Origin of the sequence: Nocardiopsis sp. N85, from assembly GCF_028882275.1 — a bacterium.
Classification (GTDB): domain Bacteria; phylum Actinomycetota; class Actinomycetes; order Streptosporangiales; family Streptosporangiaceae; genus Nocardiopsis; species Nocardiopsis lambiniae.
In genome coordinates, this window is sequence record NZ_JARBUT010000006.1 from 1 (window position 1) to 230,686 (window position 230,686).

Genomic DNA, 230,686 nt, shown 5'->3' on the forward strand with positions numbered 1-230,686 from the left:
CTCACCCTGGAGTGGAGCTCCGGCCGTGTGGAAGGCAACGTGTGTCGGATCAAGGCGCTCAAGAGGGCCGGGTACGGCCGTGCCGGGTTCGAGCTGCTGCGCCGCCGCATCCTCGATGCGCCGTGACAGAGCGTGACGGCTTCACAGAAATTGGATCAGAGCCGTATCTACTGTCCGCTGTCATTCCTCCTTCTCTACGGGGTTTGTAGGCTCTCCCGGACATCACGGCTCCTCACAGGAAGCGGTTCATGATCCCCCAGCCGCGCAACACCGCAGGCACCAGGTCCATCCCGGACGTCATCCGCGACCCCCGGCAGTGGTGGTGGGGCGTCCAAGGCGGAAACCCGAAAGTCGCTGAACAGGACATGCACGACCTCCGCCAGGGGCGTCCCCTGCAAGCGGTCGCCCACCTGCGCCGGGGTCGCTTCATCCGGCAAGGGCTCCTGATCATGCACTTCGCCGCCGCCGAACGGCTCACATGGCGCAAATGGCGCCCGTTCCTCACCTACGCCCCGCCCATCCCAGTGCCGCCCCCGATCGAAGCGGTCACCGTCCGAGAACCGTCCTCCTTCCAGGAACACCAACTCGGGGACGTACGCATCATCAACTTCCGGTCGGGGTCGCAGGAGTGGGAGATGGCCGTGGTCACCATCGACGCCCCCGTGGTCACCACGGCTCTGAGGGAAGCCGCATCCTGGTCCGCCCCTCCCGCCCCAGGAGACCTTTGATCCGATGGCCGGCGACCTCCGCCCACGGGGAAACCCCAGGCCGGGCGGGGTGGACCCGCCGCGCGGCCCGGGGCCCGGGGTGTCCAGGTGCTCCTGGTGTGCTCCCCCGTCCCGCTACCCGGCCGACACCGGGGTACCGCGCAGCAGCGCGGCGGTCGCCTCGGCCGCGGCCTTGGCGACGTCGGGGTAGACCGACTGATACGTGTCCTGGGTGAAGTGCGTGGTCGCGTGGCCCAGCTCGGAGGACACCACCCTCACGTCCGTTCCCGCCGCCAGGGCGAGCGATGCGGCACCGTGGCGGAGTCCGTGCAAGGTGATGGGCGGGAGCCCGGCGGCCTTGGCGATGCGGCAGAACCAGTCACTGACCTGCCCCGGATGCCAGTCCGACCCGTCCTGGCGGGTGAACACCAGCCCCGTACCGGTCCAAGCGGATCCTGCTGCGAGGCGGTGTTCGTTCTGGAACCTCTTCCATGCCCGCAGGATCTTGACGGTGTCGGCGTCCAGGGTGATCGTGCGCTGGCCCGCCGCGCTCTTGGGGGTCGAGGTGATCGTCTCCCAGGCCAGTTGCACAACTTGGACGCGGATGTCGATCTGCCCGTCCAGCAGCCGGGTGTTCGCCCACGGCAACCCCACCGCCTCACCCCGGCGCAGCCCCTTGACCGCGATGAGGTGGAACATCGGGAACAACCACGTGTACCTCCTCGCATGGGCCAGGAAGGTACGGGTCTGCTCCGGAGTCCAGACCATCACCTCCCCCGGCACGGTCCCATCCTTCTCCCACCGGCGCACCCGGTCGGCCGTCCACACCAGGGGCCGTTTGCGGGGGCAGGAGGGCAGGCGCACGTGCGAGGCGATGTTCACCGTGACGGGCAGGTCCGGGGAGCGGACCGCGTCCGACAAAGCGCTGCGCAGCGTGGCCCGGATCCGATGCTTGGTCGACAGCGAGATCACCCGCCGCCCCCGCACCGACCTCCGCACCTGCGGGTCCTCGGATTCACGGCACTCCAGGATGTGCACGTTCGCCTCCTCCACCTTGGCGAACATCGCCTCCACTTGACGGGCCTGCAACCGATCCACACGGACCTTCCCCAGATGCGGGACCAGGTACTTGCGGATGTGCCCGTCGTAGGAGGCCCGGGTTCCTTCCGCGAGGTCGGGCTTGCCGTCCAACCATTCGCGCAGCCACTCCCCCACCAGCGGCGGCTCACGACGGGCATCCACACCAGCGCCGATGCGTTTACGGACCTCCTCCACCTCCGGCAGAGGCCGGCGGCCCTTAAGCGCGGCCTGAATCAGGTCCGCGACCTGGACTTCAAGCTCCGGCTCCCCTTCGGCCAGGGCCAGCAGCACCTTCACATGGTCGAGCTGGCGCCGGGCCTCCTCCTGCGAGGCCAGACCGCCCCTGCGCGCCTGACGACGCTTCCCCTCACCGGTGCGCGGCAGTTCGAGCTGGAACCACCAGTTCCCGTGCCGGGGATTCCACGCCCCGTCCTCACGCCGCAACCTCGGGCACCTCACCCCCAACGCCCGGCCACTGTTCTCCTCCCGACACCCACACCGCTTGAACACCGACCCCTCAAACGCGCCCATACAGTCGCTCACCCCTTTTCCGTGGTGTTCGTACGCGCACCGCACCCGCACCCGCACCCGCACCCGCCGATGGTGGTGACGGAGGTGGTGGGAGTCTCCAGGCCGAGCAACCACCCCGCCTGAACCGGGCCCAGAACCACCGGCAACGAGGCGACCTCGACCAGCATCACCGGAGCATCCCGCTTCACCACACCCACCTCCACACCACCTCTGAAATGCGCGAACACGGCACGTGGCCCCGCTTCGGGCGGGGCACCACGCATCCACGCTCGACCTCGCCGAGGTGGTCAAGCGGATTCGACGGATTGCCCGTCCGATGGGAGAAGAACCTCGCCCCAGTACCCGTTAGATGAGGATTCGCCCCATTGCCACCACACACCCCTCCGGCACGGGAACCAGGGCTGGCCGGAGCGGGGCCACCAAACCGCCCGACCGCCCCGAGCGGCGCGCCCTGGGGGGACGGGGGCCGGACACGGCCGGTGAGGCCGACGTCGGGGCGCTGGTGGCCCCACACGCCCCAAACCAGGACCCCGGGCACGACGGCATCGGTGACCCCGTACAGGGCCGCGGACTTCCTCGCCCCCCGGGGCCGTCCGCTGGCCCAGGTTGTGGGGCCAGATGGAGCTGATCGGGTCTCGTCACCGGCGGGCGTCTTCCCATGTCGTCGTCTCGCCCTGATGAACCCCGACGAAGACGCCCCCGCAGCCGATGCGACACCCGCCCAGCGATCTGCTCAGGCCCAGGGGTGTTGCAAAGTCGGTGATCGATGGGATCGTGCCTGGTTACAGGAGGGCGTCAGGATGAGCCAAGCCCCTTGAACGCGACAACGGAGCCCTGGCAGAAGGTCAGGAACTCTCACACCCCTGGCCTCACAAGGACTCCGTTGCGCTCCCAGTCTGCCACGCCCTCTCCTGCCCTGTGCGCACCCACGAACGAGGAGGCCGACCCCCGCCACCGGCAGGGACGGCGCCACCAGCTGGGCTGCATCGTCCTGATCGCCCTGTGCGCGATGCCGGCCGGGGCCCGTTCCCTGACCGCGATCGGTCAGTGGGCGGCCAACGCACCCCAGCACACCCTGACGCGGCTGGGAGCCCGCATCGCCTGCCCCGCACTGGGCATCCGTCGACCTCCCAGCAGCGCCACCATCCGACGCGTCCTGACCGGCCTGGATCCCGGAGCCCTGACACTGCAACGTCAGCAGAACCTGGACCAGCGCCGGGAGGAAACGAGCCTGGACGTCATCCTGGATGAGTCGGTGCTGCTGCGCGTGGTCGGAGGTGCCGCCGTCATGCGGCGCCAGCTCGCCCGCATGGTGGAGATGGTCGAAGGCGCCAAGGCGACCATCAGGATCCTTCCTCTGGCTCAAGGAGTGCATGCCGGCTCCAGCGAGAGCTTCGTCATCTTGGACCTCCCGGGTGAGGCGTTGAAGCCCATCCCCTACATCGAGACGGTGGCCGGGGACCTGTACCTGGAGAAGCCGGACGACATCGCCACGTGTGAAACCGCCTGGACCTATCTGGAGGGCTTGGCCCTGGACGCCGAGGACTCGGCGGCGAAGATCAGGGAGATCATGAAGGTCTACGAGAAGGACGCGGAGGGCGGAGCATGACCAACACCGATGAGCAGTGGCGCAAGTCCAGCTACTCGAAGAACCAGGGCCAATGCGTCGAGGTCGCCGAGCTCGGAAGATGCCACGCCGTCCGAGACTCCCAGCACCCCGAACTCGGGCACCTGGACTTCTCCTCCGGGGAGTGGTTCGGCCTGCTCACTCCGATCAAGCAGCACCCTTCAGCCTTGAATCAGTGACCCGCCGAGCGCAGCACCCGCACCACCTGGTCCAGGTGCTCCCGGGGAAAGAACAGGTGCGTGCTGCCGACGGCACGCGCTCCCTCTCCCACCAGGTCCGGAAGAACGGGCCGCACCCACATCCACGATCCGGGTAACCCCCACTGGGACATGGCCAACCGCAGCTCCCCGTCCCGGACCAGCACCCTCATCAGAGTGTCGGTGGCGTCGGCGTCGATCTCCACCCACACCCGGCCGGTGAAGAACGCGACCCACCCCGGGTCCCCGGCCGGAAGTCCGGGGGCGTGCAGCGCCAACAGGTCCCCGTAGTCCTGGCAGCACGAGCGAGTCCCGATGCCGCGCTCCCACAGCAACCCGACCAGCGGCACGAGGTCGTCGTCAACGGGAACCGTGGAGCCGCGGGGTGTGCGCAGCGGTGTGCACGGGTGCAGCGGTGCGGGGACGGGGGACATCGCCGGTCCTCCTCTCCTCGTTCTCCTGGTGCAGGACGGCGATCGCCCAGGTGCGCACCGCGTCGATGTGCTCGCGTTGGAGGCCCTGGTAGGGGTCGGGCTGGATGAGCAGGGTCGGGGCTCCGGAGTCCGCGCGGTCCTTGGCCCAGGTGTGGTCGAGCGGGGTGAAGTCGTCGTCGATCCATGCCAGCGGCCGCCGTTCGGCCCAGGTCGCGACGGTGTCGCGTTTCCACAGGTAGCCGTGGGGGTGGCGGGTGCGGGGGTGGTCGGGGTCGAAGTCGATGTGGTCCATGGGGGCCAGGCCCAGGCGGGGGCCGATGGCGTTGTGGGCGTCGGCCTGCCAGCTGGTGGCCCACACGGGGTGGGCCAGGCCCGTGGAGCGCAGCGCGGTGATCCAGGTGCCGTGTTCGGGGCGCAGCCACAGCGGGATGCCCGGTTCGCCGCGGTAGGTGACCCGGTGGGGTCGGTGCCGTGGGGGCAGGGAGCCGCTGGGGCCGGGGAAGGGGTTGAGGACGCCGTCCACGTCCAGGAGCAGGTACGGGGGGTGCCGCATGGTCGGTGTTCCTCTTCTCGGGTTCAGACGTGCAGGAGTTCGGCGGCTTCCCGGGTGTGGGCTCGCACGGCCCGCTCATAGGCGGGGTCGGTGGTGGGGTCGGCGATCCACTGGGCTGCCTGGGCCAGGTACCACTCCACGATCCACACCCGGTGCCAGCCCAACGCCCACTCCTGGGCACACAGCCCGCCCCGGTCCGCCAGGGTCTGGGTGGGGCCGCCTTCTTCCACGTAGCGTTCCAGGAAGGCGCGGGCCCGGTCCGGGTCGGCGGGAGTGGTGGTGCCCTGCCAGGAGACCAGGTCCAGCAGGCCGGGGCCGCAGAAGGCGCGGGCCAAGTCGTAGGTGAACACCCGCCCGTCGGCCCGGACCAGGAGGCTGGTGGGGTGGAACTCGCTGTGCACCCACCCGAAAGGCCGCGCCATGGCGCCCTCGGCCCGCGCCGGGGCGGCCTTGTCGATCGCCTCCAGCATTTCGGCGATATCGGCGGCTCCGGGCCAGCGTCCGTGTTCGCGCAGCACGTCCAGGGTGCGCAGAGCGCGGGCGGGCAGAGACGCCAACCAGGCGGTGTCGCCGGGCGGCAGCAGGTCGGGGACGGCCACCGAGTGCAGGTGCACCGCCATGGCGGCCCCGTCGGCGTCGGTGGGCTCGCGGGCCGGCTCGCCCAGGTCCTCGATGAGCATGCCCAGGGTGGTGGTTCCCAGGACCGAGGCCAACACGCGGGGGACGCTCATCCCGGCCTGGCGGGCGGCGGTGAGCGCCTCGTCCTCATGGGTGAACGGCTCCCGCGCTGTTTTGAACACGGCGGTGTTCCCGTCGGGGAAGGTGAGTCGTTCGACGTGGGACAGCGCCCAGCTGTGCAGCACCTCGATCCCGGCCGGGGCACCACCCTGGCCGGTGGTGGCCTCGGTGCGCAGGCGGGCGATCTCGTCAGGGTTCATGCTGATGCTCCAGATGTTCGGGGAGAGGCCGGGACCCGCTCCGGCGCGAGTCCCGGCCCGATCATGCACCGGTCAGGCCGCGTCGCCGAAGGAGCGCACCGCCCTGATCCACTCGTCGCGGAACCCGGCCAGGTCGTCGCGGAAGCGGTCCATGGGGGTGCCGTAGGGGGCGACGACGCCGCCCTTCTGGGAGGGGGTGGACTGGCAGCCGTGCACCAGACGCCCGCCCAGAGCGGTGTGGGCCTTGATCGATTCGATGCGGCGGTTCTCGTTGAACAGGCCGCCGTGGAAGACCTCGTCCAGGGCCTGCACGGTGGCCTCGTCCAGGTCGTAGACCACGCGGGCGGTGTCGCCGAAGAACCAGGCCGGACCGACGATGGTGATGTTGCCGTCCTCATCGACCTTGTTCAGGGCGGTGAGGGTGGAGACCTCCGCCAGGATGCGCAGGTGCTCGACGGTGATGCCGGGCACGTCCAGGGTGGGCAGGTGCTCCTCCCGGAACAGGTAGGAGTACACCTGCCAGGCGACGGCGAGCACCTCGGCGGGGTCGTGGGTGGTGCGGGCGTGGGAGTCGATGAACTCCAGGGCCTGCTGCTCCAGGGCGGTGCCGGTGCTCTCCTGGACCGGCAGCATGTGGGCGGTGACCATCTCCCAGTCGATGATCCGCCAGCCGGTGGAGTTCAGGCGGAAGAAGTAGTCCTCGGGGGTGATGTGCAGGGCGGTGCCGTCCACGGTGATGCCGGGGAGGCGGTTCCATCCCGGGGCGAAGCGGTGGTCGGGCAGCTCCAGGGTGAACGGAGCGAGCGTGACAGGCAAGGTCCCCTCCTACGGTGAGACGGGTCTGCGGTCAGCCGAGATCAGCGCGACGGCAGATCCCGGGCTGCTCCTCACATTCCTGGAAGGACGGGATTTCGACATCCCCGGGACAGGTATCCCCATCATGGGTATGGTCTTGAGCGCCCGTTCAGTGTTCGCAGGTACGGCAGGAACCCCCATGACCGCGTACCGGCCGCCGACCGCCTTACCGGCCTCGTTTCTTGATCGCCGTGACGTTGTGGCGGCGCTCTCCCGACACGACTTCGGCGTGGTCTTTCGTATCGCCCATGCCGAGGTCCCTCTCAGTTACGCCCAGATCGCGCAGGCCTGCGATATCAAACCCGAGCGGGTCGGACTACTCGCCCGGGGGCAGGGCAGAATCACCACGTTCGAGAAGATCGTCTCCCTCGCGGACGCTCTGCGCATTCCCGGTCATATGGTCGGTCTGGCACCACGCCCTTGGGAGCGTGGTGGGGAAGGCGACAACGTGCGCAGAAGAGAATTCCTAGCGGCTTCGGCAGGAACCGGATTGGCCGTGGCGCTCACCTCCGCCGTATCGGTAAAGGCGAGGGGACGGCTCGGAGCCGATGACGTCGAACGTCTGCGTGATCGGACTGCTCGATTGCGCCGCTTGGACGACATCCTCGGCGGCGGGGACACCCGCCGGGTCTACCTCGGGGAATACCAGTCGACCAAGCGGTTGATGCGGGAGTGCAACTACAGCGAGGAGACCGGCCGTTCTCTCCTTTCGGTCCTGGCCGAGCAGGCCCAGCAGGCGGGGTGGGCGGCCTTCGATGCCGGACATCACGATGATGCACGAGGCCTGTACGAGGAGAGCCACCGCGCCGCAGCCGAAGCCGGAGACACGGCTCTGGCCGGCAACGCCTTGGCCTACCTCGCCTACCAGGACCGCGAGCCCCACGTGGCCGCGCACATCGCCTCTCAGGCCTGCGACACGGTGGACGAGCACGCGCCCGCAACAGTCCGTGCTCTGCTGCACGAGCGCCACGCCTGGGCTCGGGCGGTCGCGGGCGATGTCGCCGCCACCGAACGCGCTTTGGAGGCGGCGCGGGATGCCCTTGCTGCGGCTGATGGGGAAGAACAGCCCGGTTGGTCGTCGTGGGTGGACCACACCGAGCTGGGGATCATGACCGGCCGGTGCTGGACGGAACTCGGCCGCCCTCTGCGGGCGGTTCCGGTTCTGGAGGAGGCGCTCGCGGGTTTCGACGATGCGCACGCCAGGGACAAGGCGCTGTACTCGTCGTGGCTGGCGGCCTCCTACCTGTCCGCAGGCGAAGTGGAACAGGCCGCCGCGGTCGCCTCTCAGGTGTTGGAGCTGTCGATGGGGGTTGCGTCGGTGCGCCCGCGCCAGAGACTGGAACCGGTTCTCCGGCGCCTGCGGGCGCACCACGATCTCCCCGAGGTCACCGCGGTCTTGGAGTTGGCCCAGAGCGGTCAGGGACCCTCCGGTGCGGTGGTGTCGCTGATCCAGGCCAGGTAGCCCGCCGAGCCTTGGACGATCTCGGTCGCTGCGATCTCGGGGTTCTTCCAAGGGTGGTGTTCGAGCAGATGGGATTCGACCTCGGGGTAGCGGTCGGCCCGGATCTTGAGCAGCAGCTGCCACTCCTCCCCCGTGCCGAACTCGCCCAGGTGCCAGAACACCGAGGTCACCGGCCCGATGATCTGCGCACCGGCGGTGAGCCTGGCCTCCACAACGGACTTCGCCAGCTCCACCGCCTGCTCCCGCGTCTCGGTAGCGGTGGAGACCTGAAGGTACTGAGCCATGAGAGAGGGCCTTCCCTGAATCTCTTCATCGTGAGGGGCGAACCACAGCCTTGCAGCCCTCGGGCCACTTCAGGCAGGGAGAAGCCACCAGCAGGCGCCTTCTCGGCCAAGAACAAGCTGCACCACGGATCTGCCCTCTGCGGGCTTGAACGAACCAGGCAGCCACGGTCGGTGGGGGCCGCGAACCACACGGAGTACAGGGTTCACAGCAAGGTCCGAGCGTAAAACCGGGCCACCGAACCGATCCGGGGTTCAGGCGACTTGAGCAAAGAGACGCCTCGATGGGCGTCGCGAGTGCCGGGAGGCGATCCCGGCACGCAAGGCTGTATGCGGACCGCGGCTATCACCGCGGCCGCCACCATCATCCTCTACAAACGGCTACTCACTTTGTGTTGCTACCTCTCAATCATTCCTCTTCCTCAGGGGGAATCGGGGCATCGAACACATCGACGGCGAATTCCGAGGTCAGCGTGCCCTCGGGGTCGTCGCTGCTCCCGTGAGCGAACGTGTGGATACGCACGTACTTACCCTGCCGAGATGCCTGGTCTGCGATGGCGAACGCCGCGCGAGCAGGATGCCCATTGGTGGGTTCGCGCGAGGTCCAAGCCCTGATGGTCCGCATGTCCTCCGGCAGTGGCCAACTGCGTGGCTCAGCGCTGGCCGGAACGAACGCCTCTTCCGAACGCATCTCGAAGCTCCAGCCGATGTCTCCGTCACTGCGGACCTCGTTCGAGACGCGGATCCCGAATCCCATCATGTAAGCCGCATCGAGGAACTCGACCAGTTCCTCGGGATTGTCGCTGAAGTAGAGCTGACGGACGACACTGATGGGCCCCATGTCGGTGTAGCCATGGGGGTCAGGCTTGCCAATGTCGTGGAGAAAACGACGGACGGCAGTCTGCACCGGCGCGGGAAGCCGTTCCAGCACGCCATTCACATCATCTTCTCGCCCTTCGAAGAGGCGGAGATTGAGGGCATCCACCAGTTCCTCAGTGAGCAGAGTCTGGTCGGCGGACAAGGTGGTGACGGCGCGGAGACTGTGATCGCCGTCGACGGTGAGCGCGAAGATACGTGCCTTGGTCGGGGTGTGGTGGGCAATGAATCGTTCGATGTACACGAATGTCCTCTGTGTAGGCCGCACAGGCGCACACAAGCACGCCCATGGAGGGAGGAAAAGACTAAAGAGGCGTGTCGACCGAGGTACGTGCCCGCCGCGTTGCCGTTGGCCCGTGTCAGTCCGGGTACAGCCCGGACCGCTTGGAGCAGAACCCCAGCATTGCACACCCATCCGCGTTCTGAAAGCCTACGGCTGTTGAGACCGACGGCGGGCCGATCGAACTTCCCGAGACCGACCCGTACAACGATGAAGTGGACCAGGAAAACCGGGAGGCCTACGCCCAGAAGATCCGCGAGCGGTTCGTCGCCCTGGTTCGTGTCGAAGCCGAAAACAACCAGGACCGGCTTCTGTGACGCGGGAGTAGCGTTCTCGCGAGGACCTCGTGAGGTGCCATCGGACGCCGCCAACTGGGCATGCGTGCTCCGTTCGTGCTCCGCGGTTTTGGACCGGAGCGACACCGGGCGGCACAACATGGCACCGGGCGGCACGGCGGATCGGATGGGGTGACACGAAACGGCACGTAGCGACACGTGACGGTACGCGACCAGGGCACTTCTCATCCGATGGCCGCAGGTTCGAATCCTGCCGGGTGCGCCACAAAACCCCAGGTCACAGGGGTTTCACGAGGACCTCGCAAGAGGTCCTCGCCGCGTTCCGGGCCCTGAAGTGCTCCATGTGTGCTCCCCAGTACAAGCCCCCGTACACCCGGCGCTCCACCTCCGGAGCACTTTGCCCTCCCGTGACCCTGCGGGTGCGTACCCGGGACGCCCCGCGTCCGCCCACCAGCGCCCCACAGCCGCCCCGACCCCCGCGGGGGTCGGGGCGCGCCCTGCCGCCAAACAGGCCACATACGGCCGATTCAGCCGAAACCTGTACCCCACAGTAGCTCCCGAGCCACAATCGGCCACATGACCAAGGCAAGGTGGAGCTGGACAGCTGCGGTCCCATCGTGATTCTGGCCTCGCTGGGCGCAGGGCTGTGGTTCGGAGGAGGTTCCACGACATACCAATCCAGTGGAAGCTTGTTTCACCGCAGCGTTGTGGTCAGGCTCGCCCAACCTCAGCGTGTGCGGGAGTCAATCAGCCCGAAGCTAGGAAACCTACTGGAGCAAATGTGGAGCCAGGCGAGCGACATCCCGTAGTGCGAAGGCTGGTCCGCGCACGTGCCCTTCAGCCCAGATATCACCGAAGGCACACTCCAGGCCGTCAAGACCGAAGTGAAAGTTCCCGGCTTCACCAGCCCTGCCGAAGCGCGGAGGCTGGGTTGCGGTGCGCTGCCACATGAAATCGGCCAGCAAGCAGACGAGCGGAACATTAGAGCCACACGGTGGACCTTCACTTGCGACCCTGGATGCTTCCCATCTTCGCATCGTCCTGAGTCGTGCACCCTACCCCTCGAGGGCTTTCTCTAGTATCACAAAATTAGGCAATTAACAATACACTGACCAGCAGTGGCCAGCCACAGACTCGCAGACATTCTCAATGGATCGACATGCGCTACCCTAAAAGAGTGTCTATGGGCGAATCCATCCCCGATTTCATTCAACACTGGGGCCCGAGCGTCCTTCTAGTGATTTCTTTAACCCTTCTGCTTTCAGCAACCCGGAGAAAACCACGCTATTCGGAGCCAATAGAAACTCGCACAAACCAAGCAGCACCAAGAAGAGCGACCTCAAAAGAAGGCGCTCTAGAGGACATCAGAAGGACTAGCCCCTACAATCTAACCGACCACGGAGGCCCAAACATACGACTCGGCGACGTTTCGAGATTCACGCCATCAGACTACAGGGCATCAGTAGCCGCAATATCGGAAAGATTCAAAGAGGGTCGCGTTATTTCGATTGATCTTTCTGGACTTGAAGAAAGCGAGGCCGTCAGACTTATTGACTTCTGTAGCGGAATGCTTTCCTTCTCCTCCGGCTGGTTTTTTCGAATGACCAAGAATGTAATCATTCTAGTCCCACGTAGTTAGACGATCACAAGAAGGGTTTCAAGTTGACGGATAGCGCAGATGATCAGACCACCTCAGAGTCGCCAAAATCAGCGAACGAAGTCCAGACATCTGGAGAGAACGAAAAACTTCTCCTCCTGAATCACGAAGTACGCGAAGCAGAATTTGCTCTAAATTTCGCACAGAGAAGGAGGAAGTGGTCCAACCTATCTCTGTTCTTCGGCCCTCTTCTGGGGCTTGCCTTGTATATCATGCTCTGGGTCCCCTGGATAAGCAGCGAGATAAAGGGGGTGATCATGCTCCCAGCTGCACCGACGGCCATCGCTTTCTGCGTCTACTCCTACCGCCTGAAACGAGACCCCGGAGGACCTCTCAACTACCAAGGAGAAAAAGATCACGGCGGCAAGGATGAAACCGACAGGGATGAACCCCGAAGCCGAAGCTCGCGCCGACTAAGCGAAGGGGAAATCGAGCTAGTCATCTCACAGATCAAGGATGCGCGAAAACTACTGCTCGCCAATGCAGGCGTTTCCATTTCCGTCAGAAGGATCACCTACAAGGAAGATGCCTACTCAGAAATTGATCAGTTCCGCACCGAAAGTAGAAAATTTAGGAATGTCCACAACCTCTTGCAGGGGATCGTTATCATCGGCTCCCTTGGTGCAACTGGCATGGCGGGGCTCGTTGTTCAGATCCCCGAAATTCGCTGGGCGATACTCTTCGTTACATTTTTGGTGGGCGTTGCGAGCGGCTTCATGGGTTACTTCAAATACAAAGAGAGGAGTTTTTATCTTCAGCAGACTGCCGATGCAGTCGAAAGCGAATGGGAGGCCGTTGAAATTGGCGTAGGCAGGTACAAGCACATCAAAGAGGAAGAGGATCAGCTTGCCGAGTTCGTAGCCGAGGTACATCGCCTGAAGTCCGAGCAGAAAAAGAGGCAGCAGAACTTGGAGCAACCCCCCGAGACCCGCTCCGGGAACGACTAATTTCGAAGTGAAAAATAGAAACCCGAAAAACCATAAGTCTCACCCCCTCTTTCCTGGGAATAACTACTCGAAAGATTCAGGGAAGAAATGGCGAGTCTCTCACAAAAGAGGCCATCGCCGCCACTAAAGAAAATAATCCCAACTCCCAGGGGACCTTTGATTCGATGGCCGGCCACCTCCGCCCACGGCGAAGCCCCAGGCCAGGCGGGATGAACCCGCCACGCAGCCCGGGGCCCGGGGCGCTGAATCGCTCCTGGTGTGCTCCCCCGTCCCGCTACCCGACCGACACCGGCTCCCCGCGCAACAGCGCAGCGGTCGCCTCGGCCGCCGCCTTGGCCACGTCGGGGTACACCGACTGGTAGGTGTCCTGGGTGAAGTGCGTGGTCGCGTGGCCCAGCTCGACGGAGACCACCTTCACATCCGTGCCCGCGGCCAGGGCGAGCGAGGCCGCCCCGTGGCGGAGCCCGTGCAAGGTGATGGGCGGGAGCCCGGCGGCTTTGGCGATGCGGCAGAACCAGTCACTGACCTGACCTGGATGCCAGCCCGAACCGTCTTGGCGGGTGAACACCAACCCGGTCTGGTTCCAGTGCTTCCCGGTCTGGAGGCGTTGTTCGTTCTGGAACCTCTTCCACCCGCGCAGGATCTTGATGGTGTCGGCGTCCAGGGTGATGGTGCGCTGTCCTGCGGCGCTCTTGGGGGTGGAGGTGATGGTCTCCCAGGCGAGCTGGACGACCTGGACGCGGATGTCGATCTGGCCGTCCACCAGCCGGGTGTTCGCCCACGGCAACCCCACCGCCTCACCCCGGCGCAGCCCCTTGACGGCGATGAGGTGGAACATGGGGAACAGCCACGTGTACCGCCTCGCGTGCTGGAGGAAGGTCCGGGTCTGCTCGGGGGTCCAGACCATCACCTCGCCGGGTACGGTCCCGCCCTTCTCCCACTGGCGCACCCGGTCCGCGGTCCACACCAGGGGGCGTTTCCTCGGGCAGGACGGAAGCCGTACGTGCGAGGCGATGTTCACCGACACCGGTAGGTCCGGGGAGCGGACCGCGTCCGACAACGCACTGCGCAGCGTGGCCCGGATCCGATGCTTGGTCGACAGCGAGATCACCCGCCGCCCCCGCACCGACCTCCGCACCTGCGGGTCCTCGGATTCACGGCACTCCAGGATGTGCACGTTCGCCTCCTCCACCTTGGCGAACATCGCCTCCACTTGACGGGCCTGCAACCGATCCACACGGACCTTCCCCAGATGCGGGACCAGGTACTTGCGGATGTGCCCGTCGTAGGAGGCACGGGTTCCTTCCGCGAGGTCGGGCTTGCCGTCCAACCATTCGCGCAGCCACTCCCCCGCCAGCGGAGGCTCACGACGGGCATCCACACCAGCGCCGATGCGTTTGCGGACCTCCTCCACCTCCGGCAGAGGCCGGCGACCCTTAAGCGCGGCCTGAATCAGGTCCGCGACATGGATTTCAAGGTCCGGCTCGCCCTCGGCCAGGGCCAACAGCGCTTTCACGTGGTCGAGCTGGCGCCGGGCCTCCTCCTGAGTACCCAGGCCACCCCTTCGGGCTTGGCGACGCTTGCCCTCACCGGTTCGGGGCAGTTCGAGCTGGAACCACCAGTTCCCGTGCCTGGGGTTCCACGCCCCGTCCTCCCGCCGCAATCGCGGGCACTTCACCCCCAACGCCCGGCCGCTGTTCTCCTCCCGACACCCGCACCGCTTGAACACCGACCCCTCGTACGCGGTCATCGATGCCCTCACCTTTCTTCCGTGGCATTCACGCGCGCACCGCACCCGCACCCGTCAGTGGTGGCGGCCGAGGTCGCCGGAAGGTTCAGGCCGAGATAGGCCAGCACCCCGGCAGTGGGGATCACCCAACTGCGCCCCACCCTCTGCACAGGGACCGGGAAGGCCTCCTCGCGGAGGAGCCGGTAGACGGTGGTGCGCCCCAGCCCGAGCAACCGCCCCGCCTGAACCGGACTCAGGGCCACCGGCAGCGAGGTGATCTCGGCCAGCCTCACCGGAGCATCCCGATTCACCGCACCCACCTCCTCCCCACCTCTGAACTGCACGAACACGCCGCGCGACCCCGCGTCGTGCGGGGCACTGTGCATCCACGCTCGACCTCGCCGAGCAATGCAAGCGGATTGGCCAGAACACCCACCGGACCCGCGCTCCACCCGGCGGGCACACTCGAAAACGGGCACCATGTCCGATTCCGCGGAGGCGGCCCACAGTGGCCGCGTCCGCCCCCGAACCCGCAGCACCGCCCCCACCCGGCCTGTCGCCGGTTTCCGGGCCGTGTGGGGGCGCTGAACGCCGCACAACCGCCCCGCGCCGCCCGCGAACGCCGACGGCCGCGCACTCCCAGCAGAGGGCGCGGGCCACGGGCGCACCCGGAGAAGTCGTACCGGGAACCCCTGGGTGTGGGTTCTGCTTCTCTTTTTCTCTTCATGTCCTATGAGGAAGGTGCTCCGGCCCCTCGATGCGACACCGAACGAGGAGCAGTCCAGCGACACGCTCCCGTCCGCCAGGAGCAGCGCCCCGGCGCGCGGACCAGGTGGAGGCCCGCGCACCGTCTCGGCGTATGCATCAGCCTCCTCGTTCTGGTACGTCGACCACCGCCCCGAACCGGTCGCTTTGAAGCAGGAGTGTTCTTCCAAGAGACCGAGGACAGGGACGCAGAGCGATGAAGGCAACAGGAGCGAGAGGCGACCCGCACGGCGGAGCGCGGTCGAGGGCACAGACCGATCCGCCGTCCTGTCGGGGGGTGCCCGCCGCCCTACGTGAAGTCGACCACCCACTGGGTAGGAGTCTGGACCCGCGAGACACACTCAAATACGCTGTGAGCTGCAAGAATGCGCGATATCCGGGCGGTTGTGCCCCTGGGGGCACCGGCGTGGCCACACGCGCAGGCAAGGGCGTAGTCACAGGCGTAGTCACACGCACGGCCACCGGCGTAGTCACAGGAACCCCCTTCAAGCGGGAATGTCACCACGCCCGAGAACCCGACGCACCCCTCTTGTCGCTCGGTCCGACCAGACCGGCGGTCTCCCTACGCTCGGGATCTTCCGCCCCCGGACCGCGTCAGCGAGGAGTCCTCGCACAGCCCGCCCCGATCCGCCAGGAGCAGTACCCCGGCGCGCGGACCAGGTGACGGCCAGCGCACCGCCTCGTGTGTGCATCAACCACCTCGACCTGGCACGCCACCACCCCGGAACGGTCGTTTTCCAGCGTTTTCGAGAATGTGTTTTCGAGAGACCAAGTCCAGGGAATGCAGAGCGCTGGAGAAAACAGCACAAGGGGAGGCGACCCGCATGGAAGTGCGCCGCCGAGGGGCGCGGTCCGAGATCCGCCGCCCTCGGGGCCGCCCCGCCCTACGTGAAGAGGAACTGCCCACTTGGGTATGTGTCTGGATTGCGAAAGGCCCACCCGGAGCGGCTTCGACCTGCACTGATAACGCGCACAGGGTGGGCCGTTCTAATAGGCCCACCCATCGACCCGGTCACAGGCCCCCCGAAGGGCCCAGTCACAGGCCCACCCCGCAAAAGCCACAAAACCGACACCCCGAGAAGCCCAACCACCGCCCCGACTTCCCGGAAAGCAACCAGGAATGCTTTCCTCGCAGCCATTGATCGACGAATACGGGAGGGCACTCGAGGGAGCAAAGAAAAGCACTGAGGAGCGTCCCCTCCCACAGGAGAAGACGCCCACAGTTCGTTCACGGCGTTCTCATCCCCGCAGCGCCAGGTAGGCGCGGATGCGGTCGGCCAGCTCCGCGAACTCCTCCTCGTCGGGGACCGGGGGCGTGGCCGGGTAGTCCTTCGGCTCGGCCGGGCGGGGGCGCGGAACGGAGCCGAGGTTGAGGTAGGGGCGCACCAGAGCACCCGCGACCAGGTCGGGGTCGACGTCCACCCGGTCCTCAGCCTCGAACGGGGCGGAGCGGTCACGGTAGGCCTGCTCCCAACGGGCCGAGGCGGCGGACACTCCGCTCTCCCAAACGTGCTGTTCGGGGAAACCGAGGTGGTCGGCGAGCAGGTCGCCCTTCCTGGAGGCGGTGACGGACGGGGGTGCTGCGGGCAGTGCGCGCGGGACCCGGCGGGGCAACCGGGGCGGGCGGGGGTCGAAGAGTGCGGCCAGGGCGGTGGCCAGCAGCGCGGCGGTCAGCGCCCACACACGCCCGGCCATGCTGTCGCAGGGCCGCCTGTGGCGACCGGTAGTAGGGTGTTCCACGGTCTCCTCCTGGTCGGTTCAGGTGGTGATCGCGCCCCGGCCCGGTGTTCGCGCACCGGTCGGGGCACCTGTGTTTTTCAGTTGCAGAGGTGGCCTCTCGTGCGGGTGTCATTGACCCCGCAGTGCTGCGCTTCCCGCACCTTCGAGCACCTCACGAAGGCGTCGCCCCTGTTCTTGGAGGCCTTGGTTCTTCTCAGGAAGCCTGGGTCCACCGGTTGTCGGTGAGGTCGTAGGCGAGGAAGAACCACACCTGCCGCAGGTCCGCGATGCCGTTGTCACCCCAGCCGGTGGCCAGGGCGTCGAGCATGGCCAGCCCACGACCGTGCTCGGCCTCGGGGGCCAGCCTTTGCGGGTCGGGAACCAGGTGGTGGGTCTCCCCCGCCGGGGTGGTCCGGCCCGAGGCGTCGCCCTGGTCGGCGCAGGTCAGGTGGAGCCCGTTGCCTCGGCGTCGGCAGGTGAGGGCGTAGCGGCCGTGGGGGTGCCCGGAGCGGGAATGGGTCAGGGCGTTGTTGACCAGCTCCGAGCCGAGCAGGGTGAACAGGTACCGGTAGTCGGCGTCGCGGTGGGCCGCGCAGGTGTTGAGGAATGCGCGTACCAGCGGCAGGAGTTCGAGGCTGGACCCGAACTCGTAGCGGCGGGTGGTGTAGGCGCCCCGGTCGGGGGCGTGGTGGAAGTAGTGCCGGGCCCGGGCGGGGACCACGTCCCACAGCGGCAGGGTGGCCTGCGGCAGCGGCGGGAGTTCAGTGGTGCCCGGGTCATGGGGGCCTACGGCGCTCATGGGAACCATGGCGCGATTCCTTTCTCAGAGAAGAACGTTCAGGTCGGCCCATCGGGGCCGGCCAACGCAAGCGGTGGGCAACCCGGCATCCGCTCCCCCAACAGTGGGAGCGACCCGGCGGGCTGAGTCACCGCACCACCAGCATGCACGACTCGATTACGTTCAGCAATGTTTTCTGAGAGAAAAATTTACGCACAGGAACTATGGCATTCTGGGGCCAAGCCAGCTGCGGCCCGACCAGAGAGGGCCGTCTCCGCGATCATGACCACCAGGAGCTTTCGTGCCCGACGAACCGTCCCTGCGCCAGCGCTGGTTGGGAACCCACCTGGAAGCCCTGCGCCGCGAAGCGGGCTTCTCTCTCCAGGAGGCCTCGCGCGCGGCCCAGCGGTCGACGGCTTCTCTCAGCCGCATCGAGAACGGTGTCGTCGCTCTCCCCGCGCGCGACGTGCGTCCCCTGCTCGACGCCTACGGGGTGGAGGACCGTGACGCCCGGGAGACCCTGATCGCCGTCGCGGGCGAAGTGGAGGCCGAGCGCAGGGGCTGGTGGGTCGAGCACAGCGACACCCTGTCCCCCTCCTACCTCGACCTGCTCCGTCTGGAGGCGACGGCGTCGGAGGTGCGCACCTACGAGACCAGCGTGATCCCGGGCCTGCTTCAGCACGAGGACTACGCCAGGCGGGCCGTGGCCCTCACCAGCAGCACGGCGCTGAGCGAGGACGCCTTGGAGCGGTTCATCGCCGTGCGCAGGCAGAGGCAGCGGATCCTCCACCGGGCCGAGGAACCGACCGCCCTGCACGCGGTCATCCACGAAGCCGCGCTCCACCAGACCCTGGACGCCCCCGAGGCGCTGGCGCAGCAGCTGGAGCTGCTGCGGGAGTTGATGTCCCACCCTCTGATCACCGTGCAGGTCCTGCCCCTGTCCGCTCCCCACCCGGCCTTGGCCGGCGCGTTCACCCTGGTGGAGACGCACCGTCTGACCTGGGTACACGTGGAGTTGCAGACCAGTGACGTCTACTTGGAGGCTCCGCAGAGCGTCGTCCCCTACATGGCCTGCTTCAAGGTGCTCTCCGAGCGGGCGCTTTCGCCCACCGAGTCCGTCAAGGCGATCAACGCGAGGCTCGACGCCCTGACACCCTGACGTCCACCGGCTCTACCGCAGAATGATGATCATGAACAGCACACTCCGTTCTTCCTGGTACAAGAGCAGCTACAGCACGGCGCAGTCGAACTGCGTCGAGGTGGCCGAGAGCGTGGCGGGGAACGCTGTACGGGACTCCCAGCACCCCGAACTCGGACATCTGGACTTCCCCGCCGAGGAGTGGTTCGGGCTGCTCGCCCCGCTCAAGCAGCGAGTGAACCGGTAGCCCCTACCGCGTTCAGACGAGGAGCAGGCAGCGGTCCCAGGCCAGGGCCGATGCTCTGCCCGCCAGCGCCATGGTGGTCCCCTCTTTTCCTTCCAGCAGCCCCGATTCCCGGTGCGGGAACGGGGCCGCGGCGTGTTCGCGTACGGCCGGTAGATGCCGTTCCAACCGTTGCTCCGGTCGAACTGCGGGCTGGTCTTCGGACATGCGGCGAAGGACTTGGAGCAGTCCGGCGGGGCCGTGGCACAGGCCGCCGTCGGTGAAGTGGTTCACGAGGCGGGGATCGGACAGGCAGGTGTCCATGGCCTGTTCGGCGTGGAGGCGGCGAGGGGTGTCCCCGAGGGCCAGGGCGGCGAGCTGCCGGGCTCGGGCGATGCCCGGGGTGCCGTAGCACCAAGAGGGCGGGCCTGGCCTGGTGAGCGGCGCGGGGTGGCCGGTGGAGACCCATCCAGGCCACCAGGTGCGCTCTCCGTCGTGGTGCTCGTGCTCGTCCAGCGCGGCGCACAGCCGCTCCAGCGCTTCGGTGTGTCCGTCGACGGTGCGTCCGTCTCGGTGGGTGAGGGCGAGGAAGCCCAGTACTCCGCTGATGCCGTGGGCCAGGCCCAGGTTGGCGTGCCCCTCGGGAAAGTCCGGGTCCGGGTGTGCCTGGGGTCCGTGGTGGACCCACCATCCGGGTCGTTCGTGGTGCTCGTGGCGAATCGGGCGGGTGAGCCGCACCAGGTAGCGCAGAAGGTCATCAAGAAGGTCGCCGTCAGGGTCGATGCTGCGGAGGGCGACGCCGATGCCGGTGAGTCCGGTGATGAGGTCGTACTCGGCGAAGGAGGTGAGACGTCCGTCCTCGATGCGCCGGGTCGCGGCCGCCAGGCGGTGGCGGGTGAGGGCGATCAGGTGCTCGCGGACGGTGGTGCGGGCGCTGCGGTAACCCTCGGGAGGGGTCAGGGAAAGAAGGAAGGCGACCGCGGGCAGCCCGTGGAACAGGGTGTTGCGGCTGGCTGGGTCGATGGGGCCGTCGGCCAGCGCCGTGCGTAGGAGGGTGTGCACGGTTTCGGGTGGGGAGCCGGTGGCCAGGTACAGCAGGGCCGTTCCCAGCGTTCCGCCGTTCAGGGACAGCGGCGACGTGTCCGTGGCGGTGAGGATGCTGTCAGGTGCGGTCATCGTCGGGGTGCTCCAGGTGACGGCGGGCCAGGCCGAGGGATCGGGTGAGGGCGAGCAGGTCGTGTTCGTCATCGCGGTCGGGGCCGTGGGCACGGTTGTGGTGCATGTGCCACAGGGACGACACGACCCGCAGCGGGTGATCCAACCGCTTTCGGTAGGCGGCCAGGACGTGGTCGCGTTCACCCCAAGTGGCAGTGACCGGGGCGGGAAGGCCTTCGGGGTGGGTGAGCAGGTGTCGGGCGATGGCCAGGGTCGCGCGGTCCACGGGGTTTCGGGGGCGGGGCAGGGCAGCGACGGTCCATTTGGTGTCGGCGCCCATGGCGTCGGCGATGCGCAGCAGGGACAGGGCCGCCAAGGCTCGACCCTGGGAAGGGTCGCCGTACGTGGTGTGGTGTTGCGCGATGGCTGCGCGACTGTCGTGGACGAAGGCGTTCTCGGCGACCTTCATAACGGGGCCGTGACCGTAGCGGTCGTATTCGGGGCGGTAGGTGTGCAGGGCCAGGTCGTGGAGCAGTCCGGCACCGACCAGGTCGTGGCCCCAGGAGGTAACGGCCTGGTGGAGGGCGGTGTGGCCGGTGGAGTGCAGGCGGAGTCGTAGGTGCGGGCCGTGGTGGTCGCGGTAGCGCACGAACCAGAAGCGGAGTTCGTCCCCGGTGCGGTGTTCCAGAGCGGGGAGTTCGGCCAGGATCTGGGGGAACAGGGACGGGTCGGCGTACAGGTGCGCGGAGACCCATGCGTTTCCGGTGGCCTCGCGTTCTACTGCGGTGCGGACGGTAACGGTGGCCGGGAGTCGTGTGGGTGGTGTGGTGGTGCCGATGGGGAGGACGAGTTCGTGTGCGTGCCCGTCACACCAGGCGAAGTCTTCGGGGGACGGTGTCTCGGTGAGGATCACGTGGCCGTGTCGGTAGAGGTGAGTGTCCACGAGGGAGCGGTGGGCGGCGTCTTCCAGGTCCAGGGGCAGGTGGCGTTCGCCTTCGACCAGTGCCGCGTAACGGGGTAGCGGCAGGTGGGTACGAGTGCGGGCGGTCGACCAGGTGGCGGGGGTCAGGCGCCAGCGGGCCGGCGCCAGGACGGTGCGGCCGGCGCGGAGCCGGGGAAGGAACGGCAGCCGACGCAGCGGTTCGGGCCAAGGATCGCAGGTCAAATAGAGCGCAGTGCGGGCGCGCGGTAGTTCGGTGACGAACCGGGCCAACGGGTGGGTGTAACCCAGGACGTTCAACGCGGTGGGGTGGAACGGCTCCAGCACCCGCCCGGTGGGGGCGTGGACCAGCCGCAGGTGATCCGGATCGATGCGAACGGCGAGATCCTCGGGGTGGAGGACCTCGGTGTCGAGGTCGGTGGGCGGGTGGACGTCGATGGGCAGCACCGTAGGGGCGAGAACAGGTGTCCTGCACAGGTGGGCGGCGGTGTCGGCCATGGGCGGGGCGAGTACCTGGACCGGGAGAGCGGCCTGGGTGAGGGTCGGCAGGCCGGAAGCGGCAACAGTGGTGTCCATGCCGTCGAGGTGGGCGAAGCGTCCGGTGAGAGTGCCCGCCCCTTTGGAGATACCGGTGACCCACAGCCGGTAGCGGCCTTGGTCCACGTCGGCCGGTGAGGCGGCGGCCAGGTGAGCACGGATCTCGGCGTGGGCGGGGACGGCTTTCGGTGTGCGCGCCATCAGGTGTGCCCAGGTCGGGTCGTCCAGGTCCAGTTCAGTTTGACCGTGGAGTGCGGCGGTGGCCGCGGCTTCCACAAAGGCCGCGTCGAGTTTCCCGGACGCCGGAGGTGGTGCGGGAAGGCGCGTGTGCCGGTAGGAGGAGGGGTAGCCCAGGCCCGCCGGGCCGGTCAGGGTGAGCAGGTCGACCCGGGCGTTCTGGCCGTAGGTCTCCAGACAGCGCCGGTGGTAGTCGGCCCAGGCGGGCGGGCCTTCGGGATGTGGAGACAGTCGGGCGGCAACGGCGGTGGCGCGGGCCGCTTCCTGTGCCACGTTCCGGTGAACGGTGACGGTGGCGCGGATACGGACATCGACCGTCTCCGCGTCCGAGCCACCGTGGGACAAGGCGCTCTGAGGTGAAGGCGGTGCTGCCGCCGAGTCGAGGAGCAGGCGCTGGTCGAGGAGGTGCTCCACCAGAGCGGTCGTCTTCTCCTCGGGAGCATCGGGGAAGGCTGTGGCGAGTGTCTTGTGCAGGTGTGCGAGCGGGACCGGCGTGTGCGCTGTTTTCGCCAGCAGGGAGACGGCCGAGGTCAGCCGCAGTGAGACGGCAGCGGCCTGGTCAGGGGCGTTCGGGTGGGGGCGATGGTCCAGGCACAGGCGTTCCCCATGGACGCGGACTGTCTGCGCCAGCACCACGGATCGCTCCACTTCTCCACTGGCTTGCGAGAACTGGCCCCGTGCCTTCCCTGTCCCGAGCCGGGGTACCTCCTGGTGAGGTCCATGCCAGGTCACGGAGGTCTCAGCTCCCAAGGTGAGAGGGGCGACTCCGGCGAACAGCCCGAACGGTGTCGCCCGGCAGTGGGCACGCAGCAGGTACCGCACCACCGTGAAGGCGGTGCGCCGTACCCGCGCCTCCTCTAGCTGATCGGGGGCGGCCATGCGCTGCACGGCTGCGTCCAGGGAGGGACTGGCGATGCGCAGCGCCCTCATCAGTTCGCGGTCGTCGCCGAGGCCGGTGATCCAAGCGCGCAGCTCGGCCGGTGACCCGGTGGCAGGGTCGGGGTAGGCAGGAAGACGGGTCCGCAGTCGAGTCGCTGCACGTAGGGAGGGGGTGATCGTGGCGAGAGGGGCGTACATGGTGCTCCGTTCCACGTCATCGGGGGCGAACGAGGGGCGCGCCCCACCCCGTTGAGGTGAAAGGGCGCGCCCCGGTGCGAAAGTGGATCAGCCGTTGTCGGTGCAACTGGGCGCGCAGGCGGACTGGCAGGTCTGGCCGCAGCCGTCGTTGGTCATCGACCACAGGGACTGGTCCACGACCGGGACCTCCACCCGCAGGTCCAGGTCGAACGGGTCGGTCGTCGTGGTGCGCAGGGCGCGGTCGCGTCCGAGGGGCACCAGTCCGGTGTCGGTGCGGTCGGCGAGGAGGGTGCTCATGGAAGGGCTCTACCTTTCTTTGTGGGTTTGGTCTGGCCATTCGTAGGGTCGGCGGTCCCAGTTCAGGACCGTGTGGGTGTGACGTTTGGTCACGACCCGCCCTGGGGGCAGGTCGGCGGCGGGAGTGGAGGCGGGAAACAGCTCGATGTGCGGGCCGGGGCCGCCCCGGTGGTCGCCGTCCCAGCGGCTGATCAGGTCGGTCAGTTGCTGGGCGACCCGGGTGGCGTGGGGGCCTTGGCCGACGGCGCCGAACTCCCACTTCTCCTGGCCGGGGATCCGACGCAGGATGCGGTAAGCGAAGCTCGCCCCGTCGGTGTCGACCAAAGCCGGGGTGCCGGTCAGGACGATGGGGCGGATCAACCCGGCCTGGATCGCCCCGCGCTGGGCGGTCAGCAGCGCCCAACCATCGGCCACCGAGGCTAGGAACAGGTCCAGGCCGTCGGTGGCCTCCTCGGCTCCGACCGTCACCCCGGACCAGGACTCGGCGGGATCGGTGGTGAGGGCGGTGCGCAGTGCGTCGATGTCGGGCCGCGGCCCATCCTCCAGGCGCAGGCCCACCTGGGCGCCGTCGGGTTCGTGGAGCAGGGGCATGGGTTCCCAGTGCTCGCCCGCGCCCTGCATGCGAACGAACCCGCACGGGTCCACGGCCACGGCTCGCCAGTGGCCGTAGGCGGCGGTGCGTTCCAGGGTGAGGCAGCGGGTGAGTCCGCGTACTCGCATCGGGACGACCAGGCGCCCGTCGGGGGCGAGCTGGGCGTCCCAGGCTGGGGACAGGTCCCAGGCCCCGACGGTGACGATGATGCGGTCGAACGGGGCACGGACCGCGAAGCCGTGTTCTCCGTCTGCGACCGCCAGGTGCACGCTTTCGACAGCAGCGTCGGCCAGGCACCGTTCGGCGCGGGCGATGACGTCCGGGTCGATGTCGATGGAGGTGACCTGACCGGTGGGACCGACGAGTTCGCGGATCAGGGCGGCGTTGTAGCCGCCGGAGCCGATCTCCAGGACGCGCTGGCCCGGGTGCAGGTCGGCCCGGTGCAGCATGGTCGCGATGATCGAGGGTGCCGAGACCGAGCTGAGGGCCAGCCCGTTCTCCTCCTTGGTGACCACCGCCTGCTCGTGGTCGTAGGCCTCGGCTGAGGGAAGCCCCGGCAGGAACGTGTGCCGGGGCACGGTCCGCAGGGCCTGCTCCACGGCCCAGGACAGGGATCGCTGCCCGAGCCGGGTGTGGTCGGCGACGATGGCGTCGACCATCGCCTCGCGCGCCCGGATCGTATCGGTCGTGGAGGTGGCGGACACAGGGGTCTCCCAACGATCGGCGGATGCCGACGACCGACCACAAGGGCCGTGCCGTTCGGCGGGACAGGGACGGTTGCAGTGTCCCGCGCCGGAGGGTGACGACCTATGCGCACGCGCATATTCTCCATGTTCGATTTATGCGCGGTGTTCGATTCAGGGGGTCTCGCTTGGGGCGACGACCTGACCAACGCAGTTGGGGTGCGGACCGCCGATCGGGCTGAACCTGGTGGTGGAGGTGCTCATCTGTCGGGGGTGAGATAGACGGTGGTCTTGTTCTCCAACGCGATCAGAGCTTGATGGGTGCGGGCCCAGACGTCTTCGCGAAGGCACTGTGACGCCTGCTCGGGGGTGAACCATCCGATGTCGCCGACCTCGGGATCCACCGGGTGCAGGTTCGCTGCGCGCTCGGGGGTCAGTGTTCCACCGTCGAAGACGAACATGAGCAGGTCATCCCAGGGGTCGCGGGGCGGGGCCCACTCCACGCACAGCAGATCCCCCAGGACGAGGTCCAGGCCGAGTTCCTCGCGCACTTCGCGCAGGGCGGCCTCGTGCGGGGATTCGTTGGCCTCGGCCATGCCACCGGGAAGGTCCCAGAAGGGTTTGTAGGTGGGATCGACCAGTAGCAGGCGGCCCTGTTCGTCGTGCAGGACGACTTTGGCGGCGACGCGCTTGCGGGCCTGGAACCGGTTGCCCTCGGCAAGCGTGCGGCGCCAGGCCGCTGGGTCGCGAACGTAGAGGGGTTCTTCTTCTCTACCGTCGTCGGCCATCGTGTACCCCTTCGCCTGTTCACCCGCTCCGGTTCAAGGTCGGTGCCGGCGACCCGTATGGAGCTTTCCCCGTCTGGGACAGCACGGTAGCGACCGCAGGAACGTTGCGATAAGAGGCCAACGCCGCACGCACCTCCTGGAAGCGGGCGCTGGCCACGGCCGACCCCACCTCAGCGATCGCGGTCCCCGCTTCCGCGACGAGGCCGGCCGCCTCATCCACTTTGTGCTGGCCGATCAAAGCTCGGGCCAGGGTCAGGGAGGCGAGCACGCGGGCCCGAACCCGTTCGGGGGAACGCAGGTTCAAAGCGTGATGGGCGTGTTCGACGGCGGCGGTGTGGTCGTCCAGGTCGCACATGCTCCGGGCCGTTTCACTGGCCAACGATGCCAGGTCGAAGGGGCTGGTCCATTCCGAAGCGGGTGGGGAGATCGGTACGGACAGCAGGTGCTCTCCTTGACGGAGAAAGGTTCGGGCGGTGGTCGCGTCTCCGCGGGCGGCGTGGGCACGGGTGAGCATGGCCAATGCCCTGCCGCGTAGCGCGGTGTCCTCGGTGCCATCGAGTTGTCGCCAGGCTTGTTCGGCGGCGAGCAGCGCGTTCTCAGTGTCATCGCGATGCAGTGCCAGGTGGGCGCGACTGGCCCAGATCTGTGCGGTGAGGGAACCCGCTTCTCCGGCTCGGGCCAGGTTCAACGCCCGTTGGAAGTGGTTGGCGGCGACGTCATCGCGGCCTGCGTCGTGGGCCATCCACCCGGCCATCTCCGTCAGCCCCGCCGCAGCGACGAAGGTGGTGGGGGTACCGCTTTCCGAGACCAAGGCAGGACCGACCCGGGAGGAGAGATAGCGCATGACCAGCGCGTAGAGGTGGCCGCCGCCCGCGCGCCGGTCCGCCAGCCGGAAAGCGGTGACGGCTTCGGCGGTGGTTCCCTCCACAACGTTCCGCCACAGAGAACCGAGAGCAGCGGAACCGTCAACACCAGCCCCTGCACCGATGTCCGTCTCCAGCGTTGGCGACTCGGTAGAGCTGATGGCTCGGGGCTGAGGAAGGTGAGGTCCTTCCGTTTTCAACGGTGCCCCGAGTCCTCGAAGGGCCTCGATGGCTTTGCGTCGGTCGGTCAGCCCGTGGCCCGCTTCAGCTCGGGCGATCGTGCTCTGGGCCACCCCGCACATCCGGGCCAGCGCTTCCTGTGATAGGTCCTCAACGTGGTGTCGCAGGAAGCGGATCACACTCCGAGCATCACGGTCTCGAACAGCGGCAACGACCTCAGGGTCACGCCACATCAAGGACGGGATACAGGTGCAGCCTCCTTGTCCTTCGCCGCGTGGACGACCGCAGTTACCGCACACAGGGGGCTCCTTTGGAAGGAGAAGCGCAGGGATGACCACAGTAACCAAACTCCAGCGAACTCTCCGGAGCTGAGCACTCCGGTTCCTGCAACTGGGACAGATCGCCGCCCAGGACTCCGGATGCGAGCGCACCGTGGCGCTCATGTGCGCCAACGCGGCATGGGCCTACGCCGTTCTCGATGACGAGAAGCGTTCCCTGGACTCCCTCGCTCGGGCCCACGACGCCTTCGCCCGCGCCGATTCGGACACCACACCGTGGGTGCGGTTCTTCCACGAAGCCGACCTGGACGCCATGTCCGGGGTCGTCAACGCCGCACTCCCCACACCCTCGCCTCGTGCGTACACGGCCACGACCGAGCACCTGTACCGGGCCGTGGAGGCCCGCAGCCCGGAAATGGGGCGCAGCCAGGCCTTCGAGCTGACCACCCTGGCCACCGCGCACCTGCGCAACGGCGACCCCGACCAAGGAGTCCGCATCGGCCACCAGGCCGTCGACCTCGCCCGCCGCGTCCGCTCCGTGCGCGTCATCGACCGCCTCGCCCCGCTCCAGCAAGCAGCCCTGGCCTACCGGACCCGAGGAGAAACCGCCGATCTGGCCGCCGACATTGCTACCCTTCGCACATCATGAGCACCACTCCCGCCCCCTCCACCGGCCCCCGCTTCGCCCTCACCCGCGACCGCGTCCACGAGGTCCTCGCAGCGTTGTGCGAGGAGGCCGGGATCGGCTCCCGTGCGGCCGATGACGCCGAGCTGATCAAGTTCACCAACAACGCCGTCTACCGCCTCCCGGGGGCGGGGTTGGTGGTGCGCATCGCCGGATCGGCGACCGTCGCCGAGCGAGTCCCCGTGGTCATCGAGGCGGCCCGGTGGCTCGCCCGGCACGACGCCCCGGCGGTGCGGTTGGTCGAGGAGATTCCCCAACCGGTCCGGGCCGCCGGTGCCACGGCGACCTTCTGGCACCTGGTGCCCTCCACCGGGCCTGAGCCGACCGGCGGCGACCTCGGGCACATCCTCCAGCACATCCACACCCTGCCCGCCCCGGGGTTCGCGCTGCCGTCGTGGGAGCCGTTCGTCCGCATCCGCAGCCGCATCGCCGATGCCGAAGGGCTGGCCGAAGCCGACCGGGTCTTCCTCACCGAGCGCACCGACCACCTCGAACTCCAAGTCCAGGACCTGGAGTTCGAGCTCCCGGCCGGGGTGCTGCACGGCGATCCGTTCATGGGCAACCTCATCCCCGGCCCCCAAGGGCCGGTGATCTGCGACTTCGACAGCCTCAGCCACGGTCCCCGCGAATGGGACCTGACCCCCGCTGCGGTCGGTAAGGTCCGCATGGACTACCCCGTGGACCACCACACCCCACTCGCGGCCGAGTACGGCTTCGACGTCCTCACCTGGCCCGGGTTCCCCGTCCTGCGCCGACTCCGCGAACTCAGACTCGTCACCAGCGTCCTCCCGGTCCTCAACACCAGCCCCGGCCTACGCACCCAGTGGCAACACCGCATGAACACCCTCCGACACGGGGACGCCACCACCCGCTGGTCCACCTACCGATAGGCAGCGCCGGATGCGTCGGGTGACAGGAGGCGATCCCGGCGCACCACAGCCTCGACCAGACTCGGCAAGAACGCTGTCCAAGGCGTCATCACCAGCGTTGGTCCGAACGACAACAGAATGGTCTGGTAGAGCCCAAACCACGCTTCAAGGACCGAGATAGACGACGTGCTGCCTTCGTTCGGCAAGGTCCCAGAGTCAAAGGCACAGGTCCAGAGGAACCACAGCCCCGAGGACCGTCGTTCACTGAGATGGGCCACTCTGAGCCCCCATTCCTCCGCTTGCACTGCGTGGGACAGCAGGTCAACAGCTATCCAACCTCGGAGACGGGGGTTCCAGCAGAGCACGGCATCCAGGAACCTAAGCATGCCCATATTTTAGGCTTCGCAAGTCGAGAACCCATGGCTACACTGTCATGAAAACATGAGGCAAGAAACCACCCAAACCAATACACCCCAGAAAGCGACATACGGACAAAAAGGCACACAAAAGACATCAAGGCTGAAAGCAGAAAACTCGAGCAGCTCAAGAGAAAATCAGAGAGAACAGACAACCCAATCCAACACAAAGATCTCCACCAAAAAGAAACAAAGAAAAAATGACTTGGCATTTTCTCAAAAATAACAACGACCACTCACTGGCCACAGAAAAACTCGCCGGCCTGTTACAGAACCTCAGAAACCTAATCGGGGAATCGAACGGAGATCCAGCGATTTCCTCTAACAGATATCTGATGTGGACAGAAGAAGCCGAACTGAGACTGAGGGAAATTTACCAAGATAGGGAAGCTTCACAAAAAATTCACTCTGAGAGATACTGGCAAATCCGAGCCATCTCCGCCTCCACACACCGACCACACTCGCTCATCCGCCTAGAGATCGAAGATAAAATTGATCTCATTTCTGCATTGATCGATCAAATGGAACATTATAGGAATATTCTCACCGCCAAAGAAAATGAAAGTCTTATCCTATTGGACACCAACGTCCTAGTACACGGAAAGCCATTCGAGATGGTGGACTGGCAAAAACTAGCAGGATCCAAATATGCATGTCTCGTATTTCCCTTGGCGGTTATAGACGAGCTAGATAAATTAAAGGACACCAAACAACACAAGGCACGAGTCCCTCTAGCATCTTTGGATCGCCTAATTTCTCACACAAATCCCTTTCAAAGAGCGAGAGCAAGAGATGGCGTACACATTCAAATCACAGATGAACCCCTTGGGCACACCCGCCTCTCCCGAGTAGACGACGAAATAATCCGTCAGGCGTCTTACTTCCAATCCGTTTCCGGAAAAAATTTAAAAGTAATCACGCGAGACAGGGGGATGAAATTTCGAGCCGAATTCTCAGGAATCTCTGCAGAAATACTCCCCAAAGAGCTAGAACGATCCAAAACCCAAGAAGGGGAAAACGATGGAAAACAGTAGAAGCCTCTCCACGAGTGTCCCCCAAGACGAAAGTGAGCGAATAGAACTGCTCATCGATCGACCCGACGGCTGGGAGTACCTCCTATTCGGGTACTACCTTAAAAAATTCATGCAAGAGGTCGAACCCAAGTGGAGGGACTACCACTTGGGCTACAGTATGTCCGTAGGACCCCAAGTTGATGACTTTTCTTTAGGAAACGAGCTAACCGATAAGATATCCAAAGTTATAAAGATTTCCGGGAACCTGGAGAAAATTATATCGAGGCGTGCCCAAGAAATTTCTTTCGGTCGCCCTGGCGAACCTGGAGACCCCGAATCCATCAAGCACATGGGCGAGCGCTTAATGACCACATATGAGCAGCTAATAGACTGGGGCAACGAGATACGATCTCTTCGGGTTTCAGAAGATTCAGAAAATCTTCTGGAAATAGCTGCACTGTTCGTTGAACAGCCAATCAAAGAAGTTAGAAACTTCACGGAAAATTATATTAATAATATAGAAGACGCAATGGAAAGAATCGCCAACGGAAGCACTGAGCCCATATCACTTGACATGAAGCTTACCTTTGAACTCCCGGAGGATCTCCAGCGCAACTTTGACGACGAACTAGAAAGATTGACACGTGGTCAATAACAGATTCTCTCGTCACCTGATTTGATTTGTCCTGGGAACGCCTGCTTCTCCGCCCGCACGCACCTGCATCCAGGAGTCCACCGTGACGATCGCCCAACGCGTCCTCGATTTCCTGGGCAAGAGCGGACGGGGATGGGATGACGACGAACTCGCCCGCCAGCTCGACGTGTCTCCCCGCCAAAGCATCAACCAGGCATGCCGCAAACTAGCGGACGAGGGGCGTCTGCACCGCTATAAGGGCCCTAAAGGCAAGATCGTCAATGCCATCGGCGGGACACAGCCCACCGATTCCTCCATGCCACCCGGCGCTTCAATCGAACAACAGCACGCTGAACGCATCATCCTGGACGCGGCCAGCGCGCTGCTCGGAACCCGGCTGGACCCTCGCAGGATCCTCACGCCCACCGGGGTTCGGGTGGAAGTCGATGGAGCCGACCAGAACCTCACAGTGCTCGTGGAGGCGTGGGCGCACCAGGGGCCCGTCAAGGCCGCACAGCGCCACAAGGTCCTGTCCGACGCGCTGAAGCTCGTGTGGATCTCCTCCACGCTCTACCCCAGGCCGCGCATGGTGCTCTGTCTGTCCGACCGGGAGGCGGCACGGCCTTTTCTCGGCGAACGCTCATGGGCTGCAACCGCCCTGCGGGACCTGGGAGTCGAGGTCCTTGTCATCGATCTACCCGACCACATTAGTGCTCGCCTGCGCCAAGCCCAGCACCGCCAGCGCCGGTAGAAGCTTCGTCCTTGCGGCAGGCCTGGGCCGGTTCTCCTATTGGCCCTTACCCGAACGCTCATGCGGGGGCGAGAGGCGACCAGCAGCCTGTTCAGCGGCAACACCAGACCGGCCCCTGGCCGGTATGGAATGGTCAGGAGGTCTCAAGGTCGCTGGTGGTACGCACCCCGGGCCTGCGCAGAGCGGCCAGGGACACATACCGCTGGCCCATCGTCCACGCCCACGGGCGCCCCGAGGCGGCCACCGTGTCATTGACCACCGGCGACTCCAACACCACAGTCTCAGGGGCCTCCGGCCCCGAGAGCAGGAACACCATGTACTCCTGCCCCTCCTCACGGACCCCAGCCTCCAAGGAGGCACGGATCAGGCCTCCGATACGGGCGTCCCTGCCGCCGTTGCCCTCTCGTCGCAGCACTTCCTCATACGTGAAGGGCACGTGGTCCTCGCAGGTGAGGATGCGGGCCAGGTGCGGTTGGATGGCCTGCTGAGCGTAGAAGCCCATGTGGGTCAGCCCTTCCCGGAAGGCCCGGCCAGGCTGGCAGATGTAGGCCGAGGACGCCAGGTACTCCGGGTAGGCCTGGCTGGCGGCCACGACCACCACCTCGGCAGAAGTCACCAGGCCGTCGTTGTCGAACAGCGCCTGCAACTCCCGCAGCAGGAACCGGTCGCGCTCGGAGGGTGCGAGGAAGGCGTCGTCCACCACGGCTGTGATGGCGTCGTACAGGGCTGCGAAGTTGAACCACACCACACGCCTGTCAACCACAACGTCGAGCGCAGCGGGCCTTACGGCGTCGGGTGTGAGCACGAACAGATACCGGCCCGGCCCTTCTTTCAGGTCCTCCAGGTGGCAACGGAGCTGTTTCGCGCGGACCGTGCCGCGGACGGTCTTGACCTCGAACAGGTAGGTGAAGTCCGCAGAGGTCCGCGCGTCGGGAACCGATCCCTTACCAGCCTTGGGCTGGTTGGTGAAGGTGACGGTCTCCAGCGTGGCCTCGCCCGAGGCCTTGGCCAGGATCTCCTCGACCAGGGATAGGCCGATCCGTTCGAAGACCGCGAGCATCGACGAGGTGACCCGGTTCTCGCCCTGGCGGTAGGTGGAGAACAGCGGTGTGGACGACACGGGAACAACCTCCAACGCACATGGATCGACCTACCTGCCCGACCAGAAGACCAAGGTCGCTTCTGATATTCAAGGACCTCGCGAGGTGCCATCGGACGCCGCCCACCGCCCGTTCGTGCTCCGTTGGTGCTCCGCAGTTCCGTACTGGCACGACATCGGGCGGCATCTCTTGACACGAAACGACAGCGGTGATCGGATGGATAGGGACGAAACGGCACTCCGTGGCACGTAGAGGCACGAAGACACCGGACTTCTAATCCGATGGCCGCAGGTTCGAATCCTGCCGGGTGCGCCACAAAATCCCAGTTCAAAGGGGTTACACGAGGACCTCGCCGCGTTCCGGGCCCTCAAGTGCTCCATACGTGCTCCCCAGTACAAGCCCCAGTACAAGGCGGCACCCACCTCCGGAGCACTTTGCCACCCCATGACCCAGCAGGGCCGCGCCCGGGGACGGTCCCGTGTCCGCCCCACAGCCGCCCCGACGCCACCGTGTGGGCCCGGCTGGACCCAGGCACGCCCTGTCGCCCCACAGGACCGGTTGTGGCCGTTTCAGTCGAAACCCCTTACCCCACAGCGGTTCCCACGCCACAATCGGGTGACACAACCAACCAACCCAAACAGAGCCCACCCGAACGCTCCCCCTCCCTCCGGGTAGAAGGCCAACACCGTGGACCCCCTCCACCCCACCGACCCCTCACACATCGGCAGATACCCGCTGACCGGACGCCTGGGCACCGGAGGCATGGGCCAGGTCTACCTCGCCCGCACCCCATCCCGCCGCCAGATCGTCATCAAGGTCATCCGCCCCGAGTTCGCCTCCGAAGCAGGCTTCCGAGCCCGCTTCGCCCGCGAAGCCGACAGCGCCCGCAAAGTCGGCGGCTTCCACACCGCTCAGGTCATCGACGCTGACCCCGATGCCGACGCTCCGTGGATCGCCACCGCGCACATCCCCGGCCCCACCCTCACCCAGACCGTCCGCGAAAACGGGCCCATCACCCCACCAGCCCTGTACATCCTGACCACCGGGCTCGCCGAAGGCCTTGACGCCATCCACGAGACCGGACTGGTGCACCGCGACCTCAAACCCGACAACATCATCCTCGCCAACGACGGCCCCCGCATCATCGACTTCGGCATCGCCCGCCCCCTGGACGCCGACAGCATGACCACCCACGGCGCCGTCTTCGGCACCCTGCCCTACATGTCACCCGAACAGACCGACGGCTCCCACGTCGGCCCCGCCTCGGACATCTTCTCCCTCGGCACAGTCCTCGCCTACTCGGCCACCGGCACCAACCCCTTCCAGGGGTCCACGATGGCCGAAACCCTGCGCAAGATCATCAGCCCCGCACCCGACCCCGGACACATCGACGCCATCACGCGGGAACTGATCACCGACTGCTGGAACCACGGCCCCGACCAACGCCCCACCCCAGCACAGATCCTGACCCGCTTCCAATCACTCGACCTCGACGACTCATGGCCCCCGCCCAGAACAGACGCCACCGTCGCCTACACCCCCCCGGTCAGCGATCCATCACCCCCACAAGCCGGTGACCCCAAACCCACGCCATCGGTCCAGGACATCTCCGTCACTGAACAGGAACCCTCGCTTCCCCCGAACGAACCACCGCCTCCAAACCCCGAACCCGAGGTCGGCAGACCCACACAACCCAAAACCGGGAAACCGTCCTCTGCCCCAGAACCGGCACCCGCCCAACACCCTGTTCCCATGACACGGGTAGACCCCGCCCCTCAGCGGGATGAAGGAAACAGGACCCGAAGGAATGCCCTTCTGGCTACGGGAGCCGTGATCGTATCCATCGCCGCCATCGGCGGCCTTCTCTCACGGAACACCGCTTTCAGCGACGGGTCCTCCTCCAATGCGGATGCCTCGTCCAGCGATAGCAGCTCACCTAGCGATGAGACCTCCGCCAGCGAAGAGCCCGGTCAGGCGATCACCATTCTGGACGGCCACTCCAGCGACGTGAACTCGGTAGCCTTCTCCCCCGACGGCACCACACTCGCCACCGGAAGTTCGGACGACACCGTACTGCTGTGGGACATCGCTACCGGCACAGAAATCATCAGTCTGGATGATCACAGCGATCAGGTGTCCTCGGTGGCCTTCTCCCCCGACGGCACCACACTCGCCACCGGCAGCTGGGACGACACCGTGAGACTGTGGGACATCGAGTCCGGCGAGCACGTCACCACCCTGGAGCACACCCATTCCGTGCGCTCGGTGGCCTTCTCCCCCGACGGCACCACACTCGCCACCGGCGGCATGGATGACATTGTGAGGTTGTGGGATATCGAGACCGGCGAGGAAACCGCAGTATTGGAAGGCCACGAGTTCTTCCTCAACTCGGTGGCCTTCTCCCCCGACGGCACCACACTCGCCTCCGGCAGCGATGATGACACCGCTCGGTTGTGGGATGTCGACACCGGCGAGGAGATCGCCACCCTGCGGGGCCATGACCACAACGTGACCTCGGTGGCCTTCTCCCCCGACGGCACCACACTCGCCACCGGTGGTGATGACTGGACCGTGCGGTTGTGGAATGCCGATACCGGTGAGCACTTCACCACCCTGGACTGCAGCCTCTACGTCTACTCGGTGGCCTTCTCCCCCGACGGCACCACACTCGCCACCGGCAACTGCGCCTTCCCTTTGCCTGTGCTGCTGTGGGATATCGCCGCGGAAGAAGCGATCTCTGGCCTCGACCACAACGAAACCGTGAACTCAGTGGCCTTCTCCCCCGATGGCACCACACTCGCCGTCGGCAGCTCGGACAACACCGTACTGCTGTGGGACATCAACTGAGCGAAGAGCGCCCTTCCACTTACAGACAGGTCACGGCGCGAGCCACTCCGGACGCCCCTCCCACATCTCGGGACGCGCTGTCATAATCGCCCGGTCCGGTAAGTGTCAAATCAAATGAAACGGTGAGCCGGTCATGGGTTCTGTAGCGCGGCCTCCCTGCGTCTGGAGGGATCGTTGATCCAGACCGTCTCGGGCAGCCGAGGTGGTTCCGGTCGGCGAGAGAACCTCTCTGGATGGGCCGTGTAGGCCTCGGCCAGGGTCCGTGCCCGCTGGTCACGGACCTGCCCGGCGGTACCGAAGTGCACCGATGCAGGGGTGTGGTATCCGATCCCCGAATGCCTGTGCTCGTGGTTGTAGTAGGCCATGAAAGCCTCCAGCCACTGGCGAGCGTGCGCCGGCGACTCGAACTCCTGCGGGTAGTCCGGCGCGTACTTGACCGTTTTGAACTGCGCTTCGGAGTAAGGGTTGTCATTGGAGTTCTTCGGGCGTGAGTGCGACCGCTCGATCCCCAGGTCCGGCAACAGCTGCGACACCTCCTTGGAGGTCATCGCCGCGCCCCGGTCGGCGTGCACCACCCCGGGCGGGACCCCGTTGGCGGCGGCCAGGCCGCTGATCAGCTCCGCGGCACGGATCCCGGACTCGGACCGCTCCACCGTGAACGCGGCCACCTAGCGAGAAGATGTCGATGACCACGTAGGCGTGGAAGTACTCGCCCCGGCCCGGGCCCTTCAACCGGGTGATATCCCAGGTGAACACCTGACCCGGTGCGTCAGGGCTCGTTCAAGTTCCCGAGAGGTCGGGTTCGTGACCGATCCCGAAGAACGGGAGTGCGTGTTCGGGTAGGTCCCGGATCGCGCGGGTGGTCTTGGCGATGTTGACCGCCCCCGCCACCTTCAGCACCCCGATGGCCAGGTTGCGCAACGCGGCCATCGCCCGGGGAGCACCACCGGTGTGAACGGTGGAGGCGTCCTCGCCGAACGTCACGTCCCGGATGTGGTGGTTGGAGTTCTCGATCGCCCCATGGCCGCGGACCAGCGCCGCGAGCTGGGCGGGGGTGGCCTGGTGGGCGTCCAGGCCGGTGACGGCGAAGACCGTCCGGCGGGTCTGCTTCTGACCGGCCTGTTGCCGACGGCGGTGGATCCTCAACGCGAGTCCGGCGTGGGGGAAGCAGATGCCTCCGAGGCTGTCGGCGATGCCCATGACCTTGATCGACCGGGACTCGCGGCGCCCGTGGCCCTTCTCCGAGCGGGTGTGGGCGGGGGGCACCGCGTCCCAGGGCAGGGCCGAGATCTGGGCGTGCGGGGTGGGCTGGTTGGTCTTGACCACCGCCACGTAGTGGGCCTTCTTGTCCTCCACGAGCCGCTTGAGGTGGTCCTGGACGGTGTGCGGGGCATCGCAGGTGATCACGTGCCCGGCCAGGTCCAGGCCCTGGAGCAGGGGGAGGAAGTGGGTCTCGTTCGTTTTGGCGCCGACCTCGCTCTGGGCCAGGGTGGCGGGGAGGTGGTGGGTCAGGGCCGAGAGCAGGTGACGGTGCGGCTGGTCGGTTCGAGCCGATCCTTTGAGGGCTTTGCCGTCCACGGCGATCGCCTGGTGTGCGGGCCGTGTGTCCTTGTCGCCGTTGGGGGTGTTCTCGGTGGTGGTGCGGTGGCGGTCGGCGAGGTGGGCGCACACGGTGGTGTCCAGGGCGTGTGGGTCGATGTGGCACAGGACGCGGTCGATGGTGCAGGCCGCCGGGGAGCGCCTTCGACGCAGTGGGTGGGGGCGCACGCCGATCGCTTCCAAGAGCGCGTCCGGGGCGCGTTGTCCCCATTCGGTGATCTCCTCGATGGTTCTGGCTCCGGAGACCACGGCGCAGGCGCAGATGGTCAGCAGGCAGGCCAGGGGGTACCAGCGGCCCCGGCGTGAGCGGGGGTCGGGGACCCTGGCCAGGTAGGCGCGCAGGTCCGCAGTGTCGCGGGGGTCAAGGGGTGCGAGTTTGGCGAGCACCGCCGGGACCGTGGATGATGAGAGGGCGGGCACGAGAGACCTTCGGGATCATTTGGCTTCGACACCACAATGATCACGGGTCCCCGTGCCTGTTTGCGTGTACGGCCGTGATCTACCCGAACCGCACGATCTGCACCAAGCCGGAACTTGCACGAGCCCTGGGGCGGTGGCGAGTGACAGGAGGCGATCCCACGCGCCCAGGACATGTCGCCCTCGGCATCCTTGAACACCCCCACCCAAAAGAGCCGGAAGCAGCATTTCCCAGGATGATGCTCGAAAGTGACCGGCTATCACCGAAGGATGACGCTTACACCCCGCCCCTCGAATATCTCCAGGAACAGGTCGAACAGAGAAACATCGCCCCGAGCAGTGGGCACACACTCCACCAACCGTGCTCTGGACTCGGCCGAGAAATCCCAATGCAGGGAAAACGGAGTGGTGGCGCCCCAACCTCCTCTCAGGCAGTCCTCCAAAGCGTCAAGGTTCCAGCCGAAGTACCCACCCGGCCCGTTGATGGCCTCACCGATCGCACAGTAAAAACTATCCCTGTCCACGATGCGTCGACCGTCCACGGTGAACACCTGGCCTGCAGAACTGGCCGGCTTCCCCCGGCGTCGGTACTGCGAGGACTGAAGCGCCACTGACAGCCACGCCCGTTTGTCCTCACAGGCGAGTTCGCACCACATGCCGGTACGGCTCAGGTGTCCCTTACGAACCAGGTCCCACACCAGGTCCGCCCCGGGCAGGGCCGCCTCGCACCACAGGGTCATGGTGAGGTCGACGAGACCGGCTCCACAGATGGAGGGCTTGACATCGATGACGGTGACCTCGTTGACGAAGTAAGACCCCATGGTGGCACCGTCGGCGTCGAGAAGGTCCAACCAGGCGTTCCCGGCCACGGCGCGACGGCTACCGATGTGGTCCACGCTTTTCTGCAGGCCACCTTTCGGGAGACACTTCGCAAGACGCACTCGACGTGTTCCGTCTCCCTCCGGCAGCGGTGTGAACAACCCTTCTGCCTCGTGAGCAAAGCCCCAGAAGTCGGCGCTGTCCTCGTCCGAGGTCAGCGCATACTTCTGCCTCTCGCTGCTCCGTACCAATACTCGCCTCGTGTTCCCCATGAGGGTGCTGATCCTAACTACGGCCGCACACCGTGACCCAGCCCAGGACCGATGAGAACCTCGCGAGGCGCCATCGGACGCCGCCAGGGGCCGGTGTGTGCTCCGTTTGTGCTCCGCAGTTTTGGACCGGGACGCCAGCGGGGGACATGACATGGCACGGAACGTCATCCGGATTCGGATGGTGCGGGACACAACGGCACGTAGCAACACGTGACGTTACGTGACCATGGAACACGACTGGGGCGGGGCTTCCGGACCAGGCTCCCACGAGGTCCCGGTCGCCCGTCCGATCGCATCTCCTCACGGTCAGGCCTCGACCTCGGAACGGTCCCCGCCCCAGAGGGTGTGGAACGTCCCCTCCCCGTCGGTGCGGCGGTAGGTGTGCGCGCCGAAGTAGTCCCGCTGCCCCTGGATGAGCGCGGCGGGCAGCCGGTCGGTGCGCAGCCCGTCGTAGTACGCCAGCGCCGCGGCGAACCCCGGAGTCGGCACGCCCTGTGTCGTGGCGGCGGCCAGCACCGCCCGCCAGTCGTCCTGGGCCGCGCCGATCTCGTCCGCGAAGTCCCGGTCCGACAACAGGGAGACCAGGCCGGGGTCGGCCTCGTAGGCGGCGGTGATCCGATCCAGGAAGGCGGCCCGGATGATGCAGCCGCCGCGCCAGATACGGGCCACCGCGCCCGCGTCGACACCCCAGTCGTACTCCGCGCTCGCGGCGGCGATCTGGTGGAAGCCCTGTGTGTACGACACGATCTTGGAGGCGTACAGGGCCTGTTCCACCCTGTCCGCGAAGGCGGCGGCCTCCGTCTCCGGCAACGTCCGGGGCGTCGGCCCCGGCAGGCCCCGGGCCGCGGAGCGCAGGTCGGCGTGCCCCGACAACGACCGGGCGAACACGGCCTCGGCGATGCCCGACACGGGGACGCCCAGGTCGAGGGCGATCTGCACCGTCCAGCGGCCGGTGCCCTTCTGCTCGGCCCGGTCCAGCACCACGTCCACGAACGGCTTCCCCGTCGCGGCGTCCACGTGGGACAGCACCTCGGCGGTGATCTCGATGAGGTAGGAGTCCAGGCGCCCGGTGTTCCAGCGCCGGAACACGTCGGCGATCTGAGCCGGGGTGTACCCGGCGACGTCGCGCAGCAGCTGGTAGGCCTCGCCGATGAGCTGCATGTCGGCGTACTCGATGCCGTTGTGCACCATCTTCACGAAGTGGCCGGCGCCGTCGGGGCCGACGTGGGTGACGCAGGGGGCGCCGTCGTCGGCCTTCGCGGAGATCCGTTCCAGCATCGGGCCCAGCGACTCGTACGATTCCGCCGATCCGCCGGGCATGATGCTCGGCCCGTGCAGCGCGCCCTCCTCGCCGCCCGAGACTCCCGTGCCGACGAAGTGGACACCCCGCTCGCGCAGTTCGCGTTCGCGGCGCCGGGTGTCGGCGAAGTGCGCGTTGCCACCGTCGACGATCATGTCGCCGGGCTCCAGCAGCGGGGCGAACTCGGCGATGACCGCGTCGGTGGGCTCCCCCGCCTTGACCATGACGACGAGGCGCCGCGGCCGTTCCAGGGCCGCCACGAACTCCTCGGCCGTCTCCGCCGCGACGAAGTCCCCTTCGCCGCCGAACTCCTCGACCAGGGCGCGGGTGCGCGCCACCGTCCGGTTGTGCACGGCCACCGTGTAGCCGTTGCGCGCGAAGTTGCGTGCGAGGTTGCGTCCCATGACCGCGAGGCCGGTGACACCGATCTGAGCCGTAGTGCCCATGGTCGTCCGCTCCTGGACCGAGAATCCGAACACCTTCGACGGATCGCCGCCCGGCGGGCCGTGGCGCGATCCGTCCGTACCCCTGGGACCCTACAAGCGCCGAACGCCGTGCGGCGGTGTCCACGCGCCGGGGCACCGATGCGGAAGGTCACCCCCGGCACCCGGAATCGCTCCGGACCCCGTGCCGTTGGCATCCGCCGTTCCCGGCGCACCGCCGGGGCGCGAGCGTACCCGCGGGAAAGGGTGCGCGGGGCGGGCCCTGTGGAGATCGGCGCCCGGATCGCGCAGGATGGGGGCCTGTGCGGGCGGACCGCCGCCCGCCACCGCACGCACGACGCCGAAGGGTTCCTCTCTCGACCGCGACACCACGGGCCGCACCTCCCCCGCGCATCGGCCCGGGGTCGGCCGCCGTCCGCCTCCGACGACCCGCCACCGCACACCTTCGAACGGAGTACCGACGATGACCCACTTCCTGCCGTCCACCGAGCCGGTCGCGACCGCCGCGCGCGGTCTCGCCCTGGCCCACCCCGGCCTCATCGAGGTCCACCGCGACCCGCTCTTCCTGCGCACGCGCTCCAGCGCGCCCGGCCGCACCGTCGCCCTGGTCTCGGGCGGCGGCTCCGGACACGAACCGCTGCACACCGGCCTGCTCGGACCCGGCGGCCTGGACGCCGTCTGCCCCGGCGAGGTCTTCGCCTCCCCGCACAACCGGCAGATCCACGCGGCCTGCACGGCCGTCGCCAAGGACGACGGCGTGCTGCTCATCGTCAAGAACTACACCGGCGACGTCATCAACTTCGGGATCGCCGCCGAACGCCTGCGCCACGACGGAGTCCCCGTCGCCACCGTCCTGGTCGACGACGACCTGGCCACCGACGGTGGGGACACCGCCACCGGCCGACGCGGGACCGCCGCGACCGTCGTCCTGGAGAAGCTGCTCGGCGCCCGCGCCGACCAGGGCGCCGGGCTCGGCGAACTCGCGGAGCTGGGCGGGAGGATCGTGGCGCGGTCGCGCAGCCTGGCGGTCGCCGCCCGGGCGCAGACCTCCCCGGCGACCGGGGAACCGGCCTTCGCCCTGGACCCGGGAACCCTGGAGTACGGGGTCGGGATCCACGGCGAGCGCGGCACCGGCACCATCGGGCGCCTGCCCGTCGACGAGCTGGTGGAGCGGATGACCGACGACCTGCTCGCGGCGCTGCCCGCCGGGCGTGAACGGGTGTTGGCCGTCGTCAACGGCCTGGGCGCCACCACCGGCCTGGAGCTGCACGCCATCGGCTCGCTGCTGTACGACGCGCTGACGGCGCGCGGCGCCGACCCGTTGGCGATCGTTCCCGGCACCTTCACCGCGGCGCTGGACATGGCCGGGTTCTCCCTCACCCTCACCCGGATGGAACCGGAGTGGGTCGGGTTGTGGACGGCGCCCGCCGACACCCCCCTCGTGCTCCCCTCCCGCACCCTGGCGGCGGACGGCGCGGATGCGGCCGTCGTGCGAACGACGGCGGAACCGGAGCAGGACGGCCCCGCCGCACCGTCCGGCGGGGCCGTCCTGGACCGCTTCTCGGAGGCCGTCTCGGGGTTCCGCGACGACCTCACCGCGCTCGACCAGCTCGTCGGCGACGGCGACTTCGGGGACAACCTCCTCGGCGGCGTGCGCAGGGCCGTGTCTCGGAACGGGGCCCGGGTCGGCGGCATGGAGGCGCTGGCCCGGGCGTTCCTCGACGACGTGGGCGGCACCAGCGGCCCGCTCTTCGGGCTCCTCTTCCAGCGGCTCTCGACGGTGTCCTGGCCGGACGACGGTGCGCCCGACGCGGGGTCGGCCGCCGAGGCGGCCGCGGCCGGGCTGGCCGCCGTCCAGCGGGTGGGCGGCGCCGAGGTCGGCGACAGCACCCTGGTGGACGCGCTCGCGCCCGCCGCCGACGCCCTCGGCGCCGCCGCCCGGGACGGGGCGGACGCCCCCTTCACCGCCGCCGCCGAGGCGGCGGCGCGGGGCGCCGCGGGTACGGCGGACCTCGCCCCCAGGCGCGGGCGCGCCAGCTACGTGGGGGAGCGCGCCATGGGGGTCCCCGACCCCGGCGCTCTGGGGGTGGCCCTGCTGTTCACCGCGCTGGCGGACGTCTACGAGCCGGAGGCGGCCACCGGTCTGCCCGACCTGAGGCGGATCGCGGCCCGCTGAGCGGATCCGGCGCACGCGCCGGGTGGCGCGTGCCCGGTCTCCCCAGCCCGCCGAGCGCCGGGCCTGGTCCGGCGGGTGCGCGGGAAGTGCCTGCCGGCCGGGCGCGTCGCGGCGACACGGCCGCTCGCGTTCCGGCCGGCGGACCGGATCCAACGTCCGGCGCACCGGCGCGGACGCCGGTCTCGCCCGGGATCTCGCCGGTGGCGGACACCGTGACCGTGCGGGTGGCGGCGGGCCGCACCCGTCGGGGTGGACGTGCGACCGCCCACGGCCGTTCCCCGGCAGGGTGTCGTGAGGGGTGCGGGCCTTCGGGTGATCGACGGAGCGGGCGGGGCCGTTCCCCGGGTGATCAGTCGGCGTGCAGGACGACGGCCAGTCCCTGCCCGACGCCGATGCACAGGGCCGCCAGGCCCCAGCCGCCGCCGCGACGGCGCAGTTCGTGGGCGAGCGAGCCCAGGACCCGGGCACCGGAGGCCCCCAGGGGGTGACCGATGGCGATGGCCCCGCCGTGGGGGTTGACGATGGCGGGGTCCAGGTCCTTCCAGGATCGGACGCAGGCCAGGGCCTGGGCGGCGAAGGCCTCGTTGAGCTCCACGACGGACAGGTCGTCCCAGCCGATGCCCGCCCGGTCCAGGGCGATCTCGGCGGCGCGGACCGGGCCGATGCCGAACACGTCGGGGTCGACCCCGGCCGCACCACGGCCGGCGATGCGGGCCAGCGGCCGCACGCCCAGGGCGTCGGCGCCGGAGGCGTCGCCGATGAGCAGGGCGGCGGCGCCGTCGTTGAGGGGCGAGGCGTTGCCCGCGGTGACGGTGCCGTCCTCGCGGAAGGCGGGCTTGAGCGCGGCGAGTTTCTCGGCGGAGGTCGCGCGGATGCACTCGTCGCGGTCCAGCACGGCGCCGGGCACCTGGACGATCTCGTCGTCGAACACGCCCTTCTCCCAGGCCAGGGCGGCCTTGGTGTGGCTGGCCAGGGCGAAGGCGTCCTGGTCGGCGCGGTCGATGCCGTGCCGTTCGGCCAGCCCCTCGGTGGACTCGCCCAGGGACACGGTCCACCGTTCGGGCATGCGCGGGTTGACCATGCGCCAGCCCAGGGTGGTGGAGTGCAGGGCGGCGTCGCCGACGGGGAAGCCCTTGGCGGGTTTGGGCAGCACCCAGGGGGCGCGGCTCATCGACTCCACTCCCCCGGCGACGGCCAGTCGGGCGTCGCCGGTCTGGACGGCGCGGGCGGCCTGGATCGCGGCCTCCATCCCCGATCCGCACAGGCGGTTGACGGTGACGCCGGGGACGGAGGTGGGCAGGCCGGCCAGCAGTGCGGCCATGCGGGCGACGTTGCGGTTCTCCTCGCCGGCGCCGTTGGCGTTGCCGAGGACGACCTCGTCGACGGCCTCCCCGGCCAGAGCGGGGGCGCGTTCGAGGAGGGCGCCGACGACGTGGGCGGCGAGGTCGTCGGGGCGCACCCCGGACAGGGCGCCGCCGTAGCGGCCGAAGGGGGTGCGCACCGCGTCGAGGATGTGGACGTCGGTCATCGTGTCTCCTGGTCCTGGGGTGGGGGCGCCGCCGCCGGGCGACGCCCTGCGGTGCGGTCCGGGGGCCGCGCCGCGGGCATACGTCGAGGACGCCGGGGGGTCAGGCCGCGCCGGTCAGGGAGCGCAGGACCGCCAGCTCGGTGTCGGTGGGCACGGGGGTGACCGCCGGGTCGGCCGCGACCTTCAGCTCCCAGCCGGTGGCGGCGCGGACCTGCTCGACGGTCACTCCGGGGTGCACCCCGGTGAGGACGAGTTCGCGGCTGTCGGGGTCGGGTTCCAGGACGCCCAGGTCGGTGATCACCCGGGTGGGGCCCTTCCCGCGCAGGCCCAGGCGTTCGCGGTCGCCGGGGCCGGAGCCGTGACCGACGGAGGTGACGAAGTCGACCCGGTCGACGAACGCCCGTGTGCTCTGGCGGACGATCACGACGACCTCGACGCAGGAGGCGGCGATCTCGGGGGCGCCGCCCGCCCCGGGCAGGCGCACCTTGGGGTCGGCGTAGTCGCCGATGACGGTGGTGTTGATGTTGGCGTACCGGTCGATCTGGGCGGCGCCCAGGAAACCGACGTCGATGCGCCCGGCCTGGAGCCAGAGGTTGAACACCTCGGGCACCGAGACCACGGCGTCGGCGCTCTCGGCCAGCACCCCGTCGCCGATGGACAGCGGCAGGTGGGCGGGGACCGTGCCCAGGGTTCCGGACTCGTAGATCATCCACAGGTCGGGGGCGTGGGTGCGGCGGGCCAGGTTGGCGGCGGTGCTGGGCAGGCCGATACCGACGAAACAGGACATGCCGTCGCCGAGGGCGCGGGCCGCGGCCACGGTCATGATCTCGTCGGAGGTCCAGGTCGCGGCGGTCACAGGGTCTCCCCGGAGGTGGCGGTGGCGGCGGAGGTCAGGTCCGCCAGCCAGCGGGTGAAGGCGTCACGGTCGCGGCCGATGGCGTCCCAGGCCTTGTAGGCGTCGTTGTCGCGCTCGTAGTAGCCGTGCGCGTAGGAGGGGGCGGCGCCGCCGGGGACGACGCTGACGCGGTCGACGACCCGGCTCGGGAGGACGACCTGCCCGGGGACGGGTTCGAGGGTGTCGACGATCTCCTCGACGGTGACCAGGACCCGGTCGGCGGCCAGGGCGGCCTCCTTCTGGATGCCGATGATCCCCCACAACTGGACGTTGCCGGCGCGGTCGGCGCGCTGGGCGTGGATGATCGTCACGTCGGGGTTGAGGGCGGGGACGGCGGCCACCTCCTGCCCGGTGAAGGGGCAGGTGACGGTCTTGATGTGGGGGTTGTGCGTCACCAGGTCGGTGCCGCTGTAGCCGCGCAGGATCGCGAAGGGCAGACCGGAGGCTCCCGCGAGGTAGCGGTTGGCCATCCCGGCGTGGCTGTGCTCCTCGATCTCCAGGGGGGCGGGCCAGCCGGCGGAGACGGCGTCGCGGAACCGGTGGAGGGAGCCGACCCCGGGGTTGCCGCCCCAGGAGAAGACGAGTTTGCGGGCGCAGCCGGCGCCGATCATCCGGTCGTAGACGATGTCGGGGGTCATCCGGACCAGGGTGAGGTCGCGCAGCCCCCGGCGGATGATCTCGTGTCCTGCCTCGACCGGGATGAGGTGGGTGAACCCCTCCAAGGCGACCGTGTCGCCGTCGTGGACGAGTTCGGCGATCGCCTCGTCCAGTGGCGCGATCATGAAGGACCTTTCGTTCGTATAGCGAACGATTGTTCTCAAAGCGAACAATCAGGAAGACCGTAACCGTGCGAGCGGGCGCCCGTCAAGATCGCCCCGGCACCGGGTCACGCGGAGCGGCCGCCGTCTCCCCCGGGAGGGACCGGCCGAACCGTCTCGTGGGCGCTTCCCCGCAGGGCGCCCCCGCCCACCTCGGGATCGGTCGCTCGTGAGCGCGCACCCGCGCGGGGAGGGGGAGTCCGGGGCGGCGGTGCGCCGAGGTCGCCGGGGGATCGCGCGGGGAACGGTCGGACGGTCCCGCGAGGAGTCGACGGGCGAACATCGCGCGCACGCGGGGAACCACCCGGGCAGGGACACCGTCGGGTGCCCCGGGGGCGGGGGCGCGCACGCGGAGAACCCCGGACAGGACGGCCGGGGACGCAGGAGGCATCGCGCACACGCGGGTGGCCCCGGCCCGGCGGGCGGCGCACCCCGTCGGATCCGGACGCGGACCGCACGCCCCGAGGGGACGGCGCGCAGGACACGACGGGCGCACCCCGGTCATGCGCGACCACCGTCCGGTTCCCCTGCCGGAGCGCCACCGCCACCGGGGTCGGTGGTCGATCGACCTCGAAGGCACCCGTGAACCGGGGCATCGCGGTGGACGCACCGCGCGCCGCCGGTTCCATCACCCACCGCCGGGGGCCCGTGCCGCCCGTCGGACGGCTCGCCGTCACCCCGCGCCGCTCCGGAGCCGAACCGCGCCGCGTCTCCGTCGCCAGGGCGGGCCCCCCGCTCGCGGGCATCGGCCCGCCGCAGCTCCGACGCCCGCCCCGGAAGGCCCCGGCCGCCACCGCCCTCGGGACGACCGCCGAGCGGTGCGCCCGACTCAGCGCTCGGGGAACAGCGCGGCGCGCAACGCCTCCGTCTGCTCCCGACGGAAGGCCCGGACCACCTCGGTGCCCGCGAACTGCACCTCGAAACCGTGGAAGGCCCCCGGAACGATCGTGAGCGCGCACGGCACCCCGGCCTCCTCCAGACGGCGCGCGTAGGCGACGTCCTCGTCGTGGAACAGGTCGTTGGTGCCGACCCCGATCCACGCCGGGGGCAGCCCGGTGAGGTCCTCGCGCCGCGCCGGCGCCGCGTACGGGGAGATCCCCTCCGAACCGACCGGACGGCCCAGGTAGGCACCCCAGGCGAACCGGTTGCTCGCGGGCGACCACAGGCGCATGCCCGACGTGTCGACGTCGGTGCGCAGAGCGGTGCGGTCATCGAGCATGGGGTAGACGAGCAGCTGGAACGCCGGTGCGGGACCGCCCCGGTCCCGGCACATCAGCGCCAGCCCGGCGGCCAGGCCGGCGCCGGCGCTCGCTCCGCCGATCGCGATCCGCCCGGGGTCGACGTCCAGGTCGGCGGCGTTGTCGACGATCCAGTTCAGGGCGGCGTAGGCGTCCTCCAGCCCGGCCGGTGCCGGGTGCCGGGGGGCCAGCCGGTAGCGGACGGCGACCACGGTGATGCCCAGGTCGCGTGCGAACGCGATGTTGCCCCTCTCGTCCTGCGCGGGGTGGCCCATGACATGGCCGCCGCCGTGCATCCACAGCAGTGCGGGCGCGGTCCCCTCCACCGCCTTCGGCCGGTGGATCCACACCTCGACGGGCGGCGCCCCTTCCGGACCGGGCACGGTGCGGTGCTCGACGCGCATGTCCTCGGGGGCGGGTCCGGGTCGCATCTTCGAGGTGAGCCAGCGCAGAAGCCCCGCCGTGCCCCTGCGGACGGGCGGCGTGGGCAGGAAGCGGGCACGGGAAAGCTCGGGGTGCAGCGGGGGCACGGGGACTCCTCGATGTTCGGCATCGGAAGATTACCCCCCGCCACCGACGGGACCGGCCCGAACGGGGCGAACGGGTGCGTCCACGGCCTTCCGGGCCCCGGTCCGCCGGGTTCCACGGGCCCCGCGCGGGTGTTCGCCGGCTCGGCCGGAACCGCCTCGGACGGGCGTACCGCACCGGCGAGAACAGATCCCCCGGTCAGCGCCAGACGGGCCGGTCGCCGCCCCACAGGGTGGGCGGGGTGGCCCAGTCGGTCGGGGCGCCGGCGTAGCCGAGCGGCGAGCGCGCGTACCGCAGTCCCCCGTACGGCGAATCGGTCGTGGTGAGCCAGCGTTCCGGGTCGTGGGCGCCCTCCGGCGCGGAGGTCGGTTCGATGCCGTGCAGCAGCAGACCGGCCGTCCCGGCCAGCGACAGGCGCAGGTCACGGCCGCGGCCGTCGGCGGCCCGGTCGGCGAGGGCGCGCAGCACGGCTGCGGCCCGCGCGTAACCGGTCCCGTGGTCCAGTGCCTGGGCGGGCAGCGCGCCGGGCGCCCCGTCCTCGCCCGCCTCCACCGCGGCGATCCCGACCCCGGCCTGCACCAGGCTGTCGAACCCGCGCCGGCCGGACCGGGGGCCCGACCAGCCCCAGGCGCACAGCCCGGCCGTGATCAGCCCGGGGCGGCGTTCGGCCAGGTCCTCGGGGGACAGGCCGTACCGGTCCAGGGCTCCGGGGCGGTAGCCGGTGATCACGACGTCGGCCGTGGCCAGCAGGTCCTCGAACCTCGCCCGGTCCTCGGTCGTGTCCAGGTCCAGCAGGGTGGAGCGCTTGCCGGGCGCGGTGTCGATGTGGGTGTCCCGGTCCTCGGGCGAGCGCGGTGTGTCCACCCGCAGTACGTCCGCGCCCAGCAGGGCGAGCGTGCGGGTGGCCACCGGGCCGGCGATGACCCGGGTCAGGTCGAGCACCCGCACCCCCGACGCGGGCAGGTCGACCGGCCCGGGGAGGTCCTTTCCGATCCCGCCCATGACGCGGGACTCCACGAGCGGCGGCCGGGTCGGGTCGGGGTGGTCCGCCACGGCCACCGCGAGTCCTCCGGCGGCGTACACCGTCTCCTGCACCTGACGCGCCGACCGTCCGGCCAGCTCCCGGCCCAGGCCGTCGGCGTCGGCGCCTTGGGCCAGACCCAGGGCGGCCAGCAGCCGTTCCCGGTGGTGGGGGTAGTTGGCGTGGGTGCGCACCCACCCGTCCGCGGTGCGCCAGAACCCGGACAGGGGCGCGAAGGGCACCATCGGGCGCCCGTCCACCCGCAGGTGGCGCTCACTGACGAACGCGGTCGCGACCGCGCCCTCGTCCACCTCCACCGGCCGCACGGGGTCGCCGGTGCGCACGGACAACAGTTCGGCGGCCGCCAGCGAGCAGACACCAACGGTCGCGCGGGCGAGTTCCCGCACCGGCAGCCGTGCGGGCAACACCGGCCCGGCACCCCGGTAGGACACCCCCTCCACGAGGTCGGGCGGACCGCCCATCGCGGACCAGAACAGGGACGTGGTGGCGTCGCTTTCACCCATGAGGGCATTGTGTCCGAACGATCCCCGTGGCACGAGCACGACCCCCCGGACACCCGCCGCCCACCGGACGGCGTCCTCCCCGCCCTCGGGCGCCGGTGGTCAGGACCGGCCGCTCTCGCGCACGAGGAGCCACACCAGGTAGGCGCCGCCCAGACACACCGTGACCGCTCCCACCGGCAGCACCGTGTTCGGGAGCGCGTGCTGGGCGACCAGGTCGGCGGTGGACAACAGCACCGCCCCCACCAGGGCGGCCCCGAGCGGGTCCACGGTGCCGCCCCGGCCGGTCAGCCTCCGGGCGATCTGCGGCGCGGCGAGCGCGACGAACGAGATCGGCCCGGTCACCGCCGTCACGACGGAGGTGAAGCCGACACCGACCACCACCATGAGGACCTTGGTCCGCTCGACGGGGACCCCCGACATGGACGCGGTGTCGTCCCCCAGCTCCAGTTGCCGCATCCGGGGGCCGAGCACCGGCATGACCAGGACGAGCAGGGCCGCCCCCACCACGGAGACGGCCACCGGCGGCCAGGCCGCGCCGTTGAGCGTGCCGGCACCCCAGACGGCGACCCGCAGCGCCATGTCCAGGTCGGCCTTGACCGAGAACCAGGTGTTGACGGAGGTGAGCATGGCGCTGATCGCGATGCCGACGATGATGAGCCGGAATCCCCGCATCCCCTGGCGCAGCGCCAGCAGGTACACCAGCAGCGCCGCCCCGAGCCCGCCCAGGACCGCGCCGCCCGCCGACGCGGCGTGTCCGCCGCCGCCCAGCAGGAGCACGCACACGACCCCGGTGTGGGCGCCGGTGTTGAGGCCGATGACGTCCGGGCTGCCCAGCGGGTTGCGCGTGAGCGACTGGAAGAGGGCTCCGCTCAGCCCCAGGCAGGCACCGAACAGGACCGCGGCCACCGCCCGAGGCGCGCGCCACTCCACGACGACCAGGCGGTTCGGGCCGTGGGCGTCCGGGGCCAGCGCCGCGATCACCTCGACGGGCGTCAGCGGCCGGGAGCCCATCGACAGGGCGGCCAGGAGGCAACCGAGCAGGAGGAGGAGCAGCAGGCCGTGGACGGCCGACGCGCGCAGGGACGAGCGCGGGCTCGCGCCCGCGACGCGCAGGACGATCGTGTCGCTCACGGCGCGCCCGCCTTCGCGCGGCGCACCAGCAGGATCAGGACGGGTGCCCCCAGCAGGGCGGTGATGACACCGACCTGGAGTTCGGCCGGCCACACGACCAGGCGTCCGATGACATCGGAGACCAGGAGCAGCACGGGCGCCAGGACCAGGGTGAACGGCAGGATCCACCGTTGGTCCGGTCCGGTGAGCAGGCGGACCGCGTGGGGCACCATCAGCCCGACGAAGCCGATGGGGCCGGCCGCCGCCGTGGCCGCCCCGCACAGCACCGCGATCACCACCACCCCGCAACCGCGCGTCAGCGCGACGCGCGCCCCCACTGCGCGGGCGAGTTCGTCGCCCAGGGCCAGGGCGTTGAGCGGTCGTGCCAGGGCCAGGGCGGCGACGAGCCCGGCCAGGACGAACGGGGCGATGGTCGCCGCCGTGTCCTCCGGTCGATCGGCGAGCGTGCCGGCGCCCCAGTGGCGCATGCGGTCGAAGGCCATGGGGTCCATCAGGGACAGGGTCGAGGCCGCCCCGGTGAAGACCGCGCCGAGGGCGACGCCCACGAGGGTCAGGCGCAGGGGCGTGGCCCCGCCCGGGCCACGGGCGGCGATGAGGTACACCAGGGCGGTGGCGCCCAGGGCCCCGGCGAACCCGAGCCACAGGTACTGGTGGAGACGCGTCACCCCGAGCGCCGCCACGCCCACGGCGATGGCGAGGGCCGCCCCCGCGTTCACGCCGAGGATGCCGGGGTCCGCCAACGGATTGCGGGTCAGGGCCTGGGCCAGCGCCCCGGCCGCCCCGAGGGCGGCCCCCACGAGCACCCCCAGGATCGTGCGCGGTACGCGCAGGGAGAGCACCGTCAGGTGGTCGATCCCCTGCTCGGGCGAGGTGAGCGCGGTCCACACGGTGGACATCGGCAGGCGGGCGGACCCCAGCAGCAGGCTCGCCGCGCAGGACAGGGCGAGGAGGGCGACGCACAGGGCCGACCACAGGAGGCGTCGGCGGACGGAGCGCCCGCCGGACGCCGGCGGACGGGCCCCGGGGGTCCCGGGCGCTCCCCGCCCGCCCGCGCGGTCGAGGGCGGTCAGGGAGCGGTGCACGCTCGGGACCCCGGGTGGGAGGCGCGGTGCGGGAGGACCGTCGGTCTCACGAGAACCGCTCCTCGACGATGTCCAGGAGCGCGAGTTCCTCGTCGTGGTCGGCGCGCAGGACCCAGTGGGGCAGGTCGTACGCGTGGCCCTCCTCGAACGCGGGCAGGGACTCGTACACGGGGGATTCGGCGAGGGTGGCGACGTCCACGGTGTCGCCGTTGAAGCCGAGGACGAACACCGTCGGGGCGGTCACCATCTGCCCGACCTGTTCGGTGGAGAGCTCGAACATGTCACCGCCGGCGGTGTACGGTTCGACGTCGTTCTCGGCGAAGAGCGGATCGGTCTCGAACCCGAGGCGTTCGAAAACCCGGGGAAGGCCGGTGCCCTCGATGAGCGCGTACGGGGTCTGGTCGGCGGTCATCACCAGGAAGGTGACGGGACCCGGGGACGGGGTGACGGCCTCGCGCACCTCCTCCACGCGTTCGTCGAAGGCGGCCACCAGTGCGTCGTAGCGCTCGCCCCGGTCGAAGACCTCTTCGGCGAGGAACCCGAACTGGTCCTGCCAGGTGGTGTGGGAACCGCTGACGATCACCGTCGGAGCGATCTCGCCGAGCCGGTCGTAGGCGTCGACCGCCTGGACGAGGGGGAAGCCGATGCCTCCCGCGATGATGAGGTCGGGTTCGGCACCCAGGACCGCCTCCATGTCGAAGCCGTCGGTGCTCCAGGGGAGGAACTCGGTCCCGTCCTCCTCGGCCTCCTCGGCCCAGAACTCCGAGAAGACGCCCTCGCCGTCGGCGTCCTCGGGGATCGTGGCCGCCACCGGGACGTCCAGGTCGTAGAGGTAGCCCGCCAGGGCGTAGTTGAGGACGACGACCCGCCGGGGGTCGACGGGAACGGTCACCTCGCCCTGGTCGGTGTCCACGACCCGGGTCTCCTCGGCCCCGCCGCCCCCGGCCTCGGTGGCGGCGTCGGTGGCGGCGTCGGTGGACCCGCATCCGGAGAGGACGAGGACCGCGGCCGCCACGGCGGAGGCCAGGGGGACGGGAACGGACGGAAGGGAGCGCATGGGGGCCTCGATCAGGGACGGGGAACGGACGAACGGCGATGCCGTAGATAAGGTAAGGCTAGGCTAATGCCCGAGTCGTCGCCGGTCGCGCCCCAGGTGACATCGACGGCCGCCCGAGACGACATGTTCCCTGGAGTGAGGATGACGCTGGAACGGCTCCGCCGGATCGTGCCCGAGAACTCGATCCGGTTCCTGGGGCACGACACCCACGAACACGACGCGCCCCACCTGATCCACGTGGTCGCGGGCAGGGCCGACATGGTCGTCGACGGCCGGGAGTTCACCCTCGGCGCACGGCACAACCTCTGGCTCGCCCCGCACGTGCCCCACGCCATGCGCCTGCGGGACGGCGGCATGGCCCTGGGGCCGATGCTCTCCCCGAACACGCTGCCCCCGGAACGGGTCCACCGCCTGGGGGTCGTGCCCGCCGTGACCCGGGTCATGATGACGGTCCTCGGCGCGGCCCCCGCCACCCCGGAGCAGATCGTCCCCTTCCGGGAGGCCCTCGACGCCGTGCTCCTGGGACCGGCCCGACAGCGCTTCCCCGTGTCCATGCCCGAACATCCGGTCGCCCGGGCCGTGGCGCGCGAGGCCGCCGCGTCCGACGCCACCCTGGACGAACTCGCCCGGCGCCACCACGCCAGCGTCCGCCACGTCCAGCGTCTCTTCGTCGAGCAGACGGGACTCTCGTTCACCCGCTGGCGCACCCGCGCGCGGCTGAACACGGCGCTCGCCCGCATCCACGCCGGGTACGGCCTGGCCGAGGCCGCGCGCGCCTCGGGCTATCTGACCCGCAGCGGTCTGCTCCGCGCGCTGCGCCGGGAGACGGGGCTGCCGGAACACCTGCTCGCGGCCGACCCGCTGGCCGCCGTCGACGGTGTGCGGACCGTGGCCTGAGAGACCGGACCGTTCGGCGCGTCCTCGCATCGGCGGCGCGCGGGCGGTCGGGCCCGTGTCACTCGGCGGGAGCGGCGCCTCCCGGGCCCCCGGGCACCGGACACGTGCGCCCGGCCCGCCGGCGGGTACGGCTCGTCACGGTCCGCGCCCCGGAGGGTTCCGAGGTCCCGGTGGTCGACGCGGGAACGGGCCCGTGTCACCCGGCGGCGCGGCGGAACCGGTACCACTTCGGCGAGGTCCGGTTCATCGGCCATCCCAGGCCGGCGGTCTCCGCGTCCTCCGCCGCGAGGAGATCCCATCCCGGCAACGCGGCCTCGACCTCCGCCTGGGAGACGCCCTCGACGAGCCGTCGGTACCGGGAGGGCCCGAAGGCGAGCATCAACAGGACGGCCCCGGGCGCGGCGAGCGCCGTCACCCCCCGCCCCTCCGCGGCCCGCTGATCCGAATCCAGTCCCTGAAAGCAGCCGATGTCGAGGAAGAGGTCGAAGACGCCCAGACCGGCGGACTCCAGGTCGGTCACGTCCCCCACCACGTAGGTGACCCCCGCGGGTCCCTTACGTCGCGCCGCCTCGATCGCCTGCGGCACGAGGTCGACGCCCACCGTCTCCCAGCCGCGCCGGGCCGGTTCGGGGGTGAACCGCCCGCGCCCGCAGCCGAGGTCCAGGGCCCGCCCGGGGCCGGCCGGCCGCTCACGGGCCTCACGGGCCTCACGGGCCTCACGGTCGAGCAGGGCGCCGAGCCGTTCCCCGCCCGCCGCTCCGTAGCGCTCCCAGGGGGTGAGGCCGAGGCGGTACATGCGCGCGTAGTTCGTCATGGCCCCACGGTAGGTCGATCTTTCGGGGCACGCCGTTCACCCCCTTTCATCACCGCCACGGCGACGTGACCGCACGTCACAGGCCTGACGATCCGGCAGGGGGCGGATCCGGCGGCACTCCGAACGGCGTGCGGTGTCGTCGCCGGCGAGGGGGTCGGGGAAGCGGCCCCGCGTTCACCGGAGGGCCGCTCCCGGCCGGAAGGGGATCGTGTCGCGCGAGGGGTGCACGCCACCGCCGCCCGGGGTGCCGCCCGACGGTGCGATGCCCTTCGGAAAAGGGCGCACCGGTGCCCTGTCATATGTCCTCCCGAAAACCAAGTCCGCGGCAGCGGCTCGACGTGACGGAAATCCCCATGATCGGGCCACCGGTGCGCCCGCGACCCTCTATCCCCTGTACGGGGTCAGAACTTCTTGTGCTTCGGAGTCAGGTATTCGCGCGTTCTCTCCCCCGCGTGCGCGACTTTTCCGGCGTTACCCTCGTCCCGCATCCTGCGTTTTCCGATGGCCTTGCCCAGGCCCTCCTCGACCGTATCTCCGGTCTCGGACATCGCGGCCTCGCCCTTGCGGCTCTCGGACATTTCGATCGGCTCAGTTCGCTCACTCACAACATTCTCCTAACCGATCACAGAATATTTATGCGGGAAACGGGAGAAATATTTTTCTCCACCATGGGGACACGGTACCCATACTACCCCTGAACAGTGGGTATCTGTGACATGACCCTCGAAAACGAGGATTTGCCGATGCTCGGATCGGAGCTCGGCGTCGCCGCACGCCCACATCTGAAATCACGTGTTCAGAAGTGGTTTAGCCGCCAAATGCCGAGTGAATTCCATCTCAAATTCTCCCGAGCGCCCGTCTTGGTCATCAAAAATTTTATCTTCGTGGTCCTCTTTTTTCAGGGTCCGCCTCGAAGACGTTTTTTCGCTCCCCATCGAGGCCAGAGGGTGTGAGCGCGATGAATTTCGACTCCCCATCGAAGAGTGGAAAAACTTCCACGTGACCGGAAAAGCGGATCCATCGGCATGAAGTGCATTGAGACGGGCATGGTGGGGGTGCCGGTTCATCCCATCCACACCGGAATCAGACGTTCCCTCACGTGGATGGGGTGCGACACCATCCGACATCCTGCCCCCGTGGCAGGGGCAGGAGCACCCAGGACCGAGCACAGGGGGTTTCCTTTGTTCCCGTCTGCCACTCAAGACACATCCACGCACACCGCCGCCGACAAGGGCCTGATCCCCCACCCCCGCAGGCCCGCCGACCACACCCCGACCATCGAGAGCTCCGCCGAAGTCCTCCTCACCCGCCTCCATGACCTGAACCAGGACGACCCGCGAGCCCACGACCTGTGCGAGCGCGTCGTGACCCTCTACCAACCGCTGGTGAACAGGATCGCCCGCGACTACAGCGGCAAGGGCGAACCGCTCGAAGACCTCAAGCAGACGGCCATGGTCGGCCTGGTCAAGGCCGTGCGCGGCTTCGACCCGGGCCGGGGCAAGCCCTTCATCGCCTACATGCGCCCCACCGTCACCGGAGAGATCAAACGTCACTTCCGCGACCGCACCTGGGCGGTGCGCGTACCCCGACAACACCAGGAGAACCGGATCAGGCTGCGGCGGATCATCGGAGAGTTCCAGCAACACCAGGCCCGCACGCCGTCCCTGGCGGAGCTGGCCGAGAAGATGGGCATGTCCGAGCGGGAGACCGGGGACGTCGTCCAGGCGTCGGAGGCCTACCGGTGCCTGTCCCTGGACATGCCGGATTCGACCGAAGGCGACGACGACACGGGACCGCAGCTCCAGGATCACCTGGGCGAGGTCGACAAGGGGTTCGAGCACGTCATCCAGCGGGAAACGCTCAAACCCGCGCTGGACGACCTGAACGAACGCGAACGCACCATCCTCCATCTGCGGTTCTTCGGTGACCACACCCAGGCCGAGATCGCCGATCGTCTCGGCTGCTCCCAGATGCACATCTCCCGGCTGCTGAAGGGGACCCTGGAGCAGTTGCGCGCGAAGGTGGGAGAGAGCGGAACCGCGCTCCCGGCGCCCGGGCCGCAGAGCTGACGCGTGCCCCGCGGCCGTCCGTGGACGAACGGCCGATGATCTGAAGCACATCTCCGCGCCCCACCTCCCCGAGGTGACCGCCCGCTCGAACCGGGTCCCACCGAGGGCGGTGATCCGCCGCCCGTGAGCGGCGTCGGCGGCCACGCACGAGAGCACGTCAGCGGCTCCGGACCGGCATCGCGACCGACCCGGCCGCCTCCCCGGGCCCGTCGTCTCCCCGACAACGGAACGTGAGGGGCCCGCACGACGCCGCGCCATGGCCGGACCGCTCCCCCACGAGCGGGACCGATCCGGTCCCCTCGGCGGGGAGCGGTCGCGCGTCCCGCACCGCCCCGGAACCGACACCCCGGACCACGACCCCGCCCGGACACGAACACGAACACGAACACGAACACCGCACGACACCACCGACCCCTCTCAGGGGCGGCCCGCGCGACCGTCGGCCTCGGGCGAACGGCGCCGGGCCGCCTCAGAATCCGATGGGCGGACCCGCGTAGTTCTCGGCCAGACCGGTGGCGCCCGCCTCGCTGGTGGTCACCCAGCGCAGCTGGGACAACTGCAACCGCGCGTCGAAGGGGTCCTCCCCCGTGTGCAGCATGGTGGTCATCCACCAGGAGAAGTGGGTGCACCGCCAGACACGGCGCAGCGCCGTGTCGGAGTAGGCGTCGGCGAGCCGCTCGTCACCACGGCGCACCAGGTCGACCAGGGCGGGGGCGAGCAGGCCCACGTCGGCGACGGCCAGGTTCAGGCCCTTGGCGCCGGTGGGCGGAACGATGTGCGCGGCGTCCCCGGCCAGGAAGAGTCGGCCGTCGCGCATCGGCGTGCGCACGTGGGAGCGCATCGGCAGGACGCCCTTGTCCGTGATGGGTCCGGGGGTGAGCGTCCAGCCGTTCTGTCCGTGCCCGAGCCGGTCGGCCAGCGCCTCCCAGATCCGGTCATCGCCCCACTCGTCGACGGAGGTGCCGTTGGGGACCTGGAGGTAGAGGCGGCTGACGGTGGCCGACCGCATGGAGTGCATGGCGAACCCGTCGGGGTGCCAGGCGTAGATGAGCTCGTCGGTGGAGGGCGCCACGTCGGCCAGGACGCCCAGCCACGAGTAGGGGTACACCCGCTCCCACGTGTTCACGACCTCGGCGGGGATCGCGGCGCGGCTGGGGCCGAAGGAGCCGTCGCATCCGGCGACGGCGCGGGCCCGCACCCGGTGGGCGCGCCCGTCGGAGTCGGTGAAGGTGACCGAGGGGGAGGCGGTGCGCGGGTCGTGCGGCGTGACGTCGGAGGCCTCGTAGTGGATCCGCTGCCCGGCGGCGGCGCGGGCGGCGATGAGGTCCTTCTGGAGTTCGGTCTGGCCGTAGACCCACACGCTGCGGCCGGTGAGGTCCACGAAGTCGATGTGGTGCCGCTCCCCCGGCCACTGGAGGTGGATGCCGCGGTGCTCGTCGCCCTCGGCTTCGAGCCGGTCGGCGAGTCCGACCGAGCGCAGCAGGTCGACGGTGGAGTGCTCCAGCACCCCGGCGCGGATGCGGGAGGCGACGTAGGCCTCGGATCGGGCCTCGATGACGACGGACTCGACGCCCTGGGCGGCGAGCAGGTGGGACAGCAGCATCCCGGCGGGGCCGGCGCCGATGATGGCCACGTCGGTGGTGGTGATCTGGGTCATGCCCGCCATTGGACCCCGGCGGGTCGCCGATCACGGAACCGGGTCTTCCACTGAGCGGAAGAACAGGGGTCACAGTCTTCGCGAGATGCCCTGCGCGGCGACCTGGAGGGCCGTGACCAGCCGTCCCCGATCGCGTTTGAGGGTGGGGACCACGACCGCGATCGCCGCGACGACCTCCTCCCTCCGCCGCACCGGCACGGCCACCGAACAGGCCCCCAGGGTCATCTCCTCCACGGTGGTGGCGTACCCGTCGCGGCGGACCCGCTCCAACTGCCGCAGCAGGATGCCCGGCTGGGTGATCGTGTACGGGGTGACGCGCCGCAGCGACCCCAGCACGCGCGAGCGCACCTCCTCGGGGGCGTGGGCGAGGAGCACCTTGCCGACCCCGGTGGAGTGCAGCGGCAGTGTGGAGCCGACGCTGCTGACCACCGGCACCGACGCCCGCCCCGCCATCCGCTCCAGGTAGAGCACCTCGTCGCCGTCGCGCACGGCCAGGTGCACGGTGGCCAGGGTGGTGGCGTAGACGTCGTGCAGGAAGGGGGAGGCGGCGTCGCGCAACGTCGTCTGGACCGGGGCGAGCAGACCGATGTCCCACAGGCGCCGCCCCACCACGTAGGAGCCGCTCTCACGGGCCAGGGCGCCGTGCCGGACGAGTTCGCCGACGAGCCGGTGCACGGTGGGGATCGGCAGGTCCGCGCGTCGGGCGATGCCCGACAACGACAGCCGTCGGTGGTGTTCGTCGAAGGCTCCCAGAACGGCCATCACCCGGCCCGCCACGGTCGCCCCGGGTGTTCCGGTGTTCCCCGCCATGGGGACCATTCTCCCACCGATCTCCATCGGATGTTCCGCTGAGCGGTAAGGAGACCCGCGCCACCCCCGGCCCCCGCCGTACGCTCCCGCCATGAACAGCACCCCGGTTCCGGCTCCCGACCTGGAGCCCCAGGAGGCGATCAGCGCGCGGATCGCCGCCATCGAGGCCGCCCACCGCGCCGACGGCGAGGGCCGCCCCCAGCCCGCCCTCGACTACCCCCCGTACCGCAGCAGCGCTCTGCGCCACCCCACCAAGGACCTCCACCACACCGACCCCGAGACCATCGAACGCGAGGCCCCCTGCTTCGGGGACCGCGACGTGGACCCGCTGGAGGCGGACCTGACCATCGGCGGCGCGGGCGAGCCGATCGGCGAGCGCATGATCATCGCCGGCCGGGTCACCGACGCCGAGGGCCGCCCGGTGCGCCGCCAGCTGGTGGAGGTCTGGCAGGCCAACGCCGGCGGCCGCTACGTGCACAAACGCGACCGGCACCCGGCCCCGCTGGACCCGAACTTCACCGGCGCGGGGCGGTGCCTGACCGACGACGACGGGTACTACCGGTTCCAGACGATCAAGCCGGGCCCCTACCCGTGGCGCAACCACCACAACGCCTGGCGCCCGGCCCACATCCACTTCTCCCTGTTCGGGACGGAGTTCGCGCAGCGGCTGGTCACCCAGATGTACTTCCCGGGCGACCCGTTGTTCGCCCTGGACCCGATCCTGCGATCGATCACCGATCCGGCCGACCGGGAACTGCTCGTGGCGTCCTACGACCACGACCTGACCACCCACGAGTGGGCGACCGGATACCGGTGGGACATCGTCCTGGGCGGTTCCCGGGGCACCCTCATGGAGAACGAAGGAGACGAGGCGTGAGAGCGACCCCGGGACAGACGGTCGGACCGTTCTTCCACTACGGACTGCCCTATGACGGCGACCGCGACCTCGTGCCCCCGGGTTCGGTCGGCGCGGTGCGGTTCGGCGGGCGGGTCCTGGACGGCACCGGCGCCGGCCTCCAGGACGCGCTGGTGGAGATCTGGCAGGCGCGGCCCGACGGCACGGTCCCCCGCGAGCCGGGGTCGCTGCGCCGCGACGGGTGGACCTTCACCGGGTTCGGTCGGGCCTCCACCGGCCGCGACGGCCGCTACGCGTTCTCCACCCTGGAGCCGGGGCCGACCGAACCGGGCGGAGCGGCGTTCTTCGCCGTCACCGTGTTCGCCCGGGGCCTGATGGACCGGTTGTTCACCCGGGCCTACCTGCCCGACGACGCGGCGGCGCTGGCCGCCGACCCGCTGTTGTCGTCCCTGCCCGAGGAGCGCCGGTCCACCCTCGTCGCCCGTCGCGACGCGCGGGGGCTGACCTTCGACATCCGTCTCCAGGGCGCGGACGAGACCGTGTTCCTGGACCTGTCGGGGTACCGGAGACCCTGACCCCCTCCTCCTCCCGAAGAGAGGGGATCCGGGACCGACCACCGGTGGTCCGAGACGTCCGCCTCGTCACGGATCGGCCCGTGACCCCCTCCACCGACGACCGCCCGCAGGAAAGGAATCCCGTTGACCGACCTGTTCTGGCCCGGGGACGAACGCGCCGGCGACCTGTTCGGCGACCACACGTGGCTGACCGCCATGGTGGAGGTCGAACAGGCCTGGCTGGACGCCCTGGCCGGGGCGGACGCGGCCCCGGCCGGGACCGACCTGTCCGCCCTGGTCGGCCCCGACGACCTGGCCGCCCTGGCCGGGGCCGCCGAGGGCACCGGCAACCCGGTCCCGGCCCTGGTGCGGCTTCTGCGCGAACGCGCCCACGGCCCCGGGGCCGCCTGGGTTCACCGCGGGCTGACCAGCCAGGACGTGGTGGACACGGCGCTGATGCTGTGCGCCCGCGACGCCCTGGACCGGGTGCGCGACGACATGCGCCATCAGATCGGGTCCCTGGCCGCCCTGGTCCGGGCGCACCGCGACACCGTCATGGCGGCGCGCACCCTCACCCAGCACGCGGTGCCCACCACGTTCGGGGTCAAGGCCGCCGGTTGGCTGGGCGGGACCCTCGACGCCGCCGAGGCGGTGGGACGGATCCGCACGCCGGTGCAGATCGGCGGCGCGGCGGGCACCCTGTCGGCCGCCGTGGACCTGGTCCGCGGCCAAGGCTCCGCCGACCCGACCGGGGCGGTGTCGGCCCTGGTCGCCACGGTCTCCGACCGCCTGGGGCTGGCGCCCGCCGATCCCTGGCACACCGCGCGACGCACCGTCACCGCCCTGGGCGACGCCCTGGTGGGCTGCACCGACGTCTGGGGGCGCGCGGCCGCCGACGTCTCCACCCTGTCCCGGCCCGAGATCGCCGAGGTGACCGAGCCCGCCGCCGCCGGACGCGGCGGCTCCTCGACCATGCCGCACAAGCGCAACCCGGTCCTGTCGGTGCTCGTCCGGCGGGCGGCCATCGCCGCTCCCCCGCTCGCGTCGACCCTGCACCTGGCCGCGGCGCTGGCCGTGGACGAGCGCCCCGACGGGGCCTGGCACACCGAATGGGCGACCCTGCGCACGCTGGCCCGCCGCACCGTCGTCGCCGGTTCCCAGACCCGCGAACTGCTGGCGGGACTGACCGTGAACACGGAGCGGATGGCGGCGACCGCGACGGCGGCCCGCACCGACCTGACGGCCGAAGCCCGGACCATCGCGACGTTCACCGGCACCGACCCCGCCGACGACACCCCGTTGGGCGTCTCCGACGTCCTCATCGACCGCGTCCTCGACCGCGCCCACCGACACCTGGAGGCCGACTCATGACGATCCCCCGCATCACCGGCGTGGAACTGGCCGGTGGCCCGGATCTGCCGCTGCTCCTCGTGGGTCCCTCCCTGGGCACCTCGGCGACGGCGCTGTGGTCGGCCGTTGCGGAACGGCTCGGCGACGCCTTCCACGTCGTGGGCTGGAACCCGCCCGGACACGACGGCGCCCTGGTCCGGGACCCGTTCACCATGGCGGAGCTGGCGCGGGGGGTGCTCGCGTTCGCGCGCGGGGTCACCGCCGCCCGCGGGGACGCCGATCGTTCCTTCTCCTACGCGGGCGACTCCCTCGGCGGCGCGGTGGGCCTGCACCTGCTGCTGGACGCCCCCGAGGCGGTGCGCGCGGCCGCACTGCTGTGCACGGGGGCGCGTATCGGCACACCCGACGCCTGGCGCGAGCGCGCCGCGACCGTGCGCGCCTCGGGCACCCCGAGCATGATCGAGGGGTCGGCGAAGCGGTGGTTCGCCCCCGGGTTCCCGGAGCGCGAACCGTCCACCGTCGCGGCCCTGCTGCACGCCCTCCAGGACACCGACGCCGAGGGTTACGCCCTGGCCTGTGAGGCGCTGGCCGACTTCGACGTGCGCGACCGGTTGGACGGGATCACCGCGCCGGTGCTGGCGATCGCGGGCGCCGAGGACGTCCCCACCCCGCCGGGACTCCTGGCGGAGATCGCCTCGGGGGTGCGCCTGGGCCGGTACGAGGTCCTGGAGGGGGTCGCCCACCTGGCGCCGGCAGAGGCCCCCGACCGGGTCGCCGACCTGCTGCGCGCCCACCTGCGCGCCCCGGGAGCGCTCACCCTGGACGGGGTCCGCGACGCGGGCACGGCGGTGCGCCGGCAGGTGCTGGGCGACGCCCACGTGGACCGGGCGATCGCCGCGACCACCGATTTCACGGCCGACTTCCAGGAGTTCATCACCCGGTACGCCTGGGGGTCCGTGTGGACCCGCCCCGGGCTGGACCGGCGCAGCCGGTCGATGATCACGCTGACCGCGCTCATCGCCCGCGGCCACCACGAGGAGCTGGCGATGCACGTGCGCGCGGCCCTGCGCAACGGGCTGACGGTGGAGGAGATCGAGGAGGTCGTGTTGCAGAGCGCGATCTACTGCGGTGTCCCCGACGCCAACTCCGCCTTCCGCATCGCCCAAGGCGTCCTGGCCGAGGAGGGCCTCGCCTGACCCCGGGCCGGTCGTCCGGCCCGGGTTCCTCGGCCGAGGGCCGAGGGACCCGGGCGGGACCGGTCAGGCCAGGGCGCGCAGGGTGTCGACGAGCGGAGTGGAGGGGCGCCCGATCAGGCGGCGCAGGTCCCCGGTCGGCTCACCGAGCGCGCCGTCGCGGATGTTCCCGTCCAGCGCGGCCACGAACCCGGCCGTCCCCTCGTCCAGGCCGACCTCGACCAGGAAGGCGACGTGCTCCTCGGTCGACAGGTTCTTGTAGACGACCTCCCGGCCCAGTACCTCGGACAGGGTCTCGGCCAGTTCGGCGTAGGTCCAGGCGGTGTCGCCGGTCAGCTCGTACACCGCGTCCGCGTGCGCGGCCGGGTCGGCCAGCACCACGGCGGCCGCGGCCGCGAAGTCACGGCGGGCGGCGCTGGGCACGAGCCCCTCACCCGCGCTGCCGATGAACGACCCGTGGTCGCGGGCCTGCTCGAACTGGGGCACGTAGTTCTCGTGGTACCAGTTGTCGCGCAGGATCGTACGGGTGATCCCCGAGGCCGCCAACAGCTCCTCGGTGGCCTTGTGGTCGGGGGCCAGGACCAGGGTGCTCTCGGTGGCGTTGGGTGCGCTGGTGTAGACGATGTGCCCGACCCCGGCGGCGACCGCCGCGTCGATCGCGGCCCGGTGCTGGGCGACCCGTCGGCCCGGCTCGGAGGCGGAGATCAACAGCAGGGTGTCGGCGCCGGAGAACGCGGGCGCGAGGGTGGCCGGATCGTCGAGGTCGATCCGCGCGGTGCGCACCCCCGAGGCGGCCAGTGCGGCCAGCCGCTCGGCGTCGCGGCCGGTGGCGACGATCTCCCGCGCCGGGGTCCCCCGCTCCAGCAGTTCCTCGACGACGAGACGGCCCAGGTGGCCGGTGGCACCCACGATGACGACGGACATGAGCGATGGTCCTTCCCACTGCCCGGCCGAGACGTTCCCGGCCGCTGTCAGTGGGCAACCCGCCAGGTGGGGGGCACATTCCAAAGTTCCCGTACCCACTTTTTTGTCAGGTACCCACCTTGAGGTTAGCCATGAGGTGGGAGAGGTCCGGGCCGTCCCGGGTCCGGGCCGGTTCCCTCTTCCCGTGGGGCGGTCACTTCCTCCCCGAAACCGTCCTCCCCCTCCGCCCGGATCCGATCCTCCCCCGCCGGACCATCGGACGTCCGGGCGGCGCTCAACAGGGGGTGCTCGGCCACCTCGTAGCGCCGGATGTAGGTGCCCAGGAACGCCTGGAGGCTCGCCCCCATGGGCAGCGCCAGCAGCGCACCGGGCGCGCCCATGATCGCGACGCCGGCGAGGACCGACCCGAACGCCACGGCGGGATGCATGTCCAACGTCTTGGCGGTGATCCGCGGCTGGAGGACGTAGTTCTCGAACTGCTGGTAGACGACCACGAACGCCAGCACCCACACCGCGGCCCAGGGCCCCTGCAACAACGCCACGAGCACGGGCACGAAACCGCCGATGTAGGTGCCGACCGTGGGGATGAACTGCGACAGGACCCCCACCCACAGCGCCAGCGCGAAGGCGAACGGCACGTCCAGCGCGACCAGGACGAGATAGTGCGCGACGCTGGAGACCAGCGCCAGGAGCGCCCGGGAGTAGAGGTACCCGCCCGTCTTCTCGATCGTGATCTCCCAGGCCCGCAGCACCTCGCGATGCGTCCGGGGCGGCAGGACCGAGCAGATGACACGGCGGAAGCGCGGGCCGTCGGCGCACAGGTAGAAGGTGAACAGTGCGACCGTCAACCCGTTGAAGAGCAGCCCCAGCAGGGTCGTCCCCGCGCCCAGGGCGTTGTCGGCGATCCTGGAGGCGTACCCCTCCACCACCCCGCTGGCACTGCTGACCTGCTCGATCAGGGTGGTCGGGGAGTAGTCGGTGTCGAAGGTGGCGTTGAACCAGACCAGCGCGGCGCGCAACATCGCGGGCGTCTCGGCCGCCAGGGCCAGCACCTGGCCGATCAGCATGGAGCCGAGCATGCTCAGGAAGACCCCGGTCGCCACCAGGACCAGGAGCATGACCGCGCCCGTGGCCGGCCCGCGGGGCCAGCGGCGGCGGTGCAGCCAGTTGACCGCCGGCTCCAACGCCAACGCCAGGAACAGCGAGATCAACAGCAGGACGATGAGCCCCTGCAACTGGAGGAACAACCACAGGGCGATACCGAAACCCGTGACGGTCCACATCACCATCATGACCGCCCGGGGCAACCACGGGGGCATGCCCGCTCGGCGATCGGCGACCGGGTCCTGGTGCGGTGGGGTGCTCGTGTGCAAGCCGGGATTCCTTCTCTGTACGGCCCGCCGTCGGACTCCGCCACGGGCCGGGGACGTTGTCCCCGCCCACCGGACGATAGCCGCCCCACCGCCCGGCCGGTCCCCTCACCCGCGAGAACACCCCGGTGGGGCGACGCGATGTCGAATCCGGGGAACACCGACGGGGTTCCCCGGCTCCGTCCTCCACGGAACGGGGAACACGACCCGCCAGGGGGGAGTCCCTCCCGAAGGTCCGGTACCTCCTTTTCCCCGGGTACCCGCCTCTGGGTAAGTTAGGGGGTATGAGCGTCACGAAGGCTTTTCCGGAAGGTCAGGTGTTCAGCGCCGACTGCCCCTCCCGCCGGCTGCTCGGCGAGATCACCTCCAAGTGGGGCGTCCTGGTCCTGATCGCGCTGGCCGACGGCCCCCTGCGCTGGAGCGGGCTGCTGCGCCGCATCGGGGGCGTCAGCGAGAAGATGCTCGCCCGCACCCTGCGCTCCTTCGAGGCCGAGGGGCTGGTGCTGCGCGACGCGCGCCCCGTGGTGCCCCCGCACGTGGAGTACAGCCTCACCGACGCCGGACGCGAGGTCACCGACCGCCTCGTCCCCTTGGTCGTCTGGGCCGAGGAGTACGCGGTGCGCGCCCCCATCGCCGAGCGGGACTGAGTCCTCGGAGTTCTCCGCCACACCAGGGGGACTGTCGGTTCCCGCACCGACCATGGGGCAGACTCCTGGAAGGGCGCGGGCCACGTGCGCCCGACGAGGGAGGCACACGATGACCGACGATCAGGCGCGCACCCCGGCGGTGGTGACGGGCGTCGACGGATCCACCGAAGCGCGCGCGGGGCTGGAGTGGGCGGCCGCCGAGGCCGAACGCAGAGGGCTGCCCCTGAAGGTGGTGCACGCCCTGTCGATGCCGGTGGTGACGAGCGTCTACGCGGGGCGCACGCGGTTCCCGCCCACCGAGGAGATCTCCCGGCAGGGTGAACGGATCCTGGAGAAGGAGGCCGACCACGTCCGAAGGCTCCACCCGGATCTGGAGGTGCTCACCGAGCTGGCGCTGGAGGAACCCCCCGTGGCGCTGTTGCGCCGTAGCGGGCCCGGTGACCTGATCGTGGTCGGGTCGCGCGGTTTCGGCCCGGTGCGCTCGGCTCTGGCCGGCACGGCGGGCGTCCGGTTGGCGGCCCGGGCCACCTGCCCGGTGGTCGTGGTCCCCCACCACGAGGGGGACGCCGGGACGCCCGCCGCCCCCGAACGGATCGTGGTCGGCGTGGACGGCTCCCTGGACTCCCAGCACGCCCTGGACTTCGCCCTGCACACGGCGGCCCGTTCCGAGAACGGCTCGGTGGTGGTCGTCAACAGCTGGGAGGCGCCCACACCGTTCGCCTCCCCCGCGCTCATCGCCTCGGGGTGGACACCGCCCGAGGACTTCCTGGACCGCCAGTCGGAGGAGATCGTCGCCGGGGTGCTGGCCGAGGTGATCGACGAGACCGTGGACCGGGTGGACCTGTCCGTCGTGCGCACCCGCAAGGAACCGGTCACGGCGCTGGTCGAGGCGGGCGCCGAGGCCGACCTGATCGTGGTCGGTTCCCGGGGACGGGGCGGTGTGCGCGGCCTGTTCCTGGGCTCGGTGAGCCAGGGCGTCCTGCACTCCGCGACGGTCCCGGTCGCGGTCCTGCCCCGGCACGCCGACACCGGGGAGTGAGCCGATGACACGACCCTCGCCGGACCCGCGACCGCACACGGCGCTGGGACGGATGCTGTTCGGCGGCATGGTCGCCCACCTCGTCGGCGGAGCGGTCCGGCTGGGCCTGCCCGACGCCCTGGGCGACCGGGAGTCCACGGCCATCGGGCTGGCCCGGACGTTGGACGCCCGCGCCGACACCGTGGAACGGCTGTTGCGGGCGTTGGCGGCCGTGGACCTGGTGGAGGAGACGGCGCCGGGACGGTACGCGCTCACCCCGACCGGACGGCTGCTGCGCTCCGACCACCCCGAATCCATGGCCGCGATCGCGCGCTTCTACACCGACCCCCTCCTGCTGGACTCCTGGCGGGAACTGGCCGGGAGCGTGCGCGACGGCTCGGTGGCCTTCGACCGCGTCCACGGGGAATCGTTCTTCGACCACCTGCGGGGGCGCCCCGAACAGGCGGCGATGTTCCACGCGGCCATGGCCGACGGCACCCGGGGCACCGCCCGCGTCCTGCCCGACGCCTACGACTTCGCGCCGTTCACCACGGTCGTGGACGTGGGCGGCGGGGACGGGACACTGCTGAGCGCGATCCTGGCCCGCCATCCGCACCTGCGGGGGGTGGTGTTCGACAACGCCGACGGGACCGTCCGGGCACCGGCGACCCTGGAGCGCGCCGGGGTCGCCGACCGCTGCGCGGTGGTGACGGGGGACTTCTTCTCGACCGTCCCCGCCGGGGACGTGCTGCTCCTCAAGAGCATCGTGCACGACTGGGACGACGACCGGGCCGTGAGGATCCTGACCCGCTGTCGGAAGGCGATCGCCGAGGACGGTCGGCTGCTGCTGGTGGAACCGATGCTGCCCGACGGCGCGGCCACGGTGGAGAACACCGTGCCGTTCCTGAGCGACCTGAACATGATGGTCAACACCGGCGGTCGAGAGCGGACCCGCGCCGACTTCGAGGCGTTGTGCTCGCGCGCCGACCTCACGGTGACGTCGGTGCGGACCCTGGCACCGCCCTCGGGGTACGCGCTGATCGAGATCGCGCCGAGGTGAGGGCGGAGCCCCGGTGACCGACGGACCGTGGTGAACACGGTACCGCCGTGAACGTCGGGCGGGCACGGGCGCCCACCGGGGACCCGTGCCCGCCCGACGGCCGGCTCAGGACCGGAAGGCGTCGGCGTTGTCCCGCGCCCAGTCGGCGAAGGTGCGGGCCGGACGCCCGGTGACCTCCTCGACGGTGGGCAGGACGCGGTCGGCGGTCTCGGGCGGGTCGGTGGCCAGGGAGATCCCGAACTCGACGTACTCCTCGGGGAAACCCTGGGCGCGCAGACGCGCGCGCTCCTGCTCCTCGGTGAGGCGCACCCAGGCGACCTCGCGGCCGATGGCCCGCCCGATCGCCTCGGCCCGCGCGGCGGGGGTGAGCGCCTCGGGTCCGGTCAGCACGTGGATGCGGTCGCCGTGTCCGCCCTCGGTGAGGGCGACGCCCGCGACGGCGGCGATGTCGGCCTCGTGCACGACGGCGCTGGGCCAGTCGGAGAGGGTGCGCACGGCCCCCTCCCCGTGCACGTCGGGGGCCCATTCCAGGGCCCCGGACATGAACTCCCCCGGGGCCAGGAGCGTCCATTCCAGCAGGTCGGTGCGTACGGCGCGCTCCATCGGACTGCCGCCCCAGGCGCCCAGGACGGTGGCGCGCCGCGCCCCGGAGGCCACGGCCAGGTCGACGATGTCGGCGGCGTTGTCGAGTTCGTCCCCCTCGCCCCCGAAGGTGATGAGGTGGACGGCGTCCACCCCGGCGAAGGCCCCGGTCAGGGTCGCGGTGTCGGTGAGGTCGCCGCCGACGACCTCCACCCCGGGTCCCAGGTCGGCGCGGTCCGGGGTGCGGGTGAGCGCGCGTACCGGGTGCCCCCGGTCGACCAGCCACCGCACCAGGTGGCGTCCCACGTTCCCCGTCGCCCCGGTCACCAGAACAGTCATGTGTCCCCCTCGTTCTCCTGTGTCGGACGGGCCCCGATGGGCCCGAACACCACCGTCCCGAACATGGAGGACACTTGATGTCCTCCTCTCGTGCCGTTCTGCGCGGAGTCGGTGCTCGCCGAATGTGGGTGGCGCGCGATCTACTGTCCCCATGAGCACATCTCCCACGGCCGAGGATTTCCTGGCCCGTCTCGACGAGCACCGCAGCGACGAGGAATTGCGCAAGTACCAGCGCTACTTCAGGTTCGACGCCGACCATCAGGACCCCGACGACCACTTCATCGGCGTGCGGATGGGCACGGTCTTCGCCCTGGCCAAGGAGTTCCGGGCGATGGAGCCGGAGGAGATCGAAAAGCTCATGGACAGCCCCGTCCACGAGGCACGCGCCGGGGCGATGAGCATCATGGAGAAGAAGGCCAGGGACCGCAAGGCCACCCCCGAGGAGATCGGCGTGCTCGCGGCGCTGTACCTGCGCCGCCACGACCGGGTCAACGACTGGGACCTGGTGGACCTGGCGGCCCACCACGTGGTCGGCCGTCACCTGCGCGACCGGCCGCGCGACGTGCTGTACGCGTTGGCGCGCTCGGAGGACCCGTGGGAGCGGCGCACCGCGATCGTGGCGACCGCGCACTTCATCGCGCACGGGGACCTGGACGACGCCTTCGCCCTGTCCGGGATCCTCGTCGAGGACGGCCACGAACTCGTCCAGAAGGCGGTGGGGTGGATGCTGCGGGCGGCCGGCGAGGTGGACCGCGCCCGGCTGCTCGCGTTCCTGGACGAGCACGCGGCGCGGGCGCCGCGTCCGTTGCTGCGGGCGGCGATCGAGAGACTTCCGTCCGAGACGCGCGCCCACTACCGGTCGCTCCGGCCATGAGGTGCCGGGCCGCCCGCCGCGGCCCGGTCAGGACAGGAGGGCCTCGACGTGGCGCACCCGGACGGCCCGGGTGGCGGCGGTGGACAGAGGCTCCAGGGTGCCGCCGTTGCCGACTCCGTCGTGCCAGCTCAGCGACCAGGTGAGGGTGAGGGTGAGGGGGAAGGCCCCTTCGGGGGCGTCACCGGAGGGACGGGTGTAGGTGTGGACGCAACCGATCTCGGGGACCGCGCAGGTGAAGGCGGATCCCTCGCCCGTCTCCCAACGGGCGGTCTCGGGAACCGCCACGACGGTGACGGTCTCACCGAAGGCCCGGGAGGTGAGGACGACCTCGGCGCGGGCCGGGCGCGCGGGGCGAAGGCACAGGGGGACGCCGGTGACGGTGGTCATGGCGGTGTCCCCCAGGGGGGCGGGCAGGGGCATCAGGGCGCGCATCCGTTCGGCGACGGCCCGGGGAGGCAGGCCGGGGGGCAGGCGGGGCAGGGCCCGACAGGAGGTGCTCCAGGTGCCGCCCGAACGGCTGTGCTCGTCGCACGTGCCCGGCGCTTCCCGCGCGATCACCGCACCGTCCGTCACCGGGGCCATCGACAGGACCAGGGCCAGAGCGAGCGCCAAGAGACCGCGCGACACAGGACACACTCCTTCACGTGATGACACGGCTACTGCGAGTGATCACAGCAGACCATAGCCATATCACGCTCCGTACACAACCGGTCCCGCGAAAGCGGCGGGGACGATACGGACGGGGAGGGACCGATCGTCCCTCCGGACCCGCCCCGCGTCACACGGGCGAACGGCGCGCGCCGACATGGCGCGGCACCTCGATGTCCGACCGCAGCAGCGGGTCCGGCTCGGGTTCGCCGAACACCTGACGCACGGGGACGACCCCCGCCCACACGTCCAGGGCGTGGTCCTCCTCCTCGTCCACCGGCGGCCCCGTGCGGACCTTCACCGACGCCTCGGCCAGCGACAACGCCAACACCCGGGTGGCCGCCATCTCCTTGCGGTCCGGCGCGCGGACCGCGTCCCACCGCCCCGGGGAGATCTGCTCGGTCAGAGCGCGCAGCCCGGCCGTGCGCTCGGCCTCCTCGGCCACCACCCGGGGACGGCCGTAGATCATCGCCGACCGGTGGTTGACCGAGTGGTGGAACGCCGACCTGGCCAGCACCAGACCGTCGACCAGGGTGACCGTCACGCACACCTCCGAGTCGGTGCGCAACGACCGGGCGCCCGTGGACCCGTGCAGGTACAGGGTGTCGTCGATGCGGCCGTAGGCGGTGGGCAGCACCCGGGGAGCGCCGTCGACGATCACCCCCAGGTGGCAGAACAGGCCTTCGTCGAGCAGGGCGTACAGCTCGGAGCGGTCCGTGCGCTGCTTGTGCCCGCCCCGGCGCAGCCGGGTCCGGTCGGTGGCCGAGAGCGGGGCGTGCGCGGCGGCGGAGGGCCGCGGGGGCCGCGGGGTTTCGGTGGTAGGGCGCATGTCTTCACGCTAGGGTCCGGGTGGCCTGCGACCCAGGGCCACTTCCGGGCGAAAACCCACGACCACTTTCCCGACCTCCCGTTCCGGGCGGTGAACGGGGAACCGGACGGTCCCGCCCGCGCCTCGCGACACGACCGCCGTCGAGTCCGGGCGGGGATGTCGAGGGCCGCCTCGTCGCACCGGCCCCGGTCTCCACCGGCGAGAACGGTGGGCACCGCCCACTCGGCGCTAATATGAGATACATGTCCGATGATTCGTCTCGGATGTCCGGCCCGTTCCTGCCGCCCGCCCCGTATCTCCAGCCCTGGAAAGCGCCCCCGTGCCCCGCCACCACGCCGAACCGGCCCTGCGCCTGGACCGGGCCGACGCCGTCCCGCTCACGGTCCAGCTGGCCGCCGCGCTGCGCGCGGCGATGTCCGACGGTTCCCTCGTCCCGGGCGAGCGCCTGCCCTCCAGCCGCACCCTCGCCGCCCAGCTGGCCGTCAGCCGCACCGTCGTCACCGACGCCTACCAGCAGCTGTACGCCGAGGGCTGGTTGGAGGGCCGGCACGGATCGGGCACCTTCGTCGCCCCCGGTGCCGCACCCGCACCCGTCGAACGCGGCCCCATCGAGCCCGCCTGGCGCACCGCCGCCGCCCGGGGCGGGGGCATCGCCCGGCACGAGCACCGCCCCTCCCGCACCGAACTGCGCGAACGCGGCCTCATCGACCTGCGCCCGGGGGCGCCCTGGGTACACGCGGTGGACCGGGCCGCCTGGCGCCGCGCCTGGCGGCACGCCGCCGACCTGCCCCACGACGACGACCCGGATCCGCGCGGTCTGCCCCGGCTGCGCGGCCTGCTCGCCGACCACCTGCGCCGCGCCCGCGGCATCGCCGTGGGACCGGAGAACATCCTGGTCACCCGGGGCACCGGCAACGGCCTGGACCTGACGGGGGCGGCCCTGATCGCCCCGGGCGACCGGGCGGGGGTGGAGGAGCCCGGCTACGGAAAGGCCCGCACCGTCCTGGCCGCGCGCGGCGCGCGCATCGTCCCCTGCCCGGTGGACGGCGACGGCCTCGTCACCGACGGCCTGCCCCGCGACCTGGGTCTGGTGTACACCACCCCCGCCCACCAGTACCCGCTGGGCGGCAGGCTGCCGGTCCCCCGGCGCGAACGCCTCATCGCCTGGGCCCGCGAGACCGGGGCCGTGGTCGTCGAGGACGACTACGACGCCGAGTTCCGCTACGACGTGGCGCCGCTGCCCGCCCTGTACGGGATGGACCCGGGCCGGGTGGTGCTGCTGGGCACCCTGTCCAAGACCCTCACCCCGGACCTGGGCATCGGGTGGATCGTCGCCGAACCCGATCTGGTGGAGCACCTGGCGCGGGTGCGCCACGGCCTCACCGACCGCACCCCGGGAGCGGTGCAGGCCGCCACGGCGCTGCTGCTGGAACGCGGTGACCTGGACCGGCACCTGCGGCGGATGCGGTTGGAGTACGCGCGCCGTCGGGCCCTGGTCATCGAACACCTGGGGCCCCGACTGACCGGGGACACCGCCGGGCTGCACGCCATGCTGCCACTACCGGCCGAGGCGGTGGCCCCGGTGGTCGCCGAGGCCGCCGCACACGGGGTGATCGTGGACGACACCGGTCGCACCAGCCACGCCGAACCGACGGTGCACGGTCTGGTGCTGGGGTACGGCTCGGCGCACCCGGCCGACCTGCGACGCGGGTGCGCGTCGCTGGCCGCGATCTTGGACCGCCGTCTGGGACCGGCCTGAGGACGCCCCCGCGCGGGGGCGTCGGATCGCGGGATGGACACGACGGGCCTCTCGTGTCGTCGGCGAACGTACGGGGCCGGGCCGGGCACGGGTGGTGCGGGAGGTGTTCGGATCCGGGCACGGCCGCCCCCGGTCGACTAACACGGTTGGTAAGGCTAACCTCATGTGAGTTTCGTGTCTGTTCGTCCCCGACCGAGAAGAGTGTTCCCGTGCGTGTCGAGAACCCCTCCCACCGCGCCGTGATGCGCGCCGGCGTCGTGCGCACCGAGCGGATCACCGAGCACTTCGTCAACGTGACCCTGGGCGGGGACGAACTCGCCGACTTCGAGTTCCTGGGCCGCGACCAGTTCGTGCGCCTGTTCCTGCCCCGCCCCGGCCAGGAACGGGTGCACCTGCCCACCACCGCGGACCGGCGCTGGGTGTCGCAGCTGTACGCGATGCCCAAGGAGCGGCAGCCCTACGTGCGCAACTACTCGGTGCGCCGCTTCGACCCGTCCGCCCTGGAGATGGACATCGAGTTCGTCGACCACGGCGAGGGCGGTCCCGCCTCCGCCTGGGCCCGCGTCGCCCGGCCGGGCGACGAGATCGGCCTGCTCACCGACGGCGTCTACTACCTGCCCTCCCCCGAGGCCGGGACGCAGCTCCTGGTGGGCGACGAGAGCGCGCTCCCGGCGATCGTGTCGATCCTGGAGCAGGCCCCCGAGAGCCTGCGCGCCCGGGTGTACCTGGAGGTGCCCTCCGCCGCCGACGTGCGCCCCCTGCGGTCGCTGCCGGGGGTGGAGGTGCACTGGCTGCCGCGCACCGACCCGCACGAGGTGCCGGGCCGCCTGGCCCTGGAGACGGTCCGCGCCGCCGACCTTCCCGAGGAGCGCCCGTACTGCTTCATCGCGGGCGAGAACGCGCTGCCCACCGAGCTGCGCCGGCACCTGGTGCGCGAGCGCGGGGTGGCCAAGGACGACATCACCTTCATCGGGTACTGGAAGCACGGGCAGGCCGTCACCGACTAGCGTCGCCGCCTCCCCGAAAAAGGTAAAGATAATCTCCCCTACGCCCCAGAGTGTCCAAAACGTTATGCAATGACCTAGTCTGAGCTCCGGTGCGCCACCGGGCGCACCGTGGAGGCAGCTCAGAGGAGATCCCGTGGCTTCTGGTCGACACGCCGGCCCGGCTTCGCACCCGTACCGACGATGGGTGGCGCTCGGCGCCACGGCGGGGCTCGTCCTGGCCGGCTACGCGATGGTCGGCACCACCGGATCGGCCGACCCCGGCCCCGGCGCCGCCCTGTGCGGGGCGGCCGACGACAAACGCCAGATGCGCGGCGCCTGGCTCACCACCGTCGGCAACATCGACTGGCCCTCCGAGCCCGGCCTGTCCGCCGACGAGCAGCGGGCCGAACTCGACGCCCGTCTGGACGAGGCCGCGGAGCTGGGCCTCAACACCGTCTTCCTGCACGTGCGCCCCACCACCGACGCCGTCTACGCCTCCGACCTGGAGCCCTGGTCGCGCTACCTCACCGGCGAACAGGGCGGCGACCCCGGCTACGACCCCCTGGAGTACGCCGTCGCCGGAGCCCACGAACGCGGTCTGGAACTGCACGCCTGGTTCAACCCCTACCGCGTCGGCGTCTCCTCCGACCTGGAGACCCTCGCCGACGACCACCCCGTCAACGAGCACCCCGACTGGATGATCCGCTACGGCGGCGAGGGCTTCCTCGACCCCGGAGACCCCGAGGTGCGGGCGTGGGTCACCGACGTCATCATGGACGTCGTGGAGCGCTACGACATCGACGGCGTCCACTTCGACGACTTCTTCTACCCCTACCCCAAGGACGGCGAGGAGTTCGACGACGACGCCTCCTGGGAGGCCCACGGCGGCGACTTCGACGACCGCGACGACTGGCGGCGCGACAACGTGAACCGGTTCGTCGCCGGCATCCACGAACGCATCGAGGAGACCAAGCCCTGGGTGCGGTTCGGCATCTCCCCCTTCGGCATCTGGCGCAACGACGGCAGCGACCCCACCGGATCGGCCACCGAGGGGCTGGAGTCCTACGCCGCCCAGCACGCCGACACCCGCGCCTGGATCCGCGAGGGCACCATCGACTACGTGGTCCCCCAGCTGTACTGGGAGCGCGGATTCGCCGCCGCCGACTACGAGGTCCTGGCCGACTGGTGGGCGAACGAGGTCGCCGACACCGACGTGGACCTGTACATCGGCCAGGCCGCCTACCGGGCGGGCGAGCCGGGATGGCAGGGCGAGAACGCCCTCACCGACCAGCTCGACCACTCCTCCGGGATCGACGGGATCGACGGCGACGTCTACTTCTCCTTCACCTCCCTCACCGAGGAGGCCGCCGAGGCGTTCGCCCACGTGCGCGAGGAGTACTACGCGCACCCGGCCCTGCCGCCCCTGGCCGACGTGCCGGCCGACGCCGACCCCCGGGTGGGCGCGGTGCGCGGCCTGACCGCCACCGCCTCCGACGAGGGCACCGACCTGACATGGCGGGCCGACGACGACGCCCGCCTCTACGCCGTCTACCGGATCGCCCCCGAACACGCCGAGATCATCGAATCCGGCGGGGTCGAGGACGTCTGCGAGACCCTCACCGCCGACACCCTGCTCGGGGTCACCGGTGACACGACCTGGACCGACGACTCCGAAGCCGAGGGCGCCTACGTGGTCACCGCCCTGGACCGCGACAGGGTCGAGGGGCCGGCGGGCGAGGCGGTCGACCCGCGTCTGTGATCAGCCGGCCAGGTCCCGGGCGAGGATCCGCAGCACCTCGGCACGGTGGCGCACCGGGAAGAAGTGGTCGCCCGGCAGCACCTCCAGGACGTGCCCGCGCGTGGTCGTCTCCGCCCACGCCGCCACCTCCTCGGGGGTGACCGAGGGATCGTCGGCCCCGGCCAGCGCCGTGACGGGCACGTCCACGGGGGCGGGCGCGGTCGGGCGGTAGGTGTCGACGAGCCGGTAGTCGCCCCGCACGGCGGGCAGCACCAAGGACCGCAGGCCGTGGTCGGCCAGCACGCCCGGGGGTGTGCCGCCCAGTGCCTCGATGACGGCGACCAGACCGTCGTCGTCCAACAGGTGCACCCCGGCGGTCGGCCCCTCCCGGCCGGGGGCGCACCGGGCCGACGCGAACAGCCGCACCGGGGCGCCCAGCGGCCCCTTCGCCAACCGTCGGGTGCTCTCGTAGGCGACCAGGGCGCCCATGCTGTGCCCGAACAGCGCGTAGGGTCCGCTCACGCACTCCTCGATCGCGGCGACGGCGCCTTCGGCGAGGTCCTCCATCCGGTCGACCGGGGGCTCCCCCATCCGGGTCTCCCGGCCCGGGTACTGCACGACGAGGAGGGCGTACTCCTCGGGCAGGTCCGCCGACCACTCCCGATAGAAGTTCGCCGACCCGCCCGCGTGCGGGAACAGCACGACCGTGAGCCGCGCCCCCTCCCGCGCGTGGAAACGACGGAGCCAGGGACTCCCCGTGCCGGGAACGGACCTCATGCGCCACCTCCGACCTACCGGGCGGAACCGGCTTCCGCCCCAGGAGATCCAACCAGCCCGAGCGTACGGGCTCAACGGGCCCCCGGCGTCGCGAGGACCACCCGGCCTTCCGCCGCCCTTGAGGGGATCGGTGTGCCGGCCGTCCCCGTGGCCGCGGCGCGCGGCTAGGGACCTGGTGGGGGCGTTGTCCACAGATCCGGGATTCTCCCGCCGCGCCGACCCGATCCCGGGAAGAATGGACCTCGAACACGACCGATCCCCGTTCCGGCGGGGAACGACGGGGGGACGGCATGGTGGAACCGGTCGACACGTCCGAGGAACGAGCGCACGAGGCGCGCGGTCGCGCCGCCGCCCTGCTGACCCGGCTGGTGGCCGCCGAGTCCGAACACGGACTTCCACCGGTGGAATGGCTGCTGGACCGCTCCGGCGGGCTGCACGGCACCGCCTCGAAGGCGGGCCCGGAGGCCGCCTACGCCTGGGCCGACTTCTTCGGCGCCGCCGTCCGCGAGGGCGCCCCGGCGAGCGTGCACGGCCGCCCGACCCTGCTCACCGGACTGGACGACTACCGGGGCGTGCGCGTGGTGGTGCGCACCCACCACTGACGGTGGGAATGTGCGGAGCCTCCCTCGGCGGGTCCCGCGCACTCGGCCGACCGACGCCTGCCGGCCCTCCTCGACGGGAGCCGCCGGCCCGCCCGGGGAGGTCACGGACCGGGGCGGACCACCGGCCCGGCCACGGCTCGGTGTGACCGCCACCGACCGCGACCGGAGCCTCGTCGGGCACCGTCCGGGAGGGTCACGGGTTCGGAGCACCCCGCCAACCGCGCCACAGGTCGGCGTAACGGCCGCCCGCCGCGACCAGGGCCTCGTGCGGGCCCTGCTCGACGATCCGACCGTGGTCCATCACCACCACCCGGTCGGCGGCCCGAGCCTGGGTGAGACGGTGGGCGACCACCAACGTGGTGCGGCCCTCGGTGGCGGCCAGGGAGGCCCGCTCCAGACGTCGGGCACCCGCGCTGCCCGCCTCGGCGGTGGCCTCGTCCAGCACCGCCACCGGCGGGTCGGCCAACACCAGTCGGGCCAACGCCAGGTGCTGGGACTGCTCGGCGGTGAGCGCGTGCCCGCCCTCACCGACCACGGTGCGCAGCCCCTCCGGCAGGGCCCGCACCCAGGTGAGCGCGTCCACCCGCGCCAACGCGGCCTCCGCCTCGGCCTCGGTGGCCTCCGGGCGGGCCAGCCGCAGGTCCTCCAGCAGGGTCCCGGCGAACACGTGCGTCTCCTGACTCACCAGGTACACGTGTCCGCGAAGGCGGCTCTCGCCCAGGTCCGCCAAGGGCACCCCGCCCAGGTGCACCTCGCCCTCGTCCGGGACGCGCAGCCCCGTGATGATCGCGGCCAACGTGGTCTTACCGGCACCGCTGGCGCCCACCAGGGCCACCCGTTCCCCGGGAGCGATCTCCAACGACACCCCGTCCAGGGCGGGCGGGGCACCGGGACCGTATCGGTGCGCGACCGCCTTGACCCGTACCGAGGCGTCCTGCGGTTCGCGCGCGTCCCGAGGCTCGGGGGCCTCGGGCAGGTCGACCACCCCGGCCAGCCGGGCCAGGCTCGCCCCGGCCGACTGCACCTCGTTGAAGTTCATGACCAGGAACATCATCGGACCGAACAAGCGGTGGAAGTACAGGGCCGCGGCCGTCACCGCGCCCACCGTCACCAGGTCACCGCGCACCAGCCAGAAGCCCGTGACCAGCACCATCGTCAGGCCCAGGCACTCGGCGCCGTTCAGGCGCGACCCGAACCGGGTGAGCAGGCGGAACACCGAGACCGTGATGTCCATGGCCGCCCGGGAACGCTCGGCGACACGGCCCTCGTGCTCGGCCTCGACGCGGTAGGCGCGCACGGCCGCGCGTCCCCTCAGGGCGCCCATCATCGCGTGCGAACGCTCGCCCATCGCGACCCGCTCACGGGCGTAGTAGGGGCCCGAGATCGGCAGGTACCACCGGGCCGCCCACACGTACACCGGCAGGGCGCACAATCCCGCCAGCCCCAACCGCCAGTCCAGCGCGGTCATGCCCACGGCGGTCAACAGCACGGTGGCCATGGCCACGACCACGTCGGAACCGTTGCGGGCGATGCCGGCGGTGACCACGGCGACGTCGTCCCCGACCCGGGACAGCAGGTCTCCGACGCGGACCCGCTCCAGGCGGGCCGCGGGCATGTGCAGGACCCGGTCCATGACGCGTTCGCGCAACCGGGCCAGGATCATCTCGCCGGACCGGCTCACCAGCCAGCCGCCCAGGCCGGTGAGCAGTCCGCCGACCACCGCGGCGGCGGCGATGATCCCGGCGGCGCGCAGCACGGGGTCGAGCCCGGCCCCGGCGGTGATGTCGTCGACCATGGCGCCCAGCACCCAGGGCGCGATCAGTCCGACACCGCTGCCGATCAGGACGACGACCAGGGACAGGAGGGTGCCCCAGCCGCTGCGCCGCACCCCGTCGCCGAGCACGGCCCAGGTGCGGCGGGCCGACGCCGTGGGCAGCAGGTCCGCGTGTTCGTCGGTCGCGCTCACGCGGTCACCGTCCTTCCTCGTTCGGGCGTGCGCACACCCTCGTCCGTTCTCCGAGCGGGCCTCGGGGGCGTCTTCCCGTACGCGGTCATCGCCGCACCGCACCGACAGGAGCACCGCGCCGCCGAGCCGCCCGCGTACGGGGGACCCACCAGACCGACCCCCACCACAGCACACCCGCACGAGGGCGCATCGGCCCCGGCATCGGCCCCGGACAGGCGGGCACACCCCGCGGAAAAGGCGCCCCCACGCGGGGGACCCACCAGACCGACGCTCACCGCAGCACCGCCTCGCCGTAACGGGGATCGTCGCGGACCAGGTCGGCGTGGGTCCCCCGGCCCCGGACGCGCCCGTCGATCAGCACCACCACCTCGTCGGCGCGGGCCAGCAGCGCCGGGCTGCCCGTCACCACCAGGGTGGCCCCGACCGGAACGCGCTCGGCGCGGAGGGCGCTCACCCCCCGGGCGATCGCCTCCTCGGTGACGGCGTCCACCGCCGTGGTGGGGTCGTGCAGGACCAGCACCGGCGGGTCGGCCGCCAGGGCGCGGGCCAGGGCGGTGCGTTGGCGCTGTCCGCCGGACAGGTTGGCGGCCCGGTCCGTGATCGGCCGGTCGAGGCCGTCGGGGTGGCCGGTGACCAGGTCCTGGGCCCCGGCCGCACGCAGCGCGGCCGACAGGTGGGCCTCGTCGCGGTCGGTTCCGGTGGCCAGATTGGTGCGCAGGGTCCCCTCGAACAGGGTCGCCCCGTGCTCCTCCACCAGGACGGCGGCGCGCAGGGCCGCCAGGTCCAGGTCGTGGACGGGGACCCCGCCGACGGTGACGGCGCCCTCCACCTCCGTGGGCGCGGCGCGCCCGGAGAGCAGTTCCAGGAGCGCCTCGGCGTCGCGCGGGTCGGTGGCCAGCACCCCGACGGTCCGCCCGGGTTCGAGGCGCAGGTCCACCCCGCGCAGGGTCCGGTAGGTGACGTCGGCCAGCTCCACGACCGCGTCCCCCTCCGGGGCACGGTCGCCGGGGGCGACGGCGTCGGGGGCGTCGAGCAGGCGGACCAGGCGGCGGGCGGAGGCGCGGGCGGTGGCGAAGATCTGACCGACCATGCCCAGCCCCTGGACGGGTTCGGCGAGGAACTGGGCCAGGCCCACCACGGTGATGAGCTCCCCGATGCTCAGCCGTCCCTGGAGGGCCATCCACCCGGAGACGGCGGCCACGCAGGCCAGGAACAGCAGGCTCGCGGCCGACACCACGCCCCGGTAGACGCCGTTGCTGGCGGCGGCGGACACCGAGGCGCGCAGGGCCCGGGCACTGGCGGCGCGATAGCGGACGGCGGCGGCCTCGCGGGCGCCCATGCCCATGAGGACCCGCAGTCCGCCGACCAGGTCGGTGGCCAGGGCGGTGGCGCCGGCGGCGGTGGCCTGTTTGGCCTCGCTGCGCCGGGTGATGTGGGCGGCGGGGACGCGCAGCAGGAGCATCATCACGGGCACGCCCACCAGGACGCCCACGCCCAAGGGCACGTCGATGGTGAGCAGGGCGACGGTGGTGACGACGATGGCGGTCGTCATGGCGATGAGCCCGGCCCAGGCCCGCACGTACAGGGCGGCCTGTTCGGCGTCGGAGGTGGCCACCGACAACACCTCGCCGGTCCGCAGTCCGCTGCGTTCGCCGCGCGGGTCCAGGGCACGGCGGGCGGCCTCCACGCGCAGCAGGTGGGCCTCGTTCTCGGTGGCGCGCAGCGTGAAGCGGGCGCCGACGCGGTAGGCGAAGGCCAGCACCGTGAACAGGGTGAGCAGCCCCGCGACGCACAGGGCGAGCACACCGACGTCGCCGGTGACGACGGCCCGGTCGATGGTGAGGCCGATGGCGACGGGGACCAGCGCCTCGGCGAGCTGGTGGAGGGAGAGCAGGATGACGCCGAGGACGACGTCGCGACGGTTGCGGGCGAGGGTGCGCCGGGCCAGGGCGCGTACATCGACGGGGGCGGGGTCGCTCACGCGGTGGTCCCCTTCGATCCGGGGCGCACGCCCGCGCTTGAGCATGTGATCATCCGATCATTCCATTCACCTGTCGACGTGCCGCGATCAGGGTAGCCAGGTGCGCGAAGCGCGGCGAACCCGCCTCCAGCCCGCCGGACCCGGATGTGACCCCCGCCACCCACGGCCGCTCCGAGGGCCCCGCCCCCACGGAAACCGCCCCAGGGCGGGGATTCCCCGGCACCACGACGCACCCCTTCGTACCGTTGTGCGCCCGCCCCTCGGCCGCGCCACTATGATTTCGCTTAGGCAAGGCTAAGCTCATCTGATCTTCTCCCACGAATGAGGCTCCATGAACCGTGGCCCGCTGACCCGCGGCGGCGCGATCGCCGCCGGCGCGCTCTCCGTCCTGATGCTCGCCGCCTGCGGCGGCCAGGCCACCGGCGGCTCCCCCGACGCCTCCGGTGAGAGCGCCGAAGGCTACCCGGTCACCGTCCAGACCCTGTTCGGCGACGTGACCGTCGAGGACCGCCCCACCAACGTCGTCGCCATGGGCTGGTCCGACGCCGAGACCGCGCTCGCCCTGGGCGTACAGCCGGTCGGCGTCGCCGACTGGCAGGGCTACGGCGCCCCCGGTGTGGGCCCCTGGGCCGCCGACCTGTTCGACTCCGAGCCCGCCCAGCTGGCCACCCTGGAGCCGAACCTGGAGGAGATCGCCACCCTGGACCCGGACGTCGTCCTCGACACCCGCTCCGACAACTCCCAGGACCGTTACGACCTGCTCTCGCCCCTGGGCCCGGTCGTGGGCCCGCCGCCCGGCGTCGAGGTCACCTACGGCACCACCTGGCAGGAGCAGACCCGCCAGGTCGCGCAGGTCCTCGGCGAGGACGAGCGCGGCGAGGAGCTCATCGCCGGGCTGGAGGCCGAATTCGAGACGATCCGCGAGGAGAACCCCGACTTCGCCGACCTGACCATCGCCGTCGGCGCCTACTTCGACGGCCGGTACGGCGCCTACGTGCCCGGCGACGGCCGCGTGGACCTGCTCCAGAACCTCGGCTTCCAGTACGAGTCCGAGATCACCGACATGGCCGACGGCGCGTTCTACGTGGACCTCAGCCCGGAACTGGTGGAGGTCCTGGACGCGGACCTGACCATCGTCTTCCCCATCGGCGACACCGCCGACGTCCTGCGCGAGGACCCGGTGCTCCAGGGCATCGGATCGGCCGAGGACGGCCGACTGATCATCATGGACGACCCGGCGCTGGCCAACGCCTTCTCCAGCGGCTCCACCCTGGGCATCTCCTACGCCCTGGACGGCATCGTCCCCCTCGTCCACGAGACGCTCGACCGGGAGTGACCCCGGGGCGCGCGAGCCGTGCGCTCTCATGGGACCGCTCCCCGGTCGATGGCACCGGATGCCCGGTCCGACTTCCGGGGAGCGGTTCGGCGCTCCGGGGCCTTTCCGCGCTCCCACCCCGCCTTGACGTGAGATTCTCCCGCCCGCGGGCGCACCGACGTCCTCCCCATGAGCGACGCCCCGTCCGCCGAGGGCTCCCGCGTCCCCGACGGCGCCGCCCCACGGCGTCAAGGGACCGCACGACCCGCCGACCGCCGGGACGGGTCGCCTTCGGAGCGGCCCGCCCCGGAGCGTCCGCGTCGTCTTCCCAGATCATCCCCACCGCGTCGACACCCGGTAGGCCGTGAGCGGCCGGAACGCGGGCAGTACTCTCATTGCGGCCCATTCGCTCCCACGACACAGGGACATCCGTGCGAGACATCGTCATCTTCTCCGGCAGCGCTCACCCCGAGATCGCCGAGGAGATCTGCGCCGACCTCGGCAAACCGCTCTCTCCGACCCGCGTCTCCCGCTTCGCCAACGACTGCCTGGAGATCCAGCTCCAGGACAACTGCCGCGAACGCGACGTGTTCATCATCCAGCCGCTGGTGCCGCCGGTCCAGGAGAACCTGGTGGAGCTGCTGCTCATGCTGGACGCCGCCCGGGGCGCCTCCGCCGCGCGCACCACCGTCGTCATGCCGCACTTCGCCTACGCCCGCTCCGACAAGAAGGACGCCCCGCGCATCTCCATCGGCGCCCGCCTGGTCGCCGACCTGCTGTCCACCGCCGGAGCCGACCGCGTCCTGACCATGACGATGCACTCCCCGCAGGTGCACGGGTTCTTCAGCGTCCCCGTCGACCACCTGCACGCCCTCAGCGAACTCGCCGACCACTTCCACGGCGACGACCTCTCCAACACCGTCGTGGTCTCCCCCGACTTCGGCAACGCCAAGGCCGCCTCCGCGTTCGCCCGTCGACTCGACACCCCCGTCGCCGCGGGGGCCAAACAGCGCTTCAGCGACGATAGGGTCAGCATCACCTCGGTCATCGGCGACGTCACCGACCGCGACGTCATCATCCTCGACGACGAGGTCGCCAAGGGCAGCACCGTCGTGGAACTCATCGAGCGGCTGCGCGAGCACAAGGTGCGGTCGATCCGGGTGGCGTGCACGCACGGGCTGTTCACCAACGGCGCCCTGGACCGGCTCACCGCCATGGACGACGTCACCGAGATCGTCTGCACCAACACCGTCCCGCTGGCCCCCGAGAAGGTCACCCCCAAGCTGCGGGTGCTGTCGATCGCCCCGGCCATGGCCGAGGCCATCCGCCGCATCCACAACGGCGAATCGGTCAGCGCGCTGTTCAACACCCCCTGACGTCCGATCGGCCCGGCGGAGACCCCTCCCGCCGGGCCCCCACACGACGGGCCGGCGCCGATCGACGCCCCCTTCCCCACGGACGGCGACACACGGGGCCCCGTCACCACCGGAACCCGGGCCCGCCGACCACGGGCGACAGATCCCGGAACCCCGCCCCGCACGGTCCGCCCCTCGGCCCTTTGAGGCGCGCGACCCATGGGTGAGAGAATCGCGACCATGAGACGCGACCGCCCCACCGGCCCCGACCCCGCCCAGGACGCGCCCCGCGTCGGTCCGCCCAAGACCGCCGCCGCCGGGCTGCCCGCCGTGCTCAACAGCGTCAAAGAGGTCGCCGAACACGCCGGGGTGCGGCGCGGGCTGCCCGCCATGCTCGCCGTCAACCAGAAACGCGGCTTCGACTGCCCCGGCTGCGCCTGGCCCGAGGGCGACAGGCGGCACCGCGCCGAATTCTGCGAGAACGGCGCCAAGGCCGTCGCCGAGGAGGCCACCGCGCGCGCCCTCACCCCCGCCTTCTTCGCCGACCACCCCGTCGCCGAACTCGCCGAACGCTCCGGCTACTGGCTCGGACGGCAGGGCCGTCTCACCGAACCCGTGTACCTGGCCGAAGGCGCCACCCACTACACGCCCATCGGCTGGGACGACGCCCTGGACCTCATCGCCGACGAACTGCGCGCCCTGGACTCCCCCCACCGGGCCGTGTTCTACACCTCCGGTCGCACGAGCAACGAGGCCGCCTTCGCCTACCAGCTCCTCGCCCGCCAACTGGGCACCAACAACCTGCCCGACTGCTCCAACATGTGCCACGAATCCTCCGGATCCGCGCTCACCGAGACCCTGGGCGTGGGCAAGGGCAGCGTCTCCCTGGAGGACCTGTACGAGGCCGACCTCATCATCGTCGCCGGCCAGAACCCCGGCACCAACCACCCGCGCATGCTCACCGCCCTGGAGCGCGCCAAGAAGAAGGGCACCCGCGTCGTCACCGTCAACCCGCTCCCGGAAGCGGGCATGCGCGAGTTCCGCAACCCCCAGCACCCCGGCGGGCTCCTGGGGCGCGGCACCGAACTCACCGACCTGTTCGCCCAGATCCGCCTGGGCGGCGACCTCGCCCTCTTCTCCGCGCTCAACCGCATCCTCCTGGAGGCCGACCGCGACGGCCGCGCCGTCCTGGACCGGGAGTTCATCGGCGCCCACACCCACGGCTTCGACGCCTTCGCCGAGGCGCTCCTCGCCGAACCCGCCGACGCGTTCTGGGCCCGCACCGAACACGACACCGGCCTGGACCGCGCCCTCATCGAGGAGATCGCCGCCATGGCCATCGCCTCACAGCGCGTCGTCGTGTGCTGGGCCATGGGCCTGACCCAGCACAAGCACTCCGTGCCCACCATCCGCGAAGTCGTCAACTTCCTCCTGCTGCGCGGCAACGTGGGCCGGCCCGGCGCCGGCGTGTGCCCGGTCCGCGGCCACTCCAACGTGCAGGGCGACCGCACCATGGGGATCTTCGAGCGCCCCTCCCCCGCCTTCCTCGACGCCCTCGCCGACGAGTTCCACTTCGAGCCGCCCCGCGAACACGGCCACGACACCGTCAACGCCATCCGCGCCATGGCCCGAGGCGAGATCCGGGTGTTCTTCGCCATGGGCGGCAACTTCGTCGCCGCCACCCCCGACACCCACCTCACCGAGGACGCCATGCGCCGCGTCGGCCTCACGGTGCACGTGTCCACCAAGCTCAACCGCTCCCACGTCGTCACCGGCACCCGGGCCCTCATCCTGCCCACCCTCGCCCGCAGCGACCGCGACCTGCACCGGGGCCGCCCCCGCTGGGTGACCGTGGAGGACTCCATGAGCCGCGTCCACGCCTCCCACGGCGTCCTGGAACCCCTGTCGGAGCACATGCGCTCCGAAGTGGACATCGTGCGCGCCCTGGGCTCCCGCCTGTTCGGCGAGACACCCGTGGCCTGGTCCGCCTTCGCCGACCACGACCGCATCCGCGACCACATCGCCGCCGTCGTCCCCGGCTTCGACGACTTCAACGCCAAGGCCCGCCGACGCGACGGCTTCACCCTGCCCCACGGGCCCCGCGACGAGCGCCGCTTCCCGACCGCCACGGGCAAGGCCAACTTCACCGCCAACGGCACCCACGCCCCGGAGATCCCCGAGGGTCGTCTGCTGCTCCAGACCCTGCGCTCCCACGACCAGTACAACACCACCGTCTACGGGCTCGACGACCGTTATCGGGGCATCACCGACGGCCGCCGCGTCGTCCTGGTCAACCCCGACGACGCCGCCGACCTCGGCCTGGCCGACGGCGCCCACGTCGACCTGGTGGGCGAATGGCCCGACGGCCGCGAACGCCGCGCCCCCCACTTCCGGGTCGTGCACTACCCCACGGCCCGCGGCTGCGCCGCGTCGTACTTCCCCGAGACCAACGTGCTGGTACCCCTGGACTCCACGGCCGAGGTGAGCAACACCCCCACCTCCAAGTCCGTGCTGATCCGCTTCGAACCCGACTCCGGCGCCTGACCCGCGCCGGGCGACCCCGGCCGCCCCGCCCCGAGAGGGACCACCGACCCCGTGCTGCCCAAGACGCTCGACCACATCGCCTCCTGGTCCTGGGAGGTGAACTCCGACGACGACGACCTCACCCTCGCCGACGCCTGCGACCGACTCGCCACCGCCGCCCACGTCCTCACCGACGAGGGCCTGTGCGTGCCCCGCACCATGAAGGTGTCCTGGCTGCGCGCCGGCGAGGGGTACTCGGGCTTCGCCTCCCTCATGGACATCGATCCGGCCGCCGCGCTCACCGCACCGGACATGGCCCGCGACGTTCCCATCGGCCGCCCGGCCGGGCTCCCGGACGCCGAACCCCAGTCCATCACCCTGTCCGGACCGGGCGCCTGGATCGACGCCCAGGGCCGCGAGGAACGCGAGCACGACCTGGTCGACGCGACCGTCTACCTGGCGCCCTGGTTCCTCGACATCACGGTGGGGGTCCGCCACTCCATCTGGCGCCGCACCGACTTCTCCGGTCGCCCGCATCCCCAGGTGTACCGCCGCAACGCCCCCCGCCTGGCCCGCGCCCTGGAGGGGATCGAGAAGGCCCTGGACCTGGAGACCGCCCCCGGCGAACCCACCTCCTACGGCGTCCCCGACAAGTACGGCATCACGTGACACCGCCGGGCCCGCACCGCTACCCCCGAGGCGGTACGCCACCGCGTCCTCCGAAGGACCGGGAGCGGCCGTCGCCCACCGGTGCCTCCCCCACGTCCCACCCACGAGGCCTCCGGCACCGGCCGCCCCGCCGGCGCCTGAGTACGCGCACCCGTGCGCTCCGTGCCGACGCCCGCCAGGCTGAAGGGGACCGACACGAAAGGGACCCTGTGAAGAACCTCCTCGCCGCCGCGGTGGACAACACGCCCTCCCGCCTCTACCTGGCCGCGGCCGCCCTCCTCCTCGGCTGGGCGGCCTACACGCACCTGGGGCCCGGCTTCCCCGAGACGAGCATGCCGGAGATCGCCCTGGCCGCCTACCTGCTCCCGTGCAGCGTGCTCGTCATGTCGGTGTTCTCCCTGTTCCCGGAGATGTCGGCGCAGACCGACCCCGTCGTGCTCTGGTCCCTGTTCGTCCTGGGCGCGTTCGGCAACGCCCTGCTCATCGGCGCGGTCGTCCGGGGCGTCCGCCGACTGCGGCGCCCCGCCCGTCCCTGACCCCGTCCGCCCCCGGGAGGGCCGCGCCACGATGCCGGGCGCTACGGCGAACACGCACCGGCGCGCCTGGCCTAGGCTCGCCCCGTGAACACCCCCCTCGTCGAGGCCCTCCTGCGCTCCGCGCTCGGGCCCCGCTCCCGCGTCCGCCACCACGCCCCGCTCACCGGCGGCACCTACAACACCGTCCACCTGGTCACCCTCGCCGACGGCACCGACCTCGTCCTCAAGATCGAACCCCCGTCCCACCAGCCCCGTCTGACCTACGAACACCGCATCACCCGCGCCGAAGCCCGCGTCTACGCCCTGGCCCGCCCCGCCCTGGGCGCCCTGATCCCCGAACCCCTGCACCTGGGCACCGTCCCCGACCAGCCGGGCCGCCACTACCTGGCGGCCACCCGGCTCCCCGGCGTCCCCTTGGACCGGGTCCGCGAGGGCCTGACCCCCGACGGCCTCGCCGGCGTCCGCCACGACCTCGGCAGGGCCGTCGCCGCCCTGCACACCATCACCGGCGAGGCGTTCGGCTACCCCGAGAACCCGCCGCTGCGCGCCCCCACCTGGCCAGAGGCCTTCACCGCCATGGTCGAGGCGGTCCTCACCGACGCCCACCGCCACGGGGTGCGTCTCCCCCGGGCCCCCGACGAGATCCGCGCCCGCCTGCGCACCCACCTGTACCGTCTGGAAGCGGTGCGCACCCCGGTCCTCGTCCACTTCGACCTGTGGGACGGCAACGTCCTGGTCGACGGCGCCCCCGACACGCCGGCGCTCAGCGGTGTCATCGACGGCGAACGCGCCTTCTGGGGCGACCCGGTCGCCGATCTGGCCTCCCTGGCACTGTTCGGCGACATCCGCCGGGACACGGCCTTCCTCACCGGTTATCGCGACGCCGGCGGCCATGTGGAGTTCACCCCGGACACGCTCCACCGGTTGGCGCTGTACCGGACCTACCTGTACTTGATCATGTACACCGAACCCGCGACCCGCGCCGTCCCGACCGAAGAGGCCGCCCGTCTCCGCGCCTTCATCGGCCCCCTCCTCGAAGCCGAACTCGACACACCGGGCACCTGAGGCGAATCCTCCACCACACGACGGGTACCCCTCCACCATCGGCCCACCGACCCCTGCGCCAAGGAGCGACCGTGACCGGAGTCCGCACCACACCCACCGGGGGCGACGTCCACGTATGGGAGACGGCGGGCACCCCCAGAGCGCTCGTCCAGCTCCAGCACGGCTACTCCGAATACGCCGAACGGTTCGTGACCTCCCACAACACGCTCATCCCCCACCTGGTGGAACTCGGATTCGAGGTGTGGGCCGCCGACCTCGAAGGCCACGGACGCGCCCCCGGCCGCCGGGGATCCCTGGACGCGCGCCGGGCCGTCATCGACCACGTGCTCCTGCGGCGGCGCATGCGCGCGAGGGGCCTCCCGGTCCTGCTGTTCGGACACTCCCTCGGCGGGCTCATCACGGCGGGCAGCGTCACCGTGGACCCCGCCGACGTCGACGGTGCGGTGCTGACCGCCCCCGCGCTGCTCCCGCTCCCCCCGCCCCCGGTGCGCGCCGCCGTCGACCTGCTGGGACTGTTCCTGCCCACCGTCCCGGCGCCCCTGCCCAAACAGCCGCCCTCACGGCTCACCCACCTCACCGAGCAGATCGAGGCACTCGCGGAGGACCCGCTGTTCTTCCGAGGACGCCTGCCGATGCGGGTGGCCGCCACCGCCCTGGAGGTCAACGCGGGCGTCCGCCGCCGCATCGCGCACTGGCGCACACCGTGCCTGGTCGTGCACGGCACCGAGGACACCGTCACCGACCCGGAACAGAGCCGCCTGTTCGTGGAATCGCTGCCCGTCGACGACAAGGAGTTCCACCCCGTCGAAGGCGGCTACCACGAACTCCTGCACGACACCGCCGGCGACCGTGTCCTGGACCTCATCACCACCTGGCTGGAGGCCCGCACCAAACGGTGACCTTCCTCCCGGAGGGGAGGAGGTCGAGGGACCACCCGCCACGGATCACCGGTGGTCCCGGCCTCGCCACCCGAGGGCTCGACCCAGGAGTCGGGCCCGGACACCGGCCAGGTCCCGCTCTTCGACCCCCGCCTCCAGGAGGTGGGCCCGTACGTCCAACCCGTCGAGGACGTCGAGGACGCTCCCCCGGAGCGTCGTCCCCCGTTCGGCCATCAGGGACTCGATCATCGGCCCCCGGTCCCGTCGTCCCATCGCGGCGAAGAGGGGGACGAGTTCGGCGGTGGAGAGTGCGTAGTCGTCGGCGATCGCGTCGGCCCGCACCCCGGCCAGGACGAGCAGCAGCAGGGACACCAGGCCGGTGCGGTCACGTCCGGCCCCGCAGTGGAACAGGACACCGCCGGGCTCGGCTCGGGCCAGGGCGGTGATCACCGCTGCGCACCGTTCCGCCTTGCGTTCGAGGAAGGGGCGGTAGTAGAGCGGGGTCCCGTTCAGCCCTCGGTCGTTGACGTCCCGCCAGAATTCGAGGTCCTCGACATCGTCCAAGGGCACCTCCAGGCGGATCGTTCCCGCCGGAGGGACCGCTCGTGCCGACGCCACGGGGAACACCGAGGATCCGCTAGGCCCTGGCGGAACGGACGAGGGAGTCATAGGTGTCGGTGGTGCGCTCTACCGGTACTTCGAGGGCGCGTACCCAGGCGTCCAGTTCGGCCTGTACGGCCCAGCCGTCGCGGTCGTCGGTGACCGTCGCCTCGACCTCGATGAACAGGCCCGCGGACTCGACCTCGTCAACGCAGACGGACCACTCCCCCACGGTGCCCGAGCACCGTGTCTTGACAATGCGCACCGTGGGCCGGAAACCCATGTGGACGAGGGCCTCGTGCATCTGCTGTCGGTCGGCCACGATGCTCTCGGCCTCGGAGCACTCCATCTCGTTCGAGAGCGGCGTCTTGACGGTGAACAGATGCCGGCCGTCCTGGGTGGTGCGCAGCCGCGCGAAGGGGACCCCGACCTTCGAGAGGCCGTAGGCCCAGGCCTCAGGGGCGTAGGCCTGATCATCCTGGTGAACCGGACTGCCGAGTTCCACCCCGGCCCGCTTGAGCGCCGCCGACAAGGCCTCGCCGTCCCCACTCCGCACCTGGTATTTCGCCTCGATCTCCCGCACCATGGGCCTCTCGTGTCTCGGTGTCACCGTCTCGGTGAGCCTAACGAGCACAGCGTCGGATGGCAGGGGTTTCAGGATCCGGGACTCGCACACGCGGGCAGGAGAGACGCTCTGGTTGCGGGGGCGTCGGTGAACGCGCGTCGGGGAAAGCCCCACACCAAGGGGAGTCGGGCGCTCGGCCGACGGTGCCACACTCGATCCCGCCTGGCCCACGGTCGGGACAGCCTGCTACGGGATCCCGCTCACCGCCGCCTACCGGCGCGGTACTCCACGGGCACTCGGGACCCGGGCCTTGCCGGTGGAAACGCTTCCGCGCCCAGTGCGCGGGAGCGGGCTCCCGACCGGGGTCGCGGCCACCACTCCCGCCACCGGCCGCACCTGAGCAACCATGGCTTGGGCCCATCCCCGCGTGCGCGGGGCTCACGGTGACGGACCTCTGGCGACTCCGCCCCTTTTCTTCGGGGGCGGAGGCGTCTTGCGCGTCCGGGCTCGGCCAATCCGGTGACAGGGCGTGCCGTGTGGGTTACGGTTTCCGGTGTGGTGCCTCACACCGCAACCCACGGGAGAAACCCTGTGACCATAACCGAACACTCCCCCACCCCCACGGTGGCCGCAATGCGGATGCTGTGGCTCGACCTGACCCGCAAGTGCCAGCTCGAATGCGCGCACTGCTACAACGGCTCGGGGCCCGACGGCGGGCACGGAACCATGACCCGCGACCACTGGTTCACGGTCGTGGACCAGGCCGCCAACGCCGGGGTCGAACTCGTCCAGCTCATCGGCGGAGAACCCACCCTGCACCCCGACGCCCCCGCGATCGCCGTACACGCCCTCGACCGCGGGCTGGACGTGGAGGTGTACTCCAACCTCGTGCATGTCTCCCCCGCCTGGTGGACGCTGCTCCAACGCCCCGGCATGTCGGCCGCGACCTCCTACTACGGGTCCGACCCGGCCCGGCACAACGCCATGACCGGCCGCCGCGCCTCGCACCGCCACACCCGGGCGAACATCGTCCGTGCCCTGGAGCTGAATATCCCGTTGCGGGTTTCGATCATCACCGCGGACGGTGAAGGGGTCGAGGAGACCCGCGCCGAACTCCGCCAGCTCGGAGTCACCCGCATCGGCGTCGACCACGTCCGCCCCTACGGGCGCGGCACCCAGACCGAGGAGCCGGACTGCTCCGGGTTGTGCGGAGCGTGCGGCAACGGTCGAGCTTCGATCGGACCGGACGGCCGGGTCTCGCCGTGCGTGTTCTCCACCTGGATGAACACCGGCAACGTCCTCCAACAGCCGCTGGCCGATATCCTGACCGGCCCCGACATGACCCAGGCCCGAAACGAGATCACAGCCGCAAAGAACGACCCGCCGCCGAACCCCGTCCCCTGCGGACCGGACCGCTGGTGCTGCCCCGGGGTCCCTGACAGCGGCTGCATACCTCGAACGTGAAAGGGGCTCCCATGGAACTGCCCTACAAGGACATCATCCTGCCGCACACCGGCCCCATCACCGATGTGCGGCCCACACAGGGCGGGAGCGGATTCTCCACCACCGCGTTGGTCACCGGCGAACACGGTGAGTTCTTCGTCAAGGGAGTCCCGAACCGGCCCGGCGGTCGCCTGGACTCGCTGGTGCGAGAGGGGCAGGTCAACGCAGCGCTGTCCGGGATTTCCCCGCTCGTGCGTTGGAAGGTCGATGGGCCGTGGTTCGTGCTCGGATTCGAGGTGGTCGAGGGCCGACCAGCCAACTACAGGCCTGGCGAAGACGATGACACGTCGCGGATCGTGGAGATGATCGACCGGATCGCGGCCGTGGAACTCCCCCCGGAAGCGGCAGGGTGGGCGGAGACCCGGTGGGACCGGTTCACCGACACCCCGGAGCTGCTGGCCGGCGACACGCTCGTGTACACCGACATCCAACCGGAAAACATCCTCATCAGCCAGGACCGGACATGGGTCGTGGACTGGGCGTGGCCGACCCGCGGGGCCGCGTTCCTGACCCCGGCGTGTTTCGTGGTGCAGCTCATCGCTGGGGGGCACACACCTGCCGAGGCGGAGGCGTGGGTGGACGGCTGCGAGACGTGGAAGACCGCGGACCCCGAAGCCATCGACGCGTTCGCGCGGGCGCATGTGGGGATTCAGCAGTGGGTCGTTGAGGCGAGGCCCGAGGAGAAGTGGAGGAAGTCTATGCTGGCGGCTGCGGAGGCATGGGCCGCGCACCGGGGCGTGCGGTAGACACGTTCGGGTCTTTGGTCCTGGTGGTGTGTGACGCCTCCGGGGTAGCCTGTGCCCGCTGAACATGGACCGGCCCCGCCCAATACACCTGGGCGGGGCTGGTTTGCGCTGGCGAACTACACGCCGCGCAGAGCCACCACTAGGGCCGCCCACTCCGAGGCAGGAGCTTCCAGGTGGCCGAGTTCCCTGTTCTGCGTGTCACGCAACCGGGTCTTGGGGCCTTCAGCGACCTCTACACAGTTGCCGCCGGTCCCATCGCTGTAGCTGGACTTGTGGTATTCATTCATGCGATTTGCCCCTTCACGGCCTGAATCAATTCAAGAGTGCCACGGGTAGTGAGCGCCTCAGCCTGCATCGCGCTGAACAACATCGACATCTCACTCACCATGTCCACCTTGTCAACGATCTCGCCCCCTCGGGCGTTCTCCAGGAAGAGTGCGTTCCGCCGATCGTCCAGCATCACGATGCGGTAGGGGGCACACAACCCAGGGTGGTTTTCGAGGGGGAGGACCTGAAGCCGGATCGTACCGCTCTGGATCAACGCTGTGACCTGATCCAGTTGCTCCCGCAGGATCGCAGCGGAACCGATCGGTCTTCTGACCACGACCTCATCGACCACGACCCATAGCGTAGCCCCCCGCTGGACGAGTTCATTGAGTCGGCCCATCCGAGCGGTGACCAGCTCCTCAACGTCTTCCTCGGGGGCTTGGGGGCGGCGCGCGCGGATCAGTGTCCGAGCATAGTCGGGTGTTTGAATCAGTCCAGGGAAAAGAATGGATTGGTACTCGCGGATCTGCTTCGCCTTGCGCTCCATCGCCAAGGCGTTCCGGAACTCGTCAGGCACTCGGCCTTCACGGCGCGTGTCTTCCCAGAATTCACGCAACCGGTGGCCCGTTTCATACAGCACATCGAGCTTGTCCACTTGAGCCCGGTTTGGGGTTCGTGTGGCTCTTTCAAAGTTGCCGATCTGCGGGCCACTGACACCCAGGCGTGTACCGACCTCGGCGAGAGTCAGGCCCTTGCCACCTCGGAGTTTACGGAGCTCCTTGCCGAAAGGTATCCACTTCTGTTTCACATCGACGGTCACCGAAACAGAGTATTACAGGATGCAACTGGGGGTCTAGACAGTAACCCCGAAACGACAGTTTCATTGTTTCTATGGACCGCTGACCAGCGCTTGTGTCAAGTTATCGCCAGGCACCTCAGGGCGCCGATCCCGCATTGGGGTCTACCCAAAGCGGGGGCCAGCTCAGCTCTTCCTTCTCTGGGGAGACAGGGGTTCTGAGCTGAACGGTCACCCCACGAATGTCGCGGTTCGTGGGGTGACCACCCCAAACACCCCGCCCTACACCGGGCGGGAGCAACGTCGGCCCGCCTCAAACGGCCAGTGCGAGGCGGGCCGACCCCCAAACAACAAAAGCCCCGGTGACCGAAGTCGGAAGCGGTCGCCCGGGGCTGTAACCCCACCCCGAAGCAACCGAGGTGAAGACGACATGCAGTGTACCGCCCCGAACACCCCCAGCCCAGGACAATCGGCCCCGCTCCCCATGCGGACCAGCGACGACCGCGTGTCCGCACTGCGCATCCCCGCCGTCGACCCCCAAGACGGCGACGGGTACCTGAACATCTACACGTGGGCACACCGGCAGACGGACGCCCCCACCGACGTCGCCGACCGGGTCGCCCGCGTCGCCGTCGCCCTCGTCCGTAACGCCCACCAGTGGACCCGGTCCGGACAACCCGGCGGGCACGCCACCCTGGAGATCGTCCGAGGCCGGTTCGACATCGCCGTGTCCGTCACCGACGAAGGCACCACCCCGTCCCCGGCCGGGACCCACACCTTCCCCGTCGCCACACCGCACACCGGCGGCCTGCACACCGTCGACGCCCTGGCCCTGTACTGGGACTGGGACGGCGGCGCCGGGACCCCCATCACCGTGCGTGCCTTGATCGACAGACGCACCTTCTGATCGTGCGGTGGCGACGCACCCGGGGCGACTCCCGACACCCCGCCCAGGGATTCCGCCACCGCACCCCGCCGGGCGGTCTGGGGAGATGGGCCCGGCCGGCGGGGGCGGCGCGCCAACACCCGCTGCCCCCGCCCTTTTCAAGCCGGTCGTAGCACCCCGGGGAACCCGTGCCCCCGGCCCGCCCGAGGTGTTGCGGCCAACCGGCCCCGCGAATCGTGTGAGGCACCACGCGGGGTCGGGGTGGGGCGGCGGGAACCTGTCACCTGCCGCCCCACCACCCGGAACAGTTGATCGGTCCCTCCCCCGGGCCCCCACAGGAGCCACCGGCACGAACGAGCCACCGGCGGGTGACCCGGTCCGCCCTCTCGGGTGGGGACTCAGGGGCGGGCGGTGGGGACGAATGCCACCCCACCCCCACCTACACCGAGGAGCACAGCGTGACCCATCAGAACGGCAGGCCGATGAGGTGGTTGAGCATCGCGCAGGTCGCGGACCTGTGGGGAGTGGCCCAAGACACGGTTGAGAACTGGGTGCGACGCGACTGGATCGCCCACGTCACCGACCACGGAGGCCGCCACCGCATCCCCGAAGCCGCAGCCGAGGCCGTGATCGATGAGATGGACGCCGCCCGGTCGGCGCGAGACGAGACGAGGAACCGATGAGCGAACAGAAGCCGCCGCTGCCCGCGTTGGTGACCCCCGACGAGATCGCGGCCCTGTTCCGGGTCGACCCGAAAACGGTGGCCCGGTGGGCGGCGGCCGGGAGGTTGCCGGGTGTTCGGACCCCCGGCGGCCACCACCGCTTCCGCCGAGAGGACGTCGATCGTCTCTTGGAAGAGGCCGGTTTCACGACCTGACCCCCGCCCGCCCGGAGGACCCCCGAGGCCCGGGTGGGCGGGCACCAACCGGCCGCGCCCCATCCAAAGGGGGGCGGGGGCGCGGCCACCCACACCGGCACGAGGAGAGGAGGAGACCCATGGCGTCGCACCGATTCGGTGACCGGCCGGGGCCACCCCGCAACACCTGTACCGGGTACCTCGCCGAGCGGCTGGGTTTGCCCACCTCCCCGCCGGTGGTGAGCATCCGGCAGCGCGAAGACCCGTTGAGGCGAGGTGACCCGCTGATCCGCGCCGCCGAACGAGCCGCCCCACCACCGTCCAGGCCGACCGGTGAATGGGCGGAGCTGGGCGCCCTGATCCGTGACCTGCTGCACCACCGACCCGATCTCAGGAGAACCGAATGGACGCCAACGACACCGCCGCTCTGCTCGCCGAGGTCGCCCGCGAGGCCGGTTTCTTCGCGGTCGTCGAGGGACCCGGCCAGGTGGACATCCGGGGTGTGAAACCGGATGGCACCCACGAGGGGGCGATGCGGTTCTACCTGCGGGTCCAGGCCGGAGAACTGGTGTGGCGGTACGAGTTCCCGGCACGGCCGATCTCTGCCCCCGGAAGCCGGTTGTTCAACAACTTTCCTCGCCACCCTTCCCCGGCGGACTTCGACCGGCTCGGCTGGTGGTGGCGCGACTTCCGAACCGGTCCGGATTGGCAGTACCGCCCCGAGGACTGGATGCGCCCGCAGGCGTGGCCGCGGTGGGTCGGCGTGCCCGCATAGATGTCCCGTGCCCTGGGAGACCGCCCAGGACACGGGGTCGGGGCCCATTCGGGTCCCGCCCCGACGGTTGTCGCCGCCGGGTTCCACAAGGGATACACAGGAGGATACGTATGAAGCTGACCTACACCCAGGGCCGGAAGTCACTGCCTGTCGGCAAGCGGGTGAAGTCCGAGCGCTCCCAGGGCGCCACGAACTGCGCGACGGCGCTGCTCGACACCACCGGGGTGGTGGAGATGGGCGACACCCAGAACCCGGACCTGGTGCAGCTGGTGTTCCCCGCCGGGGCTTGGACTGCGCTGCGGGCCGCCGCGTAGCGGTGAGGTGAGTCTGCCCCCTGAGCGGGGCTGAGGGGCCGGTGGGGGCGCGCCCTCCCACCGGCCCGGTCCATCCCCGCGTGCGCGGGGCTCACAGCACGTGAGCAACCGCCGAGGGATGCCCTGGAGGTCCATCCCCGCGTGCGCGGGGCTCACTCCACGACCTCAGCCGGGTTCTTCAGCGGGACCGGTCCATCCCCGCGTGCGCGGGGCTCACGCTTTTTCACCTGGGAAAACGCAGGCCGTTATCTCCGCTTGACCCAACCCCCAGCGAGCGTCCACGTCCACCGACCCTACCGGCAACGCCCACTCGCGAATGCGGCAATACAAACCATTCGCCCATATCGAACGCCACCTCCGCAGAGAGCGAATACCAACGAACGGCATTCGCACCCCGAACCCATGCGATCGCCCCTAGACTGCACCCACAACTCCATCTCGTGATCCCCCCATCACGAAAAAACGGAGCCGCCCGGTGTTAGCAGCACCCGACGGCTCCTGACCTACCTACCTGCACTACCAGGAAGGCGGCTAGGCATGAATCCTAGTCCCATACCCCCGTGCGCCCGAAATCGGGACGCACGACCTCCCGCCCCCACCCCCCACCCGGGGGTGACACGGTGAAGATCCTCCGCTCCCATCACACCGAACACTTCACCGTCCTACCGAACGCCGCCCTACGCGACCCCCGTCTCTCCTGGGCCGCGCGCGGGCTCCTGGCCGAACTGCTCTCCCGGCCCCGGAACTGGTGGACCGACGCCGACGCCATGACCCGCCTGGCCAAACGCCAACGCGGTGAAAACGGAGAAAGCCGCCAAAAGACGCGATCACTATTCCGCGAACTCGAATCCACCGGCTACCTCGCACGCTCCAAGACCCAACGCCCCGACGGCACCTGGTCCACCGCCCTGACCCTCCACGACCTTCCCCGAAATGAAGTCACCCCACCCGCTCCGCCCACCCCGAACGAGCATCCCCCCAGCTCGGACCGGGGTACCGAAAACCGGCCGCCGGTGGACCGAACGTCGGATTCCCGGCCCTCTTCGGTAAGTAACGACCAACGAAACAACGAGGACGAAAACCCGTCCGTCCGCAAACCCGTCACCACAGAGGCCACACCCACACCCACACCCGCGCCCGCGCACCCAGCGGAACCGGCGGCCCCGGCCCTCCCGAACTGGGCCCTCGACCTGCTGAAGGCGATCCCCGACGGCGCCTTGCGCCACCCCGCCCGCGACCGCCTCACCCTCGCCCGCCGTCTGGCGTCGCTGCACCTCGCGGGTCTCACGCAGGAAGAACTCACCCACGCCCTCACCGGTTGGGAGGAGACCCTCGCCCCGTTCGCCGCGCTCTCCACCCGCCTGGCCTCACCGGAGACCGTCCGCGCCTGGAACACCCGCGCCCCGACCCCGGGCCCCACGTCCCGAGGGTTCGAACGGAACCTGTTCGGCGGTGTCCCCATGGACCGGCTCACCGCACACGCCGACACCGGGGACCCCGCCCCACCCGGCTTCACCCTCGACTCCCGGGGCAGGGCCACCGGCACCTGCCCGGACCATCCCACCGTCCGCAACGTCCCCGGGGGCGCCTGCACGGTGTGCGGACACGTCTGCCGCACCCACCCCTCCGAACCCGTTCACCCACCGGCCGACCGGATCGGGCCGCCCCCACCGGAACGGATCGACCCACCGGCGACCGCCCCGGAGATCCCACTCCCGAGCCGTCCCCCCACCGGCACCGACGCCTCGTTCGCCCACCCCAAGTGCGATGACCAGCACTGCAACGCCGACAGGACCTCACCCCGCTATCGCATGGTGTTACGCATCGCCCCCACGGGCCGGGACGTCATCGCGGTGCCCTGCCCCACCTGTGGCGAACGCGCCGACCGGACCGCACCGGCGGCGGCACCGGTCGCGGCGTGACCCCGCCCCCGAGCGCGCGGGCGGTGAGCGTCGTACGCCCACCGCCCACCGCCCACTCGGGGATCACCTCCCGTCCGAGGTCAGGGCTTGAGGACGTAACGGCCGCGCACTCCGCCCTCGGCCATGGCGCGGTGGGCTTCGGCCAGCCGGGTCAGCGGCAGAACGGCGTGCACACGGGCCGGCGGTTGTCCGGACGCGGTCCGGTCGAGCAGCCCGCCCAGCCGCGTGCCGTCCGGCCTCACCGACACGGCGCGCACGTCGATCCCGCGCTCCGGGGAGGGCACGGCGCTCGGCTGCACACCCACGAAGACCCCGCCGTCGCGGACCAGGGCCAGGCCCTGCTCCTGAAGGGCGGCGGCGTCGGCGACCGCGTCCCATCCGGGTGTGGCCCGGTCGGTGAAGTCGGCGCCGAGGCCCCGGACGAACTTCTCGTCCCGGGACCTGGCCAGACCCGTCACCCGCCAGCCGCGTTCCTGCGCGAACGGGACGACGTACCCTCCGACCGCGCCGGCCGCGCCGGTCACCAACAACCGGCCGCCCCCGGCGGGGGCGTCACCGAGCAGGTCGACGAGCTGGGCGGCGGTCAACCCGTTGAGCGGGACCGTCGCCGCCGCCACCGGGTCCAGGCCCTCGGGCACGACGGCGATGTCGGCGGCCGGTACGACGACCTGCTCCGCGTAGGTGCCGAAGTCGCGGTCGAGGCCGCCCACCAGGCCCGCGACGGGGGTGCCTGCGGTCAGGTCCACGTCGGGTCCGACGGCGACGATGGTGCCGGCGAAGTCCCAGCCCAGACCGGTGTGCTCGGGCTGGTCGATGAAGCCCAGAGAGTGGAAGTAGCCGCTCGCGACCGCGAGGTCGACGGGATTGACCGAGGCCGCCGCGATCTCGACCCGGACCTCGCCGGGGCCGGGTTCGCGGACGGGGAGGTCGATGACCTCGACCGAGACGGAGTCGTTCGGGGTGCGGACGACGGCGGCACGGAAGGTGGGGACACCCATGGTCGTACTCCTCGGGGTCTTGCGCTCGGAGGCTGTCGCACATCACTCTGGTGGGGTAACTCTCCAATGGGAAGTACGCACTCGGAAGTGCGTAGCCCACCCACGAGTAGGAAGGGGCGGTCGGTGGCGACGATGACCGCGGCGCAGAGGCGGGCGATGGCGAAGGAGGAGTACGACGCGTTCCTGGCGATGTGTCCCAGTCGGCAGTTGCTCGACCGGATCTCCGACAAGTGGGTCACCCTGGTCCTGACCGCGCTCGGCGACGACTGTCGGGAACCGGCCGAGGGCGGGAGCACGGACGGTCCACGGCCGATGCGCTACTCCGAGCTGTCCCGCCGGTTGGCCGGGATCAGCCAGAAGATGCTCACCCAGACGTTGCGCTCCCTCGAACGCGATGGCCTCGTCTCCCGCACCGTGACGCCGACCGTGCCGGTCACGGTCACGTACGAGCTGACCGAACTGGGGCTCTCGCTCCACGGCATGATCCGCGGCGTCAAGCGGTGGGCCGAGGCGAACATGAGCGAGGTGCTCGCGAACCGCGCGGAGTACGACGCGCGTGCCGTGTGAGCCGCGAGGCGTGCGGTGTCGCCGAGGTCCGCCCCTGAGGCCGGGGAGGACGGGGAGGCCGGAGGGCGGTCCGCGCGGCCCCGGGTACCGGTGGGACAACGCCCGGCGTTCGACCGGAACGGGCACGCATGACCACCGCCCCGTTCCGGACACCGCGACGCGACGTCCCCACCGGTCCGGCCCGAGCGACGAGCACGCCCCGGGCGTGCTCGGGCCGGCGGGCGGACCAGGGGAGCGGAGGCGCTCCGCCTGCGCCCACCGGTGGGCGCGGGCGTGTACGCCGGCAGGCCCGCTCGCGCGGGTGTCAGGGGACCGAGGGGTCCGCGCGGCGGCCCGTCCCCCCTCGTTCGGACGGACGGAACCTCCACGCGGCCAGACCGAAGGCGAGCCCACCGACCAGGAACCAGGGGTTCCACAGCAGCAGCGTCCACAGTCGCTGCTCCGGGCTCACGTCCACGACCCGGCCCGACGTGTCGATCAGCAACAGCACCTCGACGGCGATGCCGCGCAACGACAGCACGGCACACGCGCACCATCCCAGGGCCCTGATCACCCACCCCGCAGGACCCCGGTGCCGCGGGCCGGCGAGAAGCCATCCCAGGACACCGCCCGCGAGGCACAGCACTCCCACGCCCCACAGACCCACCGCCACGAACCACAGGGGGCGCTCCTCGGCCAGGGGTCCGGCGGAGACGGCGAGCCCCCGGCCGCCGCCCATCCCCCAGTGGAAATGCGGCACCGCGAAAGCGATCGCCCAGACGCACGCGATACGCCCCCACGCCCCCGGCCTCGTCACGCCCCTCCGACCTTCACGCATGACGCGAAGCATCCCACCGTCACGGAACGCCGCCATCCGCCGCCCCCGGGGGGGACGGCGGATCGGACCCGGCTCCGTCCTCTAGCTCTCGACTGTTCCGACGATGGCCCCCGCGTCCGCGATGTGCAGGACCGCGTCGACCCCGGCGACGGTCGCCTCCTCAAGGGGGAAGTAACCCTTCTCCGGAGTGGTGCCGGTCCGGGTCCGGGCGGGAGCGAGTCCCGTGGCCGCCCTCAACCCCCACGTGGCGATGTCGCCCTGGAGCGCACCCTCGTAGGTGTCCGCCTCCGGTTCCCCGAGCCCCAGGCCCTCGCTGCGCCCCAGGCTGCCCGCGACACACGCGTACCGCTCACCCACGAGCGATCCCACGATGGCACCGGCCGAGAACCAGTCCAGGTCCTCGTCCCCGAACCGCCAGACGCTCGGGGTCCTTCGAAGGTGCAGGTTGTGGGTGAAGACCAGCGTCGCCCCGCGCTCCGCCTCGATGTCCCGGATGTCCAGGAGGTTCTCGGCCATGAGCGCGTCCCGGGTGGCGATCTGGGCGCGCAACCGGACGGCCTGTTCGGGGTGCCGCGCACACTGCTCGTGGTAGCGCAGCAGGCCGATACCGGCCGTGAGACGGGTCCGGGTCCTGGACCACTCGGCACGTGAGGTCGCCGCGATCAGCTCCGGGGCGCGCGCGTAGAGCTCGCCGAGCATGCCGTCGGCGATCACCCGCAGCCGGACCGCCTCCTCCGTGATCCCCGGTGACATGGTCGGGTCCATGACCGCCTCCGCGCGACTCCACCGTTCGTCGTCACCGGTCAGGCCCGCGATGTCGAGGTCGAGCCCCAGACGGTCACGGGCGTACTCCAGGTATCCCCGGGGACTCGGCGCGCTGAAGTTCTCCCCCGGGGTGTCGAAGCCGTGGAAGGCGATCCGCTCTTCGGCCGGCCGGTCCTCGTTGTACTCGCGCAGCCAGGCGACCAGCCGCCGGTTGGCGTCCAGTTCCCCGAAGTCGTGCGAGAAGCCCTCCTCCAGCACCCGATCGAGGTCCCCCGCTCCGCCTCGCACGAAATCGTTCACGGAGAGCGCGGCCACACGGTCGATCTCGATGGCGATCGACCGGAACCCGAGGTCGACGAGTCGGACGAGCAGTTCGTTGCGGACCAGCCCGAAGGCCGGTTCCCGGTGTGTCGGCTCGCCCAGGGCCAACAGCTCACATGACGCGGGCACGAAGTCTCGAATGTCCTGATCCATGAGTCTCAAGCGTATCCTTGAAAGAACGGTTGAGACCTGATCCGTTCCTACCTCACCTTTCTTCCGTCAAGCCTCAAAGCGGAGACAACCCTTCGTGCGACCATCCGACCTCGCCCACGAACACGGCATCTCGACCCAGGCGGTCCGCAACCACGAGCGGGACGGGTTCATCCCGCCCGCCGAGCGCACCCGGAGCGGCCACCGGATCTACACCGAGGTGCACGCGGCGGCACTGCGCGCCCACCTCTCCCTCGTCCGTGCGTACGGCCACCCGCCCGCCGGCCGGATCATGCACGCGCTCCACGAGGACCGGCTCGATGACGCCCTGGCGGTCATCGACCACGGCCACGAACGGCTGCTCCGCGACCGGGCCACCCTCGCCGCGGTGCGGGAGTCGGTGGATCACCTGACGGCGGGGGCCGACTCCACCCCGGAGCGTTCACCGGCCGGCCGCACCCGGACCATCGGCGAACTCGCGCACCGGCTCGACGTCACCCCGGCGACCCTGCGCAACTGGGGGGACGCCGGCATCCTCGTTCCCGAACGCGATCCCGCCACCGGATACCGCGTCTTCCGCGCGGAGGACGTCCGTGACGCCGAACTCGCCCACCTGCTCCGACGCGGGGGCTACCCGCTGGACCACGTACGCACCGTGGTCGGGCAGGTCCGAACGGCCGGCGGCACCGACGCGCTGTTCGCGTCCCTGAGCGATTGGCGGCGGAGGCTGACCGCGCAGGGCCTCGCCATGCTCGACGCCGCCGCCCATCTCAGCCGCTATCTGGTCCTGCTCGACCTCGGCGAGGACGTTCGGGCCGACCGCTCTCCGAGGGGGCGCGGAACGACCGTCTGAGATGGCGCGCCCCGGTGGCGCCCAAGAACGGGAGGCCGTCGCCACGGCGCGCGAGGACCCCGCGCCCGTCCGTGTTCCCGGGGACGCGGTCGGGAGACGGAGGTCCACCCGACCGGGAGGACCCGAGATCTGACCGATGCGTCCCAGCCGCGTTCGGCGCACACTCGGTGAGACGGCGATCACCCCTCGGAGGGAAGCTCATGAACGTTCCGGAAGTGCGCATCTTCGACATCATGGCCTGCGACGTCTACTGGGACTTCGACGGAACCCCGCTGCCCAGGGAACAGCACAAGTTCCTGGTCTCCTTCCATCCGACCCCGGGCGTGCCCACCCCCGAACTCGTGGAGTCCATCACCGCGCGAGGCCCGGACGGGTACGAGGTGGTGTTCGGCGACCAGCGGTTCACCGCCGCCAACACCAACGGCCACATCTACGACCGCACCCTCGACCACTACTGGTACATGGTCAACCTGCCCACGGGCTTCCTGCCCGAGGGCGAGTACACCATCGAGGTGCTCTGCATCGACGGCCGGGTGCTGCGCAAGTCGCGCACGCACAGCGCGACCACCTCACGAGAGCTGGTCGAGCACTACAAGAACGATCGCGAGCGCGTCCTGGCCTCCTACTCGCCCTCCGGCGGGGAGGTCCTGGACCGGGTGCCCGTGTCGGGTGAGCTGCGCTGCGACTGGGCGACCCTGGACGGCTTCGGGGGCCCGGACGCCTACTACATCCACCGGCTGGCCGAGGGCGGATCGGCCAAGGAGTTCGACACCCAGAACCTCACGTGGTGGGACAACATCTTCGTGCAGCGTCTACGGGGCGAGGAGCGGGCCGGGCTCAACCGGGGCGGCGTCGACGTCCACGCCGATCTGAGGCCCGAGACCACGTACTCCTACTTCGTGGAGATCACCGACGCCAACGCCCAGAGCGAGACCAACATCTGCGTCTTCCAGCCGCACCAGGTCTTCCGGACCCCGGCGCGGGTCACCTCGGCGGTGGGCTGACCGGGGGTCGTCCGGCGCGGGTGGCCGTGCGAGCGCCGCGCCGGACGCCCTCGTCGTGCGACCCGTCCCGGACACCGCCGAAGCCGACGCGGACCGAGGAGGGCCCTCGCCCTCTCCTCGTGTCCACCACGCGCCCACACCCCCGTGAGCACGACCGTGCCGGGCCCGCCCGCCGCCGAGGGCCGGGGCCCGGTGGGTCCCCGAGGCCGCGTGCGTGGACGGCGTCGGTGGAGCGCCGGCGCTCCACCGACGCCGTCCGACCGCCCACCGGCCCGGCACCGTCGACCGGCCGGTCGGACCCCGTTCAGACCGGTTCGGTGCGGCCGAACAGGTGCGCCAGCGCCTCCTCCAGGTGCGGGTACCGGAACCGGTGTCCCGCCCTCACCAGACGGCTCGGGGCGACCCGCTGGTTCGCCAACGCCATCTCGTCCGCCCCCTCCTTGCCCAACAGCACGGCGGGCGCCCACCCCGGCACCGGGAACAACGACGGCCGACGCAGGGTCTTGGCCAGCAGTCGCGCGTGTTCGGCGCCGCGCACCGGGTACGGCGTCACCCCGTTGATCGGCCCCGCCAGGTCCTCGTCGAGGATCGCGCGCACGTAGACGTCGGAGAGGTCGTCGGCGCCGATCCACGAGAACCACTGCCGCCCGTCACCGAGCCGACCGCCCAGACCCGCCGCGAACAGCGGGTACTGCAACCCCAGTACCCCGCCCGCCGGGGTCTGCACGATCCCCGTGCGCACCTGGACGCACCGCACGCCCGCCTCGGCGGCCGGTCCCGTGGCGGCCTCCCACTCGGCGACCAGATCGGCCAGGAACCCCTCGCCGCGCGGGCTGTCCTCGGTGAGGACCTCCTCGCCTCGGTCCGGCCCGTAGTATCCGATGCCCGACGCCGTCACGAACACGCGCGGCCCGCCGACGCGCGCCACCAGTGCGGCGAGCGCCCGGGTCGGTTCGACCCGGCTGTCCCACAGTTCGGCCTTGTGCTCCTCGGTGAACCGTCCGAAGATCGGTTCCCCCGCCAGGTGTACCAGGGCGTCCACGCCTTCGAGCAGGTCGGTCGCGGGTTCACGGGGGTCCCACCGCCGTTCGTCCGGATGGCTCGGTGTCCGCCGCACCAGCCGGATCACCCGGTGCCCGCCCGTGGTGAGCAGCGCGCACAGGTTGCGCCCCACCAACCCGCCCGCACCGGTGACCGCGACGGTCAGCGGCCGATCGCTCCAGGCGCGGGCGCGGGCGCCGGCGGCCAGGTCGTCGGCGAGCTGGGCGTGCCGGTAGGCGAACATCGGCCGCAGCAGCGCGTCGGGCACGGAGGTGGCGACCTTGTCGACGACGCGGGTGCCGTCGGCCTCCTCGACGAAGTCGTGGGCGTGCGTCCACGACAGCACCGTCGACAGCGGCGGGTTCACCAGACGATCCGCGAACCGGTGCGGCGGGTCGTAGCGCTCCGGCAGGTGCGCGGCCTCCCAGCGCACCCCGCCCGGGAACGACAGCACCGCCACGCCGTCACGCAGGGAATCGGCTTCGGCGGTGAGCCGTACCGGTTGCCAGGGCGGTGCCAGACGGGTGAACGCCCCCGGCCGGGCGTGCCACTCGAACACCTCGTCCCGTGGCGCGGGCACCACGCTCGAATACCGAAAGACCATGACCCTCCCTCGTTACGACTGTGGCCACGGTAACCCGATGGGCACGGAGGTTTCAGATCGGGTGCCCGCGCGCCGCCCGATCGTCGCGTATTCCCCGGGTGAGGTCACCCACCCGTCAGGAAGCCGGTCACGGTCTCGGCGAGGACCCGATGGGCCTCGGCGTCGTCGATGCGGGCGGCCCCGTCCCCCGACTGGTCCCCGTAGGCGCCGAACTGGGCGTGGTTCATCCCGTCGATCTCCACCATGACGGCGTTCCCGGGCAGGTGGCCCCGGTTCTCGTCGATGGCCGCCGGGTCGGACAGTCCGTCCTCGCTCCCCGACACGGACAGCACCCGCAGGTCGTCCCGCTCCGCGAGTCCGGCCCCCTCCGTGGCGTAGGAACCCCACAGCACCAGGCCCTCCAGGTCGAACGCGGGGTCGTCGCCGGCGTGGGACGCGGCCATGGCCCCGCCGAGGGAGTGTCCGCCCAGGTACCAGCGCTCCACGCCGTCGCCGTGCTCGGCGACGGCGTCGTCGGCGCGGTCGGGGTCCAGGACGGCCAGGTTGAGCGGCATCCGCGGGATGACGACCGTGACGCCGGTGGCGGCGACGACGGGCGCCCACGGGGCGGTGTAGGCCTCGGCCTCGACGCGGGCGCCGGGGTAGAACACCACTCCGGTGTCGGAGCCCTCCTCGGAACCGGCGTCGCCGGAACCGCTGTCGTTGGAACCGCTGTCGTCGGGTGTCAGGACGACGGCGTCGTCGGTGATCTCCACGCGCACCCCCGGCAGTTCCCGGGTCTGGTCCAGGGGTCCGACCTCGGCACGGTACGGGGTGAGCCCCCACACCACGAACGCGCCCACCGCCAGAGCGAGGGCCAGGACGAGGGCGATCGCGGCGAACGCCAGGCGGCGGGCGGTGGAGGTGCCTCGTCGGGGGCTCATCGGATCGTCCTCGTTCCGGTGGCGCGTCGGCCTCGTGCTCGGGTCCGCTCGGATGTCACGGTGGTTCCTCGTAGATTTATCACGGAATCCAAGATACTTTCTTGTTACTACTTCTTGGGACACCGACCTTCGGAGGATCATGGGGACCACCGCACACGACGACACCGCGCCCGCCGCCCCTTCGCCCCTCGCCTCGATCGTGGCACTGGGGGTCCTGCTCGCGCTGGCCTTCGGCACCGCCCTCCTCGGCGTGCTCTCCAGCCCCGACACCGCCGGCGAGTACGCGAGCCTGACCCGACCCGGGTGGGCCCCGCCCTCGTGGCTGTTCGGCCCGGTGTGGACCGCGCTGTACGCGATGATCGCGTTCTCCGGCTGGCTGGTGTGGCGGCGCGGACGCCTGCGCGGCCTCGCCCTGGCGCTGTTCGCCGGCCAGCTCGTGTTCAACGCCCTGTGGACACCGCTGTTCTTCGGCCTGGGCCTGCGCGGCACGGCCCTGGTCGACATCGTGGTGCTGTTGGTGACGGTGACCGCGACGATCACGGTCTTCGCCCGCGCGTCGCGGACCGCCGCGCTGCTGCTCGTCCCGTACTGGGCGTGGGTGGGGTTCGCGACCGCGCTCAACGCCGCGATCTGGTGGCTGAACCGGGGATCCTAGGGCCGGCGCCCGGGGCGCCCGGGACATCGCGCCCCGTTCGCGGAGCCACACGTAGTCGTCGACCGGGGTCCGGGGCACCCGGGACATCGGCTCCGGGACCCGCACTCGTACTCTGGGGCGATGCCGAGCATCTACCTCATCCGCCACGGCAAGGCATCGCCGGAGGCGGAGGACTACGACGAACTGAGTCCCACCGGATACGAGCAGGCCCGCCTGTTGGGCGCCGAACTCAAGCGCCGCGACCTGCGCCCCGGCCCCGTGCTGGCGGGCGGCCTGCGCAGACAGCGCCAGACCGCCGCCACCGCGCTGGCCGAGGCCGGGATCGACGCCGACCCCCTCATCGACGAACGTTGGAACGAGTACGAACACCTGGAGCTGCTGACCCGGCACCCCATCGGCGAGGGCACCCTCCAGGAGCGCCTGGACGCCGGGCTGTCGGCGTGGATCGCGGCCGGGGGCACCGGCGCGGGCACCTGGGAGGACTTCCGCGCCGGGGTCCGGGCCGCCCTGTCCGACACGGTGGCCCGGCTGGAGCGGGGCGAGACCGCCCTGGTGTTCACCTCGGCGGGGGTGATCGCGACGGTGTGCGCGGCCCTGCTGGAGGCGCCGACCCACGGTTTCCTGGCGTTGAACCGGATCGTGGTGAACGGTTCGATCACCAAGGTGATGCACGGTCGCGGCGGCACCCGCCTGCTGTCCTTCAACGACCACGCCCACCTGGAGCAGGGCGGGGCGGGGTTGATGACCTACCGCTGAGCCGTCGCGGACCGGGCGCACGCGCGGCCGATGGAAACCGACCGGTCGGTACCTCAAGCGGTACCGGCCGGCCGGGGCGACCCCGGCATCGGTCCGAGGACACGGAGTCACGGGGCCCCGGCGTCCGGGCCGCCGTCCGAGTGCGGGACCCGGCGCGGCGACGACGGACGGGAGCGGTGGAGCGACGACGTCACCGGACGGGCCTCCGGCGGTTCGGCGAGACGGCGGCACACGCCCTCACCGCGCCCTCGCCGCGCTTCCGTGGAGGAAGGGGACGTCGGCCGTGAGCAGGCCGGGCACGGACGCCCCGTACAGTGGGGTGTTCGGCACGGCCCGGGGGAACACCCCGGTGATCGGTGCCCGATGACGCACCCCGCGCCGGCGGGGATGACCCGGATCGGATTCTCTTGCACCTGGCTCGTATCAGTCTCAACACCCGACGCGCACCGAGGATGGACCAGTGGGCCACCATGGGGGCGGCCGTGCGCGACGCCCTCGGCGCCGACGCCGCCGGGTCCGACGTGCGCCTGTTGTGGGCGCGCACCTCGCCGACCACGCTGATCATCAGCTGCGACAGCGCACCCCACTGGGAGGCGATCCCCGGAGCGGTCGCGGGAACGGTCCAGCCGCTGCCGCGCCACACCGAGGGCGAGGTGATCCGGTGGGAGCTGATCACCGCGCCCACGACACAGCGCGAGGCGACGCCCACCGACGACGACCCGAACCCCCGGAGCAAGCGGGTGCCGTTGGCCGAGGACGGGTTCCGGGAGTGGCTGGACCAGAAGCTGGCGGACGCCGCGCAGATCACGTCGGTGCGCTGGAAGCGGCTGGGCGGCAGGCCCGCGCGCTACCACTTCGTCGGCGAGGCCGTGGTGCGCGACAGCGACGCCCTCCAGGACCTGTGCCTGGACGGGATCGGCGCGGGCAAGGGCACCGGAGCGGGGCTGCTGCTCACCGGTACGGCGACGACGACGCGGTAGCGCCTCCCCCCGGGGGTGGGGCGCACGCCCCCGTGACCCACTGCCAGACTGGGCCCCGGCGCGCGATCGACGAGACGACCGACCGACACGGAGGCCCACCCGATGCAACGTGAACGCGACCACGACATCGTCCTGTTCGGCGCGACCGGGTACACCGGCGCGCTGACCGCGGCCTACCTGGCCACACGTCTGCCCGACGGAGCCCGGTGGGCGCTGGCCGGGCGTGACGGGGGCAGGTTGGCCGAGGTCCGGAAGCGGGTGACGGCGTCGGCGCCGAACGCCCCCGAGCCCGACCTGCTGGTGGCCGACGTGACGGACCGGGCGTCCATCCGGACGCTGGCGGCGTCGGCGCGCGTGGTCATCACCACCGTCGGCCCCTACGCCGTCCACGGCGAGCCACTGGTGGCGGCGTGCGCGGCCGAGGGCACCGACTACGTGGACCTGTGCGGTGAACCGGCGTTCGTGGACCGGATGTACGTGGCGCACCACGCCACCGCCCGGCGCACCGGGGCGCGGATCGTACACGCGTGCGGGTTCGACTCCATCCCGCACGACCTCGGGGCGTGGTTCACCGTCAACCGCCTGCCCGAGGGCGTGCCTCTGCACGTCGAGGGGTTCGTGCGGGCCAAGGGGACGGCGTCCGGGGGGACCCTGCACTCGATGATGGGCGCGTTCGCCGACCCCGGGGAGATGGTGGCCGCGGCCCGGGAACGACGCGCCGTGGAGGAGCCGCCCGAGGGGCGGCGGGTGCGGGTCGACCTCCGGGGCGTGCCGCGCACGCGGCTCGCGCGGGGGTGGACGCTGCCCCTGCCCACGTTGGACCCGCAGGTGGTGGTCCGGTCCGCCGCCGCGTCGGAGCGTTACGGCCCGGACTTCTCCTATGGGCACTACGCGGCGTTCCGGTGGCCGACCAGCGCTCTCGGGGCGGCCCTGGGCACGGCCGGGCTCATGGCGGCGGCGCAGGTGGGACCGTTGCGCGAGCGGTTGCTGGCCCTGCGCGCCCCGGGTGAGGGCCCCACCGAGGAGCAGTTGGCCACCGGATGGTTCTCCGTGCGCTTCGCGGGCACGGGCGGCGGCCGCCGGGTGTACACCGAGGTGACCGGGGGCGAGCCGGGGTACGCCGCGACGTCGATCATGCTGGCGGAGTCGGCGCTGTGCCTGTGGCGCGACGACCTGCCCGCGACCTCGGGGCAGGTGACGACGGCCGTGGCCATGGGCGACGCCCTCATCGAGCGGCTGCGCGCGGCCGGGTTCGGGTTCCGGGTGCTGGAGACCGTCGAGGACTGAGACCGCGGAGGTGGCGGGGGCGCCCCGGGACCGGGGCGCCCGCCGACGCCCGCCGGACCGCGAAGGGCCGGTCGGGACACGCGAGCGGGCATGGGCCCGGCAGCGCGGGTCCACGCCCGGCCCCGACCCGGCCGGAACCCCGCCGGTACGCACCGACCGGAACGCGCAGACGGGGGTGGGCGGGCGGTGGGTCGCGTGAACGATCCCGGTCCGACGATCGGCCCCCGGGCCGTACCGGGCCGGAGCGGCCCCTCCGAGGGGTCGCGGAGCCCGGGTCAGCCCCGGCGTTCGGCGGCGCGGTTCAGGACCGCGCGCAGGGCCAGCTCGTAGCCGAACACCCCGCACCCAGCGACGTACCCCGCCGTCACCGGAGCGGTGACCGAGGTGTGCCGGAACGCCTCGCGCGCGTACACGTTGGAGATGTGCACCTCCACCACGGGCGCCTCGATGGCGTCGATCGCGTCGCGCAGCGCGATGCCGTAGTGCGCGTAGGCGCCCGGGTTCATCACCACGCCCGCCCAGTCGCGGGCGGCGTGCAGCCGGTCGACGAGGATCCCCTCGGTGTTGCTCTGGGCGCACACCACGTCCACGCCCAGTTCCTTTCCGAGCGCGGTCACCCGGGCCTCGACCTCGGCGAGGGTGGTCGTGCCGTACTGGGCGGGGTCTCGGGTGCCGAGCAGGTTCAGGTTGGGTCCGTTGAGCAGCAGGACGGTGCGGGACGGGTCGGCGACGGGACTGGACACGGTGCTCCTTGTCGATCGGTGGGCACGACCAGCCTAGGACGGCGCTCCGCCCCTGGTGACCCCGGCCATGGGCGACTCCTCGGGAGCGGGTAGCATACCGACCAGTCGGTCAATCACTTCGAGGAGGCGACGCCGTGGCGTCCACCCTGCTGTCCGCCCGCGACCTGCGATTCCTGATCTACGAGTGGCTCGACGCCGAGGCCCTGACCCGGCGTCCCCTCTACGCCGACCACTCGCGCGAAACCCTCGACGGCGCGCTGGAGCTGGCCGAACGCGTGGCCACCGACCACTTCGCCCCGCACAACAAGACCAACGACGCCAACGAGCCCCGCTTCGACGGCGAGCGCGTCCACGTCATCCCCGAGGTCAAGAAGGCCCTGGAGGTCTACGCCGAGACCGGACTGGCCCTCGCCGGCATGCCCGAGTCCGTCGGCGGCGCCCAGATGCCGCACCTGATCACCAGCGCGTGCGGCGCCTACTTCCAGGCCGCCAACCTGGGCACCTCCGCGTACACGTCCCTCACCGCCGGCAACGCCCGGCTGCTCCTGGCCCACGGAAGCCCCGAACAGGTCCGCACCTGGGTGCCGCCCATGATCGAGGGTCGGTTCACCGGCACCATGTGCCTGTCCGAACCGCAGGCCGGCAGCTCCCTGGCCGACATCACCACCCGCGCCGAGGACGCCGGGGACGGCACGTACCGCCTGTTCGGCAACAAGATGTGGATCTCGGGCGGCGACCACGAGCTCACCGAGAACATCGTCCACCTGGTGCTGGCGAAGATCCCCGGCGGGCCGCCCGGGGTCAAGGGCATCTCCCTGTTCATCGTCCCCAAGTACCTGGTCGACGCGGACGGGTCGGTCGGCGAGCGCAACGACGTCGTCCCCGCCGGGCTCAACCACAAGATGGGCTACCGGGGCACGGTCAACGCCCTGCTCAACTTCGGCGAGGGCCGCCACACGCCCGGCGGCTCCCCCGGCGCGGTGGGGTACCTGGTCGGAGAACCCCACCAGGGTCTGGCCCAGATGTTCCACATGATGGACGGGGCCCGGATCGGCGTGGGGGCCGGGGCCATGGCGGTCGGCTACACCGGCTACCTCAAGTCGCTGGCCTACGCGCGTGAGCGCCTCCAGGGCCGCCCGCTGGGCGGCAAGGACCCGGAGCGGCCACAGGTGCCCATCATCGAGCACACCGACGTGCGCCGGATGCTGCTCGCCCAGAAGAGCTACGTCGAGGGCGCGCTGGCCCTGGTGCTGTACTGCGCCCGCCTGGTCGACGAACTGGCCAGTACCGAGGACGAGCGGGAGCGCCGCCGCGCCCGCCTGCTGCTGGACGTGCTCACCCCCGTCGCCAAGAGCTGGCCCTCCCAGTGGTGTCTGGAGGCCAACTCCCTGGCCATCCAGATCCACGGCGGCTACGGCTACACCCGTGAGTACGACGTGGAGCAGCACTACCGCGACAACCGCCTCAACGCCATCCACGAGGGCACCCACGGCATCCAGGCGCTGGACCTGCTGGGCCGCAAGGCGGTCCAGGAGGGCGGGGCCCGGCTCACACTGCTGGTGGAGACGGCCGGGGCGACCGTCGAACGCGCCCGTGCCCTGGGCGGGGCGGAGGCGGAGTACGCCGACCTGCTGGACGCGTCGCTGCGGAGGATGGGCGAGGTCGCGGCCCTGGCCTGGGCCGGGGGCGACCCGGCGGTGGCGCTGGCCAACGCGACCCCCTACCTGGAGGCGGTGGGCCACGTGGTGGTGGCGTGGATGTGGCTGGAGCAGCTGGTCACGGCGCACGGCGAGGAGGACGCCGACGGCGAGACCTTCTACACGGGGAAGCGGGCGGCGGCCGCCTACTTCTTCCGGCACGAACTGCCGCGCACCGGCCCGCAGTTCGACCTGGTCGCCTCGTGCGACCGCACCGTGCTGGACGTGCCCGCCGACGCGCTCTGACCCGCGACCCGTCCGGGCCGCCCCACCGGTGCCGGACGGGCGACCCGCTCCCGGCGGTACCGCCGGGAGCGGGCGCCTCGGGCCGGCAGGGCGCCGGGACGGGAGCGGAACGCCTCGGCCGTGTCGAGCACGGCGGCGACGACGCCGGCCGGGCCCGGTCGTCGATCCGCGCACCGGCGTGGATCATCGGGGCGGGCCCGAGCGCCACCGCCCCCAGGGGCCCGAGCCGGGCGGACCGGGACGCCACCGCCCGAACCGGTCCAGGCGGGGTCGCCAACTCAACCACGGCAGCCACGGCACCCCCGGCGGATGCGGGACCAGCGGGTCCTCCAGCTCGCCCTGGAGGACCTCCTCCACCTCCTCGAACCGGATTCCGGCGAACAGCATGATGTCGGTGGCGACCATCTCCACCGCCAGGTGGGTGGCCTGGGTGACCTGGTCGTCGTCGGGGCGTCCCGGCCCGTACATGCGGGCGGTCATGAGGGCCTGTTCCACGGCCTGTTCGCGGGCCTCTCGGCTGCTGAGATCGTCGGCGAGGATGCCGAGCACGTCGGCCATGCCCGAGACGATGGGCACGAGTTCACGGCGTTCGTGCGCGCCCATGGCGGCGGTGCTGCGGCACAGGAACAGGCAGCTCTCGGCGAGCAGGATGAGGCGTTCGATGATCTCGTCCTCGTCCAGGACGGGTTGCGGATCGCCCCAGCGGATCGTGGACAGGCGGATGGTGGACATGCTGCTCTCGCGGGCGCGGCTGAGTTCGGCCATGGGCCCGCTCAGGTCGCCGAGCCGGTTGACCATCTGCTGGCTGGAGACGTCCCCCTCCTCGCCCAGGGCCTCGGCGACTCCGGTGAGCATGCCGGACATCCCGGTCAGGGCGTCGACCTCGATGCGGCGCAGGAGGGCGACGAGGCGGGCCGGGAACAGCAGCTGACTGAAGACGAGGGCGACGCCGGCGCCGAGGAGCGCGTCGACGAGACGGTCGATGCCGGGGCTGCCGTCGGCGATGAAGATCGTGGTGAGGATGGCGCTGGCCGCCGCCTGGCCGATGACGATGCGTTCGGCGTTGACGGCCACGGCGACGATCATGGCGAGCAGGGTGCCCGCGGCCATGGTGAGGGTCGGGCCCGTACCGACGACCAGGGCGAGTTCGCCGGCGCCGATCCCGATGAACACCCCGGTGAGCAGTTTGATGGCGTTGGAGCCGCGTTCCCCGCCGGAGGCGTTGAGGGCGATGACGGCGGCGATGGGCGCGAAGAAGGGGCTGTGGTCCTGGATCAGACCACCGGCGATGGTCCAGGCGAGGACCGCGGCGAGGGCGGCCTGGACCACCGACCAGGTGTGCGCGGAGAGACGGTCGCGCACCTGGTGTGCGACCGCCTCGAACCGATGTCGTAGCTCACGGGTCCGTGCCAGGGGCCCTGCCATTGATCACCTCACCGAGACCGGACGTCGTGGTGGGGGGTGATGCGCGCGTACCCGCGGTTCCATTGATAGCGGTACGGGCGGGGAGAGTGTGGGTTCTGCGCGATCGTCGCGTTTCGCGCGAAGGCCACAACGGCATCAACCGCCCACGAGGTGATCATCGCGATGTTCCACCCTGAACACGTCGGAGGTCACGGGACGGCGCGTCGGCCCCGGCGCGCACGGATTCGGGCCACCCCTTTCACGGCCGATCCGCGCACGGCGGTGGTCGGGCATCACGGGTCCGGTCGCGACCGGGGCGACCGCGCCCGCCGCACGGCCGGATGCGGTCGGGCCGCAATCGGCCGCCTCCTCCCGGAAGGACGCACCGGGCCGTCATGATCGGGCCTGTCCCTCGCCCCTCCCGGAACGGAGAGTGACCCTGTTGCGCGCCCACGACGCCGACACCACCGACGAGAACGACGCGCCCTCCCCCGCCGCACCCGCCCCGCCCTCCCCCACCGGCCCTCCACCGGGGGCCGACCGGCCGACCACGCCCACCGACCCCTCCCCCGCCGCCGACGAGGTCCCCTCCGCGTCCGGTGCCACCACCGCCGGGGACCCGACGAACACGGAAGGCCCCGGGAACGCGGAGGACGGGGAGAACCCCGACGCGGCCGACGACGCCGAGGCGTTGAGCGTCAACGGGCACCGGAGGTTCCGCGACGAGGCCGCACAGGCCACCTGGCGCACCATGGCGCGACGGATGCCCGCCCTGGTCGGCCACGCCCTCGCCCTGGGATGGCGGGCGGGTCCGGGTGACCTGATCGCCACCGCCGTGTTCGGGCTGGGAATGGGCGCGGCCACCGCGTGGGCGCTGGTGGCGACCACCTCCGTCCTGGAGGAGGTGTTCGCGGCCGCCCCCACCCCCGACCGGGTGACGGCCGCGCTGCCCTCACTGTTCCTGCTGGCCCTGGCCCTGATCACGAGAGGGGCGTGCGGGGCGCTGGCCGGGCGCGCCCAGGCCCGGCTGGAACCCAAGGTGGTACTGGCCGCCGAACGCCGGTTCAACGAGGTCGTCACCGGGGTGCGGGTGGCCGCCTTCGACGACAGCTCCTTCAACGACCACGTCTTCCGCGGTTACGTCGGCGGGTGCGACCGGACGGGCGCCCTGGTCCGCCACACCGTGGACGTACTGACGGGACTGGTGGGCATCACGGCCGCCGCCGGCGTGCTCGGGGCACTGCACCCGGTGCTGTTGCCGCTGATCCTGGTGGCGATGGTCCCCCAGTGGTGGAGTTCGGCGGCCTCGGCCCGGTTGCGGTACCGGATGACGCTGCGGCTCACCGAGGTGATGCGCCGCAAGTTCATGTTGCAGCACCTGATGATCGACCGGCGCACCGCCGCAGAGGTGCGCTCCTACACCATGGGCCCGCGGCTGCGCGACGAGTTCGACCGGTTCGCCCACCGGGAGCTGGAGGCCCGGCTGCGGCTGGCCACGCGGATGGCGCTCATCCGGGTGGCCGGGGGCGCCCTGGGCGGAGCGGCCACCGCGGTGGTGTTCGTCGTCCTGGGCCTGCTCCTGTTCGAGGGGGTCGTCCCGATCGCGGCGGCCGGCGCGGCGGTGGTGGCCGTCCGGGTCGCCCAGGGGGCGCTGGGCACCATGCTGTCGGCGGTGAACCAGATGTACGAGTCCGGCCTGTACGTCGCCGACCTGATGTCCCTGGAGGAGACCGCCCGGGAGCGCACCCCCCGGCCGGACCTGCCGCCGGCGCCGGACGGGTTCGCCCGGATCCGGGTCGAGGACGTCACCTTCACCTACCCGGGCTCCGAGGACGACGAGAACGGCGAAGGGGGCGCCCCGGAGCCGGCGCTGTCGGGGGTGGACCTGGTGCTGCCGCGCGGGCGGACGGTGGCGCTGGTCGGGGAGAACGGGTCGGGCAAGAGCACGCTGGCCAAGCTGCTGGCGGGGCTGTACACGCCCGAACGGGGGCGGGTGCGCTGGGACGACACCGACCTGTCGGAGGTGGACGCCGACGACCTGCGTTCACGGATCGCGGTCATCGCCCAGGACCACACGCACTGGCCCATGACCGCGCGCGGCAACGTGGTGATGAGCGGCCCGGAGGGGGAACCGGACCGGTTGGCGCGGGCCGCGCGGTCCTCCCACGCCGACACCGTCGTGGAGTCGCTGCCGCGCGGATGGGAGACGTTGCTGGACAAGCGGTTCGCCCACGGGCACGAGCCCTCGGGCGGACAGTGGCAGCGGTTGGCGGCGGCGCGGGGGTTCCACCGGGGCGACGACGGGGCGGCGGTGCCGCTGCTGATCGCCGACGAGCCCACCTCGGCGCTGGACGCCCGGGCCGAGCACCGGTTCTTCGCCTCCCTGCACGCCCACGCGGGGCGCACGGGGGCCACGGTCGTGCTCATCACGCACCGGCTGGCCTCGGTCCGGATGGCCGACCTCATCGTGGTCCTGGACCGGGGGCGGGTGGTCGCGCTGGGATCGCACGCGGAGCTGATGGCGCGGGAGGGCGTGTACCGGGAGCTGTGGGAGCTCCAGGCCCAGGCCTACCGCGACGGAGAGGAGCGGATCGACCGGCCCGTGTGAGCCGGTGGCCCGGGGCGGGGCCGGGGACGGGGCCGACCGCCGGAGCGGGGGCGGCCCCGACCCCCGGAGCCGGCTACCGAGGACCGTCGCACGCACCCTTCCACCGGTCACCGGCCGCGCCCCGACCCCGCCCCGCCGGACGCGGGACGCGGGAAGAAGCGTTCCGGGCCCGCCGGGCCCGGACCCTCGATCGAACAGCTGGAGTGTTCTCTTGGCCGCACCCTCTCCCACCGAACCCGAACCGACCGCCTCCGACACCGGAGAGAACGAGGACCTCACCGCACCCAAGTGGCGGTACTTCGACGACGAACTCGCCCGCACCACCCTGTGGACCAAGCTCACCCGCATGCCCACCCTCACCGCGGCCGCCGTCGGCTGGGCCTGGCGCGCCAACCGCCGGGACCTGCTCACGGCCCTGATCGCGAGCAGCGTCGCCGCCGTGCTCTCGGCGGTGAGCCTGGCCTGGGTGACCCGGGTGCTCGACGCCCTTTTCTCGGAAGGCGCCCTCCCCGCACGGGTGGAGGCGGCGCTGCCCGCGGTGGCGGTGGTCGCCGCGGTGGCGACCCTGGCCGGGACGATCCGACTGGTCTCCGACCTGGCCCTGGCCCGGTTGGGCACCCAGACCGAGCGCATCGTCGAACTGGAGCTGTTCGACCTGACCACCCGCGCGAACCTGGTGGCGTTCGACGACGAGGAGTGGGCGGACGCCATGTACCGCTCCCGCGACCGGGGCCTGTACGAGGTGCCGCGCATGGTCACCGCCTGCCTGGAGGTCCTGTCCGGGTCGGTCGGCCTGCTCTCGCTGGCCGGGGTGCTGGCCGTGCTGCACCCACTGCTGCTGCCCCTCCTCCTCGTCAGCGTGGTTCCGGCCGGATGGGCGGCGATGCGGGCGGCCCGCATGGAGTACGAGGCGCAGCGGCACCTGAGCACCGGACGGCGCCGCCGGTGGATCCTGGGCGACCGGATGGCGTCCCGGGACTCGGCCGCCGAACTGCGCTCCTACACCATGCGCGACTCCCTGATGGCCGACTACGCCTCGCTGGCCGACCGGGAACGCGCCACCATGCTCGCGGTGGCCTGGCGCCAGACCCGGGTGCGCGCCCTGGGCGGAGTGGTCGGCGGCGCGGCGACCGCCCTCACCTACGCGGTCCTGGGCGTACTACTGGTGGTGGGGGCGATGCCGTTGGCGGCGGTGGGCACCGCGGTCCTGGCCCTGCAACGCGCCCAGGGCGGGATGCAGCAGCTCCTGTACTCGCTGAACCGCGTCTACGAGTCGGGGCTGTACTTCGCGGACTTCACCGAGTTCTGCGACAAGGCCCGCACCGCCCTGCCCCCGGTGCCCGCCGCACCGCCGCCGGGACGGTTGGAGAGGGTCGAGGTGCGCGACGCCACCTTCACCTACCCCACCGGGGAACGGCCGGCGCTGGAGGAGGTGACGGTGCACGTGGCGGCGGGCGAGACGGTCGCGCTCGTGGGGGAGAACGGATCCGGCAAGTCCACCCTGGCCCGGCTGCTGGGCGGTCTCTACCACCCCCAGGCCGGAACGGTGGGCTGGAACGGGGTGGACTACGCCCGGATCGGCCCGGCGGTGTGCGACCGGATCAGCGTCATCATCCAGGACCACACCCGCTGGCCGATGACCGCCCGCCGCAACATCACCATGGCCCAGAGCCGGGACGAGGCCAGGCTGGCGGAGGCGGCCCGGTTGAGCGGCACCGACGAGGTGGTCGCCGCCCTGCCCCGCGGCTGGGACACGCTGCTGGACACCACCTTCGCCTCGGGGGTGAACCTCTCCGGAGGGCAGTGGCAGCGGATCGCCGACGGTCGGGGCTTCTACCGGGTCGCCGACCTGCTCATCGCCGACGAGCCCACCTCCGCCCTGGACGCGCGCGCCGAGGCCCGCTTCTTCTCCACCATCCACGGCCACGCCCGCCGCACCGGCGCGGCCGTCGTGCTCATCACCCACCGGATGGCCTCGGTGCGCATGGCCGACCGCGTCTACGTGCTGGATCGCGGCCGGGTCATCGAACACGGCACCCACGACGAACTCATGCGCCAGGACGGCCGCTACCGGGAGCTGTACACCCTCCAGGCCGACGCCTACACCGATCCCGATCCCGAGCCCGTTCCCGACCCGTGAACCACCCGACCGGCCGGGGAGGCGGGCAGAGGGCCGGGCCGGCCTCCACGGAGGGCGGGGCCCGGCCGATGGAGGGGGCCGCCCCTCTCCGTTGGCGCGCCGGACGTTGGATCCAGTGGACGGGCCGGCGCGCGAGCGCCCGCACCGCTGCGGCGCGCCCAGTCGCGGCATGTACTTCCCGCGGACCCACCGAAACCAGGCCTGGTGCTCGCTGGGCTGGGGAAGCCGGGCACACGCCACCGCCCCCTCCCGGCACCGGACCGACACGCGTTCTCGACGGCCCACCCTCGATCTGATGACGACCGACGCCGCTGACCCGCGACGAGGACCGGGGCACGCCCGCCGTCCGGGCCCGGAAGATCAGCCTGGAGAGCCGCATCGACGACGCGTTCCACCAGAACCGCGGTCGACCGCCGACCACGCCGCCGGGATCGGGTTCACACGGCTCCCGAGCGCCCACGGGGCCTGGGACCTTCGAGGAGGCCGCTATCCGGCCGCCGCACCATGTGAACGTCGGTCGGGTCCTCGGACTCCACACTGAACCCGTGGCGCTCGTACAGCCGCTGCGCGGCACTGCCCTGAAGGACCTCCAGACGAACGGTGACGCCGTCGGCGTCGGCACGCTCCAGCAGCGTTCGCAACACGGCGGACCCCAGCCCTCCGCCCTGGAGTCCCGGAGCCGGATAGAAGTGTTCCAACCACCATCCGTCCGCGGCCGGGCGGACGGTGGCACAGCCGGCGAACACGTCATCGGCCATGATGACCGAGGTGTGCCGCGAAGAGAAGGAATCGCGCAGCCGCTGCCGGACACGGTGCTCGTCGAACCGTCCGAGCCGCTCCAGGTCCGGACGCATCACCGTCGCCCGCAGGTCGGCGAGCACCTCGACGTCCACCGGCTCCGCAGAGCGCATCGTCCACTCCGGAGAACGGCCCACCCTCACACTCATGTCCATGCCCGAGCATCCCGAAGCCCTCTCGACGCAAGGGCCTACAAAAGCCCTGAGGCCACCTTGAACGGACCTGTTCGAGAAACCCTCCATCCACTCGGAGTCTTACGCACTCGTTCGGGCCGTGCTCGTCGGCGCATCGGTCCCCACCCCTGGTCCAGGGTGGTTCTTTTCTGTGCCACCGGCTGATGTTCCCACCGTGGTCTTGTGCCAGGGTTCTCGGTTATGAGCGAACCCTCTGACCCCGCCGAACCGTCCCTGGCCGCGTTGGGTGCTCTGCTGGACCGCTCCCTGGTCCAGATCGCTGACGCCGCCCGCGACGCACGCACCTTCGACCGGGAAACCATCAGAGCCGTCTCCGACGCCTGGGACAACACCACCTTCCCCCTGTTCCGCGCCGCGACCGGCCGAACCCCTCGCGCACGGGAGCGGCGTGCCCGAGCGGCCCTGGAATGGATGGCACGTCTGAGACCGACGCGTTGGGACTGGATGGTGGAGCAGGGCGCGATCGCCGGCCACCGGATCGACGCGCTGGTCCAGCCCCCACCCGCGCTTTTCGACAAGCCCTACCGCGACTACCGGGGCACGGTCCGCCCGGCGTACCACCACTGGAGGCCGCAGACACTGACCGACCTGGCCGATGACTACCTCCTGGCCGCCTCCACCATCCGCCACCTTCAACTCGAACGGGCCGGTACCCGTCTGTGCGCTTTCCTCATCCTGGACCTGGTCCGCGCCTACGACCACGAAGCGAACACACCGGGATCTCCTCCCACACTGGAGGTGCACCTGGATGAGGTGAGCGAGGTGGACGTCGACACAGACACGGCCCTGGGAGTGCGCTTGGGCTCCGACGCGCGAGGGGCGACCATCGCTCTGGGCTCAGGGGGACTGCTGCGGGCACGGGATGCGTCACTGCGACTCGACGACCCTTCCTGGCACCTGTCGCGTGCCGGTCACCGCGCCGACGTGCAGACCCCGCCCCGCCAAGCGGGGTCACGGGTCGAGCATCCGCCACAGGAAGGAAAGGTGGAGGGTTGCGCCCGGGGTGCGGCGACCTTCCTGCTCTGGGCCATGATGCGGATCCGCTCGGTCCGCTATCCCGGCGAGGTCACGCGCATACCGGTGGAGGCGTACTGCCGTGCCCTACGCGGGGCCGGACACGACGTCCTGGCGGCGGGAGCATTCCCCCCACGGCGGCGCGAGGCCGCCTTCCGCTCCCTGGTGACCACCTGGCTTCGGCGCGGAGGAGTCGACCTGGCACCGGACTGGAAGATGCTCCTCAAAGACATGCCGGACGCCGGGGAACTGGCCCGCGCGATACGTGAGAACCTGGCCGCCGAGGGATCCCTCCCGCCCATTCTCGGACCCGCTCGTGAGGTCACCGGTATTGCTGACCGGGCCGAGCTGCGTATGGTCTCCTACACGGCGGCACACACCGACATGCGTGTGCGCCGTGAAGCCTGTGCCATGGTGCACCTGGCCGTACCCGCCCAGGAGGAAGGAGCGCCGTGGCACCTGCGTGTGGTGAACGCGACCGACCCTGTCCGGTTCCGCGCGCGGGCCAGTGCGTTCGATCGTGCCGGACAGGTTCGCATCGGCCAGGGCACGGATGAGCTGGAGACCTTCATGGTGGGCGATGACGCTCTGACCCTTGACGCTCGCGCCTGGAGCCAGGAGCCAGGAGCCGTCGTTGGACTGATCTGAGACCAAGGTGAGCGGGGTTACCGATCGCGCTGTGTGCCGGGATCGCCTCCCGGCACTCGGGCGGCTGAGACCCGCCGTGCCCTCCGTTCGAGACGGCTGAACCTCGGATCCGGTCACCGGCCCGGCTCTACACTCGGGCCATGCCGCGAACCCTGTACCTGGTGTTGTCCGGAGCCCCCGCACCGGAGGGAGTGGGCGAACTCGTCCAGGCCCTGCAAGGCCATGACTGGCGGGTGACGGTGCTGTCCACCCCCACCGGCACGGACTTCCACGACCCCGCCCACTTGGAGGAGGTCACCGGTGATCCGGTCCGCGTGACGTTTCGCAGACCCGGCCAGGGCACGCCCCTGCCGCCCGCCGACGCGGTGCTGGCCTGCCCGCTGACCTTCAACTCCACCAACAAGTTCGCCCAGGGCCTGGCCGACAACTTCGCGATCGCCCTGCTGTGCGAGATGGCCGGATACGGGGTACCCACCGTGGTGGTGCCCCACTGCAAACCCCAACTGGCGTCCCACCCGGCGTTCACCCGCTCCCTGGACACCTTGCGCTCCATGGACGCGGTCACCGTCCTGCACGACCCCGACGCCCCCTACGAGAACCGTCTGCCCTCCTGGCAGCAGGTCATCGACACCGTGAACAGCCTCTGACCGAAAGGCACGCCGTGGACCCCGCCACCCGAGGCCAGACGATCAAACTCGCCCGCCGGCGCCGCGGCTACTCCCAGAACGTGCTGGCCGGCCTCCTCGGCCGCTCCGAATCGTGGCTCTCCCAGGTCGAACGCGGCATCCTCACGGTGGACTCCCACGAGATCCTCACCCACCTGGCCCGCATCCTGCACCTGGACCTGGCCGAACTGACCGGAACCGAACCCGAGGCGGTCACCGACATGCGCTACGACGCAGCCCGCGCCATCGAACGCGCCATGATGCGCTACTCCACCCTGGAGACCATCGTCGCCGAGACCGGCCAGGAACCACGGACCGACCCCGCAGTCCTCCTCACCCAAGCCCACCACACCTATGCCGCCTACCAGGCGGCCCGCTACGACGAGGTCGGACGCCGCCTGCCCCGCCTGATCCGCGAAGCCGAAGCCGTAACCCACACGCCGGACGTGGACCATTCCGCGACCTGCGCCGCCAAGGCCATGGTCTACAACACCACCGCCGCCCTCCTGCGCCGGGTGGGGGAGAAGCACCTGGCCTGGCAGGCCGCCGACCGGGCCATGACAGCCGCCACCTGGAGCGATGACCCCCTGCTGGCCGCCGTGGGCGCCTACCGGCTGGCCTACGTCTTCATCTCCCGCGGACACCCGACAGAAGCAGCCGAGCTGGCCATGGGCGCGGCGAGCGCGCTCGAACGCCGCATGCACCCGGGCACCCCGGAAGAGTTGAGCGTCTACGGCGGACTCCACCTGGCCGCCGCCACCGCTGCGGCGGCCAGCTTCGACCGGACGGCCGTCCCGCGCCTGCTGGCCCAGGCCCGCCGCGCGGCCGACCGCCTGGGAACCGACCGCAACCACCACGGAACCGCTTTCGGCCCGACCAACGTCGCCATCCACACCATCAGCACCGCCGTCGCCATCGGTGACGCCCGAACCGCCATCGACACCGGCGAGGCCCTGGACGTCGGTTCCCTGCCCGCCGGGTTGGTCGGCCGCCGCGCCCAGGTCTGCCTGGACCTGGCCCGCGCCTACACCCAAAAGCGGCAGGACGCCGCCGCAGTGCACACCCTGGTGGACGCCGAGCGGATCGCTCCCGAACTCATCCGCTACCACTCGGGCACGGCCGCGGTCCTGACCGAACTCCTGCGACGCGAGCACCGCCGCTCCACCCCGGAACTGCGCCCTCTGGCGGCCCGCGCCGGGGTCGCCTGAGCCGAACCCGCAGATTCCTGCGGGCCTTTTACCTTCTCGCGGCTGCGAAGGGCCGCCGGTGTGGGGACGTACGGTCGCCCCATGTCACAGCACGATGCCTTCCTCCCACGCCGGGCCTTGAACAGGCTGGGGTCATTTCACCATGCAGCACGGCCGATGACCGACCGCACCGACCTCGCCGTCGTCCCCGCGCGCTGCCCCGGCCCTTTCTCCGAGGGGTGGCTGTGAGTACCGGGCAACCGCTCACCTGGGCCGATCTCCTCCGCCTCGCCCGGCCCCGCACTCCGCAGGCCCCGCGGCCCCGGTTGGCGGAGCACCCTGGGCTCCCACGCCGTACCCGCATATCTGAACACCCCCGGAAGGAAAGCACGATGGGCGTCCTGGGCGAGACCCCTGTCCTGTGCCGTGGCGGAGCGGTCACCCGCCTTCAGAGGGAGAAGGCCGACGAACTCTTCGACCGCCTCTCCTCCCTCCTGCGTGATGCCGCCGACCCCGACACCGATCCGGCCGTGCTGATCCGCGAAGCCGACCAGGCCTTCGAACTCCTCCACCGGCACCTCGGCTCCGGTGGGGTTCTCCCTCAACCCTGGCGCGATGCCCACCACTGACACCGGGTTCCCGGCCGAGCCCTTCCCCAAAAGCCCTGCTCCTGCCCCTGCCCCCGGCCCGCATCTCGTACCTGCGCCTTGATCCGCCCGGATCCACCCCCGACGAGAAGAGTCACCGTGATCGCTCCCGGTTGCCGCTCGCTGATAGCGAACGCACCGTGCGCAGCCACCTTGAACCGCTCCGGATCAGCAGGCGGCCCGCACCGCCGCTGCCCGAGGCGCCGACCGTCCGCGAGGCCACTGGGCTGATCACCAGCCTGACCAGCCGGTTGAAACCAGAGGAGGAGGTGAAGCCGAAGCAGTTGCTCGGTCGCTGTCCGGAGCCGGACAGGGTCGCCGGGTGTGTGCGCTCCTTCGCCACGATGATGCGGGAGAAGAAAGGACAGGACCTGGAGACATGGCCGGCCACTGCCGAGGCGACCGAGATGCAGCCGGTGCAGAGCTTCGCCCGCGGATCGCGCCAGGACTTCGACGCGGTGACCGCCGGTCTCACCCTTGGGTGGAGTTCCGGCCGTGTTGAGGGCGACGTGTGCCGGATCAAGGCGCTCAAGAGGGCCGGGTACGGCCGTGCCGGGGTCGAGTCGCTGCGCCGCAGCATCCTCGACGCGCCGTGACAGAGCGTGGCGGCTTCACAGAGATCGGATCAGAGCCGTATCTCTACCGTCCGCCGTCACAAGCCGTTCCTGAGACGGGATCGAGCCCGGTCGCCCTGGTCCTCGTGCGGCTCCAGCGGTGTCCTTGCCGGGCCGGTCTTGCGGGTCCGGAACCACACGACCGCCGCCGTGCCGACGAAGACGACGGTCGACGTGATCAGCAGAACGCCGTCCAAGCCGCCGGCAGAACGATCGAACCTGACCGAGATATCGGCGTTCAGGGCGATCCAGAAAATGAAGGTGAGCGTGTTGAGGACCGAGTGGAGGACAGCCGCGATCTCGATCCCGCCGGTTCGCCAGGTGACGTAACCCGTGACGATGGAGAAGAGAAGATAGAACACGTTCCACCACGGGTCGCTCGCGGTGTGGATGACGCTGAACAGGGCGGCCGACACACCGATACCCAGGATCAGCGAGGTCCACCGACCGCGCCCCCAGCCGGCCGCGACACGGAAGACGAGCCCGCGCAACCCGTACTCCTCGCCCGTCGCCTGCAAGGGGACGAGAAGAACGGTCACGACGAGCATCCAGATGACGTCCTCACGCCGCCACACGGCGGTCACACCGGGGGACACGAACTCGAAGACGGCGAGCGCGACCAGGAGGGCGGGAGTGATCGTCAACAGCGCTCGGGCGAACAGGTCGAAGCGGAAGCTCGACACGACCGAGCTCAGAGTAGCGCCGCGCACCCCGTACAGCCGGCGCTGGAGGAACATGCTCCACGGAATGACCAGGGCGACGGCGATCAGACCGAGGGCATGGGCCAGCGGGGTGAGGACCAGGCGCTCGTCACTCGGAACGCCCGGCCACAGGATGCCGTCGATCCATGCGCCCACCATCTGGAACGCGATGATGGCGCCGAACATGCCCCCGAGGAGCAGGACGATGGCGAGGATGCCGCGGCCGATGCGGCGTTCCTCCCCCGCCAGCACCCGGTGGTACTCGACCCCCGGCGGGACGGGCTTCGGATCTCGGTGTTCACGTGTCTTCGCGGTCATGGCCACGTCTCCTTCATCGATCGTTCACGGATCAGGCCGAACAGAGGTGGGCGTCCCCGTGGGGGCGGGAGTGAGCGGTGGCGGCGCGGGCAGGTGTGAGCACGGGTTCGCTCCGGTTTCACTTCGCCACCCGGCGCGCGCCGCCCACCGGTGATCCACCCCTGGGCGCCGAGACCCGGACGCTCTACTTCGCCGCCGACTCGGTGCTCACGCAGGAGCCCTCGAACGCAGCACCCGAGGACCGGTGGAACCCGCCGCCGCACCCCGGCACGGCTTCTTCCCGGGGGTGCGGCACCGACGCCGGGTCAGGAGCGGGTGGCCAGCAACTGCATCTCCCAGGCGAAGGCGACGCCGCTGGCACCGCCGTGCTGCACCAGGATCTCGGCTTGGCCCGACGCGGTCTCCTCGCGGGCCCAGTCGCGCTGCCACTCGGCGACCACGGCCAGCCAGTTGAGCGGCGTCACGTCGGCCTCGATCATCCGCCGCACGGCCATCTCGTGCGCCTCCAACGACACCCCGCCCGAAGCGTCGGTGACGGCGTAGACGTCGTGGTCCTCGCCCGCCGCCTGGATCGCCGGCATGGCCACACAGATCTCCGTCCAGAGTCCGGCCATGATCACCTTCTTGCGGCCGGTCGCCCTGACGGCTTCGACGACCCGTGCGTCCTCCCAGGTGTTGATGAGCGTGCGGTCGATCGGCTTCTGCTCCGGGAACACGTCCTGGATCCCCTGGACGAGGTGGCCGCCACGGTCCGCGAGCACGGTCGTCAGGATGGTCGGGACGTCGAACAGCTTGGCGGCCTTGGCCAGGCCGACCGCGTTGTTGAGAACGACGGACGGCTCATGGCTGTGCAGGTTGGCGACCTGGAACGGCTGGTGGTCGATGAGGAGGAGGACGCTCTCCTCCGGCGTCAGCAGGGCGTCGAGTCCGTTCTTGGCCTTGGTGCTCATGGCGGTACCTCTCGGGGGTCTCGTGTTCCGGGGCCCGGACGGCGGGTGGCCGCCCAAGTAGATGACACATCATCCAAATTAGCATTTTTCGATGACGTGTCAACAAAATACGAGCATGGGTCCCGAACCGCCAGGCCGCGGACAGGGCTCGCCAGAAAGTTGACTTATCATCTACAGTTCGGATGACACATCACTCACCACCGAGATCCGCGCCGAGCCGGGAGAGCCGGGGACGCAAGGCTCCACCGGTAGGACACGACCCCCGCCCCAGGTGGCGCGGCGAAGGAAGCGAGAACCAGATGAGCGACCCGTCAACGACGGACTGGCCGAGCCTGCGGGTCTCGGACTGGACGGACACCCGCGACACCCTGCACATGTGGACCCAGATCGTGGGCAAGATCCGCATGGCCCACGCCCCGCTGGTCAACCACTGGTGGCAGGTACCGCTCTATGTCAGCCCGCGCGGACTGACGACCTCCACCGTCCCCTACCGCTCGGGGGCCTTCGAGATCGAGTTCGACTTCGTCGGCCACCGGCTCGACATCCGCAGCAGCGACGGCGGAGCAGAGGGCTTCCCGCTACGTCCCATGACCGTCGCCGCGTTCTACTCGCAGGTCCTGGACCTGCTCGACCGACTCGGGATCGACGCGCCGATCCGGCCGGTCCCCAACGAGGTCGACCCGGCGATCCCCTTCGCGCAGGACCACGAGCACGCCTCCTACGACGCCGAGGCGGCCACCCTGTTCTGGCGCCAGCTCTTGCAGGCCAACCGGGTGGTCGGCGAGTTCCGCTCGCACTTCGTCGGCAAGGTCAGCCCGGTGCACTTCTTCTGGGGCGGCATGGACCTGGCCTGCACCCGCTTCTCCGGCCGACCGGCCCCCGAACACCCGGGGGGTGTCCCCAACTGCGGGGACTGGGTCATGGTCGAAGGCTACTCCCGGGAACTGTCCAGCTGCGGCTTCTGGCCCGGCGGCGGCGAGGAGGGCGCCTTCTACTCCTACGCCTACCCCGCACCCGACGGGTTCGCCGAGCAGTCGCCCGGCCCCGAGGGCGCGTACTACAGCACCGAGTTCCAGCAGTTCCTGTTCCCCTACGAGGCCGCCCGCACCGCACCCGACCCCGACCGCGCCGTGGCCGAGTTCCTGCACAGCACCTACGAGGCCGCGGCGAACCTCGGGCACTGGGACCGCCCCGCTCTGGAGGACGACCCCCGACGATGGCACACGACTCCCGCCACCCCGGGGAACGACGGAGCCTGACCGGACGGCGGGCGGGGGGAAGCACGAACCTCGCCGGTACGGCAGCGGAACCTCCGAAGACCACAGTTGATTTATCAACCGAACGTCACGAGGTCGCGACCAGGGACGACCTGGCCCGGCCTCTCGTCCACCACGCAAGTCGACACGGCAACCACATGGAGGCGGGTGCGATGCAGTTCGGGATCTTCACCGTCGGTGACGTGACACAGGACCCCACCACCGGCCGGACACCGACCGAGCACGAGCGGATCAAGGCGATGGTCGCCATCGCGCAGAAGACCGAGGAGGTCGGGCTGGACGTGTTCGCCACCGGTGAGCACCACAACCGACCCTTCGTGCCCTCGTCCCCGACCACCATGCTCGGCTGGATCGCGGCGCGCACCGAGCGGATCATCCTGTCCACGTCCACCACCCTGATCACCACCAACGACCCGGTGAAGATCGCGGAGGACTACGCGATGCTCCAGCACCTGGCCGATGGGCGCGTGGACCTGATGATGGGCCGCGGCAACACCGGCCCGGTCTACCCCTGGTTCGGCAAGGACATCCGCCAGGGCATCCCGCTGGCGCTGGAGAACTACGCCCTCCTGCACAGGCTCTGGCGCGAGGACGTCGTCGACTGGGAGGGCAGGTTCCGCACCCCGCTACAGGGGTTCACCTCCACGCCCCGCCCGCTCGACGGCGTTCCACCGTTCGTCTGGCACGGCTCCATCCGCTCGCCGGAGATCGCCGAACAGGCGGCCTACTACGGAGACGGCTTCTTCGCCAACAACATCTTCTGGCCCAAGCGGCACTTCCAGAAGCTGATCGGCCTCTACCGCAGGCGCTTCGCCCACTACGGCCACGGCACCGCCGAGGAGGCCGTCGTCGGCGTCGGTGGCCATATCTTCATGCGGGCCAACTCCCAGGACGCCGTGCGGGAGTTCCGCCCCCACTTCGACCGCTCCCCTCTGATGGGCGGCGGGCCGTCGCTGGAGCAGTACATGGAGGAGACCCCGCTGACCGTCGGCAGCCCGCAGCAGGTCATCGACAAGACCCTCACCTTCCGCGAGAACTTCGGCGACTACCAGCGCCAGCTGTTCAACGTCGACGGTGTCGGGGTCCCGCTGAAGACCGTGCTGGAACAGCTCGACCTCCTCGGCGAGGAGGTCCTGCCGACCCTGAGGAAGGAATTCGCCAGGAACCGGCCGGAGCACGTGCCCGACGCCCCCACGCACGCCTCGTTGCTCGCCGCTCACGCATCAGGCCGTGCCCGTGAATCAGGAGCACCGCGATGACCAACACAGAGACCCGTCCGGACGTCTTCGTGTGCGGCGAGGGAGGCCTCCCCGGCCCCTTGGCCGCGCGTGAGGGCGGCGCTCCGGTCGAGATCATCACCGCCCGCACCGTCCCCCTGGGCGGGCCGCGCGCGATCAACGTGCGCCGTACCCTGCCGCAGCGGCAGCGCTCGCTGATCGGCGCGTGGTGCTTCGTCGACCACTTCGGCCCGCACGAGGTGGCGGACACCGGCGGAATGGACGTGGCCCCGCACCCGCACACGGGGCTACAGACCGTCAGCTGGCTGTTCGACGGCGTCATCTCGCACAACGACTCCGGCGGGAACGCCGCCACCATCCGGCCCGGGCAGATGAACCTGATGACGGCGGGCTCGGGCATCTGCCACTCCGAGACCTCCACCCCGGAGGCGGTCCGCATCCACGGTGTGCAGCTCTGGGTCGCCCTGCCCGACGAGGTCCGGCACCGCCCGGAGCGCGGGTTCGAGCACTACGTCCCCGAGCCCGTCGAGTTCGACGCGGGCACCGCGCTCGTGTTCCTCGGCTCCCTGCTCGGTTCCAGGTCGCCGGTGAGCATGTACACACCGTTGGTGGGGGCCGAGATCAGGCTGCGTCCCGGCGGGGTCCTCGACCTTCCCGTCGATCCGGGGTTCGAGCACGGCCTGCTGGTGGACACCGGTGAGGACGTCAGGCTCGAAGGCGTGCACGTGCCCAAGGACGCCGTGGGCTACACCGGGGTCGGTGCCGAAACCCTACGCATGGCCAACGAAGGGGACCGACCGGCCAGGCTCGTCCTCCTGGGCGGCACCCCCTTCGGCGAGGAGGTCCTCATGTGGTGGAACTTCGTGGGCCGCACGACGGAGGAGATCACGCGCTACCGCGAGGAATGGCAGAACCACGGCGAGCGGTTCGGGCGGGTGGAGGGGTACGTGGGGCACGGCGGTCCGGGCCGCAACCGTGAGGGTATGTCGAGGATTCCAGCCCCGGAGCTGCCGCCGGTGCGGATGCGCCCCAGGAAGAACCCGCCGCCCCACGCACAGTTCAACGGCTGATCGACAGAAGCAGAAGAGGAATCCGTCATGACCGAACAGCGAACGGACAAGACCGGTGCTCCGGTGTCCATAGCGCTCGACCAGAACCGCGCCATCAGCGCCTACACCGTGAGCGTGGACGGGGGAACCCTCGCCGGACGCGCGGACTTCGTCGACCCGCCGCGGGCCGCCGACGAGCGCGTCTTCTTCCACACCGAGGTCGATGCGGAGTTCGGCGGCCGGGGCTTGGCCGGGCTGCTCGTCCGCGAGGCCCTGGCCGACAGCATCCGCAGGAACCTCACCGTCGTGCCCGTGTGCCCGCTGTTCGCCAGGCACCTGAAGGAGCACGGCGACGAGTACGAGGCCGAGGGCGGGCGGTTCCGCCGCCCCGTACCGGCCGACCTCGCGCTGGTCAAGGAGACGGTCCAGAACACGGGTGACGCGTGAACGCGGAGCGCCCCTTCATCGACAAGGAACACCCCCGGGTCTACGGGGCGATGCTCAAGGCGGCCAAGGCCTCCCGAACCGCGTCGCACGAGGCCGGTCTGGGCGACGACCTCATCGAGATCGTCAACATCCGGGTGTCCCAGATCAACGGTTGCTCAACCTGCCTGAGCATCCATTTTCCCAAGGCCCGCAAGGCCGGGGTGGAGCAGAGCACCCTGGACGTGCTGCCGGCATGGCGCGAGACGAAGCTGTTCACGGATCAGCAGAGGGCCGCGCTCGAACTGGCGGAGTCTCTGACCGTGATCGACCCGACCCTCGACAGGCAGGCCGTCAACGCCCGTGCGGCCGCCCACCTGACCACCGCCCAGATCTCCGCGGTGGAGTGGACGACCACCCTGATCAACGCCTTCAACCGCATCTCGATCGCGAGCGGACATCCGGTGATCGGGTAGAGAAGAGTCCGGACGGGCGGGAGTAGGTGGGACGGGTCGGTGGTTCCCACTGTCGTGGCGGTCCGCGGCACGGACGGATCGCGACGGCGGTGGGACGGCCGCACCGCGTGGACGGGGTCGGGAACTGATGCGTGTTCCCCTGCTCGACCGCTCACGGACGCGCGACGTCGGCGGGTTCCGCGCGCAGCGCCCGGTCGAGGAGGTGCGCCGGCTGCTCGACGGAACGACCCGGGAGAGGAGGCTCGAAGCGGTGGACGACCGGGTGGCCGGTGCGGTCTTCGGCACCCCGGGGCAGGTGGAGAGCTCGCTCACCGGGCTCGTCGAGCGCACCGGCGCCTCGGAGGTTCTCGCGAACGTCTGCTCCTGGGGGGTCGGTCTCCTAGGGGATCGGTCCGTCGTGGTCCATCCAGAAGTCGACGGCCTCCGGGCGCGGGCGGGGCGCCATCGAGCTGCCGCCGTCGAACGCCATGACCTGCTCGGGAGCCTCCCGCACCGTCGGCCAGGCGGGAAGGTCGGGCCCGTTGGGGTCGCCGGTGCGCACGAAGTTGACCCAGTAGGCGCTCATCTGGTCGCGGAGCCGGTGGTCGGTCTCGGTGTAGTCGGCGTCGCCGTCGGTACCGAGGTTGTCGTAGGCGTAGGCCACCTCCGCCCCGTGGTAGGCGCCGTACTTCTCCAGGCCGTCTTCGGGCGGGACGTGGGAGAAGTGGTAGAGGTAGGCGTCCGATTCACCGGTCCGTGTCCGTAGGCGTGCCCAGCGGTGCATCGCCCGGGTCATGACCTTGTCGGTCCGGGCCTGCAAGAGCGAGTCGAGGACCTGCTCCTCGGTCTCTCCGGGGTAGAGCTCCAGGAACCGTTCCGCGTCCTCGCCGTGATCGGCCCGCACTGTCTCGTGGTACTCGTCGACGTCGGCGTCGGGTGGCAGGGCCAGAGCCAGGGAAGCCTCGTCCGCGTTGCTGCCGACCAGGATCGGCAGGTCCGGCTGGTCCCCGGCCGTGTAGATGTCCGGCGGTGACGCGGGCAGTACGTGGCCGTCTACGAAGGGACGCCAGTGGCTCGCCAGCGGCTCCGCGGCCTCCAGGATTCGGTCGAGGGGCATCGCCCGCATCTCCTCCAGGGTGGCTCCGCCCAGTTCCTCGCTCAGACGGAGTCCGGCGTCCGTGGCCGCCTCGCGAGTGTCGAACTGGTCGCCGTCCTCGGTGTCTCCGGTGGTGCCCATGCAGGCTCCGCTGCCTGCGATGACGCCGTCCACGAGGTCTTCCGCCAGAGGGGTCGCGCCCAGGAGGCACACGCTCTCGCCGCCGGCCGACTCTCCGGCCACGGTCACCTGGTCGGGGTCGCCGCCGAAGGCCGCGATGTTGTCGCGGATCCATTCCAGGGCGGCGATCTGGTCCTGGATCCCGTAGTTGCCCGAGGCCTCGGGGCCGGATTCGTCGGCGAGGTCGGGATGGGCGAGGAACCCGAGGACGCCCAGTCGGTAGTTGAGGGTCACGGTGATCACCTCGCCCCGGGAGGCCAGGGCCGCGCCGTCGTAGAGCGGCAGCGCGCCGGAGCCGGTCATGAATCCCCCGCCGGGGATGTAGACGAGGACGGGCAGCGGCTCCGGGCCGCGCTCGGCCGCCCGCCAGACGTTGAGGGTGAGGCTGTCCTCGCTGACCGGATACGGGTTGAGGAGGGTGCCCTCCAGCGGGACGTCGATGATCTGCGCGAGCGCGCGGGCGGTGAAGGTGGACTCGCTCTGGACGGGTACGTCGGAGAAGCGGTCGGCGGTGAACACCTCCGTGTGCGGCAGGGGCGGCTGGGGCGCCCGCCAGCGCAGCTCTCCCACCGGCGGTTGCGCGTAGGGGATGCCCGCGAAGACCTCGACCGTGCCCGGGTCGTCGAGGACCCCTTGGACGGGCCCCTCCCGCGTCTCGACGAGTTCGGTCGGGGTGCGGTCCCGACCTCCCGCCAGGCGGTTCTGCGGCGCCGGATACGCCGCCACCGCCGTGGCGCTCACGAGCGCCCCCGTGAGCAGCCAGGCCCCGGTCCGCAGGAGCCAGGGGCCACGCCGCCACCAGCGGGTCGTCGCGCCCAAGGTCACCAGCAGCATCGCGATCAGCGCCCACCCCCACCAGGGGCTCTGGTTGAGCCACAGGACCACGCCCGCGACCAACGCGATGGGCAGGAGCGGAAGCCTGCGGCGCAGGGGCCTGAGCCCTCGCAGGGCGCAGACCTGTCGTGGTCTCCTCTTGTCGGTGCTCATCTCTCCCTTCCCGTTTCCTGCTTCGGGCCCCGGTTCGAACACCCGTACGTCACGCTTGGATGGAGGAAGGGTCGGGGTCCGCTTCCTCCGGCTCGGAACCGAGGTCATCGATCCGGCGGAACGCCGGGGCGGCCAGCGCCGCCAGCGCGGTGACCCCGACCAGGACCGCGATCACGGCCCCGGCCACGGGCAGACCGGCCACCGAGGCCACGGCCGCGAGCGGGGCGCTGGTCAGGGCGGGGGCGGAGAGCATGACGGTGTTCTGGGCTCCCAGCACACGACCGCGCATGGCGTCCGGGGTCGCCTCGATGGTCAGTACCCCGAGCACGCCTCCGGCCGGAGCGAAGAGGAACCCGGCCAGGGCCGCGCCGCCCAGCACCAACCAGGGGGAGGCCATACTGCCCACCGCTGCGAAGCCGACCAGGACGCCCAGCATCCCGATCACGAACCACACCCGGCGGCGGACCCGGAGCGCGAAGGCGGAGTAGACGGCCGAGCCCCCGATACTGCCCGCGGCGATCGCGCTCAGGGTCAGCCCCGTGAGCTCGGGGAGGTTCTGCTCGGTGAAGTAGGCGGGCATGAGGGTGGTCTGTAGGATGCTCAGCACCGCGATGAAAACCCCGGTGACCAGGGTCGATCCGAGAACCAGCCGGTTGCGGAACAGGAACCGCCACCCGTCGGCCAGATCGGCCGCAGCCCGGCGCAGCGAGCCACCGGCGGCGCCCGCCGGGACGGGGTCCCGGGGCGGGACCCGCCCGGCCCTCGGGTCGAGCACGAGCGTGCTCAGCGCGGCGAGCAGGCCGGTCGCGGCGGCGGCGAGCAGGATCGCCGGGGACAGGCCGAACAGCGCGACCAGCAGCCCGCCCAGCCCGGGACCGGCCAGCAGGAGCACGTTGCCCACGGTCTCGCGGACCGCGACCAGCCGGTCCAGCCGGACCGGACGCCCCTCCCGACCGGGTTCTGTTTCACCGAGGCGGGCCAGGGCGGGCAGCAGCGTCTCCTGGGCGGTCATCCCCGGAACCCGGATCAACGCCCCGACCACGGCGACCGCCAGGAACCAGGCCAGGTTCAGGCCCCAGGCCAGGTCGATGACCAACAGCGCCGCCATCGACAGGGCTGTGAGCAGGTTGGCCGCGACCGATATCGCGCGCCGGTCGACCCGGTCGACGAGCAGCCCGGAGAAGAACCCTGTCAGCGCGGAGACGGCCATGCCCGCGGTCGCCATGATGCCCGCCGCGAGGACGTCGCCGGTGCGGTCGAGCACCAGAAGCGGAATCACCACGCTCGCGATCCCGGATCCCAGCAGGGACAGCGCGTAGGAGGTGAAGTAGATCGTCGGGCTGCGGCGCACGGTGGCCGGCCTCCTCGGGGAGTTGGTCGCGCGTGACCGGGACGGCGGGCACGCGCGAGCTGGTGGGGCGGCTCCGTGAAGCACGGGCCCGCGGGGAGGGACGGGTCAGCCGCGCGGACCGGTCGCGGAGCCGTCCGGCTCGACCAGCCGCCTGGTGGTGCGGCGGAACGCCCAGACGATGACGAGCACCGCCGCCACCGTGAGCGGGAAGCCGGTCACCGTGTCGGCGACGGCCAGCCCGGTGGTGGAGTCGGCCAGGTACATCCACTGCCGAACGACGAACCGGGCGGCGAGCACGGCCGTCACCGCCAGTGTTGCCAGGTCGTGTATTCGCAGTGAGGGCGGGTCCTGACGCCAGGCGTGGGAGTTGCCGTGGAGGAGGTTCCAGACCAGACCGGTCACCGGGCGGCGGGCGAGGACCGTGCCCAGAGTGAGCAGGGCCAGGACCAGGGAACTCCAGATCCCGAACAGGAAGAAGTCGTTGGCCGAGCCGGTGGAGGCCGCGATGCCGCCGGCGGCCGCGACGGCGATCACCCCGCCCAGCGCGGGCATGATCCGCTCCCCGCGCCACAGCCGGTACGCGCCCAGGATCAGGGCCAACGCGATGGCGGCGCTGATCGCGGCGGACAGGGCGATGAAGGGGACGGTCGCGGCGAAGACCACGACCGGCAGGGCGGAGTAGACCATCCCCGACACCCCGCCCAGTCCCCTGAGCACCTCCTGCTTCAGGTCCGCCGGCGGTTCGGCACGGTCGTTGTGACCGGCACGGCCGGTGTGGTCGGTGTTCGCGGTCTCGGTCTGTTCGGTGACGTCGCGTATGGGTTCGTTGAGGTTCATGTCAGGGGTTCCTGCCTTTGGGCTCGCCGGGGCGGGACGGGATGGTGCGGTATGCGGCGGTCAGCTCTGACCGAGCCGTCCGCCGAGGTGCCGGGCGATGAAGCGGTCGGCGGCCTCGAACACGGCCATCTGGTTCTCGGGGTTCACGAACCCGTGTCCCTCGCCCTCGACGACCATGTATTCGACCTCCACGCCGCGCGAGCGCAGGGATTCGACGATGTTGTCGGACTCGGCCTTGACGACCAGCGGGTCGTTGGCGCCCTGCACCACCATCAGCGGGGTGCGGACCCGGTCGATGTGGGTGATCGGCGAGCGGGCGAGCATGTCCGCCTCCTGCTCGGGGATCTCGGGGTCGCCGATGTACCGGTACCAGTTGTTGATCAGGCCGGGCCGGACGAACGGGGGCTGGGTCCGCATGAAGTTCGCCAGGTCCGAGATCCCGACGACGTCCACGGCCGCCGCGAACCGGTCGGGGGTGAAGGTCACGCCGACCAGGGTCGCGTACCCGCCGTAGGAGCCGCCGACGATCGCCACCCGGTCCGGGTCGGCGTACCCCTGGGCCACCGCCCAGTCCACCCCGTCGATCAGGTCGTCGTGCATCTTGCCCGCGAACTCGCCGATCGCGGCCTGGGTGTGCGCCTTGCCGAACCCGGTCGAGCCGCGGAAGTTGACCTGTAGCACCGCGTAGCCCCGGTTGGCCATCAGCTGGGCCGGAGGGGAGTACCCCCAGGAGTCGCGGGCCCAGGGGCCGCCGTGGACCAGCAGCACCAGCGGCAGGTTCTTCGGCTCCACCCCGACGGGCAGGGTGAGGTAGGAGGGCAGGGTCAGCCCGTCGCGGGCGGTGATGGAGACCGGGCGCATCGGCGCCAGCGTCTCCGGGGCCAGGTGCGGGAAGGGCCGGAACAGCAGTCGGGACTCCCCGGTGGTGTGGTCGTGGAACCAGGTGGCGCCGGGGTCGCGGTCGTGTTCGAAGGAGACGACCCAGCGGCGGCCGTCCCGGTCGGAGGACACGTGGGACAGGTCGCCCTCGGAGAGCTGCTCCAGGTCGGCCAGCACCTCGGCGAAGTGCGGGTCCAGGGCGTGGACGACCTGGCGCTCGCCGAGGTAGCGCACCCCCAGCAGTTCCCCTCGGTGGTCGCGGATCAGCGGGTCGGGCACGGCGGGGTCGACCATCGTGCGCGCGTCGACGTCGAAGTTCGGGTGGCTGTCGACCTCGGTCTCCTCGCCGGTGGCCAGGTCGACCCGGACCAGGCGGGTGCGGTCGGTGCCCCGGTTGGAGACGATCCACAGGCCGGTCCCGTCCGGCGTGATCTGCCACGGCGACCCCACGGGGTAGTCGGCGCCCTTCCATTCGAGGACCTTGTGCGGCTCGCCGGTGGCGGGGTCGCGGCGTGAGAACTCCACGTCTCCCCGGTCGGTCAGCTCGGACAGGAACAGTGCTCCGTCGCCCGCCTGGACCCAGATCTTGCCGGGGCCGGGGCTCTGGGCCAGCAGGCTGAGCTCGCCCGTGGCGATGTCGAGCTCGTGGGAGTCGAACGTCGCGGGGTCGCGGGTGTTCAGCAGCAGGGTCACCTTCCCTGGGCCGACCGGGGACGGGGAGAATCCCAGGACCGTGGCCCCGGGGAAAGGGGTGAGGTCGACCGCCGCCGATTCCGGGGTGTCGAGATCGACCCGGTACAGGTGCCATCTCTGGTCCCCGCCGTCGTCTTGGAGGTAGAGCAGGTAGCGCGGGTCGTCGGCCCACTCGAAGCTCTGCACGCTGCGGATCTGGTCGGCGGTGACCGGGCGGGGCTCGGAACCGGGTTCGAGGTCCTGGACCCAGACGTTGAGCCGGTTCTTCCAGGGTGCCAGGAAGGCGATCCGGGTGCCGTCCGGGGAGATCGCCGCGTTGGTACGCTGCGGCGAGTCGAAGAGGTCCTCGATGGTGTGGAGCTTGGGAAGTGCCATGTCGTCCAGTCCTTGCTTCCGCGGCGTCGCCGGTGGTCAGGTGCTCTGCGATTCAAGCCGTCGGGGCGTCCACCGGGTAGTGACGCCGCGTCAACACCCGCACATGACGTTGGTAGGGGTGAGGACGTGACGTGGTGTCACTGGCGCGGCGATCGCCCCTGATGAGACCGTTTCCCCGGGCCTCGGAAGGCCGGGGTCCCGACAGGCCGCACGGCCGTGGAGAGGGGCAGGGACACCATGAAGGCGGCACGGCTGTACGCGGAGGGGATCTCCGCGTCGAGGAGGTGCCCGAACCGGGTCCCGGCCCGAGGCAGGTGAAACCGCGGAACGTCTTCCCCGGCGTCCGTGGAGGCGACCTGCGCGTCTACCACTCTCCCGACGGGCCTCGACTCCGGCCACGCGCAACCGCTCACCGGGGCGACGCCGCCGGAGGTCCCCCGGGCACGAGTTCTCGGGTACCGCGGTCGAACCGGGCGAGGGTGTGACCGGCGCCCGACCATCGCGGCGCTCGGTCCCACGATCCTCGACCCGGTGAACGAGGATCTCGCGGCGGCGGTCGCCGGGCTGAGCGGCGGAGACGGAGCCGTCCACGCGCTGCGCGGAGGCTTCGGAGCGAAGGTCCTCGTGCGGCCGTGGTCGCCGTCCGGGCCGCATTCGATCAGCCGAATCGGATCGGCGGGATCCGGTCAGTCGCCGACCTTGCTCCGGGACCGGTACACCAGGTCCTGGTACTCCGGGTGGCGGGAGATCCAGGCCGCGAAGAAGGGGCAGGTCGGCAGCGCCCGCAGGCCCGCGGCCCGGGTCTCGTCGAGGGCCGTGCGCACCAGCGCCGAACCGACGCCCCGGCCCTCGTACTCCGGCGCCACCTCGGTGTGCACGAACGCGACGAGCTCGTCCGTACGGATGTACTGCGCCACCCCCGCCACCTCGGACGCCCCGTCGACGCGGGCCTCGTATCGCTTCACCTCGGGCACGTCGTTCACTTCGACAGCCATGATCACTCCTTCTCCTTCTGACGACTTCCGGTCAACGGCACACTATGTGAATCTAGTTGACTAATCAACAACTGGCAGTGGGGACGCGTTCCCCCTGTGGCTGCCGCGGCGACTCCCCCGCGAGCACCCGCCACCGCTGTGCGGCCCAGGCGGTCAGGCCGGTCCAGAACGTCGCGAACACGGCCATGACGCACGCTCCGAGGAGCATGAGGGCGCGCGCTCTCGCGAAACTCCCGCACGGTGACGAACACCGATGGGAAACCCTGGGCCCCGAACCAGGTCAAGCGGAACCGCGCTCCGGGGCGACTCGACCAAGATTCCTCTGACCGGCCCGGAACACCCGTTCCGGGACCCGACCCGTTCACGGCACGACCTGGCGGGCCGTCCCGTGAACGAGTTCAGACCATGGGGTTCTTGCTGGCCGTGGACTCCGGGAGGGTGAGGTCCTGGACGACGTCCCAGTGCTCGACGATGCGGCCGTCCTCCAAACGGAAGATGTCGACGATCACCACCGGGCCGGGCCCCCAACCGTGGACGAGGCTGTGGGTGAAGACGAGGTCGCCCTGGGCCGCGGTGCGCTGCGGCTCCCAGGAGAACCCCTCCAGGCCGGGCACCACGGCGCGCAGGGTGTCGAGGCCGTCGGGCATCCGGGGGCTGTGCTGCACGTACGGCTCGGCCCAGTACCGGTCCAGCGCGGTGAGGTCCTTCTCGATGAAGAGCTCCCGCATCGCGGTGAGCACGATCTCGGTGTTGCGCTCGGCCGGCTCGGTTTCGGTGACGGTGCCGTGGGTCATGGTCATGCCTCCGTGATGGTTTCGACGAGGTCGTACAGGGTGCCGTCGACGGTGACGTCGGAGCACGGGCTCGAAAACCGTCGTCTCAGCCGACGTGGCGGTAAGCGAGCGCGCCCGAAGGGCAGCGCCGCACCACCTCGGCCGTGCGATCGGCGGAGGCGTTGTCCGGCTGGATCCACGGACGCCGTTCGATGGCGAACACCTCGGGCAGACCGCGGACGCACTCGGCGGCGTGCCGACAAAGCTCCGCCTCGAAGGTGACCGCGATCGAACGCCCCTCGTACGTCTTCTTTCCGGATTCGCCGCTCATGCCTGCCCCTGTCAGCGCGGTGCCCGCCTCCGACCGGCTCGGGCCGGTCCGGGCCTGTTTGGTTCGACCTGGTCGTCACGCTAGCAACATGTAGTTGATACATCAACTCACTTGCTGGAAATTGACTGTCCAGACCTCGACTTTCGAAACACCATAAACCCACTTCAGGGCAGGTTTTCGACACTCCGCACCGGCATCAGAATTTGATGATTAGTCAACCAGTGGGGTTTAATCATGCGTATCACCGCCACCAGAGAAGCGGCTACCCGGTCATCGAGAGACCGTTGGGGGGAAGGGCGATCCGACAGACGAGATCAGCCGGACTCCGGCCCGCCCAGGGCCGCGACCGCCTGGGCACCGAGCCAGGATTCGGCCCGGCCGTGGTCCCAGCCGCAGTCATGGAGCAGGGTGCGCCAGGCGGCGATCCCGAAACAGAACCAGAGGCGGTCCGAGACCTCCTCGGTGTCCAGGCCCTCGGGCACCAACCCCTTCGCGACGAGGACGGTCGCGGCTTCGCGCAGCGCGCCGCGGTAGCTCCCCATGACCTGCTGCCAGATCCGGTCGGCGCCCTCGTCGCCCAGCGAGGCGTACAGCAGGTCGATCGAGTCGCCGAAGCGTTCGTGGTCGGAACGGGTTCCCCGGGCCAGGCAGGCGGTGGCCGTGGCCAGGTCGGGCGCGGAACGGAGTTCCTCGATGGTCGCGGGGGCCGAGGATTCGGCCACGTCGAGCCTGAGCAACTCGCGCAGAAGCTCGGCCTTGGTACCGGCGCTGGCGTACACCGTCTTGACCGCGGTTCCGGCCTCACGAGCGATGTCGGACATGGTCACTCGCGGATACCCGCGGCTGACGAACAGCCTCCGCGCCGCGTCGAGGATCTCCTCGCGGGTGCGGGCGGCGTCGCGTTCGCGGCGGGGGGAGCGGTAGGTCCTGGGCTCGGAAGACACGTCCGGATTCTAACTTCTACACACTTGACGTATTCAATGCACACCTTCTAACCTCAATTTTGGCCGATAGCGCGGACGCACTGCTGAGCGTGCGGTCCGAACCCAGGGAAACGAGATTCACCATGGCCCCAGAAGTGGCATCGGCCCCCTCGAACGAGCAGTCATCCGGCACGCTCTCCGCTCAGATGGCGGGGATGTTGTCGGGGTTCGCCGTCTCCCAGGCCCTCTACGTGGTCGCCAAGCTCGATCTCGCGGCGAAGCTGCTCGCGGGACCGCGGACCGCCGCCGAATTGGCGGAGGAGACCGGCGTGTTGGAGGACCCGCTGCGCCGGGTCCTGCACACCCTCAGCGGCGTCGGTGTGGTGACCCACCAGGCGAACGATCGTTTCGCCGTCACCGACCTGGGCGCCACCCTGGCCGAGGACACCCCCGGCTCCCTGCGCGGAACCGCGCTGCTGTGGATGGAGACCCACTACGAGGCGTTCGGGGAACTCCTCGGCACGCTACGCACCGGCCGAACCGGGTTCGCGCTGCGCCACGACCAGGAATTCGTCCCCTACCTGCGCGAACACCCCGAACACCTGCCCAGCCTGACCTCAGCGATGGCCGAGCTGAACGGGGGACCGCGTCAGGCCCTGCTGTCCGACTACCGGCTGCCGGAGGGCGAGGTCGTCGCGGACATCGGCGGCGCCGACGGTTCGGTGCTCGCAACCCTCCTGGCCGACGCGCCCCGGCGGCGCGGCGTCGTCATGGACCTGCCCGGGGTCGTCCCCGCCGCCACCGCCCGGATGAGCGCGGCCGGACTGGCCGACCGGGTGAGTGTGGTCGGCGGCGACTTCTTCGCCGGGGTGCCCTCGGCCGACGTCTACCTGCTTTCCGCGGTCCTGCACGACTGGTCCGACGAGGACTGCGCGCGGCTGCTCGCGCGCATCACGGAGGCGGCTCGACCGGGTGCCCGGCTCGTGGTGATCGAGTCGCTGCTGCCCTTGGGCGACGAGCCGCACCCGAGCAAGCCGAGCGATCTGATCATGTTGACGATGGCCGGCGGGCGGGAACGTACCGAGTCCGAGTACACGGCTCTTCTGGGCGCTGCCGGGTTCGTCGTCGACAGGACCGTCGTGGCCCCGGTCGGCGGTTACTGCGCCATCGAGGCGACCCTCAAGGCCGCTTGAAGACCGCACACCGGGCCCTCCCCAAGTCGTCGGCCCGCCCCGTCCCGCCTTCTCTTCGCCGCCGACCAGCGAACCGAACGGACAACAGAACCGAATCGCCGGTCAGCACGACCGAACCTCCGAAAGGACATCCCATGACCGTACCCGTGAACGAGAAGCCCGACTTCAGAGGGCTGCGCGCGCTCTACATCAACTGCACCCTCAACCGGTCCCCGCAGCTCAGCCACACCCAGGGGGTGATCGACCGCAGCGCGGCGATCATGGAGGCGAACGGGGTCAGCGTGGACCGGTTCCGCGCCGTCGACCACGACATCGCCACCGGGGTCCGCCCGGACATGACCGAACACGGGTGGGAGACCGACGAGTGGCCCGCGCTGCTGGAGCGGGTCCTGGCCGCCGACATCCTGGTCATCGCCGGATCGATCTGGCTGGGCGACAACAGTTCGGTGACCCGTCGGGTGATCGAGCGACTCTACGGCTACTCCGGTGTGCTCAACGAGCAGGGGCAGTACGCCTACTACGGGCGCGTGGGCGGCACCCTGCTCACCGGCAACGAGGACGGCCTCAAACACTGCGCGATGAGCATCCTCTTCAGCCTGCAGCACATCGGTTACACGATCCCGCCCCAGGCCGACGCCGGTTGGATCGGTGAGGTCGGCCCCGGCCCGTCCTACCTGGACGAGGGCTCCGGCGGCCCGGAGAACGACTTCGCCAACCGCAACATCAGCTTCATGACCTACAACCTGATGCACACGGCCGCGATGATCCGACGCGCCGGCGGCTTCCCGGCCTACGGCAACCAGCGCGCGGCCTGGGACGCCGGCTGTAGTCCCGACAACGCCAACCCCGAACACCGCTGACCGTCGGGGAAGGCTGACGCGGATCCGTGCGAGGGGGCCGTGCCGCCGGCTCAGTCCGCCTGCTTCTCCATATGTTCGAGGACGCGATGGGAGAGTCGGGCGAACGTGATGAGCTGGTTCGGGGTCAGGGCATCGATGAACAGACGGCGGACGTGCCCGACGTGCACGGGCGCGGCCTCCTGGATCGCCTGGTAGCCGAGAGGAGTGGCGACGACGAACGCTCCGCGCGCGTCGTCGGGGCATTCCCTCTTGGTCACGAGTCCGCGCTTCGCCATCCGCGTGACCTGGTGGGACATGCGGCTCTTCTCCCATTCGGCGAGTTTGGCCAGTTCCAGGAAGCGCATCTCCCCGTCCTTCGCCTCGGTGAGCCGGACGAGGACCATGTAGTCCGCGGCGGACAGTCCGGAGTCGGAGCGAACGAGGCGGGACAGCCTTCCGATGAGTGCTTCCTGCATGCGGATGAAGTTTTCCCAGGCCCTCTGTTCGTCCGGGCTGAGCCAGCGTGGTTCCTCACTCATGGGAGCAGTCTACAGAGTTCGTTGACACTTCATCGAAATGAGCCCACATGACGACGACGATGAACCCCGGCCGCCGGGGGTCCGTGGATCGCAACTCCGAGGAGTCATACGATGCTCAGCAGTGAACTCGCCGAACTGGCCGGTGTCACCGTCCGCACGCTGCGCCACTACCACCAGATCGGTTTGCTGCCCGAACCACCGCGTTCGGCCGGGGGCTACCGGCGCTACGACGTGGGCGACCTCGTGCGGCTCCTACGGATCGCGAGGCTGACCGCGCTGGGCATCCCCCTGTCCGCGCTGCCGACGGTGCTCGACGACCCCACCGCCGCAGAGGAACTGCTGGACGAACTCGACCGCCAGGCGGCCGCCGAGATCGAACGGCTCAAGACCCGTAGGGCGGACATCGCCGCCCTGCGCAGCAGTGGCTCCCCGCCCGACCTGCCCCCGGAACTGTCGGTGTGGCGTTCGCCCCCTGGGGCCGGGGTGCCCGAGGACATGGCCCGGCTCGAACACGAACAGCTCGTCCTGCTCGGACACGTCCTCGGCCGGGAGGGAACAGTGGGCCTCACCGCCCGGCTCGGCGCGGTGGGCAGGGAGATGATCGCCCGGTTCGAGCCGCTGACCACACGCTTCTACGCCCTCGGCCCCGACACCACGGAGGAGGAGGCCGAGTCGTTGATGGACGATTGGCTCGCCGCGCTCGAACCGGTCGCGGCTCGACTGGTGGGTGTGTCCGACCCCGGTCCGAAGGTCTCGGCCCTGCTGGACGAACTGAACGAGCAGGCCCTCAAACCCGTCCAGCACCGGGTACTGCGCCGTATCCAGGAGCGGTTGGCCCTCGTGCGGCGGCGGAACGGAACCGAGCAGGGCTGACCGGTCCAGGGGCGGGGCGGGCCCGTGCGAACCTCGGCCGGGGGCCACGAACCGCCTCCCGGGCCGGGTACCGGCCCGTACCTCGCATGTCCCGAACCCGTCGACCCCTCTGTGGCGGAGGTCATGACGGGCGCCATTGACTCCGACGCGACGTCGGAGTTTCTACTGGGCGCTGTCCGAACAGACCAACGCTCAGGGGCCCACCATGACCAGCCCTCCCAAGGCCACGACCAGGACCTGGATCGGCCTCGCCGTTCTCGTCCTGCCACTGCTGCTCATCACCATCGACGGAACCGTCCTGATCATGGCCCTGCCCGCCATCTCGGCGGAGCTGAGCCCCACGGGCACCGAGCAGTTGTGGATGATCGACATCTACTCGCTCGTCCTCGCCGGTCTGCTCGTGGCGATGGCGACCGTCGGAGACCGGTTCGGCAGGCGGCGGAACCTGCTCATCGGCGCGGTCCTCTTCACCATGGCATCCGTACTCGGCGCGCTGGCCACGGCGCCCTGGATGCTGATCGGCGCTCGTGCGCTCCTGGGTGTGGGCGGTGCGTTCATGATGCCCTCGACGCTGTCCCTGGTCCGCAACATGTTCCTCGACCGTCAGCAGCGCCGTTACGCGATGGCGGTGTGGGGTGCGATGGCCTCCGTCGGCGCGGCCGCCGGACCGATCGTCGGCGGCTGGATCATCGAGACCTTCAGCTGGCAGGCCGCGTTCCTGATGAACATCCCCGTGATGGTGGTCCTGCTCATCCTGGGTCCGGCTCTGCTTCCCGAGAGCCGCAACCCCGATCTGCACAGGATCGACCTGCCCAGCGTCCTGCTCTCCTTCGTCGGACTGATCGGCGTTGTGTACGGCATCAAGACGCTCACCGGAGACGAGGGGCCGGCCCTGGGCGTCGCCGCCGTGGTCATCGGGCTGATCGCGATCGGCCTGTTCGTTCGCAGGCAGCTCGTGCTTCCCACCCCGCTCATGGACGTCCGGTTGTTCAAGATCCGGTACTTCCGCGGGGCCGTCGTCACGGACGTCCTGTCCATCTTCGCCATGGTCGGAGCCTTGGTGGCGCTCGTCCAGTTCCTCCAGCTCGTGCTCGGTCTCAGCCCGTTGCAGGCATCCGTCTGGCTCATGCCCCAGGCGCTCATGGCGGCCACCGCGGCCTTCGTCGCGGCCGCACTGGTCAAGCGCTTCCTCCCCGCCTACGTGATCGCCCTCGGGCTCACGATCGCGGTGTCCGGGTTCGTGTTGACCGCCTTCCTGACCCCTGCGTCGAGCCCCGTGCTGGTCGGTGCCTCACTGGTACTGGTCTCGCTGGGCGCGGGCATGGGTCTGACCCTGAGCAACGACATCATCATGAGTTCCGTCAAGCCCGAGCGCGCCGGACAGGCCGCCGCGACCTCCGAGACCGCCTACGAGATCGGGATGACCTTGGGCACCGCGGTCCTGGGCGGGGTTCTCGTCTCCTGGTACACCCGGACCGTCCTTGCCGGAAGCCACGCCATGGACCTCACGGCGGGCCTCACCGAGCGGGTGTCCTCGACCCTCGCGGAGGCCCTTCTCGTCGCCGCCGAACTCGGGGGTGACAGCGGAGCCGCCATTGTGGAGCTCTCCCGAAGCGCCTTCACCGAAGCGATCACCGTGACCGGTCTCGCCGGCGCCGGCGTGATGGCCTTCGCCGCGATCTGGTCCCTGGTCACGCTGAGGGGTGCGTCGGCGCACCAGGACCTCGCGGCCGAACACGAGCGCGAGGACCGGCTCGAACACGAGCACTGACCCGCGACCGCCCGGCCCTGCCCGTTCACCCACCCTGCCGGTCGGTGTCGAGCAGGACGACCTGCTCGACACCGTGGACCGGGCCGTCGCCCAGGGCTGCACCGACCCCGACCGCGTCGGTATCCACGGCTCCTCCTACGGCGGCTACGCAACCCTGGTGGGGGCCGCCTTCACCCCGGACCGGTTCGCCGCGGCTGTCGGCCACACCGGCAGGTCCGGCCCGGTCGACCCGACCGAGGGGATCGTCCCGTTCGCCCTCAGCGGTCTCGTGAACGACTACCTGCGCTACTTCGGCGGACGGTCCTCGACCACCTCCCGCCCCACCCGCCACCTTCACCGACGACGCCCGCGGCCTGCCGGCGGACGTGGACCGCACGAACTCCCGGCAGCTCGCCGAACACGCCCTGGCCGCAGAGCGGTCCGTCACGCGTGCTCGGCCGGCGGGAGGGGCAGGGGTGGGGCCGGCACCGCGCCACAGCAGGATCGTGACCGCTTCCGGCCAGCTCGGGTCATTGATGACTTTTGACCGTTTCGTTGTCCGCGGGACGGTGCTTACGGTGGCCGGGCCGATGCACACCCCGGCGTCGCCCCCGCGGCCCCGGCCGGAGAAGCAAAGGAACACCCCCCCGTGCGCACAGCACCCGTCCTCACCTGCGCCGGCACCCTGGCGCTCGCCCTGACCTCATCCCTGGCGGTGGCCGCCCCGGCCGCCGCCGACGACCCCCTCCGGGCCTTCCACGAGCAGGAGGTCGTCTGGTCCCCCTGCGAGGAGCACCTCCTACGCGACGTGGAATGCGCCTGGATCGACGTCCCTCTGGACTACGCGGACCCCGGAGGCGAGCGCGCCTCCATCGCCATCAGCCGCAACCGCGCCTCGGACCCCGAACGACGCCGTGGCATCCTGCTCACCAACCCCGGCGGCCCCGGCGGCACCGGCCGCCAGATGGCCGTCGGCGACCGCCCCGACCACGGTTTCTCCTCCCTGGGAGCGCAGCGCGTCGCCGAGGTCTACGACGTGATCGGGATGGACCCGCGCGGCAGCGGCGCCTCCACCCCCTACCTGGACTGCGGCGCGCACTACCCGGTCACGGACCCCCGGCCCGCCGACGACGCGCTCTCCGGCCACACCCGCGCGGTGATCGCCGCCCAGCGTGCCTGTGAGAGCGCCCACGGCGGCCTGATCCCGCACATGACCACCGAGAGCACCGCCCGGGACATGGACGTGATCCGCGCCGCCTTGGGCGAGGAGCAGATCTCCTACCTCGGACGCTCCTACGGCACCTACCTCGGTGCCGTGTACGGCAGCCTGTTCCCCCAGCGCCTGGACCGCAGCGTCCTGGACGCCGCCGTTCCACCGGAGGGCATGTGGCGCGACGTGTTCACGCTCCAGAGCGAGGGGGACCGGGCCAACGTGGAGCGCTATACCGCCTGGGTGGCCGAGCACGACGACGTCTACGGTCTGGGGTCGACCCCCGAGGAAGTGCTGGCCGTCTTCGAGGAGACCCGCGCACGGCTGGTGGACCGCCCCCGCTACGACCAGTGGCCGGACGATCCGGAACCGTGGATCTTCACGGCGGACCACTTCGACTCACAAGTGGGTTATGGGGCACGTTTCCAGGAGGACTGGGGCCCCTCGACCGCCGTCCTCTGGTACATCGTCAACGACCTGCCCTACCCCGAAGTGGAGTGGCCGGAAGAGCCCGAGTGGCCGGAGGAACCCGAGTGGCCCGACCCCGGGATCGACTACGACAACGTGTCCCTCATGATGGCCGTGCTCTGCGAGGCCGAATGGCCCACACGCCTGTCGGACTACTACGCCGACGTCCGGGAAGTCCGTGAGCGCAGCCCCTACGGCGTCGGGGCGATCTGGCATGTGCCCCAGCCCTGCACCTTCGCCTCGCACACACCCGCCCCACTGGTGGAGCTGGAACGCGAAGGCTACCCGCGCGGCCTGGTCATCGGAGGCGAGTACGACGCCAACACCGTCTACGAGGGGGCGGAGCGCATGGCCGACCGGCTGGACAACGCGTTGATCACCGTCACCGACGAGGGGGATCACACCTTCTACGGGCGCGAGGGGATGGACTGCGTGACGGCGGCGGTGGACGCCTACCTGGTGGACGGCGTCCCGCCCAGGGACACCCGGTGCGCCGGGCGCCCCCGCTCCGAGGACCCCCTCGACCCGCAGGAGGAGATGGGAGGTGCGGCCCGGGTCCTGGACGCCGGCCCACTCCGTGACCCGCTGTGGGCCGGCCCCATCTCCTTCGGGGGCTCGGACGGGGGCCACCGCTTCCCGTAGCGATCCTCATCGCCCCGGGCTCTCCGTCTCCGACGGACTCCGGCGGTCGGACCGATGCCGAACCGGCCGCTGCGTCAACAGCCGGAGGCGCGCACCCGGAGGCCGATACGACCGGAACCGTTGTTCACTGCCGAGGTGATGCCGCCGACAGCGCTGCGCGCGGATGGGACCCGCGAGGACGCCCGCGCCGACCTGATGCGCGCCCGCCACCGCCTTTCCGAACTCCTCCTGCGCCGAGGCCTGCTCCGGGAAGGCGCGAACACCTGGACCAGGGCCCACCACGACCGGATCAGCCGCCACCCCCGCACCGATGCGCTTGCGCACCTCTTCCAGGGGTGGAAGCGGCTTTCGGGTCCGCCACGGGGCGCGCGGATGGGCCCCGCGACCCTCGCCGGCCCACTGCCCCGAGAAGGAGGAACGACACCGTGGGAAACGACCTCAAGGGCCGCGCGACCGACCGTCCGCGCGGCCTCGAACAGACCGGCCGGGACACCGCCCACGGCCGGTGCGCCCCCACCGCCACCGTCGGGCACAACGACGGCGTGGGCGCGCGGACCATCGCGGACGACATCGCCTCCATGGCGGAGCGGTCCCCCGCCCGCGCCTCGACGCGGTGGTACCTCACCCGTACCGAGGAGTGCGCGCTTCGTCCCGGAGGAGGACGGCGCACCCTGATCCGTCCAGCGCACGCGGGACGGGCCCGGGGCGGGGCGCCGGAACGCCGCGTCCCCCGGGTGTTCCGTGGCCCCGCGTTACCTCTGGTGAGGGGCGGAACACCTTGACGGCACCTGGACCATCTCCCTAAAATCAACCGAACCACAAGCAAACACAAGCATTACAACATCGGGATGGCACAGGAGAGCCCGGAGATCCGCGGCGTGCCACCTCGGGATGCGTGGTTCTCCTCTCCGCTCCACTCCTCGGTTTCCCCCTGCTCCGGAGAGGCCGCCCCGCTGCACCCGCCGGTGTCCCCGGCACCGCGGCGGGGCGCCCGAACCGGCCCGCGGCGGACCACCCGGCGGTTCCGGTTCCCCCGTGCGCCGCGTGGCCCCGCCCGGTCGGCGCCCCCATGCCGCCGTTCTCCCCTCGTCCCGGCGGGTGGGCGGCGCCGATCACGCTCCGGCGCCCCGCCGCACCGGCCCGGGACCCGACGGGTCCCCCGCCGTGCGCGCGACCGCCCCGCCTCGCGGCCCCAGGCCGCCCCGGGCCCCGACACGCCGTCCCCTGGAGAGACCGTGGCACACATCGCCCCCCGCTCCGCTCCCGCCCCCGCCTCGCCACGGCCGCCGCGCGCACCGGTGCCCGCCGCCGGGAGCTCGGCCGTGCGGCTGCTCCTCGACATCAGCGGCGACGTGCTGGAACCGGCCTGTGCCGACGAGGCCGACGGTGTGGGGCTGCTGCGCACCGACTTCCTGTTCCACGGCCGCGCGGAGCCGCCCGCACGCGAGGAGCAGACCGCCGCCTACACGCGGATGTTCGCGGCGGTCACGGGGCGCGCCGTCACCGTCCGGGTGCTGAACGCGGGGGCGGGGGTCGCGGGGCCCGCCGCGGCACGTCCGCGGCGCGCGGCGCTGGTGGACCAGCTCGCCGCCCTCGCGGCGGCGGCCGCGCGGACCGGGGCCGACGTGGGGGTGATGGCCCCGATGGTGTCCACACCCGAGGAGGCGGGGGAGTTCGCGGACCTCGCCCGTTCCCAGGGGCTGACCCGGGCCGGGGTGATGGTGCAGGTCCCGGCGGCGGCGCTGCTGGCCGACCGGCTGCTGTACGAGGTCGACTTCGTGACGGTCTGCGCCACCGACCTCGCCCGGTACACGATGGCCGTCGACCGGGCGGCGGACTTCCCCCCGGGCCTGCTGGACCCCTGGCAGCCGGCGGTACTGTCCCTGATCGGCTCGGTCGGGCTGGCGGGCCAGAGCCTTCAGATCCCGGTGGGGGTGTGCGGGGACGCGGTCACGGATCCGCTGCTGGCCCTGGTGCTGGCCGGGCTGGGGGTGACCAGCCTGTCCATGGCCGCCCCGGCCCTGCCGGCGGTGCGCGACGCCCTGGGCCGCCACACCCCCGAGGAGTGCCGGAGCCTGGCCGGGCTCGCTCTGGGGGCGGGCTCGGCCCGGGCGCGCGAGGCGGTCCGGGCGGCCGCCCGCTCCCGGGGCACGGGGGCCGGTCCCGGCGGTTCCGCGGCCGGGGGACGGCCCGCGGCGCGGTGGGGCCGCCGTGCCCCCTGACCTGTCCGGAGCGGGCCCGCCCCCGGGGCGGGAGTGGTGGCGGGGCGGCGCGCTGCGGCACCGGCGGGCGGCTCCCCGGGGCCGCCCGCCGCGAGGGCCGGAGACACCTTCGCCTCCGCCCCCGGCGGGGGCGGAGGCGAGGGGTGGACCCTACGGGACGGGCCGCGGGCGGGCGGCCGTCACCGCCGGCCGCCGGGCGTGCGCGGGTCGAACGAACCGGAGACGTCGACGTTGAGGTCCTCGGCGGAAGAGAAGCCGCGGGCGGTGCGGATCGCCCCGTCGGCGGCCTGCCTCTGCGCCACGGCCACGTAGTCGAGGAGCTGCCAGAGGATCTTCTCCGCCTCGCCCAGGGTCTCCTGCATCCGCTTCGAGTACTCCCCCTTGACCCCCCAGGGCACCTCCTCGAAGGAGGTGATCGCGCCGCGCGCGTCGGCCACCATCTCGTCCGTGAAGTCGGCGGCCTCGTAGATGAGCCTGGTGTCCCGGCCGATCCCGTCGGCGTCGACGGAGAGGCGGTCTGATGCGGACATCGTTCTGCTCCTTTTCGCTGTCTGGTGGCTGCGGTCGGACGGTCAGTCGAAGTCGTGCGGGGAGAAGCCCTGGGCGCGCAGGGCCTCGTCCACGTCCATCTCGCCGCGCAGCACGGCGGCCGTGTCGACGCCTTCGGGGGCGAAGACGTCGTACGCCCGCGCGACCCGGTCCGCCATCCGCCGCTGGGCGCGGTCGATCACCTCGACGAGCGTCGCCGACAGCTCGGCGGCGGCCATGCCCCGGTACGCGTCGGTGTGGAACACGAGCCCGGTGAGGACACCGGTCGCGTCGACCGTCGCGGTCACCAGCCGGTTCCTGGCCGTGGCCTCCTCGGTCGCCGACTCCAGGTCCGCGCCGGCCTCCACGAGCTCCCTCATCGTCGTATCGAGCCGCCGCAGTTCGGCTTCCATCTGCTCCCACATCGATGAACTCATGTCGCCGGATCTCCTTCAAGGTTTTACTCAGATCGTTCACGGCGGGAATGGCCCGTGAAAGCGCCCTGCCGATGGCACTTCGGGCGGCGGCCGGAGCCACCCGGTCCCCGCCGTTCCTCGACAGCGTCCCGGAGGCCCGCCGAGCACCGCCGGCACGACCGCCCGGCCCGCACGGGGACACGGGAAACCGACGCGCCGGAAATGCGACCACCGCCACACCGGACCGTGCAACAAAGGACGCCGCAACGGAACGCTTTACGAATGAGACGAAGAACTCCATTCACCGTCGGATCCCGCCCGTTTTCCTCGGGGAGCGAAGCCGCATCGGCCCGGCAGGTCGGGCGCGCCCGGACGGACCCCGGTCCGCGACCTCGACCCCTGTGATCAGGACGGATCCCGACAGGAGGCACTCCCCCGGCAACACGCACCGGGAAAAGAAACAGAGAAGCAATCGCAGGAAACAGAAAAGAAAGACGAAGGAAGGAGCGCCCCGCGCGGGACGGGACCGCCCCGGCGAAGCCTTCCCTTCCGCCCGACACAACAGGTACCGCACCGGGCGAGGAGAAGGCAAGCCGCAGAGTCGCGACTATACCCATCGGAAACGCACCTCCACATTCCGCGACCGATCGAAAAACCCCGGAAACACGAATGCAACAAAAGTCCACGGCCATCCTCCGCGGAACACCCGGAAACCGGCTGTCCACTTCCACGACTCCGCACGCTGGTGTTACCTTTACCGTCGCTTCGGATACATGTGGCGAGGAAAGGGGCGGGCATGCTGTTCGACCCTCAGAAAATGGGTGACTCAGCACACGATTTCGTCAAAGTGATGCTGGGGATCGACCTGCCCCGGGCCAGCGCACCGGCCATGCGCGCCGCTTCGGAGGTCTACGACGTCCTCGACCAGCGGCTGCACGAGCTCTCCGACGTCATGGACACGACGCGCAACCGCATCCGGAGGAACTTCGGCGGAGCCGCCTCCGACCACTACGACCGCTCCCTCGCGGCCTTCACCAGCGGGGAGAAGGACTACATCGGCAACGCGGCGGGAACGAGCCGCATGCTCTCGGCCGAGCTGCGCAAGGCGGCGGCGAACGTCGACTACATGGTGGCGATGGTCTGGGTCCAGGTGGCCCAGCTCATCGCCGAGATCACCTGGGCCATCGCGACGGCCAAGTTCACCTTCGGCGCCTCCCTGAAGTGGATCCCGGTCTTCAAGGCGATCCGGAGCCTGGCCATCCGGCGGCTCATCGCCTGGTTCCTGGTCACCGTTCCCAGCCACCAGATCGTCAGCCAGGTCTTCGCGAGCTTCGGCGCGCTGATCCAGCGCGTCCAGATCGCCAACGGCGACCGGGACGGCTTCGACCATGACCTGCTGCGCGACGCGCACGTGGGGGCCGTGATCGAGGGGCTCGTCTCCGCCGGCATGTCCGGGGGCGTGGGGGCCTTCGTCAACAGCGGGTTCGCGAACGCCTTCATCCGGAACATCGACGACCTGCGCGGCATGCCGGACCCGCCTCCGCCGCCGCTCAGGAACGGTGCGCCCGACCCGGCGCCCCCTCCGCCGCTCAGGGAGGGCGTGCCCGACCCCGTCCCCCCGCCCCCGGTCAGAGAAGGCGGACCCGACCCCGTCCCCCCGCCGCACACGCTCAACGGCGACCTCGCCGACCTCTTCACCCGCCACCGGGACGAGATGCTGGTCCCGTTCCACCCCAACTCCCCCACCGGGGCGCGCTCCTGGGACAACGCGGTCGAACGGAACGCGTTCCGCGCGGAGATGGCGGGCGTGTTCCAGCGCGCCTTCGCCGAACGCCTGGGCGTCGATCAGGCGCGGCGGCTGGGCGACGACTACGCCGACACCCTGATCCGCTCGTGGGGCGACCCGGACCTGGGCTCCCGGCTGTCCCGGACGATCGGCGACCGGCTGCCCCCGCCCCTGCGCGAGCACCTGTCCGACGTCCCGCAGAACCTGGCCGGCTCGCTGCACGAGAGTGCGCGGGGGTTCTGGCCCTACCTGCGGGGCCTGGGACTGGGCGCGGGGACCGGGGCCGCGGAGGGCGTCCTCGGTGAGGGCCTGGGCGGTGTCGCCGGCGGCCAGGGGTTCACCGTCACCCCCTGGTCCGCCACGTCCGGCGCGACCATGAACACGGCCCACCAGCTGACCACCGACTCCGCGCTGGCGGGCATCGACGCGCTCAGCGGCCCCGGCGGCACCCTCCTTCCTCCCGACCTCCCCCCGCCCCCGGAGCCGGAGCGGCCCACCCGGGCCGAGGAGGACCCGGCACAGGGCGGGGCTCCCGTGGCGGGGCCCGCCACCGGCAACGGCGGCGGGAGGCCGACGCCCGCCGGCGGTCCGGTCATCGCCGAGATCACCGTCGTCCCGCCCGTCGGCGGCGATGAGCCCGCCCGGGGTGACGGAGACGGATCGCACGGCGGCGGGGACGAGGCCCCGGCGAACGGCGCGGACGCGCACCGCACCGGCGGCTCCCCCGTCCCGAACGCCGGTGACCAGGACACCCCTGCGGCCCGGAGGCCGCGGGACCACGACCCGGACGGGGACGGCGGCGCGGACGCGCGCGGGCCCAACCCTCCCGAACGAACCGCCGGGACGCCGGAGGCCCCGGCCGCCCGCCACGACCCGGGCGGGGCGGACCACACCGACGCGCATCGTTCCGGAGACGCCCCCGCCCCGCTCGCCGGAGACCGGCACGACCCGGTCGCCGGGACCTCCCGGGACCGCGCCCCGGTCCCCTCGCACGAGGAGGGCACCGAGGGCTCCCCACCGCTCCCGGCCGCCGTGACGCCCCCGGCCGGCGCCGACCGCGCCGCACCGCCGCAGGGCACGGCTCCCCCCGGCCGACCGTCCGGCGAGGCGGGCGGGCAGTCCCGCCCGGGGCCCCAGGAGACGCCGCGGTCCCGTCCGGAACCGCCTCCCGTCGGCGAGGCCGGTCCCGAGCGGAACGGCTCCCTCTCTCCCGTCACCGTGGAGTCCCCCGCCCCGGCCGGCGGCCGGGAGACCGCGGCCCCGGCGACGGAGAGCACATCCGTCCCGGGCGACCCGGCCCCCGCCGGAACCGGCCGGTCGGGGACGGACGCGCCCCCCGCGCCGCCGACGGCCGTCCCCTCCACCGCGAACCGGAACGGGAGCGCGCCCCCGTACTCGTTCGACGCCTCGCTCAACCCCGTCGTCGGCGTCCCGGGCCTCCGGGACGCCGACGACGACAACGCCTCCCTCGGCGACACGGAATCCGACACGTCGTCGCTGTTCGACGAGGCCGCGTCCGACACGTCGAGCCCGGACACCGCCTGGTCGGACACCGAGGACGCGCCGCCCGCCGGGGCCGCCCCCGGGCACCCGGCCGTGAAGGACCCGAAAGAGTCGGAGGGCGTTGCCGACACCCCCGGCACGGTTCCCGGGTCCGGCCCCCTGGCCTTCCCCGTGACCGAGAGCGGTCCGGCGGGGCGCGCTCCCTCCGTTTCCGCCCCCTCGGACGGACCGGCCCCGGCCACCGTGCGCACCGACCCGCAGACGCCCCCGTCCGGGGAGGGCGCACCCGGGACCGCGCGCCCGGAGACGGACGGCGGGGAGGCGGCCCCCGTCGGCGGCCCCGCGGACGCACGCGCCGAACGCGCCGCCGACCTGGTCGCGCAGGCCCGACGGCACCTGGGCGACGGGGACGTCGCCCAAGCGCGGGCGGTGAGCGCGGACATCCAGGACCTGCTCTCCCCCCGGCCCGACGACGGCGCCCCGCAGAACCCCTCCGTGCGCAGGGCCCGCACCCTGGCGCTCGGGCTGGTCTTCACCCTGTCCGACCCGGCGGACCGGCGGGCTCCCGCCGACCGGGACGCCTTCTCGGCGGACAGGGCCGAGGACGCCGCCACCCTCCTGGGGGGCGTCGAACGCAACCTCCGGGACCGCCACGACGCGGCGCGCGCCCGGCTCTGGCTCCCGGGCGGCAGCCTGACCACGCAGTACGTCCGCGACACCCTGCCCGCCGCCCCTCCGACAGGCGCGCCGGAGAACGGCGGGGCGCCGGTGCCGAGCACCGGGGACGCCCCACCCGCCGCCGCGACCACGACGCCCGACACCACCGGTGGCACGCCGGTCCCCACACAGAGCGCGGGCACGGACACGCGTCCGGCACCGCCCGCCGCAGGCCCCGGACGCACGGCGGACGGCGCATCCGACACCCCCGGAAAGGCGGGTACCGACCCCACCGCCTCCGGGACCGACCCGAGCGCCGACGCCCGCGCCGCGTCGGTCCTGAGCCGCCTGCCCGAACTCACCCGGGCCCTCGCGGACAACGACATCCCCGGGGCCCGGGCCCTGGGAGCCGAGTTCTGGAGGCTGCTGCGACCCGCCGGCGGTCCGGCCCCGGAGAACCGCTCCGTCCGCGAGGCGCGCACGCTCGCGCAGGCACTGGTGTACGTCGTCTCCGACCCCTCCGACCGGCGGGTCCCCCTGAGCGGCGGGGCCATCCCGCCCGAACGCGTCCGGGACGCCGAGGTCCTGGCCCGGGGCATCGGCCGCCACCTCCGGGACCGCCACGACCCGGTCCGCGCCCGGCTCTGGCTGCCCGGCGGGCGGCTCACGACGGACTACGTCCGCTACGCGATGCAGGACCCCGCGGACCGGGGGCCGTCCCCCTACGGCGCGCCGGTCACGGCGACGACCGTCAACATGGCGTTGGTGGACGGCGAGGGGAGCACGTCGACGCCGGTCCGGACCGAGGACCCCGGATCCCGTGCGACGGACGGGGGCACCGAGCCCCCTCCGTCCCCGCTCTCCCCCGCCGAGGCCGCGATCGTGGCGGAGCGGGCCCGCGCGACGGCGGAGAACGCCCTGGGCCTGGCACGCGGGGCCGCGGACCGGGTGTCCGCGGCGGCCCGGACGGCGACCGACGGCACCACCGCGACCTCGGACGCCGTGGCCGCCGCAGAACAGGCCGTCCGGGCACGCGAGGAGGCCGCCCGCGCGGCCGGAGCGGCACGGGACGCGGCGCGCCTGGCCGTCGAGGCCGGCCGAGGGACGGCCTCCGCCCTCGACCGTGCCGGGCAGGAGGTCCGGGGGACGGCTCCGGGCACGGACGCCCACCGCGCCGCCGCCGACGCCGAGGCCGCCGTCCGCACCCGCCACGAGGAGACGGTGCGGCTGCGGGACGAGGCGGAGCGCCACGCGCGGGACGCCGAGGCCGTGCTCCGCGACGCCGCCGCGACCGCGGACGACGCGCTGACGGCCGTCTCCCGTCGCGTCGCCGGGGACGCCGAGCAGTACGCGGCCAGGGCGGGCCGCGCGGCCGACGGAGCGGCCCACGCCCTGCGCGTCACACGCGAGGCCGCGGACCGGGCGACCCGGGCGACCCGGGAGGTCGTCGACGCCGCCGACACCGCGACCGCCGTGACCGCCGCGGAACAGGCCCTCCAAGCGCGGGACGCCGCCTCCACCGGGGCCGAGTCGGCGCGGCTGGCCGCGAACCAGGCGCAGGCGTTCGCGCAGCGTGCGTCCGATTCGGTCGCACTCGCGGAGCGGATCACCCGCGTGGCCACCCCCGGCACCGACGCCCACCGCGCCGCCGCCGACAACGGGACCGCGGCGCGCGACCACCGCGAGCAGGCGGACCGGCACCGGGACGAGGCGGAGACACGCGTGGGCGAGGCGACCACCGCGCGCCACGCCTCCACCACCGCGACCGTCGACGCGCTGGCCGCCGCGGTGGACCGGGCCGCGTTCGACTCCGCGGGGACCCGTATGGCGGCCGACGAGGCCTACCGCCGGTCCGGGATCGCGGAGAACCGGCGCGCACGGGTGGAGGAGGCCGTCCGCGCGGCGGCACAGGCCGACGCCGCGCGACCCCGGCGGTTGCAGGACGTCCAGGACGCGGCCCGCCGGCTCACCGACGCCGTCCGCGAGACCCGGGAGGCGGCCGATGCCGCGGGGCGAGCGCGCACCACCGCGGAGGCCTCGGCCGATCCCGGGCGCGTCGCCGGCACCACCGCCGCCCTCGACTCCCTCGTCAGAGTGGCCACCGAACTGCGCAACTCCGAGGTGGAGACGCATCCGGACACCGCGCGGCTCACGGCCGACCTCATGCGGACCAACTGGGTGATGGGCGGCGCGCGCCGCCTGGTCGGGGACACCGGGAACGCGCTCGCCGACGCGCGGCGGTACGCGCGGAACACCGAGGACTCGGCCGACCGCGCCGAGGCGCTGCTCCCCGGCGACCTCCCGTCCCCGTCCCGGCTGCACGAGAAGACGGACACGCGCTACGACCTGGAATACCTCGTCACCTCGCGGCTGAGCGGACCCGACCGCCTGTTCACCAGAGCCGCGCACCAGGCGGTCGCGGACATCGTCCGCGACCGGATCACCGACCCGCCCGCCGACCTCACGCGGTTGGTCGACACGGCCCTGAGCGACGTGGCCCACGAGCACGGGATGCTCGTCTTCTTCGCCCCCGGGGGACGGGAGATCACCGTCACCGACCCAGGCACGGACACCGGCACCGACGGGGCCGACGCCCCCCGGTCCTGGACCGTCCGCGTCGCCCTGGCCTCGGAGGACCCCGGCGGGTACCGGCACCTGGACGTCGAGCACCGGGAGTCGGGAGCGCCCCTGGAGTCCCGGGAGGAGGAGCGCAGTCACTCCACCACCACCGGGGGCACCTCGTCCTACGACCCGCGCCGCATCCTCGCGGCGCGCTTCACGGGAAGTCCCCTGCTGCTGGGCGACGTCAGCGGGTCCGCGGCGGGCCCGTGGGTGACGGTGGGCGGCAGTTTCTCCCGCGGGCAGCGGGCCGCGTCCCAGGGAGGGACGACCGAGGCCGCCTCCAAGATCGAGTACACGACCTTCGCCAAGCCCGAGTTCTACGCCAACGACCTGCGGGTGTGGGCCGAGGTGACCGCGGGGCCGGAAGGGGCCGGGGCGGCCGACGACGGCGGGAGCGACACCGGGGGGGCTCCTCCGCCCGCAGTCGGGTTCCCGATCGGCTCCTCCGTGGTCCGCGACGGCATGGTGTTCACCCTGGCGGGCGAGGTCCAGGGGCGGCCCGACGAGATGCCCCGGCACATCGACCTCGCCCCGGGCGCCGGCGAGGGGACCGGCCCGGGGCGCCGGCCCCGCAACCTCGGCCCGGTGGGCGGCCTGCCCATCGCCGTCCACAGCGTCACGCCGAACACCCCGGTCGGGAGCGGCCCCGCGCACACCGACCTGGGCTCCTGGGTCGCCGACTACCTCGTCTCCGACACCTACCGGCTGAACAGGGAGGTGAGCAGCGAGAACGCCGCCGTCCAATGGATGAAGGACGTCACCGGGCCGGGAACCGGCCAGGACATCGCGCAGTGGAAGCATGAGATCCGGGAGGTCCTCAACAACGACTCCTTCCAGGAGTACCTCCCCCATCTGGACCGGGGTCCGGTCACCGTGAGCGTCTCCCACCCCCGCCTGGGCGAGGTGATGATGGAGTTCTCCGCGACGCCGCGCGACTACCGGATCAAGGACCACAGCCCCCTGATCGACGACGCGACCTTCAAGGAGAGCATCAAGGACGAGACCAGCCTCACCCAGAGCCGGAACACGAGCTTCACCCTGACCGGGGGAACCGGTTTCGGCCTGGTGGCCGAACTCCCCTCCGGAGGCACGCTCCGTGTCAACGCACCCCACGTGGAGGCCACCTGGTGGCGGTCGCTCTCCTCGGAGAGCCACAACACCTCCGGATCGGGAGAGCACCGCTCCCTGGGCCGCTACGTCTCCTCCACGGAGAAGTTCGCCGCCTACCAGGCCACCCACGACCTGTCCGTCCACGTCCAGGGTGAGGCGGCGCCCCACCGCTTCACGGTCACCGGCGTGGAACTTCTCCCCGGCGAGACCGCGGGCCGACTGGACCGGGCCGCGCGGAACGAGGAGGCGGCGGACGGCGGGGGCGACGCCGGGCGGCGCCCGCCCTTCCCGCACCTGGAGTCCGACAACCCCGTGCACTTCCGCGGCTCCCACTTCCTGGGCCTGGAGTGGAGCGGACCCGCCCCCCGGGACGCGGGCGAGGGCGAACCGGCGGTCGACCGGGACGCCGACGACACCGGGGACGACGGGGGCTCGGAGACCTCCCGGGCACCGGCGCCGCCGGTCACGTCGGACGACCGGCGCGGCGTACTGGAGCGGTACCTGGACGACGTGTTGGCCGGGATCGCACGCGAGCACCCGGGCCTGGTCATCCCTGAACTCGCCCGCGACCGGGACACCTACGCGCACAGGCCCGGACGGGAGGGGTCCTCCTACTTCGAGCGTTCCTTCCGCGAGCACTGGGGGTTCCGCCGCTCCTACGACACCGCCTACAAGAACACGATGCTGGTGCGCGACACCATCCAGGGCATCCGGGGGACGGACGCCCTGGAAAGGCTCGCCCGCCCCGGGGAGGGCCTGCCCCTCCGGCTCCGGGAGTCGGCGACGGTCGACCCGACCCTGATGGCGAAGCTGAAGGAGTTCTTCCGCCCGGACACGGTCACCGTCCGGCTGCACGCGCAGTTCGGCCGGCTGTCCCACGACGGGACGAGCACGGCGGAGACCGGCCTGCGGGTGCGCGGAACCGCTTCGGCCTCCACCGAGTCCGCGACGGGGAGCGCCTTCACCCTCGCCGTCTCCGCGGGTTCGGGCATGGTGCGCTCGGCCGAAGGCGACGCCCGCGGGTTCGCGCGGCTGCTCGGCGGGTTCATGGCCTCGGTGGGCTACAACCGGGTCAACCACTTCGACGCCGCCTACGGCCTGGAGCACAAGTCCGACGCCCGCCTGTTCTTCCCCGAGGGCTCGGACCGGTGGAACGGCGAAGTGACCCTCGGCGCCCGCCTGCACGACTACGACGCCGACGAACAGGCCTACGGCACCGACCAGGGCACGGAACTGCTGGACCGGCCCGTCAAGGCGACCTACTCCCTGATCACGGCCACCACCGTCGGAGACAACCTGGCCTCCCCGGAACCGGCACCGGACCGGGCCGACGAGGAGCAGGCGGCGCTGTCCCCCGAAGAGGCGCGGGAGATGCTCGACCCCCGCCCGGGGCGCCGCGACCCCGCCGAGGAGGACACCGCGGAGACCGGGGACGGGACCGGCACCACCCGCGAGGAGACGGCGCCGGAGACCGGGACCACACCGCCCGAGGAGACCGGGGCGACCTCCGAGGCGGAGGGCGAGAGCCCGGCCGCCCCGGAGACCGACAACACGCGCGTCCTGCTGGACCACGGCGCGATCATCGAGCACGTCAACCCCCTGCTCCAGGAGACCGGCGACACGGGACCGGGGCCGGGCCGCGGCCTCCTGCGCCGCACCCTCGACGCGTTCTCCCGCCCGCGCCGGTTCTGGTCCGATGGGGGGAGGATGAAGCTGTCCGCCTTCCTGGACGGCGTCGGCGGCGCGACCCTGCTGTCCAACCTCATGTCCCCCACCGCGGTCGCCTCCGATCCCGCGTCCTTCTCGGAATCGGGCCGCCGCAGGCGGATCGAGGTGCCCGGCACCTGGCTGTCCCCCAACGACATGCGGGCTACCGGGGTCACCAGGGTCACGGTCGGCGAGATCACCGACCTGCGGCAGACCAGGGCGCAGGTCACCGTCCAGTCCGAGACCGCATCGACGGCGTCCGCCGCGGTCACCAGGATCGGCGGCTTCTTCGCAAGGTTCACGGGCTTCGCCGGCGGGACCACCAACACCATCGAGGAGGGCGGGGCCGACTCCGGCGTCGACCGGTCCTCCGCCGACGGCATCGTCCCCATGGCCGGCCCCTCCCACAACCGGAGCCTCTTCCGCCGGGGCGAGACCACCGACTCGGGCGTCTCCTCCGCCTCGGGGCTCCTCCTGCTGCCCAGGTCCGCGGCCGTCTACGCCTTCACCGCCGCGGGCACGATCGCGCAGGCGTGGGAGTTCAAGAAGCACCGCGGACTCAACTTCCCCAACTGGTGGACCCACAGGTACACCGGTTGGAAGACCCGCGTCGACGACCTCGTCTCCGGCTACATCACCGCCCGCGACGCCGAACAGGCCGGCATCATCACCGACGCCGTCACCCACGGCGACGACGGCACCCCCGCCCCCGCCACCCAGCCCAACCCCACACCACCGCCCCACGCCCGCGTCCGCCCCGGATTCGACAGCGCGGGCCGCCAGGCCCTGCCCGTCGACCCCGCCCGCGCCGTGGACACGTTGGAGACGCACCTGCGCACGCACGGTCTCACCCTCAGCCGCGGAGGCAAGGAACGCCTGCTCGTGACCCTGTCCGAGCAGTTGGGGACCGCCACGGACGCGCTTCCCCCGATCCCCGTGAACGTGGTGTCGACGGACCGCAACGCCCACTTCTCCAAGCCCGCCCGGGTCCTGGTGGACCTGACCAGGACCGCCCCCCGGGTCGACTACGTCACCTCCGCCGCCGCCACCGTCGAGACCCACTCCTGGCAGGCCGAGAACTCGCACCAGGACTCCCGCGAGAGTTCCAGCACCACGGGGTGGAACTTCGCCCCCTGGCAGACCAGCGGTAAGAACGGCGGCAGCGACCCCCCGCCGGACAGCAGCCTCTTCCTCACCTCGCCCTTCGCGGGGGCCGACAGGACCCAGAACGAGTCCCAGGGGCGTTCCTCGTCCTCGGAGACCACCCACACCATCGTGATGGAGTCCTCCGGCCCCTACGTGAAGGTCTCCCAGGACGCCTCCCTCACCCTGACCATCGAGGTGGACGGCGACGGACTGGTGCCCACCGCGGGGATCCGGCAGGGCGGGAAGTCCCCGTACCTGGAGTACAAGCCGCCGATCAGGGAAACGGTGACGGTGGACGGCGGGCGGATCCGCACCTTCCACCTGGGTTCGTCGCTCGACTTCACCCCGCCGGCGGCACCCGCCGCGGCCCTGGACGCCGTGCCCGCGCCGCCCGCCGCCACACCCCGCGCGGGCGACACGCTCGCGGACGCCGTCACCACCGCCACCGGCGAGCTGACCCCGCCCCCGGCCGCCCTGCGCGACGCGATCATTATGCCCACCGCCGTCCACGGCCCCGACCTGCGCGACACCGCGCTGCGCACCGTCGCCGCGTCGCTCGGCTGGAGGCCCCCCGCCACCCCCGCCTTCGGCCCCACCCCCACCGCCGAACAGCTCGGTGAGCTCAGGGAGCACCACCGGAAGGCGACCGACGACGCCCGCCGCCACATCGCCGACCACCTCGAACTCGACGCCCGCTACACCCCCATCGACAACTCCCTCAACCCCGTCTCCCTCAAGGGCCTCCTCTCGCACAACCTCGGCCGCCCCTCCGGGACCGACATCCTGCGGATCGGGCGCACCCGGTGGCGCGCCGCCGCCACCCCCGACTTCACCGGCGCCCGCATCATCACCGCCCGTCCCGACGCCCGGCTCGTCCACAAGGAGGCCGAGGGGCAGGGCGTCTCCCACAGCCGCTCCCAGGGCGGCGGCACCAACACCACCACGGCGTTCCGACCCACCGGCCACGACACCGTCGATGCCGGCAACAGCGACCGGAACGCGTTCCTGACCGGTTCCGGGGACGGCACGGCGCGCACGATCACCGGCGAGTCGCCCACGGGCGACGACCTGGCCACGGGCGAGCCCTCCGACATGGAGCGGCAGCGCCTCGGCACCGCCTACCTGGTGGAGTTCGACACCACCTGGACCATTGGCGCACGCACCGACGAGAAGGCGTTCTTCGGCGGCACCACCCCGCGTCAGTTCACCTCCCACCACACGAACAGGACCAGCGCATGGATCTCCCAGAGCGACGCCATCGCCCTGGGCGTCCTCACCCCCGAGCAGGCGGCGGCCGCCGACGCCCCCATCACCGCCGAGTACAACGCCTCCAAGGCCATGGGCGACGCCGAGGCCGCCTACACCGAGGAGCGCGCCAAACTCCCCGCCCTGGTCAAGGCTTACCTGGACGCCCACACGGCCCACGCCGCCGCTGCCACGCCCGCGAACCGCACCGCCCTCGACGCCGCCCGCACCGCCTACGAGGCCCAGGACGCCGTCTACCGGACCACCCTGGGCACCTACAACGACGCCATCGCCGCCTGGACCACCGCGGCCAACGCCACCCGCACGCACCTGGACGGCATGACACCTCCCGGTGCCCCGCCGGCCCCGGCGCCCCGCACCACCTCCAGCGCGCCCCTGGGCGACCAGCTCCGCCCCGTGTTCGGCCTCGGGCCCAGGGAGACCTCGGCCACGACCGACGGGGGCGGCACGACGACGGAACCGGGATCGCGCGCTCCGGCCCCGGTCCCCGCGGTCGAGGCGTCCGGTTCCGGCACCACCTCCGGCCCGGTCGTGTTCGCCCTGACCGACATCACCGGGGAGGTGCGGGACCCGGACGAGGACGCGGCCGGGATGAGCGGCGCCCAACTCGACTCCCTCGCCCGCGGACTGGGGCTGACCGACACCGACGACACGGCGGCATCCGGCTCCGGGACCATCCGCCGTCTGCCCACCGGAGCCGACGCCGACCGCTACGGCGACCTCCTGCACGACCCCGGTTACAACCCCAACGCCTTCGACGCGCAGCCCACCGCGACCCAGGACGCGGTCGCCGCCTACACCCGGTCCGCCTGGCTGAACCGCATCGCACGGATGAGTCCGCTGAACGAGGCGACGGTGCAGGCCGAGCTGGACCGGATCCGGGACGAGAGCCGGTCCCACCCCGGATGGCAGGTCTACGAGATCGGCGGCGGCCGGTGGCCCGACCTGGCGCGGCTGGAGGAGGCCGCGGAGCAGGGCGGCCTCAGCCCCGAGCAGGAGGGGGTCGTCCGCCGCGTCCTCGACAGCCGGTACCCGCAGGCGGCACTGGACGACCTCTACGAACGCTCCGGCCGCGCGGGCCGGATCGCCGAGTCCCTCGCCCTGCGCGGGGAAACGGCCCACTTCCCCGACTCCTCCGAGGTCCTGGCGCTGATCCGGCGCCTGGACCGCGCCACCGGGCAGCCCTTCCCCGAGGGTTTCGAGGCCGTGCACGGCATGTACCAGCACCAGCACCTGCTGGGCGAGGGCAGCACCGACGCCCGCAGCCTCGCGGGGACCACGCACGTGGAACAGGGGTACTTCTCGGTCTCCCTCGGTACCGTTCCGTCCGCGTCCGGCGGCTCCCCCATCGACCTGATGCGGCTGACCGTGCCGGAGAGCGCCCGGGGCCTGTGGGTCGGCGACCGGAGCGAACACCCCGGCGAGCGCGAGGTGATCCTCACCCGGGGGACCCGCTACCGGATCAACACGGTCGAGCCCTGGGGTCGCGGCTACCTGTTCCACGCCGAGATCCTGCCCCCCGCGCACGACGCCGACGGGCCCGCCGCGCAGGCCCCGACCGGGGCGGGCGAGGCGCTGGACCGCATCGACCGGGCCCTGGCCGCGGACGACACGGCAACGGCCCTGGCCGAGGTACGCGGGGCGGCGGAACGCGTCGCCGCGGACCTGGCCTCCGTCCTCCGGGACGTCGGCGGCCCCGGCCGGAGCGCGGCGATCGACCGCCTCGAACGGCTCAGGGACGCGGCCGAGCGGCTGGCGGACCGAGCCTCCGCGATGGCCGACACCGCCCCGGAGGCGGTCACCGTCACGGTCGCCCTGGTCGCGGACCTGGCCGCCACAGCGCAGGGCGCCGCCGCGCGCAGTGCCGCCGAGGCGGCCGCGGCCCGGGACGCGGTACCCGAGCCGCCCGAGGTGGACCCCGAGGACCCGGACCGGATCACCGACGCCGCACGGGAGCGCGACACGGCCATCACGCGGGTAACCGACGCCGCCGCCGCGCGCGACGACGCCGAACGCGCCGCCCGGATCGCCTACGAGGCCGCCGACACCGCCGCCCGCACCGCACGGACCGCCGAGGACGGGGGCGGGCCCCGGGTCGGGGAGGCGCGCGCGGCCGCGGAGGCGGCGGACGCCCGGCGCCGCGCCGCGATCACGGCCGCCGAGGACGCTGCCGACCGCCACGACTCCCTCACGCGCAGCGTCAACATAGCCGCGAACATCGCCGTCGGTATCGCCCTGGACGACGTGGCCGCCGCCCGCGGGGACGCAGCCGAGACGACGGCCGCCCTCGACCGGGCGCGGTCCCTCGCGGACCTGACCGCCCCGGGCTCCGCGGCACGCGCGAAGCTGAACATGCGCATGACCATGATGGGGCTCTCCGCCCCCGGCTCCGACGGCCCCGTCGTGTTCGCCGTGACCGACACCGCCGGGGAGGTGCGGGACCCGGACGGGGACGGCTCCGGGATGAGCGGCGCCGACCTCGACTCCCTCGCCCGCGGCCTGGGGCTGACGGACGCGGACGACACGGCGGCGTTGGTCGAAGTACGCGAGGCCGCCGAGCGGCTGTCCGCCGAGGCCGTGGGTCTGGCCGCCACCCTCCGGAACGCCGGCGGTCCCGACCGGACCGCCGCGATCGACCGCCTCGAACAGCTCAGGGACGAGGTCGAACGGCTCGCGGACCGGGCCACGGCGATGGCCGGCACCTCCCCGGAGGCGGTCGGCACAGCGGTCGGCCTGGCCGCGGACCTCGCCGCCGCCGCGCAGCACGCCGCGGCACGCGGCGCGACCGACGCCCGGACGGCCCGGGACGCGGTACCCGAACCGCCCGCGCCGCCCCCCACCGACCTGGACGGGATCACCGACGCCGCACGGGAGCGGGATTCCGCGGTCGCACGGGTCACGGACGCCGCCGCCGCGCGCGACGACGCCGAACGCGCCGCCCGCATCGCCTACGAGGCCGCCGACACCGCCGCCCGCACCGCACGGACCGCCGAGGACCGGGCCCGCGCCGAGCAGGCGCGCACGGCGGCGAAGGCGTCCGACGCCGAACGGCGCGTCGCGGTCACCGCCGCACAGGACGCGGCCGGCCGACAGGAGGCCCTCGCACACGCCGTCGACACGGCCGCGGCGGCCGGAGTCGGCACCGCCCTCGACGCGGCGGCCACGGCCCACGGCAACGCCCGCGACGCCGCGGCGGCCGTGGAACACGGCCGGGACGAGGCCGTCACGGCGGCCGTGGACGCGACCGACGCGCGGAACCGCGTGGGAGAGGCCCTGGCGTCGGGTGACCGGGACGCGGCCGTCACCGAGGCGGTGCGGGCCCTGCGTGAGGCCGACACCGCCCGGGACGCCAGGGACGAGATGGTCAGGCAGGCCGGGATCGCCGACCGGGAGTCCGACGCGGCGAGGGCCGCCCTCGACCGGGCCCGGTCGATCGCGGACCTGACCTCCCCGGGCTCCGAGGCACGCACGGCGCTGGACGCGCGGACGCGCACCGCACCGCTCTCCGACACCGCGGATGCGAGCGGTCCGTCGGCCCAGGACCGGACCCGGGCCGACGCGGCGGTGCGCACCGCGCGGGCGGCCTCCCGCGAGGCCCTCTCCCTTCCCCTGGACTCCGTGCGCCTGCACGGCCGCGAGGCCCGGGAGTCGGCGGAGCTGGCGGTGAACGACGCCGACGCCCTGGTCACCGACACGGAACGGCAACGGGAGGAGGCCGCCGCGGCCGCGCGGACCACCCGCGCGGCGCTGGACCGGACACGCGTCGCGGGAGACCGGGCCGGGGCCCGCGCCGCCCGGGACGAAGCCGCCACCGCGGCTGACCGCGCGCAGGACCTGGCCCGCGGGGCCCGCGCGGCGCTCACCGACGCCCGTGCCGCCCTGACCGCGTCCTCCGACCTGTACGACTCCGCGATCGACGCGGCGCGCGCGGACGCGGACGCGGTGCGGCGGATCGCCGCTCTCGCCCCGGGCAGCACGGCGGCGGCCGAGACCGCCTACCGCACGCACACCGCGGTCCACACCGCAGAGGCGCGGATGGAAGCCGACGTGGACCGCCTGGAGCGCGCCGAAGAAGGCCTGCATCAGGCGGAGGAGGCCGTCCGCCGGATCGAGGAGCTGGCCGCGCAAGCGCGCAGGGCCGCCGACGACGCCCGCGAACAGGCCGAGCACCCGCGCGTGTACCCGGGGACGGTGCGCAGGGACGGGTCCGCCGACACCTACGACCTGGACTACCTGGTCCGGTCTCGGATCATCGGCCCGGACCGCCTCTACACCGAACGCGTGCCCGAGGTGGTCGGCCACCTGATCACCGCCCAGGCACCCGACATGCCCGCGGCCCTGCACGCGAACGTGGCCGCGCGGATCGACCACATCGCCCGCGAACACGGAATGGCGGTCTTCTTCTCCCCCGAGGGCGTCGACGTGACGGTCACCGACGGCACCGGGGACGACGCCCGCACCTGGACGGTCCGCGTCGCCCTGGAGTCGGCCGAACCCGACGGGTACCGCCACCTCGCCCTGCCCCACCGCGAGGCCGGGGCACCGCTGGAGTCGCGGGAGGAGGAACGCTCCCACTCCGCGAAGACGAGTGGGACCTCCACCCACGACCCGCGCCGGGGCATCAGCGGGCGGTTCACCGCGAGCCCCCTGCTCCTGGGGGACGTCACCGGCGCTTTCGCGGCCGGTCCCTGGCTGACCGCCGGAGGCGGCTACGCGGGGGGCCGGCGCGGCGCGTCCTTCGGGGGGAGCGAGCAGGTGGGCTCCGACCTGGAGTACACGACCTTCAGCCCGCCCGAGGTCTACCTGGGCGACCTGCGCGTCCGGGTGAGGGTCACCGAGAACGCCGACGGGGAGCCGGACACCGGCGCCGCTCCCGGGGGCACCCCTCCCGCGGACCCGGGCGACGGGTTCCAGAGCGGTGTGGTCGAGAACGGTGTGGCGCTCGTGCTGGCGGGCGAGGTGAAGGCGAGACCGGACGGGACCCCCGACCGCATCGACCTGAGGGCCGACCGCCCCGGCGGCGACGGCGCGCACGCGCGGACTCCGAACCGTCCGGTCGGCGCCCTCCCGATCTCGGTCACCTCGGTCACACCGCGCGGGGACGGCGCGGGCAGGCACAGCGAGCTGGGCTCCTGGCTCGCCGAGTACCTCGTCTCCCGGGACTACGCCCCGCATCGCACGGCCATGGACTCCCTCGTCATGAGGCTGATGAGGAAGAGCACCGAGGCGAGGATCCGCGAGTGGCAGGCGGAGATCCGGGCCTTCTTCGACAACGACTCGGTCCAGGAGTACCTCCCCTTCCTGGGTTCGGCGCCGATGACCGTCAGCGTGACGCACCCGGTCCTGGGGGAGGTCATGCTGCGGCTGTCCTCGACCCCCGACAGGTACACCGCCAAGGCGCACACCCCCCTGATGGACGACGCGACCCTGAAGCACACCGTCGAGACGAGCACGGCTCTGGGGGTGAGCCGCAACAGCGGCTTCACCGCGACCGTGGGAGGCGGCTTCGGCGTCCTCATCCCGCTGTCCACCGGCGGGTCCATCCGCCTCAACATGCCCCACCTGGAGTACACCTACTGGCGGTCGCTGTCCTCCCAGGCCGAATCCGGCTCCGAGGCCGGGCACAACCGCTCGCTCGCGCGCTATGTGTCGGACACCGAGACGTTCACCGCGTTCGACTCCGAGAGCACCCTGTCGGTGCAGGTCCAAGGGGAGACGACGGCCCACGAGTTCGACGCGCGCGCCGTGGAGATCCTCCCGGGAGAGGGCTCCGCCGCCCTCCAACGCGCGGTCTCGGGCGAGGAGGCCCACGACGGCGCCGACGCCGGACGGACCCCGCCCCTCCCCCACCTGCGCGGCACCCGCGTCACGGACTTCTCCGGCACCCACCACGACACGCTCACCCGGGTCCCCCGCCCCGAAGGAGGGGAGACCGCCGCACCATCGGGTGAGGCCCCGGCGGGCGCCGACCCCCGGGACGCGTCGGCGGCCGACGACCGCGGCGTCCTGGAGGAGATCACGGACCGCGTCCTGGCGGGCATCGCGCGCGAGCACCCGGGCCTGGTCATCCCCGAACTGGCCCGCGACCAGCGCACCTACGCCCGCAGGCCGGGCCGGGAGAACGCCCCCTACTTCGAACGGTCCTTCCGCGAGCACTGGGGGCTGCGCCGCGACTACCGGACCGCCTACCAGAACACGATCGACGTGGCGAACACGGTGCGCGACGCCATGCACAACAGCAACCGTGACAGGCTCGCCTCCTCCGAGGGCCTGACCGTCGTGCTCAGGGAGACCGCGAGCATCGACCCATCGCTCATGGTGAAGAACCCCGAGTTCCTGCGCCCCGACGTGCTGACCCTGTCCCTGAAGGCGGACTTCTCCGGGCTGTCGCACCAGGGGACGACGACCGCCGAGACCGGGCTGCGCACGGGGGGAGACTCGACCCTGGCGGCGGAGTCGGGCCGGGGGGCGTCGCACACCCTCACCCTGTCCGCGGGATCGGGCCTGATGCGTTCGGCCGAATCGGACGCCCGGGGAGCGGCCCGGCTGCTCGGCGGCCTCATGGCCTCCCTCGGGCTGAGCCGGTTGAACCACGGGGAGGCCGCCCACGGCGTCTCCCACGGCTCGAACCAGCGGTTCATCTTCCCGGGAGGCTCGGACCGATGGGGCGGCACGGTCGACTTCACCGCCCGGCTGCACACGCAGGAGCCGTCCCTGTCGGGTCGGCCGGACGGCGGTGTGGACCTGCTCGGAGAACCGGTCCGGGCCCGCTACTCCCTGATCACCCCCAAGGACACGGCGCAGGTCCCGCTGCGCGGGGGAGAGGCGAAACCGGCCGGCGACCTCCCCTTCACCGCGCAGGACGCCCGCGCCCTCATCGACCCGCGGCCCGAGGACCTCGCCGTGCCCGACCCGGTGGACGCGGACGGACGCAGGGCGCGGGCGGTGATCGAGAACGGCGCGACCATCGAACGGGTCTCGCTCGCCGTGCCCGGAGGCGACGCCACCCGTTCCTCCGGCGGGGTGCTCCGGCGGGCCTTCGAGGCCTTCACGGACCAGCGCCCGGTGTCGGACGGCCGCAGGGGCAAGCTGCGGGGGTTCCTGGACACGGTCGGAGGGCGGCACTTCTTCACCGACTTCCTCTCCCCCGTCTCCCTGGCCACGGACCCGGCCACCTTCTCGCCCTCCGGGCACCGGGGCCGCGTCGACCTGGGCGGCACGTGGCGCTCCCCGAACGACATGCGCGCCACCGGGGCCACCTCCGTGCAGCCCGAGCGGATCGTGGACGTACACGCGGTCAAGGCCCAGTTGGCGGTGGCGGGTGACACCACCTCCACCGCCTCCGCGGGGGAGCTGAAGCTGACCAGCGCCACCCTCGGGGCCACGGGCTTCGCCGGGGGGACCAGCAACACCATCGAGGAGGGCGGGGCCGCCTCCGGCGCCGACCGGTCCACCGCCGACGGCATCGTCCCCATGGCCGGACCCTCCCACAACTGGAACTTCTTCCGCCGCGGCGAGATCACGGACTCCGGCGTCTCCTCAACCTCGGGGCTGTTCCTGCTGTCCAAGGCGGCGACGGTCTACACGTTCCGGATGGCCGGGACGATCTCCCAGGCCTGGGAGTTCAAGAAGCACCGCGGGCTCAACCTCCCCCAGTGGTGGTCCCACAAGTACGCCGGATGGAAGACCCGCGTCGACGACCTCGTCTCCGGCTACATCACCGCCCGCGACGCCGAACAGGCCGGCATCATCACCGACGCCGTCACCCACGGCGACGACGGCACCCCCGCCCCCGCCACCCAGCCCAACCCCACACCACCGCCCCACGCCCGCGTCCGCCCCGGATTCGACGGCGCGGGACAGCAGCGGCGGCCGGCGGACCCGACCGCCGCGATCCGCGAGCTGGAGGTGCGGCTCCGGGAGCAGGGGCTCAAGCTGACCCGGGGCGGCCGGGAACGGCTCCTCGCCCACCTGACCCGCCGCCTGGGCAGCGCGCCGGGGGCGCTCCCGCCGGTCCCGGTCACGGTGGTCCGGGCCGCCGGGACCTCGCGTTTCCTCCACCGGTCCCAGCCCGCCCGGGTCCTGGTGGAGCTGAACAGGACCAACCCCCGGGTCGACTACGTCACCTCCGCCGTGGCCACCGTCGAGACCCACTCCTGGCAGACCGAGTCGGCTCAGGCCGAGTCGCGGGGGTCGGGCCACACCTCCGGGGCCGCGTTCACCCCGTGGCAGCCCAGCGGAGCGAACGGCGGCACCGGGCCGTCCCCGGACAGCCATTTCGTCTACGCCTCTCCCGCCGCGGGGGCCACCGCCCACCGTTCGACCACGGAGACCGACTCCTCCGCGGAGGAGGAGACCCACACCGTCGTCATGGAGTCGTCCGGCCCCTACGCCAGGGTCACGCACGACACGTCCCTCACCCTGACCCTGGAGACCGGGGGGCGGCCCCCGGTGCGGGCGCAGGCCGACAGCGGCGCCGTCCAGACGTTCCACCTGGGCTCGTCGCTGGACTTCACCCCGCCCGCGGCACCCGCCGCGCCCCTGGACACGGTGCCCGCGCCGCCCACCGCCACGCCCCGCGCGGGCGACACCCTCGCGGGCGCCGTCACCACCGCCACCGAAGCGCTCGGCGATCCGGCACTCGCCCCCAGGATCCGCGACGCCGTCATCATGCCCACCGCCGTCCACGGACCCGACCCGCGCGACACCGCCGTGCGCACCGTCGCCGCGTCGCTCGGCTGGAAACCGCCGGCCACTCCCGACTTCGGGGAGAGCCCGACCGCCGAGCAGCTCGACCGGCTCGGGGAACACCACAGGACGACGACCGGCGACGCCCGCCGCCACATCGCCGAACAGCTCAAGCTCGACCCCCGCTACACCCCCATCGACAACACCCTGAACCCCGTCGCCCTCAAGGGGCTCTTCTCCAGGGCCGTGGGCCAGAGCGCGGGCGTCGACATCCTGCGGATCGGGCGCACCCGATGGCGTGTCGCCGCCACCCCCGACTTCACCGGCGCCCGCGTCCTCACCGCCCGCCCCGACGCCCGGCTCGTCCACAAGGAGGCCGAGGGACAGAGCGTCTCCCACAGCCGCTCCCAGGGCGGTGCCACCTCCGCGACCGCAGGCTTCCGCCCCACCGGCCACCACACCGTCGACGCCGACGACAACGACCGCACCGCGTTCCTCACCGGCTCCGGGGACGCGGCGGCGCGCACCATCACGAGAAGCTCTCCCACCGCCAACGGCCTGGTCACCGGCGAACCCTCCGACATGGAGCGCCAGCGGCTCGGCACCGCCTACCTGGTGGAGTTCGACACCACCTGGACCATCGGCGCCCGGTCCGAGAACACGACCCCCTTCGGTCCGACGGTCCAGCAGTTCACGGCCGATCACACGAACAAGACCAGCGCCTGGATCTCCCAGAGCGACGCCATCGCCCTGGGCATCATCACCCCCGAACAGGCCACCGCGGCGGACGCGCCGATCACCGCCGAGCACCAGGCCGCCAAGACCATGGCCGACGCCGAGGCCGCCTACACCGAAGCGCGTGCCGAGCTCCCCGCCCTGGTGGACGCCTACCTCGACGCCCACGCGGCCCACGCCGCCGACCCCACACCCGCGAACCGCACGGCCCTCGACGACGCCCGCGCGGCCTACGAGACGCGGAACACCGCCTACCGGACCGCCCTGACCGCCTACGACGACGCCGTCACCGCCTGGACCAGCGCGACCAACGCCACCGCCGCCCACCTCGCCGGCCTCACCCGCTCCGACGCCCCGCCATCGCCGCCGCCCGGACCCGCGACCGGCGCACCCCTGAGCGACCGGATGGAGCGGGAGCTGGGGGCGCGCCCCGCGACCGCCTCGCTCCTGGACACGTTCCACAGCGCCCTCAACACGCAGCCCGCGCCCGTCGGGAGGGGGCCGGCGACCGGGGAGGAGACCTCCGGCCCGGAGGTCGGACCGCCCCCCAGGCCGACACCCGGGCCGAACACGGACGACTAGATCACCGTGTTCCTGATGGAGCCGGCGGACCCGGCCGAGGAGGACGGACACCTCCCCGAACCCGGGTGGACGCGCGAGCAGGAGGACGGGATGGCCGACCTCCTGGGGCTGGAGGACCCGGCCGCCCGCGCCGCGGAACTCGATGACCCGGGCACCGACCCGCACACCTTCGACGCGCTGCCCCGGGACCAGCGCGAGGCCGTCGTCGCACAGGCGGCCACCGGCTGGCTCTCGTCCCTCACCTGGATCCCCTCGCTGGACACCGCCGCCGGCGCCGGTGCCACGGCCGCCGAGGTCCCCCCGGAGACCGTCGCGGAGGATCCCGCCGGCCCCCCGGAGGCCGGGACGCGGGCCGCGGGCGACCGGCTGGATCCGGGCCCGTGCCGGGACGCCACCCGCCGCCGGGCGGCAGGGGACCACGACCCCGACGACCAGGTCTTCACCGAGTACCGGCAACCGCGGGTGGGGCCGCCTCGCCCTGTCAGGACGCACGGGCCGACAGGGTGGCCCCACACGTGGTCGACCGCCTCGGACGCGCCCGGACGGAGAGACCTCGCACGGAGCGCACGAGGCCGTGCCGGAGTCAGGGCTTGCGAGCGACGCCCCCGTACTGGGCGACCTCCTGGACCGTGCCCACCTGGGCCTCCTCGGGCCGCCAGAACGGTACGGAGACCACGCCGGGCTCCAGCAGTTCCAGACCGTCGAAGAAGGCGCTGATCTGCTCCGGGGTGCGCAGGTGGATGGGCTGGGCCGCGTTCTCGTTCCAGGCCTTGGCCGCCTCCACGATCTGCGGGCTGGTGTCGGTGCTGTCGCACAGGGCGAGGAAACTGCCCGAGGGCAGGGCGTCCACGTAGGCGCGGGCCACGGCGTAGGTCCGCTCGTCGGCGGGGAAGTGGCCGAGCGTGCCCATGATGATCAGGCCGATCGGCCGGGTGAAGTCCAGGTGCTCGCGAGCCTGGGCCAGCAGTGTCTCCGGGTCCGTCAGGTCGGCGTCGATGTAGTCGGTGGTGCCCTCCTCGGTGCTGGTCAGCAGGGCTCGGGCGTGCGCGAGCACCAGGGGGTCGTTGTCGACGTAGACGATCTTGGACTCGGGGGCGATCGTCTGGGCGACCTCGTGCGTGTTGTTCGCGGTGGGCAGGCCGGTGCCGATGTCCAGGAACTGCCGGATGCCCTCCTCCCGGGCCAGGTGGGTGACCGAGCGGACGATGAACCGGCGGTCCGCGCGCATGAGCTCGACGATCTCGGGGAAGGCCTGTTCGACCTGCTCTCCCAGGGCGCGGTCGACCGGGTAGTGGTCCTTGCCGCCCAACCAGTAGTTCATCACTCGTGCGGAGTGGGGGACGGTCGTGTCCAGGGGGGTGTACGGGGTGTTCGTCATGAACGCCTTCCGGCTCGGCCGATGATCGAGGGATCATCGGTCATTCTCCTCGCTCACGGACCCTTCTCGCAAACAAGAATCCCCTGTACACAAGGGTTTTCGCGGGCATCGACGACCCTCCCGCCCACCGACCGGGGGGACCGCGGAGAGTGCTCGGGGCCGCACGGGAGGAACCTACCGACCCCACACCGGGTTTCGCACGCGCGTATCAACCGGACACGGCCGACGATCACGGGGTTCCGCCCCCTCCGGGCACCCTCGTCCTGGCCCCCTACCATGACCCTCGTGGCCACCGTTCGCACTCTGTTCTCCCCTCTCCGCCGCGCGGCCCGGTCCCCGACGTCCTGCCCCGGCGTGCCATCCTCGCGACCCTGGTGATCGGCGCGCTCATCTTCCCGGGCATCATCGCCCGACACCTCGTACCGTTCCCGTGGGAACCGCTGCCCGACCGATCCCGTGCTCTGCTGGGCCTCCCGCCCACAGGGCCGCAGCCGTCACACTCGTCGGACTTCCGTCCCTTCCGCGACCGGGACGACACTGGAGGGTCCGGCCCACCGGGCTCGGGTGGCGGATCCCGGGAGCCCTGGCGGCGTCCCGGGCCGCCGCGACCGCCCGGCGGTGCGGCGCGGGTCCGGGCGGCCTCGGCCGTGCGACCACTCGTACGGCGCGATCACGAGGCCAGAGCGCGAAGTGCGGCGACGGACTTGCGCAGGCCGTACGCGACAACGGTCGAACGCCCGTCGGGTCGGTCCCAGGTGAGCAGGGCCCGCCCGGTCCCCGGATCACCGTCCCGTGTCGTCGGTTCGCCGGTGACCGGCAGGGGACCCACGACCTTGATCGCGAGACCGGCGACCTCGGTCCAGAAGAAGTCGTCGGTGGGCGGTCCCGCGGGCGGGTGGCCGAGCACCGAGGCCGCGGCCACCCTGCCCTGCGCGACGGCGTTGGACCAGAAGGGGGCGCGCCGCGGAGGGCCGGATCCCTCGTTCGTACGGAGGTACGTGACGTCACCGGCCGCGAAGACACCGGGCACGCCGGTGGAACAGGCGTGGTCGATCCCGACCCCGAGCCCGTCGGCCAGGCCCGATCCGGCGAGCCACCCGGTGCACGGTGATTCGCCGGCGCAGGTGACCACCAGATCGGCGGTGAGCACGGTCCCGTCCGGGAGCCGAACACCGCTGACGGGGTCGCCGGCCAACGTCGCGAGTCCCCGGGCGTGATGGAACCGGATTCCCCGTTCCCGCGCCCGTGCCGTGATCGCGGCGGACAGGTAGTCCCCGAGGACCCGTTCCAGTGGCCGATCGACGTCCACGACGGTGACCGGGACACCGCGCGCGGCGCACGCACCGGCCACCTCCATGCCGAGGAATCCGGCGCCCAGCACGATCGCGGACCGGGCGTCGGCCATGCGCGCCCGCAACCTCCGGGCGTCGTCCAGGGTCCGGAGGACGAGTTCGCCCCGCTGGCCGGGCACGGCGATCCGTCGCGCCTCGGCCCCGGTCGCGATGATCAACGCGTCGTAGGCGAACGATCCGTCCACGGCGGTCACCACACGACGGTCGACGTCCACTCCGGTCGCGGTCGTCCGGACCACGTCGACCCCGAGGTCGTCGAGACGCAGGCCCAGGGTCTCGTCCGCCGTCGGGTCCTTGAGGACCGTCTTGGACAACGGCGGCCGGGAGTACGGACCGTGCCGCTCGGCGCCGATGATGGTGATCGCCCCGCCGTACCCCAGGGTGCGGAGTTCCCGAGCGGCCGTCGTGCCGGCGAGTGATTCACCGACGATGAGCACCGACTCCGGCGTGGTCACGGGATCGCCCGCAGGACGGCCACGGGGCAGGAGTTCACGGCCGCCTGTGCGACGGAGGCGTGTTCACCCGGCACCTCGGCCCCTTCGAAGTGGTAGCGGAGTTCGGCGTCGTCGTCCAGGCTGAACACGTCCGGAGCCCGCTCCGCGCACAGGCCGTGGCCTTCACAACGGTCGTAGTCGACGGAGATCTTCACCGGCCCTCTCCCTCGCGAGTCGGGACGAGTTCGAGCGGCAGGCGCTCGAAGCGGTGGATGATGTTGTTGAGCGCCCACTCGGGCGTCCCGGTCACCTCGATCCGGTCCACGCGGTCGATCAGGGCGCGCAGCATCGCCGACGTCTCCAGACGGGCGAGCCCCTGGCCCGCGCAGCCGTGGGTGCCGTGCCCGAAGCCGAGCTGGCGGGCGGCATCACGGCGGATGTCGAAGGTGTCCGGATCGTCCCACTCACGGGGGTCGCGGTTCGCCGAGGCGTAGATCACCAGGAGCCGTGAGCCCTTCGGGATCGCGGTACCGGCGACCTCGCAGTCGTGGGCCGCGGTGCGCGCGAAGGCGCGGAGCGGCGATTCGTAGCGGACCACCTCGTTGACCGCGTTCGGGATGAGCCCGGGGTCCTCCTTGAGCAGGCGCCACTGATCGGGATGCGTCGCGAACAGGTACAGCGCACTGGATATCGCACTGATCGTGGTGTCCAGCGACGGGGCCAGGTAGTCCATCATCAGCGTCGCGCACTCGGCGTGCGGCATCGCGCCGGCATCCGCCGCGCGCAGGATGTCATCGCCCATGCTGCCTTCGAGCACGGTCCGTTCCCGGACCACGCGATGGGCGAAACGCACCATGCCCAGTGCCGAGGGGAACGTCTTCATCGACTGCCGGTTGGCGGGGCCCTGGGCGTCGAACGCCGCGCCGGCCCATCTGAGCAGGTGCTCGCGGCCCTCCTTGGGCCAGCCGACGAAGTCCGGGACGACCGACATCGGCAGCTCGGTGGCCATCTCCACGCCGTCCACCGTCCGGCGCGCGACGGCCGCGTCGACGACCTCGGCGGCCTGCCGCTCGACGACGTCCTTCATGGAGCGCAGTGCCCGTGGCGTGAGCCGGTGCGCGACCTGGCCGCGGCGGCGCGCGTGGTCCTCACCGTCGCTGTAGAGCGTGGTGCCGCGGCCGGTCCGGTTGGCGACGCAGTTGAGTGCGACCCCCTCCCCGGAGATGAAGGTCTCGTGGTCCAGCAGGACGGCCTTGCACTCGGCGTACCGGGGCAGCGCGTAGACCTTGTGCCTGCTCAGCCACACGACGGGACCGAGGTCGCGCAGTTCGGTGTAGCGCGGGTAGGGGTCGCGGACGGCCGCGGCCGAGTACAGGTCGGAGCGGTGGACCGGGACCTTCGCGAGAGTGGACATCACGCCTCCTTCGGCCGACGGGCCACACCGGTGCGGAGGACCGGGGTGGCGGAACGGTGTGCGGACGGGTCGGTCATCGACCGCCTCCTTAGCTTTCTGACGATATATTCACTTACGATCATAACGTCAGTCAAGCAGATTCGAGGATTTCGTCAGAACCGATGCCAACGTCAGATGGGGAGGGGCGTTGTGGGCGGCGACCCCACCGGTCGGCGCCGCCACGCCGTGCGACGGCGGGTCCCGGGCACGACGTCCACGGAGGTCGACCGTCGGCCGCCCCCGCGATCCCGCCCGGACGCCCCGGCGCGGACCACCTCTCCGGCCCCCGGGCCGCTCCCGCGCGAGGGAGTCAGGCCGTCGGGCGCGCCGTTCCGGCGGCACGCCCACCACAGGGGTGGCACGCCCCGGACCGGCGAGGACCCCCCGGTGGGGCATGGCGGGGCACCCGGCTCACGTCCCCTCCGACGGTGTGGTCGACGCCGTCGCGGGGAGTCCGTCCTCGAACGGGGGCAGCCTGCCGAGAAGCGATCCGGCGACGCCGATCAGCGCGGCCAGCACGAGCACGGGGATCAACGAAGCCGCCCAGGAGTCCGTCGCCGCGTAGAGCAGACCGGTCACGAAGGTGGCGGCGCTCGCCATGAGGTAGCCGCCGCCCTGGACGAACGCCGACAACTGGCCCGCGCCCTCCGGCGTCCTGCTGCGAACGCCGATCATCACCAGGGTCCAGGAGAACGCCCCGGACCCGGCCCCCAGAAGCGCGGCCCACACCCATCCGTCCAGCATCAGCGGCGCGGACATCACACCGATCCACCCCGCCGAGGTCAGCGACGCGAAGGCGATCGGAAGCAGCAGGGAACCGCGCGTTCCGCGGATCAGGAGCGGCAGCGTCAAGGAGATGGGGATGCTCAGGCCCGAGATCACGCCGAGAAGGGCCCCGGCGTGGGCCGTGTCACCGCCCGCGTCGACGATGAGGGCGCTCCACCAGCCGAACTGCACGTAGGCCTGCGACGCCTGGGCGCCGAAGCACAGCGCCATCACCCAGCCCAGCCTCGTCCTCGCCGCGTCCGCGATGGACAGGCGTCGCCCTCCTGCTCGGGCGGTCGCGCTCGACCGGCCGATCAGGGCACAGGGGATCCACAGGGCGAGGCTCAGGAGGGGCAGCGCCGCCCAGACGCCCAGTCCCCCACGCCACCCGCCGAAGACGTCGCCGATCGGAACGGCGGTGACCGCGGCGATGGTGGCCCCGAGATTGATCGCCACGCCGTACAGCGCGCTGACCACGACGATCCGCCGGGGGAAGTGCAGCTTGGCCAGCGCCGGCAGCACCACGTTCCCGACGGCGACGCCGACCATGGCGAGGCCGGTCGCGAGAACGAACACGAGCGATGATCCGGTCAGGGCCCTGGCGACGAGACCCGTGGCGATCGTCGCCAGGAGCAGGATCGTCACCTTGTGCGGGCCGTACCTGGAGATGACCCGGCCCGCGCCGAGGCCGACGAGCGCGAAGAACAGCGTCGGCAGGGTGGCGAGGACGCCGACGGCCGTGGCCGTCAGGTGCAGGTCGTCCCGCAGGGTCGGCAGCAGCGCGCCGAGGCTTCCCACACCGGAGCGCAGCGACAGTGCGAGCGACTCGACGGCGGCCAGGGCGAGGACCGCGAGGAACACTCGTCGCACCCGCGCACCCCTGGGTCCGGTTCGCTCCGCGGGCGGTTCGTCGTCGGGTATCGGTCGCACGCGTCATCCACTCTCCGCGTCGCCGACGGGGCGTCCGCTGGTCGCATTCCGAGGTCCGGCCGTCTGACGACCCTGTTTTCGGCTACAACGTATCAGCAGGGTTCCGCGCAGGCCGGACGGGCACTCCCGTCAGGAATCGAGGCCGGACTCCGGCCCCTCGCCGAGCACACCGTCGCGGACGACGGGTCCGGGTCGACATCCGCGAGGGGACCCCTCCCCACCGGACCGGAGACCGGGGTCGCCGCGGCAGGCGCCGTCGGCGCTACGGCGTCGGCGTCCGGGCGTGACGGGAGCGCAGCCCGTCCATCATGAGTTCGAGTCCGAAGTGGAACTCGTCGGCGAGGGCGATCGGTCCCACCGATTGCACGTAGGCCGTCACGGGGAGGTCCAGCTCGCCGTGGCCCTCGATCCGATAGGCCGCACCGGACGAGGCCGCCTCCGAGGCCGCCTGGACCGCGAATCCCAGCACGTACCGGGCCAGGGTCGCGTACGCCCGGAGCGCGTTGAGCGGCGTGAACCCGTTGGTGACCAGGACCGAGAGGCAGCGCTCCCGGAGTCGGAGCGCGTGAGGGCCCATCGGGATCTCACTGAGGATCAGCGGGGCGACGTTCCGGTGCCGTTCGAGAACGGCGAACATGTTCTCGGCGATGTGGGCGACGGACACGTCCCAGGTCGACGCCTCCACCAGGGCCTCGTCGAGGCGCACCTCGGCGAAGACCGCGTCCACGACGCAGCGGGCGAGGTCGGCACGGCCCGAGAAGTGTCGATAGAGCGTCGCGGTGCTGCTCTGCATGCGCGTGGCCAGGGAACGCAGGGTCAGGGCCTCCGCGCCCTCCTCGTCCACCAGGTCGAGCGCGACGCCGACGATCCGGTCCACGGGAAGGGGTGGGCGTCCGGGCCCCCGGCTTCTCCGGGACCCTGTGGTGGATGCATGTGTCGACACGCCACGAGTATGCCACGGCGGCACGGAAGGGGTCTCCTTGCCAGGCGCCGTGATAACGGCTACGTTGTATCCACAATGGGTCGGCGCGGACCGCCGGGCGTGTTGGACGCTGTCGTTCCGGCCGGCCTTCCCCGCGAACCGGAGGCCACCACAGTGAGCACCTCTTCCGACGTACTCGTGATCGGCGCCGGTCCGGCCGGCATGACCCTCGCCTGCGACCTCCTGCGTCGTGGCGTGGCCGTCCGGATCGTCAGCGCCTCGTCCGAGGGTTTCCAGGGCTCCCGCGCCAAGGGCGTCCAACCCCGGACCCAGGAGGTGTTCGATGACCTGGGCGTGCTCGACGCCCTCGGAGCGCGTTCCACGACGTATCCCCGGCTCGGCGTCCACCTCGGTCCGTTGACACTCCGGCGGACGATGATCCCGCTGCACGAGGCCACCGAGGCGGTACCGCACGCCGACACCCTCCTGATCGGCCAGTACGACACCGACGCCGCGTTGCGCCGTCGGATCGCCGAACTCGGCGGCGAGGTCGAGTTCGGCACACGGCTCACCGACCTCGAACCATCGGCCGACGGGGTCCGGGCGACCCTCGAAGGACCGGACGGGACCACGTCGGCCCACGCCGGATACCTCATCGGCGCCGACGGTGGCGCCAGCACCGTGCGCACCCTCCTCGGGATCCCCTTCGACGGCACGACCGACGAGAGCGACCGCATGATCGTGGCGGACCTCGTCCTCGACGGGCTCTCCCGCGACCTCTGGCACGTCTGGCCGGGCCTGGGCGGACGGTTCATGGCACTGTGCCCGATGCCCGGTGGCGAGGTCTTCCAGCTGATGCTCAAACTGCGGGCGGGCGAGGAGGCGGACGTGACGACCGACGGTCTCACGGCGAAGATCCGTTCGTTCTCGGGAGCGCGCTCGGTGACCGTGTCCCGTGTCCGGTGGTCCTCGGTCTGGCGGCCCAACACGCGCCTCGCCCGGAGGTACCGCGAGGGCCGGATCCTCCTGGTCGGAGACGCGGCCCACGTCCACCCGCCGACCGGCGCCCAGGGTCTCAACACCGGCGTCCAGGACGCCTACAACCTCGGCTGGAAACTGGGGCAGACCCTCGCGGGCGCACCGGACTCCCTGCTCGACACCTACGAGGACGAACGGCAGCCCGTCGCGGCCCGCGTGCTCGGTCTCGCCTCGGAGATCTACGCGAGCACCCGGAACCGACCGACCGCGGCGATGACCCGTGGCGACGAGGAGCGGCAGCTCTCACTCGGCTATCGCGGCGGCCCGCTGGCCCCGTCGGTCGCCGAGGACGCGACCGGGGTCCGGCCGGGCGATCGCGCGCCGAACATCGACTGGACCGACCCGGAATCGGGCCCCCAACGTCTCATCGACCACCTCCGCGGACCCCACTTCACCCTCCTCGCCCTGGGCGAGGAGGCCATCGTCTCGGCCGCCGACCTGCCGTGGCCGCGATCCGGCGCGCCGCTGCGCACCGTCGCCCTCCCCTCCTCCGAAGCGGCCCGCGCCGCGCGGGCCTACGGAACGCGGACCCCCGCCCACATCCTCATCCGCCCCGACGGATACGTGGCCTACACGGCGAACGGTCGGTGGGCCGAATCCGCCGCCCGATTCGGTGCGCTCGCCCTTCCCGCGTAGCCGTACGACATCCGGACCCCACCCCGCAACACTCCGCAGAAGGAGCGTCTCCGTGTTCGACGACCCCCGTGTCCACGTCCGCCGGTTCACCGGCCGGCGGGCCGAGACGGAGGAGGCGCTCGCCGCCCTCTCCCAGGTCTCACAGGCCGCGTTACGCCAGTTCTCCCTTGAGCGGACCATGGCGTACGGAGTGGACCACGGCGACGTGGTGGAGCTCAGGGCCCGAGTGGTCGCCGGCGAGGATTGGCGGACCGCCGCGACCGACCTCGCCCGGACCTGCTCGGAGTACGCCGACACGGCCCCGGGCACGCCCACGCGCGTGGCCTACCTTCGGCGCGGATCCGCTCTCCTGCGCATGAGCCAGATGATGTTCCTGGAGGACACCGACGACCGCCGGGCGATCTTCGCCCGCGCCGCGGAACTGTACGACGAGGCCGCGCGCCTCGCCGGCGACCGGACGCGGGTCGTCCTCGAATCCGAGGACGGACCGTTGGCCGGCTGGTGGCTCTCCGCCGGCCCGTCCCCGGTCGGCGCCGTCATCGTGATCGGCGGCATCGAGGGCTGGGCGATGGACTTCGACGGCATGGGAACGGCACTGGCGGCACGAGGGCTCGACGTGCTGTTGCTGGACGGTCCCGGCCAGGGGGAGTCCCGTTTCACCCATCGGCACTACCTGACACCGACCTGGATCCGCGCCTACGAACGGGCGATCGATCACGTCGCGGACCGCTCCCCCGCGTCCCCCATCGGCATCGTCGGGAACAGCATGGGCGGCGGGCTGGCGATGGCGGTCGCCGCGCACGACCCCCGCGTCCGCGCCTGTTGCAGCAACGGCGGACTCGTCCACCCGAGACTGGTCCCCCCCGACATCGGGACGTTCTTCACCAAGATGGTGGCCTTCTGCGGCACCGACGACCCGGACTCGGCGATCGCCACCTGGGCGTCCGTCGACCCCACGGCGGACGGCCCGAACAGCGGTTACCCGCTGCTCGTCGTCCACGGGGGCAGGGATCCGATGATCTCCGACGATCTCGCCGCCCTGCTGTTGGACGGGGCACCGACCGACGACAAGGAGATGGTGGTGTTCTCCGACGGCGATCACTGCGTCTACAACCACCGCCAGGACCGCGACGTGCTCGTCGCGGACTGGATGCTCCAGCGGCTCACGACGGCGCGAGGGGTCTGAGATGCGCATCGTCGACGCCCAGATCCATCTCTGGGAGGGCCCCGACGCCCCTCCGCACCATGCGCGCTCGCCGTTCACCATGGAGACCGCCGTCGAGGCCATGACCGCGGCCGGCGTCGACCGGGCGATCAACTGCCCCGCGCTGTGGGACGCCGACGCCAACGACTACGCCGCCCTCGCCGCGAGCACCCACCCCGAGCGCTTCATCACCATGGGATGGTTCCCGCTCTCCCCCGGCGGCGACGCGTCGCTGGTGGCCGACGCGATGGCGGCCCCCGGCGCGGTCGGGCTGCGATTCGTCGTCGTCGACCCGGCCGAGGTCGCTCGGGTCGCCTCCGGAGAACTCGACTGGTTGTGGCGCGCCGCCGACGAGCGGGCGCTACCGGTCGCCCTCATGGTGCTCCCGGGCGATCTGCCGCTCATCGGCGGGCTGGCCGGACGTTTTCCCCGCATGCGCCTGATGGTCGACCACCTCGGGGTGCTCCCCTTCCTCACACTGCCCGAGGCCATGGCGCACCTGGACGACCTGCTCGACCTGGCGCGGCACCCCAACATCGCGGTGAAGGCGACCGGGGTCCCGAGCATGGCGACGGACCCCTACCCGTTCGTCTCGACCCATGACGCGCTCCGGCGGATCCACAACGCCTTCGGGGCCGAGCGCATGTTCTGGGGCACCGACGTCACCCGCATGGACCGCACGTGGGGTGAGTGCGTCACGATGTTCGTCGACCACCTGCCGTGGCTGACCGGCCGCGACCTCGAACTGGTGATGGGCGACGCCGTGACGGCGTGGCTCGATCGGCGGTGACGGAAGGGCGTCAGAGCCGGCCGGGGCCGGGACCGTCGCGACGGTCCCGGCCCCGGCCCGTCGTCAGCGTGTGCCGCGGATCCGGGTGACGGTCACTCCGCCGAGGACGGCGAAGAGGGCGGCCGCGGGGAAGACGAGCGCGTATCCGTCCGTCGTCACGACGATCACGCCCGCTATCGCCGGGGCCAGGATCTGAGGCGCGATGGACGCCACGTTGGTGACACCGAGATCCTGCGCGAAGGACGTCGAGCGGGGCAGCACCTGCGTGACCAGGGCCGTGTCCACCGCCTCGAAGCATCCGAAGGCCAGAGAGGTCACGACCACCATCGTGAGGTAGGCGGGCAGGGACGGGGAGAACAGCGGGATCATGAACCCGACGCCCATCGTCACCGAGGCGACCTGAACGAAGATCTTGCGGCGGCCGACGCGGTCCGACAGCAGTCCGGCGGGCACGGCGGCCAGGCAGATGCACAGTGCCGCGATTCCGGCGGCGATGCCCACGTGGCCGACGGCGTCGTCACCGAGACCGACGTAGTCGCCCAGCAGGTACAGGGAGTACCCCTGGACGACGAAGAAACCGGTGTAGGTGAACATCCGGCTCCCCACGACCCACCAGAAGTCGGGGTGGTCCCTGGGGCTGACCAGGAACGTGCGCCACCACCTCATGCCGTCGGTCGACGGGGGGCGGGCGACGCCGCGGTTGTCGGTGTCCGCCGCGAGGTAGAGCCGGGTCGCCCCGAGGACGACGGGGACACAGCCGAGCACGAGATAGGCGATCCGCAGGTCGTCGGAGAGGACCGAGGCCAGCACGGTGCCGGCCACGGACCCGAGCATGATGCCGAGCCCGAGGCCGGCGCTGAAACGTCCACGCCGTTCCGCGGGCACGCGGTCCGGTAGCACCGCGGCGAGGGGCCCCTGGGCCGCGCTGAGCACGAACTCGGACACCACGTAGAGAACGGCGAGGACGAGCAGGGAGTCCACCGTGCCCATGGCCCACAGCACCGGCGCGGCGATCAGGCCGCCGCCGAGCACGTACGGGGTCCTGCTGCCGACACGGCTCCGGGTCCGGTCGGAGAGCATGCCCGCCAGGGGTTGGGACAGCAGCGCGGCGACGGCCCCGAAGGCGGTGAACAGGCTCAGGACGCCGGCCTTGGCGTCGTCTCCCGCGAGCGTCTGCACCTGGAGCGCGAGCAGCACCCCCGGGACCGCCCCGTAGACCATGGAGATCCCGAACTGCGAGGTGACGATGGAGATCAGCAACGGCGTGCGGGCGAGATCCGCGCCGCGCGGGGGCGTCCCTCGTCGGACGCCCTTCGGGGGCGGGTTGGATGGGGTCGACGTGCTCACGCCTGTCTCCTTGCGTCAGGGGAAAGCCCACCGGCGGTGGGACCGGGAGTTCTCGGGTCGGGTGGAAGGTTCGAAGGACGGCGTCTCGGCGGACGCCCGCGGATGATCGGTGGGCCGTGGCCACGGGTCCGGCCCGATCACCGGCGGCACCGTCCGACGTGTGATCGCGCCCGTCGCGCGGAGTGACTCCTCGTCCCTGCTCCGCCGTCCGCCGCGAGCGCTGACGGGGTGTTCGTCCACGGCGTCCGGGCGAGCCCGGCGAACCCCGGGTCCCGGTACCTCCTCGAAGCGCGTCCGAGCCCGCGGATGCCGAGGTCGGCGCCTTCCGATTCGACGGGCGACCCCCATGGATCCCACCGGGGTCGACGCCGTCTCGCCGTTCGTATGACGGCGATCACATAGTATCGGCTATACTGTAGCCGATATTCATCGACCTGAGGAGTCCCCGTGAACCGCACGCTGATCACCGGGGCCACCGTGATCACGATGACCCCGGACCGCCCCGAGGCCGAACCGGCCGACGTCCTCATCGAGGGGGACACCGTGCTCGAAGTCGGCCCGGACCTTCCCCGCGACGAGGCGGAGACCGTCGACCTGACGGGGCGCGTCGTGTGCCCCGGCTTCGTCAACGCCCATCTCCACACGTGGCAGACCGCCTTGCGGGGCACCGGCCCGGATTGGACCCTCCTGGGCTACCTGGCCCACATGCACGGCGGGATCACCGGGCGTTACCGACCGGAGGACGTCCATGTGGCGACCCGGGCCGGCGCACTCGCGCAGCTCGATCGGGGAACGACCACGATCGCCGACTGGGCGCACCACTGCTCGACCCCCGAGGACGCGATCACGGCCGTCGACGCCCTCGCCGATTCGGGGATCCGGGCGGCCTTCCTGCACGGAACGCCCTACCGCGACCCCGACGTTCCCCACCCGGTCGAAGTGATCGACCGGCTCATCGCCCATACCTACGGAAACGGGCTCATCACGATCGGCATGGCCGCTCAGGGCCCCCAGTACTCCTCCCCCGCGGTCGCCGTCACCGACTTCGGGGCCGCACGCGACCGGGACATCGTCGTGTCGTTCCACCAGAGCGGTGGTGACCTGGCCGACGGCTGGACCGCGCTGCGGTCGGAGGGCCTGTTCGGACCGCGCGTCAACATCGCCCACGGGGTCGAGTCGTCCGACGAGTGGCTGGAGTACCTGCTCTCGCGGGGCGTGACGTTCACCAGCACACCCGAGAACGAACTGGGGCAGGGGCACGGCACGCCCATCGTCCCGCGCCTCCTGGACGCCGGCGGCCTCCCGTCGCTCGGCACCGACACCGACGCGGTCACCGGCGGGGACGTGCGTGACGCGGCACGACTGGCCCTCGCCCTGCGGCGAGGGGTCGAGCACGAGCGGAACCGCCGTTCGGGTGAGCCCATGGCGCTCGAAACGTCGGCGCGGAGCCGGCAGGCCTTGGAGTGGATCACCACCGGCGGCGCCACGGCGCTCGGACTCGAAGACCGGGTGGGACGGATCTCCGCCGGGATGCGGGCCGACCTCGTCGTGATCGATCCGCGCGGCATCTGCGCGGGCCCGATGCCCGATCCGGTGGGAGCCGTCCTGAACGCCGACCGGGCGGACATCGAAGCGGTGATGGTCGGCGGCGCCTGGCGCAAGCGCGACCGCGCGTTGGTGGACGTGGACGTCGAAGACGTCATGTCCCGGCTCGCCCGCTCGGCGCGTCACCTCCTCGGGGAACGGAACGTGCCGAGCGGCGCCCCGGCCGCGTGACGGATCGAGGTCGGGCGCCCTCCGTCGCCGCCGAGGTCGCGGACGTGGGACGGCGGAGGCGGGATCGGCTCACCGAACCGGCCTCCGTCACGGACCTCGGCCGCCATGTCCGGTTCGTGGGCGAAGGCCTCCCTCGTACCCGGCGATCTCCGGTGGACGCCCTCGGGACACCGGCATCCCGTCCCGGCGGAGTACCGGGCCGGGTCGCAGGTCCCGTCGCCGCCGCGCGGCCCGCGGACGACGTGGCCGCGCGGCTCGGCGCCCCCGGCCGGTGGGCCCGGACCCGGCCGGATCACCTCGTGGCCCGACCGCGGTCGGCCACGGCTCCGTCGAAGGCGTTCGGAGGGGAGCCGGTGCCGTGCGGGAGCGGCCCGGCCGGGCCGCTCCCGCACGAAGCGCACGCCCCCGAGAACGACGACCCACGGCGATGACCACGCCGTGGCCGCCATGGGCCGGATGCGGCGTGGTCGTACACCGATGGCGAGGACGACGGGGCTACTCCGTGCCGACCGACGCCCGCCGGGTCACCTCCAGACGCCGCTCGGCGCCGAGGCGGGCGTAGAAGGCGATGAGGTCGGGGGCGTCCACGGTGCCCGCGCTGACGGCCTGTTCCGGCGCGACGCCCTGGAGCAGGCGTTTGACCGGGACCTCAAGCTTCTTTCCGGTACGCGTGTGGAGGACCGCCGGTACCTGAAGGATCTCGTCGGGGACGTGACGGGGAGAGGCGCCGGAGCGGATGGCCTCGCGGATCGTCTCGCGCAGGGCGTCGTCCAGCACGGCTCCGTCCGCCAGGACCACGAACAGGGGCATCCAGTACCCTCCGTCGGGTTCCTCGCAGCCGATGACCAGGGCCTCGGTGATCTCCGGAAGCCGCTCGACCACGTCGTGGACGTCGCCGCTGCCCAGGCGGACGCCGTGGCGGTTGAGCGTGGCGTCCGAACGGCCGTGCACGATGACCGAACCGTGCGAGGTACGGGTGATCCGGTCGCCGTGCCGCCACACGCCGGGGTAGGCGGCGAAGTAGGCGTCGTGGTAGCGGGTGCCGTGGGCGTCGTTCCAGAAGTGGAGCGGCATCGAGGGCATGGGACGGGTGACGACGAGCTCGCCGACCCGGTCGGTGACGGGCCCGCCCCTGTCGTCGTAGGCGGCCAGCGCCACGCCGAGGTTGGGGGCGGAGAGTTCACCCTCCCAGACGGGGGTGGTCGGGGTGCTGCCCGCGAAACCGGAGGCGACGTCGGTACCGCCGGAGGTGGAGGCGAGCTGGACGTGTGCGCCGACGTGCGCACGCACCCATGGATGGGCCGACGCCGGAAGGGGGGAGCCGGTACTGCCGACCATCCGGACGGCCGACAGGTCGTGGGCGTCGGGCTCGATGCCGTACTTGGCGCACGCGAGCAGGTACTGGGGGCTGGTGCCGAAGACGGTGACCCGATGGCGGGCGGCCAGCTCCCACAACAGGTCCGGGCGGGCGGGGGGCACCGGGCCACCGTCGTAGGTGCAGGCGGCGGCCCCGGTGAGCAGGGCGGAGACCTGCATGTTCCACATCATCCAGTGGGTGGTGGTGTACCACAGCAGTCGGTCTCCGGGACCGAGGTCGGAGTGCAGGCCCATGACCTTGAGGTGTTCGAGGAGGATGCCGCCGTGACCGTGGACGATGCCCTTGGGCAGGCCGGTGGTACCGGAGGAGAACAGGATCCACAGGGGGTGATCGAAGGGGACCGCCTCGCAGCCGAGCGGCTCGGTGCGGGTGGCCGCGTCCTCCCATCGGGCGGTGGACGTCGGGTGACCGTCCCCGGGCCAGGGCAGGCCCACGTGGTCGACCAGGATCGTGGCCTTGAGGGAGGGCAGGGCGCGGGCCAGCTCGCGGGAGGCGTCGCGGCGGTCGTGCGTGGTGCCGTTGAAGAGGTAGCCGTCCGCGGCGACCAGGACCGTGGGTTCGAGTTGGGCGAAGCGGTCCGCGGCGGCCCGTGGCGCGTAGTCCTGGCCGCACACCGACCAGACGGCCCCCAGGGTGGCGGCGGCGAGCAGGGCGATCATGGCGTGCGGGGTGTTGGGGAGGTAGCCGACCACACGATCTCCCCTACGGACACCCATGTCCCTCAGGGTGGCGGCGACCGAGGCGACCCGGGCGCGCACGTCGTCGCCGGACAGCACGTGCTCGGAGCCGTTCTCGTCCAGCGCGATGATCGCGGGGCGGTCCGGCGCGAGCGCCCGCAGCAGGTGCTCGGCGTAGTTGAGGGTGGCGCCCGTGAACCAGCGGGCCCCCGGCATCGTCTCCCGCTCCAGCACCCGCTCGTACGGGGTGTCGGCCCTGACCTCGAAGTACTCCCAGATCGCGCTCCAGAAACCCTCCAGGTCGGTCACGGACCAGCGGTGCAGGGCCGCGTAGTCGGAGGCCTCCACTCCACGGTGGCGGGCGACCCAGCGTCCGAAGTCCGCGATGCGGCTGTTCTCCGAGGCGGCGGGGTCGGGGGTCCAGAAGGGCTCGGGGTGGTCCGTGCCGGTCGGGGTGGTCATGAACTGCTCCTGTGCGGTGGGGTGGCGGGTCGGTCGTGCGGATCGGCCGTGGTCGGTGGGCGGGGAACGGATGCCGTGGTCAGCAGCGAGGTCCAGGCGGGGGTGTCGTCCAGGGCGCCCGCCGCCGGTACGGCGTCCAGGACGACGCGGTCGGGACGGAGCAGGACCGCCTGCGCCCGGCCGCGGCGCAGCCAGTCCGTGAGGCCGCCGTCGTCGTCGACGACGGTCTCGCCGGGAAGGGCGCCGATCGGGCCCACATGGACGACGCGCGCGCCGAGGGCGACGGCGGCGGCGCGCGTGGCGGGCGCGGGCGGCACGGCGGTCACCAGGGCGAAGCCGTCCCCGAGGACGTCGTCGAGGAGTGCGCGCCGGCCCTCGACCGTGACCCGGGGCTGCGGGCAGGAGCCGCCCACCAGGCGGGTGCGGGTCGATCCGCGGCGTGGGACGAGGGGCCCGATCGGTATCGGGCGGCCGAGCCGCTCCCCCGCCGCCCGGGCGAAGCCGGGCAGGCGGAAGAGGGTCCTGAGCGCGGCACCGCGCAACGCGGCCACGCGGTCCCGCCCTCCGGTCATCGTCCATCCCACCGTGACGGCGAGACGGATGAGCTCGCGGGCGTGGGGTCGGCGCTCGCTCTGGTAGGTGTCGAGCAGTGCTTCGTCGGCGTCTCCGGCCAGGACACGGGCCAGCTTCCAGGCGAGGTTGTGCGCGTCGCGCAGGCCCGCGCACAGGCCCTGGCCGATGAAGGGCGGGGTCTGGTGGGCCGCGTCGCCCAGCAGGAAGACCCGGCCCTGACGCCACCGGTCGACGAGCCTGGCCCGGAAGGTGTACTCGACCTGCTTGAGGATCTCGAAGTCCTCGGAACGGGACGCCTCCACCCAGGGGCGGACCAGCTCGCGGGCGCGCCGTTCGGCGACGGCGCCCTCGACCCCCTCCCCCTCGCGCAGGCGGAACTCCCAGCGGTAGCGGTCCTGCGCGATGCGCATGAAGGACGCGGCCCTGGCCGGGTCGCAGACCTGGTCGACGCCGCCCCACGAGCGCACGGGCAGCGTCGTGCGAGCGTCGAGGACCATCCATCGCTCCTCGAAACGCAGGTCCTCCCATGCGGCGCCGATGGCCCTCCGGGTGAGGCTGTTGGCGCCGTCGCAGCCCAGCACGGCCTCGGCCCACAGGTACTCCGGTCCTCCTCCGTCGACCGGGCGCACGGTCACCCGCACCGGCCCGCCCGGGGCCTGGCGCACGTCGGTGACCTCCAGACCTTCACGCAGCTCGCACCGCCCGCAGGAGGCGAGGGCGCGCCGCAGCAACCGTTCGAGTTCGGGCTGGTCGAAGAGGGTGGTCTGCGGATGGCCGTGGTGTCCCTGCTCGGTGTCACGGTCGAAGGTCGCCATCACGCGGTGCCGGGCGTCCAGCAGGCGCAGACCCCGGGCGGGACGGGCGAGGGCGGCGAACCCCTCGTGGACACCGGCGGCCTGGAGTATGCGGCGTGCCTCGTCGTCCATGGCCACCGCGCGGGGCAGCGGGTAGACGTCGCGATGGCGTTCCACCAGGACGGAGCGGACGCCCTGGCGGGCGAGCAGGAGGGCGACGGTGACGCCGACGGGGCCCGCGCCGACGATGACCACGGGTACCCGTCGGGGGGTCGGCGTCGTGGTCATGGGCGCCCCACCTCCTGCTCGGAGCGGCGACGGTCGGACTCACGGTGCGGCATGTCCACCTCGGTTCGAGACGATGTTATGTGACGAAATCATCAGGCATGAGGAAATATTCGTCAACTGATTCTGAGGAATTCGTCAGATACGCGGCGCTCGCCGTGCGCCACCCGCCCCGGACGCCCCCCGCCCGACGGACCCCGGTCGCACGGGCCCGGGGCGACCACGCACCGGCCGGCGCGGTGGAGGCGGGCTCAGGCGACGACGCCGAACCCGTCGACCGCCGCCTCCAGGTCGGGCAGGGGGCGTCGGCAGATCTCGTGGGCCTCGTCGGCGGGGAGGCCGAACATGCGCAGCAGGTCCTCGGCGACCCGGTCCGTGGCCCGGGCGTCGTCCCACTCGGGATGGTCGTGCAGCATCCGCCCCAGGCAGAGTTCGGCGCCCGCGACGATGACCAGGGAGAGCTCGGGGTCGCGCACGTTGAACCGACCGGCGCGTTCGGCGGCCTCGATGTCGCGCAGGGCGCGGGGCGCGATGCCCCTGTCCGCCCCGACCAGGGACAGCCCGTTGCTCAGAAGGACCTTGCCGAGTTCCGGCCGACAGCGGTGCAGTCGCCCGGCCAGGCGGAAGCCCTGCGTGAACACGTGCGCCGGGTCGTCCAGATCCGTGGTCAGCCCGTCGAGGAGTTCCCCGTAGGCGTCGAGCGCGTCCTCGATCACCGTCCGGTAGAGCCGTTCCTTGCTCTCGAAGTGGTTGTAGAACGACCCCACCCCCACGTCGGCGGCCCGCGTGATCTCCAGGATCGAGGCGTTCACGTTGCCGGACGCGATGAAGGCCCCGGCCGCCCGGATGAGTGCCGCACGGGTACGCGCCCTGCGCCTCGCCAGACGGCCCGGGGTGCCCTCCGTCATGCCTGTTCCCTTCTTCCGTGTGGGCGGGTTTCACCCTGCCCCTGTCCTCAGTTGTGAGGATCTCGTCAGTTATCCTCGAATGATGATACATTCGCATGTGACGATATCGTCAGAATAAAGAAGGGAGAGGTCGATGATCCACGACCACGACCCGCACGCGGATCTGCACAGTGAGCGGGGCGCGCTGCCGGGTGAGCACCCGGGCCGGGCGCGCGACCCGATCATCAAGGTGCACGACCTGGCGTGGCTGGAGTTCGAGAAGCCCGATCTCAAACGGGCCGAGCTGTTCGCCGGCGCCTTCGGCTTCACCACCTCGCTGAGCACCCGCGACGAGCTGCACCTGCGCGGCACGGACGCCGGTCCGCCCTGCGTGATCGTCCGCCGGGGCCCCGGATCGCGGTTTCTCGGGTCGGCCTTCAGAGCCGCCGACGACGGCGACGTCCTTCGGCTCGCGGACGCGACCGGGCGGAAGGCCGAGAGCCTGCCGGAGGCCTTGGGCGGGATCACCGTCGACCTGAGGGATCCGAGCGGGGCGAGGGTGCGGGTCGTGTCCGGCACCCACGAGCTACCCGCCCTGCCGGGACAGGAGCCGCTGACGTTCAACTTCGGACACGGCACCACCCGGGTGAACGCCACCCAGCGACCGCGGCGGGAGCCGTCCAAGGTCCAGCGGCTCGGCCACGTCGTGCTCCAGTCGACGAGGTTCCGCGAGACGCTCGACTGGTACCTCGAACACCTCGGCATGATCGTCAGCGACTTCCAGTACTTCCCGGGGCAACGCGGGCGTGGGCCGGTCATGGGGTTCGTCCGCTGCGACCGCGGGCCCACACCCGCCGACCACCACACCCTGGCGATGAACCTCGGCCCGTCCAACCGGTACGTGCACTCGGCGTTCCAGGTCTGCGACCTCGACTCGATGGCCGCGGGCGGCGAGTACCTGCTCGACCGGGGGTACCAGCGCTCGTGGGGTATCGGCCGACACATCGAGGGCAGTCAGATCTTCGACTACTGGCGCGACCCGGACGGGTTCCTGGTCGAGCACTTCAGCGACGGAGACCTGTTCGACTGCACGCTCGAACCCGGCTGGAAGCCGTTCTCCGCCTCCACCCTGTTCCAGTGGGGACCGGCGCCCACCATGGACTTCCTCGGCATCAAGCCCGGCCGGGACTCCCTCCGCGAACTGCGCGAGGCGATCGGCGCGCTGCGCGACGACAACGAGTTCGACCTGCACCGCCTCCGCGGTTTCCTGAAGGTGGCCACGTCATGAGCACCACAGTCCTGCGCACCGCCGACGCCTGGTGGGTCCGCACTCCCACCGGTGCCGTCAAGGTACGGACCGAAGCCACGACCACGGCGCAGCTCCTGGCCGACCGCGGGGCCGTCGCCGACGCCGAGGCGGGCACCGACGGCGTCGACCCCGGGGACCTCGCCCTGGTCTCACCGGTCACGGCGCCCTGTCGCGTCGTCGCCCAGATGACGAACTTCGTCTCCCACGTCAAGGACACCGGCGGCAGGCCCGAGTCCGTGCCGTTGACGTTCTTCCGCAAGGCGTCGGGGTCGATCAGCGGCCCCTTCGACGACGTCGTCCGGCCCGAGCACGTGCGATTGCTGGACTACGAGGTCGAGATCGGGCTCGTCATGGGCTCCGAGATGCCCGTGGGCTCGCGGATCGGAGAGGACGACCTCGCCGACCACGTCGCCGGACTCGTGGTGACCAACGACGTGTCGGCACGTGACGTCCAGTTGCCGCGGACGCAGTACTACGAGGGGAAGTCCTACCCCTCCTTCACGCCGATCGGCCCCGCGCTGGTCCTCCTCGACGCCGACGAGCTCAGACGTTTCGCCGATCTGCGGCTGCGGCTGTGGGTCAACGGCGAGCTCCGGCAGGACATGACGGCCGCCGACATGATCTACCGGCCCGTCGAGGCGCTGCGCGGTCTGGCCCGCTTCCAGCGGCTCGAACCCGGTGACCTCGTGCTCACCGGGACTCCGGTCGGCACGGCCATCAGCGCGCCCGCGAAGCCGATCCGGCTCATCGCCGGACTGCTGCCGGAGGACCTGAAGTGGTCCCTGTTCTTCCGCGGCCAGTCCCGGAATCCGAAGTACCTCAAAGCCGGCGACGTCATCGAGGCCACCGTGGCCACGGACGACGGCGCCATCGACCTCGGCCGGCAGCGCACGGTCGTCAGAGACCGAAAGGTGGAGCGTCCGTGAACGTCGTCTTCGTGATCCTCACCGTTCTGCTCGCGGTGTTCTTCCTCGCCCTGGGCACGGCCAAGATCCTGGCCCGGCCGCAGATGCGCCTACTCGCCGAGAAGAGCGGGTTCTCCGTCGGGGCCTACCGGGGCATCGGCGTCCTGGAGGCCGCCGGCGGGATCGGGCTGCTGCTGGGTCTGGCCGTGCCTCCGCTCGGCGGCCTCGCCGGCACGGGGCTGCTGCTCCTCCTGGCCGGCGCCCTCATCACCCACCTGCGCCGGGGTGACGGGCCGCGCGAACTCGCCCCCGCGGCGATCGCGGGTCTGCTCGTCGCCGTCCACCTCGCCCTCGGCCTGGTCCCCGGGCTCGTCTCCTGACCGGAGAAGGAACGAGGACGCCTGCCCGGCCACCGTGGGTCCGGCCCCCCGGGGACGTCTCCGACCGGTCGGTGACGTCGGAACGTCCCGGATCGGGGTCGTCGGGGAGAGCACCCTCGAAGCGGGCTCCTCCGGGAGCCCGTTTCACCGTCCGATCGTCGAGGCGCGCGACCCGGCGCGTCCGATCGCTGAATTCGTCACGGCTGAGGATGGCGTCTAGAGTGAGCGTGGCCGACCGAGGAGAGGTGAAGGGGCATGGCGGGGCGAACCGGTGACACACCGAACCGCCTGGACCGGCGCAAGGCGCGTACCCGCACCGCGCTCGTCAGGGCGGCCCAGGCGTTCATCGCGGCGGGAAGGTCGAACGTCCCGATCCTGGAGATCACCCAGGCCGCCGACGTCGGGATGGGCTCGTTCTACAACCACTTCGACAGCAAGGACCAGCTCTACGAGGCGGCGGTCGAGGCCGCCCTGGACGCCCACGGCTCCCTCCTCGACGAGCTGACCACGGACCTGGACGACCCCGCGCACGTGTTCGCGCAGAGTTTCCGCCTGACCGGGCGCCTGCACCGCCGGACACCCGAACTCAGCAAGGTCCTTCTGAACAACGGGCTGTCCCTGGTCGGGTCGGACAAGGGCCTCGCCCCCCGGGTCCGCCGCGACATCGACGCCGCGGTCCGGGCCGGCCGCTTCAGCGTGCACGATCCCGAACTCGCCCTGGTGACCGTGGCCGGTGCGGCGCTCTGCCTCGGCCGGCTGCTGCACGACCACCCCGAACGCGACGACGCGGAAGCCGCCGACCACGTCACCGAGGACCTGCTCCGCATGCTCGGTCTGCCCGCGGACGAGGCCCACGAGATCTGCCGACGCCCGTTGCCCGACCTCGACGGCCTCGCGCGCCCGGACTCCGCCGCCTGAGTCCTCGGCCATGACGCCGCGGCGCCTTCCCGTGGGCGCGAGCCCGCGGCGGGTCCCTGAGCACGTGCGCACCGCCGCTCGACGCCCGCGGCCGTCGGCTCCGGGCGCACGGGCGTGACCGCCCTCCCGACCCGGATCGAGCGCTCCGCCTCCACCGGGCCCGGGGTCGGCCACGCCCGTGCGGGTCCCCTGATCCGCACGGAGCGCGCCCCCGGCCACCGGACGATGGCGGAGTCCCACCGCCCGCCGGCCCGGCGCACTCCCGTGATCCCGCGCGGGAGAGCCGCGCACCCGATCCCGCTCCGACCGACCGTCGTCTCCCGGGGCGGGTCCGTGCCGGCGGCCGGGGCCGCGGACCCGCGCGCGGTCCACGGCCCCGGCTTCGAGGCGAGCCCCGAGAGCGCGGCGGGGGACGCCCGCCCGGCGTCCGTCGTGTGCCCGCCGAGTCCGCGTCGTCGGGTCCACACGGTGGCGGCACGGCCGTCGCCCCGAACGATGACGGCCGTGCCCGGGTCCTCAGGTGGTGCGCGAAGGACCGCTGCTCAGGCGTTGATCAGTCCGCCCCCGTCGGCGTGGATGTTCTGCCCGGTGATCCAGCGGCTGTCGTCCGACGCGAGGAACACGGCCACCGGCGCGACGTCCTCGTAGGGATCACCAGCGCGCCCGAACGGGTTGTTCACGAAGCTCTTCTCGATGTGTTCGCGCGTCGCGGGCTCCATCCAGTCGATCCCGCCGGAGATGTTGTCGGTCATGCCGTTCGGGCACAGCGTGTTGACGCGGATGTTGTACTTCCCCCACTCTCTGGCCACGACGCGCGACAACCCGCGGACGGCCTCCTTCGACGCCGCGTACGGGGCGTAGAACGCGTCGCCCATCACGGCGGCCTCCGAGGCGAAGTTGATGATGGACGCGCCGGCGCCCGGCCGGTCGCGCAGGAACGGGAAGCACAGCTTCATGAGGTGCCAGTACGCGTACACGGAACTGCGCATCTCCAGATCGAGATCCTCGATGGGCTTCTCCAGGAACGGGGCCGGGACGGTGATCGTGTGCGCGTTGTTGACGAGCACGTCGATCGTGCCGAACCGGTCGGCGGTCGCGGCCACGAACGCGGACAGCGCGTCGTAGTCCATGATGTCGACCGTCATGGCCAGTACCTCGGCACCGTGCTCTTCGCAGATCTTCGCGGTTTCCGCGAGCCTGCTCTCGGTCCTGGCGCAGATCGCGAGGTTGGCGCCCTCGGCCGCCATCCTGATCGCCTGCTGTTTGCCCAGGCCCGAGGAGGCGCCGGTGAGCAGTACGACTTTTCCGTCCAGCTTTCCCATGGTCTTCTTCCTGTTGTTCGGAGAGGGTGATGGCGGCGGCCCCTCGGTTCCGGACGGCCGCCGGGAGCGGTTCAGGCGCGCATCGTGGTACCGCCGTCGACGCAGAGGATCTGCCCGGTCGTCCACGCGGCGAGGTCGGAGAGCAGGAAGGCCACGGTGGCGCCGACGTCCTCCGGTCGGCCGTGGCGCGACGCCGGCGTGGCCGCGAGGATCGAGTCGCGGAACCCTTCGGGCAGGTTGAGCTCGGTCTGCCGGGTCATGACCAGGCCGGGGGCGACACCGTTGCACCGGACGCCCTCCTTGCCGTGACGACGGGCGACGTGGCGGGTGAGCGCCCCGATCGCGGCCTTGGTCGCCGAGTAGGCGACCTTGTCGGGCATGCCGGCGTAGACCGCGCCGGACAGGGTGTTGACCACGGATCCGCCGCCGCCGGCGATCAGATGGGGCAGCGCGTGCTTGAGCGTGAGCAGGTAGCCGGTGAGGTTGACGTCCAGGGAGCGCTGCCACGCGGCCAGGTCGATGCCGACGGCGTCGGTGTCCCGAGCGACCGAGTCGGGGTGGATGTCGGCGGCGACGTTGAACAGGCCGTCGATGCGGCCGTACGTGCTGATCGCGAGGTCGATCTGCCGCTTGACCTGGTTCTCGTCGGCGATGTCGGTCACCGTGGCGATGCCGTCACCGCCGGCGTCCCTGGCGGCCCGGACGGTGGCTTCGGCCGACGTGTCGACGACGTCGCCGACGACGATCCGAGCACCTCCGGCCCCGAGGAACGTCGCGGTGGCGGCGGCGATCCCGCCGGCGCCGGCGAAGACGATGACCTTGTCGCGCAGGCCTTCCATGCGTGGTCTTCCTTTCGTTGCGGGTGGGTCGGCGCGGGGTCAGGTGATCTTCACGACGGGCCCCGCGGTGATGCCGTTCTCGTTGAACGAGTCGACGGCGACCCAGTAGTCGGACCCCGCGTTCAGGGTCCGGAGGTCGAGGTCGTTCTGCTCGTAGAGCAGCCAGCTGTGGTAGAGCTTGTCCGGCGCGATCCCGTAGCGGACGTTGTAGCCGTGGGCGGTCTCGCAGGGGTCCCACTCGATCCGTGCCGTGCGCCCGTCGACGCGCTCGGCGCGCGCGGCGGCGGCAGCGGGTGCCGCTCCGTCACCCGTACCGAAGACCCGGAGCCCGCTGATCGAGAAGGGACCGTCGAAGGGCGTTCGGCCCGCCGTCACCCGGACGAACCGGGCGCGCCGCGCGGGTTCGAGCACCACGAGCGCGTGCGGGGCGTCTTCGCCCGAACCCCGGTTGTCCGAGACCGTGTGCCACCGCTCACCGTCCGAGGAGACCTCGATGAGCATCTCGGTCGGTTGGGGGTCGGGGTGGATCGCCCGCCAGGCGCCGGCGGCCTCCGCGCCGTCGGTCCTCTCCGGCGCGTGCGCTGCCAGGTCGTGATCGGCGAGGTTGAGCTGGATCGCCGTGATGGTGCGCTCCTCGCCGAGGTCGGTCCGGAGCCATTCCCCCGGCTGCGTCGTGCCGGCGGCCCACCAGGTGCGGATGTCCTCGTTGACCGCGAGTTCGGGCCCATGTCCTTCGGCGGAGGAGGAGGCGGTCGTCTCGGCGCGGAAGGACTGCAGCATCCACCCGGCGAAGGTCCCGGTCCATGGATCGACCCGCCGGTCCGGCACGATCGTCGGGTAGTCCCCGAAGTTCTGGTTGCAGAAGAGGACTCCGTCGGCGTCGAACCCGGCGGGGAACAGCCCGACGCGCCGTTCGAACTCGTGGTGGACCGAGACGCGCATGGTCGAGGCGTGCCACCAGTTGCCGTGCTCGTCCTGGAAGGTGCTGCCGTGGCCGGCGCCGGTGACGAAGCCGCCGGGCTTCGAGGAGAACGGGCTGTTCGGCCCGTACTCGAACGGCCCGAGCGGCGAAGGAGCGGTGTAGTAGCCGTCCGCGTAGGTGTTCCACTCCGTGCCCGGTGCGGCGTACTGCAGGTAGTAGGTCTCGCCGTGCCGGGTCATCCAGGCACCTTCGACGAAGGGGGCGTCGCCGAGGTAGTCGGCGATCATCTTCGCCAGTTCCGTGGTGGGTTCGGTCTTGACGTGGTTCTCGCCGATCTGTTCCCAGCCGTGGTGTTCGGGGTCACCGCCGAAGAGGGGGACCGGTTCGCCGATCCGGTCCATGGTGTCCGGGTCGACCCGGACACCGGTGATGGGTTCCTTGTTCGAGCAGCCCCAGTAGAAGTAGACGGCGCCGTCGTCGTCCTGGAACAGGTGCGGGTCCCAGAAGGGGAAGCCCGGGTTCACCAGGGTGAAATCGTCGGCCAGGGGATCTTCGCTGCGGAAGAACGGACTGTCGGTCTGCCGGGACGCCGAGACGTAGAGCGCACCGTTGATCTCACGGACGTCGGGGGCGTAGTCGAGCGCCGGCAGCCTCTCGCTGCCCCGGTACTCCCAGGTGAGCAGATCCGTCGAGTGCCAGAAGCCGGCGGCCATCGACACGAAGAGGTAGAACCGGTCCCGGTAGCGGATCACCGACGGATCCGCTCCCTCGCGGTGCACGGTGCGGCCCCCGGACCTGGGGCGCAGGTCCTGGTAGCGGTAGGAGAGGTTCATCGGGTTGCAGATGAACGCCCCCTCGCGGGATTCGGACGTCATGAGTGCGTGCCTTCCTGTTGGTCGGTGGAAGTGGGAGAAGCGCCCAGGAGCGACAGGAGCCAGTCGCCGTCGATGGCGCCGCCGGTCAGGTTGAGGATCTGGTTCATCGGCATCGAGGCCACCGTGCGCATCTCGTCGCCGTCGTCGTCGAGGTCGGATCCGCTCCGCGCCATGAGCGAGCCGATCCGGGCCCGGAGCGGGGGACCCGCCGCGGGATGCGCGAGCCACTCGCCGACGTTCGCCTGGAGCGACAGTGGCGCTTCGACACCGTCACCTTCGAGGTGGACGGCCTGTTCGTGGAGCACGGTGGCGGCGTTCTCGCCGACCTGGACGACGTAGGTCCCCTCCGGAACGACCCATCGGGCGAGGGGGACGTCCCAGTACGCGAACGCCCGCCGGTCCAGTTCGAGCCGGACCCGGGTCGCCCGCCCGGGTTCGACGCGCACCTTGGTGAAGGCCGCGAGCGCGCGCTCCGGGCGCCGGACGGGGCCGGCCTGCGTGGAGACGTACACCTGCACCACGTACTTACCGGCGCGGACCCCGGTGTTCGTCACCGTGACCTCCACCGAGGCCTCGGCCGGGCCGTCGACCCGGACCCGCATGTCGGACACGTCGTATTCGGTGTAGCCGAGGCCGTGACCGAAGGGGTAGCGGACGGGGGCGTCGATCGTCTCGTAGTGCCGGTACCCGACCATGACGCCTTCGGAGTAGCGGACGTGGCCCTGCTCTCCGGGGAACGACAGATAGGTCGGGGTGTCCTGTAGGCGGTGGGGGATGGTCTCCGCGAGCCTCCCCGAGGGGTCGGCCTCGCCGAAGAGGAGGTCGGCGATCGCCGCACCGCCGCCCTGGCCGAGGAGGAAGCCCTCCAGGATCGCGTCGACGTCGTCGTGCCATTCCTCCAGCGAGACCACGCCGCCGTTGGCCAGCACGACCACGGTCCGGGCGGCGACCGCCGCGACCTCCTTGATCAACCGCACCTGCGACGGCGGCAATTCGATGCGTTCCCGGTCGAAGCCCTCGGATTCCTCGGCCTCGGGGTTGCCCGCGAAGACGACGACCACCTCGGCCTCGCCGGCGGCGCGCACCGCCGCTTCGCGCAGCGCCGCGCCGTCCTCGTCCCGGGTGTCGAATCCCCGCGCGTAGGTGACGCGGGTCCCCCGCGTGGCGGCGTGCGCTTCGATGAACTCCAGCGGGACGTCCACGCGCGTCGCGTTCACGTGGGAGCTGCCGCCGCCCTGGTAGCGCGGTGCGGTCGCGAACTCTCCGACCACCAGCACGGACGCCGGCCGGTCGAGGGGTAGCACGCCACGCGCGTTCTTGAGCAGGACCGCGCATTCGGCCGCGAGTTCGCGGGCCAGCGCGTGGTGCGCGTCCAGGTCCGGAGCGGCGGCCTCGTGCCGGGCCGCCTCGACGAGGGCGAGCACCCGCTCCACCGCCCGGTCCACCGCCGACTCCTCGACACGACCGGCCGTCACGGCGTCGACGAGGGCCTGCGTCGCGTACTCTCCCGGGCCGGGCATCGACAGGTCCAGTCCGGCGCTGAGGGCGGTGGGGCGGGCGCGCACGGCGCCCCAGTCGGAGATCACCGCGCCCGTGTACCCCCATTCGCCGCGCAGCACATCCGTGAGCAGCCGGCGGTTCTCCGACGCGGGGACCCCGTTGACCCGGTTGTAGGAGCACATGACCGTGGCCGGTCCGGCCTCGGTGACGACGCGTTCGAAGGCCGACAGGTGGATCTCGCGCAGCGTGCGTTCGTCGACGTCCGCGCTGATCACCATGCGGTCGGTCTCCTGGTCGTTGGCCGCGAAGTGCTTCACCGAGGCCCCGACCCCGCCGGCCTGCAACGCCTTCACGTACGCCGTCGCCAGCCTCCCGGACAGCAGGGGGTCCTCCGAGTAGTACTCGAAGTTGCGTCCGCCCAGGGGTGAGCGCTTGATGTTCACCCCCGGGCCGAGCAGGATGTCGACCCCCAGGGCCCGGGCCTCCTTCGCGAGGGCCGCACCGATCTTCGCGGCCACGTCCTCGTCCCAGCTCGAACCGACCGCGACCGCGGGCGGGAAGCACGTCGCCGGTTCGCTGTGCTCCAGGCCGAGGTGGTCGGTGCCGTGCTTCTGGCGTCGGACCCCGTGCGGTCCGTCGGAGAGCACGATCGCGTCGATGCCCGCCTCGGGGACGGCCGTGGTGGACCAGAAACCTCCGCCGGTCAGCAGCGATGCCTTTTGCCGGAGGGACAGGGTGTTCGGGTCGGCTTTCACGATGGGTTTCCTTCTGTACCGGACGGTGTGCGCGGGTCAGCGGACGGATCTGACCCGCAGGACGACGAGGCCGCCCAGCAGGGCGAAGCAGGCGGCGACGATGTAGAGCAGCATGTAGTTCTTGTCGCCTCCCTCGATGACGCCGACGGTGAGGAAGGCGGGCGCCACGACGGGGGCGAGCGACTGCGCGATGGAGTTCGCGAGTCCGGTGATGCCGACGAACCGGCCGGCGTCGGTGTCCTTCTCCGGCATCACGTCCAGCATCAGCGCGTGGTCGACGGCCGAGAAGATCCCGAGGCCGAAGTTGGTGATGACCAATCCGGTGAGCAGGACCGGGAGACCCGTGGAGAAGGCCATGGTCAGGGCGCCGATCGCGAATATCACCCCGGAACCGAGGACGAACGGCTTGCGCCGGAGCAGCTTGTCGGAGAGGAACCCGCTGCCGAGGGCGCCGAGCATGACCGCGATGACGCCCAGGAGGCCGGCGAGTGCGATGGTCGCCCCGATCTCGGTCACGTCCAGACGCAGGCGCTGCGCGAGCAGGAAGGCGGTGAAGGTGGAGCTGAGGGTCAGGCCGAAGTAGAACAGGAAGCGGGCGAGCCAGTTCCAGGAGAAGTCGGGATACCGACGGGGGTCGAACGCGAACTTCGACAGCAGGAGCCTGAGGTCCAACGCCTGCTCGAACGTGCGCCCCCTGCTGTCCTCCTCCGGCACGATGACGCAGAACAGCAGCACCAGGATCACGCCGATGACCGCCGGGACCATGAACAGGAGGACGGAGTTCGTGGCGAGGGCGCCGCCCAGAATCGAGCCGCAGACCGGAGCCGCCATGGTGACGAAGCCGACGAGGCCGCTGACTCTGCCGCGCTGTGATTCCGGCAGCCGGTCGGCCTGCGAGTTCGTGATGTTGCCGATGACCGTGTTCCAGCCCAGCGTCGCGATGATCCAGCCCACTCCGACGACGAGGATGTCGGGCGCGACGGCGATGACGAACAGCCCCGTCGAGCCGAGGACGGAGCCGGCGATGAGCCAGGGGCGTCGTCGACCGAGACGGGTGCGGGTGCGGTCGCTGAGGATTCCGACGACCGGGCTCGAAACGAGGGAGATCGCGGCCGCCGTCCCGATCACGTACCCGAGGTACTCCTCGTTGGCCGGTGCGAGTTCCTTGACGCGGATGGCCAGCGAGATCGCGATGGGCGTGACCAGTGCGACGTAGGTGCCGAACAGCGCGATCAGAAGGAACCAGATGTAGCGGGGACCCACTTCGGGCAGATCGTCGCCGGGTGTGCCGGCGGCGATCGGTTCGGGGCCGGTGTCGGGTATGGGGGGATTTTCAGCCTTGCTCATGAGGACCTCCTTCGTCCCGGGAAAACTGTGGGATCGTTCCGTCCGGCCGGGGTCAGGGAACGAGCGCGTCGCGCTCGACGGCCTCCACGGCGCCCGCACGCAGTGCGAGCCGGGCCGTTCCGCAGCCGTCGGCGTGGACGGTGACGGTGATGTCGCCGGCCCCGGTGGGGCGGATCACGGCCAGGGCGCGACCGTCGAAGGTCCGCCTGCTCGGCCCGGAAAAGGTCTCCTCCGTCGCCGGATCGGCGCTGCCGAGCGCCTGGAGGACCGCGGGGCCGTCCACGGTGACGGTCACCGGGCGGTCCCGACCCGGGTGCGCGTTGCCGGCGCCGTCGGTGAGGACGATGTCGACGAACGCGAGGTCGCCGCTGTCCGCGCGCAGATCCGAACGGTCCGCCCGGACGTCGAGCGCGAGGGCCTCTCCTGCGGTGACCAGCCCGAAGCGTCCCTGTTCGCGTCCGCCCGTGTAGGCGACCGCGACCAGTTCTCCCGGCGCGTAGGACAGCTCGAAGTCGGCGCGGAACCCATGGTCGGGTCCGGCGGGCCGCCGACCGACCGTCGTCCCGTCGAGCAGCAGTTCGACCTCGTCGGCGTCGCTGTACACCTCGACGTGGACCGGCTTCCCCTCGAATCCCTCCCACGTCCAGGAGCCGATGGCGTCGCTCCAGGACCACGGGGTGGCCAGGACCGTGCGCCCGTGGTGCCGGGGGCGCCGCACGGCGATGTACGGCGTCGACCGGAGACCGAACACGATCTCCCGGTAATACGACACGGGGCGACGCTGACCGGTGATGTCGATGTCGCCGCACCACGCCGTGAGCCACGGATAGGGCTGGGCGACCGACGCCGTCCGCTCATCCGAGTCGCCGTAGCCGACGGATCCGAGACCCGCCTCCCCCAGGTAGTCCCAGCCCGTCCAGGTGAAGTCACCGATCACATGGTCGTTGGCCAGGACGAGCGACCAGTTCTGCGCGGCGCGGACGGGGAAGGTCTCGGTACCGACGATCACCCGGCCGGGGAACAGCTCCCGGTCGAGCTCGTAGCGGCCGTCACCGTAGTTCATGCCCGCCACGTCGAGGACCGAGAAGGACTCCTCGGTGCGCCCGGTGACCTCCTCCGAGGCCGAGACCTGGTTCATCATCACCGCGGCCTGGGTCATCATGCCGTTGACCCCGCCCCCGCCGGCCGGCGGCTCCGCGGAGGTCGCCTGCCGTGCGCCGGCCAGGACCACGTCGAGCACCGACACGAACCCGTTGACGCCGTTGGTGATGAGGCGGGTGTCGTCGAGGGACCGGACCTTCTCGGCGATCCTGCGGCTCCACACACCGCCGAACGGGGTGCCGGTCTCCGGGATCTCGTTCCCGATCGAGTAGAGGATCACGCTCGGGTGGTTGAAGTCCTTCGCCACGAGGGCCTCCACGTCCCGCTCCCACCACTCGGCGAAATCGCCGGCGTAGTCGAAGTCGGTCTTGCCGGAGGTCCAGACGTCGAAGGTCTCGTCCATGACCAGCATGCCGAGCCGGTCGCACGCCCTGAGCAGCGCGGAACCGACCGGGTTGTGGGAACTCCTGATCGCGTTGAAACCCGCCGCCTTCAGCGACTCGACCCGGCGTTCCTCGGCCCGTTCGATGGCCGCCGCGCCGAGAGGGCCGTTGTCGTGGTGCAGGCACGCGCCACGGAGCTTGACCGTGCGGCCGTTGATCCGCAGGCCCTTGCGGGGGTCGACCTGCACGCGGCGGACGCCGAACTCGACGGTGTGCTCGTCGAGCACGCGGTCCCCGTCCCTGAGCAGGAGCCGGGCCGTGTACAGGGACGGGGTGTCCACGTCCCACAGCGCCGGATCCTCGACGTACAGTCTGTGCCGGACGATCGCTCGCTCACCGGGCGGCACGGTGACCGGGGAGCGGTCGCGTGCCACCTCCGCCCGACCCTCGTCGTCCACCGCGGAGGCCAGCACGGCGGTCGTGGTCACGGCACCGGTGTTCACCACTTCGGCCACGATCTCGACGACCGCCCGGTCGGGCTCGATGTCGGGGGTGCTGATCCGTACACCGTCGACGGCGATGTGGACCGGTTCCTTGACGATCAGGCGCACGTCCCGGTAGATGCCCGCGCCCGTGTACCAGCGGCCGTCCAGGTGCGCCCGGCACTCGACACGGATCTCGTTGACCCCGCCGAAGCGGAGGAAGGGGTCGATCCGCACCGTGAAGCGGGAGTATCCGAAGGCGTGCTGTCCCGCCAGGGCGCCGTTGACGTAGACCATCGCGCCCCGGTAGACCCCGTCGAACTCCAGGAAGAAGCACCGGCCTCGATCGGACTCCTCGACCAGGAGGTCCTTCCGGTATTCGAACGCGCCACCGGGAAAGTACCCGGCGGCGGCGCCACCGGGCGCGTCCGCCCGCCTCGGAGTGCCGATCAGCGCGTCGTGCGGGAGCGTCACCGTCGTCCAGTCCTCGCGCACGCCGCCGAGCTCCGCGAAGGCGCTGACCTTCCTGCGGTGGGCCCAACCGTCGTTGAAGGCGGTGATCGTCATGGAGGACTCCCGGTGCGTCGGTGTGACGGAGGTAACGCGCGTCAACACCTAATCAGGCGTAGGTGACGCGCGTCAATAGTTGGTTACGTGCAAGTTGACGCGCGTCAATAGTTGATTACATCCACGGTGACGCGCGTGAATAGATGGTCACGCCGAGTCGACACGCGACAGTCCGCGCTAGAGTGGGGCGGCAGACAGGAGGCACGAAGGCTCGATGATCGCAACCAGTCAGGATGTCGCCGACCGGGTCGGCGTCTCACGGTCCACCGTCAGCCAGATCCTGAACGGCCGCGGTGAGCACTTCTCGGCCCGGACCCGGGAGCGGGTGCACCGGGCGGTCGCCGAACTCGGCTACGAACCGTCCGCCGCCGGACGCACCCTGGCCAAGGGATCGAGCGACATCGTCATCGCGCTCATCCCCGACACCACCTTCGGGGGGAACCTCCAGGACATCTACGGCGCCCTCACCGACGAGTTGTCACGGCGCGGGCTCATCCTGGTGCTGCGCCTGGCGACCCACACCTCGACGGCGCTGGACCGCCTCCTCATCGGCATGAAACCCCGGGCGATCCTGTCGCTCACCCCGTTCTCCGACGAGGACGCACGGCTCCTTGAGCGCCGAGGCGTCAAGGCGATCGACCCGGGAAGGACGTCGCGCCCGGACGCCAACGCCGAGATCGGCACCCTCCAGGCCCGCCACCTGATCGAACGCGGCTACCGACGCCTCGCCTACGCCCATCTGCGCGACGCGCGCGCCGACCCCTTCGGCGGCCCCCGCGAACGCGCGTTCGTCGCCGAATGCCACGCCCACGGCGTCGACGGGCCCCGGACCCTCGCGCTCGGGATCACCGCCGAGGACGCGTCCGCCGCACTGGACGAACTCGGCGAACCGGGCTTCGCCGTCGGCTGCTACAACGACGACGTCGCGACCGCGCTGCTGCACGCGGCGTCCCTGCGGAAATGGCGGGTGCCCCGGGACCTGGCACTGATCGGCATGGACCACACACCGTTGTCCCGCCTCACCACTCCCCCGCTCACGACGATGGAGTACGACACTTCCGCGGTCACCGAGGAGACCATCCGAACGCTCCTCTTCCACCTGGACGAGACGGAGACCGGACGGGATCGCACCGAGGTGCGTTTCCAGCTGATCGAGGGCGGGACCGCCTGATCACGCGGCCGGGACGCGACCGCGACCCGACCCGGCCGTGAGGTCGCACCCTCCGCGTCCGGCCCCGGGGATCCGCGGACGACGACGTCGAGAAAGCGGCGAACCAGCGTGTCGATGCTCCGAGCCATCCGCGGGGCCGTAGGGGTCTCCGATGACACCCGTCCGGCCATCCGGGACGCGACCGCGCGCCTCGTCCGACGGGTCATGGAGCGCAACCGGCTCGCTCCGGCCGATGTGGAGTGCGTGTGGTTCACCATGACACCGGATCTGACGGCCGACGTACCGCCTCTCGTCCTCCGGGAGGAAGGGATCCTCGACGTACCGGCCCTGTGCGCCGCCGACCCCGTGTGGGAGGGCGCCCCACAGCGCACCATCCGGGTGATGGCCCTCGCCCGTATCGGCGATGACCTCCCTGTGGACCACGTCTATCCGGAGGGGGCGGGCAGGGACCGTCCGCGCCGGTGAGCACGCCGGTGTGCCCCTTCCCGGAGCCCGATCGAGGGCATCGGTTCGAGAAGTTCCCTCGGAGTGTTCCGTGCCGGGTGTGATGGAGGTGGTGGCATGTACCGGCTTCGGTGAGGATGGCGTCGGTCATCGCGGCGCGGGGGCGGGTCGGTGTCGGCCGGTGCGTGGCGTCGCAATCGGGCGCTCTGCACACCTTGTGGTGATACATCACTACACATAGCATCATGCCGACCCCACAGGGTCACAAAAAACATCAGCACCCTCACCCCCGGGGAGACCCCATGCTGAGACGCTTCCTCACCCACCTCCTGATCGCGCTGAGCGCGCTGGCACTGACGCTGGCGGGCGCCGCACCGGCCACCGCGGAACCCGCGGAGCGGTCCCAGCCGCTGCGCCAGACCGTTCTGTACTACGACGCCCGTCAGGCCGCGGAGTACACCTCCGCCGTCTCCTCGGCCGTGCGGATATGGAACTCCAGCGTCACCAACGTCCGACTGGAGCCGGCCCCCGCCGGCCGACGCGCCGAGATCCGCGTCATCGCCGACAACGGCTGGCCGCGCGCCCACCTGGGCCCGGTGCGGCCGGGCGGGCAGGTCACCGTCTGGATGGGCCGCGAGGGCACCGCCGCGGGCTACGACGCGGTGCGCATCGCCGCGCACGAACTCGGTCACAGCCTGGGCCTGCCCGACGTCAAGCCCGGCCCGTGCTCGTCGCTGATGTCGGGCTCCACCGGCGGCGTGAACTGCGTCAACCGCCACCCGAACGCCTCCGAGCGCGCACGGGTCGAGGCCAACTACGGCAGCGGCGTGGCCGGCCGGAGCGCCACCGACGGACGGCTCCTGGTCGACCGCCTCTGAGCGGGCGCACCGGCTCCCGGCCCGACGGCCTTCGGCGCCGGCCCGCGTCGGCGGGCCGGCGCCGGGGGTGTCACGACGGCCCGGTCCCGACCCGTGCCGGTGTCCCACTCCGCCCCACCGTGACCGTGCGGTCGCCCCCGCCGGGCTTCGGAGCGGTCACCCCGTCCGAACGGGACGGGTGCTGCCGCGGACCACCAACCGGGTGGGCAGCACCGTGGTCGGCGGTGGGTCCCCCCCGGATTCGAGGAGATCGAGCAGGATCCGGGCGATGAGGTTCCCCTGCTCGGCCACGGGCTGCTCGACGGTCGTCAGTTCGAGGACGTCGGCGAGTTCGTGGTTGTCGAAACCGACCACCGAGATGTCCTCGGGCACGCGCAGACCGCTGTGGCGGATGGCCCGCAGTGCCCCGAAGGCCATCTCGTCCGACTGCGCGAAGACGGCGGTGGGGCGCGTGGCACCGCTGAGAAGGGCGCTCATGGCGCGCTCACCGCCCGCCACCGTGTAGTCCCCGACGGCCTCCAGCTCGGGGCGGTATCCGATGCCCGCCTCGGCCAGGACGTCGCGGTAGGCGCGGGCGCGGTCGCGCGGAGTGGTGAAACTGTGCGTCACCGGTCCGCCTCCGCTGATGTGCGCGATGTCGCGGTGACCCAGCATGGTCAGGTGTCGCACGGCGCCGGTGGCCCCCGCCACGTCGTCGATGCGCACGCACGCGAAGCCGTCCGCCATCGTGCCCACCAGCCCCAGAGGCACGTCCAGTCCGGACAGGGCGGCCACCTGTTCCTCCGTGAGCGGCATGCTCAGCACGGCCACGGCGTCCACCCGGCGCCGCAGCGGCATCGCGTCGAAGAAGCGGTCCCGACTGGTCGCGTCGGCGAGGTTGTACAGCAGGAGGTCGAAGCCCCTCGCCCGGAGGACCTCCTCGACGCCGAAGATGACCTGCCCGAAGAACCACCGGTTCACGTAGGGCGCCACCACACCGATGGTGTGGGTGCGCCCGCTCGCCAGCCGGGAGGCGCTCGGTGTGATGGTGTAGTCCAGTTCGCGCGCGATGCGCACGATGCGCAGGCGCGTGCCCTCCGCCACGCTGGGCAGGCCGCGAAGGGCACGCGACACCGTCGCCGTGGAGACACCGGCCCGGTTCGCCACATCCGAAAGACTCGCTCCCACTGCTCTTCCTCTCGATCAGCGCCGACCGGCGCTGGCCGGCGCCGTGAGCCGAGCGGAACCCCCCGCGCCCACGCGGCCCGGGACCGCGTCGCGCCGAGCGGGACGCGCGACCGTCACGGCGGGTCTCCGGCGGACTCGTCGGCGCGCAACGCGACCGACACGTCGTCGCGGTCCCGGTAGGGGTCCTCCACCTGCCGCACGGTCACGGGGAGGGAGCGGTGGTCGACGGTGCGGGCCCGGCAGACGCCCGGCGTGCGCTCGTAGGATACGGCACAGGCCACGAAGACGCCGTCGGCGTACAGCTCCAGGTACTCGCCGAACAGCAGTGCGCGCAGGTTCCGTACGGGGCGTTCCAACGCGGTCTCCCGCACGGGGCCGGCCGCTCCGCACCGCACCCGCAGTCCGCCGGGCGTCACGTCCACGGTGAACCCCGACTCCTCGCCCCGGAGCACGACCCTCGCGGGCCCGCCGTCCACGGCGACGTCCACGACCGCGTTCCACACCGGGGCGCCGGGGCCGGACGGGGGGCGCAGGTACGTCTCGGCCCCCCGCCACCAGCCGAGCCGGGGACGGCCGTCCGGGGCGATCTCCAGGACCTTGGGCTGGGCGAGCATGCCCCGGCACGGTGCGCCGTCGTCGTCCAGGCGGGTCCGGCGCTGGACGGTGTGCAGCAGGAGCCGCTCGCCCCCGGGACCGTCCACGAGACGAGGGGCGTAGGGGCCGGGCGGGGTGAGCGGCCCGAGCCGTTCCCACTCCCCGTCCAGCCGGTCGGCCCGCCACACCTCGATGTGGTGGGAGGAGCCGATGGAGCCGAACAGCAGCCATCCTCCCGGGACGCGTTCGAGGACCGGGCACTCCAACTCGTCGACGTCCCCGGGGACGAGCAGGGGAGGCCGCACGGTCCACCGGTGCAGGTCGTCGGAGACCGCCAGCCCCACGCAGCCGGAGTGTTCGACGGGGCCGTGCGCGGTCCGCGCGCACACGAGCATGGCGTAGCGGGACCCGAACAGCCCGCCCTCCGGCTCGACGATCCACGGATCCCGCCAGGCCTCCTGCTCACCGGTCCGGTACCACCGTTCGTCCGGACCTACGACCACCCCGGGAACGCGCCGCCATCCCGAGGCGTCGTCGCTTCGGGTCCGCGCCAGGCCCACGGCCTGCCGTTCGTGCCCGTCATCGTGCACTCCCGTGTAGGCCATCGTCCAACCGGCCCCGTGGCGCAGCGGGTGCATCGTCCACACGGCGGTGTCGTCGAACCCCCCGGGCGGGCCCACGCCGAAGGCCGGGGCGAGCGGTTCCCAGCGGACCAGGTCGTGGGAGGCCGCCCGCCCGTAAGAGGTCTCCAGCAGACTGACGGCGGGGCGCTCGGTCCAGGGGGCCTGGAGGTGCAGGAGGACGTAGGGCGGTCCTTCGACGACCGCGAAGTCGTTGAGGCAGGCCCCCGGGGGTGCGTAACGCATGGTCGCTCGGTCCTCTCGGTGATCGGCGTAGGGGCCGCGTGGTCCTGCCACTGAGCGTGGAGGCTTCGCGAGAGAGAAGATTTTCTGCAATCGCTTACATGCTACCAATCGCACAAGAGACCCCGGCGCGTCAACACAAAGCAGCAGCTCAAAGAGTTCTTATTGTCGCTTCGTGTCCACTCGCACTCACTCCGTGGACATGTTGTAACGGAATGGCAACGAGTCAATGTAAGCGATTGCATTCCTGTTTCGCGTGGCTAGCGTTGGGTGGCACAGCTCACAGGGCACCGCCTGTCCAGCACGCGACCCCCGGACGGCACCGCCGTCGAACGCGGCCGACATGTCGGGTGCCCGTCGAAGGAGACGACCGTGCGATCCAAGCGAACCGAACCACAGGGCGCCCTGCGCGCCGCAGCCGCACTGGCGGCCCCGCTCCTCCTCCTCACCGGATGCGGCGCCGGCGGAGGGACCGCAGGGGCGGGTGACGGCGAGGGCACTCTCACGATCTGGGCCCACCAGGGACAGGACCGGGAGGTCGTCGCCCTCCAGAACGCCGTGGACGCCTTCGGCGACCTCAACCCCGACATCACGGTGGAGCTCACGCTCATCCCCGAGGCCGACTACACGACCACCCTCACCACGTCGAGCCCCGACGAACTGCCCGACGTGATCGAGTTCGACGGCCCCACCATGGCCAGCCTGGTCTACAACGGCAAGCTCTCGCCGATCGACGACTTCGTGTCAGAGGAGACCCGCGCCAACGCCACCGACTCGATCCTCGCCCAGGGCACGCTCGACGGGTCCCTCTACGGCCTGGGCGTGTTCGACTCCGGGCTCGGTGTCTACGGCAACGCGGCCCTCTTGGACGAGGCCGGGATCTCCTACCCCGAAGGGATCGAGGACGCCTGGACGGCGGAGGAGTTCACCGCCGCGCTGGCGGACCTGGCCGTCGAGGACGAGGACGGCCGTGTCCTGGACGTCAAGCAGAACTACGGTTTCGGATCCGGTAGCGAGTGGACGACCTACGCCTTCTCCCCCGTGGTCTGGTCGGCGGGCGGCTCGCTGATCGAGGATGACAGCGCCGACGGCGCCCTCAACACCCCCGCCGCCGTCGAGGCGCTGAGCCTGGTCCAGGAATGGGCCGCCTACACCGACGCCAACACCGACGACAACGCCTTCGTCTCCGGGGACGTCGCGCTGTCCCTCGTGGGGCACTGGGAGTACCCCAACTACGTCGAGGCCCTGGGTGAGGACCTCGTCGTGCTCCCCCTCCCCGACTTCGGCAACGGCGTCAAGACCGGCCAGGGCTCCTGGGCCTGGGGCGTCTCCAGCGCCTCCGGCAACGGTTCCGCCGCCGGAGCGTTCATCGACTTCCTGATGACGGACGAGCAGGTCGCCGCACTGACGGCGGCCAACGGTGCGCCTCCCGGCACCGTCACCGCCACCGAGGCCAGCGACCTGTACGGGCCGGGCGGAGATCTCGAACTGTTCGCCGACCAGTTGGCGGCGACCTGTGGAAGGGGAGCGATCACCGCCGACTGCGTGTCCGTGCCCCGGCCGGTGACCGCCGGCTACCCGGTCATCACCCGCCAGTTCGCCGAGGCCTTCGCCACCATCTGGGACGGGGGCGACGTCTCCGGGGCGCTCGACGGGGCGGTCCGCGCGATCGACACCGACTTCGCCGACAACGACTCCTTCACCATCCCGTAGCCGCCCCGGACCCGAACGTCCGGGTTCCGCGCCGCGCCGTCCGCCCGGAACCGCGCCCGTCGACGGGCGCGGTTCCGGTGCGGCACCCGACCTCCACCAGAGACGGTCCCCCGAAAATCCCGCGATTCCAAGGATCCTCCATGACCGCTCCCCCTCCGCCGGGTTCTCCCAGAACACGCCCGAAGGCACGACGTGAGGAATGGGCGGGGCCGCTGATGGCCCTGCCCGCCATCGCCGGGCTGGTGCTGTTCGTGGCGTTGCCCTTCGCGATGGCCATCGGGCTGTCACTGTTCAACGTGCGGCTCGACTCCTTCCGACCACCCGAGTTCTTCGCCCTGGAGCAGTACCGGCGCATCCTCGTCTCATCGGAGTTCAGCGGCGACTTCTACCGGGCGCTGGGCAACAACGTCCTGTTCGCCGCGGTCATCGTGCCCGTCCAGGTCACCGCGGCCCTGGGCCTCGCGCTCCTGCTCAACCGTCCACTGCGCGGCATGCCGGTGTTCCGGACGTTCTTCTTCATGCCGGTCGTCTTCCCGATGGCCCTGATCGCGACGGTCTGGCGGCTCATCTTCGATCCCGGTCCGGACGGCATGCTCAACTCCGTGCTCGGGCTCGCGACCTTCGGTCTGTTCTCCCCGCACGACTGGCTCGGAGAGGCGAGCACCGCCATGCCGTCGATCATGCTGCTGTCCCTGTGGCAGGGGGTCGGCCTCCAGATGGTCATCATCCTCGCCGGGCTCCAAGGGATCCCCGGACAGCTCTACGAGGCGGCCGAGGTCGACGGGGCGGGACGCTGGCAGAGGTTCCGTGCGGTCACCCTGCCGGGGCTGCGCAACACCCTCGTCTTCGTCGCCCTGGTCACCACCATCCTGTCGTTCCGCCTGTTCGACCAGGTGTACATCCTGACCCGCGGAGGCCCGGACGGAGCCACCAGCACGGTGATGCACCTGGCGGTGACCACCGCCTTCGCGGAGAGCAACGTCGGCCGCGCCGCGGCCATGACGGTCGTGCTCTTCGTCGTCGTCCTCTGCCTCACCCTGCTCCAGCGCCGACTCGTCACCCAGGAACGGGAGATCTCATGACCGTGCTCGCCGACCGGCCGACCGTGTCCGGACGGACGCGGGTCTCGCACCCCGGACCGGGGCGCCGGCTCCGTCCGCTCGTGCGGAGCGGACTCGACCACCTCTTGATGGGCACGGTGACGCTGCTCTTCGCCTCGCCGATCCTGTACATGTTCATCGGCAGCCTCAAACCCGACGACCAGGTCCTCGACGGTCTGTCCGGCTTCGTCCCCAGGGACCTGTCCCTGGACAACTACGCCGATGTGTTCGCCACGTTCGACGATCCGAGCACCGGGTTCTTCCTGAACTTCTTCGGCACGTCGGTGATCGTCACCGGCGTCGTCGTCCTGGGTGGCCTGGTGGTGAACTCCATGGCCGCCTACGCCCTGGCGCGGCTCCGCTGGCGGGGACGCGACGCCGTCCTCATCCTGGTCCTGGCGCTGCTCGTACTCCCCTTCGAGGCCATCGCGGTGCCCTTGTTCTACCTGCTCAACGATTTCCGCAACACCATGGCGGTGCAGTCCGTTCCGCTGATCGCCAACGCCTTCTCCATCTTCCTCTTCTACTCCTTCTTCCTGAAGCTCCCGAAGGAGATCGAGGAGGCCGGGCGTCTGGACGGCGCCGGACCGTGGAGGATCTTCGTGCGGATCATCGTCCCCATGAGCAAACCCGTCTTCGCGACCGTCGCCATCCTGTCCTTCCTCACGCAATGGGGCATGTTCCTGTGGCCGGTGCTCATGGTCAGCGATCCGTCCGTGCGCCCGCTTCCCCTGGCCATCAGCGTCTACCAGGGACAACCCCCTTTCGCCTGGGGGGACATCATGGCTTTCGGGGTGATGATGGTCCTGCCCATGCTCCTCGTGTTCCTCGTCTTCCAGCGCTGGTTCGTGCGCAGTGTGGCCTCCACCGGCCTCAAGGGCTGACCGCGTCGACGGTCCCGTCTGCCGGGAGCGGGTCCATGTGCCGGGCGTGGGCGCTCGGACCGTCCGCTCCATTGCCGCCCGTCCGTCCCGCTGAGCGCCCCGCCTGATCGGCCCACCGCCTGAGGACGCCACCTGGCCACGTGGTCTCGCGCGCCCCTGGATCGGCGTCGCGATGCGCCGGGCGAGTCGGGACGAACGTGGGCCGGCCGCCTCACCCCCAGGATGAAGCGGCCGGTTCAGGACCGATCGGGCTCACTCGTGAAACAGAGAACGTTCTCGTTTCGAACCCTGGCAGAGCGCGAACCCGCGTCCCACGTTCCCGGTCAGGGGCGTCACTTCAGTATCCGTATCCGTACCCGTTGTCGCCGTTCCCGTTGCCGCCGTTACCGTTCCCGTTGCCGTTGCCGTTGCCGTTGCCGTTGCCGCCGTTACCGTTCCCGTTCCCGTTGCCGTTGCCGCCGTTACCGTTGCCGTTGTCCCCGTTGCCGTTGCCGTTGCCGTTACCGTTACCGTTACCGTTGTCCCCGTTACCGTTGTCCCCGTTGCCGTTGCCGCCGTTACCGTTCCCGTTGCCGTTGTCGCCGTTGCCGTTGTCCCCGTTGCCGTTGTCCCCGTTACCGTTACCGTTGTCGTCGCAGTCGGCCCGCTGGATCACGTTGTTGTCGAGGGTCACCGCACCGTTGCGGGCCAGCAGACGGCCGTCGACCGTGGCGCCCGAGTTCGCGGTGATCGATGTCAGGGCCAGGATGTTGCCCACGAAAGTGGAGTTCGTCCCCAGCGTCGCCGAGCTCCCGACCTGCCAGAAGACGTTGCACGCCTGAGCACCGTTGATCAGTTCGACCTCACTGGCCGATCCGGTGATGAGCGTGGAGCCGACCTGGAAGATGAAGACCGCGTCGGGATCCCCCTGGGCGTTGAGCGTCACCGTCCCGGTCAGTCCGAGCGACGAACTGGCCTCGTAGACGCCGGGAAGGAAGGTCTGCCCCACGAGGTCACCGGAGACACTGGCGGTCTCAGGACGCCCGGCGGCGTCGTTGTACGCGGTGGTCAGGTCGGACTGGGCCTGGAGAGCGACGGCATCGCCGAGGTGCACCGCTCCGTTGACGGCACCCGGGGGGAAGCCGGTCACCGCGTCGTTCGGGTGCACCCCCAGGTCCCCCGTGATGACGGTGGGGCCGGTGTTGGTGACCGTCTGGCCGGCCAGGACGGCGAAGCTGTCCGCGGTACCGAGCTGCACCGTCGCCGGCTGTGCGTGCGCGCCGGTCGGCGTGAGACCCAGCATGGCGAGGACCAGCAGGAGGGCGAATGCGGACGCCGCCAGAGGCGACGACCGGTAGGCACGGGCGGAGGTAGCTTGCATCTGAGACACCGTCTCCCTGAATTGGGCGTTCGACCGGAAATGGGGCACACGTGGAGACTCATTTCCTGGTCGTTCATGATCAATATTTCGATATCGCCTGAACAGACCCGAGCCCCCAGGTGGGGCCCGAAGCCCTCTCCACAGGAAGAGACTGTACACAGGAGCTCGGAGATTCCCGCAGCGAATCTCCGAGATGAAAAATATTGCCGCGAAACTGCGGCCAGGGAGCATTCGAACCCTCCGATAGCGCAGATAGCCCGAAATGAACCGATCCGCTCCGGACGCAAAAGAAGGCACGGACTCCCGAGACCAGAAAGGCGTCCCATACTCCGATCACACTTTGTGGTAGACCAGGCGTTTCTGACACCGGTGGTGACGAATTCTCCACCGTGACCGGCCACCGCGACGTGTTCCGCCCCGATTTCCCTGGAATCCCCTATGGGCACGGGAGGCGATTCCGGCACATGCCGGGCCCCATCACACCTGGGCGGGGAACTCGGGAGCGGAGTCTTCCCCACCGTGCGGCCGAGAGCGGATCCGTGTGCCGGGCATGTGTGCCTGATCCGTCCGCTCCATGGCGTCCCGCGCCCTTATCGAACGGCCCGCTCATGCGTAGATTGGGCGCCATGGACAGGGAGAACACGGGAACGGGGCGCATCGTGGTACTGGTACTCCCCCACGTCAACCTCCTCGACCTGGCGGGTCCGGTACAGGTGTTCGACACCGCCGCCCACCTGGGCGCGCCCTACCGGATCGAGTACGCGGCCGAATCCGCCCAGGTCTCCTCGGCGCAGGGGCTGCGGTTGGCCGGACTCGTCCCGCCGCCCCCGGTCGGCGCGGGCGACCTGGTCCTCGTCCCGGGGCCGAGCCTGGGCCCCCGGAGCACCGAGCCCCTGGTGTCCGAGGGGGTGGCGGAGTGGCTGAGGACCGCCCATCGCGCGCGGGCGCGGATCGCCTCGGTGTGCACGGGCGCGGCGGCCCTGGGAGAGGCCGGGTTGCTGGACGGGCGCCGCTGCACCACCCATTGGTCCCTGATCGATCCGATGCGCGAGCGCTATCCCCGCGCCCGGGTACGGGAGGCGGTGCTCTACGTCCACGACGGGCTCGTGAGCACCAGCGCCGGAGTGGCGGCGGGAACGGATCTGGCGCTGTCCCTCGTCGAGCGCGAACACGGCCCGGAACTGGCCTGTGCCGTAGCGCGGCAACTCGTCATCTACCTGCGCAGGGACGGCTCCAGTGGCCAGGTGAGCCCGTTCCTGCGGCACCGCGACCACCTCGACCCCGCCGTCCACCGGGTGCAGGATCACCTGGCGCGGCACCCGGATTCCCAGGAGACCCTCGCCGACCTCGCCGCCACGGTGAACCTGTCACCGCGCGGCCTGAGCCGCGCCTTCACCGCGGCCACCGGCATCACCCCGATGGAGTACAGACAGCGGCTGCGCCTGGAGTACGCCGGGGCCCTGCTGCGCGAGACCGACCTGACCATCGAGACGGTGGCCGCCCGCTGCGGCTTCCGCGACCCCCGCCATTTCCGGCGCCTGTTCCGGACCCGCCACGGGTTCCCTCCCTCGGAGCTGCGCCGAAGCGCGCCCTGACCGATCCGCCGTCCCCACCCCACTCTCGGAGTTGCCGCCATGTCCTCGGTTCCGCGCGTCCTCGTCCGCGTCCTGTTCGGATGCGCCCTCTCACTCACCGTGTTCGCGGGCCTCTGCCTCGGAGGGGTGACCGTGACCATGGGGCAGAGCTACGTCGACGCCCCGCACCCCGTCGAGAGCGGGCCACCGGTCCCACGGGCGGCACCCGCCGAGGGACGGACCGTGGTCGCCGTCGCCGTCGGGGCCACCGGATCCGTCAACGCCGACGTCCTGCCTCCCTATGAGGTCTTCGCCCGTTCCACGGAGTTCTTCGTCTACACCGTCTCCGCGGACCCGGGCCCCGTACCGCTCTCCGGTGGCGTGGGGCTGCTGCCCGACCACACCTTCGACGAGGTGGCGAGCGGCGCGGCGCCCGCTCCGGACGTGGTCGTGGTTCCCGCCGTGGTCGCCCCGACCGGGGACGCGGAACGTCCGTTGCGCGAGTGGATCGCCGCCCAGCACAGCCGAGGCGCCCTGCTGCTCGGCATCTGCGACGGCTCTCGCGTCCTGGCCGCGGCGGGTCTGCTGGACGGACGGCGGGCCACCGCGTTCTGGGCCGGGCTGGGGGCGTTGGAGCGCGATCACCCCCGGGTCGAGTGGACGAGCGGACAACGCTACGTCGACGACGGGGACATCGTGACCACCGCCGGGGTGACCTCGGGCATCGTCGGCGCACTGCGACTGGTCGAGCGGATCGCGGGTGCGGACGAGGCCGAACGGATCGGCGCGGACTCGGCCTACCCGGGCTGGTCGGTCGGCGGACCGACCGGGATCCCCGCGCACCGTCTTCGACCGGCCGACCTCCCCTACGGGCTGAACGCCGCCTTCCCGTGGCTGCGACCGGTCTACGGCATCGGGCTCGTCCAGGGCGTCGGCGAGACCGAGGCGTCGGCCGCGTTCGAGGTCTACTCGGCGACGGCGTTCGCCACCCGAACGGTCGCGGTCGCCGCGGAGCCGGTCATCACCACCCGACACGGTCTCAGGCTGGTCGCCCGCCCCGTGGACGGGGAGGTGCCGCGTCTGAGCCGACTGGTGATCCCCGGGGGCGATCAGGACGCGGGGGACCGGGAACCGCTCCTCTCCTGGGCGGCCGAGCGGGGGCTGCGGCCCGAAACGGTGCGGCCCGCGGCCGGGGAGTCCGCCTTCGACCCGGTCCTGCGGGACCTGGCCGCGCACACCGACCGCGCCACCGCCCGTGTCACGGCGAAGTTCGCCGAATACCCGGTCGAGGCGGGCGGGCCGGAGGGAGGCGTCTGGCCCTGGCGGCCGACGGTCGTAGGGGTCGGCGCACTCGTCGTGTCCGCCGCGGTCGGAGCCCTGCCCATCCTGGTGCGCAGCCGTGCGGGCGGGGGCGCCCAGCGCGGCACCCGCGCGCTCGGCCGCCCCACCCCGGGTGGCACGGATTCCGAGGAAACGGCCTGATCGGCCCGGCCCGGGGCCGGTGGGGGCCTCGCCCCGTCGGCCCCGTGGAGTCGCGCCGGCCGTGGGGTCGAGCCGTTCCGGGGTCACGAGGTATGACTTCTGTCATCGGAGACCCGTGCGGATCGCGGAGGAAAGCCGTGTCACCCGACACTCCCGCACGACCACGCGCCGCTTCTACCGTGAGGGAATGAACCGCGACGACGACAGCCCCTCTCCGACGTCCTCCTCCCCACCGGACGTGGGACCGTTCCCGACGGCCTCGGAACCCGGGACGGTGGAGGCGCCCACCCGCACGCCGGTCGCGCCTCCCCCGCGCCGCCGCGGTCCGCGGCCGGTCCCTCGGGGTGTGCCCTACCACCGTGTCCTGGCCGGGGAGGAGCGACGGGTCTGGCGGGGCATCGCCGCGCTCGCGCTCCTGCTGGGAGGACTGCTCCTCTTCGTCATCGTCCTGAACGCCCTCGGCGCCCTCGTCGACACCCTGCTCGGCAGGACCGGTCCGCTGTTGGGCGGTGACGTGCTGACGCCCGTGTACCAGGCCGCGAACCTGGGCGCGCTCGCGCTGCTCATTCCCTGGAGCATGCTCGTCCAGCGGTGGCTGTACGGGGTGAGGGGCGCTTCGCTGCACTCCGTTCGGTCGCTCTTCCGGCCGGCGGTGTTCGGCCGGACCCTTCTGGTCATCGGCCCCGTCTGGGCGCTCTACCTGACCGTCTTCTCCCTCCTGTCCCCCGTCGAAGAGGTGCCCTGGCCGCTCGCCGACCTGCTCGGGATGTTCCTCGTCACCCTCGTGCTGGTGCCCTTGCAGTCGGCGGGCGAGGAGTACGGGCTGCGCGGGCTCGCCTTCCGGGTCGCCGCGAGCTGGGGGCGCGGGCCGCGCACGGCGCTCGTCCTCGGCGTCGTCGTTTCGAGTCTGCTGTTCACGGTGATCCACTTCGCGCTCGACCCGTGGCTCAACCTCTACTACTTCACGTTCGGCGTCACCATGGCCCTCTTGACGTGGCGGACCGGAGGCCTGGAGATCGCGGTCGTGATCCACGCGGTGAACAACACGATCGCGTTCCTCCTCACCATCGTCATGCGCTCCGACCTGGCCGCCGGGTTCGACCGGTCGGCGGGCGTCGGGTCGGCGGTCATGCTCGTCCCCTGCGCGCTCCTCATCGCGGTCACGGTCGTGGTGTGGCTGCGCACACGGCGGACCGGGCCGGCCCTGACCCCCTCGGGATCCGCGCAGGAGCCGACGGCGGACCGGGGCGTGTGAGCGGCCCGCACCGGATCGGTGCGCGCCGGGCGCCGCTCCGCGCGGGCCGCGTGAGGGCGGGCCCCGGTCATCCGCCGCGGCCCCGCCACCGGCGGATCAGGACGCACGCCCGGCCGGGGCCCGCCTCGGCCGCGCCCTCCGAAGGGGACGTTCCTCACGCGCGGTCGACGCTCGCCCCCTTCAGGGCGGGGGCGGGGCGTCGGGGCGCGGCCGTGCTCCTGCGGATGACCCACTCGGCCACGGCGACGTTGATCACCCAACCGGCGGCCATCAGCAGGGCCCGGGTGAGTTCGTCGGGTGGGCCGAGGAACAGCATCCAGGGCAGGTGGGTGAACACCTGGGTGCCCGCGCCCTGAGCGATCGCGTAGCCGCGGATCATCCAGGCGCGGTGCGCGGCGACGTCGCGGCGCCGGATGGCGAGGAAGCCGAGGACGATCGCGATGGCCATGGCCGCGCCGAACACCAGCCGAATGGCGGTGAGCAGCCCGACATCGATCGCGGGAAGGGCGTAGAAGAGGGTCATCCACAGTCCGGTGAGGGCCGCGATGAGGCCGAGCGGGACCAGCAGTCGCCCGGTGACGCGGTGCCACCGCCGACGGCGCAGGCCGGGGACGAACTGGAGGGTGCCCAGGACGCAGTACGGGACCGCGGCGGCGATGTGCAGCACCACGGGGACCGGGTCGGCGAAGAACCGGGCGTTGTCCGGGGTGACCGGCGCGCCGACGGCCACCTCGCTCAGGCGCGCGGCACCGGCGATCACGGGAACGACGCTGAGCAGGATCAGCAGGGCGGGTACGGGCCACTCGCGTCGAGTGGAGGAGGTCACGGCGGGTCCTTTCGCTGTCGCGGCGGCGACACCGTGGCCGCCTCCGTGACTCGATCGTGGCGTCCGGGGACCGGGCGGGACATCGGGAATCGGGCCGGAACCGGATCGACCGAAAGGAGGAGGGCGCGGTCGTGCTTCGGGCCGGGCCCCGATGGCGGGGCCGCTCCGGTCACGGGACCCGTGGGCCGCCCCGGTCACGGGACCCGTGGGCCGTTCCGGTCCCGTCCGGGACGCTCAGGGGCGGGGCGGCCCCGCGCGCCGGGCGCCCCTCCCGACCCGACCGGTCTCGTAGGCCCACACGGCGACCTCGACGCGGTTGCGGGCGCCGAGTTTGGCCATCAGGCTGGCGATGTGGGTCTTGACCGTGCTGAGCGCGATGTGGCTCTCGTCGGCGATCTCGCGGTTGGTCCGCCCGCGGGCCACGGCCGCCAGGATCTGTTCCTCCCGGTCCGTGAGCGGCTCGACGGGCCGGACCGGAGGTTCGGCGGACCCGTGGTCGGCGAACGCGTGGAGCAGCCGGGCGGTGACGCTCGGGGCGATGAGCGCGTCGCCGGCGGCGGCCGCCCGTACGGCCTGGGCGAGCAGCTCGGCTCCGGCGTCCTTGAGCAGGAAGCCGCGGGCGCCCGCCTTGAGGGCGGCGTAGACGTACTCGTCCAGGTCGAACACGGTGATGACGACGACCGCGAGGGGGTCGACGACGTCCGGTCCGGCGAGGGAGCGCGTGGCCTCGATGCCGTCGGTGCCGGGCATCCGGATGTCGAAGAGGCACACGTCCGGGCGCAGGCGCCGCGCCAGAGCGACGGCCTCGCGCCCGTCGGCGGCCCGGCCGACGACGTCGATGTCCGGCTGGGCGTCGAGGATCATCGCCAGGCCGGTGCGGACGATCTCCTGGTCGTCGGCGACGATCACCCGGATGCTCATGTCGCCACCCCCGACCGGGGCAGTACGGCGGTCACGGTCCAGCCCCGGTCCGGATCCGGGGCGGCCTCGCAGGTGCCGCCCAGCAGGTCGGCCCGCTCGATCATGCCGGTGATCCCGTAGCCCGGAACGGCCGTGGTCCTCCGGGGGCCGGTGTCGCCGTCGTCGCTGACGCGCAGGCGCACCGACGTGTCGTCGGCGGTGACGCGGACGTGGACACGGGTCGCGTCGCGGGCGTGCCGGCGGGCGTTGGTGACCGCCTCCTGGGCGAGGCGGTAGAGGGCCGCCGCGACCGACGGCGGGAGGTCGTCGAGGTTCTCGGCGATCTCCACCTCGACGGGCGGGCCGGTCCGGGCGGTTCCGGCGAGCCGGTGGAGGTCGTCGACGCGCGGGTGGGGTGCCAGGTCCGCGGGGGCGTTCCGGCGCAGGACGCGGACCATCGCGCGCATCTCGGCGAGGGCGCGCGAGGCCTCGGACTCGATCACCTCCAGCGCGTCCACCGCGGCACCGGGACGTGATCCCGCCAGCGCCAGGCCGGCCTGGGCGCGGATCGCCATCGCCGAGACGTGGTGGGCGACGGTGTCGTGCAGGTCGCGTGCGATCCGCTCGCGTTCGAGCAGCCTGACCCGGTCGAGCTCGCGGGCCCTGGCTCCGGCCCGGTACCGCAGGGCGGCGCCCACGGCGCAGACCGAGAACAGCACCGCGAACCCGCCCACCGCGTCGTCCGCGCCGGCGTCGTCGAAGACGGCCGTGACCGCGGCGTTGGCGAGCAGGATCGCCGAACCGATCACGATCTCCCGTCCCGCCCCCCAGCGGAAGAGCGCGTACGGCAGGAGCAGGAAGGCGACCATCGTGTACAGCGCGACGATCTCGCCGCCCAGCGCCGCCGTGGCGAGTCCGGAGAGGCCGAAGGCGAGCGCGAGCATCGGCAGCGGTCGGGTACGACGCCACGGCAGGGTGGGGGTCATCCCGATGACGAGCACGACCGACAGCCACCGCCAGGGGAGGTCGGGGCGCAGCACTCCTTCGAGCACCGCGAGGGCGACGAGCACGATCACGAGCGCCGCGTCCCACCGTGTCCGCCGCGGCGGGTGGGGCGGGCGGGGCTCGTCCCACAGGGAGCGGAGGAGGCCGGGCACGGGGCCAGCGTACAGCGGCGGCGCGCCTCCCGGATCGGCCCCGGGGGTACGGTCCGGCCGGCCGGTGTCGTGCGTCCCCGCATCGCGCCCGGGGCCGGATCGCGGTTCGCGGCGGGTGGGGCGGGGGCCGTGCGCGCTCCGGGGGCGGTCTCGGGGCACGAGCGCCCACCGAGTCGGGGAACCGCCGGACGCGCCCCGATGAGGACGGCCGTCCGCTCGAAGCGCACCGTTTCGGAGCCCGCGGGGAAAGACCGTCGATACATTCATCGAGTGCAATAATCCCCCGGGCATCCGGTCGCCCACAATGCCCCGACAAAGCGAATACCACTACCACTGAACAGGAAAAACGTTTTACAGAACCCTATTCGCGAGCGCCGCCCACACGACACGCGGGCCGAATGGCGACCCCGAATTGTAAGGCGAGCCTGGCCTAGGTTAGGCTCGCCTTTGTAGAGAGCTCGGGCCGGCCGAGTCCATGTACCAGCACAACTCGGTAGGAGATCCCCCGATGAACGTCGTACCCCGAAGGTTCGGGCTCGGTCTGATCGTCGTCCCCGTCCTCGCCCTGATGGCCACCGCCTGCGGTGGCGAGGGGACGTCCGCCACGGAAGGAGGCGACGGCGCCGCCGAAGAGGCGGGCGCCCTGGTCATCTACTCCGGCCGCGACCAGGAGCTCATCGACCCCCTGATCGAGCAGATGCGCGAAGCGACCGGTCTGGAGATCGACGTCCGCTACGGCGACACCGCCCAGATGGCCAACCAGATCGTCACCGAGGGCGAGAACACCAACGCCGACCTGTTCATCGCCCAGGACGCCGGGGCCCTCGGCCTGCTCGTCCAAGAGGGATCGCTCGCCGACCTGCCCGCCGAGGTGACCGACCTGGTCCCGGAGCAGTACCGCGACGCCGGTGACCAGTGGGTCGGCGTCTCCGGCCGCTCCCGTGTCATCGTCTTCGACCCCGCCGACGTCGACGAGGTCCCCGACAGCGTCCTGGACCTGACCGACCCCGAGTGGGAGGGACGGGTGGGCATCGCCCCCACCAACGCCTCGTTCCAGGCGTTCGTCACCGGCCTGCGGGTGATCGAGGGCGAGGAGGCCGCCCGTCAGTGGCTGGACGACATGGTCGCCAACGACGTCCAGACCTTCGAGAACAACCGCTCGATGCTCGACGCCCTGGAGTCGGGCGACATCGACCTCAGCCTCAACAACCACTACTACTGGTACGAGCGGGTCAAGGAGCAGGGCGCCGACGCCGTCACCTCCGAGGTGCACTACCTCCCCGCCGGTGACGCGGGCGGCCTGGTGAACGTGGCCGGCGCCGGCATCACCGCCGACGCGGCCAACCCCGAGGGCGCGCTGACCGCCCTGGAGTTCCTGCTCGGCGAAGAGGCCCAGACCTACTTCACCCAGGAGACCTCCGAGTACCCGCTCGTGGCGGGTGTCCCCCTGGGCGAGGGTCTGGAGGAGCTCGACTCCCTGGAGCAGCCGAACATCGACCTGAGCGACCTGCACTCCCTGGACGAGACCGTCGAGATGCTCCGCGAGGCGGGCCTGGAGTGACGCGCGTCCCCTCGGAGCGCACCGCGCCGGAGCCGCCCCCGACCGGGGGCGGCTCCGGCCGCGTCATGTCCCCGCCCCGATCCCTATCGCTCTACCTCCTGGCCGGGGTCACCGCGCTGTTCGCCGTGCTCCCCCTGGTCTACGTGCTCCTTCAGGCGTTCGGCGACGGCGTCGGCACCCTCGTCGGGTCGCTCCTGCGCGGCCGCACCCTCGAACTCCTCGTCAACAGCCTCGTCCTCACCGCGATCGTCACCGCGAGCTGCCTGGTCCTGGGGATCGGGCTGGCCCTGCTCGTCACCCGGGTCCGGCTTCCCGGGCAGCGTCTGTGGGCGTTGGTCGCCACGCTCCCCCTGGCCATCCCGAGTTACGTCGCCGCCATGGTGTGGATGGAGGCGGTCCCCGAGGTCCGCGGACTGTTCGGCGCCTCGATCGTCCTCACCCTGTGCTGTTACCCCTACGTCCTGTTGCCCGTGGTGGCCGCCCTGCGATCCGCCGACCGCGACCAGGAGGAGGTCGCCCGCGCACTGGGACGGGGCCCCCTGTACGTGCTCGTCCGGGTGACCCTTCGCCACGTGCAGCCCGCCGCGGCGGCGGGATCCCTGCTGGTCGCCCTGTACGTCCTGTCCGATTTCGGGTCCGTGGCGACCCTGCGCTACGACACCTTCACCAGGGCGATCTACAACGACTACGCCAACCGGTTCGACATGGCGAGCGCCGCCTCGTTGAGCGTCATCCTGGTCGTGGTCACCCTGGTCGTGCTGTGGGGCGAGGCCCGGGCCCGGGGACGGGCCCGGTTCAGCCGGCTCGGCGCCGGCGCGACCCGCCGGCGCCCGCCCAGGGACATCGCCGCCGAACTCGGCGCCCACCTCCCCCCCGGCCCGGCCCGCGCGGTGCGCGTGTCGACGGCGGCCGTGTTGACGCTGCCCTTCCTGGTGGTGTCGGCGGCGGCCCTGGTCTTCCCGATCGTCAGCCTGGCCTACTGGATCGTCCGGGGCTCCTCGGCCGGGTTCGACCTGCCGCGCATGGCCGAGACCGCGGTGACCACGCTCGGTGTGTCCGCCGCCGGTGCGGCGGTCACCCTGGTCCTGGCGCTGCCGGTGGGCATCCTCGCCGCCCGGCACCGGGGCCGGATCCCGCGCCTGCTGGAGGGCGCGACCTGGATGGGCTACTCGATGCCCGGCGTGGTGGTCGCCGTGTCCCTGGTCTACTTCGCGGTCAACCACGCCTTCGCCCTGTACCAGGGTCTTCCGCTGATGATCTTCGCCTACGCGCTGTTGTTCCTGCCCGCCGCGGTCGGCTCGGTGCGCAGCGCCGTCGCCCAGTCCCCGCCGGGGCTGGAGGAGATCGGCCGTTCACTGGGCCGCACCCCTCCCCAGGTGTTCACCGGGATCACCCTGCCGTTGGCGGCGCCCGGGGTGGCGGCCGGGGCCACGCTCGTCTTTCTCACCTGCATGAAGGAACTCCCGGTGACCCTGATGTTGCACCCGACCGGAATGGAGACCATCTCCATGCGGTTGTGGAGCGCCACCAACGTGGGACGGTTCGCCGCGGCGGCCCCCTACGCGATGATGCTCATCGTCCTGGCGTCGGTACCCGCGTTCGTCCTCGGCCGCAAGGCCACGGTGATGGAGAGGTGAGTTCCATGAGCGGTCTCATCGTCGAAGAGGCGGAGAAGACCTTCGGCCGCACCGGTGTGCTGCACGGTGTCGACCTGGAGGTGCCCGACGGCTCGCTGGGCGCCCTGCTGGGCCCCTCCGGCTGCGGGAAGACCACCCTGCTGCGGCTGGTCGCCGGTTTCGAGCGGCTCGACGCCGGAAGGATCAGCGTCGGCGACCGGGTCCTCGCCGAAGGCCGGTCGAACCACGTGCGCCCGGAACGCCGGGGCGTCGGCGTCGTCCCCCAGGAGGGGGCGCTGTTCCCTCACCTGTCCGTGGCCCGCAACGTCGCCTTCGGTCTGGGACGGCGTGGGCGGACCCACCGCCGCGGGCGCACGGAGGAGGTCCTGGAGTTGGTCGGGTTGTCCGGGTACGCGGACCGGATGCCGCACGAGCTGTCCGGTGGCCAGCAGCAGCGGGTCGCCCTCGCCCGCGCCCTGGCCCCCGAACCGGCACTGGTCCTGCTGGACGAGCCCTTCAACGCCTTGGACCCCGCGCTGCGGTCGGAACTGCGCGAGGAGGTGCGTCAGGTGTTGCGCACCGCGGGCGTCACGGCGCTGTTGGTGACCCATGACCCCGAGGAGGCGCTGTCGATCGCCGACGGTGTGGCGCTGATGCGCGAGGGGGTGATCGTGCAGACCGGAACCCCCCGCGAGGTCTACGAGCGACCGGGCGACGCGGGTCTGGCCACGTACCTCGGGGAGACGGTGGTGATCCCGGGAGAACTGCGCTCCGGGCGGGTGGAGTGCGCCCTGGGAACGCTGACCCCGTACACGGGGGCCGACGGCCCGGGCGAGGGTTCGGTCGTGGTGCGGCCGGAACGGATCGTCTTCGCGGTGGAGGGCGAGCAGGGCGCGGACGAGGGGGTGCCCGGACGGATCGCCGACGTGACCTTCGCCGGACACGACAGCGTGGTGCACCTCGCGGTGGAGGGCACGGGGACGCGCATCAAGGCGCGGTCGCACCGGCACCCGGTCCCGGAGGTCGGTGCCCGGGTGCGGATCCGGGTCTCGGGTGAGGTCGCCTTCTTCAACGGCGCGGCCGCGCGGGCGTGGGAGGAGCGGCCGGCGGCCGCGGCGGATCTCCGCTGAGGGGCGGCCGTTCTCCGGGACGGGACACCCGTTCCGCTCCCGACCACGGGAAGGGCGCCTCGCCCCCTCGAAGAGGGGGGACGCCGGGTCCGCCCCCGGTGGCCGGGGGCGTGCGCCGCGCCACGGGTCGCCCCGTGATCCCCCCTATGCGAGGGGTCTCGTCCGGCCCCGCGCACACCTACCGTGACCTGCGCCGTCATCCCTGGGCAGGCCGTCCTCCCCGAGCGGACGCCCTCTCCCAGGAAGGGCATCGTCCGTATCCCGCCCTCCCGTTCGCTCAAGGAGCGCGGGCGGTGTGGAAGGGTGAGGTGGCACGGAAACGGCCTTGAGGCCGCCGCCACCATCACCATCGGAGACGACGACAGTCATGGAGAGTTACGGGGTTCAAGTCGGCCTCGTCCTGGTCCTGGTCCTGGTCAACGCCCTGTTCGCGGGCAGCGAGATCGCCCTGATCACCCTGCGCGAAGGCCAGATCAGGCAACTGGGGGAACGGGGCCCCGGAGGCAGGGCGGTCGCCCGGTTGGCCCGCGACCCCAACCGCTTCCTCGCCACCATCCAGATCGGCATCACCCTCGCCGGTTTCCTCGCCTCGGCCACCGCCGCCGTGGCCCTGGCCCGGCCGCTCGTCGAGCCGCTGGGCTTCCTCGGGTCCGCCGCGGGGCCCGTCTCGGTGGTCCTGGTCACCGTCGTCCTGACGTTCGTGACCCTCGTGTTCGGCGAGCTGGCCCCCAAACGCATCGCCATGCAGCGCGCCGAGGGCTGGGCGCTCATGGTCGCCCGTCCGCTCAACCTGCTCGCGACCCTGTCCCGGCCGGTCGTGTGGCTGCTGAGCGTGTCCACCGACCTCGTCGTACGCCTCACCGGCGGCGACCCCTCCGCCGCGCGCGAGGAGGTCGGCGAGGAGGAGCTGCGCGACATGCTCGCCACCCAGCGCGGCATGACCCGCGAGCAGCGCACCATCATCAGCGGCGCCTTCGAGATCGACGACCGCCGGCTCCGCCAGGTCGTCGTCCCCCGAGGCGACGTCTTCACCATCCCCGCCGCCACCCCCACCGACGAGGCCACGCGGATGCTCGCCGAGCACGGGCACTCGCGCGCGCCGATCGTGGCCGACGACGACCTCGACGACGTCCTGGGCATCGTGCACTGGTCCGATCTGGTCCGCGGCACGGGCTCCGTCCGGGACGTGGCCCGCGAGCCGATGCTGCTGCCCGACTCCCTGGTCGTCTCCCTGGCCCTGCGCCGGATGACGGCCGAACGCCAGCAACTGGCCGTGGTCGTCAACGAGATGGGCGGCATCGACGGCATCGTCAGCCTGGAGGACCTGCTGGAGGAGATCGTCGGCGAGATCTACGACGAGACCGACTCCGACATCCGCACCGTCGTCTCCAACGAGGACGGGACCATGACGCTCCCCGGCACCTACCCGGTGCACGACCTGTCCGACATCGACCTGTCCCTGAACGACCCGCCCGAGGGCGACTACGTCACCGTCGCGGGCCTGATCATCGCCGTCCTGGGCCACATCCCCCGGGAGCCCGGTGAGACGGTCGAGTTCGACGACTGGACCGTGGAGGTCACCCGGACCAACGGCCGCACCATCACCGAGGTGAAGGTGCGGCGCGAGGAGAGGACCCTCCCCGTGGAGTGACACCGGACGACCTTCTCCGGGGTGGTGGTCGCGTCGACCTCGTCGACACGGCCACCACCCCTGTCCGCCCCGGCACCGGTCCGCGCCGACGAGCGGAACACAGGGGCCTATTCGATCCCCCGCGCCCGGGCCCGTTCGGCCGCCGCGCGCGGCCCCGCGGTGAAGGGGTCCCCGTGACCGGGCAGCACCGTCCCCTTCTCCCCCAAAGCCGCCAAACGGTCCAGGGACGCCAGCGCCATGGCCCCGTCGTGCGTGGACATGCGGCTGACCACGGTGGGCCCCGTGCGACCGGTGGTCGGGTCGTGGGTGACCAGGGCGTCGCCGGTGAACACCACCTCGCGCTCGGGCCACACCAGGATCGCGCTCCCGGGGGTGTGCCCGGGAGCGCCCACCACCCGGGGGCTCCCCGGCACCTCCTCCAGGACCTGCCCGTCGGTGAAGGTGGAGTAGGTGGCGATCGGTGGCGTGTTGAACGCCCCCATCCCTTCGAGGTGGGCGAGCAACCAGGCGACCTTGGGACGCCGCAACAGGTAGGGCACCATCGAACGCTCGGGCGGGCTGTACGCCATCGCACGGTCGGGTCCGCCGCCCAGGAGCGGGGCGTCCGCCTCGTGCACCCAGATCGTCGTCCCGGTGCGGCTCAGGGCGCGCGCGGCCAGTCCGATGTGGTCGGCGTGCCCGTGGGTGAGGACGACCGCCCGCAGGTCGCCGCCCACCCGGGCCACGGCGTCGAGGAGCACGGCGCTGTGGTCGGGCAGACCGGAGTCGACCAGGACCAGGCCCTCGTCGGTCTCCATGAGGTAGAAGTTCACCACCGCGTCGCCGAGACGGTGCACACCGGGGGCGACCTCGATCAGGGTCGTGCTCATGGCCTGCCTCTCGACGCACGGAGGACCACGCCGCCCGCAAGCGGCCTCACCTCCTCTCATTACCCACGGTCATGGCCGACCATGAATGACCGACACCCCGACCCACGGGATTCCGTACGTCGGATCGGACCCCGCGGCCCCGGGCCCTCACCGGCGGGGGCGGTCCGACGGAACCGCGACGCGGGTCGGCCCCGCCCGTCCCCGCGAAACCCGGACCGACGATCTCCTTCGCGGGCGGCGGGGCGTCGGTGATGGGCCGGCCGTGTCGCGCCTTGCCGGCGTTTCCGGGCGGCCGTGGCGTTCTTCCGCTCCCTGGAGTGCTCACGCGACGGGAAAGCCTTGGCCCACAAGGGTTTTCGGACGGGCGACCACCGGCCGGTGCGCTCTCGGTGACCGGTGGGCGAACACTTCGGAAAGGGGTCCGCGACACCGGTGCGCGCTTCCGTGCGCCGCTCTACGATCATCGCGTCGGGCGGCCCGTGAGGCCCCGGCACGGACACGAGGCGACCGACCGGCAGGACGCGAGGGCGCACATGGGGATGGAGATCCCCGACGAACTGGCCAACCTCTTCTACGGGCTCACCGGGACCCGGTGGCCCAAGGTCGACGAGGACCGACTGCGGGACCTCTCCGACGCGTACGCGACCGTCGAGTACATCCTCGCCACCGAACTGCCCGACCTGGTGCTGGTACTGCGGCGCAAGGTGCGGTCCACGTTCGACAGCCGCACCACCGAGTACTTCGAGAACTCCCTGGCCCAGTTCACCGCCGGCGAGCGCGACTACATCGGCGAGGCCGCCGAGCTGGCCGGAGAGATCCGCCAGTACGCCAAGGACGCGGCCAACCAGGTCGAGTACGCCAAGTGGATGATCATCGGCCAGCTCATCCAGCTGGTGCTGGAGATCGCCTGGGCGATCGCCACGGCCAAGTTCACCTTCGGCGCGTCGCTGAAACTGATCCCCCTGTTCAAGTTCATCAAGAGCCAGATCATCCGGCGCATCCTCAACTGGCTGGTGTGGAACCTGCTCAGCCACCTGTTCATCGCGCAGATGTTCGGCGTGACGATGGACCTGCTGATCCAGCGCATCCAGATGGACCAGGGGAACCGGGAGGGATGGGACAAGGAACTCACCCGGATGGCCGCCGCGGGCGCGTTCGTCGAGGGCCTGCTCGGCGCGGGCCTGTCGTTCGGCGCGGACCTGTTCCTCAGCGGCCAGCTGGCCAAGCTCTTCGGCAAGAACCTCCCCGACCCGCCCGCGCCCCCGCCGCCGCCCACCCGCGACATCCTCCCCGACCCGCCGACCGGCCCGCCCGGACGGGAGGCGGGACCCGACTCGACCACTCCCCCGCCGCGGGACATCTCCGACACGTTCACGACCCCGCCGCCCCGGGACACCCCGGACCCGACGCCCCCGCCGCGGGACCCGACCGG

The 230,686-nt window shown here is 71.4% G+C and carries 185 protein-coding genes, 1 tRNA gene and 1 pseudogene (1 of these 187 cut by a window edge); 96 read left to right on the forward strand and 91 right to left on the reverse strand.

All coding sequences use genetic code 11. The annotated features are described in order from the left end of the window. Window positions 1-248: 248 nt before the first annotated feature. Window positions 249-728, forward strand: a complete 480-nt coding sequence (locus PWG71_RS10315) for a hypothetical protein (protein WP_274809391.1) — start codon at window positions 249-251, stop codon at window positions 726-728. A gap of 114 nt (window positions 729-842) precedes the next feature. Here the strand turns inward: PWG71_RS10315 and PWG71_RS10320 are convergent, their stop codons facing one another. Continuing rightward, window positions 843-2,318: a tyrosine-type recombinase/integrase gene (locus PWG71_RS10320; protein ID WP_274809392.1), complete on the reverse strand. Its 1,476-nt coding sequence runs from the start codon at window positions 2,316-2,318 to the stop codon at window positions 843-845. 883 nt (window positions 2,319-3,201) lie between these two features. Here PWG71_RS10320 and PWG71_RS10325 point away from each other — a divergent pair. Next, window positions 3,202-3,927, forward strand: a complete 726-nt coding sequence (locus PWG71_RS10325) for a Scr1 family TA system antitoxin-like transcriptional regulator (RefSeq protein WP_274809393.1) — start codon at window positions 3,202-3,204, stop codon at window positions 3,925-3,927. Then, window positions 3,924-4,124, forward strand: a complete 201-nt coding sequence (locus PWG71_RS10330) for a DUF397 domain-containing protein (RefSeq protein WP_274809395.1) — start codon at window positions 3,924-3,926, stop codon at window positions 4,122-4,124. Before PWG71_RS10325 ends, PWG71_RS10330 begins: the two co-directional genes overlap by 4 nt. On the opposite strand, the gene PWG71_RS10335 is transcribed toward PWG71_RS10330, so the two are convergent. The 4 genes from PWG71_RS10335 to PWG71_RS10350 all read right to left on the reverse strand — a co-directional run bounded on the left by PWG71_RS10335 (window position 4,118) and on the right by PWG71_RS10350 (window position 6,883). Further along, the gene (locus tag PWG71_RS10335; RefSeq protein WP_274809665.1) at window positions 4,118-4,576 is read right to left on the reverse strand and encodes a hypothetical protein; all 459 of its coding nucleotides are present in this window, start codon (window positions 4,574-4,576) and stop codon (window positions 4,118-4,120) included. The genes PWG71_RS10330 and PWG71_RS10335 overlap by 7 nt on opposite strands. Further along, complete coding sequence (locus PWG71_RS10340; RefSeq protein WP_274809396.1) at window positions 4,503-5,129, reverse strand: HAD domain-containing protein; 627 nt, start codon at window positions 5,127-5,129, stop codon at window positions 4,503-4,505. The genes PWG71_RS10335 and PWG71_RS10340 overlap by 74 nt, the downstream gene beginning before the upstream one ends. Before the next feature lie 23 nt (window positions 5,130-5,152). Continuing rightward, window positions 5,153-6,067 carry a phosphotransferase gene (locus PWG71_RS10345; protein ID WP_274809397.1) on the reverse strand — a complete coding sequence of 305 codons (915 nt, stop codon included), beginning with the start codon at window positions 6,065-6,067 and terminating at the stop codon, window positions 5,153-5,155. 72 nt (window positions 6,068-6,139) lie between these two features. Further along, entirely contained in the window at window positions 6,140-6,883 is a 744-nt protein-coding gene (locus tag PWG71_RS10350; RefSeq protein ID WP_274809398.1) for a hypothetical protein, read from the reverse strand. On the opposite strand from PWG71_RS10350, the gene PWG71_RS10355 reads away from it, so the two are divergent. Beyond that, window positions 6,873-8,384 (forward strand): hypothetical protein, encoded by a 1,512-nt coding sequence (locus PWG71_RS10355; RefSeq protein ID WP_274809399.1) that lies wholly within the window; start codon window positions 6,873-6,875, stop codon window positions 8,382-8,384. The genes PWG71_RS10350 and PWG71_RS10355 overlap by 11 nt on opposite strands. Here the strand turns inward: PWG71_RS10355 and cutA are convergent. Continuing rightward, the gene (cutA, locus tag PWG71_RS10360) at window positions 8,339-8,668 is read right to left on the reverse strand and encodes a divalent-cation tolerance protein CutA (RefSeq protein WP_274809400.1); all 330 of its coding nucleotides are present in this window, start codon (window positions 8,666-8,668) and stop codon (window positions 8,339-8,341) included. The two genes, PWG71_RS10355 and cutA, sit on opposite strands and share 46 nt — an antisense overlap. A gap of 406 nt (window positions 8,669-9,074) precedes the next feature. Continuing rightward, a complete protein-coding gene (locus tag PWG71_RS10365) occupies window positions 9,075-9,785 on the reverse strand; it encodes a hypothetical protein (RefSeq protein WP_274809401.1) in 711 nt (236 codons plus the stop codon). Between the two features lie 1,515 nt (window positions 9,786-11,300). Between PWG71_RS10365 and PWG71_RS28785 the strand changes: the two genes are divergently transcribed. Next, window positions 11,301-11,756: a cell division protein SepF gene (locus PWG71_RS28785; protein WP_446725003.1), complete on the forward strand. Its 456-nt coding sequence runs from the start codon at window positions 11,301-11,303 to the stop codon at window positions 11,754-11,756. Between the two features lie 23 nt (window positions 11,757-11,779). Next, window positions 11,780-12,721 (forward strand): SLATT domain-containing protein, encoded by a 942-nt coding sequence (locus tag PWG71_RS10370; RefSeq protein WP_274809402.1) that lies wholly within the window; start codon window positions 11,780-11,782, stop codon window positions 12,719-12,721. 274 nt (window positions 12,722-12,995) lie between these two features. Here PWG71_RS10370 and PWG71_RS10375 read toward each other — a convergent pair whose 3' ends face one another. From PWG71_RS10375 to PWG71_RS10390, 4 genes are all read right to left on the reverse strand, one after another. Next, window positions 12,996-14,471 (reverse strand): tyrosine-type recombinase/integrase, encoded by a 1,476-nt coding sequence (locus PWG71_RS10375; protein WP_274809403.1) that lies wholly within the window; start codon window positions 14,469-14,471, stop codon window positions 12,996-12,998. Window positions 14,472-14,479: 8 nt separating this feature from the next. Further along, window positions 14,480-14,800 carry a helix-turn-helix transcriptional regulator gene (locus tag PWG71_RS10380; RefSeq protein ID WP_274809404.1) on the reverse strand — a complete coding sequence of 107 codons (321 nt, stop codon included), beginning with the start codon at window positions 14,798-14,800 and terminating at the stop codon, window positions 14,480-14,482. A gap of 1,654 nt (window positions 14,801-16,454) precedes the next feature. Then, window positions 16,455-16,955 (reverse strand): hypothetical protein, encoded by a 501-nt coding sequence (locus PWG71_RS10385; protein ID WP_274809406.1) that lies wholly within the window; start codon window positions 16,953-16,955, stop codon window positions 16,455-16,457. Between the two features lie 193 nt (window positions 16,956-17,148). Continuing rightward, window positions 17,149-17,742: an ATP-binding protein gene (locus PWG71_RS10390; protein WP_274809407.1), complete on the reverse strand. Its 594-nt coding sequence runs from the start codon at window positions 17,740-17,742 to the stop codon at window positions 17,149-17,151. A 271-nt stretch (window positions 17,743-18,013) separates the two neighbouring features. Between PWG71_RS10390 and PWG71_RS10395 the strand changes: the two genes are divergently transcribed. After that, window positions 18,014-18,871, forward strand: a complete 858-nt coding sequence (locus tag PWG71_RS10395; protein WP_274809408.1) for a helix-turn-helix domain-containing protein — start codon at window positions 18,014-18,016, stop codon at window positions 18,869-18,871. 31 nt (window positions 18,872-18,902) lie between these two features. Then, window positions 18,903-19,097: a DUF397 domain-containing protein gene (locus PWG71_RS10400; protein WP_274809409.1), complete on the forward strand. Its 195-nt coding sequence runs from the start codon at window positions 18,903-18,905 to the stop codon at window positions 19,095-19,097. 12 nt (window positions 19,098-19,109) lie between these two features. Here PWG71_RS10400 and PWG71_RS10405 read toward each other — a convergent pair whose 3' ends face one another. The 7 genes and pseudogenes from PWG71_RS10405 to PWG71_RS28685 form a co-directional block, all read right to left on the reverse strand. Then, a complete protein-coding gene (locus PWG71_RS10405) occupies window positions 19,110-20,249 on the reverse strand; it encodes a lanthionine synthetase C family protein (RefSeq protein ID WP_274809410.1) in 1,140 nt (379 codons plus the stop codon). Then, on the reverse strand, window positions 20,236-23,019 hold the full coding sequence (locus PWG71_RS10410) for a lantibiotic dehydratase (RefSeq protein ID WP_274809412.1): 2,784 nt from the start codon (window positions 23,017-23,019) through the stop codon (window positions 20,236-20,238). The genes PWG71_RS10405 and PWG71_RS10410 overlap by 14 nt, the downstream gene beginning before the upstream one ends. 87 nt (window positions 23,020-23,106) lie before the next feature. Then, complete coding sequence (locus tag PWG71_RS10415; RefSeq protein WP_274809413.1) at window positions 23,107-23,316, reverse strand: FxLD family lanthipeptide; 210 nt, start codon at window positions 23,314-23,316, stop codon at window positions 23,107-23,109. Between the two features lie 9 nt (window positions 23,317-23,325). Next, window positions 23,326-24,612: a methyltransferase, FxLD system gene (fxlM, locus tag PWG71_RS10420; protein ID WP_274809414.1), complete on the reverse strand. Its 1,287-nt coding sequence runs from the start codon at window positions 24,610-24,612 to the stop codon at window positions 23,326-23,328. A gap of 239 nt (window positions 24,613-24,851) precedes the next feature. Then, the gene (locus PWG71_RS10425) at window positions 24,852-25,379 is read right to left on the reverse strand and encodes an NUDIX domain-containing protein (RefSeq protein WP_274809415.1); all 528 of its coding nucleotides are present in this window, start codon (window positions 25,377-25,379) and stop codon (window positions 24,852-24,854) included. Window positions 25,380-25,398: 19 nt separating this feature from the next. Continuing rightward, the gene (locus tag PWG71_RS10430) at window positions 25,399-26,307 is read right to left on the reverse strand and encodes a hypothetical protein (protein WP_274809659.1); all 909 of its coding nucleotides are present in this window, start codon (window positions 26,305-26,307) and stop codon (window positions 25,399-25,401) included. A 147-nt stretch (window positions 26,308-26,454) separates the two neighbouring features. Next, window positions 26,455-26,865 (reverse strand): annotated as a pseudogene (locus PWG71_RS28685) (helix-turn-helix domain-containing protein); the annotation flags it as partial. Here PWG71_RS28685 and PWG71_RS10440 point away from each other — a divergent pair. From PWG71_RS10440 to PWG71_RS10460, 5 genes are all read left to right on the forward strand, one after another. Next, complete coding sequence (locus PWG71_RS10440) at window positions 26,864-27,349, forward strand: hypothetical protein (RefSeq protein WP_274809416.1); 486 nt, start codon at window positions 26,864-26,866, stop codon at window positions 27,347-27,349. The pseudogene PWG71_RS28685 and the gene PWG71_RS10440 sit on opposite strands and share 2 nt — an antisense overlap. Continuing rightward, window positions 27,346-28,275 carry a phosphotransferase gene (locus tag PWG71_RS10445; protein ID WP_274809418.1) on the forward strand — a complete coding sequence of 310 codons (930 nt, stop codon included), beginning with the start codon at window positions 27,346-27,348 and terminating at the stop codon, window positions 28,273-28,275. The genes PWG71_RS10440 and PWG71_RS10445 overlap by 4 nt, the downstream gene beginning before the upstream one ends. Window positions 28,276-28,870: 595 nt before the next feature. Beyond that, window positions 28,871-29,704, forward strand: a complete 834-nt coding sequence (locus PWG71_RS10450) for a PIN domain-containing protein (RefSeq protein WP_274809420.1) — start codon at window positions 28,871-28,873, stop codon at window positions 29,702-29,704. Next, window positions 29,691-30,338: a hypothetical protein gene (locus PWG71_RS10455; protein ID WP_274809422.1), complete on the forward strand. Its 648-nt coding sequence runs from the start codon at window positions 29,691-29,693 to the stop codon at window positions 30,336-30,338. The genes PWG71_RS10450 and PWG71_RS10455 overlap by 14 nt, the downstream gene beginning before the upstream one ends. An 82-nt stretch (window positions 30,339-30,420) precedes the next feature. Next, entirely contained in the window at window positions 30,421-31,068 is a 648-nt protein-coding gene (locus PWG71_RS10460; protein ID WP_274809424.1) for a hypothetical protein, read from the forward strand. Between the two features lie 133 nt (window positions 31,069-31,201). Here PWG71_RS10460 and PWG71_RS10465 read toward each other — a convergent pair whose 3' ends face one another. Further along, the gene (locus PWG71_RS10465) at window positions 31,202-32,188 is read right to left on the reverse strand and encodes a hypothetical protein (protein WP_274809425.1); all 987 of its coding nucleotides are present in this window, start codon (window positions 32,186-32,188) and stop codon (window positions 31,202-31,204) included. Window positions 32,189-32,402: 214 nt separating this feature from the next. On the opposite strand from PWG71_RS10465, the gene PWG71_RS10470 reads away from it, so the two are divergent. Then, a tRNA-Arg gene (locus PWG71_RS10470) sits at window positions 32,403-32,483 on the forward strand. Between the two features lie 372 nt (window positions 32,484-32,855). Next, window positions 32,856-35,015 (forward strand): WD40 repeat domain-containing serine/threonine protein kinase, encoded by a 2,160-nt coding sequence (locus PWG71_RS10475; RefSeq protein ID WP_274809427.1) that lies wholly within the window; start codon window positions 32,856-32,858, stop codon window positions 35,013-35,015. A gap of 131 nt (window positions 35,016-35,146) precedes the next feature. On the opposite strand, the gene PWG71_RS10480 is transcribed toward PWG71_RS10475, so the two are convergent. From PWG71_RS10480 to gndA, 4 genes are all read right to left on the reverse strand, one after another. After that, the gene (locus tag PWG71_RS10480) at window positions 35,147-35,683 is read right to left on the reverse strand and encodes an integrase core domain-containing protein (RefSeq protein ID WP_274809428.1); all 537 of its coding nucleotides are present in this window, start codon (window positions 35,681-35,683) and stop codon (window positions 35,147-35,149) included. Between the two features lie 112 nt (window positions 35,684-35,795). Further along, window positions 35,796-37,001: an ISAs1 family transposase gene (locus PWG71_RS10485; RefSeq protein ID WP_274809430.1), complete on the reverse strand. Its 1,206-nt coding sequence runs from the start codon at window positions 36,999-37,001 to the stop codon at window positions 35,796-35,798. Between the two features lie 290 nt (window positions 37,002-37,291). Then, a complete protein-coding gene (locus tag PWG71_RS10490; protein ID WP_274809432.1) occupies window positions 37,292-38,122 on the reverse strand; it encodes a barstar family protein in 831 nt (276 codons plus the stop codon). A gap of 306 nt (window positions 38,123-38,428) precedes the next feature. After that, a complete protein-coding gene (gene gndA / locus PWG71_RS10495; RefSeq protein WP_274809433.1) occupies window positions 38,429-39,868 on the reverse strand; it encodes an NADP-dependent phosphogluconate dehydrogenase in 1,440 nt (479 codons plus the stop codon). A 460-nt stretch (window positions 39,869-40,328) separates the two neighbouring features. Here gndA and PWG71_RS10500 point away from each other — a divergent pair, with 460 nt between their 5' ends. After that, window positions 40,329-42,041: a dihydroxyacetone kinase subunit DhaK gene (locus tag PWG71_RS10500; protein WP_274809434.1), complete on the forward strand. Its 1,713-nt coding sequence runs from the start codon at window positions 40,329-40,331 to the stop codon at window positions 42,039-42,041. 349 nt (window positions 42,042-42,390) lie between these two features. Here PWG71_RS10500 and PWG71_RS10505 read toward each other — a convergent pair whose 3' ends face one another. The 8 genes from PWG71_RS10505 to PWG71_RS10540 form a co-directional block, all read right to left on the reverse strand. Continuing rightward, window positions 42,391-43,569 (reverse strand): thiolase family protein, encoded by a 1,179-nt coding sequence (locus tag PWG71_RS10505; RefSeq protein ID WP_274809436.1) that lies wholly within the window; start codon window positions 43,567-43,569, stop codon window positions 42,391-42,393. A 100-nt stretch (window positions 43,570-43,669) separates the two neighbouring features. Next, window positions 43,670-44,425, reverse strand: a complete 756-nt coding sequence (locus PWG71_RS10510; RefSeq protein WP_274809438.1) for a CoA-transferase subunit beta — start codon at window positions 44,423-44,425, stop codon at window positions 43,670-43,672. After that, window positions 44,422-45,246, reverse strand: a complete 825-nt coding sequence (locus tag PWG71_RS10515) for a CoA transferase subunit A (protein WP_274809439.1) — start codon at window positions 45,244-45,246, stop codon at window positions 44,422-44,424. Before PWG71_RS10515 ends, PWG71_RS10510 begins: the two co-directional genes overlap by 4 nt. An 865-nt stretch (window positions 45,247-46,111) precedes the next feature. Then, a complete protein-coding gene (locus tag PWG71_RS10520; protein WP_274809440.1) occupies window positions 46,112-47,050 on the reverse strand; it encodes an alpha/beta hydrolase in 939 nt (312 codons plus the stop codon). A 196-nt stretch (window positions 47,051-47,246) separates the two neighbouring features. Then, window positions 47,247-48,593, reverse strand: a complete 1,347-nt coding sequence (locus PWG71_RS10525) for a CoA transferase (RefSeq protein WP_274809441.1) — start codon at window positions 48,591-48,593, stop codon at window positions 47,247-47,249. A gap of 99 nt (window positions 48,594-48,692) precedes the next feature. After that, window positions 48,693-49,724 carry a FecCD family ABC transporter permease gene (locus PWG71_RS10530; RefSeq protein WP_274809442.1) on the reverse strand — a complete coding sequence of 344 codons (1,032 nt, stop codon included), beginning with the start codon at window positions 49,722-49,724 and terminating at the stop codon, window positions 48,693-48,695. Continuing rightward, window positions 49,721-50,806 carry an iron chelate uptake ABC transporter family permease subunit gene (locus PWG71_RS10535; RefSeq protein WP_274809443.1) on the reverse strand — a complete coding sequence of 362 codons (1,086 nt, stop codon included), beginning with the start codon at window positions 50,804-50,806 and terminating at the stop codon, window positions 49,721-49,723. The genes PWG71_RS10530 and PWG71_RS10535 overlap by 4 nt, the downstream gene beginning before the upstream one ends. Before the next feature lie 46 nt (window positions 50,807-50,852). Beyond that, on the reverse strand, window positions 50,853-51,863 hold the full coding sequence (locus PWG71_RS10540) for an ABC transporter substrate-binding protein (protein WP_274809444.1): 1,011 nt from the start codon (window positions 51,861-51,863) through the stop codon (window positions 50,853-50,855). 141 nt (window positions 51,864-52,004) lie between these two features. On the opposite strand from PWG71_RS10540, the gene PWG71_RS10545 reads away from it, so the two are divergent. Beyond that, window positions 52,005-52,760, forward strand: coding sequence for a helix-turn-helix transcriptional regulator (locus PWG71_RS10545; protein ID WP_274809445.1), 756 nt, complete (start codon window positions 52,005-52,007; stop codon window positions 52,758-52,760). 196 nt (window positions 52,761-52,956) lie between these two features. On the opposite strand, the gene PWG71_RS10550 is transcribed toward PWG71_RS10545, so the two are convergent. Next, window positions 52,957-53,574 carry a class I SAM-dependent methyltransferase gene (locus tag PWG71_RS10550; RefSeq protein ID WP_274809446.1) on the reverse strand — a complete coding sequence of 206 codons (618 nt, stop codon included), beginning with the start codon at window positions 53,572-53,574 and terminating at the stop codon, window positions 52,957-52,959. A 401-nt stretch (window positions 53,575-53,975) separates the two neighbouring features. Beyond that, complete coding sequence (locus PWG71_RS10555) at window positions 53,976-54,179, reverse strand: hypothetical protein (protein ID WP_274809448.1); 204 nt, start codon at window positions 54,177-54,179, stop codon at window positions 53,976-53,978. A gap of 576 nt (window positions 54,180-54,755) precedes the next feature. Between PWG71_RS10555 and PWG71_RS10560 the strand changes: the two genes are divergently transcribed. Beyond that, window positions 54,756-55,643 carry a SigB/SigF/SigG family RNA polymerase sigma factor gene (locus tag PWG71_RS10560; RefSeq protein ID WP_274809449.1) on the forward strand — a complete coding sequence of 296 codons (888 nt, stop codon included), beginning with the start codon at window positions 54,756-54,758 and terminating at the stop codon, window positions 55,641-55,643. Between the two features lie 469 nt (window positions 55,644-56,112). Here PWG71_RS10560 and PWG71_RS10565 read toward each other — a convergent pair whose 3' ends face one another. Both PWG71_RS10565 and PWG71_RS10570 read right to left on the reverse strand, forming a co-directional pair. Beyond that, complete coding sequence (locus PWG71_RS10565) at window positions 56,113-57,300, reverse strand: 4-hydroxybenzoate 3-monooxygenase (RefSeq protein ID WP_274809451.1); 1,188 nt, start codon at window positions 57,298-57,300, stop codon at window positions 56,113-56,115. Between the two features lie 69 nt (window positions 57,301-57,369). Continuing rightward, the gene (locus tag PWG71_RS10570) at window positions 57,370-58,110 is read right to left on the reverse strand and encodes an IclR family transcriptional regulator (RefSeq protein WP_274809452.1); all 741 of its coding nucleotides are present in this window, start codon (window positions 58,108-58,110) and stop codon (window positions 57,370-57,372) included. Window positions 58,111-58,201: 91 nt separating this feature from the next. On the opposite strand from PWG71_RS10570, the gene pcaH reads away from it, so the two are divergent. The 4 genes from pcaH to pcaDC all read left to right on the forward strand — a co-directional run bounded on the left by pcaH (window position 58,202) and on the right by pcaDC (window position 62,066). Further along, complete coding sequence (gene pcaH, locus PWG71_RS10575; RefSeq protein WP_274809453.1) at window positions 58,202-58,987, forward strand: protocatechuate 3,4-dioxygenase subunit beta; 786 nt, start codon at window positions 58,202-58,204, stop codon at window positions 58,985-58,987. Then, a complete protein-coding gene (gene pcaG, locus PWG71_RS10580) occupies window positions 58,984-59,541 on the forward strand; it encodes a protocatechuate 3,4-dioxygenase subunit alpha (protein ID WP_274809454.1) in 558 nt (185 codons plus the stop codon). Before pcaH ends, pcaG begins: the two co-directional genes overlap by 4 nt. Window positions 59,542-59,664: 123 nt before the next feature. Next, window positions 59,665-60,891 carry a lyase family protein gene (locus PWG71_RS10585; protein WP_274809455.1) on the forward strand — a complete coding sequence of 409 codons (1,227 nt, stop codon included), beginning with the start codon at window positions 59,665-59,667 and terminating at the stop codon, window positions 60,889-60,891. Next, window positions 60,888-62,066, forward strand: coding sequence for a bifunctional 3-oxoadipate enol-lactonase/4-carboxymuconolactone decarboxylase PcaDC (gene pcaDC, locus PWG71_RS10590; protein ID WP_274809456.1), 1,179 nt, complete (start codon window positions 60,888-60,890; stop codon window positions 62,064-62,066). The genes PWG71_RS10585 and pcaDC overlap by 4 nt, the downstream gene beginning before the upstream one ends. A gap of 63 nt (window positions 62,067-62,129) precedes the next feature. Here the strand turns inward: pcaDC and PWG71_RS10595 are convergent, their stop codons facing one another. Then, entirely contained in the window at window positions 62,130-62,987 is an 858-nt protein-coding gene (locus PWG71_RS10595) for an SDR family oxidoreductase (RefSeq protein ID WP_274809457.1), read from the reverse strand. A 125-nt stretch (window positions 62,988-63,112) separates the two neighbouring features. Then, complete coding sequence (locus PWG71_RS10600; protein ID WP_446725004.1) at window positions 63,113-64,360, reverse strand: AI-2E family transporter; 1,248 nt, start codon at window positions 64,358-64,360, stop codon at window positions 63,113-63,115. Window positions 64,361-64,641: 281 nt separating this feature from the next. On the opposite strand from PWG71_RS10600, the gene PWG71_RS10605 reads away from it, so the two are divergent. The 3 genes from PWG71_RS10605 to PWG71_RS10615 all read left to right on the forward strand — a co-directional run bounded on the left by PWG71_RS10605 (window position 64,642) and on the right by PWG71_RS10615 (window position 67,082). Next, on the forward strand, window positions 64,642-65,004 hold the full coding sequence (locus PWG71_RS10605; protein ID WP_274809458.1) for a winged helix-turn-helix transcriptional regulator: 363 nt from the start codon (window positions 64,642-64,644) through the stop codon (window positions 65,002-65,004). A gap of 109 nt (window positions 65,005-65,113) precedes the next feature. Beyond that, window positions 65,114-66,043: a universal stress protein gene (locus tag PWG71_RS10610; protein ID WP_274809459.1), complete on the forward strand. Its 930-nt coding sequence runs from the start codon at window positions 65,114-65,116 to the stop codon at window positions 66,041-66,043. Window positions 66,044-66,047: 4 nt separating this feature from the next. Beyond that, window positions 66,048-67,082 (forward strand): methyltransferase, encoded by a 1,035-nt coding sequence (locus PWG71_RS10615; RefSeq protein ID WP_274809461.1) that lies wholly within the window; start codon window positions 66,048-66,050, stop codon window positions 67,080-67,082. A gap of 105 nt (window positions 67,083-67,187) precedes the next feature. Here the strand turns inward: PWG71_RS10615 and PWG71_RS10620 are convergent, their stop codons facing one another. After that, window positions 67,188-68,003 carry an NAD(P)H-binding protein gene (locus tag PWG71_RS10620; protein WP_274809463.1) on the reverse strand — a complete coding sequence of 272 codons (816 nt, stop codon included), beginning with the start codon at window positions 68,001-68,003 and terminating at the stop codon, window positions 67,188-67,190. A 151-nt stretch (window positions 68,004-68,154) separates the two neighbouring features. Between PWG71_RS10620 and PWG71_RS10625 the strand changes: the two genes are divergently transcribed. Continuing rightward, window positions 68,155-68,877, forward strand: a complete 723-nt coding sequence (locus PWG71_RS10625; protein ID WP_274809465.1) for a DNA alkylation repair protein — start codon at window positions 68,155-68,157, stop codon at window positions 68,875-68,877. A 27-nt stretch (window positions 68,878-68,904) separates the two neighbouring features. On the opposite strand, the gene PWG71_RS10630 is transcribed toward PWG71_RS10625, so the two are convergent. Further along, window positions 68,905-69,504: a hypothetical protein gene (locus tag PWG71_RS10630; RefSeq protein ID WP_274809466.1), complete on the reverse strand. Its 600-nt coding sequence runs from the start codon at window positions 69,502-69,504 to the stop codon at window positions 68,905-68,907. A 151-nt stretch (window positions 69,505-69,655) separates the two neighbouring features. Further along, window positions 69,656-70,354 carry a pyridoxamine 5'-phosphate oxidase family protein gene (locus PWG71_RS10635; protein ID WP_274809467.1) on the reverse strand — a complete coding sequence of 233 codons (699 nt, stop codon included), beginning with the start codon at window positions 70,352-70,354 and terminating at the stop codon, window positions 69,656-69,658. A gap of 319 nt (window positions 70,355-70,673) precedes the next feature. On the opposite strand from PWG71_RS10635, the gene pdxR reads away from it, so the two are divergent. From pdxR to PWG71_RS10650, 3 genes are all read left to right on the forward strand, one after another. Next, entirely contained in the window at window positions 70,674-72,113 is a 1,440-nt protein-coding gene (gene pdxR / locus PWG71_RS10640) for a MocR-like pyridoxine biosynthesis transcription factor PdxR (RefSeq protein ID WP_274809468.1), read from the forward strand. Between the two features lie 209 nt (window positions 72,114-72,322). Then, a complete protein-coding gene (locus PWG71_RS10645) occupies window positions 72,323-73,120 on the forward strand; it encodes a siderophore-interacting protein (RefSeq protein ID WP_274809469.1) in 798 nt (265 codons plus the stop codon). Window positions 73,121-73,253: 133 nt separating this feature from the next. Beyond that, window positions 73,254-74,858, forward strand: a complete 1,605-nt coding sequence (locus PWG71_RS10650) for a glycoside hydrolase family 10 protein (protein ID WP_446725005.1) — start codon at window positions 73,254-73,256, stop codon at window positions 74,856-74,858. On the opposite strand, the gene PWG71_RS10655 is transcribed toward PWG71_RS10650, so the two are convergent. Then, entirely contained in the window at window positions 74,859-75,614 is a 756-nt protein-coding gene (locus PWG71_RS10655; RefSeq protein WP_274809470.1) for a thioesterase II family protein, read from the reverse strand. Between the two features lie 290 nt (window positions 75,615-75,904). On the opposite strand from PWG71_RS10655, the gene PWG71_RS10660 reads away from it, so the two are divergent. Continuing rightward, on the forward strand, window positions 75,905-76,216 hold the full coding sequence (locus PWG71_RS10660) for a hypothetical protein (RefSeq protein WP_274809471.1): 312 nt from the start codon (window positions 75,905-75,907) through the stop codon (window positions 76,214-76,216). Between the two features lie 193 nt (window positions 76,217-76,409). On the opposite strand, the gene PWG71_RS10665 is transcribed toward PWG71_RS10660, so the two are convergent. Then, on the reverse strand, window positions 76,410-78,182 hold the full coding sequence (locus tag PWG71_RS10665; RefSeq protein WP_274809473.1) for an ABC transporter ATP-binding protein: 1,773 nt from the start codon (window positions 78,180-78,182) through the stop codon (window positions 76,410-76,412). Window positions 78,183-78,453: 271 nt separating this feature from the next. Next, the gene (locus tag PWG71_RS10670; RefSeq protein ID WP_274809475.1) at window positions 78,454-80,163 is read right to left on the reverse strand and encodes an ABC transporter transmembrane domain-containing protein; all 1,710 of its coding nucleotides are present in this window, start codon (window positions 80,161-80,163) and stop codon (window positions 78,454-78,456) included. Window positions 80,164-80,494: 331 nt separating this feature from the next. On the opposite strand from PWG71_RS10670, the gene PWG71_RS10675 reads away from it, so the two are divergent. From PWG71_RS10675 to PWG71_RS10705, 7 genes are all read left to right on the forward strand, one after another. Continuing rightward, window positions 80,495-81,499, forward strand: a complete 1,005-nt coding sequence (locus PWG71_RS10675) for an ABC transporter substrate-binding protein (RefSeq protein WP_274809477.1) — start codon at window positions 80,495-80,497, stop codon at window positions 81,497-81,499. Window positions 81,500-81,909: 410 nt separating this feature from the next. Then, a complete protein-coding gene (locus PWG71_RS10680) occupies window positions 81,910-82,854 on the forward strand; it encodes a ribose-phosphate diphosphokinase (protein WP_274809478.1) in 945 nt (314 codons plus the stop codon). Window positions 82,855-83,073: 219 nt separating this feature from the next. After that, window positions 83,074-85,377 carry an FdhF/YdeP family oxidoreductase gene (locus tag PWG71_RS10685; protein ID WP_274809479.1) on the forward strand — a complete coding sequence of 768 codons (2,304 nt, stop codon included), beginning with the start codon at window positions 83,074-83,076 and terminating at the stop codon, window positions 85,375-85,377. Between the two features lie 51 nt (window positions 85,378-85,428). Continuing rightward, entirely contained in the window at window positions 85,429-86,025 is a 597-nt protein-coding gene (locus tag PWG71_RS10690) for a hypothetical protein (protein WP_274809480.1), read from the forward strand. Window positions 86,026-86,234: 209 nt separating this feature from the next. After that, complete coding sequence (locus tag PWG71_RS10695) at window positions 86,235-86,561, forward strand: SCO4225 family membrane protein (RefSeq protein WP_274809481.1); 327 nt, start codon at window positions 86,235-86,237, stop codon at window positions 86,559-86,561. Window positions 86,562-86,645: 84 nt separating this feature from the next. After that, window positions 86,646-87,626, forward strand: a complete 981-nt coding sequence (locus PWG71_RS10700; RefSeq protein ID WP_274809482.1) for a phosphotransferase family protein — start codon at window positions 86,646-86,648, stop codon at window positions 87,624-87,626. Window positions 87,627-87,697: 71 nt separating this feature from the next. After that, window positions 87,698-88,525, forward strand: coding sequence for an alpha/beta fold hydrolase (locus PWG71_RS10705; protein ID WP_274809484.1), 828 nt, complete (start codon window positions 87,698-87,700; stop codon window positions 88,523-88,525). Between the two features lie 45 nt (window positions 88,526-88,570). Here the strand turns inward: PWG71_RS10705 and PWG71_RS10710 are convergent, their stop codons facing one another. After that, window positions 88,571-89,068, reverse strand: a complete 498-nt coding sequence (locus tag PWG71_RS10710; protein WP_274809486.1) for a tyrosine-protein phosphatase — start codon at window positions 89,066-89,068, stop codon at window positions 88,571-88,573. Between the two features lie 73 nt (window positions 89,069-89,141). Next, on the reverse strand, window positions 89,142-89,690 hold the full coding sequence (locus PWG71_RS10715) for a class IV adenylate cyclase (RefSeq protein ID WP_446725006.1): 549 nt from the start codon (window positions 89,688-89,690) through the stop codon (window positions 89,142-89,144). Window positions 89,691-90,302: 612 nt separating this feature from the next. Here PWG71_RS10715 and PWG71_RS10720 point away from each other — a divergent pair. Both PWG71_RS10720 and PWG71_RS10725 read left to right on the forward strand, forming a co-directional pair. Continuing rightward, on the forward strand, window positions 90,303-91,133 hold the full coding sequence (locus PWG71_RS10720; protein ID WP_274809487.1) for a radical SAM protein: 831 nt from the start codon (window positions 90,303-90,305) through the stop codon (window positions 91,131-91,133). Window positions 91,134-91,144: 11 nt separating this feature from the next. Further along, complete coding sequence (locus tag PWG71_RS10725) at window positions 91,145-91,918, forward strand: protein kinase (protein WP_274809488.1); 774 nt, start codon at window positions 91,145-91,147, stop codon at window positions 91,916-91,918. A gap of 116 nt (window positions 91,919-92,034) precedes the next feature. On the opposite strand, the gene PWG71_RS10730 is transcribed toward PWG71_RS10725, so the two are convergent. Beyond that, complete coding sequence (locus tag PWG71_RS10730) at window positions 92,035-92,205, reverse strand: DUF397 domain-containing protein (RefSeq protein WP_274809489.1); 171 nt, start codon at window positions 92,203-92,205, stop codon at window positions 92,035-92,037. Further along, a complete protein-coding gene (locus PWG71_RS10735) occupies window positions 92,202-93,005 on the reverse strand; it encodes a helix-turn-helix domain-containing protein (RefSeq protein ID WP_274809491.1) in 804 nt (267 codons plus the stop codon). The genes PWG71_RS10730 and PWG71_RS10735 overlap by 4 nt, the downstream gene beginning before the upstream one ends. Window positions 93,006-93,465: 460 nt before the next feature. Here PWG71_RS10735 and PWG71_RS10740 point away from each other — a divergent pair, with 460 nt between their 5' ends. The 6 genes from PWG71_RS10740 (at window position 93,466) to PWG71_RS10765 (ending at window position 97,734) form a co-directional block, all read left to right on the forward strand. Then, window positions 93,466-93,888, forward strand: coding sequence for an ATP-binding protein (locus PWG71_RS10740; protein ID WP_274809492.1), 423 nt, complete (start codon window positions 93,466-93,468; stop codon window positions 93,886-93,888). A gap of 437 nt (window positions 93,889-94,325) precedes the next feature. Beyond that, a complete protein-coding gene (locus PWG71_RS10745) occupies window positions 94,326-94,550 on the forward strand; it encodes a helix-turn-helix domain-containing protein (protein ID WP_274809493.1) in 225 nt (74 codons plus the stop codon). Next, entirely contained in the window at window positions 94,547-94,744 is a 198-nt protein-coding gene (locus PWG71_RS10750) for a BldC family transcriptional regulator (protein WP_274809494.1), read from the forward strand. The genes PWG71_RS10745 and PWG71_RS10750 overlap by 4 nt, the downstream gene beginning before the upstream one ends. Before the next feature lie 382 nt (window positions 94,745-95,126). Then, the gene (locus PWG71_RS10755; RefSeq protein ID WP_274809495.1) at window positions 95,127-95,498 is read left to right on the forward strand and encodes a hypothetical protein; all 372 of its coding nucleotides are present in this window, start codon (window positions 95,127-95,129) and stop codon (window positions 95,496-95,498) included. Window positions 95,499-95,608: 110 nt separating this feature from the next. Further along, window positions 95,609-95,812, forward strand: coding sequence for a DUF397 domain-containing protein (locus PWG71_RS10760; protein WP_274809496.1), 204 nt, complete (start codon window positions 95,609-95,611; stop codon window positions 95,810-95,812). A gap of 620 nt (window positions 95,813-96,432) precedes the next feature. Then, entirely contained in the window at window positions 96,433-97,734 is a 1,302-nt protein-coding gene (locus PWG71_RS10765) for a hypothetical protein (RefSeq protein ID WP_274809497.1), read from the forward strand. Between the two features lie 80 nt (window positions 97,735-97,814). On the opposite strand, the gene PWG71_RS10770 is transcribed toward PWG71_RS10765, so the two are convergent. After that, on the reverse strand, window positions 97,815-98,732 hold the full coding sequence (locus PWG71_RS10770) for an NADP-dependent oxidoreductase (protein WP_274809498.1): 918 nt from the start codon (window positions 98,730-98,732) through the stop codon (window positions 97,815-97,817). A gap of 132 nt (window positions 98,733-98,864) precedes the next feature. Here PWG71_RS10770 and PWG71_RS10775 point away from each other — a divergent pair, with 132 nt between their 5' ends. Then, window positions 98,865-99,299: a winged helix-turn-helix transcriptional regulator gene (locus PWG71_RS10775; RefSeq protein WP_446725010.1), complete on the forward strand. Its 435-nt coding sequence runs from the start codon at window positions 98,865-98,867 to the stop codon at window positions 99,297-99,299. A 304-nt stretch (window positions 99,300-99,603) separates the two neighbouring features. Here the strand turns inward: PWG71_RS10775 and PWG71_RS10780 are convergent, their stop codons facing one another. Further along, window positions 99,604-100,095 carry a DUF3995 domain-containing protein gene (locus PWG71_RS10780; protein ID WP_274809500.1) on the reverse strand — a complete coding sequence of 164 codons (492 nt, stop codon included), beginning with the start codon at window positions 100,093-100,095 and terminating at the stop codon, window positions 99,604-99,606. Between the two features lie 102 nt (window positions 100,096-100,197). Beyond that, on the reverse strand, window positions 100,198-101,355 hold the full coding sequence (locus PWG71_RS10785; protein WP_274809501.1) for an erythromycin esterase family protein: 1,158 nt from the start codon (window positions 101,353-101,355) through the stop codon (window positions 100,198-100,200). Window positions 101,356-101,449: 94 nt separating this feature from the next. Between PWG71_RS10785 and PWG71_RS10790 the strand changes: the two genes are divergently transcribed. Together PWG71_RS10790 and PWG71_RS10795 are read left to right on the forward strand one after the other, a co-directional pair. Then, window positions 101,450-102,205 (forward strand): TioE family transcriptional regulator, encoded by a 756-nt coding sequence (locus PWG71_RS10790; protein WP_274809502.1) that lies wholly within the window; start codon window positions 101,450-101,452, stop codon window positions 102,203-102,205. A 200-nt stretch (window positions 102,206-102,405) separates the two neighbouring features. Continuing rightward, on the forward strand, window positions 102,406-103,209 hold the full coding sequence (locus tag PWG71_RS10795; protein WP_274809504.1) for a hypothetical protein: 804 nt from the start codon (window positions 102,406-102,408) through the stop codon (window positions 103,207-103,209). Window positions 103,210-103,513: 304 nt separating this feature from the next. Here the strand turns inward: PWG71_RS10795 and PWG71_RS10800 are convergent, their stop codons facing one another. Beyond that, entirely contained in the window at window positions 103,514-104,854 is a 1,341-nt protein-coding gene (locus tag PWG71_RS10800; RefSeq protein ID WP_274809505.1) for a TIGR01777 family oxidoreductase, read from the reverse strand. A 104-nt stretch (window positions 104,855-104,958) separates the two neighbouring features. After that, window positions 104,959-105,777 (reverse strand): alpha/beta hydrolase, encoded by an 819-nt coding sequence (locus PWG71_RS10805; RefSeq protein ID WP_274809507.1) that lies wholly within the window; start codon window positions 105,775-105,777, stop codon window positions 104,959-104,961. 139 nt (window positions 105,778-105,916) lie between these two features. On the opposite strand from PWG71_RS10805, the gene PWG71_RS10810 reads away from it, so the two are divergent. The 4 genes from PWG71_RS10810 to PWG71_RS10825 all read left to right on the forward strand — a co-directional run bounded on the left by PWG71_RS10810 (window position 105,917) and on the right by PWG71_RS10825 (window position 109,455). Further along, complete coding sequence (locus PWG71_RS10810; RefSeq protein ID WP_274809508.1) at window positions 105,917-106,432, forward strand: TspO/MBR family protein; 516 nt, start codon at window positions 105,917-105,919, stop codon at window positions 106,430-106,432. Between the two features lie 120 nt (window positions 106,433-106,552). Beyond that, window positions 106,553-107,188, forward strand: a complete 636-nt coding sequence (locus tag PWG71_RS10815; RefSeq protein ID WP_274809510.1) for a histidine phosphatase family protein — start codon at window positions 106,553-106,555, stop codon at window positions 107,186-107,188. Window positions 107,189-107,595: 407 nt separating this feature from the next. Then, window positions 107,596-108,168 (forward strand): type I-E CRISPR-associated protein Cas6/Cse3/CasE, encoded by a 573-nt coding sequence (locus PWG71_RS10820; RefSeq protein ID WP_274809512.1) that lies wholly within the window; start codon window positions 107,596-107,598, stop codon window positions 108,166-108,168. Between the two features lie 102 nt (window positions 108,169-108,270). Next, entirely contained in the window at window positions 108,271-109,455 is a 1,185-nt protein-coding gene (locus tag PWG71_RS10825; protein WP_274809514.1) for a saccharopine dehydrogenase family protein, read from the forward strand. Between the two features lie 275 nt (window positions 109,456-109,730). Here the strand turns inward: PWG71_RS10825 and aroQ are convergent, their stop codons facing one another. Further along, a complete protein-coding gene (gene aroQ, locus PWG71_RS10830; protein WP_274809516.1) occupies window positions 109,731-110,198 on the reverse strand; it encodes a type II 3-dehydroquinate dehydratase in 468 nt (155 codons plus the stop codon). 134 nt (window positions 110,199-110,332) lie between these two features. Here aroQ and PWG71_RS10835 point away from each other — a divergent pair, with 134 nt between their 5' ends. Further along, the gene (locus PWG71_RS10835; RefSeq protein ID WP_274809518.1) at window positions 110,333-112,141 is read left to right on the forward strand and encodes an acyl-CoA dehydrogenase; all 1,809 of its coding nucleotides are present in this window, start codon (window positions 110,333-110,335) and stop codon (window positions 112,139-112,141) included. Window positions 112,142-112,324: 183 nt separating this feature from the next. Here PWG71_RS10835 and PWG71_RS10840 read toward each other — a convergent pair whose 3' ends face one another. After that, window positions 112,325-113,566: an FUSC family protein gene (locus PWG71_RS10840; RefSeq protein ID WP_274809520.1), complete on the reverse strand. Its 1,242-nt coding sequence runs from the start codon at window positions 113,564-113,566 to the stop codon at window positions 112,325-112,327. A 421-nt stretch (window positions 113,567-113,987) separates the two neighbouring features. Between PWG71_RS10840 and PWG71_RS10845 the strand changes: the two genes are divergently transcribed. Next, window positions 113,988-116,153 (forward strand): ABC transporter ATP-binding protein, encoded by a 2,166-nt coding sequence (locus PWG71_RS10845; protein ID WP_274809522.1) that lies wholly within the window; start codon window positions 113,988-113,990, stop codon window positions 116,151-116,153. 211 nt (window positions 116,154-116,364) lie between these two features. Then, entirely contained in the window at window positions 116,365-118,293 is a 1,929-nt protein-coding gene (locus PWG71_RS10850; RefSeq protein ID WP_274809523.1) for an ABC transporter ATP-binding protein, read from the forward strand. A 437-nt stretch (window positions 118,294-118,730) separates the two neighbouring features. Here PWG71_RS10850 and PWG71_RS10855 read toward each other — a convergent pair whose 3' ends face one another. Then, on the reverse strand, window positions 118,731-119,204 hold the full coding sequence (locus PWG71_RS10855) for a GNAT family N-acetyltransferase (RefSeq protein WP_274809525.1): 474 nt from the start codon (window positions 119,202-119,204) through the stop codon (window positions 118,731-118,733). Between the two features lie 261 nt (window positions 119,205-119,465). Between PWG71_RS10855 and PWG71_RS10860 the strand changes: the two genes are divergently transcribed. From PWG71_RS10860 to PWG71_RS10880, 5 genes are all read left to right on the forward strand, one after another. After that, window positions 119,466-120,947 carry a hypothetical protein gene (locus tag PWG71_RS10860; RefSeq protein ID WP_274809526.1) on the forward strand — a complete coding sequence of 494 codons (1,482 nt, stop codon included), beginning with the start codon at window positions 119,466-119,468 and terminating at the stop codon, window positions 120,945-120,947. A 140-nt stretch (window positions 120,948-121,087) separates the two neighbouring features. Continuing rightward, window positions 121,088-121,594, forward strand: a complete 507-nt coding sequence (locus PWG71_RS10865; protein ID WP_274809528.1) for a flavoprotein — start codon at window positions 121,088-121,090, stop codon at window positions 121,592-121,594. A gap of 14 nt (window positions 121,595-121,608) precedes the next feature. Further along, window positions 121,609-122,820, forward strand: a complete 1,212-nt coding sequence (locus PWG71_RS10870) for a helix-turn-helix domain-containing protein (protein WP_274809530.1) — start codon at window positions 121,609-121,611, stop codon at window positions 122,818-122,820. A gap of 371 nt (window positions 122,821-123,191) precedes the next feature. Beyond that, window positions 123,192-123,428: a hypothetical protein gene (locus tag PWG71_RS10875; RefSeq protein ID WP_274809531.1), complete on the forward strand. Its 237-nt coding sequence runs from the start codon at window positions 123,192-123,194 to the stop codon at window positions 123,426-123,428. 158 nt (window positions 123,429-123,586) lie between these two features. Beyond that, entirely contained in the window at window positions 123,587-124,042 is a 456-nt protein-coding gene (locus tag PWG71_RS10880) for a transposase (RefSeq protein WP_274809533.1), read from the forward strand. Window positions 124,043-124,098: 56 nt separating this feature from the next. Here the strand turns inward: PWG71_RS10880 and PWG71_RS10885 are convergent, their stop codons facing one another. After that, on the reverse strand, window positions 124,099-125,079 hold the full coding sequence (locus PWG71_RS10885; RefSeq protein WP_274809534.1) for a CPBP family intramembrane glutamic endopeptidase: 981 nt from the start codon (window positions 125,077-125,079) through the stop codon (window positions 124,099-124,101). A 305-nt stretch (window positions 125,080-125,384) separates the two neighbouring features. Beyond that, window positions 125,385-126,029: a hydrolase gene (locus PWG71_RS10890; RefSeq protein WP_274809535.1), complete on the reverse strand. Its 645-nt coding sequence runs from the start codon at window positions 126,027-126,029 to the stop codon at window positions 125,385-125,387. Between the two features lie 299 nt (window positions 126,030-126,328). Here PWG71_RS10890 and PWG71_RS10895 point away from each other — a divergent pair, with 299 nt between their 5' ends. From PWG71_RS10895 to PWG71_RS10915, 5 genes are all read left to right on the forward strand, one after another. Beyond that, the gene (locus PWG71_RS10895; RefSeq protein ID WP_274809537.1) at window positions 126,329-127,288 is read left to right on the forward strand and encodes a DUF5996 family protein; all 960 of its coding nucleotides are present in this window, start codon (window positions 126,329-126,331) and stop codon (window positions 127,286-127,288) included. A gap of 170 nt (window positions 127,289-127,458) precedes the next feature. Beyond that, window positions 127,459-128,565 carry an LLM class flavin-dependent oxidoreductase gene (locus PWG71_RS10900; protein WP_274809538.1) on the forward strand — a complete coding sequence of 369 codons (1,107 nt, stop codon included), beginning with the start codon at window positions 127,459-127,461 and terminating at the stop codon, window positions 128,563-128,565. Then, a complete protein-coding gene (locus PWG71_RS10905) occupies window positions 128,562-129,614 on the forward strand; it encodes a pirin family protein (RefSeq protein ID WP_274809540.1) in 1,053 nt (350 codons plus the stop codon). The genes PWG71_RS10900 and PWG71_RS10905 overlap by 4 nt, the downstream gene beginning before the upstream one ends. A 27-nt stretch (window positions 129,615-129,641) precedes the next feature. Next, complete coding sequence (locus PWG71_RS10910) at window positions 129,642-130,040, forward strand: N-acetyltransferase (RefSeq protein ID WP_274809541.1); 399 nt, start codon at window positions 129,642-129,644, stop codon at window positions 130,038-130,040. Next, window positions 130,037-130,492 carry a carboxymuconolactone decarboxylase family protein gene (locus PWG71_RS10915; RefSeq protein ID WP_274809542.1) on the forward strand — a complete coding sequence of 152 codons (456 nt, stop codon included), beginning with the start codon at window positions 130,037-130,039 and terminating at the stop codon, window positions 130,490-130,492. The genes PWG71_RS10910 and PWG71_RS10915 overlap by 4 nt, the downstream gene beginning before the upstream one ends. Before the next feature lie 379 nt (window positions 130,493-130,871). Here the strand turns inward: PWG71_RS10915 and PWG71_RS10920 are convergent, their stop codons facing one another. From PWG71_RS10920 to PWG71_RS10955, 8 genes are all read right to left on the reverse strand, one after another. After that, window positions 130,872-132,734: a carboxylesterase family protein gene (locus tag PWG71_RS10920; RefSeq protein WP_274809543.1), complete on the reverse strand. Its 1,863-nt coding sequence runs from the start codon at window positions 132,732-132,734 to the stop codon at window positions 130,872-130,874. Between the two features lie 49 nt (window positions 132,735-132,783). Continuing rightward, window positions 132,784-134,085: an MFS transporter gene (locus tag PWG71_RS10925; protein WP_274809544.1), complete on the reverse strand. Its 1,302-nt coding sequence runs from the start codon at window positions 134,083-134,085 to the stop codon at window positions 132,784-132,786. A gap of 105 nt (window positions 134,086-134,190) precedes the next feature. After that, complete coding sequence (locus PWG71_RS10930) at window positions 134,191-134,922, reverse strand: DUF3159 domain-containing protein (protein ID WP_274809545.1); 732 nt, start codon at window positions 134,920-134,922, stop codon at window positions 134,191-134,193. A gap of 60 nt (window positions 134,923-134,982) precedes the next feature. Next, entirely contained in the window at window positions 134,983-136,869 is a 1,887-nt protein-coding gene (locus PWG71_RS10935) for a S9 family peptidase (RefSeq protein ID WP_274809546.1), read from the reverse strand. A 686-nt stretch (window positions 136,870-137,555) separates the two neighbouring features. Beyond that, the gene (locus PWG71_RS10940; protein WP_274809547.1) at window positions 137,556-137,864 is read right to left on the reverse strand and encodes a GNAT family N-acetyltransferase; all 309 of its coding nucleotides are present in this window, start codon (window positions 137,862-137,864) and stop codon (window positions 137,556-137,558) included. Between the two features lie 398 nt (window positions 137,865-138,262). Further along, on the reverse strand, window positions 138,263-138,664 hold the full coding sequence (locus tag PWG71_RS10945; RefSeq protein WP_274809549.1) for a nuclear transport factor 2 family protein: 402 nt from the start codon (window positions 138,662-138,664) through the stop codon (window positions 138,263-138,265). Between the two features lie 79 nt (window positions 138,665-138,743). Continuing rightward, window positions 138,744-138,968: a (4Fe-4S)-binding protein gene (locus PWG71_RS10950; RefSeq protein ID WP_274809550.1), complete on the reverse strand. Its 225-nt coding sequence runs from the start codon at window positions 138,966-138,968 to the stop codon at window positions 138,744-138,746. Between the two features lie 314 nt (window positions 138,969-139,282). Then, the gene (locus tag PWG71_RS10955; RefSeq protein ID WP_274809552.1) at window positions 139,283-139,912 is read right to left on the reverse strand and encodes a TetR/AcrR family transcriptional regulator; all 630 of its coding nucleotides are present in this window, start codon (window positions 139,910-139,912) and stop codon (window positions 139,283-139,285) included. Window positions 139,913-140,034: 122 nt separating this feature from the next. Here PWG71_RS10955 and PWG71_RS10960 point away from each other — a divergent pair, with 122 nt between their 5' ends. Both PWG71_RS10960 and PWG71_RS10965 read left to right on the forward strand, forming a co-directional pair. Continuing rightward, window positions 140,035-141,084: a methyltransferase gene (locus tag PWG71_RS10960; RefSeq protein WP_274809554.1), complete on the forward strand. Its 1,050-nt coding sequence runs from the start codon at window positions 140,035-140,037 to the stop codon at window positions 141,082-141,084. A gap of 134 nt (window positions 141,085-141,218) precedes the next feature. After that, the gene (locus PWG71_RS10965; protein WP_274809555.1) at window positions 141,219-141,944 is read left to right on the forward strand and encodes a flavodoxin family protein; all 726 of its coding nucleotides are present in this window, start codon (window positions 141,219-141,221) and stop codon (window positions 141,942-141,944) included. A gap of 50 nt (window positions 141,945-141,994) precedes the next feature. Here the strand turns inward: PWG71_RS10965 and PWG71_RS10970 are convergent, their stop codons facing one another. Beyond that, window positions 141,995-142,462 carry a MarR family winged helix-turn-helix transcriptional regulator gene (locus PWG71_RS10970; protein WP_274809556.1) on the reverse strand — a complete coding sequence of 156 codons (468 nt, stop codon included), beginning with the start codon at window positions 142,460-142,462 and terminating at the stop codon, window positions 141,995-141,997. A gap of 111 nt (window positions 142,463-142,573) precedes the next feature. On the opposite strand from PWG71_RS10970, the gene PWG71_RS10975 reads away from it, so the two are divergent. The 6 genes from PWG71_RS10975 (at window position 142,574) to PWG71_RS11000 (ending at window position 149,627) form a co-directional block, all read left to right on the forward strand. Continuing rightward, a complete protein-coding gene (locus PWG71_RS10975; protein ID WP_274809557.1) occupies window positions 142,574-143,335 on the forward strand; it encodes a MerR family transcriptional regulator in 762 nt (253 codons plus the stop codon). A 205-nt stretch (window positions 143,336-143,540) separates the two neighbouring features. Further along, window positions 143,541-145,106, forward strand: a complete 1,566-nt coding sequence (locus tag PWG71_RS10980) for an MFS transporter (RefSeq protein ID WP_274809559.1) — start codon at window positions 143,541-143,543, stop codon at window positions 145,104-145,106. 73 nt (window positions 145,107-145,179) lie between these two features. Beyond that, window positions 145,180-145,632, forward strand: a complete 453-nt coding sequence (locus PWG71_RS28790) for an alpha/beta hydrolase family protein (protein ID WP_446725007.1) — start codon at window positions 145,180-145,182, stop codon at window positions 145,630-145,632. A gap of 102 nt (window positions 145,633-145,734) precedes the next feature. After that, window positions 145,735-147,405 (forward strand): alpha/beta fold hydrolase, encoded by a 1,671-nt coding sequence (locus PWG71_RS10990; protein ID WP_274809561.1) that lies wholly within the window; start codon window positions 145,735-145,737, stop codon window positions 147,403-147,405. Window positions 147,406-147,830: 425 nt separating this feature from the next. Next, window positions 147,831-148,187 (forward strand): hypothetical protein, encoded by a 357-nt coding sequence (locus tag PWG71_RS10995; protein ID WP_274809563.1) that lies wholly within the window; start codon window positions 147,831-147,833, stop codon window positions 148,185-148,187. Window positions 148,188-148,640: 453 nt separating this feature from the next. Then, the gene (locus PWG71_RS11000) at window positions 148,641-149,627 is read left to right on the forward strand and encodes a putative PEP-binding protein (RefSeq protein WP_274809565.1); all 987 of its coding nucleotides are present in this window, start codon (window positions 148,641-148,643) and stop codon (window positions 149,625-149,627) included. A gap of 179 nt (window positions 149,628-149,806) precedes the next feature. Here PWG71_RS11000 and PWG71_RS11005 read toward each other — a convergent pair whose 3' ends face one another. Together PWG71_RS11005 and PWG71_RS11010 are read right to left on the reverse strand one after the other, a co-directional pair. After that, window positions 149,807-150,157: a hypothetical protein gene (locus PWG71_RS11005; RefSeq protein WP_274809567.1), complete on the reverse strand. Its 351-nt coding sequence runs from the start codon at window positions 150,155-150,157 to the stop codon at window positions 149,807-149,809. A 42-nt stretch (window positions 150,158-150,199) separates the two neighbouring features. Further along, on the reverse strand, window positions 150,200-150,592 hold the full coding sequence (locus PWG71_RS11010) for a YbaB/EbfC family nucleoid-associated protein (RefSeq protein WP_274809570.1): 393 nt from the start codon (window positions 150,590-150,592) through the stop codon (window positions 150,200-150,202). A gap of 796 nt (window positions 150,593-151,388) precedes the next feature. Here PWG71_RS11010 and PWG71_RS11015 point away from each other — a divergent pair. Further along, window positions 151,389-172,373: an ADP-ribosyltransferase gene (locus PWG71_RS11015; protein WP_274809571.1), complete on the forward strand. Its 20,985-nt coding sequence runs from the start codon at window positions 151,389-151,391 to the stop codon at window positions 172,371-172,373. A gap of 583 nt (window positions 172,374-172,956) precedes the next feature. Here PWG71_RS11015 and PWG71_RS11020 read toward each other — a convergent pair. From PWG71_RS11020 to PWG71_RS11045, 6 genes are all read right to left on the reverse strand, one after another. Further along, window positions 172,957-173,751 carry an SAM-dependent methyltransferase gene (locus tag PWG71_RS11020; protein ID WP_274809572.1) on the reverse strand — a complete coding sequence of 265 codons (795 nt, stop codon included), beginning with the start codon at window positions 173,749-173,751 and terminating at the stop codon, window positions 172,957-172,959. A gap of 670 nt (window positions 173,752-174,421) precedes the next feature. After that, window positions 174,422-175,558, reverse strand: coding sequence for an NAD(P)/FAD-dependent oxidoreductase (locus PWG71_RS11025; protein ID WP_274809573.1), 1,137 nt, complete (start codon window positions 175,556-175,558; stop codon window positions 174,422-174,424). Further along, entirely contained in the window at window positions 175,555-175,752 is a 198-nt protein-coding gene (locus tag PWG71_RS11030) for a ferredoxin (RefSeq protein ID WP_274809574.1), read from the reverse strand. The genes PWG71_RS11025 and PWG71_RS11030 overlap by 4 nt, the downstream gene beginning before the upstream one ends. Then, complete coding sequence (locus tag PWG71_RS11035) at window positions 175,749-176,951, reverse strand: cytochrome P450 (protein ID WP_274809575.1); 1,203 nt, start codon at window positions 176,949-176,951, stop codon at window positions 175,749-175,751. Before PWG71_RS11035 ends, PWG71_RS11030 begins: the two co-directional genes overlap by 4 nt. Before the next feature lie 450 nt (window positions 176,952-177,401). After that, a complete protein-coding gene (locus PWG71_RS11040) occupies window positions 177,402-178,625 on the reverse strand; it encodes an MFS transporter (RefSeq protein WP_274809576.1) in 1,224 nt (407 codons plus the stop codon). Window positions 178,626-178,947: 322 nt separating this feature from the next. Continuing rightward, entirely contained in the window at window positions 178,948-179,562 is a 615-nt protein-coding gene (locus tag PWG71_RS11045; protein ID WP_274809577.1) for a TetR/AcrR family transcriptional regulator, read from the reverse strand. 219 nt (window positions 179,563-179,781) lie between these two features. Here PWG71_RS11045 and PWG71_RS11050 point away from each other — a divergent pair, with 219 nt between their 5' ends. From PWG71_RS11050 to PWG71_RS11060, 3 genes are read left to right on the forward strand one after another with little or no spacing between them, the layout of a single operon-like run. Then, the gene (locus PWG71_RS11050) at window positions 179,782-181,281 is read left to right on the forward strand and encodes an FAD-dependent monooxygenase (protein ID WP_274809578.1); all 1,500 of its coding nucleotides are present in this window, start codon (window positions 179,782-179,784) and stop codon (window positions 181,279-181,281) included. Between the two features lie 52 nt (window positions 181,282-181,333). Further along, a complete protein-coding gene (locus PWG71_RS11055; protein WP_274809579.1) occupies window positions 181,334-182,467 on the forward strand; it encodes an alpha/beta hydrolase in 1,134 nt (377 codons plus the stop codon). A 1-nt stretch (window position 182,468) separates the two neighbouring features. Next, window positions 182,469-183,275 (forward strand): amidohydrolase family protein, encoded by an 807-nt coding sequence (locus tag PWG71_RS11060; protein WP_274809580.1) that lies wholly within the window; start codon window positions 182,469-182,471, stop codon window positions 183,273-183,275. A 63-nt stretch (window positions 183,276-183,338) separates the two neighbouring features. Here PWG71_RS11060 and PWG71_RS11065 read toward each other — a convergent pair whose 3' ends face one another. Further along, the gene (locus PWG71_RS11065) at window positions 183,339-184,622 is read right to left on the reverse strand and encodes an MFS transporter (RefSeq protein WP_274809581.1); all 1,284 of its coding nucleotides are present in this window, start codon (window positions 184,620-184,622) and stop codon (window positions 183,339-183,341) included. Window positions 184,623-185,069: 447 nt separating this feature from the next. Here PWG71_RS11065 and PWG71_RS11070 point away from each other — a divergent pair, with 447 nt between their 5' ends. Continuing rightward, window positions 185,070-186,398, forward strand: a complete 1,329-nt coding sequence (locus tag PWG71_RS11070) for an amidohydrolase family protein (protein ID WP_274809582.1) — start codon at window positions 185,070-185,072, stop codon at window positions 186,396-186,398. A 495-nt stretch (window positions 186,399-186,893) separates the two neighbouring features. On the opposite strand, the gene PWG71_RS11075 is transcribed toward PWG71_RS11070, so the two are convergent. The 3 genes from PWG71_RS11075 to PWG71_RS11085 all read right to left on the reverse strand — a co-directional run bounded on the left by PWG71_RS11075 (window position 186,894) and on the right by PWG71_RS11085 (window position 191,475). Next, window positions 186,894-188,915, reverse strand: a complete 2,022-nt coding sequence (locus tag PWG71_RS11075; protein WP_274809583.1) for an acetoacetate--CoA ligase — start codon at window positions 188,913-188,915, stop codon at window positions 186,894-186,896. Then, window positions 188,912-190,570, reverse strand: coding sequence for a bifunctional 3-(3-hydroxy-phenyl)propionate/3-hydroxycinnamic acid hydroxylase MhpA (gene mhpA, locus PWG71_RS11080; RefSeq protein ID WP_274809584.1), 1,659 nt, complete (start codon window positions 190,568-190,570; stop codon window positions 188,912-188,914). Before mhpA ends, PWG71_RS11075 begins: the two co-directional genes overlap by 4 nt. A gap of 248 nt (window positions 190,571-190,818) precedes the next feature. Beyond that, window positions 190,819-191,475: a TetR/AcrR family transcriptional regulator gene (locus PWG71_RS11085; RefSeq protein ID WP_274809585.1), complete on the reverse strand. Its 657-nt coding sequence runs from the start codon at window positions 191,473-191,475 to the stop codon at window positions 190,819-190,821. 133 nt (window positions 191,476-191,608) lie between these two features. Here PWG71_RS11085 and PWG71_RS11090 point away from each other — a divergent pair, with 133 nt between their 5' ends. The 4 genes from PWG71_RS11090 (at window position 191,609) to PWG71_RS11105 (ending at window position 194,966) form a co-directional block, all read left to right on the forward strand. Next, window positions 191,609-192,742, forward strand: coding sequence for a VOC family protein (locus PWG71_RS11090; protein WP_274809586.1), 1,134 nt, complete (start codon window positions 191,609-191,611; stop codon window positions 192,740-192,742). Then, entirely contained in the window at window positions 192,739-193,689 is a 951-nt protein-coding gene (locus tag PWG71_RS11095) for a fumarylacetoacetate hydrolase family protein (RefSeq protein ID WP_274809587.1), read from the forward strand. Before PWG71_RS11090 ends, PWG71_RS11095 begins: the two co-directional genes overlap by 4 nt. Further along, window positions 193,686-194,048 (forward strand): DoxX family protein, encoded by a 363-nt coding sequence (locus tag PWG71_RS11100; protein ID WP_274809588.1) that lies wholly within the window; start codon window positions 193,686-193,688, stop codon window positions 194,046-194,048. Before PWG71_RS11095 ends, PWG71_RS11100 begins: the two co-directional genes overlap by 4 nt. A 255-nt stretch (window positions 194,049-194,303) precedes the next feature. Further along, a complete protein-coding gene (locus PWG71_RS11105) occupies window positions 194,304-194,966 on the forward strand; it encodes a TetR/AcrR family transcriptional regulator (RefSeq protein ID WP_274809589.1) in 663 nt (220 codons plus the stop codon). A gap of 542 nt (window positions 194,967-195,508) precedes the next feature. On the opposite strand, the gene PWG71_RS11110 is transcribed toward PWG71_RS11105, so the two are convergent. The 6 genes from PWG71_RS11110 to PWG71_RS11135 form a co-directional block, all read right to left on the reverse strand. Next, entirely contained in the window at window positions 195,509-196,288 is a 780-nt protein-coding gene (locus PWG71_RS11110) for an SDR family NAD(P)-dependent oxidoreductase (protein ID WP_274809590.1), read from the reverse strand. A gap of 71 nt (window positions 196,289-196,359) precedes the next feature. Further along, complete coding sequence (locus PWG71_RS11115; RefSeq protein WP_274809591.1) at window positions 196,360-197,127, reverse strand: SDR family NAD(P)-dependent oxidoreductase; 768 nt, start codon at window positions 197,125-197,127, stop codon at window positions 196,360-196,362. A 39-nt stretch (window positions 197,128-197,166) separates the two neighbouring features. Continuing rightward, a complete protein-coding gene (locus PWG71_RS11120) occupies window positions 197,167-198,924 on the reverse strand; it encodes a family 43 glycosylhydrolase (RefSeq protein WP_274809592.1) in 1,758 nt (585 codons plus the stop codon). Further along, a complete protein-coding gene (locus PWG71_RS11125; RefSeq protein ID WP_274809593.1) occupies window positions 198,921-201,179 on the reverse strand; it encodes a beta-glucosidase family protein in 2,259 nt (752 codons plus the stop codon). The genes PWG71_RS11120 and PWG71_RS11125 overlap by 4 nt, the downstream gene beginning before the upstream one ends. A 36-nt stretch (window positions 201,180-201,215) precedes the next feature. Continuing rightward, entirely contained in the window at window positions 201,216-202,526 is a 1,311-nt protein-coding gene (locus PWG71_RS11130; RefSeq protein ID WP_274809594.1) for an MFS transporter, read from the reverse strand. 52 nt (window positions 202,527-202,578) lie between these two features. After that, complete coding sequence (locus tag PWG71_RS11135; protein WP_274809595.1) at window positions 202,579-205,059, reverse strand: glycoside hydrolase family 2 TIM barrel-domain containing protein; 2,481 nt, start codon at window positions 205,057-205,059, stop codon at window positions 202,579-202,581. A gap of 214 nt (window positions 205,060-205,273) precedes the next feature. Between PWG71_RS11135 and PWG71_RS11140 the strand changes: the two genes are divergently transcribed. The 3 genes from PWG71_RS11140 (at window position 205,274) to PWG71_RS11150 (ending at window position 207,552) form a co-directional block, all read left to right on the forward strand. Next, on the forward strand, window positions 205,274-206,230 hold the full coding sequence (locus PWG71_RS11140; RefSeq protein WP_274809596.1) for a LacI family DNA-binding transcriptional regulator: 957 nt from the start codon (window positions 205,274-205,276) through the stop codon (window positions 206,228-206,230). Window positions 206,231-206,344: 114 nt separating this feature from the next. After that, window positions 206,345-206,695 (forward strand): chorismate mutase, encoded by a 351-nt coding sequence (locus PWG71_RS11145; RefSeq protein WP_274809597.1) that lies wholly within the window; start codon window positions 206,345-206,347, stop codon window positions 206,693-206,695. A 281-nt stretch (window positions 206,696-206,976) separates the two neighbouring features. Continuing rightward, entirely contained in the window at window positions 206,977-207,552 is a 576-nt protein-coding gene (locus PWG71_RS11150; RefSeq protein ID WP_274809598.1) for a snapalysin family zinc-dependent metalloprotease, read from the forward strand. A 156-nt stretch (window positions 207,553-207,708) separates the two neighbouring features. Here PWG71_RS11150 and PWG71_RS11155 read toward each other — a convergent pair whose 3' ends face one another. Then, a complete protein-coding gene (locus PWG71_RS11155; protein WP_274809599.1) occupies window positions 207,709-208,698 on the reverse strand; it encodes a LacI family DNA-binding transcriptional regulator in 990 nt (329 codons plus the stop codon). Between the two features lie 134 nt (window positions 208,699-208,832). Next, window positions 208,833-210,179, reverse strand: a complete 1,347-nt coding sequence (locus tag PWG71_RS11160; RefSeq protein WP_274809600.1) for a hypothetical protein — start codon at window positions 210,177-210,179, stop codon at window positions 208,833-208,835. 369 nt (window positions 210,180-210,548) lie between these two features. Between PWG71_RS11160 and PWG71_RS11165 the strand changes: the two genes are divergently transcribed. From PWG71_RS11165 to PWG71_RS11175, 3 genes are all read left to right on the forward strand, one after another. Further along, complete coding sequence (locus PWG71_RS11165) at window positions 210,549-211,889, forward strand: ABC transporter substrate-binding protein (RefSeq protein ID WP_274809601.1); 1,341 nt, start codon at window positions 210,549-210,551, stop codon at window positions 211,887-211,889. Between the two features lie 140 nt (window positions 211,890-212,029). Beyond that, window positions 212,030-212,971 (forward strand): carbohydrate ABC transporter permease, encoded by a 942-nt coding sequence (locus PWG71_RS11170; protein WP_274809602.1) that lies wholly within the window; start codon window positions 212,030-212,032, stop codon window positions 212,969-212,971. Continuing rightward, window positions 212,968-213,873: a carbohydrate ABC transporter permease gene (locus tag PWG71_RS11175; RefSeq protein WP_274809603.1), complete on the forward strand. Its 906-nt coding sequence runs from the start codon at window positions 212,968-212,970 to the stop codon at window positions 213,871-213,873. Before PWG71_RS11170 ends, PWG71_RS11175 begins: the two co-directional genes overlap by 4 nt. 337 nt (window positions 213,874-214,210) lie before the next feature. Here PWG71_RS11175 and PWG71_RS11180 read toward each other — a convergent pair whose 3' ends face one another. Then, a complete protein-coding gene (locus tag PWG71_RS11180) occupies window positions 214,211-215,233 on the reverse strand; it encodes an ice-binding family protein (protein ID WP_274809604.1) in 1,023 nt (340 codons plus the stop codon). A gap of 626 nt (window positions 215,234-215,859) precedes the next feature. Between PWG71_RS11180 and PWG71_RS11185 the strand changes: the two genes are divergently transcribed. From PWG71_RS11185 to PWG71_RS11195, 3 genes are all read left to right on the forward strand, one after another. After that, window positions 215,860-216,828 carry a GlxA family transcriptional regulator gene (locus tag PWG71_RS11185; RefSeq protein ID WP_274809605.1) on the forward strand — a complete coding sequence of 323 codons (969 nt, stop codon included), beginning with the start codon at window positions 215,860-215,862 and terminating at the stop codon, window positions 216,826-216,828. Between the two features lie 39 nt (window positions 216,829-216,867). Further along, window positions 216,868-218,289 carry a DJ-1/PfpI family protein gene (locus PWG71_RS11190; protein ID WP_274809606.1) on the forward strand — a complete coding sequence of 474 codons (1,422 nt, stop codon included), beginning with the start codon at window positions 216,868-216,870 and terminating at the stop codon, window positions 218,287-218,289. Between the two features lie 187 nt (window positions 218,290-218,476). Continuing rightward, a complete protein-coding gene (locus PWG71_RS11195; protein WP_446725008.1) occupies window positions 218,477-219,544 on the forward strand; it encodes a CPBP family intramembrane glutamic endopeptidase in 1,068 nt (355 codons plus the stop codon). A gap of 154 nt (window positions 219,545-219,698) precedes the next feature. On the opposite strand, the gene PWG71_RS11200 is transcribed toward PWG71_RS11195, so the two are convergent. From PWG71_RS11200 to PWG71_RS11210, 3 genes are all read right to left on the reverse strand, one after another. Further along, a complete protein-coding gene (locus tag PWG71_RS11200; RefSeq protein ID WP_274809608.1) occupies window positions 219,699-220,370 on the reverse strand; it encodes a DUF2306 domain-containing protein in 672 nt (223 codons plus the stop codon). A gap of 234 nt (window positions 220,371-220,604) precedes the next feature. Further along, the gene (locus PWG71_RS11205) at window positions 220,605-221,291 is read right to left on the reverse strand and encodes a response regulator (protein WP_274809609.1); all 687 of its coding nucleotides are present in this window, start codon (window positions 221,289-221,291) and stop codon (window positions 220,605-220,607) included. Next, complete coding sequence (locus PWG71_RS11210) at window positions 221,288-222,427, reverse strand: sensor histidine kinase (protein WP_274809610.1); 1,140 nt, start codon at window positions 222,425-222,427, stop codon at window positions 221,288-221,290. Before PWG71_RS11210 ends, PWG71_RS11205 begins: the two co-directional genes overlap by 4 nt. 508 nt (window positions 222,428-222,935) lie before the next feature. On the opposite strand from PWG71_RS11210, the gene PWG71_RS11215 reads away from it, so the two are divergent. From PWG71_RS11215 to PWG71_RS11230, 4 genes are all read left to right on the forward strand, one after another. Next, window positions 222,936-223,988, forward strand: a complete 1,053-nt coding sequence (locus PWG71_RS11215) for an iron ABC transporter substrate-binding protein (RefSeq protein ID WP_274809611.1) — start codon at window positions 222,936-222,938, stop codon at window positions 223,986-223,988. Then, window positions 223,985-225,625, forward strand: coding sequence for an ABC transporter permease (locus PWG71_RS11220; RefSeq protein WP_274809612.1), 1,641 nt, complete (start codon window positions 223,985-223,987; stop codon window positions 225,623-225,625). The genes PWG71_RS11215 and PWG71_RS11220 overlap by 4 nt, the downstream gene beginning before the upstream one ends. 5 nt (window positions 225,626-225,630) lie before the next feature. Continuing rightward, the gene (locus PWG71_RS11225; RefSeq protein WP_274809613.1) at window positions 225,631-226,734 is read left to right on the forward strand and encodes an ABC transporter ATP-binding protein; all 1,104 of its coding nucleotides are present in this window, start codon (window positions 225,631-225,633) and stop codon (window positions 226,732-226,734) included. Window positions 226,735-227,101: 367 nt separating this feature from the next. Continuing rightward, a complete protein-coding gene (locus tag PWG71_RS11230) occupies window positions 227,102-228,385 on the forward strand; it encodes a hemolysin family protein (protein WP_274809614.1) in 1,284 nt (427 codons plus the stop codon). A 107-nt stretch (window positions 228,386-228,492) separates the two neighbouring features. Here the strand turns inward: PWG71_RS11230 and PWG71_RS11235 are convergent, their stop codons facing one another. After that, entirely contained in the window at window positions 228,493-229,254 is a 762-nt protein-coding gene (locus PWG71_RS11235) for an MBL fold metallo-hydrolase (RefSeq protein ID WP_274809615.1), read from the reverse strand. 533 nt (window positions 229,255-229,787) lie between these two features. On the opposite strand from PWG71_RS11235, the gene PWG71_RS11240 reads away from it, so the two are divergent. Next, a protein-coding gene (locus PWG71_RS11240; RefSeq protein ID WP_274809616.1) for a WXG100-like domain-containing protein crosses the window boundary here: on the forward strand, window positions 229,788-230,686 show its beginning. Its footprint extends 11,038 nt past the window's final position; the window shows 899 of its 11,937 coding nt (coding positions 1-899); it begins with the start codon at window positions 229,788-229,790; its stop codon lies beyond the right edge, outside the window.

What these genes read in the sequence shown, in the direction of transcription:
- PWG71_RS10315 (WP_274809391.1), top strand. Translation starts at nt 249, where the DNA reads ATGATCCCCCAGCCGCGCAACACCGCAGGCACCAGGTCCATCCCGGAC.
- PWG71_RS10320 (WP_274809392.1), bottom strand. Translation starts at nt 2,318, where the DNA reads ATGGGCGCGTTTGAGGGGTCGGTGTTCAAGCGGTGTGGGTGTCGGGAG.
- PWG71_RS10330 (WP_274809395.1), top strand. Translation starts at nt 3,924, where the DNA reads ATGACCAACACCGATGAGCAGTGGCGCAAGTCCAGCTACTCGAAGAAC.
- PWG71_RS10335 (WP_274809665.1), bottom strand. Translation starts at nt 4,576, where the DNA reads ATGTCCCCCGTCCCCGCACCGCTGCACCCGTGCACACCGCTGCGCACA.
- PWG71_RS10340 (WP_274809396.1), bottom strand. Translation starts at nt 5,129, where the DNA reads ATGCGGCACCCCCCGTACCTGCTCCTGGACGTGGACGGCGTCCTCAAC.
- PWG71_RS10345 (WP_274809397.1), bottom strand. Translation starts at nt 6,067, where the DNA reads ATGAACCCTGACGAGATCGCCCGCCTGCGCACCGAGGCCACCACCGGC.
- cutA (WP_274809400.1), bottom strand. Translation starts at nt 8,668, where the DNA reads ATGGCTCAGTACCTTCAGGTCTCCACCGCTACCGAGACGCGGGAGCAG.
- PWG71_RS28785 (WP_446725003.1), top strand. Translation starts at nt 11,301, where the DNA reads ATGGGCGAATCCATCCCCGATTTCATTCAACACTGGGGCCCGAGCGTC.
- PWG71_RS10375 (WP_274809403.1), bottom strand. Translation starts at nt 14,471, where the DNA reads ATGACCGCGTACGAGGGGTCGGTGTTCAAGCGGTGCGGGTGTCGGGAG.
- PWG71_RS10390 (WP_274809407.1), bottom strand. Translation starts at nt 17,742, where the DNA reads ATGGTTCCCATGAGCGCCGTAGGCCCCCATGACCCGGGCACCACTGAA.
- PWG71_RS10400 (WP_274809409.1), top strand. Translation starts at nt 18,903, where the DNA reads ATGAACAGCACACTCCGTTCTTCCTGGTACAAGAGCAGCTACAGCACG.
- PWG71_RS10405 (WP_274809410.1), bottom strand. Translation starts at nt 20,249, where the DNA reads ATGACCGCACCTGACAGCATCCTCACCGCCACGGACACGTCGCCGCTG.
- PWG71_RS10410 (WP_274809412.1), bottom strand. Translation starts at nt 23,019, where the DNA reads ATGTACGCCCCTCTCGCCACGATCACCCCCTCCCTACGTGCAGCGACT.
- PWG71_RS10415 (WP_274809413.1), bottom strand. Translation starts at nt 23,316, where the DNA reads ATGAGCACCCTCCTCGCCGACCGCACCGACACCGGACTGGTGCCCCTC.
- PWG71_RS10425 (WP_274809415.1), bottom strand. Translation starts at nt 25,379, where the DNA reads ATGGCCGACGACGGTAGAGAAGAAGAACCCCTCTACGTTCGCGACCCA.
- PWG71_RS10440 (WP_274809416.1), top strand. Translation starts at nt 26,864, where the DNA reads ATGTGCGCCAACGCGGCATGGGCCTACGCCGTTCTCGATGACGAGAAG.
- PWG71_RS10445 (WP_274809418.1), top strand. Translation starts at nt 27,346, where the DNA reads ATGAGCACCACTCCCGCCCCCTCCACCGGCCCCCGCTTCGCCCTCACC.
- PWG71_RS10450 (WP_274809420.1), top strand. Translation starts at nt 28,871, where the DNA reads ATGACTTGGCATTTTCTCAAAAATAACAACGACCACTCACTGGCCACA.
- PWG71_RS10455 (WP_274809422.1), top strand. Translation starts at nt 29,691, where the DNA reads ATGGAAAACAGTAGAAGCCTCTCCACGAGTGTCCCCCAAGACGAAAGT.
- PWG71_RS10490 (WP_274809432.1), bottom strand. Translation starts at nt 38,122, where the DNA reads ATGGGGAACACGAGGCGAGTATTGGTACGGAGCAGCGAGAGGCAGAAG.
- gndA (WP_274809433.1), bottom strand. Translation starts at nt 39,868, where the DNA reads ATGGGCACTACGGCTCAGATCGGTGTCACCGGCCTCGCGGTCATGGGA.
- PWG71_RS10500 (WP_274809434.1), top strand. Translation starts at nt 40,329, where the DNA reads ATGACCCACTTCCTGCCGTCCACCGAGCCGGTCGCGACCGCCGCGCGC.
- PWG71_RS10505 (WP_274809436.1), bottom strand. Translation starts at nt 43,569, where the DNA reads ATGACCGACGTCCACATCCTCGACGCGGTGCGCACCCCCTTCGGCCGC.
- PWG71_RS10515 (WP_274809439.1), bottom strand. Translation starts at nt 45,246, where the DNA reads ATGATCGCGCCACTGGACGAGGCGATCGCCGAACTCGTCCACGACGGC.
- PWG71_RS10525 (WP_274809441.1), bottom strand. Translation starts at nt 48,593, where the DNA reads ATGGGTGAAAGCGACGCCACCACGTCCCTGTTCTGGTCCGCGATGGGC.
- PWG71_RS10540 (WP_274809444.1), bottom strand. Translation starts at nt 51,863, where the DNA reads ATGCGCTCCCTTCCGTCCGTTCCCGTCCCCCTGGCCTCCGCCGTGGCG.
- PWG71_RS10545 (WP_274809445.1), top strand. Translation starts at nt 52,005, where the DNA reads ATGACGCTGGAACGGCTCCGCCGGATCGTGCCCGAGAACTCGATCCGG.
- PWG71_RS10550 (WP_274809446.1), bottom strand. Translation starts at nt 53,574, where the DNA reads ATGACGAACTACGCGCGCATGTACCGCCTCGGCCTCACCCCCTGGGAG.
- PWG71_RS10565 (WP_274809451.1), bottom strand. Translation starts at nt 57,300, where the DNA reads ATGACCCAGATCACCACCACCGACGTGGCCATCATCGGCGCCGGCCCC.
- PWG71_RS10570 (WP_274809452.1), bottom strand. Translation starts at nt 58,110, where the DNA reads ATGGCGGGGAACACCGGAACACCCGGGGCGACCGTGGCGGGCCGGGTG.
- pcaH (WP_274809453.1), top strand. Translation starts at nt 58,202, where the DNA reads ATGAACAGCACCCCGGTTCCGGCTCCCGACCTGGAGCCCCAGGAGGCG.
- pcaDC (WP_274809456.1), top strand. Translation starts at nt 60,888, where the DNA reads ATGACGATCCCCCGCATCACCGGCGTGGAACTGGCCGGTGGCCCGGAT.
- PWG71_RS10595 (WP_274809457.1), bottom strand. Translation starts at nt 62,987, where the DNA reads ATGTCCGTCGTCATCGTGGGTGCCACCGGCCACCTGGGCCGTCTCGTC.
- PWG71_RS10605 (WP_274809458.1), top strand. Translation starts at nt 64,642, where the DNA reads ATGAGCGTCACGAAGGCTTTTCCGGAAGGTCAGGTGTTCAGCGCCGAC.
- PWG71_RS10610 (WP_274809459.1), top strand. Translation starts at nt 65,114, where the DNA reads ATGACCGACGATCAGGCGCGCACCCCGGCGGTGGTGACGGGCGTCGAC.
- PWG71_RS10615 (WP_274809461.1), top strand. Translation starts at nt 66,048, where the DNA reads ATGACACGACCCTCGCCGGACCCGCGACCGCACACGGCGCTGGGACGG.
- PWG71_RS10620 (WP_274809463.1), bottom strand. Translation starts at nt 68,003, where the DNA reads ATGACTGTTCTGGTGACCGGGGCGACGGGGAACGTGGGACGCCACCTG.
- PWG71_RS10625 (WP_274809465.1), top strand. Translation starts at nt 68,155, where the DNA reads ATGAGCACATCTCCCACGGCCGAGGATTTCCTGGCCCGTCTCGACGAG.
- PWG71_RS10635 (WP_274809467.1), bottom strand. Translation starts at nt 70,354, where the DNA reads ATGCGCCCTACCACCGAAACCCCGCGGCCCCCGCGGCCCTCCGCCGCC.
- PWG71_RS10655 (WP_274809470.1), bottom strand. Translation starts at nt 75,614, where the DNA reads ATGAGGTCCGTTCCCGGCACGGGGAGTCCCTGGCTCCGTCGTTTCCAC.
- PWG71_RS10660 (WP_274809471.1), top strand. Translation starts at nt 75,905, where the DNA reads ATGGTGGAACCGGTCGACACGTCCGAGGAACGAGCGCACGAGGCGCGC.
- PWG71_RS10675 (WP_274809477.1), top strand. Translation starts at nt 80,495, where the DNA reads ATGAACCGTGGCCCGCTGACCCGCGGCGGCGCGATCGCCGCCGGCGCG.
- PWG71_RS10685 (WP_274809479.1), top strand. Translation starts at nt 83,074, where the DNA reads ATGAGACGCGACCGCCCCACCGGCCCCGACCCCGCCCAGGACGCGCCC.
- PWG71_RS10715 (WP_446725006.1), bottom strand. Translation starts at nt 89,690, where the DNA reads ATGGTGCGGGAGATCGAGGCGAAATACCAGGTGCGGAGTGGGGACGGC.
- PWG71_RS10720 (WP_274809487.1), top strand. Translation starts at nt 90,303, where the DNA reads ATGCGGATGCTGTGGCTCGACCTGACCCGCAAGTGCCAGCTCGAATGC.
- PWG71_RS10725 (WP_274809488.1), top strand. Translation starts at nt 91,145, where the DNA reads ATGGAACTGCCCTACAAGGACATCATCCTGCCGCACACCGGCCCCATC.
- PWG71_RS10730 (WP_274809489.1), bottom strand. Translation starts at nt 92,205, where the DNA reads ATGAATGAATACCACAAGTCCAGCTACAGCGATGGGACCGGCGGCAAC.
- PWG71_RS10740 (WP_274809492.1), top strand. Translation starts at nt 93,466, where the DNA reads ATGCGGACCAGCGACGACCGCGTGTCCGCACTGCGCATCCCCGCCGTC.
- PWG71_RS10750 (WP_274809494.1), top strand. Translation starts at nt 94,547, where the DNA reads ATGAGCGAACAGAAGCCGCCGCTGCCCGCGTTGGTGACCCCCGACGAG.
- PWG71_RS10755 (WP_274809495.1), top strand. Translation starts at nt 95,127, where the DNA reads ATGGACGCCAACGACACCGCCGCTCTGCTCGCCGAGGTCGCCCGCGAG.
- PWG71_RS10760 (WP_274809496.1), top strand. Translation starts at nt 95,609, where the DNA reads ATGAAGCTGACCTACACCCAGGGCCGGAAGTCACTGCCTGTCGGCAAG.
- PWG71_RS10770 (WP_274809498.1), bottom strand. Translation starts at nt 98,732, where the DNA reads ATGGGTGTCCCCACCTTCCGTGCCGCCGTCGTCCGCACCCCGAACGAC.
- PWG71_RS10775 (WP_446725010.1), top strand. Translation starts at nt 98,865, where the DNA reads ATGACCGCGGCGCAGAGGCGGGCGATGGCGAAGGAGGAGTACGACGCG.
- PWG71_RS10785 (WP_274809501.1), bottom strand. Translation starts at nt 101,355, where the DNA reads ATGGATCAGGACATTCGAGACTTCGTGCCCGCGTCATGTGAGCTGTTG.
- PWG71_RS10795 (WP_274809504.1), top strand. Translation starts at nt 102,406, where the DNA reads ATGAACGTTCCGGAAGTGCGCATCTTCGACATCATGGCCTGCGACGTC.
- PWG71_RS10800 (WP_274809505.1), bottom strand. Translation starts at nt 104,854, where the DNA reads ATGGTCTTTCGGTATTCGAGCGTGGTGCCCGCGCCACGGGACGAGGTG.
- PWG71_RS10805 (WP_274809507.1), bottom strand. Translation starts at nt 105,777, where the DNA reads ATGAGCCCCCGACGAGGCACCTCCACCGCCCGCCGCCTGGCGTTCGCC.
- PWG71_RS10810 (WP_274809508.1), top strand. Translation starts at nt 105,917, where the DNA reads ATGGGGACCACCGCACACGACGACACCGCGCCCGCCGCCCCTTCGCCC.
- PWG71_RS10815 (WP_274809510.1), top strand. Translation starts at nt 106,553, where the DNA reads ATGCCGAGCATCTACCTCATCCGCCACGGCAAGGCATCGCCGGAGGCG.
- PWG71_RS10825 (WP_274809514.1), top strand. Translation starts at nt 108,271, where the DNA reads ATGCAACGTGAACGCGACCACGACATCGTCCTGTTCGGCGCGACCGGG.
- PWG71_RS10840 (WP_274809520.1), bottom strand. Translation starts at nt 113,566, where the DNA reads ATGGCAGGGCCCCTGGCACGGACCCGTGAGCTACGACATCGGTTCGAG.
- PWG71_RS10855 (WP_274809525.1), bottom strand. Translation starts at nt 119,204, where the DNA reads ATGCGCTCTGCGGAGCCGGTGGACGTCGAGGTGCTCGCCGACCTGCGG.
- PWG71_RS10860 (WP_274809526.1), top strand. Translation starts at nt 119,466, where the DNA reads ATGAGCGAACCCTCTGACCCCGCCGAACCGTCCCTGGCCGCGTTGGGT.
- PWG71_RS10865 (WP_274809528.1), top strand. Translation starts at nt 121,088, where the DNA reads ATGCCGCGAACCCTGTACCTGGTGTTGTCCGGAGCCCCCGCACCGGAG.
- PWG71_RS10875 (WP_274809531.1), top strand. Translation starts at nt 123,192, where the DNA reads ATGGGCGTCCTGGGCGAGACCCCTGTCCTGTGCCGTGGCGGAGCGGTC.
- PWG71_RS10885 (WP_274809534.1), bottom strand. Translation starts at nt 125,079, where the DNA reads ATGACCGCGAAGACACGTGAACACCGAGATCCGAAGCCCGTCCCGCCG.
- PWG71_RS10890 (WP_274809535.1), bottom strand. Translation starts at nt 126,029, where the DNA reads ATGAGCACCAAGGCCAAGAACGGACTCGACGCCCTGCTGACGCCGGAG.
- PWG71_RS10895 (WP_274809537.1), top strand. Translation starts at nt 126,329, where the DNA reads ATGAGCGACCCGTCAACGACGGACTGGCCGAGCCTGCGGGTCTCGGAC.
- PWG71_RS10900 (WP_274809538.1), top strand. Translation starts at nt 127,459, where the DNA reads ATGCAGTTCGGGATCTTCACCGTCGGTGACGTGACACAGGACCCCACC.
- PWG71_RS10905 (WP_274809540.1), top strand. Translation starts at nt 128,562, where the DNA reads ATGACCAACACAGAGACCCGTCCGGACGTCTTCGTGTGCGGCGAGGGA.
- PWG71_RS10910 (WP_274809541.1), top strand. Translation starts at nt 129,642, where the DNA reads ATGACCGAACAGCGAACGGACAAGACCGGTGCTCCGGTGTCCATAGCG.
- PWG71_RS10920 (WP_274809543.1), bottom strand. Translation starts at nt 132,734, where the DNA reads ATGAGCACCGACAAGAGGAGACCACGACAGGTCTGCGCCCTGCGAGGG.
- PWG71_RS10930 (WP_274809545.1), bottom strand. Translation starts at nt 134,922, where the DNA reads ATGAACCTCAACGAACCCATACGCGACGTCACCGAACAGACCGAGACC.
- PWG71_RS10935 (WP_274809546.1), bottom strand. Translation starts at nt 136,869, where the DNA reads ATGGCACTTCCCAAGCTCCACACCATCGAGGACCTCTTCGACTCGCCG.
- PWG71_RS10940 (WP_274809547.1), bottom strand. Translation starts at nt 137,864, where the DNA reads ATGGCTGTCGAAGTGAACGACGTGCCCGAGGTGAAGCGATACGAGGCC.
- PWG71_RS10945 (WP_274809549.1), bottom strand. Translation starts at nt 138,664, where the DNA reads ATGACCATGACCCACGGCACCGTCACCGAAACCGAGCCGGCCGAGCGC.
- PWG71_RS10950 (WP_274809550.1), bottom strand. Translation starts at nt 138,968, where the DNA reads ATGAGCGGCGAATCCGGAAAGAAGACGTACGAGGGGCGTTCGATCGCG.
- PWG71_RS10960 (WP_274809554.1), top strand. Translation starts at nt 140,035, where the DNA reads ATGGCCCCAGAAGTGGCATCGGCCCCCTCGAACGAGCAGTCATCCGGC.
- PWG71_RS10965 (WP_274809555.1), top strand. Translation starts at nt 141,219, where the DNA reads ATGACCGTACCCGTGAACGAGAAGCCCGACTTCAGAGGGCTGCGCGCG.
- PWG71_RS10970 (WP_274809556.1), bottom strand. Translation starts at nt 142,462, where the DNA reads ATGAGTGAGGAACCACGCTGGCTCAGCCCGGACGAACAGAGGGCCTGG.
- PWG71_RS10975 (WP_274809557.1), top strand. Translation starts at nt 142,574, where the DNA reads ATGCTCAGCAGTGAACTCGCCGAACTGGCCGGTGTCACCGTCCGCACG.
- PWG71_RS10980 (WP_274809559.1), top strand. Translation starts at nt 143,541, where the DNA reads ATGACCAGCCCTCCCAAGGCCACGACCAGGACCTGGATCGGCCTCGCC.
- PWG71_RS11005 (WP_274809567.1), bottom strand. Translation starts at nt 150,157, where the DNA reads ATGTCCGCATCAGACCGCCTCTCCGTCGACGCCGACGGGATCGGCCGG.
- PWG71_RS11010 (WP_274809570.1), bottom strand. Translation starts at nt 150,592, where the DNA reads ATGAGTTCATCGATGTGGGAGCAGATGGAAGCCGAACTGCGGCGGCTC.
- PWG71_RS11015 (WP_274809571.1), top strand. Translation starts at nt 151,389, where the DNA reads ATGGGTGACTCAGCACACGATTTCGTCAAAGTGATGCTGGGGATCGAC.
- PWG71_RS11020 (WP_274809572.1), bottom strand. Translation starts at nt 173,751, where the DNA reads ATGACGAACACCCCGTACACCCCCCTGGACACGACCGTCCCCCACTCC.
- PWG71_RS11035 (WP_274809575.1), bottom strand. Translation starts at nt 176,951, where the DNA reads ATGTCCACTCTCGCGAAGGTCCCGGTCCACCGCTCCGACCTGTACTCG.
- PWG71_RS11060 (WP_274809580.1), top strand. Translation starts at nt 182,469, where the DNA reads ATGCGCATCGTCGACGCCCAGATCCATCTCTGGGAGGGCCCCGACGCC.
- PWG71_RS11075 (WP_274809583.1), bottom strand. Translation starts at nt 188,915, where the DNA reads ATGACCACCCCGACCGGCACGGACCACCCCGAGCCCTTCTGGACCCCC.
- mhpA (WP_274809584.1), bottom strand. Translation starts at nt 190,570, where the DNA reads ATGACCACGACGCCGACCCCCCGACGGGTACCCGTGGTCATCGTCGGC.
- PWG71_RS11085 (WP_274809585.1), bottom strand. Translation starts at nt 191,475, where the DNA reads ATGACGGAGGGCACCCCGGGCCGTCTGGCGAGGCGCAGGGCGCGTACC.
- PWG71_RS11090 (WP_274809586.1), top strand. Translation starts at nt 191,609, where the DNA reads ATGATCCACGACCACGACCCGCACGCGGATCTGCACAGTGAGCGGGGC.
- PWG71_RS11095 (WP_274809587.1), top strand. Translation starts at nt 192,739, where the DNA reads ATGAGCACCACAGTCCTGCGCACCGCCGACGCCTGGTGGGTCCGCACT.
- PWG71_RS11105 (WP_274809589.1), top strand. Translation starts at nt 194,304, where the DNA reads ATGGCGGGGCGAACCGGTGACACACCGAACCGCCTGGACCGGCGCAAG.
- PWG71_RS11110 (WP_274809590.1), bottom strand. Translation starts at nt 196,288, where the DNA reads ATGGGAAAGCTGGACGGAAAAGTCGTACTGCTCACCGGCGCCTCCTCG.
- PWG71_RS11115 (WP_274809591.1), bottom strand. Translation starts at nt 197,127, where the DNA reads ATGGAAGGCCTGCGCGACAAGGTCATCGTCTTCGCCGGCGCCGGCGGG.
- PWG71_RS11120 (WP_274809592.1), bottom strand. Translation starts at nt 198,924, where the DNA reads ATGACGTCCGAATCCCGCGAGGGGGCGTTCATCTGCAACCCGATGAAC.
- PWG71_RS11130 (WP_274809594.1), bottom strand. Translation starts at nt 202,526, where the DNA reads ATGAGCAAGGCTGAAAATCCCCCCATACCCGACACCGGCCCCGAACCG.
- PWG71_RS11135 (WP_274809595.1), bottom strand. Translation starts at nt 205,059, where the DNA reads ATGACGATCACCGCCTTCAACGACGGTTGGGCCCACCGCAGGAAGGTC.
- PWG71_RS11140 (WP_274809596.1), top strand. Translation starts at nt 205,274, where the DNA reads ATGATCGCAACCAGTCAGGATGTCGCCGACCGGGTCGGCGTCTCACGG.
- PWG71_RS11145 (WP_274809597.1), top strand. Translation starts at nt 206,345, where the DNA reads ATGCTCCGAGCCATCCGCGGGGCCGTAGGGGTCTCCGATGACACCCGT.
- PWG71_RS11150 (WP_274809598.1), top strand. Translation starts at nt 206,977, where the DNA reads ATGCTGAGACGCTTCCTCACCCACCTCCTGATCGCGCTGAGCGCGCTG.
- PWG71_RS11160 (WP_274809600.1), bottom strand. Translation starts at nt 210,179, where the DNA reads ATGCGTTACGCACCCCCGGGGGCCTGCCTCAACGACTTCGCGGTCGTC.
- PWG71_RS11170 (WP_274809602.1), top strand. Translation starts at nt 212,030, where the DNA reads ATGACCGCTCCCCCTCCGCCGGGTTCTCCCAGAACACGCCCGAAGGCA.
- PWG71_RS11175 (WP_274809603.1), top strand. Translation starts at nt 212,968, where the DNA reads ATGACCGTGCTCGCCGACCGGCCGACCGTGTCCGGACGGACGCGGGTC.
- PWG71_RS11180 (WP_274809604.1), bottom strand. Translation starts at nt 215,233, where the DNA reads ATGCAAGCTACCTCCGCCCGTGCCTACCGGTCGTCGCCTCTGGCGGCG.
- PWG71_RS11185 (WP_274809605.1), top strand. Translation starts at nt 215,860, where the DNA reads ATGGACAGGGAGAACACGGGAACGGGGCGCATCGTGGTACTGGTACTC.
- PWG71_RS11190 (WP_274809606.1), top strand. Translation starts at nt 216,868, where the DNA reads ATGTCCTCGGTTCCGCGCGTCCTCGTCCGCGTCCTGTTCGGATGCGCC.
- PWG71_RS11195 (WP_446725008.1), top strand. Translation starts at nt 218,477, where the DNA reads ATGAACCGCGACGACGACAGCCCCTCTCCGACGTCCTCCTCCCCACCG.
- PWG71_RS11205 (WP_274809609.1), bottom strand. Translation starts at nt 221,291, where the DNA reads ATGAGCATCCGGGTGATCGTCGCCGACGACCAGGAGATCGTCCGCACC.
- PWG71_RS11215 (WP_274809611.1), top strand. Translation starts at nt 222,936, where the DNA reads ATGAACGTCGTACCCCGAAGGTTCGGGCTCGGTCTGATCGTCGTCCCC.
- PWG71_RS11225 (WP_274809613.1), top strand. Translation starts at nt 225,631, where the DNA reads ATGAGCGGTCTCATCGTCGAAGAGGCGGAGAAGACCTTCGGCCGCACC.
- PWG71_RS11230 (WP_274809614.1), top strand. Translation starts at nt 227,102, where the DNA reads ATGGAGAGTTACGGGGTTCAAGTCGGCCTCGTCCTGGTCCTGGTCCTG.
- PWG71_RS11235 (WP_274809615.1), bottom strand. Translation starts at nt 229,254, where the DNA reads ATGAGCACGACCCTGATCGAGGTCGCCCCCGGTGTGCACCGTCTCGGC.